General features: G+C 30.7%; 202 protein-coding genes, 6 tRNA genes, 2 pseudogenes and 1 riboswitch (1 of these 211 cut by a window edge). Of the genes and pseudogenes, 125 read left to right on the top strand and 85 right to left on the bottom strand.

Annotated elements, in window-relative coordinates:
- The 6 genes from AC1XJX_RS02625 to AC1XJX_RS02600 all read left to right on the top strand — a co-directional run.
- A protein-coding gene (locus tag AC1XJX_RS02625; RefSeq protein WP_482002403.1) for an alanine/glycine:cation symporter family protein crosses the window boundary here: on the top strand, window positions 1-698 show its 3' portion. The gene continues 1,000 nt to the left of window position 1, outside the view; 698 of the gene's 1,698 nt are visible here — the last part of the coding sequence; its start codon lies off the left edge, out of view; it ends in the stop codon at window positions 696-698.
- A gap of 23 nt (window positions 699-721) precedes the next feature.
- Window positions 722-1,606 (top strand): ComEA family DNA-binding protein, encoded by an 885-nt coding sequence (locus AC1XJX_RS02620; protein WP_482002402.1) that lies wholly within the window; start codon window positions 722-724, stop codon window positions 1,604-1,606.
- On the top strand, window positions 1,599-2,765 hold the full coding sequence (locus AC1XJX_RS02615; RefSeq protein WP_482002401.1) for an acyl-CoA dehydrogenase family protein: 1,167 nt from the start codon (window positions 1,599-1,601) through the stop codon (window positions 2,763-2,765). Before AC1XJX_RS02620 ends, AC1XJX_RS02615 begins: the two co-directional genes overlap by 8 nt.
- A gap of 184 nt (window positions 2,766-2,949) precedes the next feature.
- Window positions 2,950-4,581: a hypothetical protein gene (locus tag AC1XJX_RS02610; protein WP_482002400.1), complete on the top strand. Its 1,632-nt coding sequence runs from the start codon at window positions 2,950-2,952 to the stop codon at window positions 4,579-4,581.
- 85 nt (window positions 4,582-4,666) lie between these two features.
- Window positions 4,667-6,154: an APC family permease gene (locus tag AC1XJX_RS02605; RefSeq protein ID WP_482002399.1), complete on the top strand. Its 1,488-nt coding sequence runs from the start codon at window positions 4,667-4,669 to the stop codon at window positions 6,152-6,154.
- A 3-nt stretch (window positions 6,155-6,157) separates the two neighbouring features.
- Complete coding sequence (locus AC1XJX_RS02600) at window positions 6,158-7,606, top strand: aldo/keto reductase (protein ID WP_482002398.1); 1,449 nt, start codon at window positions 6,158-6,160, stop codon at window positions 7,604-7,606.
- A gap of 16 nt (window positions 7,607-7,622) precedes the next feature.
- Here AC1XJX_RS02600 and AC1XJX_RS02595 read toward each other — a convergent pair whose 3' ends face one another.
- A complete protein-coding gene (locus AC1XJX_RS02595) occupies window positions 7,623-10,745 on the bottom strand; it encodes a VPS10 domain-containing protein (RefSeq protein ID WP_482002397.1) in 3,123 nt (1,040 codons plus the stop codon).
- Between the two features lie 162 nt (window positions 10,746-10,907).
- Between AC1XJX_RS02595 and rpsU the strand changes: the two genes are divergently transcribed.
- From rpsU to AC1XJX_RS02505, 18 genes are all read left to right on the top strand, one after another.
- Window positions 10,908-11,102, top strand: a complete 195-nt coding sequence (rpsU, locus tag AC1XJX_RS02590; protein WP_482002396.1) for a 30S ribosomal protein S21 — start codon at window positions 10,908-10,910, stop codon at window positions 11,100-11,102.
- A 100-nt stretch (window positions 11,103-11,202) separates the two neighbouring features.
- Complete coding sequence (locus tag AC1XJX_RS02585) at window positions 11,203-12,093, top strand: tyrosine-type recombinase/integrase (RefSeq protein ID WP_482002395.1); 891 nt, start codon at window positions 11,203-11,205, stop codon at window positions 12,091-12,093.
- Between the two features lie 35 nt (window positions 12,094-12,128).
- Complete coding sequence (locus AC1XJX_RS02580) at window positions 12,129-12,434, top strand: HPF/RaiA family ribosome-associated protein (RefSeq protein WP_482002394.1); 306 nt, start codon at window positions 12,129-12,131, stop codon at window positions 12,432-12,434.
- A 98-nt stretch (window positions 12,435-12,532) separates the two neighbouring features.
- Window positions 12,533-12,606, top strand: a tRNA-Thr gene (locus tag AC1XJX_RS02575).
- Between the two features lie 69 nt (window positions 12,607-12,675).
- A tRNA-Tyr gene (locus tag AC1XJX_RS02570) sits at window positions 12,676-12,757 on the top strand.
- Between the two features lie 46 nt (window positions 12,758-12,803).
- Window positions 12,804-12,876 (top strand) — tRNA-Gly (locus tag AC1XJX_RS02565).
- An 11-nt stretch (window positions 12,877-12,887) separates the two neighbouring features.
- A tRNA-Thr gene (locus tag AC1XJX_RS02560) sits at window positions 12,888-12,959 on the top strand.
- Window positions 12,960-13,025: 66 nt separating this feature from the next.
- On the top strand, window positions 13,026-14,213 hold the full coding sequence (tuf, locus tag AC1XJX_RS02555) for an elongation factor Tu (protein WP_482002393.1): 1,188 nt from the start codon (window positions 13,026-13,028) through the stop codon (window positions 14,211-14,213).
- Window positions 14,214-14,275: 62 nt separating this feature from the next.
- Window positions 14,276-14,348: transfer RNA gene (locus AC1XJX_RS02550), tRNA-Trp, on the top strand.
- A 70-nt stretch (window positions 14,349-14,418) separates the two neighbouring features.
- Window positions 14,419-14,616 carry a preprotein translocase subunit SecE gene (secE, locus tag AC1XJX_RS02545; protein ID WP_482002392.1) on the top strand — a complete coding sequence of 66 codons (198 nt, stop codon included), beginning with the start codon at window positions 14,419-14,421 and terminating at the stop codon, window positions 14,614-14,616.
- Between the two features lie 11 nt (window positions 14,617-14,627).
- On the top strand, window positions 14,628-15,182 hold the full coding sequence (nusG, locus tag AC1XJX_RS02540; protein ID WP_482002391.1) for a transcription termination/antitermination protein NusG: 555 nt from the start codon (window positions 14,628-14,630) through the stop codon (window positions 15,180-15,182).
- A 76-nt stretch (window positions 15,183-15,258) separates the two neighbouring features.
- Window positions 15,259-15,696: a 50S ribosomal protein L11 gene (rplK, locus tag AC1XJX_RS02535; protein ID WP_482002390.1), complete on the top strand. Its 438-nt coding sequence runs from the start codon at window positions 15,259-15,261 to the stop codon at window positions 15,694-15,696.
- Between the two features lie 20 nt (window positions 15,697-15,716).
- Window positions 15,717-16,406 (top strand): 50S ribosomal protein L1, encoded by a 690-nt coding sequence (gene rplA / locus AC1XJX_RS02530; protein ID WP_482002389.1) that lies wholly within the window; start codon window positions 15,717-15,719, stop codon window positions 16,404-16,406.
- 19 nt (window positions 16,407-16,425) lie between these two features.
- Window positions 16,426-16,947 carry a 50S ribosomal protein L10 gene (gene rplJ, locus AC1XJX_RS02525; RefSeq protein WP_482002388.1) on the top strand — a complete coding sequence of 174 codons (522 nt, stop codon included), beginning with the start codon at window positions 16,426-16,428 and terminating at the stop codon, window positions 16,945-16,947.
- A 65-nt stretch (window positions 16,948-17,012) separates the two neighbouring features.
- Window positions 17,013-17,390 (top strand): 50S ribosomal protein L7/L12, encoded by a 378-nt coding sequence (gene rplL / locus AC1XJX_RS02520; RefSeq protein WP_482002387.1) that lies wholly within the window; start codon window positions 17,013-17,015, stop codon window positions 17,388-17,390.
- A gap of 124 nt (window positions 17,391-17,514) precedes the next feature.
- Window positions 17,515-21,327 (top strand): DNA-directed RNA polymerase subunit beta, encoded by a 3,813-nt coding sequence (rpoB, locus tag AC1XJX_RS02515; RefSeq protein WP_482002432.1) that lies wholly within the window; start codon window positions 17,515-17,517, stop codon window positions 21,325-21,327.
- Window positions 21,328-21,358: 31 nt separating this feature from the next.
- On the top strand, window positions 21,359-25,660 hold the full coding sequence (gene rpoC / locus AC1XJX_RS02510; RefSeq protein ID WP_482002386.1) for a DNA-directed RNA polymerase subunit beta': 4,302 nt from the start codon (window positions 21,359-21,361) through the stop codon (window positions 25,658-25,660).
- A gap of 53 nt (window positions 25,661-25,713) precedes the next feature.
- Window positions 25,714-26,034 carry a DUF3467 domain-containing protein gene (locus AC1XJX_RS02505; protein WP_482002385.1) on the top strand — a complete coding sequence of 107 codons (321 nt, stop codon included), beginning with the start codon at window positions 25,714-25,716 and terminating at the stop codon, window positions 26,032-26,034.
- A gap of 393 nt (window positions 26,035-26,427) precedes the next feature.
- Here AC1XJX_RS02505 and AC1XJX_RS02500 read toward each other — a convergent pair whose 3' ends face one another.
- On the bottom strand, window positions 26,428-28,017 hold the full coding sequence (locus AC1XJX_RS02500) for a peptide chain release factor 3 (protein WP_482002384.1): 1,590 nt from the start codon (window positions 28,015-28,017) through the stop codon (window positions 26,428-26,430).
- Window positions 28,018-28,145: 128 nt separating this feature from the next.
- On the opposite strand from AC1XJX_RS02500, the gene idi reads away from it, so the two are divergent.
- The 5 genes from idi to AC1XJX_RS02475 all read left to right on the top strand — a co-directional run bounded on the left by idi (window position 28,146) and on the right by AC1XJX_RS02475 (window position 30,476).
- Window positions 28,146-28,670, top strand: coding sequence for an isopentenyl-diphosphate Delta-isomerase (idi, locus tag AC1XJX_RS02495; protein WP_482002431.1), 525 nt, complete (start codon window positions 28,146-28,148; stop codon window positions 28,668-28,670).
- Window positions 28,667-29,077, top strand: coding sequence for a 6-pyruvoyl trahydropterin synthase family protein (locus AC1XJX_RS02490; protein ID WP_482002383.1), 411 nt, complete (start codon window positions 28,667-28,669; stop codon window positions 29,075-29,077). The genes idi and AC1XJX_RS02490 overlap by 4 nt, the downstream gene beginning before the upstream one ends.
- A gap of 1 nt (window position 29,078) precedes the next feature.
- Entirely contained in the window at window positions 29,079-30,044 is a 966-nt protein-coding gene (locus AC1XJX_RS02485) for a type I phosphomannose isomerase catalytic subunit (RefSeq protein ID WP_482002382.1), read from the top strand.
- 27 nt (window positions 30,045-30,071) lie between these two features.
- Complete coding sequence (locus AC1XJX_RS02480) at window positions 30,072-30,341, top strand: hypothetical protein (RefSeq protein WP_482002381.1); 270 nt, start codon at window positions 30,072-30,074, stop codon at window positions 30,339-30,341.
- Between the two features lie 61 nt (window positions 30,342-30,402).
- Window positions 30,403-30,476 (top strand) — tRNA-Thr (locus AC1XJX_RS02475).
- A gap of 54 nt (window positions 30,477-30,530) precedes the next feature.
- Here AC1XJX_RS02475 and AC1XJX_RS02470 read toward each other — a convergent pair.
- Window positions 30,531-31,229 (bottom strand): DUF4369 domain-containing protein, encoded by a 699-nt coding sequence (locus AC1XJX_RS02470; RefSeq protein WP_482002380.1) that lies wholly within the window; start codon window positions 31,227-31,229, stop codon window positions 30,531-30,533.
- A gap of 568 nt (window positions 31,230-31,797) precedes the next feature.
- On the bottom strand, window positions 31,798-32,391 hold the full coding sequence (locus AC1XJX_RS02465; protein ID WP_482002379.1) for an alpha-ketoglutarate-dependent dioxygenase AlkB family protein: 594 nt from the start codon (window positions 32,389-32,391) through the stop codon (window positions 31,798-31,800).
- A 32-nt stretch (window positions 32,392-32,423) separates the two neighbouring features.
- On the opposite strand from AC1XJX_RS02465, the gene AC1XJX_RS02460 reads away from it, so the two are divergent.
- The 5 genes from AC1XJX_RS02460 to AC1XJX_RS02440 all read left to right on the top strand — a co-directional run bounded on the left by AC1XJX_RS02460 (window position 32,424) and on the right by AC1XJX_RS02440 (window position 36,082).
- Window positions 32,424-33,089 carry a M15 family metallopeptidase gene (locus AC1XJX_RS02460; protein WP_482002430.1) on the top strand — a complete coding sequence of 222 codons (666 nt, stop codon included), beginning with the start codon at window positions 32,424-32,426 and terminating at the stop codon, window positions 33,087-33,089.
- Window positions 33,090-33,242: 153 nt separating this feature from the next.
- Window positions 33,243-33,770: an RNA polymerase sigma factor gene (locus tag AC1XJX_RS02455; RefSeq protein ID WP_482002378.1), complete on the top strand. Its 528-nt coding sequence runs from the start codon at window positions 33,243-33,245 to the stop codon at window positions 33,768-33,770.
- Between the two features lies 1 nt (window position 33,771).
- On the top strand, window positions 33,772-34,314 hold the full coding sequence (locus AC1XJX_RS02450) for a hypothetical protein (RefSeq protein ID WP_482002377.1): 543 nt from the start codon (window positions 33,772-33,774) through the stop codon (window positions 34,312-34,314).
- A complete protein-coding gene (locus AC1XJX_RS02445) occupies window positions 34,295-35,461 on the top strand; it encodes a hypothetical protein (protein ID WP_482002376.1) in 1,167 nt (388 codons plus the stop codon). Before AC1XJX_RS02450 ends, AC1XJX_RS02445 begins: the two co-directional genes overlap by 20 nt.
- 3 nt (window positions 35,462-35,464) lie before the next feature.
- Complete coding sequence (locus tag AC1XJX_RS02440) at window positions 35,465-36,082, top strand: hypothetical protein (protein ID WP_482002375.1); 618 nt, start codon at window positions 35,465-35,467, stop codon at window positions 36,080-36,082.
- A gap of 50 nt (window positions 36,083-36,132) precedes the next feature.
- Here the strand turns inward: AC1XJX_RS02440 and AC1XJX_RS02435 are convergent, their stop codons facing one another.
- The 4 genes from AC1XJX_RS02435 to AC1XJX_RS02420 are packed head-to-tail and all read right to left on the bottom strand — an operon-like array spanning window position 36,133 to window position 39,405.
- Window positions 36,133-37,374 carry a DEAD/DEAH box helicase gene (locus AC1XJX_RS02435; RefSeq protein WP_482002374.1) on the bottom strand — a complete coding sequence of 414 codons (1,242 nt, stop codon included), beginning with the start codon at window positions 37,372-37,374 and terminating at the stop codon, window positions 36,133-36,135.
- Window positions 37,375-37,410: 36 nt separating this feature from the next.
- Window positions 37,411-38,052 carry an MOSC domain-containing protein gene (locus AC1XJX_RS02430; RefSeq protein WP_482002373.1) on the bottom strand — a complete coding sequence of 214 codons (642 nt, stop codon included), beginning with the start codon at window positions 38,050-38,052 and terminating at the stop codon, window positions 37,411-37,413.
- Between the two features lie 19 nt (window positions 38,053-38,071).
- Window positions 38,072-38,851, bottom strand: a complete 780-nt coding sequence (locus AC1XJX_RS02425; RefSeq protein WP_482002372.1) for an anti-sigma factor domain-containing protein — start codon at window positions 38,849-38,851, stop codon at window positions 38,072-38,074.
- Window positions 38,848-39,405 (bottom strand): RNA polymerase sigma factor, encoded by a 558-nt coding sequence (locus AC1XJX_RS02420; protein ID WP_482002371.1) that lies wholly within the window; start codon window positions 39,403-39,405, stop codon window positions 38,848-38,850. The genes AC1XJX_RS02425 and AC1XJX_RS02420 overlap by 4 nt, the downstream gene beginning before the upstream one ends.
- A gap of 124 nt (window positions 39,406-39,529) precedes the next feature.
- On the opposite strand from AC1XJX_RS02420, the gene AC1XJX_RS02415 reads away from it, so the two are divergent.
- Window positions 39,530-40,042, top strand: coding sequence for a fasciclin domain-containing protein (locus tag AC1XJX_RS02415; protein WP_482002370.1), 513 nt, complete (start codon window positions 39,530-39,532; stop codon window positions 40,040-40,042).
- A 179-nt stretch (window positions 40,043-40,221) separates the two neighbouring features.
- Here the strand turns inward: AC1XJX_RS02415 and pulA are convergent, their stop codons facing one another.
- Complete coding sequence (gene pulA / locus AC1XJX_RS02410) at window positions 40,222-42,204, bottom strand: type I pullulanase (RefSeq protein ID WP_482002369.1); 1,983 nt, start codon at window positions 42,202-42,204, stop codon at window positions 40,222-40,224.
- A 138-nt stretch (window positions 42,205-42,342) separates the two neighbouring features.
- Here pulA and AC1XJX_RS02405 point away from each other — a divergent pair, with 138 nt between their 5' ends.
- Window positions 42,343-43,206: an alpha/beta hydrolase fold domain-containing protein gene (locus tag AC1XJX_RS02405; RefSeq protein WP_482002368.1), complete on the top strand. Its 864-nt coding sequence runs from the start codon at window positions 42,343-42,345 to the stop codon at window positions 43,204-43,206.
- A gap of 1 nt (window position 43,207) precedes the next feature.
- Here AC1XJX_RS02405 and AC1XJX_RS02400 read toward each other — a convergent pair whose 3' ends face one another.
- The 10 genes and pseudogenes from AC1XJX_RS02400 to AC1XJX_RS02355 form a co-directional block, all read right to left on the bottom strand.
- Window positions 43,208-43,663, bottom strand: a complete 456-nt coding sequence (locus AC1XJX_RS02400; protein WP_482002367.1) for a tRNA (cytidine(34)-2'-O)-methyltransferase — start codon at window positions 43,661-43,663, stop codon at window positions 43,208-43,210.
- The gene (locus tag AC1XJX_RS02395; protein WP_482002366.1) at window positions 43,653-43,874 is read right to left on the bottom strand and encodes a hypothetical protein; all 222 of its coding nucleotides are present in this window, start codon (window positions 43,872-43,874) and stop codon (window positions 43,653-43,655) included. The genes AC1XJX_RS02400 and AC1XJX_RS02395 overlap by 11 nt, the downstream gene beginning before the upstream one ends.
- A 5-nt stretch (window positions 43,875-43,879) precedes the next feature.
- Window positions 43,880-44,611, bottom strand: coding sequence for an SIMPL domain-containing protein (locus tag AC1XJX_RS02390; protein WP_482002365.1), 732 nt, complete (start codon window positions 44,609-44,611; stop codon window positions 43,880-43,882).
- 29 nt (window positions 44,612-44,640) lie between these two features.
- A complete protein-coding gene (gene trpA, locus AC1XJX_RS02385) occupies window positions 44,641-45,402 on the bottom strand; it encodes a tryptophan synthase subunit alpha (protein ID WP_482002364.1) in 762 nt (253 codons plus the stop codon).
- A 119-nt stretch (window positions 45,403-45,521) separates the two neighbouring features.
- Window positions 45,522-46,703, bottom strand: a complete 1,182-nt coding sequence (trpB, locus tag AC1XJX_RS02380; RefSeq protein ID WP_482002429.1) for a tryptophan synthase subunit beta — start codon at window positions 46,701-46,703, stop codon at window positions 45,522-45,524.
- A gap of 63 nt (window positions 46,704-46,766) precedes the next feature.
- A pseudogene (locus AC1XJX_RS02375) lies at window positions 46,767-47,336 on the bottom strand (phosphoribosylanthranilate isomerase); the annotation flags it as partial.
- 17 nt (window positions 47,337-47,353) lie between these two features.
- Window positions 47,354-48,139 carry an indole-3-glycerol phosphate synthase TrpC gene (gene trpC / locus AC1XJX_RS02370; protein WP_482002363.1) on the bottom strand — a complete coding sequence of 262 codons (786 nt, stop codon included), beginning with the start codon at window positions 48,137-48,139 and terminating at the stop codon, window positions 47,354-47,356.
- A complete protein-coding gene (gene trpD / locus AC1XJX_RS02365; protein ID WP_482002362.1) occupies window positions 48,136-49,131 on the bottom strand; it encodes an anthranilate phosphoribosyltransferase in 996 nt (331 codons plus the stop codon). The genes trpC and trpD overlap by 4 nt, the downstream gene beginning before the upstream one ends.
- Before the next feature lie 30 nt (window positions 49,132-49,161).
- Window positions 49,162-49,728 (bottom strand): anthranilate synthase component II, encoded by a 567-nt coding sequence (locus AC1XJX_RS02360; protein WP_482002361.1) that lies wholly within the window; start codon window positions 49,726-49,728, stop codon window positions 49,162-49,164.
- A 1-nt stretch (window position 49,729) separates the two neighbouring features.
- Complete coding sequence (locus AC1XJX_RS02355; protein ID WP_482002360.1) at window positions 49,730-51,136, bottom strand: anthranilate synthase component I family protein; 1,407 nt, start codon at window positions 51,134-51,136, stop codon at window positions 49,730-49,732.
- Between the two features lie 292 nt (window positions 51,137-51,428).
- On the opposite strand from AC1XJX_RS02355, the gene AC1XJX_RS02350 reads away from it, so the two are divergent.
- The 6 genes from AC1XJX_RS02350 to AC1XJX_RS02325 all read left to right on the top strand — a co-directional run bounded on the left by AC1XJX_RS02350 (window position 51,429) and on the right by AC1XJX_RS02325 (window position 56,833).
- The gene (locus tag AC1XJX_RS02350; RefSeq protein ID WP_482002359.1) at window positions 51,429-51,971 is read left to right on the top strand and encodes a TlpA disulfide reductase family protein; all 543 of its coding nucleotides are present in this window, start codon (window positions 51,429-51,431) and stop codon (window positions 51,969-51,971) included.
- Window positions 51,972-51,977: 6 nt separating this feature from the next.
- The gene (locus tag AC1XJX_RS02345; RefSeq protein WP_482002358.1) at window positions 51,978-52,586 is read left to right on the top strand and encodes a thioredoxin family protein; all 609 of its coding nucleotides are present in this window, start codon (window positions 51,978-51,980) and stop codon (window positions 52,584-52,586) included.
- Window positions 52,587-52,695: 109 nt separating this feature from the next.
- Window positions 52,696-53,013 carry a rhodanese-like domain-containing protein gene (locus AC1XJX_RS02340; RefSeq protein ID WP_482002357.1) on the top strand — a complete coding sequence of 106 codons (318 nt, stop codon included), beginning with the start codon at window positions 52,696-52,698 and terminating at the stop codon, window positions 53,011-53,013.
- Window positions 53,014-53,269: 256 nt separating this feature from the next.
- Entirely contained in the window at window positions 53,270-53,539 is a 270-nt protein-coding gene (locus AC1XJX_RS02335; protein ID WP_482002356.1) for a hypothetical protein, read from the top strand.
- A 362-nt stretch (window positions 53,540-53,901) separates the two neighbouring features.
- Window positions 53,902-55,227, top strand: a complete 1,326-nt coding sequence (locus tag AC1XJX_RS02330) for a sugar porter family MFS transporter (RefSeq protein WP_482002355.1) — start codon at window positions 53,902-53,904, stop codon at window positions 55,225-55,227.
- Complete coding sequence (locus tag AC1XJX_RS02325; protein ID WP_482002354.1) at window positions 55,217-56,833, top strand: glycoside hydrolase family 32 protein; 1,617 nt, start codon at window positions 55,217-55,219, stop codon at window positions 56,831-56,833. The genes AC1XJX_RS02330 and AC1XJX_RS02325 overlap by 11 nt, the downstream gene beginning before the upstream one ends.
- Window positions 56,834-56,862: 29 nt before the next feature.
- Here AC1XJX_RS02325 and AC1XJX_RS02320 read toward each other — a convergent pair whose 3' ends face one another.
- Complete coding sequence (locus AC1XJX_RS02320) at window positions 56,863-57,885, bottom strand: LacI family DNA-binding transcriptional regulator (RefSeq protein WP_482002353.1); 1,023 nt, start codon at window positions 57,883-57,885, stop codon at window positions 56,863-56,865.
- A gap of 488 nt (window positions 57,886-58,373) precedes the next feature.
- Between AC1XJX_RS02320 and AC1XJX_RS02315 the strand changes: the two genes are divergently transcribed.
- The 15 genes from AC1XJX_RS02315 to AC1XJX_RS02245 all read left to right on the top strand — a co-directional run bounded on the left by AC1XJX_RS02315 (window position 58,374) and on the right by AC1XJX_RS02245 (window position 87,476).
- A complete protein-coding gene (locus tag AC1XJX_RS02315; protein WP_482002352.1) occupies window positions 58,374-61,355 on the top strand; it encodes a SusC/RagA family TonB-linked outer membrane protein in 2,982 nt (993 codons plus the stop codon).
- A 10-nt stretch (window positions 61,356-61,365) separates the two neighbouring features.
- Window positions 61,366-62,976 carry a RagB/SusD family nutrient uptake outer membrane protein gene (locus tag AC1XJX_RS02310; protein WP_482002351.1) on the top strand — a complete coding sequence of 537 codons (1,611 nt, stop codon included), beginning with the start codon at window positions 61,366-61,368 and terminating at the stop codon, window positions 62,974-62,976.
- Between the two features lie 155 nt (window positions 62,977-63,131).
- Window positions 63,132-66,398 carry a VCBS repeat-containing protein gene (locus AC1XJX_RS02305; protein WP_482002350.1) on the top strand — a complete coding sequence of 1,089 codons (3,267 nt, stop codon included), beginning with the start codon at window positions 63,132-63,134 and terminating at the stop codon, window positions 66,396-66,398.
- A complete protein-coding gene (locus AC1XJX_RS02300) occupies window positions 66,376-66,948 on the top strand; it encodes a hypothetical protein (RefSeq protein ID WP_482002349.1) in 573 nt (190 codons plus the stop codon). The genes AC1XJX_RS02305 and AC1XJX_RS02300 overlap by 23 nt, the downstream gene beginning before the upstream one ends.
- A gap of 3 nt (window positions 66,949-66,951) precedes the next feature.
- Window positions 66,952-70,239, top strand: a complete 3,288-nt coding sequence (locus AC1XJX_RS02295; RefSeq protein WP_482002348.1) for a VCBS repeat-containing protein — start codon at window positions 66,952-66,954, stop codon at window positions 70,237-70,239.
- Window position 70,240: 1 nt separating this feature from the next.
- A complete protein-coding gene (locus AC1XJX_RS02290; protein WP_482002347.1) occupies window positions 70,241-73,477 on the top strand; it encodes a VCBS repeat-containing protein in 3,237 nt (1,078 codons plus the stop codon).
- A 13-nt stretch (window positions 73,478-73,490) separates the two neighbouring features.
- A complete protein-coding gene (locus AC1XJX_RS02285; protein ID WP_482002346.1) occupies window positions 73,491-74,816 on the top strand; it encodes a vanadium-dependent haloperoxidase in 1,326 nt (441 codons plus the stop codon).
- 283 nt (window positions 74,817-75,099) lie between these two features.
- Window positions 75,100-76,833 (top strand): glycoside hydrolase family 13 protein, encoded by a 1,734-nt coding sequence (locus AC1XJX_RS02280; protein ID WP_482002345.1) that lies wholly within the window; start codon window positions 75,100-75,102, stop codon window positions 76,831-76,833.
- 17 nt (window positions 76,834-76,850) lie between these two features.
- Entirely contained in the window at window positions 76,851-78,986 is a 2,136-nt protein-coding gene (locus AC1XJX_RS02275) for a glycoside hydrolase family 97 protein (RefSeq protein WP_482002344.1), read from the top strand.
- A 42-nt stretch (window positions 78,987-79,028) separates the two neighbouring features.
- Complete coding sequence (locus tag AC1XJX_RS02270) at window positions 79,029-80,342, top strand: MFS transporter (protein ID WP_482002343.1); 1,314 nt, start codon at window positions 79,029-79,031, stop codon at window positions 80,340-80,342.
- An 18-nt stretch (window positions 80,343-80,360) separates the two neighbouring features.
- Complete coding sequence (locus AC1XJX_RS02265; protein ID WP_482002342.1) at window positions 80,361-81,593, top strand: MFS transporter; 1,233 nt, start codon at window positions 80,361-80,363, stop codon at window positions 81,591-81,593.
- A complete protein-coding gene (locus tag AC1XJX_RS02260) occupies window positions 81,590-83,455 on the top strand; it encodes a trehalase family glycosidase (protein ID WP_482002341.1) in 1,866 nt (621 codons plus the stop codon). Before AC1XJX_RS02265 ends, AC1XJX_RS02260 begins: the two co-directional genes overlap by 4 nt.
- An 8-nt stretch (window positions 83,456-83,463) precedes the next feature.
- The gene (locus tag AC1XJX_RS02255; protein WP_482002340.1) at window positions 83,464-84,621 is read left to right on the top strand and encodes an MFS transporter; all 1,158 of its coding nucleotides are present in this window, start codon (window positions 83,464-83,466) and stop codon (window positions 84,619-84,621) included.
- Window positions 84,622-84,792: 171 nt separating this feature from the next.
- The gene (locus AC1XJX_RS02250; protein ID WP_482002428.1) at window positions 84,793-85,722 is read left to right on the top strand and encodes a carbohydrate kinase family protein; all 930 of its coding nucleotides are present in this window, start codon (window positions 84,793-84,795) and stop codon (window positions 85,720-85,722) included.
- An 11-nt stretch (window positions 85,723-85,733) separates the two neighbouring features.
- On the top strand, window positions 85,734-87,476 hold the full coding sequence (locus AC1XJX_RS02245) for an alpha-amylase family protein (protein WP_482002339.1): 1,743 nt from the start codon (window positions 85,734-85,736) through the stop codon (window positions 87,474-87,476).
- A 234-nt stretch (window positions 87,477-87,710) separates the two neighbouring features.
- On the opposite strand, the gene htpG is transcribed toward AC1XJX_RS02245, so the two are convergent.
- A complete protein-coding gene (gene htpG, locus AC1XJX_RS02240; RefSeq protein WP_482002338.1) occupies window positions 87,711-89,621 on the bottom strand; it encodes a molecular chaperone HtpG in 1,911 nt (636 codons plus the stop codon).
- Window positions 89,622-89,780: 159 nt separating this feature from the next.
- Here htpG and AC1XJX_RS02235 point away from each other — a divergent pair, with 159 nt between their 5' ends.
- The gene (locus AC1XJX_RS02235; RefSeq protein WP_482002337.1) at window positions 89,781-90,788 is read left to right on the top strand and encodes a 3-oxoacyl-ACP synthase III family protein; all 1,008 of its coding nucleotides are present in this window, start codon (window positions 89,781-89,783) and stop codon (window positions 90,786-90,788) included.
- Window positions 90,789-91,255: 467 nt separating this feature from the next.
- Here the strand turns inward: AC1XJX_RS02235 and AC1XJX_RS02230 are convergent, their stop codons facing one another.
- Window positions 91,256-93,748 (bottom strand): TonB-dependent receptor domain-containing protein, encoded by a 2,493-nt coding sequence (locus AC1XJX_RS02230; protein WP_482002336.1) that lies wholly within the window; start codon window positions 93,746-93,748, stop codon window positions 91,256-91,258.
- A gap of 96 nt (window positions 93,749-93,844) precedes the next feature.
- Between AC1XJX_RS02230 and AC1XJX_RS02225 the strand changes: the two genes are divergently transcribed.
- Entirely contained in the window at window positions 93,845-94,207 is a 363-nt protein-coding gene (locus AC1XJX_RS02225; protein WP_482002335.1) for a CoA-binding protein, read from the top strand.
- On the opposite strand, the gene AC1XJX_RS02220 is transcribed toward AC1XJX_RS02225, so the two are convergent.
- Window positions 94,178-95,638, bottom strand: coding sequence for a sodium:solute symporter (locus AC1XJX_RS02220; RefSeq protein ID WP_482002334.1), 1,461 nt, complete (start codon window positions 95,636-95,638; stop codon window positions 94,178-94,180). The two genes, AC1XJX_RS02225 and AC1XJX_RS02220, sit on opposite strands and share 30 nt — an antisense overlap.
- 79 nt (window positions 95,639-95,717) lie before the next feature.
- On the opposite strand from AC1XJX_RS02220, the gene recR reads away from it, so the two are divergent.
- The 14 genes from recR (at window position 95,718) to AC1XJX_RS02150 (ending at window position 105,477) form a co-directional block, all read left to right on the top strand.
- Window positions 95,718-96,335, top strand: coding sequence for a recombination mediator RecR (recR, locus tag AC1XJX_RS02215; protein WP_482002333.1), 618 nt, complete (start codon window positions 95,718-95,720; stop codon window positions 96,333-96,335).
- 12 nt (window positions 96,336-96,347) lie between these two features.
- Window positions 96,348-97,445 carry a glycosyltransferase family 2 protein gene (locus AC1XJX_RS02210; protein ID WP_482002332.1) on the top strand — a complete coding sequence of 366 codons (1,098 nt, stop codon included), beginning with the start codon at window positions 96,348-96,350 and terminating at the stop codon, window positions 97,443-97,445.
- 88 nt (window positions 97,446-97,533) lie between these two features.
- On the top strand, window positions 97,534-98,871 hold the full coding sequence (locus AC1XJX_RS02205; RefSeq protein WP_482002331.1) for a dihydrolipoamide acetyltransferase family protein: 1,338 nt from the start codon (window positions 97,534-97,536) through the stop codon (window positions 98,869-98,871).
- A 75-nt stretch (window positions 98,872-98,946) separates the two neighbouring features.
- Complete coding sequence (locus tag AC1XJX_RS02200) at window positions 98,947-99,723, top strand: exonuclease domain-containing protein (protein ID WP_482002330.1); 777 nt, start codon at window positions 98,947-98,949, stop codon at window positions 99,721-99,723.
- Between the two features lie 18 nt (window positions 99,724-99,741).
- On the top strand, window positions 99,742-100,353 hold the full coding sequence (locus AC1XJX_RS02195; RefSeq protein WP_482002329.1) for a fumarylacetoacetate hydrolase family protein: 612 nt from the start codon (window positions 99,742-99,744) through the stop codon (window positions 100,351-100,353).
- Window positions 100,354-100,695, top strand: a complete 342-nt coding sequence (locus AC1XJX_RS02190; RefSeq protein WP_482002328.1) for an Hpt domain-containing protein — start codon at window positions 100,354-100,356, stop codon at window positions 100,693-100,695.
- The gene (locus AC1XJX_RS02185) at window positions 100,695-101,945 is read left to right on the top strand and encodes a competence/damage-inducible protein A (RefSeq protein ID WP_482002327.1); all 1,251 of its coding nucleotides are present in this window, start codon (window positions 100,695-100,697) and stop codon (window positions 101,943-101,945) included. The genes AC1XJX_RS02190 and AC1XJX_RS02185 overlap by 1 nt, the downstream gene beginning before the upstream one ends.
- Before the next feature lie 82 nt (window positions 101,946-102,027).
- Complete coding sequence (gene rpmB, locus AC1XJX_RS02180; RefSeq protein WP_482002326.1) at window positions 102,028-102,264, top strand: 50S ribosomal protein L28; 237 nt, start codon at window positions 102,028-102,030, stop codon at window positions 102,262-102,264.
- 25 nt (window positions 102,265-102,289) lie between these two features.
- Window positions 102,290-102,472, top strand: coding sequence for a 50S ribosomal protein L33 (gene rpmG / locus AC1XJX_RS02175; protein WP_007648529.1), 183 nt, complete (start codon window positions 102,290-102,292; stop codon window positions 102,470-102,472).
- 6 nt (window positions 102,473-102,478) lie between these two features.
- On the top strand, window positions 102,479-102,631 hold the full coding sequence (locus AC1XJX_RS02170; RefSeq protein ID WP_482002325.1) for a DUF4295 domain-containing protein: 153 nt from the start codon (window positions 102,479-102,481) through the stop codon (window positions 102,629-102,631).
- A gap of 160 nt (window positions 102,632-102,791) precedes the next feature.
- On the top strand, window positions 102,792-103,745 hold the full coding sequence (gene ftsY / locus AC1XJX_RS02165; RefSeq protein ID WP_482002324.1) for a signal recognition particle-docking protein FtsY: 954 nt from the start codon (window positions 102,792-102,794) through the stop codon (window positions 103,743-103,745).
- Window positions 103,746-103,825: 80 nt separating this feature from the next.
- Complete coding sequence (locus AC1XJX_RS02160; RefSeq protein ID WP_482002323.1) at window positions 103,826-104,284, top strand: DUF4442 domain-containing protein; 459 nt, start codon at window positions 103,826-103,828, stop codon at window positions 104,282-104,284.
- Between the two features lie 73 nt (window positions 104,285-104,357).
- Window positions 104,358-105,158, top strand: coding sequence for a TIGR00266 family protein (locus AC1XJX_RS02155; RefSeq protein WP_482002322.1), 801 nt, complete (start codon window positions 104,358-104,360; stop codon window positions 105,156-105,158).
- A gap of 121 nt (window positions 105,159-105,279) precedes the next feature.
- Entirely contained in the window at window positions 105,280-105,477 is a 198-nt protein-coding gene (locus AC1XJX_RS02150) for a hypothetical protein (RefSeq protein ID WP_482002321.1), read from the top strand.
- 35 nt (window positions 105,478-105,512) lie between these two features.
- On the opposite strand, the gene AC1XJX_RS02145 is transcribed toward AC1XJX_RS02150, so the two are convergent.
- Together AC1XJX_RS02145 and AC1XJX_RS02140 are read right to left on the bottom strand one after the other, a co-directional pair.
- A complete protein-coding gene (locus tag AC1XJX_RS02145) occupies window positions 105,513-106,448 on the bottom strand; it encodes a LysR substrate-binding domain-containing protein (RefSeq protein WP_482002320.1) in 936 nt (311 codons plus the stop codon).
- Window positions 106,449-106,594: 146 nt separating this feature from the next.
- Window positions 106,595-107,014: a DUF2141 domain-containing protein gene (locus tag AC1XJX_RS02140; RefSeq protein ID WP_482002319.1), complete on the bottom strand. Its 420-nt coding sequence runs from the start codon at window positions 107,012-107,014 to the stop codon at window positions 106,595-106,597.
- Window positions 107,015-107,185: 171 nt separating this feature from the next.
- On the opposite strand from AC1XJX_RS02140, the pseudogene AC1XJX_RS02135 reads away from it, so the two are divergent.
- Window positions 107,186-107,786: pseudogene (locus AC1XJX_RS02135) on the top strand (trimeric intracellular cation channel family protein).
- 77 nt (window positions 107,787-107,863) lie between these two features.
- Here the strand turns inward: AC1XJX_RS02135 and AC1XJX_RS02130 are convergent.
- Window positions 107,864-108,565 (bottom strand): peptidylprolyl isomerase, encoded by a 702-nt coding sequence (locus tag AC1XJX_RS02130; RefSeq protein ID WP_482002318.1) that lies wholly within the window; start codon window positions 108,563-108,565, stop codon window positions 107,864-107,866.
- A 3-nt stretch (window positions 108,566-108,568) separates the two neighbouring features.
- Here AC1XJX_RS02130 and AC1XJX_RS02125 point away from each other — a divergent pair, with 3 nt between their 5' ends.
- The 4 genes from AC1XJX_RS02125 (at window position 108,569) to AC1XJX_RS02110 (ending at window position 113,029) form a co-directional block, all read left to right on the top strand.
- A complete protein-coding gene (locus AC1XJX_RS02125; protein WP_482002317.1) occupies window positions 108,569-109,210 on the top strand; it encodes an NUDIX hydrolase in 642 nt (213 codons plus the stop codon).
- 50 nt (window positions 109,211-109,260) lie between these two features.
- Window positions 109,261-110,058 carry a lysophospholipid acyltransferase family protein gene (locus AC1XJX_RS02120; protein ID WP_482002316.1) on the top strand — a complete coding sequence of 266 codons (798 nt, stop codon included), beginning with the start codon at window positions 109,261-109,263 and terminating at the stop codon, window positions 110,056-110,058.
- A gap of 105 nt (window positions 110,059-110,163) precedes the next feature.
- Window positions 110,164-112,455, top strand: a complete 2,292-nt coding sequence (locus AC1XJX_RS02115) for a type IA DNA topoisomerase (protein WP_482002315.1) — start codon at window positions 110,164-110,166, stop codon at window positions 112,453-112,455.
- Window positions 112,448-113,029: a pseudouridine synthase gene (locus tag AC1XJX_RS02110; protein ID WP_482002314.1), complete on the top strand. Its 582-nt coding sequence runs from the start codon at window positions 112,448-112,450 to the stop codon at window positions 113,027-113,029. The genes AC1XJX_RS02115 and AC1XJX_RS02110 overlap by 8 nt, the downstream gene beginning before the upstream one ends.
- Before the next feature lie 9 nt (window positions 113,030-113,038).
- Here the strand turns inward: AC1XJX_RS02110 and AC1XJX_RS02105 are convergent, their stop codons facing one another.
- The 3 genes from AC1XJX_RS02105 to AC1XJX_RS02095 are packed head-to-tail and all read right to left on the bottom strand — an operon-like array spanning window position 113,039 to window position 114,563.
- The gene (locus AC1XJX_RS02105; RefSeq protein WP_482002313.1) at window positions 113,039-113,425 is read right to left on the bottom strand and encodes a DUF3784 domain-containing protein; all 387 of its coding nucleotides are present in this window, start codon (window positions 113,423-113,425) and stop codon (window positions 113,039-113,041) included.
- 3 nt (window positions 113,426-113,428) lie between these two features.
- Window positions 113,429-114,064, bottom strand: coding sequence for a hypothetical protein (locus AC1XJX_RS02100; protein ID WP_482002312.1), 636 nt, complete (start codon window positions 114,062-114,064; stop codon window positions 113,429-113,431).
- 4 nt (window positions 114,065-114,068) lie between these two features.
- Window positions 114,069-114,563: an RNA polymerase sigma factor gene (locus AC1XJX_RS02095; protein WP_482002311.1), complete on the bottom strand. Its 495-nt coding sequence runs from the start codon at window positions 114,561-114,563 to the stop codon at window positions 114,069-114,071.
- A 206-nt stretch (window positions 114,564-114,769) separates the two neighbouring features.
- On the opposite strand from AC1XJX_RS02095, the gene AC1XJX_RS02090 reads away from it, so the two are divergent.
- On the top strand, window positions 114,770-116,923 hold the full coding sequence (locus tag AC1XJX_RS02090) for a TonB-dependent receptor (RefSeq protein WP_482002310.1): 2,154 nt from the start codon (window positions 114,770-114,772) through the stop codon (window positions 116,921-116,923).
- A 26-nt stretch (window positions 116,924-116,949) separates the two neighbouring features.
- Here the strand turns inward: AC1XJX_RS02090 and crcB are convergent, their stop codons facing one another.
- On the bottom strand, window positions 116,950-117,315 hold the full coding sequence (gene crcB, locus AC1XJX_RS02085) for a fluoride efflux transporter CrcB (protein ID WP_482002309.1): 366 nt from the start codon (window positions 117,313-117,315) through the stop codon (window positions 116,950-116,952).
- A gap of 2 nt (window positions 117,316-117,317) precedes the next feature.
- Window positions 117,318-118,343 (bottom strand): SRPBCC family protein, encoded by a 1,026-nt coding sequence (locus AC1XJX_RS02080; RefSeq protein ID WP_482002308.1) that lies wholly within the window; start codon window positions 118,341-118,343, stop codon window positions 117,318-117,320.
- Between the two features lie 527 nt (window positions 118,344-118,870).
- On the opposite strand from AC1XJX_RS02080, the gene AC1XJX_RS02075 reads away from it, so the two are divergent.
- Window positions 118,871-119,254, top strand: coding sequence for a pyrophosphohydrolase domain-containing protein (locus AC1XJX_RS02075; protein WP_482002307.1), 384 nt, complete (start codon window positions 118,871-118,873; stop codon window positions 119,252-119,254).
- Window positions 119,255-119,290: 36 nt separating this feature from the next.
- Here AC1XJX_RS02075 and AC1XJX_RS02070 read toward each other — a convergent pair whose 3' ends face one another.
- A complete protein-coding gene (locus tag AC1XJX_RS02070; protein ID WP_482002306.1) occupies window positions 119,291-120,358 on the bottom strand; it encodes a branched-chain amino acid aminotransferase in 1,068 nt (355 codons plus the stop codon).
- Between the two features lie 94 nt (window positions 120,359-120,452).
- Here AC1XJX_RS02070 and AC1XJX_RS02065 point away from each other — a divergent pair, with 94 nt between their 5' ends.
- The 10 genes from AC1XJX_RS02065 to AC1XJX_RS02020 all read left to right on the top strand — a co-directional run bounded on the left by AC1XJX_RS02065 (window position 120,453) and on the right by AC1XJX_RS02020 (window position 127,666).
- Window positions 120,453-120,956, top strand: a complete 504-nt coding sequence (locus AC1XJX_RS02065; protein ID WP_482002305.1) for a DUF4920 domain-containing protein — start codon at window positions 120,453-120,455, stop codon at window positions 120,954-120,956.
- Window position 120,957: 1 nt separating this feature from the next.
- Window positions 120,958-121,644 (top strand): tRNA (5-methylaminomethyl-2-thiouridine)(34)-methyltransferase MnmC2, encoded by a 687-nt coding sequence (gene mnmC2 / locus AC1XJX_RS02060; RefSeq protein ID WP_482002304.1) that lies wholly within the window; start codon window positions 120,958-120,960, stop codon window positions 121,642-121,644.
- A gap of 118 nt (window positions 121,645-121,762) precedes the next feature.
- A complete protein-coding gene (locus tag AC1XJX_RS02055; RefSeq protein ID WP_482002303.1) occupies window positions 121,763-122,674 on the top strand; it encodes a TIGR01777 family oxidoreductase in 912 nt (303 codons plus the stop codon).
- A 134-nt stretch (window positions 122,675-122,808) separates the two neighbouring features.
- The gene (locus AC1XJX_RS02050) at window positions 122,809-123,537 is read left to right on the top strand and encodes an energy transducer TonB (RefSeq protein WP_482002302.1); all 729 of its coding nucleotides are present in this window, start codon (window positions 122,809-122,811) and stop codon (window positions 123,535-123,537) included.
- Between the two features lie 159 nt (window positions 123,538-123,696).
- Complete coding sequence (locus AC1XJX_RS02045; protein WP_482002301.1) at window positions 123,697-124,122, top strand: DUF2141 domain-containing protein; 426 nt, start codon at window positions 123,697-123,699, stop codon at window positions 124,120-124,122.
- Between the two features lie 13 nt (window positions 124,123-124,135).
- Window positions 124,136-124,759, top strand: coding sequence for a hypothetical protein (locus AC1XJX_RS02040; protein WP_482002300.1), 624 nt, complete (start codon window positions 124,136-124,138; stop codon window positions 124,757-124,759).
- Window positions 124,760-124,782: 23 nt separating this feature from the next.
- Window positions 124,783-126,126, top strand: a complete 1,344-nt coding sequence (locus AC1XJX_RS02035) for a 2TM domain-containing protein (RefSeq protein ID WP_482002299.1) — start codon at window positions 124,783-124,785, stop codon at window positions 126,124-126,126.
- Window positions 126,127-126,139: 13 nt separating this feature from the next.
- Window positions 126,140-126,475 (top strand): 2TM domain-containing protein, encoded by a 336-nt coding sequence (locus tag AC1XJX_RS02030; protein WP_482002298.1) that lies wholly within the window; start codon window positions 126,140-126,142, stop codon window positions 126,473-126,475.
- A gap of 2 nt (window positions 126,476-126,477) precedes the next feature.
- Window positions 126,478-126,801, top strand: coding sequence for a 2TM domain-containing protein (locus AC1XJX_RS02025; RefSeq protein WP_482002297.1), 324 nt, complete (start codon window positions 126,478-126,480; stop codon window positions 126,799-126,801).
- A 109-nt stretch (window positions 126,802-126,910) separates the two neighbouring features.
- Complete coding sequence (locus AC1XJX_RS02020) at window positions 126,911-127,666, top strand: LytR/AlgR family response regulator transcription factor (protein WP_482002296.1); 756 nt, start codon at window positions 126,911-126,913, stop codon at window positions 127,664-127,666.
- Between the two features lie 12 nt (window positions 127,667-127,678).
- Here the strand turns inward: AC1XJX_RS02020 and AC1XJX_RS02015 are convergent, their stop codons facing one another.
- The 4 genes from AC1XJX_RS02015 to AC1XJX_RS02000 form a co-directional block, all read right to left on the bottom strand.
- Window positions 127,679-129,112 (bottom strand): CotH kinase family protein, encoded by a 1,434-nt coding sequence (locus tag AC1XJX_RS02015; RefSeq protein ID WP_482002295.1) that lies wholly within the window; start codon window positions 129,110-129,112, stop codon window positions 127,679-127,681.
- Window positions 129,113-129,117: 5 nt separating this feature from the next.
- Entirely contained in the window at window positions 129,118-130,110 is a 993-nt protein-coding gene (gene lpxD, locus AC1XJX_RS02010) for a UDP-3-O-(3-hydroxymyristoyl)glucosamine N-acyltransferase (protein WP_482002294.1), read from the bottom strand.
- A 60-nt stretch (window positions 130,111-130,170) separates the two neighbouring features.
- Window positions 130,171-131,343, bottom strand: a complete 1,173-nt coding sequence (locus AC1XJX_RS02005) for an LETM1-related biofilm-associated protein (protein ID WP_482002293.1) — start codon at window positions 131,341-131,343, stop codon at window positions 130,171-130,173.
- 166 nt (window positions 131,344-131,509) lie between these two features.
- Window positions 131,510-132,085: a superoxide dismutase family protein gene (locus AC1XJX_RS02000; protein ID WP_482002292.1), complete on the bottom strand. Its 576-nt coding sequence runs from the start codon at window positions 132,083-132,085 to the stop codon at window positions 131,510-131,512.
- A 123-nt stretch (window positions 132,086-132,208) separates the two neighbouring features.
- Between AC1XJX_RS02000 and hemN the strand changes: the two genes are divergently transcribed.
- Window positions 132,209-133,573, top strand: a complete 1,365-nt coding sequence (hemN, locus tag AC1XJX_RS01995; RefSeq protein WP_482002291.1) for an oxygen-independent coproporphyrinogen III oxidase — start codon at window positions 132,209-132,211, stop codon at window positions 133,571-133,573.
- 15 nt (window positions 133,574-133,588) lie between these two features.
- Complete coding sequence (locus tag AC1XJX_RS01990; RefSeq protein WP_482002290.1) at window positions 133,589-134,422, top strand: universal stress protein; 834 nt, start codon at window positions 133,589-133,591, stop codon at window positions 134,420-134,422.
- Here AC1XJX_RS01990 and AC1XJX_RS01985 read toward each other — a convergent pair.
- The 12 genes from AC1XJX_RS01985 to AC1XJX_RS01930 all read right to left on the bottom strand — a co-directional run bounded on the left by AC1XJX_RS01985 (window position 134,412) and on the right by AC1XJX_RS01930 (window position 148,469).
- The gene (locus AC1XJX_RS01985; protein WP_482002289.1) at window positions 134,412-135,818 is read right to left on the bottom strand and encodes a TolC family protein; all 1,407 of its coding nucleotides are present in this window, start codon (window positions 135,816-135,818) and stop codon (window positions 134,412-134,414) included. The two genes, AC1XJX_RS01990 and AC1XJX_RS01985, sit on opposite strands and share 11 nt — an antisense overlap.
- On the bottom strand, window positions 135,815-137,176 hold the full coding sequence (locus AC1XJX_RS01980; protein WP_482002288.1) for an HlyD family secretion protein: 1,362 nt from the start codon (window positions 137,174-137,176) through the stop codon (window positions 135,815-135,817). Before AC1XJX_RS01980 ends, AC1XJX_RS01985 begins: the two co-directional genes overlap by 4 nt.
- Before the next feature lie 4 nt (window positions 137,177-137,180).
- A complete protein-coding gene (locus AC1XJX_RS01975; RefSeq protein WP_482002287.1) occupies window positions 137,181-138,842 on the bottom strand; it encodes a peptidase domain-containing ABC transporter in 1,662 nt (553 codons plus the stop codon).
- Between the two features lie 2 nt (window positions 138,843-138,844).
- Window positions 138,845-139,519 carry a TetR/AcrR family transcriptional regulator gene (locus AC1XJX_RS01970; protein ID WP_482002286.1) on the bottom strand — a complete coding sequence of 225 codons (675 nt, stop codon included), beginning with the start codon at window positions 139,517-139,519 and terminating at the stop codon, window positions 138,845-138,847.
- Window positions 139,520-139,644: 125 nt separating this feature from the next.
- Window positions 139,645-140,346: a sulfite exporter TauE/SafE family protein gene (locus AC1XJX_RS01965; protein ID WP_482002285.1), complete on the bottom strand. Its 702-nt coding sequence runs from the start codon at window positions 140,344-140,346 to the stop codon at window positions 139,645-139,647.
- 2 nt (window positions 140,347-140,348) lie between these two features.
- On the bottom strand, window positions 140,349-140,795 hold the full coding sequence (locus AC1XJX_RS01960) for a FixH family protein (protein WP_482002284.1): 447 nt from the start codon (window positions 140,793-140,795) through the stop codon (window positions 140,349-140,351).
- Between the two features lie 122 nt (window positions 140,796-140,917).
- Entirely contained in the window at window positions 140,918-142,342 is a 1,425-nt protein-coding gene (gene ccoG, locus AC1XJX_RS01955) for a cytochrome c oxidase accessory protein CcoG (RefSeq protein ID WP_482002283.1), read from the bottom strand.
- Between the two features lie 57 nt (window positions 142,343-142,399).
- Entirely contained in the window at window positions 142,400-143,329 is a 930-nt protein-coding gene (locus tag AC1XJX_RS01950) for a cbb3-type cytochrome c oxidase N-terminal domain-containing protein (RefSeq protein ID WP_482002282.1), read from the bottom strand.
- Window positions 143,326-143,511: a CcoQ/FixQ family Cbb3-type cytochrome c oxidase assembly chaperone gene (locus tag AC1XJX_RS01945; RefSeq protein WP_482002281.1), complete on the bottom strand. Its 186-nt coding sequence runs from the start codon at window positions 143,509-143,511 to the stop codon at window positions 143,326-143,328. Before AC1XJX_RS01945 ends, AC1XJX_RS01950 begins: the two co-directional genes overlap by 4 nt.
- Window positions 143,512-143,533: 22 nt before the next feature.
- Complete coding sequence (gene ccoN / locus AC1XJX_RS01940) at window positions 143,534-145,708, bottom strand: cytochrome-c oxidase, cbb3-type subunit I (RefSeq protein WP_482002280.1); 2,175 nt, start codon at window positions 145,706-145,708, stop codon at window positions 143,534-143,536.
- A 4-nt stretch (window positions 145,709-145,712) separates the two neighbouring features.
- Window positions 145,713-145,904, bottom strand: a complete 192-nt coding sequence (ccoS, locus tag AC1XJX_RS01935) for a cbb3-type cytochrome oxidase assembly protein CcoS (protein WP_482002279.1) — start codon at window positions 145,902-145,904, stop codon at window positions 145,713-145,715.
- A gap of 192 nt (window positions 145,905-146,096) precedes the next feature.
- Window positions 146,097-148,469: a heavy metal translocating P-type ATPase gene (locus AC1XJX_RS01930; RefSeq protein ID WP_482002278.1), complete on the bottom strand. Its 2,373-nt coding sequence runs from the start codon at window positions 148,467-148,469 to the stop codon at window positions 146,097-146,099.
- A 106-nt stretch (window positions 148,470-148,575) separates the two neighbouring features.
- Here AC1XJX_RS01930 and AC1XJX_RS01925 point away from each other — a divergent pair, with 106 nt between their 5' ends.
- Window positions 148,576-149,253: a Crp/Fnr family transcriptional regulator gene (locus AC1XJX_RS01925; protein ID WP_482002277.1), complete on the top strand. Its 678-nt coding sequence runs from the start codon at window positions 148,576-148,578 to the stop codon at window positions 149,251-149,253.
- Between the two features lie 49 nt (window positions 149,254-149,302).
- On the opposite strand, the gene AC1XJX_RS01920 is transcribed toward AC1XJX_RS01925, so the two are convergent.
- Complete coding sequence (locus tag AC1XJX_RS01920; RefSeq protein ID WP_482002276.1) at window positions 149,303-152,509, bottom strand: WD40/YVTN/BNR-like repeat-containing protein; 3,207 nt, start codon at window positions 152,507-152,509, stop codon at window positions 149,303-149,305.
- Between the two features lie 89 nt (window positions 152,510-152,598).
- On the opposite strand from AC1XJX_RS01920, the gene AC1XJX_RS01915 reads away from it, so the two are divergent.
- Together AC1XJX_RS01915 and AC1XJX_RS01910 are read left to right on the top strand one after the other, a co-directional pair.
- Window positions 152,599-153,747: a vWA domain-containing protein gene (locus tag AC1XJX_RS01915; protein WP_482002275.1), complete on the top strand. Its 1,149-nt coding sequence runs from the start codon at window positions 152,599-152,601 to the stop codon at window positions 153,745-153,747.
- Between the two features lie 90 nt (window positions 153,748-153,837).
- A complete protein-coding gene (locus AC1XJX_RS01910) occupies window positions 153,838-155,304 on the top strand; it encodes a MoxR family ATPase (protein WP_482002274.1) in 1,467 nt (488 codons plus the stop codon).
- A gap of 85 nt (window positions 155,305-155,389) precedes the next feature.
- Here AC1XJX_RS01910 and AC1XJX_RS01905 read toward each other — a convergent pair whose 3' ends face one another.
- From AC1XJX_RS01905 to AC1XJX_RS01850, 12 genes are all read right to left on the bottom strand, one after another.
- Window positions 155,390-157,879 (bottom strand): PAS domain S-box protein, encoded by a 2,490-nt coding sequence (locus AC1XJX_RS01905; RefSeq protein ID WP_482002273.1) that lies wholly within the window; start codon window positions 157,877-157,879, stop codon window positions 155,390-155,392.
- Window positions 157,880-157,969: 90 nt separating this feature from the next.
- Window positions 157,970-158,509: a heme NO-binding domain-containing protein gene (locus AC1XJX_RS01900; RefSeq protein WP_482002272.1), complete on the bottom strand. Its 540-nt coding sequence runs from the start codon at window positions 158,507-158,509 to the stop codon at window positions 157,970-157,972.
- Window positions 158,506-158,943, bottom strand: a complete 438-nt coding sequence (locus tag AC1XJX_RS01895) for a response regulator (RefSeq protein WP_482002271.1) — start codon at window positions 158,941-158,943, stop codon at window positions 158,506-158,508. Before AC1XJX_RS01895 ends, AC1XJX_RS01900 begins: the two co-directional genes overlap by 4 nt.
- A 120-nt stretch (window positions 158,944-159,063) precedes the next feature.
- On the bottom strand, window positions 159,064-160,683 hold the full coding sequence (locus AC1XJX_RS01890; RefSeq protein WP_482002427.1) for a M1 family metallopeptidase: 1,620 nt from the start codon (window positions 160,681-160,683) through the stop codon (window positions 159,064-159,066).
- Between the two features lie 25 nt (window positions 160,684-160,708).
- Window positions 160,709-161,521, bottom strand: a complete 813-nt coding sequence (locus AC1XJX_RS01885; protein ID WP_482002270.1) for a M23 family metallopeptidase — start codon at window positions 161,519-161,521, stop codon at window positions 160,709-160,711.
- A 1-nt stretch (window position 161,522) separates the two neighbouring features.
- Entirely contained in the window at window positions 161,523-162,854 is a 1,332-nt protein-coding gene (locus tag AC1XJX_RS01880) for a M28 family peptidase (RefSeq protein WP_482002269.1), read from the bottom strand.
- A 1-nt stretch (window position 162,855) separates the two neighbouring features.
- Complete coding sequence (locus AC1XJX_RS01875) at window positions 162,856-163,320, bottom strand: DUF6265 family protein (RefSeq protein ID WP_482002268.1); 465 nt, start codon at window positions 163,318-163,320, stop codon at window positions 162,856-162,858.
- Window positions 163,321-163,423: 103 nt separating this feature from the next.
- A complete protein-coding gene (locus tag AC1XJX_RS01870; RefSeq protein ID WP_482002267.1) occupies window positions 163,424-165,235 on the bottom strand; it encodes an acyl-CoA dehydrogenase family protein in 1,812 nt (603 codons plus the stop codon).
- A gap of 20 nt (window positions 165,236-165,255) precedes the next feature.
- A complete protein-coding gene (locus AC1XJX_RS01865; protein WP_482002266.1) occupies window positions 165,256-166,446 on the bottom strand; it encodes an acetyl-CoA C-acyltransferase in 1,191 nt (396 codons plus the stop codon).
- 4 nt (window positions 166,447-166,450) lie between these two features.
- The gene (locus tag AC1XJX_RS01860; RefSeq protein WP_482002265.1) at window positions 166,451-168,844 is read right to left on the bottom strand and encodes a 3-hydroxyacyl-CoA dehydrogenase NAD-binding domain-containing protein; all 2,394 of its coding nucleotides are present in this window, start codon (window positions 168,842-168,844) and stop codon (window positions 166,451-166,453) included.
- A gap of 1 nt (window position 168,845) precedes the next feature.
- Window positions 168,846-169,301 carry a MarR family winged helix-turn-helix transcriptional regulator gene (locus AC1XJX_RS01855; RefSeq protein WP_482002264.1) on the bottom strand — a complete coding sequence of 152 codons (456 nt, stop codon included), beginning with the start codon at window positions 169,299-169,301 and terminating at the stop codon, window positions 168,846-168,848.
- Window positions 169,302-169,424: 123 nt separating this feature from the next.
- Entirely contained in the window at window positions 169,425-171,197 is a 1,773-nt protein-coding gene (locus AC1XJX_RS01850; RefSeq protein ID WP_482002263.1) for an AMP-dependent synthetase/ligase, read from the bottom strand.
- 218 nt (window positions 171,198-171,415) lie between these two features.
- Between AC1XJX_RS01850 and ppdK the strand changes: the two genes are divergently transcribed.
- Window positions 171,416-174,145: a pyruvate, phosphate dikinase gene (gene ppdK, locus AC1XJX_RS01845; RefSeq protein WP_482002262.1), complete on the top strand. Its 2,730-nt coding sequence runs from the start codon at window positions 171,416-171,418 to the stop codon at window positions 174,143-174,145.
- Between the two features lie 223 nt (window positions 174,146-174,368).
- Entirely contained in the window at window positions 174,369-176,129 is a 1,761-nt protein-coding gene (locus AC1XJX_RS01840; protein WP_482002261.1) for a chondroitinase-B domain-containing protein, read from the top strand.
- 710 nt (window positions 176,130-176,839) lie between these two features.
- Here the strand turns inward: AC1XJX_RS01840 and purL are convergent.
- The 3 genes from purL to AC1XJX_RS01825 form a co-directional block, all read right to left on the bottom strand.
- A complete protein-coding gene (purL, locus tag AC1XJX_RS01835) occupies window positions 176,840-180,496 on the bottom strand; it encodes a phosphoribosylformylglycinamidine synthase (protein ID WP_482002260.1) in 3,657 nt (1,218 codons plus the stop codon).
- A 123-nt stretch (window positions 180,497-180,619) separates the two neighbouring features.
- A complete protein-coding gene (locus tag AC1XJX_RS01830; protein ID WP_482002259.1) occupies window positions 180,620-183,241 on the bottom strand; it encodes an MGH1-like glycoside hydrolase domain-containing protein in 2,622 nt (873 codons plus the stop codon).
- A 371-nt stretch (window positions 183,242-183,612) separates the two neighbouring features.
- Window positions 183,613-184,827 (bottom strand): RsmB/NOP family class I SAM-dependent RNA methyltransferase, encoded by a 1,215-nt coding sequence (locus AC1XJX_RS01825; protein WP_482002258.1) that lies wholly within the window; start codon window positions 184,825-184,827, stop codon window positions 183,613-183,615.
- A 170-nt stretch (window positions 184,828-184,997) separates the two neighbouring features.
- On the opposite strand from AC1XJX_RS01825, the gene AC1XJX_RS01820 reads away from it, so the two are divergent.
- The 13 genes from AC1XJX_RS01820 (at window position 184,998) to AC1XJX_RS01760 (ending at window position 195,426) form a co-directional block, all read left to right on the top strand.
- Window positions 184,998-185,573, top strand: a complete 576-nt coding sequence (locus AC1XJX_RS01820; protein WP_482002257.1) for an RNA polymerase sigma factor — start codon at window positions 184,998-185,000, stop codon at window positions 185,571-185,573.
- A 51-nt stretch (window positions 185,574-185,624) separates the two neighbouring features.
- The gene (locus AC1XJX_RS01815) at window positions 185,625-185,942 is read left to right on the top strand and encodes a hypothetical protein (protein ID WP_482002256.1); all 318 of its coding nucleotides are present in this window, start codon (window positions 185,625-185,627) and stop codon (window positions 185,940-185,942) included.
- Between the two features lie 54 nt (window positions 185,943-185,996).
- Entirely contained in the window at window positions 185,997-186,512 is a 516-nt protein-coding gene (locus AC1XJX_RS01810) for a Spy/CpxP family protein refolding chaperone (RefSeq protein ID WP_482002255.1), read from the top strand.
- A gap of 130 nt (window positions 186,513-186,642) precedes the next feature.
- Window positions 186,643-186,927: an EF-hand domain-containing protein gene (locus tag AC1XJX_RS01805; RefSeq protein ID WP_482002254.1), complete on the top strand. Its 285-nt coding sequence runs from the start codon at window positions 186,643-186,645 to the stop codon at window positions 186,925-186,927.
- Between the two features lie 41 nt (window positions 186,928-186,968).
- Entirely contained in the window at window positions 186,969-188,396 is a 1,428-nt protein-coding gene (locus AC1XJX_RS01800) for a CotH kinase family protein (protein WP_482002253.1), read from the top strand.
- A gap of 304 nt (window positions 188,397-188,700) precedes the next feature.
- On the top strand, window positions 188,701-189,492 hold the full coding sequence (locus AC1XJX_RS01795; protein ID WP_482002252.1) for a YHYH protein: 792 nt from the start codon (window positions 188,701-188,703) through the stop codon (window positions 189,490-189,492).
- A gap of 11 nt (window positions 189,493-189,503) precedes the next feature.
- On the top strand, window positions 189,504-190,124 hold the full coding sequence (locus AC1XJX_RS01790) for a toxin-antitoxin system YwqK family antitoxin (RefSeq protein WP_482002251.1): 621 nt from the start codon (window positions 189,504-189,506) through the stop codon (window positions 190,122-190,124).
- Complete coding sequence (locus AC1XJX_RS01785; RefSeq protein ID WP_482002250.1) at window positions 190,121-190,789, top strand: SCO family protein; 669 nt, start codon at window positions 190,121-190,123, stop codon at window positions 190,787-190,789. Before AC1XJX_RS01790 ends, AC1XJX_RS01785 begins: the two co-directional genes overlap by 4 nt.
- Window positions 190,790-191,012: 223 nt before the next feature.
- Complete coding sequence (locus tag AC1XJX_RS01780) at window positions 191,013-192,326, top strand: sulfatase-like hydrolase/transferase (RefSeq protein WP_482002249.1); 1,314 nt, start codon at window positions 191,013-191,015, stop codon at window positions 192,324-192,326.
- A gap of 17 nt (window positions 192,327-192,343) precedes the next feature.
- Window positions 192,344-193,108: a YHYH protein gene (locus tag AC1XJX_RS01775; protein ID WP_482002248.1), complete on the top strand. Its 765-nt coding sequence runs from the start codon at window positions 192,344-192,346 to the stop codon at window positions 193,106-193,108.
- Between the two features lie 45 nt (window positions 193,109-193,153).
- Entirely contained in the window at window positions 193,154-193,675 is a 522-nt protein-coding gene (locus AC1XJX_RS01770) for a toxin-antitoxin system YwqK family antitoxin (RefSeq protein WP_482002247.1), read from the top strand.
- Window positions 193,665-194,303, top strand: a complete 639-nt coding sequence (locus tag AC1XJX_RS01765) for an SCO family protein (protein ID WP_482002246.1) — start codon at window positions 193,665-193,667, stop codon at window positions 194,301-194,303. The genes AC1XJX_RS01770 and AC1XJX_RS01765 overlap by 11 nt, the downstream gene beginning before the upstream one ends.
- Window positions 194,304-194,382: 79 nt before the next feature.
- Complete coding sequence (locus AC1XJX_RS01760; protein WP_482002245.1) at window positions 194,383-195,426, top strand: WD40/YVTN/BNR-like repeat-containing protein; 1,044 nt, start codon at window positions 194,383-194,385, stop codon at window positions 195,424-195,426.
- 27 nt (window positions 195,427-195,453) lie between these two features.
- Here the strand turns inward: AC1XJX_RS01760 and AC1XJX_RS01755 are convergent, their stop codons facing one another.
- From AC1XJX_RS01755 to AC1XJX_RS01725, 7 genes are all read right to left on the bottom strand, one after another.
- Window positions 195,454-195,900 (bottom strand): sensor of ECF-type sigma factor, encoded by a 447-nt coding sequence (locus AC1XJX_RS01755; RefSeq protein ID WP_482002244.1) that lies wholly within the window; start codon window positions 195,898-195,900, stop codon window positions 195,454-195,456.
- Between the two features lie 11 nt (window positions 195,901-195,911).
- The gene (locus AC1XJX_RS01750) at window positions 195,912-196,409 is read right to left on the bottom strand and encodes a hypothetical protein (protein WP_482002243.1); all 498 of its coding nucleotides are present in this window, start codon (window positions 196,407-196,409) and stop codon (window positions 195,912-195,914) included.
- 33 nt (window positions 196,410-196,442) lie between these two features.
- On the bottom strand, window positions 196,443-196,985 hold the full coding sequence (locus tag AC1XJX_RS01745) for an RNA polymerase sigma factor (RefSeq protein ID WP_482002242.1): 543 nt from the start codon (window positions 196,983-196,985) through the stop codon (window positions 196,443-196,445).
- A gap of 291 nt (window positions 196,986-197,276) precedes the next feature.
- Entirely contained in the window at window positions 197,277-199,136 is a 1,860-nt protein-coding gene (locus AC1XJX_RS01740; RefSeq protein WP_482002241.1) for an ABC transporter ATP-binding protein, read from the bottom strand.
- Window positions 199,137-199,215: 79 nt separating this feature from the next.
- Window positions 199,216-200,946, bottom strand: a complete 1,731-nt coding sequence (locus AC1XJX_RS01735; RefSeq protein ID WP_482002240.1) for a phospho-sugar mutase — start codon at window positions 200,944-200,946, stop codon at window positions 199,216-199,218.
- Window positions 200,947-201,032: 86 nt separating this feature from the next.
- Window positions 201,033-201,983, bottom strand: coding sequence for a glycosyltransferase family 2 protein (locus AC1XJX_RS01730; protein WP_482002239.1), 951 nt, complete (start codon window positions 201,981-201,983; stop codon window positions 201,033-201,035).
- A 45-nt stretch (window positions 201,984-202,028) separates the two neighbouring features.
- Entirely contained in the window at window positions 202,029-202,559 is a 531-nt protein-coding gene (locus tag AC1XJX_RS01725; protein ID WP_482002238.1) for a DUF4199 domain-containing protein, read from the bottom strand.
- 158 nt (window positions 202,560-202,717) lie between these two features.
- Here AC1XJX_RS01725 and AC1XJX_RS01720 point away from each other — a divergent pair, with 158 nt between their 5' ends.
- From AC1XJX_RS01720 to AC1XJX_RS01705, 4 genes are all read left to right on the top strand, one after another.
- Entirely contained in the window at window positions 202,718-202,969 is a 252-nt protein-coding gene (locus tag AC1XJX_RS01720) for a type B 50S ribosomal protein L31 (RefSeq protein WP_482002237.1), read from the top strand.
- Between the two features lie 147 nt (window positions 202,970-203,116).
- On the top strand, window positions 203,117-204,292 hold the full coding sequence (locus AC1XJX_RS01715; RefSeq protein WP_482002236.1) for a GlmU family protein: 1,176 nt from the start codon (window positions 203,117-203,119) through the stop codon (window positions 204,290-204,292).
- A 102-nt stretch (window positions 204,293-204,394) separates the two neighbouring features.
- The gene (locus AC1XJX_RS01710; protein ID WP_482002235.1) at window positions 204,395-204,616 is read left to right on the top strand and encodes a hypothetical protein; all 222 of its coding nucleotides are present in this window, start codon (window positions 204,395-204,397) and stop codon (window positions 204,614-204,616) included.
- 36 nt (window positions 204,617-204,652) lie between these two features.
- Window positions 204,653-205,030: a LamG domain-containing protein gene (locus tag AC1XJX_RS01705; protein WP_482002234.1), complete on the top strand. Its 378-nt coding sequence runs from the start codon at window positions 204,653-204,655 to the stop codon at window positions 205,028-205,030.
- Window positions 205,031-205,165: 135 nt separating this feature from the next.
- Here AC1XJX_RS01705 and AC1XJX_RS01700 read toward each other — a convergent pair whose 3' ends face one another.
- Complete coding sequence (locus AC1XJX_RS01700) at window positions 205,166-206,785, bottom strand: ABC transporter substrate-binding protein (protein WP_482002233.1); 1,620 nt, start codon at window positions 206,783-206,785, stop codon at window positions 205,166-205,168.
- An 88-nt stretch (window positions 206,786-206,873) separates the two neighbouring features.
- Here AC1XJX_RS01700 and mtaB point away from each other — a divergent pair, with 88 nt between their 5' ends.
- Complete coding sequence (gene mtaB, locus AC1XJX_RS01695) at window positions 206,874-208,199, top strand: tRNA (N(6)-L-threonylcarbamoyladenosine(37)-C(2))-methylthiotransferase MtaB (protein ID WP_482002232.1); 1,326 nt, start codon at window positions 206,874-206,876, stop codon at window positions 208,197-208,199.
- A 55-nt stretch (window positions 208,200-208,254) separates the two neighbouring features.
- Here mtaB and AC1XJX_RS01690 read toward each other — a convergent pair whose 3' ends face one another.
- Complete coding sequence (locus AC1XJX_RS01690; RefSeq protein WP_482002231.1) at window positions 208,255-208,551, bottom strand: N-acetyltransferase; 297 nt, start codon at window positions 208,549-208,551, stop codon at window positions 208,255-208,257.
- A 176-nt stretch (window positions 208,552-208,727) separates the two neighbouring features.
- Here AC1XJX_RS01690 and AC1XJX_RS01685 point away from each other — a divergent pair, with 176 nt between their 5' ends.
- Window positions 208,728-209,393: an alpha/beta hydrolase gene (locus tag AC1XJX_RS01685; protein WP_482002230.1), complete on the top strand. Its 666-nt coding sequence runs from the start codon at window positions 208,728-208,730 to the stop codon at window positions 209,391-209,393.
- 35 nt (window positions 209,394-209,428) lie between these two features.
- Window positions 209,429-210,355 carry a lytic transglycosylase domain-containing protein gene (locus AC1XJX_RS01680; protein ID WP_482002229.1) on the top strand — a complete coding sequence of 309 codons (927 nt, stop codon included), beginning with the start codon at window positions 209,429-209,431 and terminating at the stop codon, window positions 210,353-210,355.
- Window positions 210,356-210,363: 8 nt separating this feature from the next.
- On the opposite strand, the gene AC1XJX_RS01675 is transcribed toward AC1XJX_RS01680, so the two are convergent.
- Entirely contained in the window at window positions 210,364-210,939 is a 576-nt protein-coding gene (locus AC1XJX_RS01675) for a tetratricopeptide repeat protein (RefSeq protein WP_482002228.1), read from the bottom strand.
- Window positions 210,940-211,235: 296 nt separating this feature from the next.
- Between AC1XJX_RS01675 and rpmH the strand changes: the two genes are divergently transcribed.
- Together rpmH and carB are read left to right on the top strand one after the other, a co-directional pair.
- Complete coding sequence (rpmH, locus tag AC1XJX_RS01670; RefSeq protein WP_038527912.1) at window positions 211,236-211,397, top strand: 50S ribosomal protein L34; 162 nt, start codon at window positions 211,236-211,238, stop codon at window positions 211,395-211,397.
- A gap of 113 nt (window positions 211,398-211,510) precedes the next feature.
- Window positions 211,511-214,366, top strand: a complete 2,856-nt coding sequence (gene carB / locus AC1XJX_RS01665) for a carbamoyl-phosphate synthase large subunit (protein WP_482002227.1) — start codon at window positions 211,511-211,513, stop codon at window positions 214,364-214,366.
- A 28-nt stretch (window positions 214,367-214,394) separates the two neighbouring features.
- Here carB and AC1XJX_RS01660 read toward each other — a convergent pair whose 3' ends face one another.
- From AC1XJX_RS01660 to AC1XJX_RS01630, 7 genes are all read right to left on the bottom strand, one after another.
- A complete protein-coding gene (locus tag AC1XJX_RS01660; RefSeq protein ID WP_482002226.1) occupies window positions 214,395-214,934 on the bottom strand; it encodes a YceI family protein in 540 nt (179 codons plus the stop codon).
- Between the two features lie 11 nt (window positions 214,935-214,945).
- Complete coding sequence (locus AC1XJX_RS01655) at window positions 214,946-215,311, bottom strand: hypothetical protein (RefSeq protein ID WP_482002225.1); 366 nt, start codon at window positions 215,309-215,311, stop codon at window positions 214,946-214,948.
- A 44-nt stretch (window positions 215,312-215,355) separates the two neighbouring features.
- Window positions 215,356-216,204 carry a DUF5777 family beta-barrel protein gene (locus AC1XJX_RS01650; RefSeq protein WP_482002224.1) on the bottom strand — a complete coding sequence of 283 codons (849 nt, stop codon included), beginning with the start codon at window positions 216,202-216,204 and terminating at the stop codon, window positions 215,356-215,358.
- Window positions 216,201-216,776 (bottom strand): T9SS type A sorting domain-containing protein, encoded by a 576-nt coding sequence (locus AC1XJX_RS01645; RefSeq protein WP_482002223.1) that lies wholly within the window; start codon window positions 216,774-216,776, stop codon window positions 216,201-216,203. Before AC1XJX_RS01645 ends, AC1XJX_RS01650 begins: the two co-directional genes overlap by 4 nt.
- Window positions 216,777-216,781: 5 nt before the next feature.
- The gene (locus AC1XJX_RS01640; RefSeq protein WP_482002222.1) at window positions 216,782-217,159 is read right to left on the bottom strand and encodes an OB-fold protein; all 378 of its coding nucleotides are present in this window, start codon (window positions 217,157-217,159) and stop codon (window positions 216,782-216,784) included.
- Window positions 217,160-217,304: 145 nt separating this feature from the next.
- Entirely contained in the window at window positions 217,305-217,781 is a 477-nt protein-coding gene (locus tag AC1XJX_RS01635) for a hypothetical protein (protein ID WP_482002221.1), read from the bottom strand.
- A 30-nt stretch (window positions 217,782-217,811) separates the two neighbouring features.
- Window positions 217,812-218,882 carry a hypothetical protein gene (locus AC1XJX_RS01630; RefSeq protein WP_482002220.1) on the bottom strand — a complete coding sequence of 357 codons (1,071 nt, stop codon included), beginning with the start codon at window positions 218,880-218,882 and terminating at the stop codon, window positions 217,812-217,814.
- Between the two features lie 274 nt (window positions 218,883-219,156).
- Here AC1XJX_RS01630 and AC1XJX_RS01625 point away from each other — a divergent pair, with 274 nt between their 5' ends.
- The 3 genes from AC1XJX_RS01625 to AC1XJX_RS01615 are packed head-to-tail and all read left to right on the top strand — an operon-like array spanning window position 219,157 to window position 223,140.
- The gene (locus tag AC1XJX_RS01625; protein ID WP_482002219.1) at window positions 219,157-219,681 is read left to right on the top strand and encodes an RNA polymerase sigma factor; all 525 of its coding nucleotides are present in this window, start codon (window positions 219,157-219,159) and stop codon (window positions 219,679-219,681) included.
- Between the two features lie 47 nt (window positions 219,682-219,728).
- The gene (locus tag AC1XJX_RS01620) at window positions 219,729-220,634 is read left to right on the top strand and encodes a FecR family protein (RefSeq protein WP_482002218.1); all 906 of its coding nucleotides are present in this window, start codon (window positions 219,729-219,731) and stop codon (window positions 220,632-220,634) included.
- Window positions 220,624-223,140 (top strand): TonB-dependent receptor, encoded by a 2,517-nt coding sequence (locus AC1XJX_RS01615; protein ID WP_482002217.1) that lies wholly within the window; start codon window positions 220,624-220,626, stop codon window positions 223,138-223,140. Before AC1XJX_RS01620 ends, AC1XJX_RS01615 begins: the two co-directional genes overlap by 11 nt.
- A gap of 9 nt (window positions 223,141-223,149) precedes the next feature.
- Here the strand turns inward: AC1XJX_RS01615 and AC1XJX_RS01610 are convergent, their stop codons facing one another.
- The 3 genes from AC1XJX_RS01610 to AC1XJX_RS01600 form a co-directional block, all read right to left on the bottom strand.
- On the bottom strand, window positions 223,150-223,686 hold the full coding sequence (locus AC1XJX_RS01610; protein WP_482002216.1) for an acyl-CoA thioesterase: 537 nt from the start codon (window positions 223,684-223,686) through the stop codon (window positions 223,150-223,152).
- A gap of 11 nt (window positions 223,687-223,697) precedes the next feature.
- Window positions 223,698-225,017, bottom strand: coding sequence for a DNA recombination protein RmuC (locus AC1XJX_RS01605; protein ID WP_482002215.1), 1,320 nt, complete (start codon window positions 225,015-225,017; stop codon window positions 223,698-223,700).
- A gap of 99 nt (window positions 225,018-225,116) precedes the next feature.
- Window positions 225,117-225,611 (bottom strand): DUF6580 family putative transport protein, encoded by a 495-nt coding sequence (locus tag AC1XJX_RS01600; protein WP_482002214.1) that lies wholly within the window; start codon window positions 225,609-225,611, stop codon window positions 225,117-225,119.
- A 64-nt stretch (window positions 225,612-225,675) separates the two neighbouring features.
- Window positions 225,676-225,887: riboswitch (cobalamin riboswitch) on the top strand.
- Window positions 225,888-225,953: 66 nt separating this feature from the next.
- Between AC1XJX_RS01600 and AC1XJX_RS01595 the strand changes: the two genes are divergently transcribed.
- Window positions 225,954-227,825 (top strand): TonB-dependent receptor plug domain-containing protein, encoded by a 1,872-nt coding sequence (locus AC1XJX_RS01595; RefSeq protein WP_482002213.1) that lies wholly within the window; start codon window positions 225,954-225,956, stop codon window positions 227,823-227,825.
- A gap of 68 nt (window positions 227,826-227,893) precedes the next feature.
- Here the strand turns inward: AC1XJX_RS01595 and AC1XJX_RS01590 are convergent, their stop codons facing one another.
- Window positions 227,894-229,327: a S41 family peptidase gene (locus AC1XJX_RS01590; protein ID WP_482002212.1), complete on the bottom strand. Its 1,434-nt coding sequence runs from the start codon at window positions 229,325-229,327 to the stop codon at window positions 227,894-227,896.
- Between the two features lie 349 nt (window positions 229,328-229,676).
- On the opposite strand from AC1XJX_RS01590, the gene AC1XJX_RS01585 reads away from it, so the two are divergent.
- Window positions 229,677-230,186, top strand: a complete 510-nt coding sequence (locus tag AC1XJX_RS01585; protein WP_482002211.1) for an RNA polymerase sigma factor — start codon at window positions 229,677-229,679, stop codon at window positions 230,184-230,186.
- Entirely contained in the window at window positions 230,173-230,658 is a 486-nt protein-coding gene (locus AC1XJX_RS01580; RefSeq protein WP_482002210.1) for a hypothetical protein, read from the top strand. The genes AC1XJX_RS01585 and AC1XJX_RS01580 overlap by 14 nt, the downstream gene beginning before the upstream one ends.
- Window positions 230,659-230,686 lie beyond the last annotated feature (28 nt).

Here is a 230,686-nt window from a genome sequence, read left to right as displayed (position 1 = left end):
TTGATGACGCTATAGCTTTAATTATTGAAGAAGCATTTAATCCAACGGCCTTTGGCGTAGGTTCATTAATAGGTGTTTTATTGGTAGGTTTTAAACGTGCTGCATTTTCTAACGAAGCAGGTGCTGGATCAGCATCCATTGCACATTCTGCAGTAAGAACAAAATACTCCGCTTCTGAAGGTTTAGTTGCCTTGTTAGAGCCATTTATTGATACAGTTATCATCTGTACAATGACCGCTTTAGTTATTGTAATATTTAATTTCGGTGGGTTTTTTGAGTATGGAGGAGATGGTTCAGGAGTAGTTTTTATTGATGGTTTACCATTTGAAGGTGCTGGAATTACATCTAAAGCGTTTGCCGAATATATACCTTATTCAAACGTATTCTTAACTGTAGCAGTTGTGTTATTTGCAGTATCAACCATGATTTCTTGGTCTTATTATGGTTTACAATCCTGGAAATTTTTATTCGGAAGAGGAAAGACTGCAGATATGGTTTACAAGATATTATTTTTAACTTTTGTTGTAATTGGAGCTGCAGCAAGTATGGGTTCAATTTGGAAATTCTCTGATGCAATGATTTTTGCAATGATCTTCCCGAACATGGTTGGATTATTCTTGTTATTCCCAGTTGTTAAAAAACAATTAAGACGTTATTTAGATGCTATCAATCTTAAAAAGGAAGCAATACAAGACTAGTTGATTAAAATATTTTAATTTATATGAAATCCTATTTCACGTTTACTAAACAGCAACGAAATGGGATTTTATTATTGGTTTGCATCATTATTATTTTACAAACTCTTTATTTTTTTGTTGATTTCAGTTCAGATAATATTCAGCTAAATAGCGAGCAATTATCAAAATTTCAAAAAGAAATTGATTCACTAAAACAAGTTGAATTAAATGAAAGTAAGCCTAAAATATTCCCTTTCAATCCAAATTATATAACTGATTATAGAGGTTCTGTTTTAGGGATGTCAAATGAAGAAATAGACAGATTGTTATCTTATCGAAAGCAAAATAAATGGATTAACTCAACAAAACAATTTCAAGAAGTCACAAAAGTATCCGATTCTTTATTAAATGCTATGTCGCCTTATTTTAAATTTCCAGAATGGGTTAATGAGAATCAAACTTCAAAAACAATATATAGCTTTAATAATAAGCCAAAAGCTTATGCTCAAAAGCAAGATTTAAATACTGCTACAGCATTAGATCTTCAGACAGTAAATGGTGTAGGAGCGTATTATTCAAAACAAATTATAGCATACCGTAATAAGTTTAAAGGCGGCTTTATATCTGATATTCAACTGCTAGATATTAATGGTTTAACACCAGAAGTCATCGAAAGTATTACTGAACTATTTACAGTAAAATCACCTAGAAAAATAAATACAATAGATTTAAATAAAGCTAACGTAAATGATTTGGTCACAATTCAACACATAGATTATAATCTTGCGAATGAAATAATTGAGCAACGCGTATTGAGAGAAGGCTATAAAGCTCTTGATGAATTAATAAAAGTAAAAGGCTTTCCTGTAAATAAAATAGAGATAATTAAATTATATTTGCATCTTGAAAAAGAAAAAATAAATGAATAGCATGTACTTCACAGAAGAGCATAATCTTTTTAGAAAAAGCCTTCAAGATTTCTTACAAAAGGAAGTGGTTCCACATATCGAAACGTGGGAAAAAACGGGAAAAATAGATAGATTTATTTGGAAAAAATTTGGAGATATGGGATTCTTCGGAATCAACTATCCTGAGGTTTATGGAGGTATGAATTTGGATTTGTTTTACACTGTAATTTTACTTGAAGAGCTTCAAAAAGTAAATTCAGGAGGTTTTGCAGCAGCTATTTGGGCACACGTTTATCTTGCAATGACACATTTAAATGCAGAAGGTGATGAAGCTATCAAACAAGAATATTTATTACCTAGTATTTTAGGAGATAAAATAGGCTGTCTTTGTATTACTGAGCCTTTTGGAGGAAGTGATGTTGCTGGTATGAGAACTACCGCTGTTAAAGAGGGTGAGCATTACATTATAAATGGTTCAAAAACTTTTATAACAAATGGTGTTTATAGTGATTATTTAATAATAGCCGCTAAAACAAACCCAGAGCTAGGTAACAAAGGAATAAGCATATTCGTTTTAGATAGGGGGATTAAAGGAATTACTGCTACCAAATTAGATAAACTAGGTTGGAAGGCTTCAGATACAGGTGAAATTGCTTTTGATAATGTTAAAGTCCCTATTGAAAATTTATTGGGAGAAGAAGGTCAAGGTTTCCCATATATCATGCAGCATTTTGCTTCAGAGCGATTAATAATGGGCATTAATGCACATGCTCGTGCTGAATTTGCTTTAGAATATGCCCTTAAATATATGAGTGAGCGTCAAGCTTTTGGAAAAACTATTGATACGTTTCAAGCGTTAAGGCATACTATTGCAGATTTATATACCGATATGGAAATTTGTAAAGAGTTTAATTATTCAGTAGCTTACAGATTAAATAAAGGGGAATATGTTGTAAAAGAAGCCACTATGTCTAAATTGAAATCAACTAAAATGGCAGATGAGGTTATTTATCAATGTTTGCAATTTTTAGGTGGTTATGGTTACATGGAAGAATACCCAATGGCAAGATTACTTCGCGATAGTAGATTAGGTCCAATTGGTGGTGGAACGTCAGAAATATTAAGAGAAATATTGGCTAAAATAATTATAGACAAAAAAGAGTACAAGCCAGCAACCTAGGTCTATATTTAAATAGGTTTAATCATTATTTTCATTCTATTCATTTTTAGATTTTTCTGAAACATTAAATTCATTTTATAAATTGAAGTTTTAGGGCTACTTCATGTGGTTTTAATTTAGAAAAATCATTATCTTTTATCCGTAATTTTAGAGATATTCTCTACTCGCAAGATTTTAAGTAAATATGATGAAGCATTATACGTTTTCTTTTTTAAACTTTCTTTTAGCAGTTTTTTTTATAGCCCAAAATTCTAATTGTTATGCTCAAAATAACAACACATATCCCGGATTAGTTACTTTTTTTAAGGAATGGAGAGCTTTTGAAAAGCCACCGTTAAGAGATGGAGCTCCTGATTATACCAAGGAAACATTTGAAACAAGATGGAATGCTTTTAAGTTGTTACAACAAAAACTTAAAGCTATTGATACATCTGGATGGACAATAACTAATCAAGTAGATTGGCATATTGTTAATGCAGAAATGAATGGTTATGATTTTAATCATCGTATTCTTAAACCTTGGAAAAGAGATCCAGCTTTTTATAAATCTTTATGGACAGATAGAAGTGATGTGCCTGCTCATGAAGGTCCAACGCATCATATGGTAACCGAATTATGGACTTATAATTTTCCATTAATTGAAAGTGAAAGAAACCGATTATTAACAGATTTAAAAGTAATAAAACCTTTAAATGAACAAGCGCAATTAAATTTAACGGGTAACGCAAAAGATTTATGGATTGCAGGCATTCGAGATATAGAAACTCAAATGCACGACCTTAAAAATATTGAGAGTTTCTCTGGAGTTTCAACAGATAAAGAATTGCTTAAAGTATTAAATACAGCCATAAAATCTACAGAAAACTTAGTAAAATGGCTAAGGGAACAAGCTGTTTTTAAAACTGGATTATCAGGTATAGGTAAAGAAAATTATACATGGTATCTTCAAAATGTACATTTAGTGCCTTTAACATGGGATGATGAAGTGATGCTATTAAAAAGGGAATTAACAAGAGCTTGGTCTGCTTTAAAATTAGAAGAACACAGAAATAGAAATTTACCAGAACTTACAGATGCTAGTAGTCCTGAGGAATATAATGAACTTGCTGACGCTTCGGCTAGAAGTCTTATAGAATTTCTCGATAAAAATGATATACTTTCAGTTAAAGACTACTTTGAACCTGCTCTTCGAGAACATTTAGGTAGATTTGTACCAAAAGAAAAACGCAACTTTTTTTGGATTACTGCACATTATGACCAAAGACCACTTTATTCACATTTTTATCATTGGTTTGAATTAGCTAGAATGGATAAAGAACCTAACAAAAGTGACATCAGAAAAGGCGCTTTGTTATACAATATTTTTGATTCAAGAAATGAAGGTTTGGCTACTGCAGTAGAAGAAATGTTTATGGATGCTGGCCTTTATGATGATCAACCACGTTCTAGAGAGATTGTTTATATCATGATAGCACAACGTGCTGCAAGAGGTTTAGGATCTTTATATGCGCATGCTAATGAAATGACAATGGAACAGGCAGGAGGGATTCACGCCACGTATACTCCTCGTGGTTGGATGAAAACAGAAAAAGAATTACTTCTTTTTGAACAACATTTATATCTTAGGCAACCTGGTTACGGTACAAGTTATATAACAGGCAAATATTTAATTGAAAATACTTTGGCAGAATTTGCAAGAATTAAAGAGGTTAACAATGAGTCTTTTAGTTTAAAAGAGTTTTTTGATTCTTTAAATTCTATAGGAAATATACCCATTTCTTTAGGTCGTTGGGAGTTAACAGGCAAGAAGTTTTAATGAAATCTGTTTATAAATTCATTTTATTTTTTGAATACAATCTTTACAATATGATTTTTCAAGCTATAAATAAACCATATTTTTAATGGGTATCTCTAAAAAGAAAAAGTTAACTCGACAAATGGGATTACTTGCTTTAACGGCAACTGGAGTTTGTTCTATGCTTGGAGCCTCTATAAATGTGGTTCCATTTATGATACATAGAAATGTTCCTGGAATTGGCCCCTATGTTTTGCTTGCTTTTGCTTTTGCAGCAATTCCAACTATTTTAGCTGCTTTAGCTTATAGTATTTTGGCCTCTGCAATGCCCAGAGCAGGTGGTAGTTATATATATGCAAGTCGAGGATTAAATCCATATCTAGGTTTTGTTGCTAGCTTTTCTCAGTGGTTTGGCCTAAGTATAGTCATAGGTGTCATAGCTTATATAACTGTTCCTTTTATAAGAGATGTTACTATAAATTTAGGTTTTGACACACTCTCACAATTACTTGAAATTGGTTGGATTCAAGTAATACTTGCATTAACACTGATTTGGTTTTTTGTTTGGATAAATATTAAAGGGGTAAAATCATATGAAAATATTTTATTACCGATGATGTTTTTGATGTTCGGTTTAGGAGCCATTGTGATTATAGCTGGTTTCAGTTACGACACCAACGATTTTTTATTAGCACTAAAGCTAAAGGAAGATAGAAGTTTTGAAATTATTTCTAAAATTGACTTTGATTGGCGAGTTTTTCTTTCAGCTTCAGCTTTGCTTTTTTCAAGCTTTATTGGATTTGATTCCATTGCACAAGCTGGTGGAGAAGCTAAAAATCCAACAAAATTAATACCTAAGGCTATATTACTAGCTATTCTTGGGGTTGGATGTTTTTATTTTTTATTTGCAGCTGCTGTTTATAATGCGGTACCTTGGAGTTTTGTTGCATCTGAGTCTATTCAAAATGATATAACGGCTCCTGGTTTGTTAAGTTATTTACTGCCATCGGGTTTGGGAGTAGCTATTTTGATTGGAGCAGCAATTGCTTTAATTAACGATCTTCCAGTCATGTTATTATCTGTATCCAGACTCATGTTTGCTTGGGCAAAAGACGGTATTTTTCCTTCATCAATATCTAAAATTCACCCAAAAAATAATACACCTTATATGGCGCTTTTAATAGCAGGTATTATTGCGAGTATTGGTGTTTTAGGATCTCATTTTGCTGGAGATTTCTTTTTAGGAATAGATATTATGGTTACCTCTATGATGGTTAATTTCTTATTAATGTGTGTGACTCTTATTTTTATCAATAAAGTAAATCCTCAATTAGCAAAGTACATAGTGGTAATAAAAAATAGAAATTTACAACTAGTTATTGGTTGGTTAGGGATTATAACCTTAACAGCATTCTTATCAATTCATTTATATAAGGATTTAACAGCAGAGACTGATGCTTGGTATTTTCATTCAACTTCAATATGGATGATTGTTATGGTATTGGCTAGTTTGGTTTTCCTTTATAAATGGAGAAAATTATCAAAAAGTAATAGTAACCTTTCTGAAAAATTTTTAAAACTACCTGAAGAATAAAATATGCAAGAAAAATCTACTTTAGCTGAAGGGCTTGAAATTTCAAAAATTATTACTGGACTTTGGCAAATTGCTGATATGGAAAGAGATGGGAAAACTCTAAATTCTATAGAGACATCAAAATTCATGCTACCTTATCTGAATAATGGTTTCTCAACTTTTGATATGGCAGATCATTATGGTTCTAGTGAAGTTATTTCTGGAATTTTTAGGAAAGATATTAAAGATAAAAACAGTGTTCAGCTTTTTACAAAATGGGTTCCTAAGCCCGGTAAAATTAATAAGAAAGATGTTCGGGATGCTGTAAATAAAACATTACAAAGAATGCAGGTAGATACCATAGATCTTTTACAATTTCATGCATGGTATTATCCAGATCCTAGTTGGTTAGATGGACTTTTTTATTTAAAAGAATTGAAAGAGGAAGGTTTAATTAAGCATATAGGTGTAACAAATTTTGATGCTGCCCATTTGCGTATTGCACTAGCTAGTGGTATCCCTATAGTTAGTAATCAAATTTGTCATTCTCTTATTGATATGCGTGCCAGCCAAAATATGGCGAAAGTATGTAAGCAGTATAATGTTAAATTACTTGCATTTGGCACTTTAGCTGGAGGATTTTTAACTGATAGATGGCTCAATAAACCAGAGCCAAGTTTTGAAGATTTAGTAACGTGGTCTCAAATGAAGTACAAAAGATTTATTGATGCTTCAGGCGGATGGGAGTTATACCAAAATTTATTGAATACTGTAAAAACTATAGCTGATAAGAACAACGTATCTATTGCTAATGTTGCTAGTAGATATATTTTGGAAAACCCAGTGGTAGCTGGAGTAATTATTGGCGCAAGACTTGGAGAGAGCGAACATATTCTTGATAATAAACGAACATTAGATGTGTTGTTAGATTCAGAAGATATTTCTGCTATTAAAAAAGCACAACAATTGCTCAAGCCGATACCTGGTGAGTGTGGTGATGAGTATAGAAAACCACCTTTTTTAACAGCATCTGGAGATCTTAGCCATCATCTAGAAACTATTCCAAAGGCATTCAATTCTATTAAAACAGGAAAAAATAGAGAACAAATTTTTAGCGGAACTGAATGGGAAGCATTTGCCGGATATTGTAGAGCAATTAAAGAAGGAAATAGAATTCATGTCTCTGGTACAACTGCTACCCATGGCAGTTTAATGATAGGTGGAAACGATCCTTCTGCTCAAACCCATTTTATTATTGATAAAATTGAAGGTGCTATAACATCTTTAGGAGGTACTTTAAAAGATGTAGTCCGTACAAGGATTTTTGTAAATAATATAGCTCAATGGGAACCAGTTGCTCGAGCACATGGTGAGCGTTTTAGTGGAATAAATCCAGCAAACACTCTAGTAGAGGCTAAACTAGTTGGTGATGGTTATTTAGTTGAAATAGAAGCAGAAGCTGTAATAATTTAATCAATTCTAAAAAAAATTAATCTTGGGTTAAATTTATACCATATATTTTTATTGATGCTTCAAATGGTTGCCAAATCTTATTATTGAAAGTGTTGACTTCCTTTGAGAATAAATCAATAGATTTGGTAGCTTCCTCAAGCACCTGTTTATGTTGTTCCGATATCATACTGGTTTGTGCCATAGCAATACGCAGAACATCGAGTAATTTTGAATGAGGTGATTTTTCAAAAGATTGCCATGCTCCAAGTTGTCTTTCTGGTTTTGGAACTTCACCTTTAGTTCTAATTTGATTTAATGCAGTTAGCATTTCTTTTGTTGAATTTAATAAGGTGTCAGTTTCTGGAATATCTTTTTCCATTCTCAATTTTATAATCTTTTCTACCCAATCTTTTTTGTTATCAATATCTTGAAGAATATTTGTTAGATTTCGAACCTGCTTATCAATTTGTTTTCTAAAAAGATATAATTCCTTATCAATTTCAGGATTCATATCAAATCTAGGATCTGAGATTACTTTTACCGTAGTTGTGTCTTTAATACCATTAAAATTCAATTCAATCTTATATTCCCCAGGAAGAACAGAAATACCTTTGTCATAATCATTAAGGCTTCTTTTAGATAAAGAAGTTGCTTCCTCATCTAACTTCCAGTTAATATAATTTAATCCTTTATCAAAATTTTTTGCTTGCAATGTCTTGATTAATTTTTCCTGATTATCATAGATATTTACCTTTATTAAATCACTTGAGTCTGGTACTTTAGTTAAATAAAAAGGTATTTTTGTTTCTTGAAACACTTTGTTTTCTCCTTCGAAAGTTGTGTAAAAACCTGTCCAAATATTTCCAGGAGGATTAATAAATAAACCCTTTACTTGTACGGCATCACTCATGGGTAAAGCAGTTATAAAAGGTTTCAATTTATTACCAGCCATTACGCGAAGACTCAACAAATCATCAACTACCCAAATTGCTCTACCAAAAGTTCCTACTATTAAGGCAGATTCTGTTTCTTGAATTGTCATATCCATTGTTGACACAGAAGGAAACCCATTTTTAAACTGAACCCAATTTAAGCCTTCGTTCATACTCATCCACAAACCGTTTTCAGTTCCAAGAAAAACTAGATTTGGTTCAATTGGATCTTGTATGAAGCTTAGTGCATACCCTTTAGCGTCATTTTCATTAACCAGTCTTTTCCATGTTTTTCCTAAGTCATCGGTTTTAAATAAATATGGAGCGTAGTCTCCCTTCCTATAATTGTTTACAACCATCCAAGCTATTTTTTTATCATATCTTGAAGCTACGATTTGCGCAATCCACCCCTCTTTTGGTAGTTCTTTTACTTGTTCAGTTATATTGATCCAAGTTTTACCACCATTTTTAGTTAATTGAATTTGTCCATCATCAGTACCTGCCCAAACAAGATTCTTATCAATCGGGCTAGGAGCTATAGTTAAAATACTATTATAAATTTCAGCACCAGATACGTCTAAAGTCAGACCACCATAATCTGCTTTTTGATGTTCTGGATTATTAGTAGTTAGATCCAGTGAGATTACTTCCCAGCTAGCTCCTTTATCATGAGTTATATGTACAAATTGAGAACCATAATAGGCTTTATCAATGTTGAAAGGGTCTCTTGCTAAGGCAGCGTTCCAATTAAAACGTAAACGTGTTTTTTGATTAGGTGAAGGTGGTTGAATACTAACGTAATAGCCAGTTAATTTGTCATATCTGTATAGGTCTCCATTTTGTGATGAACCATATCCAAATCTTGAATTATTCAAATCTGGGGAAATATCAAATCCATCACCACCAACTAAATATTGCCAATATAAGGTTCTTATTCCTCCCCTTTTCCAAGTATATCCGGGACCTGACCAGTTTCCATTATCTTGCATTCCACCGTAAACATTGTAAGGTCTATCGTTATCCACACCTATATGATAAAACTGTGCAACAGGAATATTTTCAGGGAAATACCAGCTCTTACCATGGTCAAAAGTAATACCAAGTCCTCCATCACCACCAATTATAAAATGTTTAGGGTCATTTGGATTTACCCAAAAAGCATGAAAATCTGCATGGATACCTTTAGTTTCATCAGCAGGAATCATCGGTGTTGTGTCAAAGGATTTTCCACCATCATAGCTAACTGATAATGGTTGGTAAATATTATATAAACGATCTGGATCTTTAGAATCAACTGCCAAATCTTGAAAATAAAATGGGCGGTTGTTAGTAAATTTGGGATTATCATTTATTAAATACCAATTCAATCCACCATCATCACTTCTATGTAAGGCGTTTTTTTTGGCTTCTATTTTAGCGTATATTCGATTTGTATTAGATGGTGCAATACTAATACCTATTCTTCCTAAATCACCAGAAGGTAATCCATCAGACTCTGATATTTTTTTCCAATTTTCACCTTTGTCTAAAGACACAAAAAGACCAGAACCAGATCCTCCAGATGTAAAATAATATGGACTTCTTCTGTGTTCATATAAAGCAGCAAAAAGTTTATTATTGTTTTCAGGATCCATAACTAAATCTGCAATACCAGATTGATCATTAGAATATAAAACCTTTTTCCAAGTTTGTCCGCCATTAGTAGTTTTGTATAAGCCTCTATGCTCGTTAGGGTTAAAAGGATCTCCCATAGCACCAACGTACACAGTGTTTTCATTTTCAGGGTCTATTATAATTCTGTGTATAGTCTTAGTTTTCTCTAGTCCCATGTTTTTCCATGTTTTTCCTCCGTCTATACTTTTGAAAACACCCATCCCTAGATTCATAGAGTTTCTTGGATTTCCTTCTCCAGTTCCAACCCATATAACGTCCGCATTATTTTGTTGGATAGCAATGGAGCCTATATTTTGAGTAGGCTGATCATCAAAAACAGGTATCCAGGCTGAGCCACCATTTTCTGATTTCCAAACACCACCAGATGCGGCACCAACATACATTATTTTAGGATTACTATTTAGGACATCAATAGCCGTAATTCGACCACTCATGTTGGCAGGTCCTACATTTCGGATATTTAAATTTTTTAAGTTTGAAAAATCAATAGTTTGACTCTGGATGAATATTGAAGTATTTAAAATAATTAACAAGGAAATGGTAAGAGACTTCATATGATTTGATTATTTTATTTCTATACCAAATATAGAATTTTAAACAGTAAATTTTAGCTTCATTTTTAAACTGTAAAAATTATTATTTTAAGTATTGCAAATTATAATTTAGTTTTTATATTTGCATCCTGAAAATTCAAAAAGAGAGGAGGTTAAGATACTATGTTAATAATACCAATTAAAGAAGGAGAAAATATAGATAGAGCGCTAAAGCGTTTCAAACGTAAGTTTGATAAAACTGGAACTAAACGTCAATTACAAGCACGCAAGCAGTTTACAAAACCATCTGTAGAACGTAGAGCACAAATACAAAAAGCGCAATACATTCAAGGTTTAAGAGATGCTGAAGAAGTATAATTGACCCTTAATAATATAAAATCCCACTTTTAAGTGGGATTTTTTTTTCACAAAAACGAAATAATAGCTGTATTTTTATCATACTACTATACATTAAAACATGTCTTTTAAATCATTTACAGATTACTTACTTCTAGAAAAAAATTATTCAAAACTTACTGTAAAGGCTTATCAAAATGATTTAGAAGCGTTTTCAGAATTTATAAAAATTGAATATGGAATAAATTCAATTATAAATATCAACTATGCACAAATAAGAAGTTGGATTGTGTTATTAGTTGAAAAAGGCATATCAAATAGAAGTATCAACAGGAAAGTGTCAGCACTCAATACCTACTTTAAGTTTCTTTTAAAAGTAGGGGGTGTTAATATCAACCCATTATCAAAACATAAAGCACTTAAAACAAGTAAAAAAATACAAGTACCATTTTCAGAAGCCGAAATAGAATTGGCGTTAGATGATTTTAATTTTGGAAAAGATTTTGAAAGTGTTCGAGATAAACTCATTATAGAGCTATTTTATTCAACTGGAATGAGGCGTATTGAGTTGATAGATTTAAAATTGACTAGTATAGATTTACATAATAAAACAATAAAAGTTTTAGGAAAGAGAAATAAGGAACGCATTATTCCGTTATTAAATTCAGTTGTAGAAACTTTAATAAATTATTTAAATTTAAGGAGCGAACTTGAAAATATTATTAACGATGAAAGTCTGTTTTTAACAAGAAAAGGAATTAAAATTTACGAAACACTTGTTTACAGAATAATAATTGATTATTTTAGTAAGGCATCTTCAAAAGTAAAAAAGAGTCCACATATACTAAGGCACTCTTTTGCAACTCATTTGTTAAATCAAGGTGCAGATTTAAATGCTGTAAAAGAACTTCTCGGACATTCAAGTTTAGCTGCTACACAAGTTTACACACATAATAGTATAGCAGAATTAAAAAAAGTGCACATAAATGCACATCCAAGAAGTAAAAAATAGTATTTGAATTATTGTCTAACCAAAACAAGAGTAGTATGAAAGTAAACACGCAATCAGTAAATTTCCATGCAGACAGAAAATTAATAAGTTTTATCCAAAAGCGCATGGATAAGTTAGACTTGTTCTATGACAAAGTCATTAAATCTGACGTTTTTCTTAAAGTTGAAAATACAAGTGACAAGGAAAATAAAATTTTTGAAGCTAAAGTAAGTGTTCCCGGTGATAGTTTTGTAGTAAAAAAACAGTGTAAAACCTTTGAAGAGGGTACTGATATGGCAATCGCATCCCTTGAAAGACAGCTAAAAAAGCGAAAAGAAAAGCTTAGATCAAATTTACATTAAAATTTCCTCAAAAATGTTTTGAATAAAAAAATAAATCTATACATTTGCAGTCCGTTAGAAATAGCGGACTTTTTTATGCTTTAAAAAGTGTGAAAAACGCCGATGTAGCTCAGCTGGCTAGAGCAGCTGATTTGTAATCAGCAGGTCGTGGGTTCGAGTCCCTCCATCGGCTCAAAGTAAAGCTTTTTAATTATTAATTAAAAAGTTGAGTTCTTTAAAAAGAGTGAATTAATTTAAAATTGGGGAGATACTCAAGCGGCCAACGAGGGCAGACTGTAAATCTGCTGACTAAGTCTTCGCAGGTTCGAATCCTGCTCTCCCCACATTTTTATAAAAATGAGATTTTAAATTAAAGGATTTTAAATAATTGCGGGAGTAGCTCAGTTGGTAGAGCGTCAGCCTTCCAAGCTGAATGTCGCCGGTTCGAACCCGGTCTCCCGCTCTAATATTTAAGCCGGTGTAGCTCAGGGGTAGAGCGTTTCCTTGGTAAGGAAGAGGTCACGGGTTCAATTCCCGTCATTGGCTCTATATTATTGAATATAAAATAGAATACACTAATATTATTATATAACTAAGATTAAAAATTAAAACATGGCAAAGGCAACTTTCGATCGTTCAAAACCACACTTAAACATTGGTACAATTGGACACGTAGATCACGGTAAAACAACTTTAACTGCTGCTATTACTAAAGTATTAGCTGATGCAGGTTTATCAGAAGCGAGATCATTTGATCAAATTGATAACGCTCCAGAAGAGAAAGAAAGAGGTATTACAATTAATACATCTCACGTAGAATACGCAACAGCAAATCGTCATTACGCTCACGTTGACTGTCCAGGTCACGCGGATTATGTGAAAAACATGGTTACTGGTGCTGCGCAAATGGATGGTGCTATATTAGTAGTTGCTGCTACTGACGGTCCTATGCCACAAACACGTGAGCACATCCTTTTAGGGCGTCAAGTAGGTATTCCTCGTATGGTTGTATTCATGAACAAAGTGGATATGGTTGATGATGAGGAGTTACTAGAATTAGTAGATATGGAGATCAGAGACTTATTATCTTTCTATGAATATGATGGAGATAATGGTCCTGTTATTGCTGGTTCAGCTTTAGGAGCGCTTAATGGTGAAGCTAAATGGGTTGATACGGTTATGCAATTAATGGAAGCTTGTGATACTTGGATTGAAGAACCTCTTCGTGAAGTTGATAAGCCTTTCTTAATGCCTATCGAAGATGTATTCTCTATTACAGGACGTGGTACAGTTGCAACTGGTCGTATTGAGACTGGTATCGCTAACACTGGTGATCCTGTTGAAATAATTGGTATGGGAGCTGAGAAATTAACTTCTACAATTACTGGTATCGAGATGTTCCGTCAAATTCTTAACAGAGGTGAGGCTGGAGATAATGCTGGTATCTTATTAAGAGGTATTGAGAAAACTCAAATCTCAAGAGGTATGGTTATTGTTAAGCCAGGTTCTGTAAAACCACACAAAAAATTTAAAGCAGAGGTTTATATACTTAAAAAAGAAGAAGGTGGTCGTCATACTCCATTCCATAATAACTATCGTCCACAGTTTTACGTTCGTACAACTGATGTGACTGGAAACATTGCGCTTCCTGATGGAGTTGAAATGGTTATGCCTGGAGATAACTTAACTATTACAGTTGAATTAATTCAATCAATAGCTATGACTGTAGGTTTGCGTTTTGCAATCCGTGAAGGAGGTAGAACAGTAGGTGCTGGTCAAGTAACTGAGATATTAGACTAATTTAGTTTAAATAAATTATAAGCTAAGGTATTCCGTTTTCCGGAATACCTTGACTTATGTTTACGGGTTTAGCTCAGTTGGTAGAGCACTGGTCTCCAAAACCAGGTGTCGTGAGTTCGAGTCTCCCAACCCGTGCAAATAAAAAGTATTACCTATTATATTGAATTGAATTTTTTTCAATTCGTGTCAATAAAGAAATAATAAAATGGCTGGATTTGTAAATTATATAAAAGAATCATTTGGAGAACTAAAAAACAATGTTACTTGGCCAACATGGGCTGAGTCACAAAGTTTAACTGTTTTAGTTGCTGTTTTTTCAATTATATTTTCACTTGCTATATGGGGTGTTGACACAGTATTCAGCAAAGTCATTGCATTTTACTTTCAATGGATTAACGGTTAAAAAAAAAGTTTATGTCTGAGGTTAGTGAAAAAAAATGGTATGTTGTTAGAGCTGTAAGTGGTCAAGAAAATAAAATTAAAACTTACATAGAGAATGAAATTGCTCGGTTAGGACTACAAGATTATGTTGATCAAGTATTAGTTCCAACTGAACGTGTTATTCAAATTCGTAATGGAAAAAAAATTCATAAAGAAAAAGTTTTTTTTCCAGGATATATAATGGTACAAGCTAATTTAACTGGTGAAGTTCCTCATATAATAAGATCTGTAACTAATGTTATTGGTTTTTTGGGTGAAACAAAAGGAGGAGATCCAGTGCCATTAAGACAATCTGAAGTTAACAGAATGTTAGGTAAAGTTGATGAACTATCAGTTGATGAAAGTTCTAATGTTTCAATTCCCTTTACTAAAGGTGAAACTGTTAAGGTTATTGATGGTCCTTTTAATGGCTTTGATGGTACGATAGAAAAAATAAATGAAGAAAAGCGTAAACTTGAAGTAATGGTAAAGATTTTTGGTAGAAAAACACCATTAGAGCTAAGTTATATGCAGGTAGAAAAAGTATAATAATTGTTACACTATATAAAAGATACGTTCTTTTGCTTCCAATTTTAAAGAAGCGTATCGAACTAAATTATTAAAAATGGCAAAAGAAATAGGTAAAGTAGTTAAGTTACAAGTTCGGGGAGGTGCAGCGAATCCGTCGCCACCGGTTGGACCCGCTTTAGGTGCTGCTGGGGTTAATATTATGGAGTTCTGTAAGCAATTTAATGCTAGAACCCAAGATAAACCAGGTAAAGTATTGCCTGTAGTTATCACTGTTTATAAGGACAAGTCTTTTGATTTTGTTATAAAAACACCTCCAGCTGCAGTACAATTATTAGAAGCGGCCAAGTTAAAAAAAGGTTCTGGAGAACCGAACAGAAAAAAAGTAGCTAAAGTGTCATGGGATCAAATCAAGACTATAGCAGAAGATAAAATGGTAGATTTAAATGCATTTACTATTGAAGCTGCTATGAGAATGGTTGCTGGTACCGCAAGGTCAATGGGTATAACCGTTACCGGAAACGCACCAAATTAATCTATTAAAGACATTAAAAAATGGCAAGATTAACAAAAAAGCAAAAAGAAGCTTTAGCGAAAATTGAAAAAGGTAGAGTTTATTCTCTAGTTGAAGCATCATCATTAGTTAAGGAAATTACTAATACTAAATTTGATGCATCAGTAGATATAGCTGTGCGTTTAGGAGTAGATCCTCGTAAAGCAAACCAGATGGTGAGAGGTGTAGTATCACTTCCTCACGGAACTGGAAAAGACATGAAAGTATTAGCATTAGTAACACCAGATAAAGAAGCTGAAGCAAAAGAAGCAGGAGCTGATTATGTTGGTTTAGATGAATATCTAGATAAGATTAAAAACGGTTGGACCGATGTTGATGTTATTATTACAATGCCTAGTGTAATGGGTAAATTAGGTCCTCTAGGACGTGTGTTAGGTCCTCGTGGTTTAATGCCTAACCCAAAAACTGGTACTGTAACAATGGATGTAGCTAAAGCTGTAACAGAAGTGAAAGCTGGTAAAATTGACTTTAAAGTTGATAAAACTGGTATTGTACACGCTGCTATTGGTAAAGCATCATTTAGTGCTGATAAAATTGCAGGTAATGCAAATGAATTATTACAAACATTAATTAAACTAAAACCAACAACTGCAAAAGGTACATATGTGAAAAGTATTTTTATATCTTCTACTATGAGCCCAAGTATTTCTGTTGATCCTAAAATTAGTTAATTAAGTTAAAACTTTTATTATGACAAGACAAGAAAAATCACAAGTAATTGAGGAGTTAACTGCAGAATTAGCTAGTAATGCAAATATCTATTTAGCTGATATTTCAGGATTAAATGCTGTTACTACCTCGGATTTACGTCGCGCTTGTTTTAAAGCAAACGTAAAGTTAGCAGTTGTTAAAAATACATTACTTGAAAAAGCAATGGAAGCATCCGAAAGAGATTTTGGAGATCTTCCTTCAGTTTTAAAAGGGAATACATCAGTTATGTATTCTGAAACAGGTAATGTGCCAGCTAAATTAATTAAAACGTTCCGTAAAAAATCAGACAAACCTTTATTAAAAGGAGCGTTTATTGAGGAATCAGTTTACATTGGAGACAACCTTTTAGATATGTTAGTTGATATCAAATCTAAAGAAGAATTATTAGGAGAAATCATTGGATTATTACAATCTCCTGCTAAAAATGTTGTTTCCGCACTTAAGTCAAGTGGTGGAAAATTAGCTGGAATTATTAAAACACTATCTGAAAAAGAAGGATAGTATTAAATATTACGCACTTTATTACAAATATATTATTATTAAAATTTATTAAAAACGATAGAAAAATGGCAGATTTAAAAGATTTCGCAGAACAATTAGTTAACTTAACAGTAAAAGAAGTAAATGAGTTAGCTGCTATATTAAAAGATGAGTATGGTATCGAGCCTGCTGCTGCAGCTGTGGCTGTAGCTGCTGGACCTGTTGCAGGTGGTGAAGATGCTGCTGAAGCTCAAACTGAATTTGATGTAATACTAAAAGCTGCAGGTGCTTCTAAATTGGCAGTTGTGAAATTAGTAAAAGAATTAACTGGTCTTGGCTTAAAAGAAGCTAAAGAATTAGTTGATGGTGCGCCTAGCCCAATCAAAGAAGGTGTTTCTAAAGATGAAGCTGAAGCTTTAAAAGCATCTTTAGAAGAAGCAGGAGCTGAGGTTGAGCTTAAATAAGCTTTAAAACTCAACAACATTAAGGTTTAGGTCTGGAGAATGCTCTTTAAGACCTAAACCATTTTGCGTATATAATCATTATATACGATTTAACAATTTTTTTTAATCAAAATTCCGTCTATTGATGTTATCCACACAAGCTGAAAGATTAAATTTCTCCTCTATTGTAAATAGAACAGAATATCCTGATTTCTTAGATATTCAGATTAAATCCTTCCAGGATTTTTTCCAACTAGAAACTAAGTCTGAAGAAAGAGGTGATGAAGGTTTATATAATACCTTCATGGAAAATTTTCCAATCACAGATTCTCGTAATCAATTCGTTTTAGAATTTTTAGATTACTTCGTAGATCCACCAAGATATACTATTGAAGAGTGTATTGAAAGAGGATTAACTTACAGCGTTCCGCTAAAAGCTAGATTAAAGTTATACTGTACAGATCCTGAACATGAGGATTTTGAGACCATTGTTCAAGATGTGTACTTAGGTACAATACCTTATATGACTCCTAGTGGTACATTTGTTATTAATGGTGCTGAGCGTGTTGTTGTATCACAATTACACCGTTCACCTGGTGTATTTTTTGGTCAATCTTTCCATGCTAATGGAACTAAATTATATTCAGCTAGAGTAATTCCTTTTAAAGGTTCTTGGATTGAATTTGCTACAGATATCAATCAGGTAATGTATGCATACATTGATAGAAAGAAAAAATTACCAGTAACAACGCTTTTCCGTGCAATTGGTTTTGAACGTGATAAAGATATACTTGAAATTTTTGATTTAGCTGAAGAAATTAAAGTTTCTAAAACCGGATTAAAAAAATATACAGGTAGAAAATTAGCAGCTCGTGTATTAAATACATGGCATGAGGATTTTGTTGATGAAGATACTGGAGAAGTAGTATCTATCGAGCGTAATGAAATTGTGCTTGACCGTGATACCATATTAGATAAAGATAATATAGAAGAAATTATTGAAGCTGATGTTAAGACTATTCTTTTACATAAAGAAAGTACTGAGCAAGGAGATTATGCCATCATTCATAATACACTTCAAAAAGACCCAACAAATTCTGAAAAAGAGGCTGTTGAACATATATACAGACAATTACGTAATGCAGAACCACCAGATGAGGAAACAGCACGTGGAATAATTGATAAATTGTTCTTCTCAGACCAACGTTACTCTTTAGGTGAAGTTGGACGTTACAGAATGAATAAAAAATTAGGTTTAGATATTGGAATGGATAAGCAAGTGCTTACCAAAGAAGATATCATTACTATTATAAAATATTTAATCGAGCTTATCAACTCAAAAGCAGAGATTGATGATATTGATCACTTATCTAACCGTCGTGTTCGTACAGTTGGCGAGCAATTATCTCAACAATTTGGAGTTGGTTTAGCACGAATGGCTCGTACAATTCGTGAACGTATGAATGTTCGTGACAACGAGGTGTTTACACCAATTGATTTGATTAATGCTAAAACTTTATCGTCGGTAATTAATTCTTTCTTTGGAACTAATCAGTTATCTCAATTCATGGATCAAACAAATCCATTAGCAGAGATTACTCATAAGCGTCGTTTATCAGCTCTTGGACCTGGAGGTCTTTCAAGAGAAAGAGCAGGTTTTGAGGTTCGTGACGTTCATTATACTCATTATGGTCGTTTATGTCCTATTGAAACCCCAGAGGGACCAAATATTGGTTTAATTTCATCACTTTCAGTATTTGCTAAAGTGAATGGTATGGGATTCATTGAAACACCTTATCGTCCAGTTGCAAATGGTATTGTAGATATTAAAGGGGTACCAGTATACTTAAGTGCAGAAGAGGAAGAAGAAAAATTAATTGCTCAAGCAACTGTTAAAGTTGATGAAAAAGGTAAGATTTTGCATGATAAGGTTATTGCTAGAATGGAAGGAGACTTCCCTGTAATTGATCCAACGGCACTTCATTATACAGATGTTGCACCAAATCAAATTTCATCTATTTCGGCTTCTTTAATACCGTTCTTAGAACATGATGATGCTAATCGTGCATTGATGGGGTCTAACATGATGCGTCAAGCAGTTCCTTTATTATTACCACAAGCACCTATAGTTGGTACAGGTTTAGAGCGCCAAGTAGCTTCAGATTCTCGAGTTTTAATTAATGCGGAAGGAAATGGAGAAGTTTTATATGTTGATGCTAAAGAAATTCAAATTAAATACGAGCGTTCTGAAGATGAGGCAAAAGTGAGTTTTGATAGTGATATTAGAACCTATGAACTAGTAAAATTCAGAAAAACCAATCAAGGAACTTCAATCAACTTAAAACCGATTGTGGTTAAAGGTGATAAAGTAACTAAAGGTCAAGTTTTATGTGAAGGTTATGCCACTCAAAAAGGTGAATTAGCTTTAGGTAGAAACATGAAAGTAGCCTTTATGCCTTGGAAAGGTTATAATTTTGAGGATGCGATTGTGATTTCTGAAAAGGTGGTTCGTGAAGACATCTTTACATCTATTCATATTGATGAATATTCATTAGAAGTACGAGATACTAAATTAGGTAATGAAGAGTTAACAAACGATATTCCAAATGTTTCAGAAGAAGCTACTAAAGATTTAGATGAAAATGGAATGATTCGTATTGGTGCTGAAGTTAAACCTGGAGATATTTTAATTGGTAAGATTACTCCTAAAGGTGAAAGCGATCCAACACCAGAAGAAAAACTACTACGTGCTATTTTTGGCGATAAAGCAGGTGATGTTAAAGATGCATCACTCAAAGCATCTCCTTCTTTAAATGGTGTAGTTATTGAGAAAAAATTATTCTCAAGAGCTGTAAAAGATAAGCGTAAGAGAGCTCAAGATAAGGATGATATCTTACAATTAGAAGGTATTTATGATGCTAAGTTTGACGATTTGAAAAACGTCTTAATCGACAAGTTATTCAACATTGTAAATGGTAAAACAGCACAAGGTATTCATAATGATCTAGGCGAAGAAGTATTGCCAAAAGGTAAAAAATTCACTTTAAAAATGTTAAATGCTGTTGATGATTATGCACATTTAGTTTCTGGAAAATGGACAACAGATGATCATACAAATCAATTAGTCGCTGATTTAATTCATAATTACAAAATTAAAGAAAACGATTTACAAGGTTCTTTAAGACGTGAGAAGTTTACTATTTCTGTAGGTGATGAACTACCAGCAGGTATCATTAAACTTGCTAAAGTATACATTGCTAAAAAGCGTAAACTTAAAGTTGGTGATAAAATGGCAGGACGACATGGTAATAAAGGTATTGTAGCACGTATTGTGCGTGCTGAGGATATGCCTTTCTTAGAAGATGGAACACCTGTAGATATTGTTTTAAATCCATTAGGTGTACCTTCTCGTATGAATATTGGCCAGATTTATGAAACTGTTCTTGGTTGGGCAGGTCAAAAATTAGGCCGTACTTATGCAACACCTATTTTTGATGGTGCTACTATTGATCAGATTAACGAATTAACTGATGAAGCAGGAATACCAAGATACGGACATACTTACTTATATGATGGTGGTACAGGTGAGCGTTTTGATCAGCCGGCAACAGTTGGTGTTATTTACATGTTGAAATTAGGACATATGGTAGATGATAAAATGCATGCACGTTCTATAGGACCTTACTCATTAATAACACAACAACCTCTTGGTGGTAAAGCACAATTTGGTGGACAGCGTTTTGGTGAGATGGAAGTATGGGCACTTGAAGCTTATGGAGCATCAAGTACTTTACGTGAGATTTTAACTGTAAAATCTGATGATGTAATTGGTAGAGCTAAAACATACGAAGCTATTGTAAAAGGTGAGCCAATGCCAGATCCAGGTTTACCAGAATCATTCAATGTACTTATGCACGAATTGAAAGGTTTAGGTTTAGACATCAGATTAGAGGAGTAGTTAATTAATAAATTCATTTCAACCATATATTATGGCAAGAAAACAAGATAAGAATACAGTAAGAAGATTTAATAAAATCTCAATTGGTTTAGCATCGCCAGAATCTATATTAGCAGAATCTAGAGGTGAAGTTTTAAAACCAGAAACTATCAATTATCGAACTCACAAACCTGAAAGAGATGGTTTGTTCTGTGAGCGTATTTTTGGTCCTGTAAAGGATTATGAGTGTGCTTGTGGTAAATATAAACGAATCCGTTACAAAGGGATTGTTTGCGACCGTTGTGGGGTAGAAGTAACTGAAAAGAAAGTACGTCGTGATAGAGTAGGACATATCAACCTTGTTGTTCCTATTGCACATATCTGGTATTTCCGTTCATTACCAAATAAAATTGGTTATTTACTTGGGTTACCATCTAAGAAATTAGATATGATAATTTATTACGAACGTTATGTAGTAATACAGCCAGGTAATGCTAAAAATGAAGAAGGTGAACCTTTACAGAAATTAGATTTCCTTACAGAAGAAGAGTATTTAAATATTTTAGATACACTTCCTCAAGATAATCAGTATTTAGATGATATAGATCCAAATAAGTTTTTAGCTAAAATGGGTGCTGAATGTTTAATTGATTTATTAGCGAGAATTGATTTAGAGGCATTGTCTTACGAATTACGTCATAAAGCTAATACTGAAACATCTAAACAACGTAAAACTGAAGCCTTGAAACGTTTACAAGTTGTTGAGTCTTTACGTGAATCTAATAACAACAGAGAAAATCGTCCTGAATGGATGATTATGAAAGTTATTCCAATCATCCCACCAGAATTACGTCCTTTAGTGCCGTTAGATGGTGGTCGTTTTGCAACTTCAGATTTAAATGATTTATATCGTCGTGTAATTATTCGTAATAATCGTCTTAAAAGACTTGTTGAGATTAAAGCACCTGAAGTAATTTTACGGAATGAAAAACGTATGTTACAAGAGTCAGTTGATTCATTATTTGATAATACACGTAAATCATCCGCTGTAAAAACCGATTCTAATAGACCTTTAAAATCGTTATCAGATTCTTTAAAAGGTAAGCAAGGTCGTTTCCGCCAAAACTTACTTGGTAAACGTGTTGATTATTCTGCACGTTCGGTAATTGTTGTTGGGCCAGAATTAAAATTACACGAATGTGGATTACCAAAAAATATGGCAGCTGAATTATACAAGCCTTTCGTTATCAGAAAATTAATTGAAAGAGGTATTGTGAAAACAGTTAAATCCGCTAAGAAAATTATAGACAAAAGAGAGCCAGTGGTTTGGGATATCTTGGAAAATGTTCTTAAAGGACATCCAGTATTACTTAATCGTGCCCCTACTTTACACAGATTGGGTATACAAGCTTTTCAACCAAAACTTATTGAAGGGAAAGCTATTCAGTTACACCCATTAGTTTGTACAGCTTTTAATGCGGATTTTGATGGGGATCAAATGGCAGTTCATTTACCACTTGGACCAGAAGCAATTTTAGAATGTCAATTATTAATGTTGGCATCTCATAATATATTAAATCCAGCAAACGGATCACCAGTTACTGTACCTTCTCAAGATATGGTACTTGGTTTATATTATATGACCAAATTACGTAAATCTACTCCTGAAGTAAAAGTAAAAGGTGAAGGTTTAACATTCTATTCTCCAGAAGAAGTAGAAATCGCTTTTAACGAGAAGAAAGTTGACTTAAATGCAGGAATTAAAGTTCGTACTATCGATATTAATGAAGATGGTAAGTTAGATAAAATGATTGTTGAAACCACTGTAGGTCGTGTATTATTTAATCAACACGTTCCTCAAGCAGCCGGATATATCAATCAAGTTTTAACTAAAAAATCTTTAAGAGATATTATTGGTAATATTCTTAAAGCAACTTCTGTTCCTGAAACTGCAGATTTCTTAGATGCTATTAGAACCCTTGGATTCAAATTTGCATTCCAAGGCGGTTTATCATTTAGTTTAGGTGATATAATCATTCCACCAGAAAAACAAGGAATGATTGATAAGGCTAACTCACTTGTTGATGGTATTATGGGTAACTATAATATGGGTCTCATTACAAATAACGAACGTTACAACCAAGTTATCGATATTTGGACTTCTACGAATGCTGAATTGACAGAATTGTCTATGAAACGTATCCGTGAAGATCAACAAGGATTTAACTCGGTATTTATGATGCTTGATTCTGGAGCTCGTGGATCTAAAGAACAGATTCGTCAGCTTACAGGTATGCGTGGATTAATGGCAAAACCTAAAAAATCTAATGCAGGAGGTGGAGAAATTATTGAGAATCCAATTCTTTCTAACTTTAAGGAAGGTCTTTCAATTTTAGAATACTTTATCTCAACTCACGGAGCTCGTAAAGGTCTTGCCGATACAGCACTTAAGACTGCGGATGCTGGATATTTAACTCGTCGTTTAGTTGATGTTTCTCAAGATGTTATTATCAATACAGAGGATTGTGGTACATTAAGAGGTGTCGAAGTAGAGCCACTAAAGAAAAATGATGAAGTTGTAGAAACTTTAGAAGAAAGAATAGTTGGACGTGTATCATTAAATGATGTTTATAATCCATTAACTGAAGAGTTGTTAGTAGCTTCTGGTCAATTAATAGAAGACCCAATAGCTAAAGCTATAGAAGAATCACCTATAGAAAGTATAGAAGTGCGTTCTGCCTTAACTTGTGAAGCTTTACAAGGAATTTGTGCTAAATGTTACGGGCGTAACCTTGCTACTGGTAAAATGGTTCAACGTGGTGAAGCTGTTGGTGTAGTGGCTGCACAGTCTATTGGTGAACCTGGTACTCAGTTAACACTTCGTACATTCCACGTAGGTGGTATTGCTGGTAACATTTCTGAAGAAAATAAATTAGCTGTTAAATTTAATGGTATAGCAGAGATTGAAGATTTAAAAACAGTTAAGGGTAAAGATAGTGAGGGTAATGATATTGATATTGTTATTTCTAGAACATCTGAGCTTAAATTAACAGATAAGAAAACTGGTATTCTATTGAGTACTAACAATATACCATACGGATCTACTATTTATGTTAAGAGTGGAGATCAATTAAGTAAAGGAGATATTGTTTGTACTTGGGATCCATACAACGGTGTTATTATTTCAGAATTTGCTGGTAAAGTAAAATATGAAAACATCGAACAAGGTATGACATACCAAGTTGAAATAGATGAACAAACTGGTTTCCAAGAAAAAGTAATTTCTGAATCTAGAAATAAAAAACTTATTCCAACACTTCATATTGAAGATAGTAAAGGAGAAACAATTCGTTCTTATAACCTACCAGTAGGTGCTCACTTAATGATTGATGATGGAGAAAAAATTATTGTTGGTAAAATATTAGTTAAGATTCCTCGTAAATCTGCAAAAGCGGGTGATATTACAGGAGGTTTACCACGTGTTACGGAGTTGTTTGAAGCACGTAACCCTTCTAATCCTGCAGTTGTAAGTGAAATTGACGGTGTTATTTCTTTTGGAAAAATTAAAAGAGGAAATCGTGAGATCGTAGTTGAATCTAAGTTAGGTGAAGTTAAAAAATACTTAGTAAAATTATCTAATCAAATTCTTGTTCAAGAAAATGATTATGTAAAAGCAGGTATGCCTTTATCTGATGGATCTGTTACTCCAGATGATATTTTAAATATCAAAGGACCTTCAGCAGTTCAACAATATTTAGTAAACGAAGTTCAAGAAGTTTACCGTTTACAAGGAGTGAAAATTAATGACAAGCATTTTGAAGTTGTTGTTAGACAAATGATGCGTAAAGTTCAAATTATTGATTCTGGTGATACATTATTCCTTGAAGACCAATTAGTTCATAAAGCAGATTTTATCAAAGAAAACGATGATATATTTGGATTGAAAGTTATTGAAGATGCCGGAGATTCATCAACGCTTAAAGCCGGTCAAATAATCACACCTCGTGAATTAAGAGATGAAAATTCTATTTTACGTCGTGAAGATAAAAAACTTGTGGTAGCTAGAGATGCAAAACCAGCAACAGCTACACCAATACTTCAAGGAATTACAAGAGCTTCACTTCAAACGAAATCATTTATATCAGCGGCCTCATTCCAAGAAACTACAAAAGTTCTTAATGAAGCAGCTGTAGCAGGTAAAGTAGACGATTTAGAAGGCTTAAAAGAAAATGTAATTGTAGGTCATAGAATACCAGCAGGAACTGGAATGAGACGTTATAATGACATTATCGTAGGGTCTAAAGAAGAGTTTGACCAAATGATGCAAGTGAAAAAAGAATTAAATTATAATTAATTAAATGTCATTCCCGCTTTAGCGGGAATGCTTTTTTTTAGAGACTATTTATTATGGTAAACGATAATGAAAACCAAAAAAAGCAAGGGCAAATAAATATAGAATTAGATGAAAAAATAGCTGAAGGCATATATTCTAATTTAGCTATTATTAACCACTCTGTTTCAGAGTTTGTTGTAGATTTTGTTAGTATTATGCCTGGTATACCAAAAAGCAAAGTAAAATCTAGAATTATTTTAACACCACAGCACGCTAAGCGTTTGCTAAAAGCTTTGAATGATAATGTTGCTAGATTTGAAAATGCTCACGGTGAAATTAAAGATTATGAACAGCCACCAATTCCCCTTAATTTTGGGCCAACTGGTCAAGCTTAAAAAAAAGCCTTTTGAATCTTCAAAAGGCTTTTTTTTATTTTTAACTAGCTTGTTTTTGAGGCGCATTATATAAGTATTTTATGCTCCTCACGGTCATTTTTTATTTGCTAAATTACTTTGTTTGTTTTTTGAATAATCTAGATTAATCCAAGGAAACACTCACTCGTTAATAACTTCTTAAAGTTCTTTGTCAAATTTTTTAATAAGTATCAAGTACTTGGGAAGAAGGTTAACGTAATTACTTAATTACTAAATTTCAAATTATAAGTTTCAATAAATTTTAATTTTAGTTGGTGTGAAAATTTATAAACTTATTTATGATTAAATGTATTTATAAACCGATAAATTATAAAAAAACAAATTACAGATTTATCGATAAAATACATTTTCAATTTATTCGAATTCTGAAGTAAAATGAAGCTTAATGTTTGGGTATTTTTGTTGTGTCATCTGTAATGAAAATGGAGAATCTGCTAAAAAGACTAGTTGATTTTGTTTGTCTTTTGCTAAAAAACGTTGCTTAACTCTTACAAATTCTTTGTATTCCTCAGATTTTGAATTTTTTGGGTCAACCCAACATGCTTTAAAAACATTTAAGTTTTCATACGTACATTTTGCGCCATATTCATGCTCTAATCTGTATTGTATTACCTCATATTGCAAAGCTCCAACAGTTCCAATCACTTTTCTTCCATTAAGTTCTAATGTAAATAATTGAGCAACACCTTCATCCATTAACTGGTCTATACCTTTAAATAATTGTTTAGATTTTAAAGGATCAGCATTATTTATGTATCTAAAATGTTCAGGAGAGAAACTTGGTATGCCTTTGTAATTTATAATTTCACCTTCGCTTAATGTATCACCTATTTTAAAATTTCCAGTATCATGTAATCCTACAATATCTCCAGGATAGGATATATCTACAATTTCTTTTTTCTCAGCAAAAAAAGCATTAGGGCTAGAGAACTTCATTTTTTTGTTGTGTCTAACATGCAAATAAGGTTTGTTTCTTTCAAATTTCCCTGAAACAATTTTTATAAAAGCTAAACGATCTCTGTGATTTGGGTCCATGTTTGCATGGATTTTAAATACAAATCCTGTAAACTTATCTTCTTTAGGCTCTACTAACCGTTCTTCACTGTGTTTTGGTCTTGGTTTAGGCGCTATTTCAATAAAACAATCTAATAGCTCTCTAACACCGAAGTTATTTAAAGCAGACCCAAAAAAAACAGGTTGTTGTTGTCCACTTAAGTATTCCTCTTTGTTAAATTCTGGATAAATACCTTCAACAAGTTCTATTTCTTCTCTTAGTGTATTAGCAGCTTTTGGCCCTACAAGTTTATCCAATTCGGATGAACCTAAATCTGAAATCTCTATGGTTTCTTCAATATCTTTTCTGCTATCTCCACTAAAAAGATTGATGTTTTTCTCCCATATATTATAAATACCTTTAAAATCATAACCCATACCAATTGGGAAACTTAAAGGCACTACTTTTAAGCCTAGTTTTTGTTCAATTTCATCTAATAAATCAAAGGCGTCTTTTCCTTCTCTATCCATTTTATTAATGAAAACTATCATCGGGATATTACGCATCCTACAAACTTCAACAAGTTTTTCAGTTTGTTCTTCAACACCCTTAGCAACATCAATAACAACAATTACGCTATCTACAGCAGTTAAAGTTCTAAAGGTGTCTTCAGCAAAATCTTTGTGTCCAGGTGTATCTAGAATATTAATTTTTATACCATTATATTCAAATGCAAGTACAGAAGTAGCAACCGAAATTCCACGTTGACGCTCAATCTCCATAAAATCACTGGTAGCACCTTTTTTTATTTTATTACTTTTTACAGCACCAGCTTCTTGTATAGCGCCACCAAATAATAATAATTTTTCTGTTAAAGTTGTTTTACCAGCATCAGGGTGAGAAATGATGCCAAATGTTCTTCTGCGTTGTATTTCTTTTAAAAAACTCATAAATGCTTATCCAAATGGGTTGCAAAGATAATATTTCTAACGTCATTAAGAATACTACTTTATATCACTTTTTAAATTTCTAATTAGAATTATGAATTTTAAATAATTACTTGGTATTTTTGCTACGTATGAAAGAAGAAAAAGTAATCCTTGTTAATGAAGAGGATCAGCAAATTGGATTAATGCCTAAGATGGAAGCTCATGAGAAAGCTCTACTACACAGAGCATTTTCAGTTTTTATTTTTAATGATAACAATGATTTGATGCTTCAGCAACGTGCATTAAATAAATATCATTCTCCAGGTTTATGGACCAATACGTGTTGCAGTCATCAACGTGATGGAGAAACTAATATTGAAGCAGGTAAAAGGCGATTACAAGAGGAAATGGGTTTCGTTGTCGATTTACAAGAAACTATATCATTTATCTACAAAGCTCCCTTTGATAATGGTTTAACTGAACACGAATTTGATCATGTTCTTTTAGGTAAGTTTAATGCGGAACCAGTGATTAACTTAGATGAAGTAGCAGCATGGAAATGGATGCCATTAGAAGCTGTTAAAAATGATATTTCTTTATACCCTGAATTGTATACAGAATGGTTTAAAGTGATTTTTGATAAATTCTACGAACATATAAATATTTCAAAATGAGAGTAACAGTTAGTAGAAAAGCGCATTTTAATGCAGCGCATAGACTTTACAGAAAAGATTGGGATTTTGAGAAAAACCAAGAAATCTTCGGGAAATGTAATAATCCTAATTTTCATGGGCACAATTATGAACTCATAGTAAATGTAACTGGAGAAATTGATAAAGAAACTGGTTATGTAATTGATATGAAAGTTTTAAAAGATATTATTAAAAGCGAAGTTGAAGATGCTTTTGATCATAAAAATTTGAATATTGAAGTACCAGAATTTAAAGAACTTAATCCAACTGCAGAAAATATTGCAGTTGTGATTTACGATAAAATGAAATCAAAATTAAATTCTAATTTTGAGCTTGAGGTTGTTCTATATGAAACTCCAAGGAATTTTGTAACCTACAAAGGGAATTAACATGAATTTATATCCATTAAAATTCAACCCTATTTTGAAAGATAAAATTTGGGGTGGCCAAAAATTGAAAAATCTGTTAAATAAACTAAACAACTTACCTAATGTTGGAGAAAGTTGGGAGATTAGTGATGTTGAAGGCGATACATCTATAGTTTCTAATGGTGTCTTAAAAGGACAATCTTTAAAACAAATTTTAGAAACGTACAAAGCTGATTTAATAGGACTTCAAAATTATAGAATATTCAAAAATAAGTTCCCTTTACTAATCAAGTTTATTGATGCTAAAGAAGATTTATCAATTCAATTACATCCAAATGACGAATTAGCAGCAAAACGGCATAACTCTTTTGGTAAAACCGAAATGTGGTATGTAATGCAAGCCGATGATGATGCTAATTTGATAGTTGGCTTTAACCAAGAAATCACACCTGAAAAATATTTAAGCCATCTTGAAAATAAAACGCTTACAGAAATTTTAAATTTTGATAAAGTTAAAACTGGCGACACTTATTTTATTGAAGTTGGAAGAGTGCACGCTATAGGAGCGGGGGTTATGTTGGCAGAGATTCAACAGACAAGTGATATTACCTATCGTGTTTATGACTGGGATCGTGTTGATGATAATGGTAATGAAAGAGAATTGCATAATGATTTGGCTATTGATGCATTTGATTTTAATATGCCAGATAATTTTAGAGTAAATTATTCTAAAACAAAAAATGAGTCTAACCAAATGGTTAGTTGTCCTTATTTTACAACGAGTTACTTAGAAGTTTCAGAAACCTTAAAAAAGGAAAATAATCAAGATTCTTTTTTAATTTACATTTGTGTAGATGGTGATGCTGAAATAGATGTAGATGGGAATATTGAGCACATTAAGAAAGGTGAAACCATATTATTACCAGCAGCTATTAAAGAATATCAAATTACTTCTAAAAAAGCAACACTATTAGAAGTATATGTTTAATTTTGTATAAATTTTAAAACACAAAAAATGGCAAATGTTAAAAACCTAAAGAAAGATATTAATTACGTTTTAGGTGATATTATAGAAGCAGTATATGTTTGGGAATACGCAAACATAGACAAAGACACTAAAGCTAGTGAAGCTATCATTGATGAAGCAATAAACACTTTTGATGAATTAATAACTAAGGTAAATGCTAAAAATGTTGATAATGCAAAATCACATTTTAAAGCTATAAATCAAGAGTTAGAGACTAAAGGAAGAGATTTAATTGAAAAAATTAATAAACTAGTATAAAATTTTTACCGGACTACTTGCATATAATAATTTTGCGATTATATTTGCAACCGGAAAAAATGCCGATGTAGCTCAGCTGGCTAGAGCAGCTGATTTGTAATCAGCAGGTCGTGGGTTCGAGTCCCTCCATCGGCTCAAAAAAAAAGCCTCTTCGAATGAAGAGGCTTTTTGCAATATTAGTTTTAAATTCTATTTTTCGTTTTCTTTTATTTTTTTTACGAATGCTTCTAATTCTTTTCCATACTTAGAAGATTTAACATGAGGTGATAGAGAATTATTAATGGTGTCTAAATATTTGATTTGTGCATTATATAATTCACTAAGTGCTAAGTAAGGTGCTACTTCACTGTTTCTATTATTAAGTGCAAAATTAACAGTGTATAAATATTTTCTTTTTATGTTATTGTCTGACTCTTTATTAATAGCTTCTAGTTTAGCAGTATCACCATCCTTTTGAGCGTCAAATGATTCCTTAATTAAGTCAAGGTATCTATTATTTATTTTAGAAATCATAGATTTATAATCGTTTAATATTTTTTGTTGTTTTGAGCCTTTAATTTCGGCATCAAAAACAAAGTTTTTAAGTGTTGTGTTAATTTCTGTAACCCCTTTATCAGCAAAAAAGGTTAATCTGTCTTTTTCGGCACTATGCTTATCTAAATCTAAAAAGAAAATTTGTGGAGAATCTATATCGCTGTATAATTCAAAACTTGAATTTCCATTAATAACTAATGAGTCTACAGTTATTATTGTAGTATCTTCTATCTTTTTAAGGTAAATAGTTCCTTTTTTTAATCCTTTAATATTTGCTTTTACAATTAAGTCTTTCTCTTTATTGCCACATGCAATTATTAAAAGGGCAACAGCTAAAAACGATATTTTTCTCATGAATTTTATAATTTAAGAAGGGCAAATATCACATATTTAAATTTTAAATACTAATTGGTTATTAATAATTTTAAGTTGAAAATGTCAGCTATTGTTAAATAAATCATAAATAAAAATATGTAAATCAGTTTGGCATACCTATTGCTTTATTTAGATTAATTACATTCACTATAAATGAGTTTATTGAGTGGTTACTTTAAACTTTGAATTGTAATTTATTTTTGGTTAGTTAGTTAGAAAAAGCACCTAAATTTTAGGTGCTTTTTTCGTTATAACAGCTTACTGCAGTTTTGTTTTTAATCTTTTAAATATGTTTTTAATCGATTTTTTACACTTTATCGGGTTAAAATGTTAAAATTAAGTGTATTTTATCGATTTATTATGTATTTTATCGTTTAGTAATATTTAATAATTATATATTTGAAGTGTACTAAATAACATACTTTTTAGTTCAATGGATTAATTAATTAATATTTGCATTATGTTGTTGGTCTGGAGACCCCAAATCTAACTCATAATATAAAAAAGCAAATTGAAAGAAAACCGAGTTTGAGGGAACTCGGTTTTTTTATACAATAATTCTAAATGTTAAATTTAAGCGTTCTCCTATAACTTTCTTTGTTTTTGGTATTTGATGCAGCCAGTTATGTTGTGTAGCGCCTTTCATTAATAATAAGCTGCCATGTTGTAATGTTAGTTTTAATTTTTCGGCTTTATCATATTTATGTTTTAAATGGAATGATCTTTCAGCTCCAAACGAAACGGATGCTATAATAGGGTTTATTCCTAATTCTTTTTCGTCATCAGCATGCCATCCATTACTATCTAAACCATATCTGTATAAATTTGCTAAACAACAGGTGAAATTAATTTGTAAGTTATGCTCTAAAATCTTTTTAATTTGTTCTAAACTGCCACTAAATTGGTTAGGTTGCATTTTAATGTTACTGTATGAGTATGTTTTATTATTGTCTGCGTAAAAAGCTGTTAACCTTGGTTGTAAATGTGTTTTTCCAAAAACGGTAATAGTGTCTTGTTTCCAGCTAATAGTTTCTAATAAATCATTAAAATAAGTGTCAGCAGTATTTTTATCGAAAAAATTTGGATAATAAACAACATCCGCATCTTTCATTTTTAAATTTATAGGACTTCTAAAGAGCATATTCTTTTATTTTCTAAATTAGCATAATTATGATGAATAAGAAATATTTAATTATTGTTTTATTTGGTTTTATAAACACTTTTGCACAATTGCCAGAGGGTTTTGTTTATGTTAAAGATATTATTCCGGATATAGATGTTGAGTTGCGTTACTATACTTCCAACAATTTTATAGGAATACCCATTGAAGGCTATAAAACAAATAATCTTATTTTAACCCTAGAAACTGCAATAGCTTTAAATTTAGTCCATAAAGCTTTAGAACAACAAAATTTGTGTTTAAGGGTTTATGATGGATTTAGACCACAAAGAGCTGTAAATCATTTTGTTAAATGGTCTATAAATTTGAATGATACCTTAAATAAACACATTTTTTATCCTAATGTAAAAAAAAGGTTTTTATTTAGCGAAGGTTATATAGCTTCAAAATCTGGTCATAGTAGAGGTAGTACAGTCGATTTAACTATTATTGATGGTAATTCAGGTATTCCTTTAGATATGGGAAGTCCTTATGATTTATTTGGAGAAGAATCATGGATAGCTTATGAAGAAATTTCTAAAAAACAAAAAGCTAATAGGCAATTGTTACAAGAAATTATGTTGAAATATGGTTTTAGAAATTACCCAAAGGAATGGTGGCATTTCACGTTAAGAGGAGAGCCATTTCCTGATACTTATTTTGATTTTTTAATAAAATGATTTTTTATTTAGAATATATTTTAATTATAACTGATATTGTTAATGCTCCATCCTAGTAAAACTATTTAACCATCAAAATTGATGGTTTTTTTTATATTTTGAAACCCTACCTGTTTTTTTTCGTTTTTAATATTGAATACTAACCACAACCATATGTCACAAGTACATTATGTTTTAATAAATCGTTGCAAGAATGGTGATGAAAAAGCCATGATGCAGATTTATGATTTGTATTGTGATGCGATGTACCAAATTGCATGTAGATATTTGAATTTTGAAGATGCCAAAGATGCCATGCAAGAAAGTTTTATTAAAGCATTTACAAAACTAGATAGTTTTAATCCTGCTTATACTTTCGGGTCTTGGTTAAAGCGAATTTTGATTAATCAATGTATAGATGAATTAAAAAAGAAACAAGTTGAATTTGTTGAGAAAGACCTTATTAATTTAGAAATAGAGGATGAAAATGATTGGAGTTTTGAATCAGAAATCACTAAAGAGGAAATAGTTAAAGCAATTTCAAAACTATCACATAAATACCAAATCGTTGTTCAACTTTATTTGATTGAAGGATTTGATCATATGGAAATTTCAGAGATTTTAGAAATTCCGATCAAAACATCTAGAACACATTTAAGACGTGGTAAATTAAAACTTCAAGAACTTTTAAAAACTTATTAAAATGAAAAAAGGTATAAGAGATTTATTTAATGAAGATGAAGTAATTAAAAACAACTTACCCAAAAATCACAGACAAGAGTTTTACAATAAACTTAAAGCCTCAAGAAAACAAAATACAGCTAGGTTTGAGGTTAATTATCTGATTAAAGTAGCCGCAATTGCCATTCTGTTTTTAGGTTTAACTTTTTTGATATTAAAACCCAAAGAAAAGGCATCAAATCAGATTGCTGATGAATCTAAAATAGTGAATCAAATAGATGCCATTGAAAAGCAATATTTAGCAAACATTAATAAAGAATGGCAAAATTTTATAGCTATTGCAATGGATGAAAATTTAGTTAAACGCTACAAACAAAAGTTAGATGAATTGAGTTCTGATTATCAAAATATTTCAATTCAGTTTAAAAAAGACAGTAATAATATAACCGTAATTGAGGCATTGGTTGAAAACCTGCAGACCCGCCTTCAATTACTCAAAGATATTCAAGAGCACATCAAATTAATAAATCAAAAAAACGAACAATATGAAACCATTACACTTTAAAATTTGGATGCTGATGCTCATCACATCAGTATCCGTTTTAGCACAGAAAAAAGTCATTTTTTCTGAGAGCTTTACAGCAAACAATCTAATTACAGTTATTCTAAATCTAGAAAACACTACGGTAGCTATAGAAAATTCAAAAGATGGAGAAGTGTATTTTGATTATGTCATTGAGTTTAGTAATTATTCAAAAAACGATATGCAAGCTTTTATTGATTCCATTAAAGTAGAGGCTGTAAAATTTGAAAATACCATAAAACTGGAAACTTCAAGTATATCTAATATATCCAAAATAGCTTATCAACTCAATTCACCCTTTGGATTAACTTTAGATGATGGTGTTTTTAAATTCGGAAAAAGTAATGACTCTATTCATAGAAAATCTAAGGATAGTTTAATTTCGGAAATAAGAGACGACGACATTAAAAATACATTTTTAAAAAATCTTAAATTATTAAATGATAAAGGCGAAAAAGAAGATATTGATTTTAGTAAAATTAAAATGTATAAGAGTAAGTTTTTAATAAAACTACCAGATTTTGTGAAAATTAAAATTACAGGAAGGCAAGCTCAAATTACATTTTTAGATAACATGACAGGTGAAATATCTTTAAACTTAAAAAAGGGATCTGTAAAAAGTCAACTTTTAAGCAATCGTTTCAGTAAATTTCAATTAGATCAAGCCGGTTTTGAATGTGAAGCTATTTCTGGTGGAGATTTTACTTTTATGAATGTAACTGATGGAAAGATTGGAGCGATAAAAAACACTGAAATTACTTCAGAATTTTCGAAAATAGAAATAGGTGAAATACAGGATAGAGTAAGTATTACTGATTTTAATGGGGAATATTATTTTTATAACTGGTCTAAAGACTTTGGTAGGTTTGATTTCTTTTCAGAGTACTCCAAGTTATATTTGTTTTATCCGGAAAAACATGATTATAGCTTTAAAGTTATTGGTAATAATACGGTTAATCACTTTGATAATTTATCAGTCACCATGTCTCCAACAAAAACAAAAAATAAATCAAATATGATGGAGCGTAAAGCAAAAGGTGTTGGTCATTTTTCTGGAGCAATTAATATGGATATGGTTAGAGGAATTCTTTATACATCAAACGATATTTTTATAAAATCAAAAAAATAAATTATGAGAAACATGCTTATAATCGTTTTAGTTTTTATGAACTTGAGCAAGCTAAATGCGCAGCAAAGTAGGATTAAATTAGAAACTAGTTTTGGGTCTGAAAATAAAGAAATACAAGATATTTTAAGATTTCAGGATATTGAAACTATCAAGCTCAAATTTTATGGAGCAGGTTTAAAAAATAAAAATTATAGATTATTGGTTAAAGAATATACTAATGGTAACCTAGCCAAAGTTGATACGATAATGGATACTTCAAAATCTGAGTATTTTTCTTCAATAAATGACACCATTTTTGGTTTTAGATATTTTGTAAAAACTCAAATAGAAAATACGATAAAAATGAAATTTTTATTTAATCATTTTTCAACTGAAAGAAATTATAATATTAGAAAAATAGAGGATAAATATGCACTTCATGATTTTTTAGATGCCAATGAAAATATGTCTATTAATGAGGCTAAATCAAATGTCATATTGGGTTATTTTTTGCTATATACAGATATTGAAACGGGTTGGAAAAAGTATTGTGAAGTTTCAGCAAGCGAACACAAACCTGAGGATTGGGGTAGCATTTTCAATATCCCAAACTATTATTTAATTGATATTATTTTTGAATAAATATTTAAATTAAAATAAAATGTCTTTTGTTCAATATACTTTGGGCTTTTTTAATACCAGCGTTTTTTATTTTTTTTAGAGCCTTCACCTTTACGGCCTTTTTTATGTTTGCTTCCCGTTTTTTGAGACTTATGTACCATAGGTTTTTCTTTAGGATCTAAAGGGTATGGATGCTCATCAATCACATCAATTTGCAATTGAATAAGTTGCTGAATGGTTTGTATGTAGCTTTTTTCATCAGCTGAACATAAAGAATATGACGTTCCTGTTTTTCCAGCTCTGGCAGTTCTTCCAATGCGGTGTACATAGGTTTCTGGAACGTTTGGTAAATCAAAATTTATTACGGCATCAAGTTCGTTTATATCAATACCTCGTGCTGCAACATCGGTAGCTATTAAAATATTTACATCACCGTTTTTAAATTTATTTAATGCGTCTTGTCTTAAATTTTGAGATTTATCACCATGTATACTTTCAACTTTATAGCCGTTTTTTATCAAGGTTTGCTCTAATTTATCAACCCCAAATTTTGTGCGTCTAAAAATCAAAATACTACCTTTAATAGTATTTCTAAGAAGATGTAAACACAATTCAATTTTGTGGCGTTTAGGCACATAATATAGTACTTGATTGATATTTTTTGAAGTAGAAGAATTAACTGCAACTTCAATACGTTCAGGATTATTTAATATCGTGTCTGCAAGTTGTTCAACTTTATAAGGAATGGTCGCCGAGAAAAGTAAAACTTGTTTTTCTTTGGTGCATAATCTTTCGATTTTTTTTACATCGTCAATAAAACCCATATCTAGCATTAGATCGGCTTCATCTAAAACCAATGTTTCTACATAATCAAGATTTATAACATCTTGTTTATGCAAATCGAGTAAACGCCCTGGAGTTGCAATTAAAATATCAACACCTTTTTTTAAAACATCAATTTGAGGTTCTATAGAAGTACCGCCATAAACAACGGTAGCACGTAAATTTGTATACGCACTGTAAGTTTTAAAGTTTTCTCCTATTTGATCTGCTAATTCCCTAGTCGGACTTATTATTAGAGCTTTAATTTTTTTTCCTTTTTTTGGTGCATCTTGGTTATCAAATAATAACTGCAAAATAGGTAATGCAAAAGCAGCCGTTTTTCCTGTACCTGTTTGTGCAGATACTATGATATCTTTTCTTTCTAAAACAAAAGGAATGGTTTTTTCTTGTACTAAAGTAGGGTTGTCATAACCTGCCTCAGCAATGGCTCTTAATATGGGTTTGTTTAATTGTAAGTCTTTAAATGACATATGAAATAATTTGCCACAAAGATAATGTAAACTAAATCAATTGTTAGTTATATAACTTTTAAGTAATATTCGTTTTTTTTCAGGTAAGGCTTTGCTGTTTGCTGCAATTTTTAGATGATTTTGATTCTTCTTTTTAGAAAAAACTAAATTGAATAAGTCAGCAACAGATAAGGTATTTTCGGGTCTTTCTATCAGAGTAAATGTGTCATTTAAATTAACATAGCCTTCTTCTAAAACACTTAAATAGGTGCCACCAAAACCATGAGCAACAAATTGTTTAATTACTTGTGGGTTGCCAAATTTATTGGCTAATTTATAGCAAGGTTCTCTGTATTGAGATACTTGTACTAGTGCTTCTCCAACTTTATATATGTCTCCTAAAAACACATTGGTTTCATTAAAACTAGAAACTGTAAGGTTTTCTCCAAACATACCCCAATTCCAATCTAAATCTGGATATAAACCTTTCCAATATGGGTATTGCTCTGCAGAAAACATATAGCACGCTTTATAAAAACCACCATGATGTAAACGGTCTGAAACTTCATCATTGAGGATATCATTTTTAGTTAAAAAAATAGGCTCGTTAGTTGGTAGTTTATAAATACCAGTGGTTTCCTCTTTGCCATTCCAAATAAAAGTGGTTGGTTTTGCGATATTGGTAGCTATTATTTTCATAAGTAGTTTGGCTTATATCTTAATTTAAGTAAACATTGGTTAACAATCTTGAAACCGTTGGATGGTCGTTGCCACCAGCAGGCTCTATAGTAATATTTAAAGATTCAGCTGCATCAACATATTGCATAGCGAGTAATTGATTTTCTTTGTCAATTACACCCATATTAATCATTTCACCATTTACATCTGCCCACATTTGATAGTCATGGTCTTTATCAAGTTTTGGTAATTGCTTTGTATTAATAATAACTGATTTATTTTTATGGTTTACATAACTAACTATTTTAGCAGTTGGTGCTAAAGTATTACCAGTTAAAATGTATTGTTTGGTTTCAGGTGAATTTATAATTTCAAAATATCGGCTAGTGTATTCCAGATTTGTTTTTAAACCTTCAATATCTCGTTTTAGTAATTCTTTTTGATCTTCTGCAACTTGCAGCTGCTTTTTTGAGTTGTTTAATTGATTAAACATAAAAATAGATCCAATTAATAGGCAAGCCGCAATACTCGATACAGCAAAAAGATATGTTTTGTAAAAATTATTTTTTTGAATTGGAATTATTTTAGGTTGGTTTGATTTTATTTTTTGGATTAATTCCACTTTAGCTTTTTTTGGAGGAATGATTGCATTTTCTAAAGCCATTTTTTCAAAATTAGCTTCTAAAGTCTCTAACTCAATTTTTAAATCAGAGTCCATATTTAACACTAGCTCAACTTGTAATTCTTCATTTGGAGATAACTCTCCTAACAAATACTGTTCTAGCAAACCGTTTTTTAATATGTAAACTTTGTCTATCATCTTATCAAATCAATAAAAATCAATAACCAAACAACTGCTTTTTCATAGCTAAGTTGTAATTTTTTTAACGCTTGTTTTATGTAAGATTTAAAAGTTCCTAGTGGCACTTCCATTTCTAAATGCGCTTCTTTGTGAGTTAAACCCTGAAAGTAAACTAGTTCTATAGCTTTTTGATGGTGCAAGTCTAATTGTTTTAAACAGCCATTTAGTTTTAAAAACTCAGGTTCTACAATTAAGTGTTCTTGTTTATTGGTATATACACTTAAATCTTCAGTTTGGATGAGGTTTTGTGATTGTCTTAAAAAGTTTAAGGTTTTATTTTTTGCAATGCGATAAGCCCAAGTATAAAATTTCCCTTTTTCTGGATTGTATTGGTATGCTTTTTCCCAAATGGTTAAAAAAGTGTCTTGCAATAAATTTTGGGCATGTTGTTCATCTTTACACATTCTTAAAATAACACCATAAATAGCACCCGAATAATTGTCATAAAGAGCTGATAAAGCGGCTTCATCTTTATTTTGTAATTGTAGTAAAAGTACTTTATCGTTTTGCATATATGTTAAAAATTTCCCAAAAAGCTAGAAAGCTCATCCAAAAGAAACAAACCTGTGTAAATATAAATGAAAGCACTTCAAAAGAAAAATAAAGTGTAAAATTAGTTTAACCAAAAAAAAAATTATGAAAAAGTTAGTATTTATTTTTACAGTTGTCGTGTCGTTAACATTTAGTCAATTTGCGTCTGCACAAAAAACAATTGTTGATGTAGCTGTTGCAAATGAGGATTTCTCAACTCTTGTTGCTGCCTTAAAAGCTGCAGATTTAGTTGGTGCTTTACAAGGAGAGGGACCATTTACAGTTTTCGCCCCAAACAATGCTGCCTTTGGGAAAATTGATTCAAAAACGTTAAACTCATTGTTAGAGCCTAAAAACAAAGAAGCTTTAAGCAATATTTTAACTTACCATGTTGTATCTGGAAAATTAGAAACTAGTGATGTATTAACAGCCTTAAAAAAAGGTATGGGTAAAGTAGAGTTAACTGCTTTAAACGGACAAATTTTAACAGTTTTACAAAAAGATGGTAAAATATGGTTGAAAGACCAAAACGGTAATTACAGTGAAATAATTGCTACCGATATTATTGGAAGTAATGGTGTAATTCATGTAATTAACTCTGTAGTTATGCCTAAATAATTTGGGAATTAACTGCTATGAAAAAGGAAAAGCCTCGTGTAAACGAGGCTTTTTTATTTGAGATCTTATCGTTCGTTTAACCACTTAATATAAAATCGGTTTAATGTTTAATTTTAGATGTTAATCGAGGTTATATTTTTTTAATTACAAAGTAAAGCTTCTTAATAACCATAAAAAATTTATTTTCTGTAAGCAACAAGCATTGAAATTGCAGGTACATTTACTGATTTGCTTATTTTTTTACCTGCTTCTAAAGTATATTTGTCTCCTATAACTGCAAGCTGCCACTCACTTTTAAGTTTATATTTATAAGCTGTTGTTTTGGCGTTATATACTATTAAAATATCTTTCCATGAATCTCCATTGGCATGGTTACTTATTTCATAGCTTAGCATGCCATCTTCAACAGTTTTAAATGTTAAATTTTTTCTTACTTCTTCTGCAGATGGCATTCTAAACGCTGGATGTGCTTTTCTAAGGGTGATTAAATTTTTGTAATATTCAAATACATTGTCATGTCTTACTTTCCAATTCCAATCCATTTGGTTGATACTATCTGGTAAGTTGTAAGAGTTGTGCTCGCCATTTTTAGTTCGTAACAATTCCGCTCCAGCGTGTATAAAGGGAACACCTTGTGAGGTCATTACAACCGCGTTAGCTAGTTTATCCATGGCTATAATAGTAGCTTCATCAGCTTCTTTTCTAGATACTTTTAATTTATCGTAAATGGTGTGATTATCATGGCACGACACATAAGAAATAGATTGCCAAGGCTCATTTGTCCAAGGTGCTTTTGAGTAATTAATAGCATCGTAATCTATTTGCGGATGTTGTATTGCACCAACTACTCCAAATTTCACAGATGTTTCTGTGTTTTTTGCACCACTTACAAAGCCTGTACTTTTATCATCAAAAACAGAACCTTTTAATCCGTCTCTAATATCATCACTAAATGCTGTGATTTGAGGCATTTTGGTTATGTTTTGCTTCAAAGCTCTATCTCTTATAAGTAATGGAGAATCTCCGGCAGTCCATCCTTCACCATAAATAAAAATATTAGGATTTATTTTTTTTACTGCTTCAGCAACTTCATTCATAGTAGCAATATCATGGATACCCATTAAATCAAACCTAAAACCATCTAAGTGATATTCTTCTGCCCAGAATGATACAGATTCTATAATAAATTTTCGCATCATTTCTTTTTCAGAAGCAGTTTCATTTCCGCAAGCAGACGCATCAGATTGTTTACCATCTTCCCAAAATCGGTAGTAATAATCTGGAGCTTCTAAATTAAAATTAGAGTTTTTAGTGATACCGGTATGATTATAAACAACATCTAAAATAACACCAATACCATGGTCGTGAAATTTTTTTACCATAGTTTTAAACTCTTCTATTCTAACTTCTGCATTATAAGGATTTGTAGAAAAAGAACCTTCGGGTACGTTGTAATTTTGTGGATCGTAACCCCAATTAAATTGCGGTGTTTCTAAATTAGTTTCGTCAATAGAATAATGATCGTATGTTGGTAATAAATGCACATGAGTTATACCTAATTCCATTATATGGTCTAAGCCAGTTGCAACATTATTTGGACCTTTTGTTCCTGTTTCAACCAAACCTAGATATTTACCTGGAAAACTGGATCCCGATTGTGGTTGAATGGTCATATCTCTAATATGTAATTCGTAAATAATAGCATCATTTGGTTTGTTTATAGATGGACCTTTATCTCTTTCCCAATTTTCTGGATTAGTGCTTTCTAAATCTAAAACCATCGCTCTTTTTCCATTAACACCAACAGCTTGAGCATAAATACCAGGTGTCTCATCTAACCATTTATTGTCAATCATTATTTGATAAGTATAATAAACGCCATTTAAATCTCCATCTAACTTTAACTCCCATACATTATTTATGGATGTACTTAAATTATAAATTTCGTAGGCATTGTTATCAAATCCATTTTTGTAGAGATTTAATTTTACATTTTCTGCGGTAGGAGACCAAAGTTTAAATATAGATGCTTCTTTGGTATAGTTTAACCACAAACTGGTTTGGATTGCTGTTTTAGAACTTTCAGAAATAGAAGTTTTAGTTTGGTTTAAACAAGAAGTTGTTATCATAATAAGTAATAGTAAGCTTAGTTTAAGTTTCATTGTAATTAGCGTATTAGTGAAGAAATTAATAAGTTATATGTTTTTTTAAACCCTTATATGTTTACTAAAATAAGTATTATATAGATTAATTCATAAAAGTTATTATTTATTCATAATTTGTGATGTTATTTATACTTTATGAAGCTATTAGCTTTTTGCTCTCTTTTTCTTTTTTCAATAGTTATTTGCAACTCTCAAAATAGTTATAAAACCTTTTTGGATCTTGAATATGCTCAAATAGATGCTACTAAATTATTGCTGGATATTTATTTACCTAAAGATGTGAAAAACCCCAACTTAGTTGTGTGGATTCATGGAGGCTCATGGATTAGTGGTGATAAAAAACAAAGGCCTATGGCGTTTGTTAGGCATGGTTATGCCTTAGCTAGTATTAATTATAGATTTTCAAGTAAAGCTAAATTTCCGGCACAAGCTTACGATGTGAAGGCTGCTATTAGGTTTTTGCGTTCCAAAGCAAAGCAATATCAGTATGATGCTGAAAATATAGTGGTTGCTGGTTCATCATCTGGCGGACACTTGGCGGCTTTAGTTGGGGTTACAAATAATCTTACCGAATTAGAGGGTACTGTTGGTAATTATTTAAATGAATCGTCTGCTGTTCAAGGTATTATTGATTTTTATGGACCCACAAATTTTACAAGTATTATAAGTCAATCAACAACCCAAAGCAGAAAAGGCAGATTATCCATCTTGAGTAAGTTATTTGGCGGATTACCAAAAAACAAACCAGAATTAGCAAAATTAGCGAGTCCTGTTTTTCATGTAGATACCACTGATCCACCTTTACTTATTATGCATGGAAATAAAGACCAAAAAGTGCCTATTAATCAGTCACTTGAGTTAGAAAGTCAATATAAAAAAAATAATTTAGATGTATTTTTTAAAGTAATTTATGATGGTGGACACGGTGGAAAAGTATTTGAAACCAAAGAAAATTATCAATTAACTTTCAAGTTTTTAGATAAAATTTTTAAAAAATAAACTATAAATTTAATTTTCTTAAACCCTCATAGACTATAATGCTTACGGCATTGGAAAGATTCAAACTCCTAATATGGTTACTGTAAATAGGTATTTTAAATAAGCTATCCGAATTTGCTTCAAGAATTGATTTTGATAAGCCTATTGATTCTTTACCAAAAATTAAAAACAGGTCGTCTTCAAATGGAAGTTCCCAATGATTTTTTGTGCCATGACTAGAAAGAAAAGCCATTTTTTTGTTTTTATTAATTTCAAAAAAGTCATCAGCACTTTCATAATATATTACTGATAAGTGTTGCCAATAATCCAATCCTGCACGTTTTAAACGACTGTCATCTATTTCAAAACCAAAAGGTTTTACAAGATGTAAATTAGAACCTGAAGCTAAAGCTAATCGGCCAATATTTCCTGTATTATTGGGTATTTCGGGTTCTATTAAAACAATATTAAGCGCCATGTTGTTTAATTTTTGAAATGAGAATCCAAATAAGTAAAACAAAAGGGAAGCCATGTAAAAAAACATCAATCCAATCCATTATTTGCATGCTTTTAGCACCACCAAAAATCCATTTTAGTTTCCCCCAAATATGAGGTTCGGGAGTAAAAGGTACAAGCCCAATTGTTAAGCATAGTAAAACAATGAATTTCCAATTATTGAATAGTTTCATAGTTTTTATTTAACAGCGTAAGTAAGCTTCATAGTAATAGAAGCTGTTTTTTCTTTTGATGTTGTATTATAAGCACCACCCCAAGAGTAATCTTCGTTTGAGTTCTGACCAGTAATTTGAAAAATTCCCATATTTGCTGTTATAAGTTCTCTTAATGAAGCTCCAGAATTTTCCGAAATACTTTCAGCTCTAACTCGTGCATTATCGGTAGCTCTAGATATCATTTCTATTTTTAAATCTTCTAATTTAGTATAATAATATCTTGGAGATAAGGAATATAACTGAATGCCTTTATTCAATAATTCAGTAACTTCTCTTGATATTTTTTCAACATTCTCAACGTCTTTAGAATTTATTTGAACCGTTTGGTTTAGCGTGAAACCTGTAAATTCTTGCCCTAAATATTTACCGTCTGTAGAATAGTTTTGTTTCATGTTTTTGGTAGTAGAAACTGCTGTGAATACAATAACATCATCAGTTAAACCTTTAGATTTTAAGTATTCAAAAATAGTTTCCTTATCCTTTTTTAGATCTGCATAAGCTTCTTTTAAATCGCTATTAACTTGAGAAAAACTAGCTTCCCAAACGATAAGATCTGATGTGAAATTTGTTTCTCCTAAACCTGTTACCGATACCGTTCCAACCTTTTTGTTTCGATTAATTACGGCATTTCCTAAAATTATGGAGGCGGCTACAATAGCAATTCCAAATACAATGGCACTTAAGTTCTTTTTCATTAAAAATAGATTTCGATATTTATAAAATGTTAACGAATGGATGTAACAAATTTTGGAATATCATCTATAGAATTATTGCTAATAAATTTTATAAAAGCACTACCAATAATAGCACCTTTAGCAAAATTAGTGGCTTGGGTAAATGTTTTGTTATCCGATATTCCAAACCCTATTATTTGTGGGTTTTTTAAATCCATACTGGATATACGTTCAAAATAAGTTTCTTGGTCGTTACCAAAGCCTAAATTACTTCCAGTAACACTCGCACTACTTACCATATAAATAAATCCGTTTGAAACAGAGTCAATAAAATTTATACGCTCAATACTAGTTTGTGGTGTTATTAAAAACACATTTATAAGGCCATATTTATCAAAAATATCTTGGTATGCTTCATGATAAACATCTACAGGTAAATCAGGAATAATCAAACCATCAATACCAATCTCACTGCATTTTTTACAAAAAGCCTCAACACCATATTGAAGCATTGGGTTAAAATACCCCATGATAATAAGTGGAATAGAAACCGATTTTCTAATATCTTTTAACTGATTGAATAAAACTTCGGTGGTCATGCCATTTTTTAAAGCCTTAGTAGAGCTATCTTGAATAGTTGGTCCGTCTGCTAAAGGATCACTAAAAGGCAAGCCTATTTCAATCATATCAACCCCATTCTTTTCTAACTCTTCAATAATAGATACGGTATCATTTATTTCAGGGTAACCAGCAGTAAAATAAATTGAAAGTAACTTCTTGTTTTCTTGTAATTTAGTTTGAATACGATTCATTTTTTATTTTTTTATTTTGTACGTTACCACTAGGGTCGGGCTTTCACTACTCGCTCCCTTCTGCGTCGGGGAGCTCAAACATACCGTTCAATCCCTAACGCATTAGTAACGCATTCAATTTATATTTTAAAGTAATCAATATAGTTTTGTAAATCTTTATCACCACGACCAGATAAACTCATAACCACAATATCATCAGGTTTAAAAGTTCTGTGTTTAAAAATAGCCAAAGCATGCGAGGTTTCTATAGCAGGTATAATACCTTCTAATTTTGAAAGTTCTAAACCAGCTTCCATGGCATCACTATCCGTAATAGACATAAATTCTGCACGTCCAGTTTTAGATAAATGCGCATGCATAGGGCCAACACCGGGGTAATCCAAACCTGCCGAAATTGAATATGGCTCGGTAATTTGGCCATCAGTTGTTTGCATTAAAAGGGTTTTACAACCATGAATAATACCTTCTTTTCCTAAAACAGAAGTAGCTGCACTTTCACCAGAATCAATACCTAAACCAGCAGCTTCTACAGCAATTATCCCTACTTCTGGCTCGTGTAGATAATGGTAATAAGTGCCTGCAGCATTACTACCGCCACCAATACATGCAACCACATAATCAGGATTTTCTTTACCTTCTTGCTCTTTTAACTGCCATTTTATTTCTTCGGAAATAACCGATTGAAAACGTGTTACCATATCTGGATATGGATGTGGTCCAATGGCAGATCCAATAATATAATGGGTATCTACTGGGTTGTTAATCCAATCACGAATGGCTTCGTTGGTAGCATCTTTTAAGGTACGACTACCCGATAAAGCTGGCACTACGGTAGCACCTAACATTTTCATTCTGGCAACATTTGGTGCCTGTCGTGCAATATCAATTTCTCCCATGTAAACAATACACTCTAAGCCCATTAATGCACAAACAGTGGCCGTTGCAACGCCATGTTGTCCTGCACCGGTTTCAGCAATAATTCTGGTTTTCCCTAAACGTTGTGCCATTAATATTTGACCAATAGTATTGTTAATTTTATGAGCGCCAGTATGGTTTAAGTCTTCGCGCTTCAGGTAAATTTTTGTATTGTATTTTTCTGAAAGTCGTTTCGCAAAATAGAGTGGGGAAGGGCGCCCAACATAATCTTTTAAAAGCTTATCGAACTCCTTTTTAAAATCGGGTTCAGCCATAATTTTTAAATAATTTTGGCGTAACTCTTCAATATTTGGATAGAGCATCTCTGGTATAAATGCGCCGCCAAAATCTCCGTAGTATCCTTTTTCGTTTACGTTATAATTCATAACACGTTCTTTTTTATTTTTTGTTGTTTCTGCAAGGGTAGTAATATTTTTAAATTTTTTTAAATTTTCAATATTTTTTAATCCTGGTTCTATTTCAAATTTGCTATTTACATCTAGAGCATAACAGTAATTTGAAGCGTTACTTTTTTTAAATTCTTTTATGTTTTCTAATTCGTTTAAACCAATACCACCACTTAAAAAAAATGGTTTTTTTAAAGGGTAATTACTTAATATATTCCAATCAAAAGTGTAGCCATTTCCACCAGGGTATTTTCCTTTAGTATCAAATAGGAAGAAATCGCAAACATTATCGTAAGGTTTGAGCTTTTCAAAGTTAAATTCGTCTACTATAGAAAACACTTTGATAACCTCAATATTTTGAGATTTAAGTGTAATACAATATTCTGGCGATTCTTTTCCGTGTAATTGAATAGTTTGTAAATTGTATTTGTTTATTTTTTCAATCACAAAATCAATAGATTCATCAACAAAAACACCTGTTTTTTTTATTGATTTATCTAATTCAGGAATTTTTTCAGAATCAAAATTTCTTGCAGATTTTTCATAAAATATAAACCCAAGATAATCTGGTTGCAATGCAGCAACTTGTATGATGTTATCTTGATATTTCATGCCGCAAACCTTGAGTTTCATTGTTCTAAAGTTTTGATGAATTCTGTTGCACTAGCTCCTGGATTATCAGTTTTCATAAAGTTTTCACCTATTAAAAAACCTTGATAGCCATAAGGTTGCAATTCTTTAATTGCCTCAATATTACTAATCCCACTTTCCGAAACTTTTATAAAATCATCAGGAATTAAACTGCTTAAGCTTTTGCTTGTATCTAAACTAACTTCAAAAGTTTTTAAATTTCTATTGTTAACACCTAACATATTAATACTTGGCATGATAGATTTTTGTAATTCTTCTTTATTATGAACTTCTAAAAGCACATCTAAATGTAAGCTTTTTGCTAACTCTGAAAATTGTTTGATTTCATTTCTAGTCAGTATGGCTGCGATTAGTAAAATTACATCTGCACCATATGCTTTTGCTTCTAATAACTGATATTCGTCTATAATAAATTCTTTACGTAATAATGGTAAGTTACAGCTAGCTCTGGCAGTAAGTAAATCATCTAAAGATCCTCCAAAATATTTTCCATCAGTTAAAACAGACATGCCACATACTCCTGCATCTTCATAGCCCTTTGCCACGTCTTGAACATTTAAACTATTGTTTATAATTGATTTAGATGGAGAACGTCTTTTATGTTCTGCAATGATTCCAGATTTACTGTTTCGTAAATTATTTGTAAGAGATATTGTTTGTTTTTCAAATAAAACAGATAGTTCTAATTGATTAACAGGAATAAGACTTTTTCGAAGAGCTACTTCGTTACGCTTATTTAATGTTATTTTATCTAGTATATTCATTTTTTACTTAATTCTACTAACTTGTTTAAACTTGCTTTTGCTTTTCCAGAAAACAATGATTCTTTAGCCATTTCAAATCCTTCTTTATGATGTATTTGTTTTACAGTAGCAATAGCTAATCCGGCGTTAGCACAAACTACATTGTTTTGAGCTTCAGTACCTTTACCATTAATAATATTTGTAAATATTTTTGCAGCGTCTTCAATCGTATTACCCCCAAAAATGGCTTCTTGTTTCACTTTTGAAAGCCCCAAATTTTCAGGAGAAAATAACGTTTCAGAGTGGTTGGAAATAATTTTGGCTTTCCCAGTTAACGAGATTTCATCGTAGCCATCTAAGGCATAAACAATGTTATAATTGGTATCAGTATTCTGATACAAAAAGCTATACAAACGCAGCAATTCTAAATTGAAAACACCTAAAAATTGATTTTTTGGAAACGAAGGATTTACCATAGGGCCCAACATATTAAAGAAGGTTTTAACACCTAGTTCTTTACGGATAGGAGCAACGTTTTTCATGGCTGGATGAAAAAGTGGTGCATGTAAAATACAAATGCCAGCTTTATCCATACAACTTTTTAAAAAGTCTTCATTGTTTGAAAATTTTACACCTAAATATTCTAAAACATTAGAGGATCCAGATGTTGAAGAAACCCCATAATTACCATGTTTTGATACGTGAATACCAGCGCCAGAAGTTATAAAAGAGGAAAGTGTTGAGATATTAAATGTGTTTTTACCGTCACCACCTGTGCCTACTAAATCTATGGCATTATAGTCTGTTAAGTTTATAGGTACACAAAGCTCTAAAAGCGCATCTCTAAACCCTTTTAATTCTTTAATCGTGATACTTCGCATCATAAAAACAGACAGAAAACATGTAATTTGACTTGGATTATACATGTTATTTGAAATATTAACAATAACCTGTTTAGCCTCCTCTGTAGATAAGGTTTCATGATTTATTAGACTGTTAAGTATATCTTTCATTATAATTAATTACTCTTTTTTTTTGGATATTTAATTATTTACCCAGTTTTCTAATATTTTTTTTCCGTTGGGTGTTAAAACAGATTCTGGATGGTATTGTACACCTTTTACATCATAAATTTTATGTCTTACAGACATAACTTGTCCGTTTTCATCAAAAGAAGTTGCTTCTAAGCTTTCTGGCAAATTTGGATTAACAACCCATGAATGGTAACGACCAACTTCAATATTTTTTTCTAAACCTTTAAAAAGTGATTCATCATCAACACATATAGTTACATTCGTAGCTACGCCATGATAAACATCATCTAAATTAATTAATGAACCACCAAAAACTTCGCCAATAGCTTGTTGTCCAAGGCAAACACCTAGAATGCTTTTTGTAGGCGCGTATTTTTCAATAATTTGTTTTAATAAACCAGCTTCGTCTGGAATACCAGGGCCTGGTGATAGTAAAATTTTATCAAAAGTTTCAATATCTTCTAATGCTAATTTATCATTTCTTAATACAGTAACGTCGCAGTTTAAATCTTCTAAGTAATGTACTAGATTGTAGGTGAAACTGTCGTAATTATCTATGACTAATACCTTTTTCATTTTAAATGTCTTCTGCTAGTTTAATAGCTTTAGTTAATGCGCCTAATTTGTTATATACTTCTTGTAATTCGTTTTCTTGATTTGATTTCGAAACCAATCCTGCACCTGCTTGCCAATTAAGCTTGTAATCTTTACTCAAAAAAGTACGAATCATGATGGCGTGATTAAAATTACCTTCAAAATCCATAAAACCAATAGCACCACCATAGTAACCACGGCTAGTTTTTTCGTATTGCTCAATCAATTGCATGGCTCTGTGTTTTGGAGCACCGCTTAATGTTCCAGCAGGAAACGTATCTGCCACAACTTGCATGGTTGAGGTTGTTTTGTGTTTGTGGCCTGTAACTTTACTAACTAAATGAATAACGTGAGAGAAAAACTGAACTTCTCTGTAAGTTACTACTTTTACTTGGCTACCGTGACGGCTTAAATCGTTTCGTGCTAAATCAACCAGCATCACATGTTCAGCATTTTCTTTGTCGTCTTTTTTAAGTTTTTCGGCTAATTCCTCATCTTTTTGTTCGTCGCCACTGCGTTTAAATGTGCCTGCAATGGGATGAATTTCAGCTAATCCATCACTTACAATAAGTTGAGCTTCTGGTGAGCTGCCAAATATTTTAAAATCCCCATAATCGAAATAAAATAAATAGGGTGAGGGGTTTATGCTCCTTAAAGCGCGATACACGTTAAAATCGTCTCCAGTAAATGCTTGCGAGAAACGCCTTGAAAGTACTAATTGAAAAACATCACCTCGGTTGCAATGTTTTCTGGCTAATTCAACATGTTCTTTAAACTCATTATCCGTTAAATTTGAATGGATGTCTCCTTTTGAATTAAAGTGAAAAGAAGCAAAATTTTGCACATTTATAAGCTTATCAATAGTATCAATATTATTCTCGGTATCTTCATAACAATGCGCGAAAATATAAGCTTCATTTTTAAAATGATTTATAGCGATAATATTTTTGTAAACCGCGTAATAAACTTCTGGAATAATAACTGAGTTATCTTTTTTAGTAATTTGAATATCTTCAAAATATCTTACAGCATCATAAGCTGTATATCCAAAAATACCATTGTTAATAAACTTAAAATTGGCATCAGAATTTACATCAAAGCGTTTTGTGAATTGATGAATTTCATCAGCAACATTTATATCTTTAGTAATATTTAAATTAGTTACACTACCATCAGGAAATGTTTGCTTAATCATTTCATTCTGAATTTTTATCGAAGCAATTGGATTAAAACATATATATGAAAAGTTTTTATGACTCCTGTGGTAATCACCACTTTCCAAAAGAATACTATTTGGGTATTTATCTCGAATTTTATAGTAAACAGAAACAGGTGTAATCGTATCGGTTAATATTCTTTTGTGATGCGTATAAAGGTTGTATGTCTTCATTTATAATTTATATTTTTAATTCTGAAACTACTATCAGAACAAAGAAAAAGGCTTGTCGTGAATGACAAGCCTTTTGGATATTTTTAGATTTAAATATACTAGGATTTTACTTCACGAACGTTAGTTTCGAAAGCACCACCACCAAGTTTTATTTAAAATTGAATTCATATTTAATTTTGTTTGCCCAAATATAGAAATGAAAAAATGATTACCCAAAACTTTAATCTACTTTTTACATAAAAGTTTGTTAAACTATTATAAATACAATTTAGTATTAATTAATTTTAGCCTTATGAAATTAAAAGTCATTTTTATTGCATTAATAGCAATAGTAAGTTGTAAAGAAGAAAAAGAATCTGAAAAAGTAGTTAATAATGAAACTGAAATAGCTATTAAAGTTATTGATTCAAATTCTATAGATTTAGAGGTTTATGACTTTAATGGTTTTGAAAAGTTTTTGAATAAAAATAACAATAAAACTTATGTGATAAATTTCTGGGCTACTTGGTGTGGACCATGTGTAAAAGAATTACCTTATTTTGAGAAGTTAAATGAAGCATACAAAAATGATGATGTAGAAGTTATTTTAGTGAGTTTGGATTTTCCATATTTATATGAATCTAAATTAAAACCTTTCATAAAAGAGAAAAAGTTAGCTTCTAAAGTTATTGCTTTAAATGATGTGGATATGAATACTTGGATACCTAAGGTAGATGTTAATTGGTCTGGTTCTATACCAGCAACCATTATATATAAAAATGATACGCGCAAGTTTTACGAGCAATCTTTTACTTATGAAGAATTAACAAAAGAATTAAATCAATTTTTAAATTAGAAAATCATGAAAAAATCTATCAAATTAATCTCGTTTGTATATGTTTTAGTTTTAGTAAGCGCATTTACAGTTAGAGATGGAGGTTATAAAATTGGTGACGTTGTTGAAGACTTTTCGTTAAAAAACATTGATGGTAAAACAGTTTCATTATCAGATTATAAAAACTCAAAAGGGGTTATTGTTGTGTTTACTTGTAATACGTGTCCTTACGCAGTTATGTATGAAGATAGAATTATGGATTTGAATACAAAGTATGCTACAAAAGGGTTTCCTGTCGTAGCTATTATGCCAAATAATCCTGAAGCAAAACAAGGCGATAGTTATGAAGCTATGAAAGAACGTGCTAAAGAAAAAGGGTTTAAATTTCCATATTTAATGGATGAGGGGCAAAAAATATATCCAAAATTTGGAGCTACCAAAACTCCTCACGTGTTTATTTTACAAAAAAAAGATGGTTTACATGTAGTTGAATATATTGGAGCAATTGATAATAATTATCAAGATGCATCGGCTGTTACTATAAAATACGTAGAGGAAGCTGTAGATGCTATGTTAACTGGTAAAGAGGTGTTTGAGAAAGAAACAAAAGCCATTGGATGCTCTATTAAAGTTTAAATGGATTAATAGGAATTAATAAAATAACAGAAGCATTAAAACCATCATATTCTTTTATGTAAGGTATTTAAACATTAGTTTTGTATTATTAAATTATCAAAAAAATATCATGGAAGATTTATCACAAGAAGATTGGAAAGAGCAATTAGCTAAAGACAATAATGCACTAATTATAGATGTTAGAACAACTGCAGAAGTAGCTGAGGGTATTATAGAGAACGCATTGCATTTAGATTTTTTCAAGGGTCAAGAATTTGTTAATGAAATTGAAAAACTTGATAAAAGTAAAAGTTACTATGTGTATTGTAGATCTGGAAACAGAAGCGGACAAGCATGCAAAATAATGGAACAATTAGGTTTTAAAAACGCTTACAACCTAGAAGGTGGTATGTTGCAATGGACAGGTGATGTTGTAGATATTGATTAATCATAAAATTCATTTCTTTTTCAAGTTAGTCATATTTTCTAATTATTTTTCTGTTGAAATACCAATTTATCCGAGATTATATTGACATAATTATCATTCATCTTTTTTTTAAGTAATTCATCTTTTTTATTATAGTTGAAGGAATCATTTGTATACTTTTGATAAAAATATTATTAATATTAATTTTTATAATGTTTCTAATTAAAAATTACTCTCAAAAATGATTAATTTATTAACCTTAGATTTTTAAAATAGCATGGATAACGGTTACGTAATATTAGGTATTATTGCATTATTGTTCTTGAGTATGTATGGTTTTTCATATTTATCTGTAGTTAGAGAAAAAATAGCTCAGAAAAATGAAGAGAAGAAACAATTAGAAAAAGAAGAATTAAGACGTCAAAGACGTATAAAAAATCAAGAAATCATTGATTTAAGAGTATCAGCATTCAATAAAAGAAAAGAAGAAATCCAACGAGAATTAATGCTTTTGGAAAGAATGAAAGAAAAACAAAAGGTTAGTTAAAACTTTAAAAAAAAATCACAAAAAAGTCCATATAGATTTAAATTTATATGGACTTTTTAGTTTAAAAAAAACCTCATATTTAATTTTTATTAGACTAATTTTTTATTAATTATAATTTTCAGTTTAATTTATCAAATCATATAATTATTGTAATTAATTTAAAAACTTTAACTTTTTTAAATCATTTTATTATTCATGAGTTTTGAGTAATTTAATTACTAATAATTTTAGGAAGATTTTAAAATTAATACTCAACGAAAACGATTTCGAAGTTTAAATTATAAATTAAAGACTAATGTATAATATTTAATTTTGAAGATTGATTATTTTACTTCACCAATTTAAACCAAGTAAATTAATATATGAATAATAAAATTTTAATCTGGTCTATTACTGCCGCATTAGCAGGCTTTCTTTTCGGATTTGATACCGTAGTTATTTCTGGGGCAGATAAGAAATTGCAGGCTCTCTGGGGTTCTTCTAATGCTTTTCATGGCTCTGTAGTTATGGCAATGGCATTATGGGGTACTGTTTTTGGTGCTTTGTTTGGAGGTATGCCAACCAATAGATTGGGAAGAAAGAAAACATTAATATGGATTGGATTATTTTATTTTATTTCTGCAGTTGGTTCTGCATTAGTTAATGATCCATATACATTTGCCTTTTTTAGATTTTTAGGTGGTATTGGTGTTGGTGCTTCAACTATAGCAGCACCTGCATATGTTTCTGAAATTTCTCCAGCTAAGGATAGGGGTCGATTAGTAGCGCTTTACCAGTTTAATATCGTTTTCGGAATTTTAATTGCTTTTTTATCTAATTATTTATTAAGGAATGTTGGTGAAAATGCATGGCGCTGGATGATAGGTGTGGAAGCTTTTCCTGCTTTAATTTACACCGTACTTATTTTTACAGTTCCAAAAAGTCCCCGTTGGTTAATTTCAAAACATAGAAATGAAGAGGCAAAGGAAGTTCTTAAGCTTATTAATCCTAATGGCGATGCAGAAAAATTAATGCAAGAAATAAAAGCGGAAAGTGAAAGTCATTTATCTGGGGAAAATATTTTTATGAAAAAATACCGATTCCCGCTTATGTTAGCTTTTTTAGTAGCCATGTTTAATCAATTCTCAGGAATTAATGCTTTTTTGTATTATGCGCCAAGAATTTTTGAAGAAGCTGGTTTAGGAGAAAGTACGGCCTTATTAAGTAGTATAGGTATTGGTGTAACAAATTTATTATTTACTTTATTAGGTGTTTTCTTAATAGACAGACTAGGAAGAAAAATATTAATGTATTTGGGTTCAATTGGTTATATCATTTCGTTAAGTTTGGTTTCAATGGCATTTTTTTTAAATTGGGAAGGGTTAGCTGTACCTATTTTTTTATTTATGTTTATTGCCTCTCATGCTATTGGGCAAGGTGCTATAATTTGGGTTTATATTTCAGAAATTTTCCCAAATCATTTAAGGGCAAGTGGTCAGTCTTTTGGAACTTCTACTCATTGGGTTTTAGCAGCCATTATACCCTCACTAGTTCCTGTGCTTTTTTCTAGTATTGGTGCAGGAGTTGTGTTTATGGTATTTGCAATTATGATGCTTTTTCAATTATTATTTGTCATTTTTATAATGCCAGAAACTAAAGGTATTTCACTTGAAGAATTAAGTAAAAAATTAGTTAGAGATGAAAAATAGGAAATTTCGTTTTTTCAATATTATTTTTTTTAACCTAATTTTCATTCTCGTTTTTAGTTGTAAAAAAAATTCCAAAGTATCTGAACACGAAATAACAGCTTTAATTGAAAATTCTGTAGAAGAAACTTTATATAGACCAAATTTCCATTTTACACCAAAAGCAAATTGGATGAACGACCCTAATGGGATGTTTTATCTAAATGGTAAATATCATTTATACTTTCAATATTATCCAGACGGAAATGTATGGGGACCTATGCATTGGGGTCATGCTATAAGTGAAAACTTGATTACTTGGGAGGAACAACCAATTGCACTTTATCCAGATGATTTGGGTCTCATATTTTCTGGCAGTGCTGTTGTAGACAAAGATAATATCTCTGGTTTTGGAAAAGATGGTGTCTCTCCAATTGTAGCTATTTATACATACCACAATATGGAAGGTGAAAAAGCAGGTGAAATTGATTTTCAAACCCAAGGAATTGCTTTTTCTTTAGATGAAGGCATGACATGGATTAAATATGATAAAAATCCAATAATTTCAAACCCAGGTATTAAAGATTTTAGAGATCCAAAAGTGATATGGGATAACTCAAATGATAAATGGATAATGTCTTTAGCTGCTGGAAATAAATTAATGTTTTATAGTTCATTAAATTTAAAAGATTGGAAATTTGAATCCGAATTTGGAGAGAATATAGGTGCTCATGGTGGTATTTGGGAATGTCCTGATTTATTTCCAATTAAAATTGAAGGTTCAGATAAAACTAATTGGGTTCTGCTAGTAAGTATTAATCCAGGTGCTCCAAATGGTGGGAGTGCTACACAATATTTTATAGGTGATTTTGATGGTAGTACGTTTACGCTTGATAAAGATTTTTCAAATCAATTAAGTAATCAAAATGCACTATGGCTAGATTATGGTCGTGATAATTATGCAGGGGTAACTTGGTCTAACATTGCAGAAACTGATGGTAGAAAATTATTTATTGGCTGGATGTCTAATTGGGATTATGCAAGAGATGTTCCAACATTTAAATGGCGAAGTTCTATGACAGTTCCAAGAGAACTTAGTCTCAAAAAACATAACAATACATACCATTTAAAAAGTTTGCCAGTTGAGGAGCTTTATCATTTTGTTGAAAAAAGTTTAGTTAAAGATTCATTGAGTAACAATCAAATAAATTTTGAACTAAATAATTCTATCATTGGTATGACTAAAACAAATATAGAATTTGAACTTTCTGATTTGAAACATAATATTTATAATTTTTTAATTTATAACAAACTTGGAGATTCATTAAGTATCGGTTTAGACAATTTGAAAAATGAATTTTTTATTAACAGAAAAAAATCTGGTAAAGTAAATTTTTCCGAAAAGTTTGTATCAAATATTTCTAAAGCAAGAGCTCTTAAAACCTTAAATCAATTAAAAGTTAAAATTCTTTTAGACAAAACATCTGTTGAAGTTTTTTATAATGATGGAGAGGTTGTTATGAGTGAATTGTTTTTTCCAAATGGGCCAATGGAAAAATTTAATATCATTTCAGATGACAAAACCTTTAAAATTGAAAACTTAAAAATTCAGGAATTTGATTTCAAATAAGTAAATAAAAACACGAATCTTAAATGATCTTAACAAGAATTTCTGATTATTAATTCAGTATCAAGTATTATTTTTTGATACTCATAAGCAATGCCTTTGTGTTTATAATCTATTTCTTTAATTAAAATTTCAGTTGATTTCTCACCCATTTTCAAAGCATTTTGATCAATTGAAGATAAGCTTGGGTTAGTAATTTTTGTCATAAACCAATTACTAAACCCAAATATTGCTATCTGTTCTGGTACTTTAATATTGTTTTTATTGAAATAGTCAAGAGCACCAATAGCAATAAGATCATTTACAGTAAAAAGCCCATCAACATTTTTACCATGGTCATTAATAAGTTTTTCAGCACTATTAAAACCATCTGAAAAATCTGAATTATTATCACATATATAAACTAGGGTTGGATCAAATTCAATATTGTGATCTAACAATGCTTTTTTATATCCTAAAAAACGATCAATAGAATTTTGCGGATTTAAATCGCCTCTAAAATGTGCGATTCTTTTGTATCCTTTATTTATGAGGTGGGTAACAGCATCATAGGCTGCTTTTCTGTCGTCAATTAATACTTTAGAGCAATTTATTGTTTTTGCAATTTTATCAAACAGAATTAAAGGGACATTACTATCAATTACTTTTTGTAAGTGACTAAAATCTCTGGTTTTATTTGATAAAGACATGATAACACCATCGACACCTTTGCTTAGTAATAAATCAATTTGTTTTTTTTCAAGTTCAAAATCTTCGTTGGATTGCATTAAAAAAATCATGTAATTGTTTCTTTCTGCCTCTTTTAAAATACCTTCGATTACATTTGAGAAAAAATGATGAACCATAGTGGGAATTATAACCCCAATAGTTTTAGATTCTTTCATTCTCAAGCTTACAGCAAATGAGTTTGGTGTATAATTAAGTTTTTTAGCTAATTCTTGAACTTTAGTTTTAGTTTCCTCATTAATATCTGAATAATTTTTTAATGCTTTAGATACAGTAGAAGTTGAAATACCTAATGTTTTAGCTATAACTTTTAAAGTAACTTTAGACATATTTAATTTGTTGGTTATTTAGTTAGTTAATTATTAAATGTAAGTAAAATTAGGGTAAAAGTTTAGTGCTAAAAAAATAAAATTTATAAAAATCTAATTTTATCATATTCTTAATTTTTAGTTTATTTTTTTTGTGATAATGTAAAAATTATTGTATTATTATACTATAAATTTAATTAATTTTATAGAAAATTCATGTTTTAAGCTCTATTTTAATCATTTATATTTTGGATATAATAAATTATTACCATAATTTTGCTTTATATTGAAATTTGAGCTTATTTTTTTATTTAAAATGAATTTCAAACCTATATTTTTATCAAACTCATAATTACCGAAAACGTTTTCGGTTTAAAAATGCAATATTTTTCATTTTTTTCTTTTAAATACCCTTATAAAATGCAAAATTCGCTTTTTAATTAACAGCATTTTAACACTACCTTTTAAGTGTTGTTTTATTAACTATTTAATTATTAACTAAACTCAATATGAAAAACAAATTACTAAAAAAACTTTTGCTTCCGCTAGCGTTGCTACTTGGAAGCTTTATTTATGCGCAAACAGTTTCAGGAGTTGTTTCTGATGCTTCAGGCCCATTACCAGGAGTTAACGTAATAGTAAAAGGTACAACTACCGGAACTGTTACTAATTTCGACGGAGAGTTTAAAATTAACGCTGACAATGGAGCTACACTTGTGTTCTCTTTTATTGGTTATTTAACTCAAGAGGCTGTTGTCTCAGGTTCTACCCTTAATGTTACGTTACAAGAAGATGCTGCTCAACTTGATGAAGTTGTAGTAGTAGGTTACGGTAGTACCACAAAAAAAGAGATTACTTCTGCAGTTACTAAAGTAGGTGAAGAAGAGTTTAACAGAGGTACAATTAATAACCCTTCCGAATTATTACAAGGTAAAGTTGCAGGTTTGAGTATCTACAACAAAGGTGGTAATCCAAATGAGGATGCTGTTATTCGTTTAAGAGGTATTTCTACAGTAGGTGCAAATTCACAACCGTTAATTGTAATCGATGGTATTATTGGAGCTTCTTTAAATAACATTGATCCTGCAGATATTGAAAGTATGACAGTGCTTAAAGATGGTTCTGCTGCTGCAATTTATGGTTCTCGTGGATCTAGTGGTGTTATCATCGTTACTACAAAAAGTGGTAAAGCTGGTACAACATCTGTTTCTTACAATGGGTCAGTTGCTTCTGCTTCTATTGCTAGACAAGTTGATAATATGACTGGTGATGAGTTTGCTGCTGCAGGTGGTACTGATTTAGGTAGTAGAACAGATTGGATAGATTTAGTAACAAGAAACGCAGTAACTAGCATTCATAACGTTGCTATTACTGGTGGTTATGATGATACTAATTTCAGGGTTTCAACTAACTTTAGAGATGCTCAAGGTATCCTAGATAAATCAGGATTTAATCAATTTAACACAAGGCTTCAAGCATCTACAAAGATTTTGAACGACAAATTGAAAATTGATTTCAATGCTTCTTATACAAAAAGAGAATCTCAATTTGGTTTCAATGAGGCATTACGTTACGCAGTTCTATATAATCCAACTGCACCTGTTTTAGGTGTTGATTCTCCTTATCCATATAATGGTGATCCGTATAATGGTTATTTTGAAACTTTAGGTTTATTTGATAGTTTCAACCCAGTATCAATCATAAATCAAAATACCAATAATGGTAGTCGTAACGAATTTACTTATGGTGCAAACTTAAAGTATTCTGTTAGTGATAATCTTAGTGTATCTGCTTTATATTCTGAGCAATCAAGAAAATTAACTAACAGTGAGTACTACAGAACTACTTCTTTATTTAGAGGTAATGCTACAAGTCCATTGCGTAAAGGTTTAGCAAGACTTTATACTAGAGCTGACGAATTTCAATTATTTGAAATGTTTGCAGATTTTAATGTAGATGCTTCAGAAAAATTAAATTTAAAATTCACTGGTGGTTATTCTTGGCAAGAAGAAACTTTTAATGATTATTTCTTATCTGCTGGAGATTTTCCAAATGATGATTTAGCTTACATAGATGCTTTAGAGTGGTCTCAAGATCGCATTAATGCTGGACAAATTGAGCTAAGTAGTAACAGATCTCCTGAACAAAGAATTATTGCATTCTTTGCTAGAGCTAATGCTACTATTGATGATGCTATTTATATTAACGCTTCTATCCGTAGAGAAGGTTCTACTAAATTAGGAGAAAATAACAAATGGGGTACGTTTCCTGCATTTGGTTTAGGTGTAGACTTAAATAAATATTTAGGTCTTGATAACGTGGATTTATTTAAAGTACGTTTAGGTTACGGTGTTACAGGTTCTTTACCTGGGCAATATGGTTTAGCAAATGCTAGATTTGAACCAACAGGTGATTTATTAAGTACGAATCAAGTAACCGATGCTAACCCAGATTTAAAATGGGAAGAAAAAGCTGAAACCAACTTTGGTATTGAATTTAACTCAGGACGCTTATCTGCTACTTTAGATTTATATACTCGTAAAGTATCTGATTTTATTATAGATAGAGCTGTTGATGCAGCTGTTTTTCCTACAGGTAGACGTGTTGAAAATGGTGGAGATTTATCTACAAATGGTATTGAGTTAGCTTTAAATTATGATATTATTAAAACTGAAGATTTAACTTACAACAGTGGTATCGTTTTCTCTAGCTATAAAACTACTTTAGATTCTTTCGCTACTACTACTTTAAATGGTAATTTAGGTGCTCCTGGTCAAAATGATACGAATGTAATCTTAGTTGCTCCTGGTCAAGAAATTGGTTTAATTTATGCACCTGTTTGGGATGGAACAATTACTGATGGAAGTCAAAATTTTGTGGATGTCAATGGCGATGGTACTATCCAATCTGGACAAGTAGTAGGTAATGCTATTGATGCAGACGGTGATGGTGTAATAGATGGAGATTTAACTGAAGTAGGTAAAGGTATTCCTGATTTTGAGTTAGGATGGTCTCATACTTTAACTTACAAAAACTGGGATGTTAATGCATTTTTTAGAGGTGCATTTGGACACAGTTTAGTAAATAACTTTAGAGTATTTTATGAGCCAAGAGTAGGTTCTCAAGGATCTTATAATTTCATCAACACAGAGTTAGCAAATGCTGATATTACAAATGCTAAATTTAGCTCATTATATGTTGAAAAAGCCGACTTTATTAAGCTAGACAACATATCAGTAGGTTATAATTTTGATATTGCTGATGATAATAAATATATTAAGAGTTTAAGAGTATCATTAAGTGCTCAAAACTTATTTACAATAACAAACTATACAGGAGCAGATCCAGAACCAGCTCTAGCTGATAGAGGTTCAGTTGATAATGGTGGTTTCTTAGGTACTAATGCTAATCCATTAATACCAGGTATAGATAGAAGATATAACTATTTTCAATCTCGAACTATAACGTTTGGTGTAAATGTTAATTTTTAAAAAAAAAACTATGAAAAACATTTTTAAATTATTTTTTACGTGCAGTGCAGTAGTGTTAGCTGGTGCCTGTACAGACTTAGATGAAGTTCTAGTAGGTGAAGTTAGTTCTCCTTTTAATGGGGAAGAACCTGCATTTGCTAATTTTGATGGAGGTGGTGCTGGACCAGCTGATGCTGTAGCTTCTGCTTACAACCAATTAAGAGAGGCTGGTTCTGCTAATCATGGTGGATACTTTTCTGTTCAAACAGTTTCATCTGATGAAGCCGCTGTAACACAAAAAGGCGGTGACTGGTTTGATGGTGGTATCTGGATTGATATGCACAGACATACTTACGGTCCTACTAATGGTCCTGTAAATGGAACTTGGGTTCAACAATATTCAGCGATTGGTGCTTGTAATACAGCATTAGCTGGTGGAACTTTAGATGCTAACCAAACAGCTCAAGTAAGAGCTTTACGTGCTTTCTTTTACTACCGTTTATTAGATTTATATGGTAGAGTAAAAATTGTTACAACTCCAGGAGTAGATGCACCACAATCAACAAGAGAACAAGTTTTTAATTTTGTTGAAAGCGAATTATTAGCTGCTTTAGGTGTAGCTTCAATAAGCCCTACAATGAATTTAGATGCAAGTCCACTTGCAACAGCAAAAACTCAGTACAGAATCAATCAATTTGCAGCATTGGGTTTAATTGCTAAATTATATTTAAATGCTCAAGTTTATACTGGAATACCAAGATGGGCTGAAGCCTCTGCTGCTGCTGACTATGTTATAAACAATGGTGGTTATACATTATGTGCTGATGGATGTACTGTGCCTAATGAAGGAAGAAGACCTAGTGTTGCTACTGATCCTGATGAATTAGAAGGTTACGCTGCAGTATTTGCGCCTAATAATCAAAATAACCCTGAAATTATTTGGTCTATAGCTTACGATAATGTTACTGGTGGAAATATGAATTTTGCTCAAATGACGTTACATTATTCTAGTCAATTCACTTGGAATATTCAAAACCAACCTTGGAACGGTTACTCAGCTTTAGAAGAATTTTATAATTCTTACGAAGCTGGTGATAAACGTAAAACTGCTAATTTTATAGTTGGTGCTCAAGCTGATTATGAAGGTTCTGTAATTTTAGATTATGCTGCTCCAATTGATGAGATAGAATTAAATTATTCTGTAGATATAAACGAGTTAGAGCCTAATGCATCTAGAAAAGGTGGTGCTCGTATGGGTAAATTTAGTTTCCGTCAAGGTCAAAGAGATAATATGGATAATGATTACCCTATCATTAGATTAGGTGATTTACATTTAATCCGTGCTGAAGCTGACGCAAGAAATGCAGGAGATTGGTCCTTAGCTTTAACTGATGTTAATACGATTAGAGCAAGAGCAGGTGTTTCTGCTTTAGCATCTTTAACTGCTGATTCGTTTTTAGCTGAAAGAGGTAGAGAAATGTTTATGGAAGTAACACGTCGTCAAGATTTAATCCGTTTTGGTAGATTTAATGACGCTTGGTGGGAAAAACCTGCTTCTGCTGCTACTAAAAATGTGTTTCCAATACCACAAGAACAACTTGATGCAAGTGCAGGAACTTTAACACAAAATCCTGGTTACTAGTATTAATTTTTAAGTATTATTTGAAAAAAAAGGGGTACTTTTATAAAGTATCCCTTTTTTTAAACTTAGTTTTCTATTTTTAAAATAGTAATAATAGTCTGAGATTTTTATTTATTTTACTACTCTTACTTCACTTAAACTAATTATAACCACTGATGAAAAACTTGTTAATCATTTTTATTTCAAGTTGTTTGTTTATATCCTGTATTTCTGAAAAAAAGAATTCAAACTTATTTATATTAAAAAATAGTTCTACTAGAATCACTTTTGAGAATACTTTAAATTATACTGAAGTTTTAAATCCCTATACCTATAGAAATTTTTATAATGGTGGTGGCGTTGCTTTGGGTGACATTAATAATGATGGGTTATTAGACATTTACTTTTCAGGTAATTTGGTTGACAATGAATTATATTTAAATAAAGGCAATTGGAAATTTGAAAATATTACTAAAAATGCAGGTGTTGGATGTGAAAATGTTTGGTCATCTGGTGTTACTTTTATTGATATAAATTATGATGGGTTTTTAGATATTTATGTTTGTAAAGCAGGACCACCTAGTGATAATGCGAACAGACACAATGAATTATTTATAAATAACGGTGATTTAACTTTTACAGAACAATCCAAAGAATATGGATTAGATTTGGTAGGACTTGCGGTTCAAGCTAATTTTTTTGATTATGATAAGGATGGTGATTTAGACTGTTACTTGTTAAGTAACTCTATTAAAGCTGTTGGTAATTATGATTTTATAAAAGATCAAAGAAATAAACCAACTAATAATGGCAACAAGTTATTAAGAAATGATAATAATTATTTTGTAGATGTAACTGATGAAGCCAATATATATTCTAGTGCTATTGGTTTTGGTTTAGGTATTTCAGTTAGCGATTATAATAATGATACTTGGCCTGATATTTTTATTTCAAATGATTTCTTTGAAAGAGATTATTTATATATTAATAACCAAGACGGCACTTTTAAGGAAGATTTAGTAAACCAATTTGGTTCTATTTCTATGGGTTCTATGGGAGCTGATGCTGCCGATTTGGATAACGATTCCAGAACAGATATTATGGTAACTGAAATGTTACCAAAAACAATTGAGAGACAACGTACAAAAACATTGTTTGAATCATGGAATAAACATGAAATGGCCAATAAAAATGGCTATCACCATCAATTTTCTAGAAATACACTTCATAGAAATATGGGAAACAATTCGTTTCTAGAAGTTAGTCGATATTCAAACGTAGCAGCCTCAGAATGGAGTTGGGCATCATTAATGTTTGATGCCGATAATGACGGTTTAAAAGATATTTTTATAAGTAATGGCATATATAAAGATTTGTTAGACAGAGATTATTTAACATACATGGCTAATGAGGATAAGATTAGAGACATGATAAAGACTGATAAAGAAGTCATGAATAAACTTATAGACTTGATGCCTTCGCAAGCATTGCCAAATGCAGTATTTAAAAATGAAGGTCATTTTGATTTTACAGACCAAACATCAGCTTGGGGTTTAGATAAACCAAGTTTTAGTAATGGAAGTGCATATGGGGATATTGATAATGATGGTGATTTAGATTTAGTAGTTAATAATGTAAATATGCCTTCATTTATTTATGAAAACACTTCAGATTCTACCAATTATAAAAGTATAACCGTAAAGTTGATTAGTGGAGGTAAAAACACTTATGCCATTGGTGCAAAGGCAGAAATATTTTATAATGGAAAACAATATGGGGTTTTAGAAAATTTTCCGTCAAGAGGTTTTCAAAGTTCTATATCACCTAATTTATTATTTGGTACCAACAGTAGTCATGTAATAGATAGCTTAATTATTACTTGGCCAAATGGACAAAAAAATAAACATGAAAGCTTAAAAACTAATCAAACTTATACCTTTAAACAACCAGATATAGGTGATTTAGCTCCAAATAATAATATCTATAATTTTGAAAATCCACTAATTGGAACTGATGATTTTTTTCAATTTATTCACAAAGAAAATAATTCAGTAGATTTTAATATGGAACAATTATTACCCGAAATGTTTAATAACGAAGGGCCTAATATTACAAGTGCTGATATAAATAATGACGGGATTAATGATTTTTATATTGGAGGTGCAAAAGGGCAAACAGGAGCTTTGTTTATTTCTAAAAAAGATGGTTATTTTGAAGAAATAACAGAACCTTTTAAATTTAATGCTAAATCTGAGGATACCGATGCTGCTTTTTTTGATAGCGATAATGATGGTGATTTAGATTTATATGTTTGTAGTGGCGGAAAATCATTTTCAAAATTCGATTTTTCATTAAATGATAGATTATATATTAACGATGGCAATCAAAACTTCACTTTAAGTTTAAAATCTTTGAAATTTGAAGTACCAATTAGTACATCCACTATTTCAGTATATGATTTTGATAAAGACGGGGATAATGATATTTTTATTGGAGAACGCTTTAAAGTTGAAACTTATGGTATACCAACTTCTGGTTATATATTAATTAACAATGGTAATAATAATTTTGAAACTACTAATCCCAATTCATTAAAAAATATTGGATTAATTACGGATTCAGAATGGGTAGATTTAAATAATGATGGCTTAAAAGATTTAGTAGTTGTTGGTGAGTGGATGCCTATTTCTGTTTTTATAAATAACAAAGGTGTTTTATCAAATAAAACAGCAGATTTTGGATTAAGTGAAACATCTGGTTTTTGGAAAACAATTAAAGTAAGTGATATAAATAATGATGGTTTACCAGATATTATAGCTGGTAATAAAGGAGGGAATTCATTCTTTAAAAATGATACTAGAATGTACGTCTCAGATTTTGATAATAATGGTACTGTTGAGCAAATTATCTGTCATAAAAAGGGGGGGGATTATTATCCTATTTTGGATAGAGATGAGTTAATTTCTCAAATAGCTAGTTTAAAACAAAAGTTACTTTTTTATAAGGATTATGCCAATGCCAGTATGAAAACTATTTTCAATAATGAGCAGCTTGATAAAGCAACAATTTTAGATGTTAAAATGATTAATTCAACCTTATTTATTAATAAAAATAATAACTTTATAGCTAATAATTTACCAAATGAAATACAATATTCAAACGTCGAAGCTATTGAAGTTTTAGATATTAATAATGATGGTTACTTGGATATGTTTTTTGGAGGTAATCAGTATTTAATTAAGCCTCAATTTGGAATACAGGACGCTTCAGAAGGTTGGTTGCTATATGGAGATAAAGGGAAAATATTTGGTAAAGTTTTACCATTACATATAAAAGGTCAAATAAGAGATTTTAACTTAAATAAGTTAAACGGTAAAAATTATTTGTTAACTACAATTAATAACGATAGATTAAAATTTTATGAAATTAAATTATCTAAATAAGATATTACTTTTTTCTTCAATTATATTAGTTTACTCATGTCAATCAGACTATACAAAACTTGTTAAAAAGGAGTTGGCTAGTGGTGTAAAGAATGACTCAGTATTTTATAATTTAAAATTCGGACAAACAAAAAGTCATTTTTTTGAAACTTGTTGGGAGTTAAACAAAAAAAGAATTTTAACTCATGGACCTAATAATAGCTATGTTCAAAGTTTTTTGTATCCTAAAGATTCTACAAATACAACTGAAACAATGCGCATGTTGTTTTATGCTAAATTCAACTCAAAAGACATCATAAAAGCTATAGATGTTAAATTTTCTTATGTAGCTTGGGCGCCATGGAATAAAGAATTACAATCAGATAAATTATTGCCAAAAATACAAGATACCTTAATGAAATGGTATCCTGGAAACGATTTTATGAAAGTTAAAGATGTTTTAGTAAAGGTAGATGGTAATAGACAAATTCAATTATCTATTGAGTCAGAAGTTGAAGTTTCTGTGCTTATTGAAGATCTATCATATAAGTATAATAATTTGAATAAGTAAAAAATGATAAAACATACTTATATATTTTGTGTTTTAATAATACTCTTTTCTTGCAGTAAAAAAGAAGACACGGTTATTGAAGTAAAACCTCAATTTGAGTTACTATCCTCAGAAATAACAGGAATTGATTTTAAAAATGATTTAACCTCCACCGATGATTTTAACGTTTATAAATACCGAAATTTTTATAATGGCGGTGGTGTTGCCATAGGCGATATCAATAATGATGGACTACAAGATGTATATTTAACTTCAAATTTAAATCAGAATAAACTTTACTTAAATAAAGGAAATTTTAAGTTTGAAGATATTACTGAAAAAGCACTAGTTGGTGGTACAAAAGCTTGGTCTACAGGTGTTTCAATGGTTGATATAAATGCAGATGGCTATTTAGATATTTATGTTTGTAATTCTGGTGATGTAAAAGGTGATAACAAGCAAAATGAATTTTTTATTAATAATGGCGATTTAACCTTTACAGATAAAGCTTCTGAATTAGGATTAGATGATAAGGGCTTTTCAACCCATGCCTCTTTTTTTGATTATGACAATGATGGCGATTTAGATGTATATCTTCTAAATAATTCGTATCAAGCTATTGGTAGTTTTAATTTAACAAAAAATGAGCGCCCAAAAAGAGACGTTTTAGGAGGTGATAAATTATTTGAAAACAGAGATGGTAAATTTATTGATGTTAGCGAAAAAGCAGGTATCTACGGAAGTATTATTGGTTTTGGTTTAGGTGTTACCGTGGGCGATATGAATAATGATGGTTGGCAAGATATTTATGTTTCTAATGATTTTTTTGAAAGAGATTATCTATATATAAATAATCAAAATGGTACGTTTAAAGAGTGCTTAACATCGTCATTAAATTCTATTAGTGGCGCATCTATGGGTGCCGATGCTGCAGATATTAATAATGATGGATACAACGATATTTTTGTAACAGAAATGTTACCTAGCGAATATGATAGACTAAAAACAGTAACCACTTTTGAAGATTGGAATAAATATCAATATAACTTAAAAAACGATTACTATCATCAGTTTACTCGAAACATGTTACAACTAAACAATAGTAATTTAACCTTCAGCGAAGTAGGGCGTTTTAGTGGTGTTGAAGCATCCGATTGGAGTTGGGGAGCCTTGTTTTTTGATATGAATAATGATGGGTTTAAAGATCTTTTTATTGCTAACGGTATTTACAAAGATTTAACCAATCAAGATTATTTAAAATACATATCAAATGAAGAAGTCTTACAGGCTTTAGTGTCAAATAATAAAGTAGATTATAAAAAATTAATTGATATCATTCCTTCAAATAAGGTTAAAAACCATGCTTATATTAATAAAGGTAGTTTAGAATTTAAGCGTGAAGAAAATGGTTTAAATACGGAAGGCTTTTCAAATGGTTCTGCTTATGGGGATTTAGATAATGATGGCGATTTAGATTTGATTGTTAATAATGTAAATATGCCATTATTTGTTTATCAAAATAATTTAAAAGATAAAAATTCTCATTATTTAAAAGTAATACTAAAAGGTGAGGGATTAAATGCAGATGGAATCGGCGCTAAACTTAAATTGACTAACAAATCAAATACCTATTTTTTAGAGCAACAACCTGTTAGAGGTTTTCAGTCATCTATGGATAATAGAGCTAACTTTGGATTTAAAGATACAGATAGTTTAACATTATCAGTTACATGGCCTTCTGGCAAAGTATCAAAGTTATCAAGTTTAGAAGCTAATAAAACCATAACCTTATTTGAGAAAGATGCCACTATAGAAACGCAACAACGGCTAGTTAATAATGAAATTGATTCTGATATTTTTACTAAAAACGAGGATTTTTTAGATTTTGTGCATAAAGAGAATAATTATAGCGATTTTAATATTGAACGGTTATTACCTTTTATGCGCAGTAGCGAAGGTCCAAAAATGGCTCTAGGTGATGTAAATGGTGATGGTGAAACAGATGTTTTTATTGGAGGATCAAAAGGTGTTTCAGCCAAATTATTTTTGCAAAAAAATAATCGATTTACAGAAAGTAATACTTCAGTTTTTGATAAAAACAAGGCTTCTGAAGATGCAGAAAATGTGTTTTTTGATGCAGATAATGACGGTGATTTAGATTTGTATGTTTGTAGTGGAGGTGTTGAGTTTTCAAAGTTTAGCCCAAATTATTTAGATAAGTTATATTTTAATGATGGTAATGGTAATTTTACAGTATCACCTCAGATTTTGCCAACAAAATCTGGTTATCATAGCAGTAGTACTGTAGCGATTACAGACATCGATAATGATAACGATTTAGATATTTTTATTGGTGAAAGAATGATTCCAAATGCTTATGGAACATCAGGCTCTGGTTATCTTTTGATAAATGATGGTAAGGGAAATTTTAATGAAAATTCCAATCAAATCGCTCCAAAATTTAAAGAATTAGGAATGATTACTGATGCTATTTTTACAGATATTAATAATGATAATTTTAAAGATTTAGTAGTTGTTGGAGAATTTATGGGTGTTAAAGTCTTTGTAAATAATAACGGTGTTTTTACTGAATCTAAAAATAATCAGTTAGCTAATTTGAAAGGATGGTGGAATACCATACAGCAAAGCGATTTAGATAATGATGGTGATATGGATTTAATTTTGGGTAATCATGGCTTAAATAGTAGGTTTAAAGCAAGCGTTGAAAAACCAATAAAACTATTTACAAATGATTTTGACGGAAATAGTTTTTCAGACCCAATACTAACTTTCACTTCAGAAAATGGAAAACATTACCCTTATGCATTAAGACATAATTTAGTAGATCAATTAAAATATTTAAGTAAGAAATATCCAGATTATGAATCGTTTAAAGATGCTTCAATCACAGATATTTTTACTAAAGAGCAATTAGATAGTAGTATCGTTTTAGAGGCTAATACCTTAAATTCAATAATTCTTATTAATAAAGGCGATTTTAATTTTGACGTAAAAAGCTTGCCTTTTGAAACCCAATTTTCTCCAATTTATGCTATTTCAACCCACGATTTTGATAATGATGGCGATCAAGATATTCTTCTAGGAGGTAATTTAAATGGTGTTATGCCTGAGTTTGGAAGATATGATGCGTCTTATGGAAACTACCTTGAAAATCTTGGAGGGAATAATTTTAAATATCATAAAACAGGTAAAGGCTTGAAGATAAACGGACAAATAAGAGATATTAAAATAATAAATAATAAAATTTTAATAACTAAAAATAACGACTCGTTAGAGGTTTATAATTACTAATATGACAAAGAAAATAGTCTTTATTTTTATATTAATTTTAGGTTGTACCAAAAAAGAGGATAACACTTCAGTTGAAGATGTTACTACCGATATTGCTGCTTTTAATACAATTGATTCAAAAGTTTCGGCAATTGATTTTTCAAATGATTTAGTAGATACAGGCGATTTAAATATTATTGAATATCTCTATTATTACAATGGTGGTGGCGTTGCTATGGGAGATATAAATAATGATGGTTTGGATGATATTTATCTGACTGCAAACCAAAAACCAGATAAATTATATCTTAATTTGGGAGATTTAAAATTTAAAGATATCTCTTTAACATCAGGTATTAGTCAAGAGTCAACATGGTCTACAGGTGTAACCATGTCCGATGTTAATAATGACGGTTTTATAGATATTTATGTATGTAAAGTAGGTAATTATAAAAGCTTAAAGGCTCATAATGAATTATATATTAACAATGGCGATAATACATTTAAAGAGCAATCTGAGGCCTACGGTTTGAATTTTTCTGGATTATCAACTCAGGCTTCTTTTTTTGATTATGATAATGATGGAGATGTAGATATGTATTTATTAAACCATTCTGTTCATACACCATATTCATACGGAAACACTAATTTAAGGTTAAAACCAGATTCTCTTGCAGGAGATGTTTTTTATGAAAATATCACAGAAAATGGTACAACAAAATTTATTGATGTTACAGAAGCATCCAAAATTTACAATAGTGCCTTAGGTTATGGGCTTGCTATAGCAACATCTGATATTAATAATGATGGGTTTATTGATATTTATGTAGGTAACGATTTCCATGAGAATGATTACTTATACATCAATAACGGCGATAAAACATTTACGGAGTTAAGTGATGCTTATTTTAATCATACTTCAAGGTTTACTATGGGTGTTGATGTTGCAGATATTAATAATGATGAAAAATTGGATATAATCACCCTAGATATGATGCCTAATAAAGCAGAAATTTTTCTTAAATCTGGAGGTGAGGATACTGATAAAGTAGATAAAATAAAAAAGTCATTTGGATTTCAACAACAATATGCACGCAATCATTTACAAATAAATAAAGGAAACTACTTTATGGATGTTGCTTTAATGTCTGAAACTCACGCAACAGATTGGAGTTGGTCGCCATTAATTATGGATTATGATAATGATGGTTTAAATGATATTTACATTACAAATGGAATTTATAAAAGACCTAACGATTTAGATTATATAAACTATTTGAGTAATTTGGATTTTGCTAAATATGCAGAAACCGAGCAAGATACCTTAGAGCAAAAGCTAATTAATACCATGCCAATGCTTAATTTGCCAAATGTTTTATTTAAAAATGAAGGTAATTTAACTTTTCAAAAGAAACTGCTGGAAAAAGATAATTTAAGTACTTACTCAAACGGAGCAGCCTACTCAGATTTAGATAATGATGGCGATTTAGATATTGTAGTAAATAATATAAATCAGAAAGCTACACTTTTAGAAAATACTGCATCTAATAATTATCTTACTATAAATTTATCTCAAAATAACAGTTTAACTAATACTAATGGAGCTAAAGTATATCTCTTTTCTGGCGATAAATCTTATTATAAGGAGCAAACTACAGTCAAAGGATTTTTATCAAGTTCAACACGAAAAGTACATTTTGGATTAAATAATATAGATAAAGTAGATTCTTTAAAAGTTATTTGGAATAATGGTACTGAAACAGTAAAACAAGATATCAAGATAAATTCTGAGGTAGAGATTAATAACGAAAATGCCAAAAAATATTCATACGATAACAAATTACAAAATATAGAAGTCGTTGAGTTTAATTACCAACATCAAGAAAACAACTTTTTAGATTATGAGCGTGAATCTTTAATTCCTGAGAATCTCTCTACAGAAGGACCATCAGTGGTTTTTGAAGATTTTAATTCAGATGGGTTAAAAGACTTATTTATTGGGGGTGCCAGAAATCAAGAACCGGTATTTTATTTACAAAATGTTGATGGTAACTTTAAAACTAAAAATATAATTGCCTTTAAAAAAGATGTAATGTTTGAAGATGTAGATGCTGTAGCATTTGATATTGATAATGATGGCGATTTAGATATTTATGCATTAAGCGGGGGTAACGACTACCAAGAGGGCAACCCTATGCTAGAAGACAGAGTTTATATTAATGATGGAAAAGCAAATTTTACAAAATTAAATTCCAATTTATTAAAAACTAATGGGGGGTCAGTCTCTACTTTTGATTTTGATAAAGATGGTTTTGATGATTTGTTTATTGGCAACAGGTCTATTCCTGGAGCTTATGGATTAACACCTATTAGTTATATTTTACGAAACCGTGGTGAAAATAATTTCGAAGTTGTTGAGCAAAAAAGATACGGAATGATTACAGATAGTAAGTGGGCAGATATAGATGGCGATGGTCTGATTGAATTAATTTTAGCTGGAGATTGGATGCCAATAACTGTTTTGTCATATAATTCTAATGGGAAATTTGATAATAAAACGCAAAAATTTGGCTTAGATAAAAGCAATGGTATGTGGAATGATATTGAAATTACCGATATAAATAATGATGGTTACTTAGATATTATTGCTGGAAATACCGGCTTAAATTTTAAATGGAAAGCCTCAATTGAAAAACCTGTTAAAATTCACTTAGATGATTTTGATAAAAATGAACAATTAGATCAACTCATTTTTTACAATTACTTTGGAAAATATGCTCCTTTTGCATCAAAAGATAAGCTTGTACAACAATTACCATCATTAAAAAAAAGGTTTTTAAATTATAATGTGTTTTCAAAAGTTGAGAACGTTTTTGATTTAATCCAAAAAGAAGAATCTGAAATTTTAGAAACTAAATATATTTATGAGCTACAATCGATGATATATTTAAATACTGGCATCACATTTACACCTCAGCCTCTCCCAAAACAAGCACAACTTAGTACTATTGAAGATATTATAATTGATGGGAATAAAATTGTTTTCACAGGGAATTATAATGGGTTTGTTGTAGAATTAGGACAAAGTTCATCAAACTCAGGAGGTGTATTAACATCTAATAAAGATGGTGTATTTGACTATCAATCTTTAAACCTACCAAAACAAATAAGTGGTAGAAAAATAATTAAGCTAAAAGAAAATAGCTATTTAGTTATTACAAACAACAACAAGTCATATAGAATAAATTTAAAAAACTAGAATAAAAACTGTAATGAAACATTTAAAAAATAGCATTTATTTATTTATAATTTGCTTAGTAGTAAGTTGTGGTAAACCTGAGGTACATATAGAAATATCTCCAGAAGTATTTCATTCATCTGTAGATAAGGTTATGGAAATTCAAATACATGATATTTTTTCCCCACCAGTAGCAAGTCGAATTTTTGCATATCCAAATATTGCAGCTTATGAAATTTTAGCTCAGAAAAGTTCAAAATTTAAGTCACTTGTAGGTACTGTAAAACATCTTAAATCCATTCCAAAAATGGATATTGAAAAAAATATCAATCTTGAATTAGCAGCAATTATTGCACATATGGAAGTTAGTAAGTCTTTGATTTTTTCAGAAGAGAAATTAGAAACTTTGCAAGATAGTTTATATCAAGAATGGCAATTGGTAAATGAAAATGAATTTAATGATACTAAAGCATATGCTCTAAATGTTGTAAGTTATATTATTGATTGGATGAAAAAAGATAACTATAACCAAACCAGAACAATGCCTAAATTTACAGTAGATACAGACGATCCTTCTCGATGGCAACCAACACCACCATCTTACATGGAAGGTATTGAACCACATTGGAGTAAAATCAGGCCTTTTTTATTAGATTCAGCTTCACAATTTAAACCAGTAAGACATCCAGAATTCTCGTTAGATAAAAACTCTAAATTTTATGAGGAATTAATGGAAGTTTACAATGTGAGTAAAGAGATTACAGAAAAAGGGGATAAATCTGAAGAAATTCAAATTGCTCAATTTTGGGATTGTAATCCGTTTGTTTCTGTAACAAGAGGACACTTTATGTTTGCAACGAAAAAAATATCTCCAGGTGCACATTGGATAGGTATTACTAAAATAGCTTCAAGAAAAACAAATGCAAATGTTGAAGAAACGGTTAATGCTTATACAAAAACATCCATGGCTATTGCTGATGCTTTTATTAGTTGTTGGGATGAAAAATATAGAAGTAATTTAATTAGACCAGAAACGGTTATCAATCAAAATCTAGATCCAGATTGGTTGCCTATTTTACAAACACCACCTTTCCCGGAATATACAAGTGGACACTCGGTAGTATCTGGTGCTGCATCTGTAGTATTAACAGAAATTTTTGGCGATAATTTTTATTTTGAAGATGACACAGAAATTCCTTTTGGAATACCTGTTAGAAACTTCAAATCTTTTTATGATGCTTCAACTGAAGCTGCTTTGAGTAGACTTTATGGTGGTATTCATTACAGAGCTGCCATTGATAATGGTTTAGATCAGGGTAAAAAATTAGGTCATTTCGTTGTTGAAAAATTGAATCTTTAGGCTTGCATTATTATCAAATTTTAGCTTTTAGATTCAATATTTAATAAAATATACTTCAATTATTTGTCAATTCGAAAACGATTTCGATTAAAAATTTAGTTTTTATAGTTCATAAATTCTAAATTATACTAATAATTGATGAAATTGGTAATATTCTTTATTTCTTTAAAACTATTTTAAGATTAACAATATAGGATGAAAATTATTTAATAGTTGGTAGTTAAGAATCAGTTTGTTGGCAATTCAAATGAGATTCATAAAAACCGATTAAATAAAAAAACAGATGAAAAAAATAATTTTATTATTATTAATCTTACTATCTATGAATAGTTGCAAAGAAAAAACTACAACACAAACAGAACCTACTACTGATAATTCAACATGGTGGAAAGAAGGTGTTCTCTATCAAATTTACCCTCAAAGTTTTAAAGATACAAATGGTGATGGATTTGGAGATTTTGGGGGTGTTATTGAGCAGTTAGATTATATAGAGAGTCTAGGTGTTACCATGGTTTGGATGAATCCTTTTTTTGAATCACCATTGGTTGATAATGGCTATGATGTAAGTGATTACAGAGCCATTCATCCTCGTTACGGCACCATGGAAGATTTTCAAGAAATGCTTGATGGTTTAAAATCTCGTGGTATAAAGTTTGTACTCGATGTGGTTGTAAATCATAGTAGTAATCAACACGAGTGGTTTAAACAAGCGTGTAGTTCTAGAGACAATAAATATTATAATTATTATCACTGGTGGCCAGCGGAAAAAGGTAAACCCCCATATAGGCACAGTCTTTTTGATCCTGAAGGAGCATGGGATTATAATCAAGCTACAAACTCTTATTATCTACATACCTTTGCAGAAGCGCAACCAGATTTGAATTGGGAAAACCCAAAATTGCGTCAAGAAGTTTATGATATCATGAAATTTTGGGCTGATAAAGGGGTAGATGGCTTTAGAATGGATGCTTTTCAATTTGCCAGTAAAGATATCACATTTCCAGAATGGCCAGAGGGTCATGAAAAAGATTTTATAAAGTGGTATGGTATGAGACCACAATTACATGATTATTTAAAGGAAATGTATAAAGAAGTTATAGAACCTTATAATGTATTTGCCGTAGCAGAAGGTTCTGGAAGTACATTGAAAGATGCTCACGATTTAGTTGATGAAGACCGTAAAGAACTTCAAACGGCCTACCATTTTGAATATGTTGATATGTCTAGAACTCCAGTTGGTTATAAACTAGCTGATTTTAAAGAAGTATTTACAAGATGGGATAAATCTTTTGCTGAAAAAGGTTGGATTGCTATTTTCTTATCCAATCATGACAATGCAAGGTTAGTAAATCGCTTTGGAAATGCTAGTCCAGAATTTAGAGCAGTTTCAACTCAGATGCTAAATACTTTTCTATTGAGTATGCGTGGAACACCCTATACATATTATGGAGACGAATTAGGTATGACAAATATTGATATGCCTACTATTGAAGAATATGTTGATATAGAAGCTATAGGAAGATTTAAAAAGGCGCAAGCAGCAAATGCAGATATGGATGAGTTTATGGAGGTTCTCAATTATAGCTCAAGAGAAAACGCACGTACACCGATGCAATGGAATGATTCTGTTAATTCGGGATTTACAATAGGTAAGCCTTGGAAAAAAGTTAATGAGAATTACAAAGAAATAAATGTTGAGCAACAAGACAAAGACCCTAAAAGTGTACTCAATCATTTTAGAAGCATGGTTAAATTTAGAAATAATAATAAGGTACTTGTTTATGGGGATTATCAATTATTACAAGCTGAACATCCAGAGATTTATGCATTCACAAGAATTTTAGATGATAAGAAAATGCTAGTGCTTTTAAATTTTACAAATCATAATTCTAGTATCACATTATCACAACTAAATAATATTAATGAAACCCTTATTAATAATTACGAAACTTTAAATATTGATAACGATGAAATCACATTGAAACCATACCAAGCAGTTATTGTTTCAATTAAATAAAGATTAAATTACCAATTATGGGAAAACGAAAACTTCAAGTCACCACATTTTTTTTAGGATTATTATTTTTTTCGGCATGCAAAAAAGCAGAAACAAATTTCACAGTTAATTCACCTAATACTAATATTTCAGTAGCATTTTCTCTTTCAGAAAAAGGTCAACCAATGTATATGGTTAAACATAAAAATGAGACTGTTATTGATACTTCATATATGAGTTTTGATTTTAAAGATTTACCAGCTTTAAAAGATAATTTTAGAATTGTAAATGCTACAACTGCCGTTTTTGATGAAAGTTGGGATATGCCTTGGGGAGAACAACTTACCGTTAGAAATAATTATAATGAACTAGTTTTAAATTTAGAAGAAGAAACGGAGGCTAAAAGAAAGCTCAATATTCATTTTAAAATATATAACGATGGTGTTGGTTTTAGATATGAATTTCCCGAACAAGAAAATTTAAAAGAAGTTTTAATTACAGATGAAAATACCGAATTCAATTTAACAGGCGACCATAAAGTTTGGTGGATTCCAGGGGATTGGGATATATATGAACATTTATACAACGAAACAAAATTCTCTGAAATTGATGCACTTTCAAAGCGAAATCATGAAAATTTAGCGGCAACCTATATTCCAGAAAATGCTGTAAATACTCCAGTTACAATGAAAACTGATGCTGGTTTATATTTGAGTTTTCATGAAGCCGATTTAACTAATTTCGCAGGCATGACTTTAAAGATTGATCCTGCCAATTTAAATATGGTAAGTGAGTTAGTAGGTTCTAACAGATTAGGTGGAAAAGCAAAATTAACTTTACCGTTTAATACACCTTGGAGAACTATACAAATAGCTGAAAAAGCAGGCGATTTAATAGAATCTAAATTATCATTAAATTTAAATGAACCTAATGAAATAGGTGAAGTAGATTATTTTACTCCCATGAAATATGTGGGTATTTGGTGGGAAATGCATATTGGTAAATCTACATGGGATATGGAAGGAAGTCAAGATATGAATACTTGGACAGAAGGAAAATCTGCTACATCTAGACATGGAGCTACTACCGATAATGCTAAAAAATATATCGATTTTGCATCACAAAACGGGATTAAAGGTTTACTAGTTGAAGGTTGGAATACTGGTTGGGATAAATGGCTAGCCGAGGCTAATGCTCGAGAAGGTATTTTCGATTTTATGACACCTTACGCAGATTATAATTTTAATGAAGTCATGGCTTATGCTAAAAATAAAGGGGTTGAGGTTATTATGCATCACGAAACATCTGCAGCACCGCTTACTTATGAAAAGCAAATGGATGAAGCTTATAATTTTATGAAGGTCAATGGTATAAACTCGGTTAAAACAGGCTATGTGGGCGAAATAATTCCAAAAGGCGAATACCACCATGGACAGTGGATGGTAAATCACTATCATAAAGTTTTGGTTGATGCCGCTAAAAAGAAAATAGCTGTTAATGCTCATGAACCTATTAAAGCAACTGGAAAACGCAGAACCTATCCTAACGCCATAGCGCGCGAGGGTTTAAGAGGTCAAGAATTTAATGCTTGGGCAACAGATGGTGGTAATCCACCAAACCATTTACCAACAGTAGCTTTTACAAGAATGTTATCTGGACCAATAGATTTTACACCAGGAGTTTTTAATATTAAATTCGATGATTATAAAAAAGGAAATCAAGTAAATACTACATTGGCGCATCAATTAGCGCTATATGTTGTGATTTATAGCCCCATACAAATGGCTTGCGATTTACCTGAACATTATATGTTAGATGGTAAAGTACATCCAGCATTTCAATTTATTACAGATGTAGGTGTAGATTGGCAACAAACAAAAGTTTTAGATGGCGAAGTTGCAGATTTTGTAACTATAGCAAGACAAGAACGAGAAACAGACAACTGGTTTGTTGGTGGAATTACCGATGAAAATGCTAGAAATCAAAACATTACTTTTGATTTTCTTGAAGCTGGAAAAACGTATAAAGCAACTGTTTATAAAGATGCTGAAGATGCCCATTGGAATGATAATCCTCAAGCTTATCAAATTGAAAAAATTGAGGTTACAAATTCGTCAACCTATAATGTTAATCTGTCACCAGGTGGCGGTTTTGCAATCAGTATAATGCAATAATTTAGCAGAATAACCAATTAAACTAACTAATAACTTTAAGGTATGAAACTAACTAAACCAAGATTATCGTTTTGGCAAATATTTAATATGAATGTTGGATTTTTAGGCATTCAATATAGTTTTGGACTACAACAAACAGCCATCAACCCTATTTTTCTTTATTTAGGAGCCCCTGAAGATATGTTGCCTATTTTGAATATAGCAGGACCTGTAACGGGTTTGATTATCCAACCTATTATTGGTGCTATGTCAGATAAAACATGGTCGGCAAGATGGGGAAGAAGAAAGCCTTATTTTTTAATAGGAGCCTTATTAGGTAGTATTTGTTTATTTGCATTTCCTCATAGTCCAGTTCTTTGGTTTGCAGTTGGGTTGCTTTGGATTCTAGATGTTGGAAATAATATGGCTATGGAGCCATACCGAGCTTTTGTTGGTGACAAATTACCAGAAAAACAATTAAGCTTAGGTTACCAAATGCAAAGCTTATTTGTAGGTGCTGGAATTTTATTAGCTAATGGATCTATTGTTTTATTTCAATATTTATTTGGTGGAGAATCTGTAGAAGAAACAGGAACGATTCCTCAATGGTTATATTATTCTTTTTTTATTGGTGCATTCTTATCTTTAACAACAATTCTTTGGTCTGTTTTTAAAACACCAGAAATACCTCCTACAGACGAAGAATTACTTGAAATTAATGAAATAAAAGGACTTTCATTAGGCAAAAGAATTTCCAAGCCCTTTATTGAAATTGTTGATGCCATTAAGCAAATGCCAAATTTTATGTGGAAAATTGGCGCTGTATATCTATTTCAGTGGTATGCTCTTTTTATTTATTGGCAGTTTACAACACCTTTATTTAAGTTAACTCTAGGCTTTTCTACTTCTGAGGCTGCATCCCAAGCCGCTAAAATGAGTTTAACTTACAATATAGTTACAATGGTTGTAGCACTTGCCTTAGTACCGTTAACGTTGCGTTTTGGAGGAAAAAAAATATATGCTTTAAGTTTGATTGGTACAGCATTAGCTTTATTTATAATACCTTATATTTCCGATCCAACAACGGTTTTAATTCCTATGGTTTTATTTGGTATTGGGTGGGCTGCTATGATGGGAATTCCATATACGATGGTTTCTAAAATAGTACCACAAGAACGACGTGGTGTCTACATGGGAATTTTGAATATGATGATAGTTATCCCAATGTTTATTCAAACATTAACTTTCGGACCTATTTACAAGTATCTATTAGGCAATAATGCTATTAATGCTATATTGTTTGCAGGTGTGTTTTTTGCTATAGCTGCTTTATTAGCGTTCCGTTTAAATGAAACAAAATCAGTAATTGAGGAATAGTTTTAATATGATGAAATTATGAAAAATTTAGGTATTAAAATATCCATATACCTTAATTACTTTGTTTTTGCTATTTTGTTAAATAGCGTCGGGATTGTAATTGAGAAATCTATAGATGTTTACAAAGTAACTGAATCTCAAGCATCTGTTTTGGAAGGCTTTAAAGATTTGCCAATTGCAATCATTGCATTCATAATGGCTTCGTTTTTACCTCGTTTTGGTTATAAAAGAGCCATGTTAGTTGCTTTAGGTATTGTGTTTTTTGGATGTCTATATATGGTTTTTGGAAATACATTTTTTCACACTAAAGTTTTATTTTTATCTATAGGGGTAAGTTTTGCATTAATTAAATTATCCGTCTATTCACTTATCGGGATATTAACAGAAACTAAAAAAGAGCACGCTTCCATGATGAGCTCTATTGAAGGATTTTTTATGGTAGGAATTGCTTTAGCCTATTTTTTATTTCCAGCATTTTATTCTGAAGATGAAAATTCTTGGTTAAATGTTTATTACTTATTATGTGTGATTATTTTAATTTCTTTCATTTTTCTACTTTTTTCTAAAATTAAATATGAAGTTGAAGCCATTGGGTCAACTTTAAAAGAAGATTTAAAAGAATCTGTAAAATTAATGGTTGTTCCTTTAGTTTTAGTTTTCATTATTTCAGCGTTTTTATTTGTGATGATTGAACAAGGAATCATGACATGGTTGCCTACCTTCAACAAAAAAATATTCAATTTTAATTCAGTTTTAAGCGTACAAATGGCGAGTATTTTAGCGCTAACTTTAGCTCTAGGAAGATTTGTTGCAGGGTTTTTAACTAAATATATTAATTGGGTTGTTTTGATAATTGTTTGTGTAGTCATATCTGGAACTATACTTATTTATATTTTACCACAATTACATGCTGATATACAGTTTATTAGAGAAATTACAAATTTGTCTCAGGTGCCAACTTTAGGTTTTATTTTACCATTAATTGGTTTGTTTATAGCACCAATTTATCCATTATTAAACTCTACAGTTTTAAGTTCATTACCAAAAAGTTTACACTCACCAATGTCGGGTTTAATTATCATCTTTTCTGCATTAGGAGGTACTATCGGGTCAAGAATTGTTGGTGAACTATTTGAAAGTGTTGGTGGCGCAAATGCTTTTTACTTTTTGCTTATTCCAATGGCTTTACTAATCATTTTTGTTTTACTTATTGATAGAATGTCTAAAAAACAAGTTATTTCAGAATCATGATTTTTCATCTTAAAATAGAAGAAACATTAGCAGTTTTATTACAACAAGAAGATACTGATGGAGATAAAAAAATCACCATTGATGACAAAGGACCTAAGCTTTTCAAAATAATTTCAAAAGACAATAATCCATATTCAGTAGCAGGAACTTATCATTTATCAAACTTGTTACAAGAATTAATCATTGCGAAGTATGAAGGTAAAACCATTGCAGAAATTCCAATTTCGAAAATTGAAGAACTACCTGTAACCAGAATCTCAAGAATGATTCGGGATTATTACTGGAAAGGTTTAACCCGGAGTATGGATAAAGTTGGTGTTGAAAAACTAATTTCTGATACTAAAAATGAAACACTCACAGCAAAAAAACTTCCAATTTATGTGCCCTTTCATGATGAATTAGCTTTCAATTATTACAAAAAATTAGAATCTAGACTACCAATACTAGCTAGTAAATTACCCAAAGTTATTTCGCCTGAATACGTTAAAAATTTAAATCATAAACCTGGTATTTTATCTTTAAAACTTGAAAAAGTAAATAACGAAATAAAGGGAGTGCCTTTTGTTGTTCCTGGTGGAAGATTTAATGAAATGTATGGTTGGGATAGCTATTTTGAATCTATAGGCTTATTATTAGATGGAAAAGTAGATTTAGCAAAAGCCATGGCTGATAATTTTCAGTACGAGATTATGCACTATGGGAAAATTTTAAATGCCAACAGATCGTATTATTTAACTAGAACACAACCGCCTTTTTACAGTAGTTTGATTCGGGAGGTTTTTGAAATAACAAAAGATAAAACTTGGTTAAAATCTCATCTAGAAACTGCTATTATTGAATATGAAACGGTTTGGATGGTTCCTAATAAACGGCTCACTGTAAATGGGCTAAATAGGTATTTTGCTGAAGGCATTGGTATGCCACCTGAATCAGAAGAGGGCCACTTTAATGCTATTATAAAACCTTTTGCTGATAAAGCAAATATTTCAATAGAATATTATATTTTGAAATATCAAAATAACGAAATTGAAAATAACTTTTTAGATTCTTATTTTACACATGATAGAACAGTTAGAGAGTCAGGCCACGATACCTCATACAGAATTGAAGGAAACTGCGCCGATTTAAATTTAGTAGAACTCAATGTATTGTTACATAAATACGAATTAGATTTTGCAGAACTCATTAAAAATGTATTTGAAAACAGCTTAGTGTTTAATTCAAAAAATCACACAAGTTCGTCTTGGTTTGAAAAAGCTAATGCAAGAAAAGTTCTTATTAATTCTTTTTGTTGGGACACTAAAAAAGGTTTGTATGTTGATTATAATTTTGTAACAAAATCGCAATCTTCATTTATTTCAGCTACCACTTTTATTCCTTTATGGAGTGGTGTTGCTTCTCAAGAACAAGCAATAACATTAGTTAAAAACGCCCTTCCTTTGTTAAAAGAAAAGGGTGGAATTGCAGGTAGTACTATAGATTGTAGAGGTGAAATTACAGAGGAAAGACCACACAGGCAATGGGATTATCCTAATGGTTGGGCACCACATCAAATGATGATTTGGAGAGGTTTAATTAATTACGGTTTTAATAATGAAGCCCAAGAGTTAATTTACCGTTGGCTATTTATGATAACTAGGAATGCTGTTGATTATAATGGTACAATTCCTGAAAAATATGATGTAGTGGAAGCTACCCACAAAGTATTTTCTGAATACGGAAATGTTGGTACAGATTTCGAGTATATGTCTCAAGAAGGTTTTGGTTGGATGAATGCTTCTTATCAATATGGGTTATCTTTATTGGAAGATACTTATAAGGATAAGATTAATAATCTTATAGAACCAGAATTTGTTTTTTAATTATTCTTATGCATTCACTAAAGCTAATTTTATCAAATCTCAAATATTTTGCTCCAGTTTGGGTATTTAGCTCTTTAAATTTTATTATTGGTACTTGGGTTTTGTACATACCTTACTTAAAAGAAAAGTTACAATTAAATGATTCAGAGATTGGCTTTGCATTATTTTGTTTAGCTTCTGGAGTTTTTTTATTTATTCCTACAGTACCATATCTAAGTAAAAAAATAGGCATAGGTAAATATACCTTAATAGGTATTTTGTTATTTTCTTGTGTATTTATATTTCCTTTATTAGCATCTAATTATATATTTCTTTGTGTATCATTATTTTTAGCTGGTATTTTTTCTGGGACTACAGATGTGGCAATGAATACCTTAGTATCTGAAATCGAAAAACGCGATTCTTCAAACTTTATGTCTTCCGCTCATGGTTTTTTTAGTTTAGGTGGTGCCTTAGGAGCTATTTTAGGCACAATTTTGATGCCGTTTTTTTCAAAACCTTATCATCATATGATGGTAATAGCATTTTTCTTAATCATAATAAATTTATTTCTTTCAAAATATTATTATTTAATTAAGGAAACATTTGTTTCAAAAGAAAAAAATAAGTTCGAAATTAAAATTTTAAAACCTTTATTTCTAGTTGCTTTTATTGCATTTGTAGTTATGAGTAGTGAGGGAGCTATAGAACATTGGAGTACATTATACTTTATAGAAGTTGTCCAAATTACTCAAAAAAATCTTGTAGGTATTGGATTTATAGTTTTTTCTTCAGCAATGACTTTGGGTAGATTTTTTGGTGATACAATAAGTGCAAAAATTGGATCAATAAAAATAATTCTATTGGGTTGCTCTTTAGCTAGCCTCGGTTATATAGGTGTTCTATTTAGTAATTTTATAATTACCATTTTAGGATTTGGAATTTTAGGATTAGGTCTTTCAGTAATTATTCCAGAATTATTTAGAATAGCAGGAAAAACTAAAGGTATAAAAGCATCTATAGGTATTTCATTTGTATCAGGTGTTGGGTTTATAGGATTTCTTCTAGGGCCAGTATTCTTGGGGTGTATATCAAATATTTTTAGTTTAAAAATAAGTTTTTCTGTTCTTTTGGTTTTAACAGCACTAGCTTTAATAATTTCATTATTTAAATTAAAAATCAGATAGAATATTAACTTAATAACTACTAATTTTATATAAATTTAATTTTTAAAAATAAATTAAAAACATCTTCGAAAACGTTTTCGTTTGAATCAAAAACGCTTTTTCGTCTAGAATTTTATTTAATAACAATTGTAAGCTTAATTTGTTATAATAAACTAAATAAACCAAAAATTAATTTTGAGAAATATTGACATTCTTTGTATTGGAGAATTGTTAATTGATTTTATAGGACACCAAATTGGTGAAAAAATCAATAATACAAGAGATTATCATAGGTATTTAGGTGGCTCTCCCACTAATGTAGCTATGAATTGCGCAAGACTTGGCTTAAATCCAATTCTAATAGCTACAGTTGGCGACGATGGTTTTGGTGAATACATATTTGAAAGACTTGATGAGGTTGGTATCAATCATAGTTTCGTTAAAAAAATAAGTGATAAGCCAACTAGTGTGATATTTGTTTCAAGAACAGATGGAACCCCAGATTTTCTTCCTTTTAGAGAAGCTGATTATTGTATTACGGAAGATCAAATTTCAGAAGAAACACTTTCTAAAACAACTATATTTCATACCACATGCTTTGCTTTAAGTAAAAATCCGGCACAAGCAACTATTTTGAAAAAGGCTGAAGAAGCTTTTAATTTGGGTTGTAAGTTAAGCATCGATATTAATTATGCTAAAAAGTTGTGGAGTTCTCAAGATGAGGCTTTAAGGGTTATAAAAACATATTGTAAATTCAACCCACTAGTAAAAATTAGTGAAGATGACATGACAAGGCTTTTTGAAGAAACTTTACCACACGAAGAAATATTTCAGTTTTTTCATTCCCAAGGAGTCGATACTGTTTGTTTAACTCTAGGAAGTAAAGGCGTTAAATTATCCAGAAAAGGAAAAAAACTAATTGAGTTACCAGCAATAAAAATTGAAAAAGTAATGGATGCAACTGGTGCTGGTGATGCTTTTTGGTCAGGTTTTTTATTTGCTTATATCAAAGAAAAATCAATTGAAGAATGTTTAGCGGTAGCACTAAAATTAGCAGCTTTAAAACTGCAAAATGTTGGTAGACTACCTGATAATATTAATATTTTATCTAAACTTTTATAAACACTCGGTCAATGCAAAGTAAATCTAGTACAGATAATAATTATAAAGGTGTAATGCTTAACGCGTATCCGGATAGTATAGGTGAAAAACTAAGCGATACAATTAGCATGCTTAAAATGCCCGAGTTTAAAGATGTTTTTTCTCTATTTTATGTATTACCTACTTTTTTTAATAGCGATTTAGATAGAGGATTTTCTGTTATTGATTATAATTTAAATAAAGATTTAGTTTCTTCTGAAGATTTAAATGATTTAGAGCACCTCAATATTTTATTAAAGTTTGATATTGTATTAAATCATTTATCTGTTGCATCTCCACAGTTTAAAGACTTATTAAAAAATGGAAATCAATCTAAATACAAAGATTTTTTTATTAATTGGAATGCGTTTTGGGAGGGTTTTGGAACTGTTAATGAAGATGCTATAATTATTCCAAAGGAAGAGTTTCTCAATAAACTATTTATGAGAAAATCAGGTCTTCCAATTTTGAAAGTCCTATTTCCAGATGGTACAGAACAGCCTTATTGGAATACTTTTTATCAGCAAATTACATTAAATAAAATTACTTCTGAAGATTTAGAAAAAGTTATTGGGTTACCTCTTGATAAAGCTCAATTAGTATGTGAAATAGTTAATAATGCTATTGAAATTGGAGATGATATAAGTGCTATTGATTTTGGTGAGGAATATATTTTTAAAGATCAAATTTTAAGAATTGTTAATCAAAATCGTTCTTACTTAGGGCAAATGGATGTGAATGCAAAATCTGAATTAGTTTGGAATTTTTATGATGAAACTCTGAGTAAATTAAAAGATTTTGGTTGTAAAATTTTACGATTAGATGCCTTCGCGTATTTACACAAAGAAGTTGGACAAACAAACTTTTTTAATAAACCTGGAACTTGGGATTATTTAGAGCGAATACAACAAATAGCCAATAAAAACGATTTAATGTTATTACCAGAAATTCATGCTGAATACGGTTTAGGATTGCATGATGAAGTTGCTAAAAAAGGGTATTATATTTACGATTTTTTTCTTCCAGCATTGATGATTCATACTCTTGAAAAAGGATCAAGTAAGGCTATTTTAACTTGGGCCAAAGAAATAGTTAACAAAGGCTATAACACCGTAAATATGTTAGGTTGCCATGATGGAATTCCTGTTTTAGATTTAAAAGGGAAAGAAGTAAATGGTTCCTATAACAAGGGTTTGCTTGAAGATAAGGATATAGAATTCATTATGACTACCATTATGAATCGTGGGGGTAGAGTTAAAAATCTATACGATGCAGAAGGTAAAAAGATTTCTTATTATCAAGTAAATGCGACATTTTTTAGTGCTTTAGGAGAAAGTGATCAAAAAATGTTACTGGCAAGAGCCATTCAGATGTTTATGCCTGGTATCCCTCAAGTATGGTATTTGGATGTTTTCGCAGGTAAAAATGATTATGAAGCTGCCGATAAGGGAGGAAGTGCCGGTCACAAAGAAATTAATAGAACTACCCTTTCTAAACAAGATATCGAAGTTGGACTTCAAAAAGAGGTTGTTTTAAATCAACTAAAAATCATGCGTTTAAGGAATACGCTAAAAGCGTTTTCTGGCGATATTCTAATAAATGATTCAAAAGACGACATTATCGATATTTTATGGAATTTTGATGGTAATGTAGCTCAACTTAAAGCAAATCTTAAAACCTATAATTTTTCAATAGAGTATTCAGATTCTAGTGTAACTGAGGTTTTGAATTTTTAGATTTTTACTTTAAAATTACAAATAAAAATTAATAGTAAAATTAAGTGCTATTTGGAGTAATTTATTTATAATAAGTTATCGAAATCAGTAAGTAAAAAGCTTGTAATAATTCAATTACAAGCTTTATTAATTAATATAGTTTTTTTCAAATTAAAATTTTGAATAAAAAAACCACCTTGTTTTCACAAAGTGGTTTACATGTATATAAGTTGCTGAAAATTTCAGCGCATCAACTTATTTAATCATCTCGTAACTACGCTTAATAAAGTTGGTGAGTTCTTCACCTTTTAATAAGCCTTGAGATAATCTAGCTAAATCTAAACTTTGGTTTATTAAACGCTCTTGCTTCTTTTTAGTTTTGGTATTTAAAATTTCACCAACTAATTCAGAGTTTGTATTTACAACCAAATTATACATTTCTGGCATATTACCCATACCAAACATACCCCCTCCGCCAGTAGCTTGCATCTCTTTCATTCTGCGCATAAACTCTGGTTGTGTAATAATAAAAGGCGATGCATTACTATCCATTGCTTCAAGCTGTACCATGAATTTTTTAGAAGGTATAATTTCTTTTAAAACAGCATCTAATTCTTTCTTCTGATCGTCATCTAATTTAGAAATAGTGGTTTCATCTTTCTTAATTAAATTATCAATATGATCACCATCAACACGTGCAAAAGATATATTTTCTTTTGTGCTTTCAAGCTTTTGAATTAAATGTGAAACAATTGGCGAATCTAATAATAACACCTCATAACCTTTAGCTTTTGCAGATTCAATATAACTATGCTGTGCATCTTTATCTGAAGCGTAAAGGATCACCATTTTATCATCTTTATCCGTTTGATTTGCTTTAATTTTATTGGATAATTCCTCAAAAGTATAATATGCTCCATCAACACTTGGATATAAAGTAAATGCATCTGCTTTTTCAAAGAATTTTTCTTCTGAAAGCATGCCGTATTCAATAACGATTTTTATATCGTTCCATTTTGCTTCAAAATCTTCACGATTACTATTGAATAACGACTTTAATTTATCTGCAACTTTTCTTGTAATGTATGATGAAATCTTTTTTACAGCGCCATCAGCCTGTAAGTATGAACGAGATACGTTTAATGGAATATCTGGAGAATCGATAACACCACGAAGCATTGTTAAAAATTCTGGCACAATGCCTTCAACATTATCAGTAACATATACTTGATTTTGGTACAATTGAATTTTATCTTTTTGGATATTCATATCTTGTCCCATTTTAGGGAAGTATAAAATTCCAGTTAAGTTGAATGGATAATCTACATTCAAATGAATGTTGAATAAAGGCTCTTCAAATTGCATTGGATACAACTCACGATAAAAATCTTTGTAATCTTCATCTTTTAAATCGGCTGGTTGCTTTGTCCATGCAGGGTTTGGGTTATTGATAATATTATCAATTGTTATTTTTTTGTGTGGCTCAGTTGTTTCTTTGCCATCTTTATCTTTAGTTGTTTTAGGCGTGAAATCAGGGTCGTTTATTTCTTTAGTTCCAAATTTAATTGGAATAGGCATAAACTTATTATATTTCATAAGAAGTTCTCTAATACGAGATTCTTCTAGAAACTCTGTTGAATCATCAGCAATATGAAGAATAATTTCAGTACCCCTATCAGTTTTATCAGAAGGTTCTAAAGAAAACTCTGGTGATCCATCACATACCCAATGAGCAGCAGGTTCGTCTTTATGAGATTTTGTAATAATTTCTACTTTACTAGCTACCATAAATGCAGAATAGAAACCTAATCCAAAGTGACCAATAATTCCTGAATCTTTTGCAGAGTCTTTATACTTATCTAAAAATTCTTCCGCTCCAGAAAACGCAATTTGGTTAATGTATTTTTCAACTTCGTCCGCTGTCATACCTAAACCTTGGTCTATAATGTGAAGCTTCTTGCCTTCTTTATCAATTTTAACTTCAATTTGTGGGTTTCCGTATTCAACAGTAGCCTCACCAATACTAGTTAAATGTTTTAATTTTAAAGTAGCATCAGTCCCATTACTAATTAATTCGCGTAAAAAGATTTCGTGATCGCTGTACAAGAATTTTTTAATGAGAGGGAAGATATTCTCTACCGATACATTAATGTTTCCTTTTGTCATGATATATAAGTTTTATAATTTAATATTAATATTATAATCTAGACAAAAAAAGTACCAATAGTTAAAAAGTGACAAACTGACACAATATGTTTTGGATGTTTTAATATAATTTTTAAAAATTTAATTTCGTAATTTGCTAAATCTAAACTGAAAATAATAATGTATAATTCTAAAATAATAGGCTTAGGAAAGTATTTGCCTGATAATGTTGTAACTAACGACGATTTGTCAAAAATTATAGATACTAACGATGCATGGATTCAAGAGCGAACAGGTATTAAAGAACGAAGATGGATTAAAGAAGGTAGTAATGATACATCGGCTGTTATGGGTGCTAAGGCTGCAAAAATAGCAATTGATAGAGCTGGTTTAACTAAGGATGATATCGATTTTATTGTATTTGCAACTTTGAGCCCTGATTATTATTTCCCTGGTTGTGGTGTTCAAATTCAAGACATGTTAGATATGCCAACTATAGGCGCATTAGATGTAAGAAATCAATGCTCTGGTTTTGTTTATGCTATGTCGGTTGCAGACCAATTTATTAAAACGGGTATGTATAAAAACATTTTAGTAATTGGTGCAGAATACCACAGTAATGGTTTAGATAAAACTACGCGTGGAAGAGGTGTAACGGTAATTTTTGGCGATGGTGCTGGTGCATGTGTTTTAACAAGAGAAGAAGATAATACTAAAGGTGTATTATCTACGCATTTGCATAGTGAAGGTAAATATGCGGATAAATTAATAGTAGAATCTCCAAGCATTGCGCATTGGGTTCCAGAAATTTTGGAGGCAGGAGATGATGATGTTTCTTATTTCCCATACATGGACGGACAGTTTGTGTTTAAAAATGCCGTGGTGCGTTTTAGTGAAGTTATTATGGAAGGACTTATTAAAAATGGGCTGAAAAAAGAAGATATAGATATGTTGATTCCGCATCAAGCTAACTTACGTATAGCACAATTTATTCAAAAGAAATTTGATTTAAGTGATGATCAGGTTTTTAATAATATTATGAAGTATGGAAACACAACTGCTGCATCTGTTATAATTGCTCTTACTGAAGCATGGGAACAAGGTAAAATAAAATCAGGTGATAATGTAGTATTAGCAGCTTTTGGTAGTGGTTTTACTTGGGCGAGTGCTATTATTAAATGGTGTTAAAAATAAATAATTCGATAATCAAAAAACCCGAAACGATTAAGTTTCGGGTTTTTTTAGCTATTAATTAACTTCAACTAACACTTATCTGAAGAATAATTATTCTATTAGACGTAAAAATTTAAATAATATTGTATCAGTTTTTATTATTTAACTTTTTTTAACAGAATAAGAACAAAAAACCCGAAGTATCAATTTCGAGTTTTTTAGTAATACTAATCTTTAAATACGAATTTTTGTGTAGACGACTAACTCTAAATAATTAATTTTCGTTTTTGGTTCGATTGTATAATCGTTCAACGCTATGTTACAGTAATTATTATCTTTAATTTAAAAATTTAACATATTTTTTAACATATAAGTTATTTTTTTAAATCAAAACCCCAAAACATTTAAGTTTTGGGGTTTCTTATCTAATATCCTAGCATTAACACTAACCATCAATTATTATGTAGGTTATTAAATTTTATTTAGATAAAGCCACCATTACTAGATTTTGTATTGTCATCTCTTTGTTTTCGAGATTTAGCTCTATATTTTTCGCCACCAAATCTGTAGTTTATGCTTATGTTCCATGTATTGCTTTCCCAATTAAACTCTCCATTTTGTACAAATGGTCTTATGCCATCAAAACCAAATCGCATGGTATTAAATATATCATTATAATTAAAGGCAAAAGTAGCTCTGTTAGCTTCAAGGAAGTTGTATCTCATTCCTAAATTAACAAAATACATAGGTCTCATGTCAAATTGTAGTGTTCTGTTTATGCCTCTGTAGAATCCAAAAGCTGTAAATGCTAGTTTTTCGTTAACGCTAAAGTTATTAAACATTCTAAAATTCCAAGCGGTATTAGCTACTTGATTTACATTAGTTTCAATATCTGCTATTGTTGCATTTTCTATAAGTATACCATCTCTAATATTTTCAGCAATACCTTTTTGAATTTGTGAATAAAAATCGAAACTACCATTAATACTCCACCATTTTGTTGGTCTGTAATTAGTAGATAACTCAACGCCATAAGCTGATGTGTTATCAAAATTATCATTTGTTAAAATAATTCTTCCTGATGTTACGTCGCTTCTATCAATAAATAAAGCTCTATTTATTTCATTAGAGATGGCTCGATAAAAAACGCCACCTGTAAGACTACCTTTACTGTTATTTAAGTTTCTGGTGTAATTAACTTCTAATGAGTTGGTGAATTGAGGTTCTAAATCCTGTTTGCCAAAAGAAGATATTAACGGAGAACTCCATTCTTTAATTGGGTTTACTTGTCCAATTCCTGGTCTGTCAACACGTCGGCTATAACTTAATTGGTATGCGTTTTTTTCTGATGGGCTATATGTTATAAACACAGAAGGATATGCTTGAACATAATCATTAATAAATGGAATTTCTGAAACATCATTGGTTATTACATCGGTTTGTAAAGCAATGGCATCAACATTTACACTCTCAAGTCTAACTCCAACTTGATACGTCCATTTGTCAAACTTCTTATTGTAGTTGGCATAAGCTGAATAAATATTTCTAGAATAATCAAAATCTGTACTTGGTGTTGGTATTAAATTTCCAATTTCGTTAAAAGAATCACCATTAGAAGCGTATAAAATATTAGTGCTGAATAGAATAGTTTGTAAACCCAATTCTAATTTTGAATTTTCAGATAACGGATTTACATAATCAAGATTTATAGTTGTTAGTGTGTTTTCGGTTTCATTAAAATCAGTATAATCTCTCAGAGGACCTTCAATTTGATCAAAAAATACTGGGTTTTCACCTCTGTAAATATTATGATCAATTTCTAATTCAATATTTTCGCCTTCTTTTGTGAAATCTAATTTGTAATCAAAGTTATATTCTGATGCCGTATTATCACCAAGATTAGAAAAAATTTGATCTTGATTAAAAGCTAAATCATCATAAAAAACAGCAGTAGTTCTTCCTACAGTACTATTTTCTGATACGTTTTGATTTGTAAATACAGATATGGTATTTTTATCGTTTAAATAAAAATCAACGCCAAGTTTATATTGATTATTATTTCTTTTGTCTAAGAAACGAAAAAACTGTTCTGAGTTATTTTCAGGTCTAGATATAAGTCCAATGTTTCTGTTTTTTGATATATTATTACTGTAGTTTCCAAAAAAGTTGGTTTTACCATTTCTATAATTCATGTTTATGGCACTATTAAACTTCGGTTCCACCTCATAACTAAGCCCTACATTGGCACTACCATTAAAGCCAACCATAGTGTTTTTATGTAGTACAATATTGATAATACCACTCATCCCCTCCGGATTGTATTTTGCTGATGGATTGGTTATTAATTCAATAGATTTAATAGCTGTGGAAGGTATTTGTTTTAATAACTGAGCCGTTGGAATGTTAGATAATTTTCCATCTACCATAACGCGTACATTAGAATTTCCGCGTAAGCTTATATCGCCTGTTTGAGTATCAACATTTACTGATGGAATACCTATCATTAACTCTGATGCTGTGCCACTTGCAGCAAGATCTTTACCAATCGTAATGACTTTTCTATCTACTTTTTGTTGAATGGTAGATACTTCTGCCACCACAGTAACTTCATCTAAACCTTCAGCTTCTTCTTCTAAAAGTATATTTCCAAGATTTATTTTGTAATTGCCATTACCAATAGTTATGTTTTTTGAGTAAGTTTTGTAACCTATATATTGAATGTTTAGTAACATGTTGCCTTCTAGTATCTTTTCAATTTCGAAAGAACCATCATTTTGCGTAATACCACCAGTTATAATATCTCCTGAAGTGTTTTTAATAATTATATTTACATAAGGTAAGGGTTGCTTTAAATCTGCGTCTAATACAATTCCAGAAATGGAACCAGTTTTTTCAGTATTTTTTCTTGGGATTGATGCATTTGCAAAAGAATGTAAGAATAGTGCTGTTAAGCACCATAAAAGTGATTTTTTCATTTGATTAGTTTGATTTTGATTGATGTTGTTATTATTCAGACGCCCTCAATTAATATTTGTTACTTGATACATAAACTCTTAACATTATTTTAACATATGAGTAAAAAGACCTTAGTTTTTAGCGCCTCGCTAAAAGCAAATAGATATTCAAATTATGCCATACAACGTTTAATTGCTAATGAATTTGAAACTGTTGCTTATGGTTTGGTTCGTGGAGATATTTTGGGAGTTACTATTGATGATGCCCTAATTGCGTATAAAAACATTCATACCATAGCCCTATACATCAATCCAGAAAGGCAAAAAGATTATTATGAATATTTAGTTTCTTTAAACCCAGAACGTGTTATTTTTAATCCTGGAACAGAGAATCCTGAGTTTTATAAAATTTTAAAAGCACATCATATTTCTTTTGAAGTTGCTTGTACTTTAGTTTTGCTTTCTACGAATCAGTATTAATCCAATAAAAGTAATCAACCCATTTAAAGGTAGTATTTCCCAATGGAATTTATAGATACCAATAACACTTTCCGGTAAAGATGTTATTGCAAAAGTTATGAGTATGGAGAGTATTCCAACTATCCATACATAATTATCTTTAATTTGATATTTTGTTAAAATTCCAAATGAAAATAAGCCTAATAATGGGCCATAAGTAAAGGTTGCAAACTTAAATAGGTTTCCAACTACGTTTCCTTCAAGATTATTAAAAACAATTACAACTATTATAAGCAAAATAGAAACCCCAACATGTACTTTTTTTCTTAATGGTTTTTGATTTTCTTTTGGAAGTTTTTCAATATTTAAAAAATCTACAGAAAATGATGTAGTTAATGATGTTAAAGCACTATCAGCACTAGAATAAGCTGCAGCTATTAACCCTATAAGGAAAGTTATTGCTAGCCCTTTTCCTAATCCTTGATTCATAGCTATTTCTGGAAAAAGTAAATCGGTTCTTGTTTTTCCATCTACAATAGGAATTTGCAAACCAAATTTTTCTGCATAAATAAATAATAATGCGCCTAGAGATAAAAAGAAAAAGTTTACAAAAACAAGTAGGGTAGCCATGGTAAACATGTTTTTTTTTGATTCTTCGGGTGTTTTACAAGTCAGGTTTTTTTGCATCATGTCTTGGTCTAAACCAGTCATGGCAATAGCAATAAAAATACCACCAATAAAATATTTCCAGAAATAGGTAGTTGCATTTGGATCTTCAAAAAAGAAAATTTTTCCTTTTGCTTCAAATGCTTCTGAATTTAAAAATTCAACATAAGACCAATCTAGCTTTTCATTAATTAAAAAAATAGCAACAGCCACAGATACTAACATGGCTAAAGTTTGTAAAGTATCCGTCCAAACAATGGTTTTAATACCGCCTCTATTTGTGTAAATCCAAATCAATAAAATGGAGATAACTACGGTAATCCAAAAAGGAACACTAATACTTTCAAAAACAATATATTGCATTGCTAATGCAACTAAAAACAGTCTAAAAGAAGCTCCAGTAACTCTTGAAAGTAAAAAGAAAAATGCACCAGTTTTGTAACTTACTTTTCCAAAACGTTGCTCTAAATATTGGTAAATTGATGTAACATTTAGTTTGTAATAAATGGGAAGTAAAATAAATAGAATAAATAAATACCCAACAAAAAAACCAAAAACACCTTGCAAGTAAGCAAATTGCTCACCACCAATCATTCCAGGGACAGATATAAATGTAACTCCAGATAAAGAAGCGCCTATCATTCCAAAAGCCACTAAATACCACGGAGCTGATTTGTTAGCTTTAAAAAAAGCATCATTGGTATCTTCTTTACCTGTAAAATAGGATATCAAAATCAATACCCCAAAATAAGCTCCAATTAAAAGTAGAATTTGTGTTGCTGTCATAAAAATATAATTCAAAGCCAAAATACAAATTACAATTGATAACTATAAAACTTAAATCTAAAATTGTAATTTTGCGATTATGGAATTTTCTTCAAAATTATTAGAACGAGCTGTTAATGAAATGTCGCAACTACCTGGAATAGGAAAACGTACAGCATTACGTTTGGTATTGCATATGTTAAGACAGCCTAAAGAGCAAACCAATGCGCTAACTGAGGCTTTAAAAACCATGCGTGATGATATAAAATTCTGTAAATCTTGTAATAATATTAGTGATGTTGAACTATGTGAAATTTGTTCAAGCCCTAGTAGAAATAGTGAAATAGTTTGTGTGGTTGAGGATATTAGAGATGTTATGGCTATTGAAAACACCAGTTCTTTTAAAGGTTTATATCACGTTTTAGGTGGTAAAATTTCTCCAATGGATGGTATTGGACCGCATGATTTAAATATCGAAACTTTAGTAAATAAAGTAAAGGAAGGTAAAGTTAAGGAGTTGATTTTTGCTTTAAGCTCAACTATAGAAGGAGATACTACAAATTTTTATATTTATAAACAGATTCAAGATTATAACATTTTTACATCTACTATAGCCAGAGGTATTTCTGTAGGGGATGAATTAGAGTATGCAGATGAAATTACTTTAGGCAGAAGTATTATAAATAGGATTCCTTTTGAAGCATCTTTAAAACTATAAACTTGTAGGTATTTGAAACTCTCAGTTGTCATATTAAATTATAATGTACGTTATTTTTTAGAGCTTTGCTTAAAAAGTGTACAATCAGCTATTTCAACTTTTGAAGCTGAAATTATTGTGGTTGATAATAATTCAACTGATGATAGTTGTAAAATGGTGAAGGATTTATTTCCAAATATCGTGCTTATTGAAAACAAAGAAAACTCTGGTTTTTCAAAAGGAAATAATATAGGAGTCACAAAAGCAAAAGGCGAATACTTATGTATTTTAAATCCTGATACAGTAGTGGCAGAAGATACTTTTTTGAAGATTTTTGAATTTATTCAAAATAAAAAAAAGCTAGGTATTGTAGGCTGTAAATTAATTAATGGTATTGGTGTTTTTTTACCAGAAAGCAAACGCAATATACCTTACTTAAAAACTTCATTAAAAAAGATATTTGGTAATTCAGAAGGCTATTATGCAAATCATATAAATGAAAATGAATCGGGAGAAGTTCCAATTTTAGTTGGTGCTTTTATGTTTTTAAAACGAGAACTTTATACTGAAATTGAAGGTTTTGATGAAGATTATTTTATGTATGGAGAAGATATTGATATCTCTTATAAAGTTCTAAAAAAAGGGTATTTAAATTATTATTTTGGAGAGACTACAATTATTCACTACAAAGGAGAAAGTACCTTGAAAGATAAGTTGTACGCTCGAAGATTTTATGGTGCCATGCAAATTTTTTATAAGAAGCATTTTAAAAAAAATATCATTTTTGATGTTTTGGTTTGGTTAGGTATTAGAATAGCGTTTTTATTTAATAAAGTTCCTGAAACAAAAAATAAAGAAGTTAAAAGATATATACTTGTTTCTGATAAAATGAATGATTATTTAAAAACTAAACTAAAAAAAGAGCTAATTTTAAGCTTAGATTTAGGAAATATCCTAAATAATTCAGAAGTTATCTTAGATTCTAACTCGCTTAGTTTTAAAAAAATCATTGATTATATTGAGAATAATAACCTTAACAAATCTATTACTTTCAAAATATATCCTAAAAATGCTAAATTTGTGGTTGGAAGTAATGATTCAGTTTCTAGAGGTGAAATTATTAATTTCTGATTACTTAATTATAAATAATTTATTTAAAACAATGTTTTTTTGTTAATTTTGCAACCGAAAAATAAAAAACAATAATTACATTATTGATATGGCAAAGTTTGAACTTAAATTACCAAAGATGGGAGAAAGTGTTGCAGAAGCAACAATAACCTCTTGGTTAAAAGAAGTTGGAGACACTATCGAATTAGATGAACCTGTATTAGAGATTGCTACAGATAAGGTTGATAGTGAAGTGCCAAGTGAAGTTGAGGGGGTTTTAATTGAAAAGTTTTTTAATGTTGATGACGTTGTTCAAGTAGGTCAGGTTTTGGCAATTATTGAAATAAGTGGCAGTAATGATAATGCTGAAAATAATAATGAAATTGAAGTAGAAACTAAACAATATGAAGTAGTAAAGCAAATTACCCAAACCATAGCTATCGCTAAGGAGACAGCAGCACCTGTAACTTCAACTGAAAATAGATTCTATTCACCTTTAGTTAAAAATATTGCTAAACAAGAAGGTGTTTCTCAATCAGAATTAGATAGCATAGTAGGAACGGGAAATGAAGGTAGAGTTACTAAAAACGACATTTTAAATTATATAGAAAATAAAGGTGATAGTAAACCAATAGCTCAATATTCAAGTCATGAGATTGTTGAAAAAGTTATTCAAGATCCAGCTTTAAAACCTATTATAACTGCTAAAGTTGAAAATACAACAGTTATCTCAAATGGTGAAGATGAGATTATTGAGATGACAAGAATGGGTAAATTGATAGCCCACCATATGGTCGAATCAGTTAAAACTTCAGCGCATGTTCAAAGTTTTATTGAAGCAGATGTTACCAAAATATGGAATTGGAGAAATAAAGTTAAAGATAATTTCATGAAACATGAAGGTGAAAGTTTAACCTTCACACCAATTTTTATGGAAGCTGTTGCTAAAGCACTTCGTGATTTCCCAATGATGAATATATCGTTACAAGGAAATACAATCATAAAAAAGAAAAATGTTAATTTAGGTATGGCAGCAGCTTTACCAGATGGTAATTTAATTGTACCCGTTATTAAAAACGCAGATCAATTAAATTTAGTTGGTATGATCAAGCAGGTGAATGATTTAGCTAGTCGTTCCAGAATGGGAAAACTAAAACCAGATGATACTCAGGGTGGTACATACACTGTAACCAATGTAGGAACTTTTGGAAGTATTATGGGAACACCTATAATTAATCAGCCTCAAGTAGGTATTTTAGCTTTAGGTGCTATTAGAAAAGTACCAGCTGTAATAGAAACTTCCGAGGGTGATTTTATTGGTATTCGTTATAAAATGTTTTTGTCGCATTCTTACGATCATCGTGTTATAAACGGTGCTTTAGGAGGTCAATTCGTGAAAGCTGTTAAAGATTATTTAGAGGCTTGGGATATTAACAGGGAGATTTAATCAGCAAAATAAGTATTTTGAATCCAACCCTTTTAAATGGTTGGATTTTTATTTTTGCAAAACATAAAAAAGCTAATGCAATTAAACCTAACAAAACCCATTTGTTTTTTCGACCTAGAAACTACAGGCGTTAATATAACTACAGATAGAATTGTAGAGATTTCAATTTTAAAAGTATTTCCTAATGGAAAAGAAGAACGTAAAACATGGTTGGTGAATCCAGAAATGCCGATACCAAAAGAGGTTGTTGAAATTCATGGAATTACTGATGAGAAAGTTGCTAATGAGCCAACTTTTAAGGTCTTAGCTAAAGAAATTCATAACATTATCAAAGATTCTGATTTAGGAGGGTTTAATTCCAATAGATTTGATATTCCTCTTCTAGCAGAAGAAATGCTTCGTGCAGATGTTGATTTTGATATGAAAAACCGTTTGGCAATTGATGTGCAAACTATTTTTCATAAAATGGAACAGCGCACATTAACTGCTGCCTATAAATTTTATTGTGATAAAAATTTAGATGGTGCTCATAGTGCGGAAGCAGATACCAATGCAACTTACGAGGTATTAAAAGCCCAAATAGCTAAATATGACGACATAGAAAACGATACAAAATTTTTAGCTGAGTTCAGTTCTCGTAAAAAGTTTGCAGATTTTGCGGGATTTTTAGTTTACAATAAAAAAGGTGAAGAATGTTTTTCTTTTGGTAAACATAAAGGGAAAACAGTAGATAATGTTTTACAAAGTGAACCTGGATATTTTGGTTGGTTGTTGAATGCTGATTTTCCGCTGTACACAAAAAAGGTTTTAACAGCCATTAAATTAAGAAGTTTTAATAATAAGTTAGACTAATTATCAAAAAACTAAACAATGAAACTAATTTGTATTGGAAGAAATTATACAGAGCATATAAAAGAGTTGGAAAATGAAAAACCAACCGAGCCAGTAATTTTTATTAAGCCAGATACAGCAGTTCTTTTAAAAAAACAGCCGTTTTTTATTCCAGATTTCTCTGATGATGTACATCATGAAGTAGAAATATTAGTTAAAATAAATAAGGTTGGTAAGTATATCGATAAAAAATTTGCACATAAATATTATGAAGAAATTGGTCTTGGTATAGATTTTACAGCAAGAGATCTTCAAAGTAAATTAAAAGAAAAAGGACTTCCTTGGGAAAAAGCAAAATCTTTTGATGGTGCCGCTGTAATTGGTAATTGGTTGCCTGTAAATGAGATAGATGATATTAATAATATTGAATTTTCTTTAAAAAAGAACGATAATATTGTGCAAAAAGGAAATACAAGCCACATGCTTTGGAAAATTGATGAAATTATAGAATATGTATCAAAATATTTTACTTTAAAGATAGGAGATATTATATTTACGGGAACGCCATCAGGAGTTGGCAAAGTAATTGCTAACGATAAATTAAATGGATTTATAGGAACTAAAGAAATGTTTTCAATAACTGTAAAATAAATGGAGCAACATTACAAATTATATAGAGTTCGTGAGTTAGCTGATAATGATGAAGATTTTATCTCAACTCTTGCAGAAGCCTTTTTAGAAGAAGTCTCTGTTGACGCCGATCGATTAAAAAAAGCTGTATCAGAAAAGGATTATTATAATACTTACCAAGCAGCACATAAAATGAAGCCTACTATTGATTTATTCGAATTAGGTGTGCTTGATACTTTAATAGAAGTACAAGATTGGGGTAAGTTTGAGAAAAAGGATTTAGATATTACACCCCAACTTGAAGTTGTATTAATTGCGGTAGATAATGCTTTAGAAGAAATACGCTCAGATTTTAATTTATAATGTTAGCAGAAATAATAACAATTGGAGAAGAGCTTCTTATTGGTCAAGTTATTGATACCAATTCTGCATTTATAGCACAACAACTTAATAAAATTGGGGTATCTGTTTATCAAATAACCTCTGTTCAAGATGATAAAACACATATATTAAAAGCTTTAAAAGATGCTGAAAGTAATGTTGATGTTATTATTTTAACAGGCGGATTAGGTCCGACTAAAGACGATATTACTAAAAAAACTATAGCTGAATATTTTAACGATACTTTAATTCTAGATGATTCAGTCTTAAAAAATATTGAGTCTATATGGGAGCAATATGTTAGGCAAACACTACTTCAAGTAAATAAAGATCAAGCGTTAGTGCCATCAAAAGCAACTGTTTTAATGAATAAGGTTGGAACAGCACCAGGTATGTGGCTTGAAAAAGATAATAAAACTTTCATTTCATTACCAGGTGTGCCTTTCGAAATGAAGGCCTTAGTTTCAAATGAAGTTATTCCTAGATTAAAGGATAAGTACCATTGTCCTTATATTTTACATAAAACCTTACTGATTTATGGTTTGGGTGAGAGTACACTTGCCGATAGAATTGAAGCTTGGGAAGATGCCTTACCTAAGCATATAAAATTAGCTTATTTGCCAAGTTTAGGTAAAATGAGATTACGCCTATCTACAAAAGGGTTTGATAAGCAAAAAGTTGAAGAAGAAATTCACCAACAAATAGAAAAAGTATTGCCATTAATTGAAAATGAATTTTTTGGTTATGAAGATGAAGATGGTAATGAGGAAGTTGTAATTGGAAATCAATTAACTAAAATTGAAAAAACGTTAGCAGTAGCGGAAAGTTGTACAGGTGGTAAATTGGCAGAGTTGTTTACCGCAAATTCTGGTGCTTCAAAATACTTAAAAGGTGGTATTATAGCTTATTCAACACAATCAAAAATTGACGTTTTAAATGTTTCAGAACATTTAATTGACACATATTCTGTAGTTAGTAGTCAAGTTGCAGAGGCAATGGCCCAAAATGTATTGAAATTATACAAATCAGATTTTGCTATTTCAACTACAGGAAACGCAGGTCCGTTAAAGGGCGATTCAAATGCAGAGGTTGGCATCGTTTTTATTGCTATAGCTACAAAAAATAGTGTTTTTTCTAAAGAATTTAACTTTGGAAATCATCGTGCAAGAGTCATTAATAAAGCTGTAAATAAGGCTCTCGAAATGCTTCAAAAAGAAATTTTTAAAAATTGATAAAAATTACGTTGTCATAAATTAAAGATTTTATATATTTGCACCTCGTTTTTAAACAACAAAAAAATTAAAGTTATATACAATGTCAAGAGTTTGTGAACTAACAGGAAAAAAGGCAATGGTTGGGAACAATGTTTCTCATGCTATGAATAAAACTAAACGTAAATTTAATGCGAATTTAGTTAAGAAACGTTTTTACATACCAGAAGACGAAAGTTGGGTAACTTTAAAGGTTTCTACATCTGCTTTAAAAACTATTAATAAAATAGGAATATCTGCAGCAATTAAAGATGCAAAATCTAAAGGATTTTTAAAATAATAGCTGTATTTAATAAGTAAAAGACATGGCAAAAAAAGGCAATAGAATACAAGTGATTTTAGAATGTACAGAGCATAAAGAGTCTGGTCAACCAGGAACTTCTCGTTACATTACTACAAAAAATAAGAAGAATACACCGGATAGAATGGAGATTAAAAAATTTAATCCTATTTTAAAACGTATGACAGTTCATAAAGAAATAAAATAATAAGTCATGGCAAAGAAAACAGTAGCATCGTTACAAACATCTTCTAAAAGATTAACAAAAGCGATTAAAATGGTAAAATCACCAAAAACAGGTGCTTATATGTTTGTTGAGTCTATAATGGCACCAGAATTCGCTGAAGAATTTTTCAACAAAAAATAAAACATCTTGTTTTAAGATATTATAAGCTGCTTTCTTTATTTGAAAGCAGCTTTTTTATTTTATATTTAACTGCCATAATAACATATTTTTCAAATTGGCAAAAAAATTGACAATATCAATAAAAATAGTTTTATCATTAACAATAATCAAAATAATATAGATGAGTTTTTTTAAAAAAATATTTTCTTCTGATAAAAAGGAAACTTTAGATAAAGGCTTAGAAAAAACCAAAACTAGTTTTTTTGGTAAATTAAGTAAAGCTGTAGCAGGAAAATCTAAAGTTGATGATGAGGTTTTGGATAATCTGGAAGAGGTTTTAGTCTCAAGTGATGTTGGTGTAAATACTACATTAAAAATAATTGAACGTATTGAGGAGCGGGTTTCAAAAGATAAATATTTAGGAACCGATGATTTAAATCAAATACTTAGAGAAGAAATTGCAGGTTTGTTAAGTGAGACAAATTCTGGAGAGGAAACTGAGTTTTCAATTCCTAAACATAAAAAACCTCATGTAATTATGGTAGTTGGTGTCAACGGTGTTGGAAAAACAACAACCATTGGTAAACTGGCATTTCAATTTAAGAAGCAAGGATTTAAAGTAGTTTTAGGTGCTGCTGATACGTTTAGAGCGGCAGCTATTGATCAGCTTCAAGTTTGGGCTGATAGAGTAGATGTTCCTTTGGTAAGACAAAATATGGGTAGTGATCCAGCTTCGGTAGCTTTTGATACGTTGCAAAGTGCCGTAACCCAAGATGCAGATGTTGTTATTATAGATACTGCAGGTCGTTTACATAATAAAGTAAACTTAATGAATGAGCTTACAAAAGTAAAGCGTGTGATGCAAAAAGTAGTTGCTGATACGCCTAATGATGTCTTATTAGTTTTAGATGGATCTACTGGTCAGAATGCTTTTGAACAAGCTAAACAGTTTACTGCAGCTACTGAGGTAACATCGTTAGCAGTAACTAAATTAGATGGAACAGCAAAAGGTGGTGTTGTTATTGGTATTAGCGATCAATTTAAAATTCCAGTAAAGTATATTGGAGTAGGTGAAGGTATTGGAGATTTACAGGTTTTTAATAAGTTTGAGTTTGTTGATTCTTTTTTCAAATAACTTTTATTACGTTAAGAGATTACATAAATCATTCCATTTAAATCTTTAAAAAAAAATCAACAAAATATTATTTGTAAATTATGAATATCACTCCAAAAAAACTAAATACTTATACTATTTTTAAATTACCTGCCGCATTTTTTTGTGGTGTTAGAACAAAATATATTGATGATATTAAATGTGTAGTAACGGTTAAACATAAATGGATCAATCAAAATCCTTTTAGATCGATGTTTTGGGCAGTACAAGGTATGGCAGCAGAGTTTTCAACTGGCGCTTTAATGATTGCTAAAATTCAAGATTCTGGTAGAAAAATTTCAATGTTGGTTACTAGTAACAATGCTACTTTTACTAAAAAGGCTACTGGTATAATTACTTTTACATGTACTAACGGTAATTTAATAGATGATGCCATAAAAAATACTATTGAAACTGGACAGGGGCAAACAATTTGGATGAAATCTGAGGGTGTTAATGAAGAAGGTGTTGTGGTTTCAACCTTTAATTTTGAATGGAGTATTAAGGTGAAGAGACCATAGTATTTTATTTAAAAATATTGTAACAAATGCTCAAGTTTATCAACTCATATACAGAATTAAAAAAGTTTGAAAGATGACAGCACACGAAATTGATTATAGAATCTACGGAGAAGAAATGCAATACGTAGAAATCGAACTAGATCCTCATGAAGGCGTAATAGCTGAAGCGGGTAGTTTTATGATGATGGATGATGGTATTAAAATGGAAACTATTTTTGGTGATGGTTCGCAAAATGATTCAAGCTTTTTAGGGGAAATTTTAGGTGCAGGTAAACGTATACTTACGGGTGAAAGTTTATTTATGACTGCTTTTTATAATAACCTGATTGGTAAACGGAATGTGTCATTTGCATCACCTTATCCAGGAAAAATTATACCTATTGATTTAACGGTGTTTGGTGGTAAATTTATTTGTCAGAAAGATGCTTTTCTTTGCGCAGCTAAAGGAGTAAGTGTTGGTATAGAATTTTCTAAAAAATTAGGTAGAGGTCTTTTTGGAGGAGAAGGATTTATCATGCAAAAATTAGAAGGTGATGGTATGGCTTTTGTTCATGCTGGTGGTACTATGGCAAAAAAAGAACTTTTAGCAGGAGAAGTTTTAAGAGTAGATACCGGCTGTATTGTTGGTTTTGATCAAACTATTGATTATGATATCGAATTTATTGGAGGTATAAAAAATACCATTTTTGGAGGTGAAGGTTTGTTTTTTGCAAAATTACAAGGTCCGGGAACTGTTTTTATTCAATCTTTACCATTCAGTAGATTAGCTGGCAGAGTTTTAGCTTCAGCTCCACAAAGTGGTGGTAAAAATCGAGGAGAAGGCAGTATCCTGGGTGGCTTAGGTAATTTAATAGATGGTGATAATAGATTTTAGTGTTAAATTTTTTTTAATAAAAAAAATCATGTTTGTTTTTTTAGTAAATTAGAATGATAATTTTAAATTTACAATTATAAAACAAATCTACTATTTCAATAAAAACTTAAATTTAATTAAAATGGCTAGAGCTATGCTAGAGTACACAAAAACTATACTAAACAAAGTCAGTTTTGATGCAGCTTTATTTTGTAAAGAAGTGCAAAAAGCATTACAGCGATTATTACCTTACGAGATTGAAGAACTTAAAATATTTATTCATACTCTTATTCAACAAAAACCTGAATTAAATCAATGTTTAATTTATTTAAAACCATAATAAAAAAGCGACTTTTAAGTCGCTTTTTTAATTTCTTATTTTTTAGGTAATGGGCTAATAATTTTCACATCTTGAAAAGCAATAGCACCTCTTATAATACCCGATATAACATCTTGTAAAGCTTCAATGATTTGAATTTTCAACTCACTTTTATGGTAAATAATACTAACTTCTCTTGCAGGTGTAGGTTCGTTAAAATAATGTAAATTATCTTTTTCTTTAATGTCTAAACTATGCAAATACGGAAGTAAAGTCATTCCTAAACCTTCATTTGATAATTTAACAAGTGTTTCAATACTGCCACTTTCAATTTGAAATTGATCATCAGAATGGTCTTTAAAAACTTTACATAAGTTGATGACGCCATCTCTAAAACAATGTCCATCTTCAAGTAATAACATATCATTAATATCCAAATCAGAAACATCTATCTTCTTGTTTTCATGAAGTCTGTGGCCTTTTGGGATATAACACACAAATGGTTCAAAGTAAAGTACACGTTCTTTAATGCTATCGTCTTCTAAAGGAGTAGCAGCAATTGCAGCATCTAAATGGCCATCTTTAATTCTGGTAATTATTTCCTCAGTTGTTAATTCTTCAATTTTTAATTTAACTTTTGGGTGTTTTTTGACAAAAGCTTTTAAAAACATAGGTAATAAAGTAGGCATCACAGTTGGTATAATACCAATTTTAAATTCGCCTCCTATAAAGCCTTTTTGTTGGTCTACTATATCTTGTATTCTATAAGATTCATTTACTATATTTCTAGCTTGCGTTACAATTTTTCTACCAACATCAGTAAGTTCTATAGGTTTTTTGCTTCTATCAAAAATTAAAACATCAAGCTCATCTTCAAGTTTTTGTATTTGCATGCTTAGCGTTGGTTGCGTCACAAAACATTTTTCTGCGGCTTTTGTGAAATTTTGATTTTCAGCAACAGCCAAAACATAATACAATTGGGTAATAGTCATTATAATCAATTTAGATTATAAAAATATAAAAACTATCAATAAAATTTATCACAACAGCTGTTAATAATAAATTAAAATACAGAATACTTAAAATTGAAATATAAAAAAAGCAACCACTAGGTTGCTTTTTTTAAGGTCTATATAGTTTAAAATATAATTTTTAAGTCTAAATCTTCTTTTAAATCAAATTTTGCAGTAGTGAATTGAGGTGGGCCAAAACCAGCTGGATTGTTAGACATTCCGTAAGATTCTTTAGGCATGCCACTTTCAGAAAAATCCATTGTTTTATTATCATTTTCATCATGTAAAGCCATTATAGCATAGGAGCCAACTTTAACATTTTCAAAAGTAACTGTAATTTTTCCATCTATAATTTTACTTTCTTGAGTTTGTATGCCATTACCTTTCATAAAAGTATTTTCAGTATGGAGGGCTAGCAAAACATGTCCATTATTATTAGTTATATTTTCAATAGTAACGGTAATTGTTTTTGAGTTTCCTGTTTCTTGAGCGTTGGTAAATAAGATTGATAATCCTAATACGATAAGTGTAGATAGTGTTTTCATGATGTCTGTTTTTATTTGTTTTACACTTCAAATATCATATACATTTGTAAAGTTTAATAATTGTAGTGACTCAATTGTAGATTTTTAAAGATGAATTGTATAATTTTTTCCTACATATTCAAACCTCAAGTTTATATTTGAAAAATTAACAAATTATACCAAAAACAAAGTATGTTTTATATCGTAGATATTTTGGAACCATCGCTTTTGCTATTTCAGGTGTACTGGTATCCATCAATAAAAAAATGGATCTATTTGGTATTTAATAATAGGCTTTGTAACCGCCGTTGGTGGTGACACATTACGCGATTTACTTATAGGTAATACACCAGTTAGTTGGATGCAAGATATTACCTTTACATATGTCATTTTATTATCTGCATTATTCGCCACCATTTTCAGAAGCAAAATTAATTACCTTCGTACCTCATTATTTCTTTTCTATACCATCGGCATTGCACTAAACACACTTTTAGGCATAGAAAAAGGTATTAATGCCAATTTACATGCAGTAATATGTATCGCATTAGGTACCATGACAGCTAGTTTTGGAGGCGTTATAAGAGATATTTTGTGTAACGAAATTCCTGTTATTTTTAGAAAAGAAATTTACGCAACCGCATGTATTTTAAGAGGTTTTACTTATTTTTTGTTAAGCGAGTTACTAATTCCAAACAATATTATTTTTGTAATTGCAGGCATTGTAGTTATAGTAACTATGTTGTTAGCCGTAAAATATAAAATAGCATTGCCAACAGTTTATAAAGATTAATTTTTTTTGTTTTACTCTATCTGGTCGGGCTTTTCGCGCTATACGGTAGCATCCTTCTATCCCCAACGCGATCAGTATTAATCAATAATTTCAACCTTTTTAATAAAAATATTTTTCATAGGCCAATCTCCATCATCTGTTTCAACAGCTGCAATTTTATCAACCACATCCATACCTTTAATAACTTCACCAAAAATCGTGTAATCGCCATCTAAAAAGTGAGCACCACCTATTTGGTTTACAATAAAAAACTCAAAAGGCGATGCTAATTTATGTGGGTTATTAATCTCACTACTAGGCATAGATATTACACCTCTATCATGCTTATAACCGCGTTTTGTGTCTGGAGGTAATAAATATTTGCCAATTTTAGCGCGTTTTTTAGCAGTTATTACATCATCACTATTTCCAGCTTGCACTATAAAATTATCAATAACTCTATAAAACTGAGTGCCGTTAAAATATTTTTGTTTAGTTAAAAAAATAAAATTCGAACGATGAAATTTTGTATTCTCATATAGTAAAATATCAATTGTGCCAAAATCAGTTGTAATACGTGCTCTATTTTCTTTATGTTTTTTATTATACTCTAAAAAAAAGTCCATGGCATTTTTAGAGTTTAATTTAGGGTATTTTATTTCGAGAGCTTCTATATCATTTTCCTCAGAAACTTCGTTTTTAGATTTCGTTACTTCTTCTTTTGTAAATTTCTTTTTAGTTTGTTTATCTTCACAACTCATAAATAAAAAGAAAAAACTTAAAAGTATAATTAGGCGCATACCATGAAATTTGATGATTTTTTAATATCGTTATCAAAAATAAAAAATATTAAGCTACCAGCCGAAACTTCTCATTTTAAAATGGTACCTCCGTTCCGTCAAGAGTTATTAAGTTTAAATAAGGAAGCTATCAAAAACGCAAAAAACGCTGGGGTTTTGGCGCTTTTTTACCCAGATGTATACAATATAACCACGTTCGTTTTAATTTTAAGAAAATCTTACAAAGGGGTACATTCTGCTCAAATAGCATTTCCTGGAGGTAAATTAGAAACAATGGATTCGTCTATACAAGATACAGCCTTAAGAGAAACTTTTGAAGAGGTAGGAGTGCCTATTAATACCATAAATGTGGTTAAAAAGTTGTCTCAAGTTTACATACCTCCTAGCAATTTTTATGTGCATCCATTCATGGCTTATGTTAATACTACTCCAAATTTTATTAAACAAGTCGATGAAGTTGAAGCTATTTTAGAAATTTCTTTAGAACACTTTTTAGACGATAAAACATTGATTACTAAAAAAGTAGAAACATCTTATAGGGTGGAGGTTGATGTGCCAGCATTTCAATTAAATAATCATATAGTATGGGGTGCAACCGCTATGATGTTAAGTGAAATTAAAGACTTATTAAAACAACTCATCTAGTTTATAGATTTATTACATTTGTAATAACTAACTAATTTGAAGCATGATTTATGGGATTGTTTAAAAGAAATCCATTCGGGCATATACTAATTGTAAAAAAATGGCTCATTCGTATTTTGGGGGCTATGACGCACAGGCGTTTTAGAGGTTTTAACGAATTACAAATAGAAGGCTCTGAAATTATTAAAGACTTACCAGATACTAACGTATTATTTATTTCTAACCATCAAACCTATTTTGCCGATGTGGTATCTATGTTTCATGTGTTTAATGCTAGCTTAAGTGGTAGAGTAGATTCTATAAAAAATGTAGGATATTTATGGAATCCTAAATTAAATATTTACTACGTAGCAGCTAAAGAAACTATGAAAGATGGTTTGTTACCTAAAATTTTGGCTTATGTTGGTTCTATTAGTATTGAGCGTACATGGAGAGCAGAAGGGCAAGATGTAAATAGGCAAGTGCGAATGAGTGATATATCAAACATTGGTAAAGCTTTGGATGATGGTTGGGTGATTACCTTTCCGCAAGGAACCACAACACCTTTCAAGCCTATTCGAAAAGGAACAGCACACATTATTAAACGCTATAAGCCAATAGTTGTGCCTATAGTTATTGATGGATTTAGACGTTCTTTTGATAAAAAGGGATTGCGTATAAAGAAGAAAAATATTCTTCAATCTATGGAAATTAAGGCGCCGTTAGAGATTGATTATGATAACGAATCAACTGAAGATATAGTTAAAAAAATAGAATTTGCTATAGAGCAGCATCCATCGTTTTTAAAAGTTATTCCACAAAGTGAGTTAGAAGCGCTTGAAGAGTTAAATAAACTTCGTAAGTGGTGATATTGAGTTTTTTATTGTGTTATTTAGTTAATAACTCCTAATAATTCTCTTTAAAAAACCTAATCAAAATACCTATTTTGCACTTTACAATTCAAATAAAAATAAGTGAAAGTCTGTATTGCAGAAAAGCCAAGTGTAGCCAGAGAAATAGCCTCAGTTTTAGGTGCTAATACTAAACATGATGGATATTTTGAGGGGAATGGCTATGCAGTAACCTATACTTTTGGGCATTTATGTACTTTAAAAGAGCCTAATGATTATAAACCATACTGGAAAAGTTGGGATTTAAATAATTTACCCATGTTACCAGAAAAGTTTGAAACTAAAGTAGTTTCAAATTCTGGAATTCAGAAGCAATTCAAAATTGTAAAAAGTTTATTTGATAAAGCGGATCTTGTTATAAATTGTGGTGATGCTGGTCAAGAAGGAGAACTCATTCAACGTTGGGTAATGAGTCAAGCCAATTATAAAGGCGAAGTGAAACGTTTATGGATTTCCTCACTAACTACTGAAGCTATTAAAGAAGGATTTCAAAATTTAAAACCAGCTTCAGACTACGATAATTTATATTATGCAGGATTTTCTAGAGCCATTGGCGACTGGCTTTTAGGGATGAATGCTACAAGATTATACACCGTAAAGCATGGTGGTTACAAGCAAGTTTTATCCATAGGTAGGGTGCAAACCCCAACTTTAGCTATGGTTGTTAGCAGGTTTAAGGAGATTGAAAATTTTAAACCACAAACATATTGGGAATTACAGACACTGTATCGAGAGACTTTATTTAGTTATGAAGAGGGACGTTTTTTAAAAAAGGAAGACGGTGAGTTATTAGCTAATAAAGTTAAAGAAAGTAATTTTGAAATTATTTCTGTTGAAAAGAAAAAGGGGAATGATTTTGCTCCAAAATTATTTGATTTAACAGGTTTGCAGGTGTATTGCAATAATAAATTTGGTTTTTCGGCTGATGAAACTTTAAAAATAGTACAGAAGTTATACGAGCAAAAAGTGGTTACCTATCCAAGAGTAGATACCACATTTTTACCAAGTGATATTTATCCTAAAGTATCTGGTGTTCTTCAAAAGTTAACCAATTATTCAAGTTTAACACAGCCACTTTTAGGCAAAAAAATAAAAAAGTCGCCTAAAGTTTTCAACGATAAAAAGGTAACAGACCATCATGCTATTATTCCAACTGGGATTCAAATTAATTTACAATACAACCAACAGCAAGTTTATGATAGTATAGTAAGACGCTTTATTGCTGTTTTTTATGACGATTGTTTAGTTTCTAACACCACGGTTATAGGAAAAGCAGATACTGTTATTTTTAAAACTACTGGAAAAGAAATTTTAAAAAAAGGATGGCGTGTTGTTTTTGAAACCGAAAACACAAAAACTAAAGAGTCTAATATCTTGCCAACTTTTGTTGAAGGAGAAAAAGGATCACACGAACCCTCTTTTTTAGAGAAGGAAACCAAACCTCCTAATCAATTTACAGAAGCCTCATTGCTTAGAGCCATGGAAACTGCTGGTAAACAAGTTGATGACGAGGAATTAAGAGATTTAATGAAAGACAATGGAATTGGTAGACCATCAACACGAGCCAATATTATTGAAACGCTTTTTAAAAGGCAATATATAAAACGTAATAAAAAGCAAATTTTACCTACAGTAACAGGTATTCAGCTTATTGATATCATTCAAAATGATTTATTAAAATCTGCTGAGTTAACTGGTAACTGGGAAAAGCAATTGAAAGATATAGAAAAAGGCGAATTTAGTGCAGCTAATTTTATAAAGAACATGAAGGTCATGGTTGATGCCTTGGTTTATGAGGTACGTAGTGAAAATATAAGAGCTAATATATCTCAAGTAACTGTAATAAAAAATAGATCTACAAAAATTAGTAAAAAGAAAGAAGCAGCAATTATTAATGAAAGTTGCCCAAAATGTAAAAATGGGCAATTATTAAAAGGAAAAAATGCTTTTGGTTGTAGTGATTTTAAATCTGGTTGCGATTTTTTGTTGCCATTTATTATCCACGAGAAAAAAATAACTGAGAAACAGTTTATTAGGTTGCTACAGAAAGGCTCAACTGTTAATCTAAAAGATTTTAAAACTAATGCTGGAACTATTGAAGGTCTACTACGTTTTGATGAAAATTTCAAATTAAAATTAGAACCTAAGCATAAATCAGTGAAACCAAAAACAGATAAACTTATTTGTCCGAAATGTAAAAAAGGAACAGTGATAAAAGGTAAAACGGCTTATGGATGCAGCGCTTTTAAATCGGGTTGTAATTTTAAAGTGAGTTTTGATGTGGTTCGAACTAAAATAAATGGGCATCAACCAACAAAAGAGCTCGTTCATAAAATCATCACAGAAAGTGCTTGAAAAGAAACATCGACATTTTATAATTTATAAACCGTACGGGTTTTTAAGTCAGTTTTTCAGCAATTCTTCACAACAAAAAAATAAAAATTTTTTAGGAGAACTTCATGATTTTCCAGAGGGGATTATGCCTATTGGCAGATTGGATGAAAACTCTGAAGGATTATTGCTATTAACTACTAATGGAAAAATAAGCGACCTTATTAACAGTAAAAAATTTGATAAAGAATATTATGCACAATTAGATGGAGATATTCTTGAAGAAGCTATTAATAAACTAAAAAATTGTGTTGAAATTGGTTTTGAAGGCAGAAAATACATGACCAAACCTTGTGAAGTTTTTAAACTAGAAACCGAACCAAACTTACCAAAACGGTCTAAAAAAATTCGTGATGAAAGACACGGACCAACCAGTTGGATCTCCATAACTTTAAATGAAGGGAAATTTAGGCAAGTTAGAAAAATGACTTCAGCAGTTGGTTTTCCAACATTAAGGCTCGTTCGTGTTAAAGTAGGTAATATAAGCTTAAATAATATGCAAATAGGAGATGTTGTAGAGGTTGAAAACTTAATTTAAAAAGCACGTTTAGAATAATTTAATAATTATAAAAACCAAAATAATAGATAATAAAACAATCCCTATTTGGTTGATTTTAGAAGGTTTTTTTATGTAGTAATAATTACTTTTACAAATAAAATATATATACATTAAAATAGGGTATATTATTAGTAAAACCTTTAAAGCTGTATGATATTTTAAAATATCAAATAGCAACCCAAATACAATTATTGTTAATCCAAGAAAAATGTGAAATAACTTAAAAAAAGGAATGAAAGTCTTGATGTCAAAATTCTTTCGTTCTTCTTTACTCATAGTATTATAACCAGAAAGTAAATATTTAGCATTATTTTCTGTTAGAATAAAACCAATGCCAATAAAAATAATTCCTATTATTAAAATAGTCAGAATCATAAATTAAACTTCTAACTTCTCTAATTCGTTGTAATTTTTGTTAAGTCTTTTTAATAAAAATCCATAAATAATCTTGTAAAAAAGATAAACTATTAAAATGAAAATAACTGTACAAATTATCATAATAGCATAGGCAATAGCTAATTCTTTGGAGCTAAAGTTTTCAATTTGTGAAGCAATATTTGGGTCGTTATTTAAAGCATGATAAAAGCCAAAAATTAAAGATACACCAGCTATAACTAAATTATAAATCACATAACATTTAATGATGTTTCTAGTTTTAATAATACTTTTCATTAAGTTTTTAGCATTATCAGTAACAGATATAGATTTGTAAGAGTTATAAAGTAAATAAATAAATAGTAGAATAATACCGTAGGTTAGAAAGGTAATTCCTGTTAAAACATATTCATTACTATAAATTATTTGTAGCTTTTGCCTATATTCATCTGAATAGAAATAAGGAATTGAATTAATAAGAATCCAAAACATAAGTTCAGCAATACTTATGTAAAAAAGTGTCTTAACAATAGAAGACGATTTTTTTTGTAACAGGGGGTAAATATCTTTTACCGATAATTTTTTGTAATCGGTATTAGCTTTATTCCAATCTTTCTTTAATATATCTAATTCATCCATAATTTTACGGATTAAGTATGGTTTTAAGTTTCGTTTTTACACGATTCATTTTAACACGTGCATTAACTTCACTAATACCTAAGGTTTCACTAATTTCTCTATAGTCTTTGTCTTCTAAATACAAGAAAACAAGTGCTTTTTCAATATCATTTAATTCATGTACAGCTTTGTACAAAATTTTTAATTGTTGCTCTTCGGTATCATCATAATCCTCAGATTTTATTTTAAATTCAACACCTTCAAAATCTTGAGTGTTAATTGTTCGTTTAGATTTTCTGTAAAGCGTAATAGCCGTATTTAAACCAACACGATACATCCAAGTACTAAATTTTGAATCGCCACGAAATTTAGGATATGCTTTCCAGAGTTGGATGGTTATTTCCTGAAACAAATCGTTATGAGCATCATAGTTATTGGTGTACAAACGGCAAACTTTGTGCACAATATTTTGATGCTTTTCTAGCAATTCTACAAAACTATGTTCTAGTTCTTTATTCAAATTGATGGTTTAGTTATTATGTAAGTAGCCCAAACTATGGAAACGTTACAAATTTGTAAAAATTAAATTTTAAAATAGATTTTTAAACAAAAAATTCAATTCATCGCACATATTTTACAGTTCGGTAATTTTCAATTTTTACTTCCACACTTCTCCTTCAAATTTGCTTAATCAAACAAAAAACGAACTGTTTAAAAATCAATCAAATGAAAAATTTAATAACCATCGTCATTACTATAATCAGCATTCAATTATATGCCCAAACAACCATTAATGGAAATATTTTCAATAGTAAAAATGAACCCATTGTAGGAGCTAATATTTATTTGGAGGGCACTTATGATGGCACTACTTCCAATGAAGATGGAATTTTTACTTTTGATACTTCAGAAACAGGAAGTGTTGTATTAATTGTTTCCTATTTATCGTATGAAACGTTTACCATGGCAGGAGATTTGTCTTATATGAAGAATCTCACCATTAAGCTTCGTGATGATGTTAACACTTTAGATGCTGTGGTACTTTCGGCAGGAACATTTTCGGCAGGAGACAATAGCAAAGTGAATGCTTTAAAACCTTTGGATGTGGTAACTACGGCAAGTGCTTTGGGTGATTTTGTTGGTGCTTTACAAACCTTGCCTGGAACCACAACAGTTGCTGAAGATGGACGTTTGTTTGTACGTGGGGGGGAAGCAGAAGAAACTCAAATTTTTATAGATGGAATTCGTGTATTTACACCTTACGCTCCAACAACAAATAATGTACCAACGCGCGGCAGGTATTCACCTTTTTTATTTGATGGAATCACTTTTTCTACAGGTGGGTATTCAGCAGAGTTTGGTCAGGCCTTATCTAGTGTGTTGCTTTTAAATACTATTGATGAGCCCGATCAAGAAAAGACAGATATTGGTATTATGACCCTAGGAGCTAATATAGGAAATACTCAAAAATTGAAAAAAAGTTCGATAAGCGTAAATGCCTCCTACATAAATTTAGCACCTTATAACACTATTTTTAATAATAGAAATAATTGGATAAAACCTTTTGAAACGGCTTTTGGTGAAACTGTTTTTAGAATAAAAACCAATACAGGAATAATAAAGCTTTATGGCGCTTTTGATGCGACTAATTTTGAATTAACTCAAGAAGATATTAATATTGAAGAGGGGGTTTATTTCAAATTAAACAATAAAAACTTATATTTTAATGGTTCTTATCAGAGTGTTTTAAATGACAATTGGTCGTTACATGGTGGCTTTAGTTACACCTACAGTAATAATAAATTTAATATTCTTGAAAGTGCTATTAATGGTGTTGAAAATTCGATTCACACAAAAATTAAATTTAAAAACCGTATTAGTAATCGCTTTAAATTATACTTAGGAGCAGAGTATTTTACTACTGATTTTAAAGAAAACTACAGTGACCAAACTATTAAAAATGTTGCATATGGTTTTGAGAATAATATTATTGCAGCTTTTGCAGAAGCCGATATTTTTATATCAAAAAATTTGGCTTTTAAAACAGGTATTCGTTCGGAGTATAGTCAATTATTCAAAGATTTTAATTTAGCTCCCAGAGTCTCGTTTGCTTATAAAACAAATAGTAAAAGTCAAGTATCTTTAGCTTATGGTAATTTTTTTCAAAACCACAATAGCGATATTTTAAAATTTAATCAAGAATTAAAAGCACAAAGCACATCGCATTATATTTTTAATTATCAGTTTAATGCAGACAGAAAAATATTTAGAGCAGAAGCTTATATTAAGAATTATAATGATTTGGTTAAATACGATACAGAATTTGTAAATTTTGATACCAATTTTAATAGTGATGGTAATGGTTTTGCGAAAGGAATTGATTTCTTTTGGAGAGATAGTAAAAGCATCAAAAACTTTGATTATTGGTTAAGTTATTCTTTTTTAGATACCAAGCGAGATTATAAAAATTACCTTTCAAAAGCACAGCCAAATTTTGCAAATACGCACAATTTTTCATTAGTTGGAAAATATTGGATAGATGATTTAAAAAGTCAAGTTGGTTTAGCTTACTCCTATGCATCTGGAAGAACTTTTACCAATCCCAATAAATCTGGGTTTTTAAATGACAAAACGAAGTCTTTTAATAGCTTAAGCGTTAATTGGGCGTATTTAATAAGTCCTCAAAAAATATTTTATGCTTCTGTAAATAATGTTTTAGGATTTAAAAATATAAATGGTTACCAGTACGCAAATACGCCAGATATTAATGGAAATTTTAATAGAAGGGCTTTACGATCAGCAACAGATCAATTCTTTTTTATTGGTTTTTTCTGGACGATAAGTGATGACAAAAAGAGTAATCAGTTAGACAATTTATAACAAGCTATTTTTGATTACATTAAGGTTTATTTTACTAAAAACATACCTAAAAAAACAGCTAAAAAGCCTACTATAAAACTGGCTATAGTATAAATAGCAAAACTTGTAAAATCTCCAGTTTTTAAAAACACATGGTTTTCATAAGCAAAAGTTGAGAAGGTTGTAAAACCACCACAAAACCCAGTTGCTAAAAGTAAAGTTTGATTTTGTGAAAGCGAGTCATTTTTAAGAGCTAAACCAAGTATAATTCCAATAAGTAAACTACCAATTATATTGGCAGCAAATGTGCCATATGGAATTCCAGTTTCAGCATTGTTTAAAAATTTACTTAAAATATATCGTAAAACACTACCTAAACCACCACCTAAAAAAACTAATATAAGCTGTTTCATATCTATTTTATAGCAATATAAATTTCAGTAATCCAATCAGCTGGATTTGGTGTGTTAAAAATATCTTTTTTGTAAACTTCTAACATAGGACCATCAACTGCTGCTTCAACATTATTTGCAGGTATATAATTCATAGCTTTTTCCCAAGCTTCTTTTAAATTTTTAGTATTTCCTTTAAGGCTTGTTTTAACGGCTTTAAAAGGGTTTAATTGTCCTGTTAAAATACTACTATTAGCCTCAGTAATTACCTTATCCGTAGTTGGCACACAACTTGAAAATATTGCGGCATTGTTTTCTTCGTCCCATTTAATATATTGTGTAAATGGCGATCCTGCCATTGGTATATTATTATTCGTAGCATAGGATGTAACTTTAGGCATCATTTCTTGTATTTTATTTTCCAATTCTGATATTTTACAAGATGTAGTATTATATAAATAATAGCCTCCACCATGTTGCGCGTTAGCTTCTATCGTAATGCTATATTTTTCAATATTAACAGTTGTAATACTATCTAATTTAAATAAACCTCTATCAAAATCTGTTGCCGTATTTTCTTCTATCGATCCAGCGAAGGTAGTGTACAATTTTGTCATAAAACCTTGCTTGCCTTCCATTCCCCAGGTTACTAAGGTGCCTTCAAGGGTGTTTTCAAAAGTCCAATTTATATTAGACTCAGATTCAAAAGGTTTTATAAAAGTAATTTGTTGTGAAATTGATTTGTCTTTTTCAATAGTAGTGGTATTCATCATACCTTCACCTAAAATCTCTCCATTCCAAGCATAATTTCCATCTACACCACTAGTTTTATTACCATAAGTTAATGTTGCATTTGGTTCTTGTTCAATCCAAGGAGAAAAACTAGGCCAATTCTTATAATCATTTACGTAGTTAAATAAAATGGATTTTGGAGCTTTTATAAGTTTACTCCTCGTAAAACTAAATTGGTTTGGTTGTACAGCGATATAAATGGCTAAACCAATAATGGCAATAAGAAAAAGAAAGAGAATGTATTTGAGAGCTTTCATTGTTTTTGGTTTGAAGCGTTATACAAACCAAATATAATCATTTTAAGATTTTGATTTAATGATGATTATAAATAAACAGTAATTATAATAAAGATGTAAGCAGTAAAGAAAAAAATTAAGGTTCTGTTTTTTTATTAACACTTAATATCAACAATATTATATTAACAAAAATTAATACACTGATTATTAATAGAATTTTCATGATTGGTTCTTTAGTTACTTAATAGATACTTAAATTTTAAAATGGTTGCGTTAAAAAAAAGTATTTATTTATATAACAACTAAGATTGTTTTATTCCTAGCTTTTTAAAGAAGAAATTTGATTGCAGCGATAAATGAAATAAAGGCAATAAAGGCTGCTAGCACCCATAAACTGCCTTTGTAAAATTTTTTATGGATTTTTAAATCTTTTTTGTAAGTAAACCCAATAATTATAGAAAATACAATAAAAAATAAAACACCAAAAATGATTTGACCTTTACTAAACATATAGTTATTTTTATACAAATTTAAACAAAAGAGATTAGATGGAAAATAAAATAGAGGCTGTAAAAGCATTTCACAAAGCATTTAAAATAGGATATAGAGAAACGCCTAAAGCAGATTTAGGAATTGAAAAAAATATGCTTCGATATAAATTAATGAGAGAAGAAAATGAAGAATATTTGGAAGCTGCAAATAACAATGATTTAGTTGAAGTAGCAGACGCCCTAGGCGATATGCTTTATATTTTATGCGGAACCATAATTGAGCACGGTATGCAACATAAAATTGATGAAGTTTTTGATGAAATACAACGAAGTAATATGAGTAAATTGGGAGAAGATGGCGAGCCAATCTATCGTGATGATGGTAAAGTGCTTAAAGGCCCAAATTACTTCAATCCAGATATTCAATCTATTTTAAAATAAAAAAAGGAAGCTATTTAGCTTCCTTTTTTTAAATAATTAATCAGCTTTATATCTCCAGCCAAATGGATCTTCAGCTTTATTAGTTTGTATATCAGTAATACGTTTCTTTAAATAGTTAGCAAAAGTGTCTTCTAGTTTTGGTAATTCGAAATCTTCATTTTTATACCCAAAACCTGAAATTGGTGATATAACGGCTGCGGTTCCAGCACCAAACATTTCTTTTAAACTACCATTTTTTGAAGCTTCAACGACTTCAGCTACCGAAATTTTTCTCACTTCAACAGCAATATTTTCAGATTTAGCCACTTCAATGATACTTTTACGAGTTATACCATCTAAAATACGATCGCTAGTTGGTCCCGTAATAAGCGTATCATTAATACGAACAAAAATATTCATAGCACCAGCTTCTTCAATATATTCGTGGGTATTATCATCTGTCCAAACTACTTGTTGGTAACCTTTTTCAATTGCTAATTGTGTTGGATAAAATTGTCCAGCATAATTACCGCCAGCTTTCGCAAAACCAACCCCACCATTTGCTGAACGCGAATAGGTTTCTTCAATTAAAACTCTAATTTCACCTGCGAAATAAGAACCAGAAGGTGCTGTTGCAATTATAAATTTGTATGCATCAGCAGGAGAGGCATGAAAGCCTTTTCCTGATGCAAATATAAAAGGTCTGATATATAAAGAGCTGCCATCTTTTTTTGGAATCCAATTTTTATCTACTGTTATCAGTGCTTTTAAGCCATCCATGAAATAGTTTTCCGGAAGTTCAGGAATTGCTAGTCTTTTTGCAGAAATATTTAATCGCTTAAAATTATCCAAAGGACGAAATAACCAAACATTTTCATCAGTATCCTTGTAGGCTTTCATACCTTCAAAAATAGATTGTCCATAATGAAAAATTTTCGCAGAGGGATCAAGCGTTATAGGCGCATAAGGAACCACTTTAGGTACTTGCCATTTTCCGTCTTTAAAATCACACTCTAGCATATGATCTGAAAAAACACTTCCAAATTTTAAATTATCAAAATCTACATCATTAATTTTTGTATTTTTTGTTTTTATAATCTCTATATCATTGCTTATGGCATTCATAAATCTAATTATTTAATGATACAAATTTAACTAAAAAACGTTTTTAAAAAGTAGTATATTTACATAAATCGTTTAAAATTGAAATATTTATATCATGAAATCAATAAGCTTATTAATTATTAGTGTTTTAGTGTTAAATTCTTGCAAAAAGAAAAATGAAGAATCTCGAAAAGAGGAGAATAAAGTAGAAGAAATAGCGTATGTGTCTTTTGGAAATGAAATTATAGCAGATGACGCCATAGCTTCAAGCTCTATGGCGGCTCACTATAAAGCTATGAATGTTGGTGATAGTATAGATTCTAAAATTACGGCTAAAGTAATTGAAGTATGTCAATCTAAAGGTTGTTGGATGACTTTAAATCTTGAAGATGGAAATGAAGTAATGGTTAAATTTAAAGATTATGGGTTTTTTGTTCCTAAAGATATTGCGGGAAAAGAAGTGATTGTAAATGGTAAAGCATTTGTAAATGAGGTTTCTGTTGATGAGCAACAACATTATGCCGAAGATGCAGGAAAATCTAAGGAAGAAATAGCTCAAATAACAGAACCTAAAAAAACATATTCGTTTGAAGCAAATGGTGTTTTAGTAAAGCAATAATTTGAAGCGCGAAATTGTTATAACTGGCGATGGATCTTCAACAATACATCTACCAGAATGGGATGAGCATTATCATTCTAAACACGGTGCCATACAAGAAGCTTATCATGTTTTTATAAAGCATGGGTTACATCATTTTTGTGATTCTAAAACTTTTAAGAATCATTATAATATTTCAATTCTAGAAATTGGTTTTGGTACGGGTTTAAATGCATTTATAACCTTTTTGGAAGCTGAAAAGTTACAACTGCATATTGATTATTTTGGAGTGGAAGGCTATCCTGTTCTAATGGAAGAAATCAGTCAGCTTAACTATTCCAAAGAATTAAAGTCCCAAATATATCAAACTACTTTTAATAAAATTCACGAATTTTCTTGGGATAAAATGCATGAGCTAACCCCTAATTTTCAACTCACTAAACAACACAAAATGTTTCATGAAATAAATGATTCAGATACTCATGATATCATTTATTTTGATGCTTTTGGAGCTAGAGTTCAGCCAGAATTGTGGACAGAAGCTATATTTAAAATCATGTACAAGGCTCTTAAAATTAATGGGGTTTTAGTAACTTATGCAGCAAAAGGTAGTGTTAGACGTGCGATGCAAAGCGTTGGTTTTATGGTTGAAAAATTACCCGGACCACCAGGTAAACGAGAAATGCTTAGAGGAACTAAACAATCATAAAATAGTTTTTTAATTGTTTTGAGAATTTTAATATTTTTAATAGTCATAGGTATTGTTAAACCTTCCATAAAATTACATTAGAAAGATTTACCTTTTTGTATTTTTACAAAAAAATAGAATGCGAGTTTTAATTACTGGAGCTACAGGATTAATTGGAGGAGAAATAGTTAAACTTTGTCATAAAAAAGACATAAAAGTAAACTATCTAACCACCAGTAAATCTAAACTTCAAAAAGAAGCAAATTACCAAGGTTTTTATTGGAATCCTCAAACTCAAGAAATTGATAAAGATTGCTTTAAAGATGTTGATGCTATTATACATTTGGCTGGTGCAACAGTATCTAAAAGATGGACGTCTAATTACAAAAAAGAGATTTTGAATAGTAGATTAGAAACTACTCAATTACTTGTAAATAGCTTAAAAGGCGAAACCCATACCATCAAGCAAGTTGTTTCGGCTAGTGCTATTGGTGTTTATCCAGACTCATTAATTAATTATTATGATGAAGATTTTAAGATTAATAAAGAGTCGGCATCATTCTTAACTCAAGTTGTAAATAAGTGGGAAAATGCCGTTGATGCTTTTTCAATATTAAATATTACAGTATCAAAAGTTAGAATAGGCTTAGTATTATCAAACAAAGGAGGCGCCTTACAAGAAATGGTAAAACCTGTAAAATTAGGCATAGGTGCTGCCTTTGGAGACGGTAAACAATGGCAATCTTGGATTCATTTAAATGATTTAGCCAATATATTCCTTTTCGTATTAAAAAACAATTTAAGTGGGTCATTTAATGGTGTTGCACCAAACCCCGTTACTAACCAAGAATTTACTAAGAATTTAGCTAGTGTTTTAAACAAACCTTTGTTTTTGCCAAATATCCCTAAGTTTTTTATGAAACTTGTTCTAGGAGAGATGCATAAACTGTTGTTTGAAAGTCAACGGGTTTGTTCTAAAAAAATAGAAACTAAAGGTTTTAATTTTAAATTCAACAACTTAGAACCAGCCTTAATTAATTTATTGAAGTAATTTTAAACAAATTTTCATCTTTATATTTCTTAAAGTGATACAAATTAGGCAATAAGTCTTTTTTGTAACATGACATTTATCATACTTATTTATTGATGTTTACAATAATTTTATGGTATTAAATATTATTTGTCATGAAAACTAAAAAGAATCCACAATTAGAAATTGGCCGAAATAGCAATATTTATTTTGCTATTGGTTTGAACTTAATGTTGTTGTTATCTTGGAGAGCATTAGAATACAAAACTTACGAAAAAAGTGATTTTGTAATGGAAATGGTTAATATGGACGAACAACTAGAAGAAGATATTCCACTCATAAACATAAATACACCTCCTCCTCCACCACCTCCAGCTGTAGTAAGTGAAGCTATTCAAATAGTCGAGGATGTTGAAGAAATTGAAGAAACTATTATTGAAAGTACCGAGATAGGACAAGATGATGCAATTGAAGAACGTATAGTAGAAGTAGGAGATGTAAGTGTTGAAGAAGTAGAGGAAGATGTTGAGGTTGCATTTGCTGTTATTGAAGATGTGCCAGTTTTTCCAGGATGTGAAGGATTAACTAAAAGCCAAACTAAAGATTGTTTTCAAGCAAAAATTCAAGAACATGTAAAAAATAATTTCAGATATCCTGAAACTGCTTTACAACTAGGAATTCAAGGTCGTGTATCAGTAATTTTTGTAGTAAACACAAAAGGTTTTACAAGTAACATAAGATCTAGAGGTCCGGATAAAGTTTTAGAAAAAGAAGCCGAGAGAATTATTGGCGTGCTTCCTAAAATGTTGCCAGGGAAACAACGTGGTAAACCTGTTAGTGTTGCTTATGCTGTTCCCATATTTTTTAAATACGCAGAAAATTAATTTTTTTGACAAATATTATTTTAATTAAAAGGCTAGGGGTTTAAAACCTTAGTCTTTTTTTTTACAATTCAGCTTTAAAAAACAACAGTTCGGTTATTACCTTTTTTAAAACGTCATTTTGCCTTAGATATTTGTACCACCATTTAAAAACAAATTATCATGCAAAACCTAATTAAAATTTTCTGTATTACCATTCTAAGTATTTGTTCTTCTTTCGCACAGGAAGAAATTATAAATGATATTGAGGTAGTTATTACTAATCTAAGTAGTAATAGAGGGAAAGTATTTGTATCACTTTATAATTCAGAAAGCTCTTTTTTAAGCAAAGGGATTAAAGCTACTTACACTAAAATTGAAAACAATAATTGTAAAGTAACTTTTAAAGATGTACCATTTGGAGTTTATGCAATTTCTTTGTTTCATGATGAAAATGGTAACAATATAATGGATTCTAATTTTTTAGGAATTCCGAAAGAAGCTTATGGATGTTCTAATAATGCTAGAGGTTTTATGGGGCCACCAAAATGGGAAGATGCAAAATTTCAAGTAACCAATTCAACTGTAAAACAAATTATTAAACTTTAAAAAATAAAAAATTATGAAACATGTACTCACTTTAACATTAATTCTAGTTTCAGGATTAATATCTGCACAAACTAACTACGAAAAAGGTATGCAAAATGCCTTTGAACTTTGGGCAGACAATAACCCAATAGAAGCCTCAAATTTATTTGAACGCATAGCAGCAGCAGAACCAGATAATTGGTTGCCAAACTATTATGCGGCACATGTTAATATTATGAATAGTTTTGGAGAAAGAGATGAAGAGAAGTTAAGCGCTAAACTTAATAAAGCACAAGATTTAATAAATGATGCTTCAACCATATCAAAAGACAACCCAGAAATATTGGTATTACAAGCTTTGTTGCATACAGCTTGGGTAGCTTATGATGGTGCAACTTATGGGATGACATTATCTGGAAAAGTGGTGGAATTATATAGTAAAGCTGAAAAAATTGCTCCAGAAAACCCAAGAGTAGTTGCTTGTAAAGCAGAGTGGGATATGGGTGGTGCGCGTTATTTTGGTCAAGATGCTAAGCCATTTTGTAAAGATATAGAACGTGCCATTGAACTTTTTGCTAACTTTAAACCAGAAACACCTTTTCATCCTAATTGGGGAAAAGAGCATGCAGTTAAAATTTTACAAACTTGCAACAAATAATATTATTTTTTTAGAGTATTATCATGACAAAATCAATTAAAAATATCTTCATCACTTTTGTAATAGGATGTATCGTCTTTATTATTGGACACTTATTAGTAGATGGTTTTGAATTTGAGAATTTGAATGAAGCTCTAACTGATTTTATATTTTATCAATTATATGCATTTGTTCTTGGTTATTCAAATATGTATTTTTTTGATCGTATTAATCGATTTAATTGGAAAAAAGAAAGCACAGTTAAACGTATTATTTTTGGTGTTGTTGGATCAACAATAATAACTTTAATGGGGTTATTTTTTCTAAGAGCCTTTACATCTTTTGTTTATACCGATAAAACTTTTTATGAGTTTATAGCGAATGAAAAGTTTAAGTATTACCAATTCGGACTTTGGATTACCTTAACCATAGTAAGCATTTTTCATATTATCTATTTCTATAATAGATACCAACAAAATCGAATTAAAGAACAAAAGGTAATAGCTGGCACCGCAAATGCTAAATTTGATGCATTAAAAAACCAATTAGATCCTCATTTTCTGTTTAATAGTTTAAATGTGTTAACCAGTTTAATTGAAGAAAATCCATTAAACGCCCAAAAGTTTACAACATCACTATCTAAAGTATATCGCTATGTTTTAGAGCAAAAAGATAAAGAATTAGTAACAGTTGATGAAGAATTGGAGTTTGCAAAAACTTACATGGCTTTATTAAAAATGCGTTTTGAAGATAGTATCATTTTTGAATTGCCAGAGAGAGCAGCTAACCCAGAAAGTAAAGTTGTACCACTATCGTTACAATTACTACTCGAAAATGCTGTTAAGCATAATATGGTAACTACCAGTAAGCCATTACACATTAAAATTTATGAAGATGAAAACTATTTAATCATCGAGAACAATTTACAACCAAAACAAATAGTAAAAAAGAGTAGTGGCGTAGGTTTAAATAATATCATGCAGCGCTACGAATTGTTAACCAATAAAAAAATTAATATCAACAAAGAAGCAAACCGTTTTGCAATAGCTATACCAATGCTTACTAAACAAATATCAGTTATGAGAACCCAAAACAGAAATCAAATAGACGATGGTTATTTACGAGCACGTAGTCATGTAGAAGAACTTAAAGGCTTTTATTACAGCCTGATATCATACATTTTAGTAATTCCTTTTTTAATATTCGTTAACTATAAAACATCATGGGGTTTTCAATGGTTTTGGTTTCCTATGTTTGGTTGGGGTTTAGGTTTAGCTATTCATGCTTTTAGAGTTTTTGTTAATAATGGTGCGTTTGGCAGAAATTGGGAAAAACGTAAAATAGAAGAATTTATGCAACAGGAAGAACAAAACAACCGTTGGAATTAATAAAACAAACATTATGGAACTCATAGAAAACAGACTCACAATAAATAATTTTAAAAGAGAAGAAGCCTATATAAGAGCAGAAAAAAGATTAAAAGAATTAAAAGGCTTTTATTGGCATGCCTTCTGGTACGTTGCTGTAAACATATTTATTATTGTATTAATTGCATCAAACACCAATGGGGATATTTGGAATTTTGGTACCTTTTCAACACCAATTTTTTGGGGTTTAGGTCTGGCTTTTCATGCCTTAGCAGTATTTGGTAAAAATTTATTTTTTAGCAAATCATGGGAAGAACGTAAAATTAAAGAGTACCTAGACAAAGAAGACGATAACTTCAAATTTCAATAACAATGAAATCAGAACAAGATAAAAAAGAGCTTTACATAAAAGCTAAAAATAAAGTTAAGAACATAAAAATATTTTACTATCATTTAGTAGGCTATTTTATAGTAGTAGCACTTCTTTCATATAATTTATACATCATAGACGAAAACAATCCGTATGCAGATTTTTTCAAATGGTTTAACACCATTATCATGATAGCATGGACCATCTTTATAATCATTCATGGTTGGCAAGTTTTTAAAGGTAGAATTTGGTTTAAGAAAAGCTGGGAAGAAAAAAAATTAAACGAATATATGGAACACAACAATAATAAAATCACTTGGGAGTAACCACATTTAGGCGTTACCCATAAAGGGTCGCGCTTTCCATTATATCTTTTTTTCGTACCTCAAAAAAGGATACCATTTCAATCGCTAACGCAAAACACAGCAAAAAACAATGAATGTAATTATTATAGAAGACGAAAAGCCATCGGCACGCCGTTTGCAACGCATGTTAAGTGCATTACAAATAGAAGCAGAAACCATGTTGCATTCTGTAGAAGAATCAATAGATTGGTTTCAAAATAACGAACACCCCGATTTAATTTTTCTAGACATTCAATTAAGTGATGGCTTATCTTTCGAAATTTTCGAAGCTATTCATATTAAAAGCGCAGTTATTTTCACAACAGCTTACGATGAATATGCGTTGCAAGCCTTCAAACTAAATAGTATCGATTATTTATTAAAACCTATAGATGAAGACGATTTAGCTAAAGCCGTAAAAAAATACCAAGAACGTGAGCCACAAAAACAAGCTGTTACTCTAGATTTTAACGATATTAAAAAACTACTAATAAACCCGATAGATAGAGAATATAAAAAACGTTTTTCGGTAAAAGTTGGTCAACATTTAAAACTAATTAATATCGATGACATTGAGTGTTTTTACAGCGAAAACAAAGGCACTTATTTACATACCACAGAAGGCAGAAATTATCTTTTAGATACCACACTAGAGCTTTTAGAAAATGAACTTGAGCCACAAACCTTTTTCAGGATAAACAGAAAGTTTTTTGTTAATATTAATGCAATTAAAGATATGGTTAGTTACACCAACTCCCGTTTGCAAATAAAACTTAACTCTTACAAAGACGATGAGATTATTGTTGCTCGGGAACGCGTAAAAGATTTTAAAGCATGGTTGGATTAATTTTTTATTAAATTATAAATTTTCAATATTATCATCCATCCATTGTAACCTAAACTCAAGATAATCAATTAATGCATCTATCTCTTCACTGTAGGAAATATTGATACCAGTCCATCTATTATAATTTCTTTCAATTGCACCAGTTTCAATTAAATAGTTTGATGTGTTTTGAACTAAACTTACAACCTCCCTATTTGAAAAAACATTGGTTCTTAAAGTATTCCATCGTTGTTTAATTTCATTTTTAAATTGCGGATCTTCCATGAGTCTTTTCCACCAAAAGGGCACTAACCAAGCATCGTTTGGCGCATAACTATTGTAGTTTATAATCCAATCTTCTACAGGCATTCTATCCGTATCATTATATCCTATATTTAAATCCCAAACGGGTCCCATTTTTAATTTACCATTAAGGTCTTTAGACATAAATGTACTTATTCTATAGGCATCAATATTTCTAACTAATTCATTAAGTAAAAAATAATCTACAAAGCTATTTACATCTATATATTCAGGATATGTTCTAATTCCAGAAGAAAAATCATCATTTAATAAAGCGGTTTCAAAATCATAAATGTAATTTTTAATGTACTCCTTTTGTTCTGAAGAAATATCTTCAGCCTTGGGATATTCATATAAAAAATAAGTTTCTAAATTTTGATTTGAATGATATGGGGGTCCAAAAGGCATGATATTTAAAATTTCTCTATTTACGCTATAAGAAGATCTAAAACTGATGTTTTCATTATATCTAGCATCATCTTCCCAATTAGTCTCGTAATATGCCAGGGGTTGATTAGGTGCTACATCTCCACCAGAAGTTTTATCTATTTTAAGTATATAACCTCCACTTATATTATCTGGGTCATTTTCATCAGGAGTTAATTTTTTAATATCAATTCTATTATCGTCTCTTTTTAATTTCTCCATAAAAATATAAGTGCCAGAAAAATCACCATTAACGGTGAGTTCAACAAACTTACATCGGCTAGCATAATTTCCCATAGATCGATACAGTTCATATCCTATGTAATGCCTCATTAGAGTAGGGTCGAATAATGTGTTTGTACTTGATCTAAATACTTGTCCTGTTAAAATCCAATCTTCTTCTTCTGGAAAGCCTAATATAGCTGTATCTATACCATCATTAAATTCATCCCAAGTTTCAAAACCAAACGATTTTTTATCACTTAACCGAAATGATGTAGAGCCTCGGTATTCAATTCCAATTTGGTTTTCAAAAACTAATTCACCATTTTCTAAAATTTTTAAATATCCTGGTATTTTAGGTTCGTTTTCTATACTCGTATTTGTTTCAATTATGAAAGAAGGTAAACCAGAAACTGGAGTATTAGTTGATGGTTTAGCTATTCCAATTTTTTCTATTTCACAACTTGTTACAATTAATATCGATGTTATTAAAAAATATCTAAATAATTTATTCATAAACATTACTGTTTTGCCAATTTTCTCATAACTACCCACTGTTTAAGCATATCTCTAGCATCTTGTGCAGGATATCCTAAAACGGTTTTTCCAGCTTCAACATCGCCAACTACTCCAGAACCAGCTCCAACCGTAGCTCCAGAGTGTATGGTTGTGTGGTCTTTAATAGAGGCACTTCCACCAATTATTACTCCATCTCCAAGAGTTACTGATCCTGCGAGTCCGCTATGTCCTGCCATAATACAAAAACGCCCCATAATACTATTATGCGCTATTTGTACTAGGTTATCAATTTTACACCCATCACCTACAATTGTTGCACTAAACTTAGCTCTATCAACACAAGAGTTTGCGCCAATTTCAACATAATGGCCAATAATTACATTTCCTATTTGTGGTATTTTTGTTAAGCCTCTACCATCATCACTTGGGCGATAACCAAATCCATCAGCACCAATACTTACATTGGTATGAAAAATACAGTGGCTGCCTACTATACAACGCTCCCTAATTACAGTTCCAGACCAAACGGTTGTATAATTGCCAATGGTAGTTTCATCAAACACACAAACATTAGGGTATAATATAACGCCTTCGCCTAACTCAACATCTTTACCTATATAACAATTAGCACCTATTTTACAACCTTTGCTTATAGTTGCTGTTTCATGTATTACCGCAGTTGGATGAATATCTATATCAAAAACAGGAGGTGGCGGATTGAATAATTCTAAAATTTTAGCCATCGCTAAATCTGCATTTTTCACTTTTATTAAGGCTCGATTTTCACCAGTTTCAATATTTAAGTTGTCATTTATAATAGCTGCGCAAGCTTTAGATTCTGCCCAATATTTTAAATATTTTGCGCTGCCAATAAAAGTAATTTGATTGTCTTTAGCAGTTTGTAATTGCTCCGGACCTTCAATTTTAAGAGACGTGTTTCCTATTAATTCGCCTTGTAAAACATCATTAATTTCTTGTATAGTGTAAGATGCCATTTATTTAGTTTTGGTTAGTGTTTTGTAAATCTACTGAAAAATTATAAAAAGATTATTTTTTTAATCTTCAATCCTATTTTCATCAAAAGCAGATGGTAATAATTTTGGAATAAACTTAACTACCAACGGTAGTAACAAAGCGCCGCCTGGAAGTAAAAAGATGGCTAAACTTGGTATGGATTTAAAGATGTCTAAAAGTTGTTCTTGAACTTTTTTTTGTTCTTCTTTATTTAAATCTCTTATTGTAGATTGAGTAAGTAGCACCATGAGTTCTTTGCTATCTTTTAGTTCTCTGTAAAGGCGTTTACTATTTCTAGTAATAAGTTTTATAACCACCCTACTAGAATTGTTATAAAAACTTTGAACAATATTTTTTGAACTTAAAAGGACAATATTATCTTTATTAGTAGTGTAAAATTGATTAACCGTTTCAATTGATGTTTTGATGATAGAAACGTTGAGATTTAAATCCTGTCCTAATTTTTTTAAAAACTTCTGTTCTTCAATATCAATAATAGCATCTGTCCAGGTAGCCATACATGCTAAGTCTAAAATGTAGAATTTTTCAAAGTCTGTTTTGATAAAATTTAAGGCTGTTTTATAATCCAAATTTGAATTATCATAATAGCGCAAAGATGATTCAAATAATTTAATTAAACTTTCGTCATACTGATTTTTTATGGCTTTAGAATTTAAAACATCTAACGAAATTGATGCGATAGCAGCTTCCATATTTTTAAGATAATCTATTGAAATTGCATCGTCACTTAAATATTTTTTAAATGCTAAAACATCTACAAATAATAAAGCATTTATAATAAAGTAATTAAAATTTTTGGTAATTAAATTCCCATTTATTTGTATGCGCCTATGAATTATTTTTTCTAACTGTTCGCTAGATTTTTTTCCAGATAAGAGATCGTTAAAAAAAGTTTTTCTAGTCTCGTTTATACTTTTGTAAAAATTTATTACACTATCAGAGAATACTTCATTGGTCTCTGATTGGATGTGAATATAATAAAATGAAATTGCTAAATTTAACTTACAAAGTTCTTCTTCAGTTAAATCATCTTTTTTTAGAACTTGACCAATTATTTCTTGATTACTCCCATAAATAAAGCCACAACTTCTTAATTCTTCATAGAAATCATCTTCACTGTATTTTAATAAAAGATGGTTTTTTTCTACTTGCTTAAGCAATTTTAGTATCCAACCTGTAGCAGATGGGTTCATAATACTTCACTATATAAATGAGTGATAAAAGTAAGGTTTTTTGAAATTTAAAATAGATTTTTTATTCAATAAACTAATTTCTTTCTCATTTCAATTTTAAAATTGAAAAAATAAAAAAGCTACTTGTAAAGTAGCTTTTAATAAATTAAAATTTAATAATAATAAGTTATTCTATAATACCTGCACAACTTACTCTAGCTCCTGCAGCTCCAGATGGCTGTGATATTAGATCATCTTCACCGGCATGTATAATAACACTTTTACTAACAATGTTTTTTGTGTCGTCATCACAATTAATACACCACTCGTCTGTGCTAAATTCAATGGTAGCATTTCCGCTTTCATCAGCAGTAAAATTACCAATATCGCCTTTATGATATCCAGCTTCTGCACCCCAAGCGCCATGTGGTTGATTGGTTGGATTCCAGTGTCCACCAGCCGATGTGCCATCAGCTGTAGAACAATCAGAAGTTGCATGGATGTGTATAGCATGTACGCCTGATTTTAAACCACTTACTGTTGCTAGCATTTTAACTGTACCATTATCTTCAGTAAAAACAACATTACCACTAACATTACTTTCGCTTTTAGCATTTAAAGCTATAGTTAACGTTTTAGTATTAACTTCTTCTATAACCATTTCAGTAGATTCGTTTTCAACTACTACTTCCTCTTTTTTTGTTTGTTTACAAGCTGTTGCGCTAATGGCAAAAGCTATCATTAAAACACTTATTTTTTTCATTTTAAATTGATTTTTTTATTTAACCGAAGTTAAGAGAATATAACTGCAATTACAAATATTACATGACATATATCATATTTTTAATTATCTGATTCCTATAATTTTGAATAATAAAAGTAAGTTATGATGAATTCGTTAGTCAATAAATACAATGTAGCGGGACCACGTTACACGAGTTATCCAACGGTTCCATATTGGAATTTAGAGTCATTTTCATTAAAAAAATGGCAATCATCTTTAATACAATCTTTTAATGAAAGTAATGTAAATGAGGGTATTAGCCTATATGTTCATTTACCATTTTGTGAAAGTTTATGTACGTTTTGTGGTTGTAATAAGCGCATAACTAAACAGCATACCGTAGAAGAAGCCTATATTAACGCCCTTTTGAAAGAATGGAGTTTATATCGTGATTTGTTTAATGGAAGACCCATTATTAAAGAATTGCACCTTGGTGGTGATACACCAACTTTTTTTAGCCCTGATAGTTTAAACCGATTAATTACAGGGATTTTAAGACGTGCAGAACTTGCTGAAAATTATGAATTTAGTTTTGAAGGCCATCCTACCAACACAACTAGAGAACATTTACAAGTATTATATGATTTAGGCTTTAGGCGTGTTAGTTATGGCGTACAAGATTATAACGAATCTGTTCAAAAAGCTATACATAGAATACAAACTTTTGAGAATGTGAAAGAAGCTACAGAGTTAGCTAGAGAAATTGGTTATACATCTGTGGGGCACGATATTATTTTTGGTTTACCTTTTCAAACAAAAAAACATATTAAAGAAACAATTTTAAAAACTAAAGAATTATTACCAGACCGCTTAGCCTTTTATAGCTATGCTCACGTGCCATGGCAAAAAGGAAATGGGCAACGAGGTTTTAATGAAGCCGATTTGCCCTCTACCAAACTTAAACGGAAACAATACGAAATAGGAAAAAAAGTATTAGAAGAAGTTGGTTATGTTGAGGTAGGTATGGATCATTTTGCATTGCCAACAGATACCTTATACCAGTCTATGGTAGAAGGTAATTTACATAGAAATTTTATGGGCTATACAGCTTCAAAAACTCAGGCTATGATTGGTTTAGGGGTTTCAGCAATTAGTGATAGTTGGTATGGTTTTTCTCAAAATGTTAAAGGTGTTGAGGCATATTATCATTTATTAAATCAGAATATTTTACCAATTTATAGAGGTCATATTTTAAATGAAGAAGATTTAATTATTCGTAAGCATATTCTTAATTTGATGTGTCGTTTTAAAACATCTAGATTAAAAAACAAACTTTATTTTAAAGAACTTCCAGAAGTGCTTGATAGACTTAATGAAATGCAAAAAGATGGTTTACTAAATATAAGTTCTAATACAATTGAAGTTACTAAAAAAGGGCAACCATTTATTCGAAATATATGTATGGCTTTTGATTTACTTTTACAAAGAAATCAGCCCAAGACACAACTGTTTTCGATGACTATTTAACTTTAAATAAGTATTATGAAAAAAATTATAGTCCCTGTAGATTTTTCCGATTATTCAGAATACGCTTTGAAAACAGCAGCTAAACTTGCAAAAAAATATGAGGCAGAAATTTTAGCATTACATATGTTAGAGATGTCAGATTTATTATTAACCACATCAGATGGTATACAAATTGAAAAAGCAAACTTTTTTTTAAAATTATCTGAGGATAAATTTGAAAAATTTTTAAAAAAAGATTACTTAAATGATATTAAACTTACACCAATAATTAAACATTTTAAGGTATTTACTGAGGTAGATGATGTTGCTAAAAAACATGATGCAGATCTCATAATAATGGGCTCTCACGGAGTTAGTGGAGTGAAAGAATTTTTTTTAGGATCTAACACAGAACGCGTGGTTAGAAGTAGTGAGATACCAGTTTTAGTGGTTAAAAATGAAAGCAACGATATTAATTTTGAAACCGTGGTTTTTGCTTGTGATTTTTCAGAAGAATCAATAAAACCATATATTAATGCAGTTAAAATGTTTGATTCACTAAATTCAAAAATTAATTTTGTACATGTTAATTTACCTAATGAGCGTTTTCTGAGTTCTATAGAAATTGAAAAAAAAGTTGTTAGTTTTTTTACAAAAACCGAACATAATTTGGATAAGATGAAAGACGTTCATTATGTTTCTGATTATACAATTGAAGATGGGGTTTTAAACTTTGCTCTAAAAATGGGAGCTGATATTATTGCGATTCCAACACATGGAAGAAAAGGTTTAGCTCATTTTTTTGAAGGTAGTGTTGGAGAAGATATAGTTAATCATGCTACGTTGCCTGTAATAACTTTTAAAATTTAATATCAATATCTGATATAGCAAGAACATTGAATAAACCAGCTTTGGTGTTGAAAAACTCATTTTCTAACGAAATGGCTTTTAATTTAGCATCAATAAGTTTTGACTCTCTTGAGTTAACCAAAAACAAAGAGCTTTCTCCTAAAAAGAATTTACGCTCTTCAGCTTCTAGCATGGTACCATAATCATCTACAATAATTCGTGTGAATTCATTTTGCGAAATAAAAGATGCTAATTCTTGATTAATAGCATCTATTTTATTTTTTAAAGTTACCTCAGTTGATTTGATTTCAAATTGTGTGTCTTGCATTTTTAGTTTTGCCAATCTTAAATCTGCACGTTCTTTTCTTAGAAAAAGAGGAAAACTAATATTTAATCCACTTTTGTAAGCTGCAGTACTAAACGATCTTGATATTTCTGGAGTTTCAGAAAGAAAATTATATTGTAAATCAATTTTGGGTAATAAGTTATTAAGTGTTAAACGGCGTTCAATGTTTAAACTCTGTAATTTGAAATCTAATGATTGTAATTTTGGATGATTATTTAAATCTAAATTTTCAATATCAAGCGCAGATGTGTTTAAAGTAACATCAACTGATTGTAATGTATTGATATCAGGAATCACATTGTCTTTTATTTCAATAGGAGTGTTTTCATTTAACCATAAATAGTTTGAAAGTTCTAAAGATGATTTTATGAATTTAATTCTTGATTTTTCTAAATTTAACTTTCTATCATTTAAAGCAATTCGTGCTTCTAGCGTATCAATAGCTGGCATTTCACCAACTTCGTAACTCTTTTTTATCCCTTCAAAACGCATTTCGGCATTCACCAAAAATTCTTCGTAAACCCTTTTATCATTAAAACTTTTTAACCAGTTAAAGTAAGTAATTGTGGCATCATATAAAATATTATTTACCATAAGTTGTCTATCAGCTTGTGCTTGTTTTACAAACATTTTTGATTGTTTTAGCATAGCCATTCGTTTATTTATAAGTAAATCTTGAGCAACAGAAACAGAAACACCAACACTATATAATCCATCATTAGGAAGGTTAGCTTCAGGATCTAAGAAAACGCCATCATTTTCTTCAAAATTTCCTTTTAACTCGACGCCATACCAAGTTGGTATTTTAAAAGCAGCATTTAATTTATCATAATATTCTGTGCCTTTAAACTTTTTTCTATCATAATCTACTTCAAGTTTTGGATCGAAAGCACCACGGGCTTTCAGTAATTTAGCTTCACTTTCGTTGATTATTAAATTGGCCTGCTTAACTATTGGATGAAATGTTTTTACATAGCCTAAGTATTCAGATAAACCTATCACAGTTAAGCTGTCTTGAGCATGACTTAAAGTAACTACTGAAAATAATATGCCTAATAGAATATTTTTCATTTTTTATCTTTTTTGGCGGCTGACATTTTACTTCCTTCTGGTTGATAATAATTAGGAGGGAAACTGTTAATTTGTCTCCATAATTCAAACCAAATAGGCACATCTTCTAATAATGCTATTGTTCTGGCTCCAGAACCAACACGGATGGCTTCTGGCCAAGTATGATCGGTTTCATCAGGTGCTAATAAAATTCTATACCTTCCGTTATCGCTTATAAAATTTTCGATGGCTACAACTTTAGCACCATAGGTACCATAAGATACATTAGGCCATCCGCTAAAAACTATGGCTGGCCAACCATCAAATTGGACACGTACTTTTTCATCAATATGTATTAATGGCAAATCTATTGGTCTCACAAAGGTTTCAACAGCCAAATCATATTGCGCAGGCATAATACCTACTAGTTCTTCACCTTCTTTAAAAGTAACACCAATACCACCTGTTAATGCTTTGTTTATATATCCGTTTTGAGGAGCGGTTACATAAAGTAAATTATTACGCATTTTGTAATTTGTATACTCGTTTTCTAACTTAGTTACTTGTGCTTTGGCATCAAAACCACTAGATTGAGCCGTAAACATGTCACTTTGTGCTTTAGATATTTTGTCTGCATATTGAGCGGTAATACTAGAGAGTTCGATTTGTGCATTTATAACCTCATTTTTGCTTGCTAAATATTTATTCTCTTGAGAAATTAATTTAGCTTGAGTTTCTTGTAGCTTCAAACGTTTCTCCTCAACATCTTTAACAGCTTTTAATCCTTCATTTTCTAAAGTTTGAATTCGATTAAATTGAGTCTCTGCTATTGTGATATTTGTTTTAGCAGCTTCCAAATCAATACTATCGCTTTTAACTTTCAAATGAGCTTGTAAAAGTTTATTTTGAGTTTGTTCCATCTTTAATTTTTCTTCTTTCATTAAAGCTGTAACTTGTCTATTTAAAGCATCTACTTTACCACCATAAGCAACAACAGAAGATGATTTTGCTTCTATCTGCTCACTAGTTCGCTCAACTAATCTTTCATCAAAATATTCACTTTTAACTTCAGAAATTCTTAAAATAGTATCACCTTTTTCTACATAATCACCTTCTTGTACAAACCATTCTTCTATTCTTCCTGGAATTTGAGATTGTATAGTTTGAGGTCTTTGATTAGGTTTTAATGTAGTTACTAAACCTTGACCTGTAATATTTTGTGTCCATGGTAAAAAGAGAATAATTATCATGATGATAGCTGCTGCTAACAAAAACTTATTAAATTGTTTGTAGTAGTTTTTTCTAAATATGTCTTTTCCAGATTTGAAATCTGTAATTGGAACTTTTTTATTTAATTGATTATGAGATATATTAAGCATAGTCTTATTGTTTTTTAATTTCGCCTTTATCTAATTCGATGGTTTGCGAACATTTTGTTTTCCAAGTGTCATTACCGCTAACTACTACAATGCCCCAAGGCCTGTCTTTATCAGTTAAATAATTTATAATACCATTAGTTTCTGATGGGTTGAAACGATCTAAGGCATCTTCTAAAATTAAAATTTTAGGTTTTTTAAGAATAGCTCTTGCTAAAATTAGTTTTTTAGATACTGTGTGAGACATTTGTTTACCATCTGGATATAATATGGTTTGTAAGCCATTTGGTTGTTCTTTTATAAAGTCCATTAAGGCAATATTTGATAAGGTTTCAAATATTTCATCATCTGTAATATTAGGATTACCAAAAGTTAAATTTTCTTTAATGGTTCCTTCAAAAGGGGTTTCTTCCGTTAAAGATAATCCTAAATGTGCTCTAAAATGGTTTAGATTTAAGCTGTTAATCGATAAATTATTTATATTAATATTACCTGAAGTTGCTTGGTTTACTCCAGCTATCAAACGTAGTAGCGTTGATTTTCCAGAACCACTTTCTCCAGAAATTAAAATTCTACTTTTATTATTTATGTTAAGAGAAATGTTATGTAATAAAGGTTTTTCTCTATCAGGAACATCATAAGATACTTGATCCAGTTCAATATTAAGATCGTTTTTAAAGACTGGTTTTTCGCCGTCTTGATCTTCTAGATCTTTATCAACAATTTGCCCAATTTTTTCAATTGATGTTAGTACGTCGTAGAATGATTCTAAACCCAGAATTAATTTCTCAACAGATGCTATAACTAATAAAATAATAATTTCGGCAGCAACAAATTGTCCTATATTCATTTCTTGATTAAGCACTAATGCACCGCCAATAAGTAATAAACTTGCTGTAACAACTACTTTAAAGCTTATCATTTGTATGAATTGAATTACTAAAATTTTAAAATGACTTTCTCTAGATTTTAAATAGTCATTTACTAAATAATCGTTTTTAGATAACCCTAAATTAGTGTTTCCAGATAGTTTAAAGCTTATAATTGTTCTTGCAATTTCTTGAATCCAATGCGCTACTTTATATTTATTTTTAGATTCTTTTAAACTAGTTTCTAAACCTTTTTTTGCTGTGAATTTAAAAACAACATAAATAAGTACTAATAAAAGTAGACCAAAGATTATAAAAAATGGATGATAAAATGATAATAATATTAACGCAAATAGTATTTGTAAAATAGCTGTAGGAACATCTATTAATATTTTTGACAATCCTTTTTGAATGGTTAACGTATCAAAAAAACGATTTGCTAATTCTGGGGGATAGTAATTACGTAATTGTGCCGTTTTTATTTTTGGGAATCTATAACTTAACTCAAAAGAAGATCTTATAAATATACGTTGTTGGATAGTCTCAATAATTCTTAATTGCATCAATTGTAGAGCTCCAGAAAAGGCAACACCTAAAGTTACCAATACAACTAAAACTACCCACGATGTAGATATCTGCGCTCCTTGTATCAAATTAATAATGGCTTGAATGCCAAGTGGGAGTGATAAGGCTACAACACCCGCAAAAATAGCGTAGTAAAATATTTGGAATATATCTTTTTTCTCAAGTTGTAAAAGACCAATTAAACGTTGCCAAGGGGTCATATTCTGTTCAGCCATAATTATAATTTTAAGGTATTTAAAGTTAAGTTAACTAAGAAATTTGTTGGTGTAACATCTTCTTTACAATCTGTGATTGATGCGAAATGATCTTTTAAAAAATGCTGGTGTAGACTACCGTCAATGATAGTACTAGCTAAAGACGATGGATAATTATAATCAGGTTTAATTTCCTCAATGATATCTCTTAAACGTTGGACTACCCGTTTGTATATATTAAAATAGCCGTCTTTATTTTCTTTATCAACTTCCTTTGTTAAAAATGATTTTGAGTTTTCGTTAATTATGATGTTGTTTAAAACCACTTCATTAATATGTGTGTAGTTTGAATCTTCTTTGGTGGTTCTTGTAACTATTTGTATCGCCTTTTCAAGTTTTTCTTTTTTATCATAAATATTATGAGTTTCAAATACTAATTGATACTCTAACCAAGCCCAGTACCATGATGACAAGTATAATAAAAGTTTGTGTTTACTCTCAAAGTATCGGTAAATAGAACTCTCATTAGATCCTATTATGGCTCCCAGTTTTTTAAATGTAAAACTATCAAAGCCTATGTCGTTTATTAATAAAATGCTATGCTTGATAATGCGTTTTCCTAATTCAGACGATTCAGGATCTTTAACATAAATTTTTTCAGGAACAGCAATTTTTAAATTTGATAGTAAATTTGTCACTTTTAATTTATTTATACGCAAATATAATAGTATTACTATTAATAATGAAAATAAAACTATGAATTTTTATAAAAAATTTAACACTTATAAAAACTTAATAGTATAAATTGCTGTAAATAAGTATGTTAATGGCAGTTAATGCGGTTCGAAACCACATCGTAAACAGGTTCTGGAGATAGGTAAGGGATACCTAAACCTAGTCCGCGGATGATAAAAAGTACGCCAATTAAGATAACAAGTGCAGGAATTGCTTTTTGAATTTTTTGCCGAATACCATTTTTTAATAAATAACTAAAGTAAATAACTGAGGTCATTAAAGGGATGGTGCCTGTTCCAAAAATAACCATATATAAACTTCCATTTAAAGAGTTTCCAGATGCAATAGAGGCAAAAACTGCCATATAAACTAGTCCGCAAGGTAAAAAACCATTTAAAAAACCAATGGTTAAAAAAGTATCAGCAGTTTTTCTCTTTAAAGCTTTTCCGAGTGAAGATTTAACCTTAGAAATAAGTCTATAAATTGGTCTTGATACGTTGTATTTATTAAATAAGTTTTGAGGTATGATAACAACTAAAATCATAAGAATACCCATAGCAATCGATAATTGTTGTTGAAATCCAAAAAGGTAAAAACCTTCTCCAACAAGTCCAAAAACAAGTCCAATAATGCTATAAGATAAAAGTCTACCAAAATGATAAACCGTTATTTGAGATAGTTTTTTGTATGCATTATTCTGGTCAACAGGAAGCATAAAAGCAATGGGACCGCACATGCCTACACAATGAAAGCTTCCTAATAAACCCAATATAAATGCAGAGATTAACATATTTAATAATTTATCGATTTTTTAAATAAATAAGATTTCCCATTATATTTCCAATCTATTTTAATGTTCCAACGACCATCTACCAAACGATTGTCAGGTATGAGCAAATAAGATTCAGACAAAGAAATTTTAGTTTCAAAGTCTAACTGTTTGTTAGATGGTCTGTATAGGAACACATGTCCAGTAACTTTTTTAAAATCAAAATCGGTTGGAAAATTTATTATAAGTCCTTCTTCAGATTTTTTATAATCAATGTTTTTCACTAAAGTTTTAGAGTTCTCAAGTTTATTTATATCATCTTGATATGCTAACTCATCGGCATAATAATCCTCCGATACTAAATCATAATCATACTTATCATTAATATTCATGCTAATTATAAAGTACATTATAAAGCTAATAAAGCCTATAAATGCTAATACAATTCCAGTACCCCAATTTATTTTCATAATCTTTATTTTTATGGCATTCCCCTCGTTCCTCAGGTCGGGCTTTCGGCAGTCGCTCTTTTCAAGTAGCTCTAACAATGCCTCAATCCCTAATGCACTAGTTTTTCAAATCAATTTTTTTGTTACTTAAAACTCCTCGGTCCTAAAAAATTTGCCGTAGTAGTTTCAATAAGTTTATCACCCTGATAAACCCCAATTTTAATTTTATTTCTATCTCCTGTTAAAGTAGAATTATTAATTTCAATAAATAAAGTCCCTTTAGAAAGACCCTCACTTGGTACTATAAAATTATCACTAGTTGCTACCAGTTTTAACTCACCTTTATGAGACATTAATTTAAAACGTACATTTTTAATATCATTGGTGGTTTTATTCAATAATTTATAAGTAAAAACATTACTTATTATGTTATTATCTTTGTGTTCGTATAATTGTCCAGGTAATCTTAAAATAGTAGCTTCTATATCATTTCTCAAGAATAGCATGCCTGTTAATAATCCAATTAATATTACTAAAACTGCTAGATAACCTTTTATTCTATTTGTTAATTTGAAAGGTGTTTTGTTTTCAATATTTTCCTCACTAGCATAGCGTATTAAACCTTTAGGAAGGTTTATGCTTTCCATAATATAGTCACATTCGTCAATACAAGCAGTACAGTTAACACATTCTAATTGCGTGCCATTTCTTATATCAATTCCAGTTGGGCAAACATGCACGCACTGAAAACAATCAATACAATCGCCATGTCCTAATGCCTCTCTGTCTTCATTTTTTCTAAATTTTTTTCGTCCATTTTCAGCTTCACCTCTTTTATGATCATAGGCTACCACAATAGATTTGGTGTCTAGTAAAACACCTTGAAGTCTGCCATACGGACACGCAATAATACATACTTGTTCTCTAAACCACGCAAAAACAAAATAAAAAACAGCCGTAAAAATAGCTAATGGAATTAAAGTGCTAACATGGTTTAAAGGACCATCTGTAATGTATTGTATAAGTCTATCACTACTTATTAAATAAGCTAGAAATACATTAGCAATCAAAAACGAAATAATTAAAAAGACAATTAATTTTAACCCTTTTTTTCTTATTTTTTCGGCATTCCAAGGTTGTTTAGATAAACGTATTTGTTTACCTCTATCACCTTCAATCCAATATTCTATACGTCTAAAAACCATTTCCATAAAAATGGTTTGAGGGCAAATCCATCCACAAAAAATACGTCCAAAAGCTACTGTAAAAAGCGTTATAAAAACAACTCCAATAATCATGGATATAACAAATAAATGAAAGTCTTGAGGCCAAAAAGGAAAACTGAATATATTAAAGCGTCGCTCTAGAATATTAAACATTAAAAATTGATTTCCATTTATTTTTATAAAAGGCGATACTAATAAAAATGCTAATAACGCGTAGCTAACCCAAGTTCTATATTTATAGAATTTACCACTAGGTTTTTTAGGAAATATCCAAGCACGTTTACCTTCTTCAGTAATCGTACTCATGGAGTCTCTAAATGTTTCGTTATCTTGGGTTTCCAAAGTATTTAATTTTAAACCTGCTAGATTGTTTTACCTCAACAGTTTTGGGGATTTAGTTTAATTTGAACTATTTTCTAACGAGTCTATTACTGTTTCAATAGGTGATTCTTCATTACTATTTAAAACAATATCACCTTCTGGCGCTTTAGGATTAGCTGGTGTTGTGCCTTGAAAATTTAACACATAACTAGCTACCTGAGCCATTTCAATGGGTTTTAATTGTTGTTTCCAAGCAATCATTCCTTTTCCAGATCGACCTCCTTCGCTAACAGTTTTAAAAATACTTTTAATATCACCACCTAATATCCAGTGGTTATCTGTTAAGTTAGGTCCTATACCACCCCCACCATCTGCCATATGACATGCTACGCAGTTAGTTTCAAAAATGGTTTTACCAGACGCTAAATCAGCAGCTTCAGTTAGTTGGGAAACCGTATTAATATCAACAAGATTTTTTGCAGTTTTCTTATAAGTGTCAATTGCAATTCTGGCATCTGCTAACTCAGTTTCTAATTCATCAAACTGGTTTTCACCATTAAAAACATGATATCTTAAAAGGTATACGGCTGCAAATATTATCGAGATATAAAAACCATATAGCCACCAAGGGGGTAAATTATTATCTAATTCTTTAATACCGTCGTAATTGTGGTCTAATATAATTTCACCTTTTTCTTCAAGGGGTTTACTGCCTAAAAGTTTCTTATAAACATTTTTTAACCAATCAAGTTTTATAGATTTTTGTTTTTCTTCTAGAAAGCGTGCTCTTGCTTCTTCATCTAATTTTAAAAGCATCACATTTTCTAGTGCTGCAATGATAGCCTCTATAGCAATTAGAATTAGAAGTACTAAAAGAAGGAATAGCGACACTATAGGATATTCTATAAATGCTGGTTTTTCGCCTGAGTTTATAATGAATTCTGTAAATCCGAAAAGGATAAAGAATGCAACAATAACTCGTATCCAGGATGGAATTATATTTCTCATAATATATCGATGTTATGGTTATCTAAAGGAATGTTGCTAACGTTTTTGATGTACTCTTTTTTACCAGTAAAAACCCACCAAAATAGCACAACAAAAAAGATGAAAAAGATGAGCAAAGAAATTATCGGGTATATCTCTATTCCCGTAATGCTCTCCATATGATTTTTTACAAATTTTAACATGATTTTATTTTTATTGGTTTTTTTATTCTTCTACTTTAATATCAGTACCGAGTCTTTGTAAATAAGCTATAATTGCTACAATTTCTCTGTTTTTCATATCAATAAAAGGTTCGCCGTTTTCTTTAGCATATTTTTTATCTGCTTCATAGGTAATTACAAAATCGGGATCGCTGTATAGGTTATTTTCAATCTGTTCACCCTGTAAAAGCATATTGGCTCTTGCATTTACAATATCTGCTTCCGTATATGGCACGCCTAAAGTTACCATGGCTTGCATCTTATCTTCTATTTGAGATTTATCTAACTCATTTTTAATCAACCAAGGGTAACGTGGCATGATAGAACCAGACGAGGTACTTTGCGGATCGTACATATGGTTAAAGTGCCAATTGTCAGAATATTTACCACCAATTCTATGTAAATCAGGCCCAGTACGTTTACTTCCCCAAAGGAAAGGATGATCATAGACATATTCTCCAGCTTTAGAATACTCACCGTAACGTTCAACCTCACTTCTAAAAGGACGAATCATTTGGGAGTGGCAACCCACACAACCCTCACGGATGTAAATATCTCTTCCTTCTAATTCTAAAGGCGAATATGGTTTTACACTCGCTATAGTTGGTATGTTAGATTTTACCAAAATAGTTGGTATAATTTGTACAACGCCTCCAATTAAAATAGCTACTGTTGCTAATAAAGTTAATTGAACTGGTCGTCTTTCTAGCCAAGTGTGCCATCCCTCGCTTGAAGTACGTTTTTTAGTAACGCGCTCTAAAGCGGAAGCTTCAGCTAACTCATCTTCAACTTTGCTACCTTGTTTTATGGTTACAATGATATTATAAACCATAATTAACATACCAGTTAGGAATAAAGTACCACCAATAGCACGCATCCAATACATTGGGATTATTTCTGTAACGGTTTCTAAAAAGTTACCATAAGTTAAAGTGCCATCAGGATTAAATTGTTTCCACATACTAGCCTGTGTAAAACCAGCTACATACATAGGTAGGGCGTACATAATTATACCTAATGTGCCAATCCAGAAATGAAGATTTGCTAATCCTAATGAGTATAGTTTAGTTTTAAATAGCCTTGGTATTAAGAAATAAATCATCCCAAAGGTTAAAAAGCCATTCCAAGCTAAAGCACCTACGTGTACATGGGCAATAATCCAATCTGTAAAGTGTGCAATCGCATTTACGTTTTTTAATGATAAGGTTGGTCCTTCAAAAGTTGCCATACCATAACCAGTAATGGCTACAACCATAAATTTTAAAACAGGATCAACTCTTACTTTATCCCAAGCACCACGCAAAGTTAAAAGACCGTTTATCATTCCTCCCCAAGATGGCATTAATAACATTACAGAAAATGCAACACCTAAATTTTGAGCCCATTCTGGAAGTGCAGTATATAATAAATGATGAGGTCCTGCCCAGATATATATAAAAATTAACGACCAAAAGTGAACAATAGAAAGTCGGTAGGAGTAAACAGGTCTATTAGCAGCTTTAGGTACAAAGTAGTACATCAACCCTAAAAACGGTGTGGTTAAAAAGAAAGCTACTGCATTATGCCCATACCACCATTGCACTAAAGCATCTTGAACACCTGCGTAAACCGAGTAACTTTTTAAAGCACTTATAGGAAGCTCTAAACTATTAAATATATGTAATACAGCTACCGTAACAAATGTTGCAATGTAAAACCAAATCGCTACATATAAATGGCGTTGTCTTCTTTTTAAAATAGTACCAATTAAATTCCAGCCAAAAACTACCCAAACTAAAGCAATAGCAATATCAAAAGGCCATTCTAATTCTGCATATTCTTTTGATGTTGTGTAACCTAAAGGTAAAGTAATGGCAGCACCAACAATAATAAGTTGCCAACCCCAAAAGTTTATTTTGCTTAAAGTATCATTAAACATTCTAGCTTTTAATAAACGTTGCGTAGAATAATAGATTCCGGCAAATATAGCATTACCAACAAAGGCGAATATTACCGCATTTGTATGTAAAGGTCTCAGCCTTCCAAAACTTAGCCACGAAATGCCATCTGTTAAATTTGGGAATAAAAACATAAATGCAAGTAGTAAACCTACCAACATGCCAACAACGCCCCAAAGCATGGTGGCGTAAAGAAAGTTTTTAACGATTTTATTATCGTAATGAAATTGTTGAATTTCCATAGTATTAATTTTTATTCTTTTTGGTTTGTATCGTTTTATCTGTTTTGTCTTTTACCAGTTCATCTTCAAAAAGCATTCTTACCGATGGGGTATAACTATCATCATACTGTCCGTTTTTTACAGCCATTATAAAAGCAATAAAAAAACCAACAGCAACCACAATACTTATAGCCAATAAAATATATATAACACTCATACCTATTTGAAGTTATGGTTCAAAAATACCCTCATACTTATTTTAAAAAAATGACTTTTGTCATGTTTCATTTTTAATCTTCTTTTTTTTGCGTTACCCAATCGGGTCGGGCTTTTCATTGCAATCTTTCGCAAAAAAGCAAAAGGATTTCCACTACAATCCCTAACGCACCTAATTGTTAAAACCAATATACTATCCCAGTTTTCTGCCTAATAAATTAGTGGTTATGGTTGTGAAAGCTACAATGCTTATAGAGCTCAATGGCATTAAAATAGCAGCAACCACAGGCTCTAATTGTCCTGTAACTGCAAAATAAAGCCCGATGATGTTGTATATAAACGACAACAAAAAACTCCATTTAATAATCTTAATGGCATTTTTTGAAATCTTTATATAATCATACAACTGATTAAATTTTGAAGCATCAAGTATCGCATCACAAGCAGGAGAAAACACATTTACGTTTTCTGAAATAGCAATACCCACATTGCTTTGCGCCAAAGCACCAGCATCATTTAAGCCATCACCAATCATTAAAACATGGGCACCTTCACTTTGATGAAACTTTATATATTCTAATTTATCCTCCGGTTTTTGATTAAATAATAACTTGGTTTTAGTAGGTAATATTCTTTTTAAGTTAGCTTCCTCGCCAGCATTATCACCAGATAAAATCACCAAATCATAATCTCTTTTTAATCTGTTAAATAGTTTAGATAAACCTTTTCTGTATTTGTTGTAAAAAGTAAACTTCCCTTTGTATTGGTTGTTTGTGCTCACATGCACGGATGTGTTTAAAGTGGCTGTATCGGTGGCGTAACCAACAAAAGTAGCAGAACCAATTTTAAGAGATTGGTTTTGGTAATTGGCCTCAATACCTTGACCCAAATGTTCTACAAAATAATCTAAACAAACAATATTGTGCTCATCCAATAAGTTATATAATGATCTACTTAATGGATGGTTAGAACCACGTAATGTACTTTTTAATAATGATTCCTCATTTAATGAAAGTTTTGAGCCTTCGTAGTTTATTGTAGTTTTTTTATTGGCAGTAATTGTGCCTGTTTTATCAAATATAATCGTATTTATTTTTGCAAGTTTTTCAATAACTGAGGCGTTTTTTAAGTATAATTTTTTCTTACCCAAAATTCTTATAATATTTCCAAATGTAAAAGGTGCAGAGAGCGCAATGGCACATGGGCAAGCGATAATCAAGACTGATGTAAAAACATTTAGTGCTTTACTAGAGTCTGTTATTAACCAAAACGTAGTTGCTACAAAAGCAATTAATAAGATAGCTAGAGTGAAACGTTTACTAACCCTATTGGTAATATTGGTAAAAGCTAATTCTTTATCTTTTTTAAATACATCGTTACTCCAAAGTTGAGTTAAATAACTTTGTTCAACGGTTTTTAAAACATCTACCTCAATGCTGCCTTCCAGTTGTTTGCCGCCAGCAAAAAGCTTATCTCCCGATTGTTTAGAAACTGTTTTAGATTCGCCTGTTACAAAACTGTAATCTATTCTTGCTTTTCCATTTATTAAAATACAATCAACAGGAATTAATTCTTCATTTCTAATAAGTAATCGATCGCCTTTAGCAATATCATAAACTTGTATAGAAGTTTCTTTGCCTTCATTAATTTTTGTAATTCCAATAGGGAAGTACGATTTATAATCACGCTCAAAAGATAAAAAAGAGTATGTTTTTTGCTGAAAGAATTTACCTAGTAAAAGGAAGAAAATAAGTCCGGTTAAACTATCAAAGAAACCAGAACCGATATCAAAAATAATTTCTGTTGTACTCCTAACAAATAATACAGAAGTTCCTAAAGCTATAGGTACATCAATATTTAAAATTTTAGACCGAAGTCCTTTATACGCTGAAATAAAATAATCTTGTGCTGAATAAAAAACAACAGGCAATGAGAAGATAAACATGAGCCATCTAAACAGGGGTTTAAATTGTTCCAACCAAAATTCTCCCACTTCAAAATATTCAGGAAACGATAAAAACATCACATTTCCAAAAGCGAAACCAGCAACTCCTAATTTATAGATTAATGATCTGTCTATGTTTTTTTTACCAACACTGTAATCATCTAAACTAATAAATGGTTCGTAACCTATACTGCTTAAAAGTGCAACTAGGTTTTTTAATGAAAGTGTAAGAGAATTATAAGAAACTCTCACATTCTTTTTCCCAAAATTGACTGTTGAAGAACTAATTGCTGGATTTAGTTTATTTAAATTCTCTAAAATCCATATGCAAGAACTACAATGAATATGAGGAATATAAAGTGTTATTATTTGTGTATCCCCATCATTAAATTCAAGCAATTGGTCAACAATTTTAATATTTTCTAAAAAATTGTATTTGCCTTCTATGTCTTTAGGAGTGGTTCCTGGTGTATTTTGTAAATCATAATAGCAGGTTAAATTGTTTACGCTAAATATTTCGTAAACAGTTTTACAACCATTACAACAAAATGATTTCTCATCAAAAATAATTACAAATTGGTTTGCATCTAAACCACAATGGAAACACGTTTTAGTGTTCATATTATTTGCTCATATATACCTTGAACAAAATTCTCAAAACTCATGGCTTTAAAATATGATATTTGTCATGTTTTGTTTAATTTTACTAAACTTGAAAATTTTTTATATGGGAAATTGTGAACAATGTATCATTAAACAGTTTAACTCTTTAAAGTCATTGACCAGAGATGAATTAGTGCGTATTTCAGGTTGTAAAACTACAAGAACTATCAAGAAAGGTGAGGTAATTTTTGATGAAGGTGAATCAATTAATGGTGTTTATTGTATAAAAGATGGTGTTTGTAAACTCTCTAAATTGAGTAAAAATGGTAAAGACCAAATAGTTAAGATAGTTGTAAAAGGCGATTTATTAGGCCAACGATCATTAGTAACAGATGAGAGTTCTAACCTTCAGGCAACGGCTCTTAATGATATGGAAGTTTGTTTTATACCTAAAAGTGAAATTATTGATGATTTACAAAAAAATTCAAAATTCTCATTTGATGTTTTAAAAAGCATGGCTAATGATTTAAAAGAAGCTGATGAAGTTATTGTTAATATGGCTCAAAAATCGGTTCGTCAACGTTTAGCCGAAACGCTAATTTATATTAATGATAGTTTTGGAGTGAATCCAGATGGCACTTTAAGTGTTTTATTATCTCGTGAAGATTATGCAAATATAGTTGGAACAGCAACAGAATCAGCAATTCGTGTACTATCTCAATTTAAAAAAGAAGGTCTTATTTCCACCATTGGGAAATTTATTAAAATTGAAAATATCTCTGGTCTAAATAGAGTTGAATAAAAAAATGCTCTCAAATTCGAGAGCATTTTTACTTAAGCAATAAAATTATTTATTCTATTTTGAAAGAGTTAATTTGTTTGAAAGGATTAACTTTTAATGCATCCATTTTAGATTGATAAGTTGACCAATCTTCATTAAAAAACATATTAGTTTTGTTAAAAGCATCCAAAATAGCATTTTTCGCAAACTCGATAAGTTGCGTTTCAGTAGCCGTCAATCCATTCTGACTAGATTCTATATAATTACTAGCCAAACTTAAACGTCGGCTAACAGTCATATCAGAGTTACGAGTTAAACCTTGTCTCTTATCCTCTTTGCCAAGGTAAATAGCTATTAAATCATCTATTTTTTTAATAATATCTTTAGAATCTTTGATTTGATCTTTGTACAATTCTTTATCTGCTTTCTTTAAATCAGATTGAAATTTTTCGGCAATAGTTTTACTCTCAACTATTTGTTTTACAGCATCAGATACGCTTTGTTGCATACTTTCAAGTTGTTTGCCAGCGTTATATATTTCATCAATATTTTTTAAAGAAACATCTAATCTAGGATCTGATTTAACTGTGATTATTTGTTCAGATTTTTGATCTCCAAAACTCATAACTACTTTATAATTTCCTGGTTTTACATTAACGCCACCAGGTTCGCGAGTTTGCTCTCTTGTGCTTCGCGAAGGCCTTGATACTCCTGCTTCATCCATATACCAAGTCCATTTATGAATTCCAGATTCTTTTGGTGTTTTTTGCTTTAAAGTTCTAATTAAACGATCTCCATCAAAAAATTGCATCGTTATAGAATCCAATTTAACAGACTGTAAATCTTTTGTAGTTGAATCTTCAGAGTCTTTATCATCATCAACTTCATCTTTTTCTTTTTTATTTTTATCAACTTCAATAAAGTATGATAGAGTAGCACCAGAACCTCTGTTTTCACCCTGGAATAAAGCATCAGCTCCAAATCTGGTTCCAGTTGGTTGTTGATAAGCCGCTTGATAAGCTACTGGTGGTTCAAATAATTTTAATTTTGAGTTCACTATTGATTGATCTTTCGCCATAGCTCTTAATGGTCTGATATCATCCAATACCCAAGCAGCACGACCAAAGGTGCCAATTATCAAATCATGTTCTCTTGGATGGATAACTAAATCTTTTACTGAAACAGTAGGGAAACCTTCTTTCCATTTTGTCCATTTGTTTCCAGCATCAAGAGATAAGTATAAACCGTCATCAGTTCCTAAAAACATAAGATTTGGTTCTTCTATATCTTCAACTATTGATAATGTGTAGCTTTTAACATCATTTTCATCAACTATTCTAGTCCAAGTTTTACCATAATCTTTAGTTCTGTAAGCATAGGGTGTATAGTTAAAACGTCTGTAATCATTAGCAATGAGAAGCGCTTCACCTTTGTTTTTATTACTTGCTTTTATTTGTGGAATCCAACTTCCAGAAGGTAATCCTTTGATGTTTTTAGAAATATCTGTCCAACTTGTACCACCATTCTGTGTTACGTGTACACGACCATCATCGGTTCCAATCCAAATATTACCTTTTTCTAAAGGAGAAGGCTCAATCACTAAAATAGTACAATGATTTTCTGCGCCTGTAGCATCTATTGTTAATCCACCACTTTCAGATTGCTTTAATTTTTCTGGATCATTGGTTGTTAAATCATTAGAAATAATTGACCAAGTTTCACCTTTGTCAGTTGATTTATGTACAAACTGACTTCCAAAATAAACCGTATTGTTATCAAAAGGATCAATATTAATAGCAGCATTCCAGTTGAAACGAAGGTTTGTTTTAGGATCGGGAGCTGTTGGTTGTACACCATAATTATTTCCAGTTATCCAATCATATCTAGACACACTACCTTGTTGACTCATAGTCCAACCATATCTCGAATCATCTTTATCTGGAACGACATCAAAACCATCACCAAAACTAATTTCTTGCCAATATGAATTTCTAATGCCTTGAGCACGCCAAACATAAGCAGGTCCGCGCCAAGAACCGTTGTCTTGTAGGCCACCATATACATTATAAGGGAATTCATGATCCACATTTATATGATAAAACTGTGCTACAGGTAAATTGCCTATAAAACGCCAAGTTTTTCCACTATCATGCGTAATATTCATACCGCCATCGTTGCCATCAATCATAAAACTCCCATCATTAGGATGCATCCACCAGGCATGGTGATCTGGATGAACGCCATTATATGCACCATAAGCAGGCATTAATTCACTAAAATTCTTGCCACCATCTTCACTAACATTTACATAAGTAAAAACAGAATATACTCTATTTTCATTTTGAGGATCAACATAAATTTCAGAATAATAAAATGGTCTGTTTCCTATATCTTCTTTATCATTAATTTTCTTCCATTTAAAACCACCATCTTCACTTTTGTATAGGGCATTTTTTTTAGCTTCAACTAAGGCATAAACAATATTTGGTTTGTTTGCAGCAATAGCTATCCCAATTCTACCCAGATTGCCCTCAGGAAAACCATCTTCAGAACTTACTTTTTTCCAATTTAAACCACCATCATAAGTAATGTGCAATCCAGATCCTTCTCCTCCAGAATTAAAAAACCATGGGTCGCGTTTATGTTCCCACATGGCAGCCATTAATTTGTTTGGGTTTTTTGGATCCATAATTAAATCAGCAGCACCTGTTTTATTATTTGCAAATAATATTTTTTGCCACGTTTTTCCACCATCAGTTGTTTTAAAAACACCACGTTCAGGATGCTCACCCCAAGGTGAACCGATGGCTGCGGCATAAACAATATTTGGATTTGTTGGGTCTATAATCACTCGATGTATATGGCGTGTTTGTTCTAAACCCATCAACTGCCAATTTTTCCCACCATCCAAAGATTTGTAAATTCCGTAACCCCCATTTAAACTGTTTCTTGGGTTTCCTTCTCCAGTACCAACCCAAATAATACTTGGATTTGATTGTTGAATAGCTACTGAACCTATAGAGCCAGTTACTTCGTTATCAAAAATAGGATCCCATTTAATACCGCCTGAAGTAGATTTCCATAAACCACCAGATGCGGTTCCAACATACATAATATCAGGATTGCTATGAACCACATCGATTGCAGTAACACGGCCAGACATTCCGCCAGGACCAATGTTTCGAGGTTTCATATTTTTTATTAAATCCAATGAGAAATCTTGTGCTGTAAGCAGGCAAGATGCTATTAAAAATAGCAGAAATAAAGGTTTTTTCATTTTATATTTTTATAAGTTGCCTAAAGATAATTAAAACTTATAATTAGATTCTTAAAATATATGTTAATGCTCATAATTTAAATCTTAAAATGTATTATTTTTATTGTGCTATGAGAGAAACCAATAATAATAGAAAAGGTTTTGTATTTAAAAAATATGAAGCGCCTTACAAGACTCCTTTTGATACGCTTTTTGAAGTTTTTAAAGAATTAATAACCCACACATCTGGTGATTTTGATGAGGCCATTGATTGGTTAAAAGAACTTGATAAAGAGTATAACTTAACTACTCCTGAATATTCTTTGGAGGATTTTATTGAAGATTTAAAAAACAAAGGATACATCAGAGAAGAAATTGATGATGACGGTCAAGGAGGAATGACTATCACTGCAAAAACGGAACGTGCTATCAGGCAGCAAGCTTTAGATCAGATTTTTGGAAAAATTAAACGCAGTGGTCAAGGGAATCATAAAAGTAAAAGTCAAGGAATCGGCGATGAGCATACAGGTGATTTTAGAAATTATCAATTTGGTGATGCTTTAGATAAAGTCTCAATGACTGAAAGTTTGAAAAATGCTCAAATAAACCATGGCATCTCAGATTTCACATTGTCTGAAGATGATTTGGTTGTAGAAGAAACACTTCATAAATCTCAAATGAGTACGGTTTTAATGATAGATATAAGCCATAGTATGATTTTATATGGTGAAGATAGAATTACACCTGCTAAAAAAGTGGCGATGGCATTAGCCGAATTGATTACAACGAGATACCCAAAAGACACTCTTGATATTTTGGTTTTTGGTAATGATGCTTGGCAAATTGAAATTAAAGATTTACCATATTTAAAAGTTGGGCCCTATCACACAAATACAGTTGCAGGTTTAGAATTGGCCATGGATTTGCTACGAAGAAAACGAAATACCAATAAACAAATTTTCATGATAACGGATGGTAAACCTAGTTGCTTGAGATTGCCAGATGGTCAGTATTATAAAAATAGTAATGGTTTAGATAAACACATCATTAATAAATGTTATATGATGGCGCAACAAGCTCGCCGTTTACACATTCCTATCACAACGTTTATGATAGCTAAAGATAGCTACCTAATGCAATTTGTAAGAGAGTTTACCTATGCTAACCAAGGAAAAGCATTTTATACTGGGCTAAAAGGCTTGGGAGAAATGATTTTTGAAGATTACGAAACAAACAGAAAAAAAAGAATAAGAGGATAAATAAAATGAAGAATAAAGCGGTTAGAAAAGAGAATTATTTATAATTATTAAAAATCTTTTTTCCATAAGCTTTATTCTAAAAAGTAAAATATGAAAACAGAAAACATAAAAACATTAGGAGCATTAAAACAAGTAGGTTACAAAAGTAAATCGATAAAAGACGAACTTAGAGATAACCTAATTCAAAAAATAAAAAACAAAGAGACTACTTTTGAAGGGGTTCATGGTTATGAAAATACCGTAATTCCTGAATTAGAACGAGCTATTTTGTCAAGACATAATATCAATCTTTTAGGGTTGAGAGGACAAGCCAAAACACGTTTAGCACGTTTAATGTTGAATTTGTTAGATGAATATATTCCTGTTATTGAAGGTTCTGAAATTAATGATGATCCTTTAAAACCAATTTCAAGATTCGCTACAGAATTGATTAAGGATAAGGGAGATGATACGCCAATTTACTGGTTGCATAGGAGTGAGCGTTTTGCTGAAAAATTAGCAACTCCAGATGTTACCGTAGCAGATATTATTGGAGATGTAGATCCAATTAAAGCTGCTAATTTAAAATTAAGTTATGCTGATGACAGAGTGATTCATTACGGTATGATTCCACGTGCAAACCGATGCATTTTTGTAATTAACGAGTTGCCAGATTTACAAGCAAGAATTCAAGTGGCTTTATTTAATATTTTACAGGAAGGAGATATTCAAATTAGAGGTTTTAAATTGAGGTTACCTTTAGATATTCAATTTTTATTTACTGCAAACCCTGAAGATTATACCAATAGGGGTAGTATTGTTACACCTTTAAAAGACCGAATAGGGTCTCAAATTTTAACCCATTATCCAGCTGATATAGAAACTGCTAGAAAAATAACAGAGCAGGAGGCAAGAGTTGTTGAAGCACAAAAAACTTCAGTAATAGTTCCAGACTTAGCCAGAGATTTATTAGAACAAATTGTTTTTGAAGCTCGCGAAAGTGAATTTATTGATGCCAAAAGTGGGGTTAGTGCGCGTTTAAGTATTACTGCTTTAGAGAACTTACTAAGTACAGCGGAAAGACGAGCTTTAATAGCTGGTGATGGTCAAACTATTTTAAGGCTATCAGATTTTATTGGAATTATTCCGGCTATAACTGGTAAAGTAGAGTTGGTATATGAAGGAGAACAGGAAGGGGCTGCCGTTGTTGCTTATAATTTAATTGGGGAGGCTGTTAAAAGTTTATTTGTTGAGTTTTTTCCAAAAATAGAAAAGCTTCAAAAACAAGATGAAGAATCACCATATGATGATATTGTTTCTTGGTTTTTCAATGAAAAAGAAGGGTTTGAATTATTAGACGATTTGAAGGACAAAGAATATAAAAATATTTTAAATGCGATTTCTCCACTTGATGATTTACTTGGTAAATATCAACCTAATTTATCAAAACAAGATAGCTATTTTGTAAAAGAGTTTGTATTGTGGGCTTTGTCAGAATTTAAGTTGTTGAGTAAATTACGATTTTCAGAAGGTATACAGTTTAAAGATCCGTATGGAAGTTACATAAGTGGAATTTAAAATTTTTATATAAAACTCAATAATAATTTTTTAAATCAGTCTATTATTTTGCAATTAAAAATTAATAGGCTGATTTTTAAGTCTATTATTTGGGTAATGTAAAATAAAAAGTAGTCCCAACATGTAATTTTGAATCAAACCAAATTTCACCTCCATGAGATTCTACTATTTTTTTTACAATTGACAAACCAATACCACTTGAGTCTGTTCTATTATTAAGTTTTTTAAATATTTCAAAAACAAGATAAAAATGTTCTTTATCTATTCCAATACCATTATCTTCGATAGAAAATTTAATAAATTCAGCTTGATTTTCCCAATTAATATTTACAAAACTATCTTTTGTTGAATCTTTATATTTGTAAGCATTATCAAGTATATTTTGAAATATTTGTTTAGCTTTTGTTTCATTTAATTTAACTTCAGGTAGTGTTTTTACTATATTTATTTCTAAAGTTCCCATACTATCTCTATTTAAATTAGTTATAATAGAGCTAACTATTGGTTGTAATTCAGATTTATTACCAGTAATTGATGAAGATGCTCTAAGTTCAGAAAATTGTAGGGTATTAGAAATTAACTTATCCATATCATTAACAGACTCTAAAATAATAGAAATATATTCTAAACTTTCTTCATTTAATTTACCAGCATTATCTTCTTTTAACCAGTTAATACAAGACGATATAGTTCTTAATGGTGTTTTTAGATCATGTGATACTACATGGGCATAATTATAAAGTTCTTTATTACTCTCAGTTAAATCTGTAATTAACTTTTCATTTTCAATATTTAATTTTTTTAATTGTGTAATATCTAAATGAATCCCTACTGAACCAATTACATCACCTTTAATATTGTAATTAGGTGCGCCACTAATGAGCCAGTACTTGGTATCTCCATTTTTAGTATTAATTTCAATTTCATAGATATCATCAATGCCTTTTTCACGAATTTTATTTTTTTGATTCATGATTTCTACCTCCTGTTTTTTTAATAAAACCTCTTTTGCTTTTTTTCCAATAAGTTCACTGGAATTATAACCACTCATATTGCAAAAGGCATTGTTTACAGTTAAGATAGTATCATTATTATCAACTTCCATTAATCCCAGATTAATATTGTCTATAATATTTTCGTATTTTTTATTTTGATATTCTATACTTTTATCATAATTAATTTGAAGTGTAACATCTCTATATGTCCACATATGGCCATCTAAATTTTCGTTATGGTATATTGGGGTGTAATCTCTAGATACAAATCTACCATCTTTTAATTCTAGTATTTCATTAGTTACTACTTCTTCATTTTCAATGATTTCTTCAACTCTTCTTAAAAATTCATCTTCATTTACAAAATTGCCTTTAGAATTTTCTCTTGCAATTTCACATGATAGTCCTATTAATTGATGTTGGTACTCAATTGGAATATTAAATAAATTTAAAAAAGCATGACTAACAAATTCTATATATCTGTCTTTAGATTCAATAATCTTAGCATCAGAATAACTTTCAAAAATAATTTCTAATCTATTTTTTGTTAATTCAAGTTCCTTTTGTTTCAGTGATTTTTCTAATTCTGTAGCACAGTTTTTTAAATGTAGAGCAATTAAAACTGAAATTTTAGATAAACTAGTTAATTGATCTTTAGTGAAATGATTTTTTTCAGGATGTTCAGAGTCAATAATACCAATTACTTTATCATCCAATAAAATTGGAATAGTAATTTCGGACAATCTAGTTGCATCATCAACAACGTAATCTAAATCTTTAGATGTATCATTGATTATTTCACCTTTTTTATTTCTTGTGACTCTTCCAACTACACCTTTATTTAGTGGTATTGATACTTTATTTTTTGATAAATTATTAGAATTTAATTTTTTATCAGTTCTAGCTAATTGGACTAACTCGTTATTAACTATACCATAAAACACACAATCATTAGTATTTAAAAATTTTGAAACATAATTAACCAAACTATACGCATTACTAAAAATATCATTTGATTTTAATAAATCTTTCAAAATTTGACTTTCAAAATTTTCAAACTTCTCTAGTTTTTGTATTTGCAAATCAATTAAATACTGTTCGGTTACATCTCTTACTATTGCTTGATATGCATATGGTTTTTTATCAGAATCAATTAAAATTTTTGCTTTAATATCAACGTATTTTTTTTCTTTATTTCTATTTAAAAATTCATAATGAAAAGTTGTGTTTTTACATTTAAAATTATCTTTTTTAAATAGTTCGTAGATTTTATTTTTATTCTTAGTAGAAAATTGAGAGATATTACTTAGTTTAAAATCTTTTTCAAGACCAATAAGTTTAGAGGCTTCTTTATTGATTTTTAAAATGTTACCTTTAAAATCTACTACAAATAATGCATCAACAAGATTATCTAATAGATCGGTTTGAAATTCTTCTTGGGTTAATACTTTATTTGAAAGTTGTATATTATTTTCATAAAGCTCTCTTAAGCGATTTTCTACAAAACTTTCAGCAAGTTCTCTAGATTTACGCTCCCTTTCTAGGGCTCTTTTTAAAATTAATATTTCGTCTGTAATCAAAATAAATAGGTTTTTAAGTTAAAATTGAATTTAAAAAATTATTTAATTTGTAAGATTAGTTACAGTTTTAGTGAATTCCATCTCAATAATCTAATCTAGTTCAATATCAAATTTCACTCCTTTATTATGATCAAAAGACGTATCAATTTTAACAGTTCCATTTACTTTGAAATGATTAAGTGTTTCTTTTATTAAACCAATAGCAAAGTAAGTTAAACCTTTCCCAGAATTATAAATTATAGTTAATTTACAATCCGTTTTTTCAACAATTCTAAAAGTTGGAAGATCGGCATCATTGTATAGTTTTTTTACTTCAATATGTATATGATTTTCAATACCAGCTATTAAATCTAATGGATTACTATAGTGTTCTGTAATATATGAATGCTTGCCTACGAGATATGGAAAAACAAAAATCCCAAATTTCTCTAGTAAAATATCTGTGTGTGTATTTGTTTTTTTAGATACAAAGGTTAAAAGTGTAACTAGCTCATCAAAATCATAGTTGTTATATGAGCTATAAATACCTTCAGATTGCAAATTCGAATTCGTAATCATTTCATCAACCACCTGTAATCCTAGGTTTGATTCAATAAATTCTATAAAATTGGTAAAAATGAATCCTTTCATGAAGTTTTTTTGAATTTGTTATCTAAATTTTTTAAAACTTTATGTCCTTTTGATTGTTTCCAATACTCTATTATTAGTTTAATATTAGATTTGTATTTTGTAAAATCGACTACTTTTACAAAATATCCCGCACAACCTAATAATTGGCATTTTTCAATATCAGAAATGTTATTTGAGGTTGAATGAATTATGACTGGAATTGATTTTAAATCATCATTTTTTTTGATGGTAGATAAGAACTCTATACCATCCATAATGGGCATATTTAAATCTAGTAAAATAAAATCTGGTAAGTTGCTTTTATGTTTTAATAAAAAATTTAAAGCTGTTAGTCCATTTTCAGCTATATCTAATTCTATTTCTGGATATTCGGAAAAGATTTTTTTTAACCCTAGAATAACTATTTTATTATCTTCTGCTATTAATACTTTCATTTATTTTCAATTAATTGAATTAATCTATAATGGTGAGAGTATTATAAAACGAGAGCAGATTACTGATATAACCTTTACAAATATAAATAAATATATTATAATGTAATTTATAAATTGTATTTATTCAAGCGTTTTTGCAATAACATAAAAATTCTTATCAACTCTTAAAGTAGAATTTTTGTTTTCCAAGTTTAATGTTTGCCATTCAACTTTTGGGAATAACCATTGTTCTTTTTCATTAATAGTTACTTGAACGGGCATATCAAAATTATCAACTATGTTAATCCATCTATATTTAAGTTCTTTATTTTCAATTTTATATTCTAGAGTAGGTATACGTGTATCTCTTAAATATTGATTAAAAAACTCAGTTAAATCAATACCAGTTTCAGTACTTAAAAAATCTTCAATTTGTTTTGTGGTAACGGTTTGATGATAAAACGTAACGTTCATTTTACGTAAAGTTTGTCGCCACTTTTCATCATCTTTTATAAGTTTACGCAGCGTATGTAACATATTAGCACCTTTATAATACATATCACTAGAACCTTCATTGTTCACATTATAGTTTCCAATTATAGGTTTGTCGTTTTGTATGTTTTTTCTTGTGCCTATAACATATTCAGCAGATGCTTCCTTTCCGTAGTAAAAATCTAAAAATAGATTTTCTGAGTAAGCCGTAAAACTCTCATGAATCCACATGTCTGCGATATCCTTATTAGTAATATTATTTGCAAACCACTCGTGTCCAGATTCATGAATAATTATGAAATCAAATTTTAAACCCCAACCAGTGCCAGATAAATCATTACCTAAGTAACCCATTTTGTATTGATTCCCGTAAGTTACAGAACTTTGATGTTCCATACCTAAATATGGAACTTCCACAAGTTTGAAGCCATCTTTATAAAAGGGGTATTGCCCAAACCAATGCTCGAAAGCTTTCATCATTTTAGGAGCATCTTTAAAATGTTCTTTTGCTTTTACTAGATTATATTTTAAAACATAATAATCCATATCTAAATTACCTCCTTGTCCATCATATACCTCTGAAAAGTGAGCGTAATCTCCAATATTAATATTTACGCCATAGTTGTTTATAGGGTTGTTTACAAACCAAGTATAAGTTTTAGTATCTCCAATTTGTTCTATTTTCCTGAGTCTTCCATTAGATACATTCATAAGTTTTGATGGCACATTAACACTAATTTGCATACTATCAACTTCATCATACATGTGGTCTTTATTAGGCCACCAAACACTAGCTCCCAAACCTTGGCAAGATGATGCTATGAAATGATTACCATTAGTATCTTTTTTCCATGAAATGCCTCCATCCCATGGGGCTCTTACAGCTTCTTTTGGATTTCCTTCATAATAAACATCTAAACTATTTACATCATTACTATTTTGAGAATCTTTAAGTTTTATAAAATGCGCAAACCCATCATTAATAACTTCTAATTCTTTTCCATTTTGAATTACTTTAGTAATTTTTAAGGGTGTTTGTAAGTCTATTTGCATTACAGAGTTTGGTTCCAAAACTTTGTATTGAATGGTGTTTTTCCCTGAAATGAATTTTTCTTCTGGATTTACTTTGATGTCTAAATAATAATATGTTAAATCCCACCAAGCGCGTTCTGGTGTGATGCTACCTCGCAAAGTGTCTTGTTTAGTAAAATTTGATTTTTCTTTTAAAAGTGCTTGTGAAAATGATTGTAATGACATCAAAACAATCATAAAATTAATAACCAGTTTAAATCTATTAATCATTTTTAAATATTTTATTTTTTTTATAAGTTTTCCCTTCCAAAGAATTTAAGTAAATGGGGATTGAGTTTAACCCTTTTTTTGTGGGTTTAAATATGCCAAAATGGAGATGTGGTGTGGTGGTCCAACCCGTAAATCCAGAAAGTCCAATAGGTTGATTAATTGTAACAGAATCTCCAACTTTTATTAAATTAGAATGCTGTTTTAAATGGACATACTGAGCTATTGTATTATCTGAATGGTAAATTACTATGTAATTAGCAAAGGGTCTGAATTTTTTTGTGGTTCCTTGTTTATTATGATGACTTACTACTTTTATAACAACACCATCACGAGTAGCAACAACTGTATCACCAATATTCATTTTAAAATCTATAGTATGTCTAGAAACTTCATTATTATGAGTAAAACTTCCATTGTAACCCTGTATTACTTTATATTGCTTTCCTTTTAAATAGGGTAAACCATAATTATAGGTAGTATCATAAGATTGTTTTTTTTCGTCATGATAACCATAATAATGTTCGAATTGATATTTTTTTAATATAGAAATTGAATCTTCATCTATTTTTCCAAATTTTAGTAACCGACTAGTTTCTCTAGCTTCAGATTGAATGTAACGGACGGTATTATTTTCTAGATTTTCAATTTTAGAAAAAACTGGGCAATAAAGTGTGTTTTTGTAAATAACCAATAATGAATCTTTTGAATATTCAAACGAAACGCTTACTGAGTTTTGTGATTTTCCAGCACAACTAGTTAGTATAAAAAACAAAAACAAATACCATACGTTATAGACTCTAATCACTTTATCTCATAATTTTATTTGGAAATACTACAGTACTTTCAAAACCATTTTCTCCAACTGTAGCTACTCCAAAAAAGGAATTATCAATAACGATGCCTTTTAGTGTAAAATCGGTTACATCCCCTACATATCTACTATGATCCCAAGTGGGTGAGGTGGTATCTCGCCAATATATTTTATAACCTTTAGTACCTTCTACCTTATCCCATTTCAATTTTGCATCTGCTTCAACAATACCACCAATAGCAATATTTTTAGGCAATGGTGGTGCCCAAGCTAAACTAGCCAAATTTATAGCATTTACAGCGGTTAGTTTTTTTGCATAATCAAAATTAACATGTTCTAAAACATCGCCATATTTAATACCGTTTTCCTCACGGATATCTTGATGTTGTTGGGTATAGTTTTCATGGGCTTCCATAATTCTTATGCCTGCAAAACCTAAATCGTTAAATGGACGATGATGGCCACCACGACCAAATCTATCTAATCTGTAAATCATCATCGGGTTCATTTCTGGCATATATGTTTTTACAGTTTTATGAACATAACGAGCTAATTGACGCGAAATACCATCTACTTCACCACCATAAAAACGTCTAGAATTTCTCTCACGATCAGTTTCATTTGCAGGAACGGGCTCAGAAAAAATTCTAAAAGTTCGATTGTCAATCACACCATCTACACCGTTAATATTTCCAATCATATCATTATTAAGTACTCCAATTACTTCCCAGTTATTTTCTTTCGCATATTTAGCTAATCCAGCACCACCAAACAAACCTTGTTCTTCACCAGATAAACCAACATAGATGATACTATTTTCAAATTGGTATTTAGATAATACTCTAGCAGCCTCAATAGTTCCAGCCATTCCAGAAGCATTATCATTGGCGCCTGGGGCATCTGTTGTAAAATCCATGGTATCACTTGCACGTGAATCGATATCACCACTCATAATAATGTATCGGTTTGGGTATTTGGTACCTTTTTGTACTGCAACTACGTTAACTACCCATGCATCATGAGGGACTCTTCCATTACCTTCTTTTGTTACAAAATCTTTTTGATAAAACACATTTAAGCAATTATTACAACCTTTAGAAATGGTTTCAAATTCAGATTTTATCCAACGTCTAGCTGCACCAATACCTCTGGTATTTGATAAGGTGTCGCTAAAGGTGTTTCTAGTGCCAAAGTTTACTAAAGTAATAATATCTTTTTCAATTCTTTCAGCTGAAACCTCATCAATAATATCATATATTTTTTGATTTGTTTGTGCAAAAATGATTGTAGTAAATATGAGAGTAAGTGCTATGAATATGTTTTTCATATTATTTTGTGTAATTAAATTTAACTGTTTCAATTGATCCATTTTCTTGACGAATGTCTACATAAACATTCATTTCATTACTACTTATTTTTTCGAAAGTCATACCTTCGAAAATAGCTTTTGTTAGTGTTATTTTTATTAATGGGAAATCTACAGTTTCATCTTTCGTTTCCCAACCTTTTAAATCTGAACCAAAATGTTTTAATTGAAGAATAAGAGTGTTTTCAACTTCGCGGATTATTTCTATTTCATAAAAAACTACATTACCTTTATCAATCAATTTAAAAGAAGCCATCATGGAACCTCCTGAAGGTTCACTCCAAATTTCTTCAGTGATTCCTCCAAATGCTTCACCTTTCCAATTTCCAGCAATCCAACTTATATTAGATAGTTTAGCTTCAAGTTCTTGATCTTGTGAAAAACAAAAAGTTGATATAAAGAATAAAAAGACAATTAGCTTTTTCATAGTTAAATTTTATCTAAAAATACTGAAAATAAAAAACGCTCCGAAATAAATTCGAAGCGTTTTTAAAAATTGAGTTAGTCACATTAAAAAATACTGCTTAAAACTAAAAGCAGTACTTATTTTCTTTAATTACTTTTTCAGCAATAATATTTCTTAACTCTATGATATTAGGCATGTTCACGTATTTAATATAACGTTTTAATCCCATGAGCATCATACGTTGTTCATCGCCTGTTGAAAAAGATATGATAGAATGTTTTCCAGCAGTTTCTATCACATCAATAGCATGAAATAAATTTAATTTTGCCATAGCTATTTGTTCTTTAACCTTTTCTTCCCCATCTTTTTTAACCATTTTTTCTGCACGTAAAATTGCAGACTCTGCTAAATATATTTGAATTAGAATATCGGAAGCAGCCAACATAAGTTGTTGATGTTTTTCTATTTGCTCACCATATTTTTGTAAAGCAGCTCCAGAAACCATTAAGAATAATTTTTTAAGGTTAATAATGATACTTTTTTCTTCCGAAAATAATTCAGAATAATCTGGCGTTTCAAATGAAGGAATGCCAGTTAATTCGTTAGCAACTGCTGTTGCAGGACCTAATAAATCGACATGACCTTTCATGGCTTTTTTAATAAGCATGCCAATACTTAACATACGGTTTATTTCATTTGTACCTTCATATATTCTGGCTATACGGGCATCTCTCCAAGCAGATTCTATAGGAGTTTCTTCTGAGAATCCCATGCCACCAAAAATTTGAATACCTTCATCAGTACAATTTTGAGTATGTTCAGATACCGCTACTTTTAAAATAGAGCATTCAATAGCATATTCTTCAACACCTTTTAATTCAGCTTCTTGGTGCGTATCTTTACCATTATTTTGACGAAGTATAATTCGATCTTCAATGTTTTTTGCAGCTCTGTAACTCGCAGATTCGCCAACCCAACAGTTGGTAGCCATTTCAGCTATTTTTTGGCGTATAGCACCAAAACTAGATATAGGTGTGTTAAATTGAATACGCTCATTAGCATATTTTACAGATTCTGTAATAACCCTACGTTGTGCATCTAAACAAGCTGCAGCTAATTTTATTCTACCAACATTTAAAGCGTTCATAGCAATTTTAAAACCGTTTCCTCTAGTGGATAACATGTTTTCAATTGGTACAACCGTATCGTTAAAAAATACCTGACGAGTAGAAGAGGCACGAATTCCCAATTTGTGTTCTTCTTCTCCCATAGTAATACCGTTAGGATTAGCAGGGTTGTATTCTACAATAAATCCAGTGATATTTTTATCATCTTCAATGCGTGCAAAAACAATCATCAAACTACAGAATCCTGCATTGGAAATCCACATTTTTTGCCCCGTAATTTTATATGACTTACCATCTTCAGATAAAACTGCTTTAGTTTTACCAGAATTGGCATCACTACCAGCACTAGGTTCAGTTAAACAATACGAACCAAACCATTCGCCTGAAGCTAATTTTGGCACATATTTTAGTTTTTGTTCTTCAGTTCCATATAGGGTTATTGGCATGGTTCCAATACCTGTATGAGCTCCAAAAGCAGTACTGAATGATCCGGTAGCTCCAGATATATAGTCGCAAACTAACATGGTATCTACAAATCCCATACCCATGCCACCATATGCTTCAGGTACAGAAATACCTAAGAAACCTAGTTCTCCAGCTTTACGCATCACATCTTCCGTTAAAGCGTAATCTTTCTTTTCAAATTGGGCTTTTTTAGGCCAAATTTCTCTGTCAACAAATTCTTTAACAGCTTCTTTCATCATAAGCTGTTCTTCATTAAAGTCTTCAGGAGTGAAAATATCTTCACATTTGGTTTCTTTTACAAGGAATTGACCACCACGTAAAATATCTTTTTCAGTTGCTTCCATCACTTATTGTTATTTATATCTTAATTTAAAAATTCAAAAATACCACATGCTCCTTGGCCAGTACCAACACACATAGTAACAGCACCGTATTTTCCTGTCATATTCCGCTTTCGCATCTCATCAAATAATTGAACAGAAAGTTTAGCGCCAGTACAACCTAGAGGGTGTCCAAGTGCAATAGCACCACCATTAACATTAATGATATCTGGATTTAAATTTAATTCTCTTATTACAGCTAATGATTGAGAGGCAAAAGCTTCATTAAGTTCAATTAATTCTAAATCTGATTGTTTTAAACCGGCTTGCTTTAAGGCTTTTGGAATGGCTTTTACAGGCCCAATTCCCATAATACGAGGCTCAACACCTGCAGCTGCATAATTGACTAATCTTGCAATTGGCTCTAGATTTAATTCTTTAACCATATCTTCACTCATTATCATTACAAATGCAGCACCATCACTCATTTGAGAAGAGTTACCAGCAGTAACACTTCCGCCTTGAGCAAAAACTGGTCGTAGGTTTGCAAGTGCTTCCACACTTGTTCCAAATCTAGGCCCTTCATCTTTAGTGACTATATATGATTTAGTTGCTTTTTTTCCATTTTCATCAATATATACTTGTTCTACATTGATAGGAACAATCTGATCTTGAAAACGGTTTTCAGATTGTGCTTTTAGGGCTTTCATATGTGATTGAAAAGCAAATTCATCCTGATCTTCACGAGAGACTTTAAACTGGTTAGCAACCGCCTCAGCGGTATTTCCCATGCCCCAATAATACTCTTCATGGCCAGCCTTAACTGTATCATAGTTTAATTCTGGTTTAAATCCTGTCATGGGTACAGAACTCATACTTTCTGAACCTCCAGCAATTATGCAATCTGCCATTCCAGCTTGAATTTTTGCAGTAGCTATTCCGATGGTTTCGATTCCTGATGAACAAAAACGATTCACAGTAACACCAGGAACATCAACACTGTTTAATCCAATTAATGAAATAAATCTTGCCATATTTAAACCTTGAGAGCCTTCAGGCATAGCATTACCAACGATAACATCATCAATTCTTGAGACATCTAGGTTAGGTAATTCTTTCATCATGTGCTGAATGGTTTCAGCACCCAATTCATCAGCTCTCTTAAATCGAAAAACACCCTTTGGGGCTTTACCAACTGCTGTTCTGTATGCTTTTACTATATATGCTTGTTTCATTGTTTTAATTTCTTAAAGGTTTACCAGTTTTTAGCATGTGTTGGATGCGTTCTAAAGTTTTACGTTCTGTACATAAGCTCAAGAAAGCTTCACGTTCTAAATCCAATAAATATTGTTCACTTACAAGAGTAGGCTCTGACAAATCACCACCAGCCATTACGTAAGCTAATTTATTTGCAATTTTATGATCGTGTTCACTTATAAAATTAGAAGCTTCCATGGAATCTGTTCCAACTAAAAACATTCCTAAAGCTTGTTTACCTAATACCTTTACATCTTTACGTTTAACTGGTTGAGTATACCCAGCTTCAGCCATTAATTTAGCGTGTGCTTTGGCCGTTGCTATTTGTCTATCTTTATTAACAACTACAATATCTTTTCCTTTTTGAAGAACACCCATATCAAAGGCTTCGTAAGCTGATGTTGCTACTTTAGCCATACCAATAGTTAAGAAATATTCTTGCAAGGTATTTAATTCAATATCACCTTTTTTGAAAGTATCTGATGCTCTTAACGCCATTTCTTTAGAACCTCCACCACCTGGGATGACACCAACGCCAAATTCAACTAACCCGATGTAAGTTTCGGCTGCAGCAACTACTTTATCGGCATGCATTGAAAGTTCACAACCACCACCTAGCGTCATACCATGTGGCGCTGAAATTGTTGGAATTGAAGAATAACGCATACGCATCATCGTGTCTTGGAAATATTTGATTGCAGCATTTAATTCATCATATTCTTGCTCAACAGCCATCATGAAAATCATTCCAATATTGGCACCAACTGAGAAATTAGCTCCTTGATTTCCAATTACTAATCCTTGGAAATCTTTTTCTGCTAAATCAACAGCTTTATTTAATCCAGCTAAAACGTCTCCACCAATTGTGTTCATTTTAGATTGGAATTCACAATTTAAAATGCCATCGCCTAAATCTTCAATAACAACTCCAGAGTTTTTAAATACTTCTTTAGACTTTCTAATATTATCTAAAATGATAAAGCTATCCTGTCCAGGAACTTTAACTTGAGATTTTTTAGGAATATCATAAGCATAAGTAGCACCTTCTTTAATTGTATAAAAAGACGTGCTTCCCGAAGCTAACATGTCTGTAACCCATTTGTTTGGTTCTAAACCTTCAGCTTTCATGATTTCTAAACCTTTTTCCAAACCTATGGCATCCCAGATTTGAAAAGGACCGTGTTCCCAACCAAAACCTGCTTTCATAGCATCATCAATTTTATAAAGGTCGTCAGTTATTTCTGGGATTCTGTTAGAAACATAGGCAAATAATGCAGCAAAACTTTTTCTGTAAAATTCACCAGCTTTATCTTTTCCAGAAACTAATACTTTAAAACGCTCAACTACTTTATCAATAGTTTTTGTTAATTCTAAAGTAGCAAAACTAGCACGTTTGTTAGCTCTATATTCTAGGTTGTTTAGGTCTAGCGTTTTAATTTCTTTACCTTCTTTTTTATAGAAGCCTTGTCCTGTTTTACTACCTAACCATTTGTTTTCGATCATGGTGTTGATGAAATCTGGAAGTTTAAAAAGCTCTAAACGTTCATCATCTTTACAATTTTCTGCAATACCATTTGAAACATGCACAAGGGTGTCTAAACCAACAACATCAACCGTACGAAAGGTAGCTGATTTTGGACGGCCAATTACAGGTCCAGAAAGTTTATCAACTTCTTCAATAGTTAAATTCATTTCTTTAACTGTATGAAATAAACTCATAATGCTAAAAATTCCTATTCTGTTTCCGATGAATGCTGGTGTGTCCTTTGCAACTACTGAAGTTTTTCCAAGAAATTGTTCTCCATAACCATTTAAAAATTCTAATATTGAAGCCTCAGTTTTTGGACCTGGAATAATTTCGAATAACTTTAAATACCTTGCAGGATTAAAAAAATGAGTACCACAAAAGTGCTTTTGAAAGTCTTCACTTCTGCCTTCACTCATAAATTTTATAGGAATACCCGATGTATTTGATGTTATCAAAGTGCCAGGGGTTCTATATTTTTCTAATTTTTCAAAAACTTGCTTTTTGATATCTAAACGTTCAACTACAACTTCCATAATCCAATCAACATTTGCAACTTTGGCAATATCGTCATCTAAGTTTCCAGTAGTAATTCTATCTGCAAATACTTGATGATAAATAGGTGAGGGTTTAGATTTAAGAGAAACTGTTAAGGCATCATTAACAATTCTGTTTCTAACAACTTTATCATCTAAAGTTAAACCTTTTGCTTTTTCTTTATCGTTTAATTCTCTCGGAACAATGTCTAATAATAAAACATCAACGCCAATATTAGCAAAATGACATGCGATGCCACTTCCCATAATTCCAGAACCAATAATGGCTACTTTTTTAATTCTACGTTTGCTCATTTTATTTTGAAATACTTTCTGTTTGATTGTAAATTTTTTTATTTGAAACCATGTCGTTTATGATTTCGGAAACTTCATAAAAGTGTTTTAGTTTTTCTTCTGAAATATTACTTTTTATAGCTTCATTAAATGTGAGTACTTTTTCTTTTGAATAAGCTCTTTTTTCTCTTCCAAATTCAGTCAATGAAATTATAACGCCTCTGCCGTCTTCTGGGTTAGGATTTCTTTCTATTAAACCCTTATTTTCCATTGTTTTTAGTATTCTTGATAAACTCGTTGCTTCCATTCCTAATTTAGGACCTAATGCAGTTGATGGTGTCCCTTTTTCCGGATCGATACTTAATAAAGTAAACCCAGTAGCCATCGTACTTTCAAATTTAGCGGCTTCTTCATTATACATTTTTTGTACAGTAAGCCATGTAGTTCGAAGCACATAATCGATGGTTTTTTCTTTCATATTTTTTGATTGGTGATATCAAATATATAAAAAATTTATTATGCATGCATAATAAATTCAAGAAAAAATGGAATGTTTATCTATTACTTCAATTTTAATTATCGCTATTTAAGTAGTTGAGCGTTAAGGGCGATAAATTTTTTCGACAAGTTCTTGATATTTTTTCTTTATAACATCTCTTTTCATCTTCATGGTAGGTGTAAGATGTCCGGCATCAATAGACCAAATTTCTGGAGTCAATTCAAAGCGTTTTATTTGTTCCCATTTACCAAACTTTAAATTGCATTTATCAACCTCTTTCTGTATTCTAGTTTGAATAATTTGTGAATTAGCTATATCATCTAATGATGCTCCTACAGTTAAATTTTTTCTTTTAATCCAATCGCTTACAAATTCAAAATTTAATTGAATTAAAGCGGCAGGCATTTTTTCGCCTTCACCAATTACCATAACTTGTTCTATAAAGCGAGATTGTTTTAAATCATTTTCAAGAAGTGTAGGAATCACATATTTACCACCCGAGGTTTTAAACATTTCTTTTTTACGACCAGTAATTTTTAAAAAACCATCGGCATCAATTTCTCCTTTATCTCCAGTATGAAAATAATCACCTGTCATAACTTCTGCTGTTTTTTCATCATCTTTGTAATAGCCTAACATGACATTAGGGCCTTTTATTAAAATTTCACCATCTTCAGCTATTTTAACTTCCACATTATTAATAGGTTTTCCAACGGTACCTACTTTAAACATATGGTCGCCATATTTCCCAACTGATACAACAGGAGAGGTTTCTGTTAAACCATAACCTTCCATAATATGCATACCTGCAGCTGAAAAAACTCTTGCTAAACGTGGTTGTAGTGGTGCACTTCCAGATACCATAGTATATAATTCGCCACCCAATGCTGCACGCCATTTACTAAATATAAGTTTGCTAGCAATGCTTAATTTAAATTCGTACAAAGCACCATTTTGTTTATAAGGTTCCCATTTTTCACCTAAAGCAACAGCCCAATAAAATAATGCTTTTTTTATTCCTGTTAGTTCTTCGGCTTTAGCCATTATTTTATCATAAACTTTTTCAAGAAGCCTAGGAACCACACTCATTAAATTAGGCTTAATTTCTTTGGCATTGTCACCAATTTTATCAATGCCTTCAGCAAAATATATTGAAGTTCCAGCATATTGATAGATGTATATAAGGACACGTTCAAAAATATGACAAATAGGTAAAAAACTTAAAACTTTAGTATTACTTCCTCTTAAAGGAACTCTAGAAAAACTATCAAGTACATTACTAGTTATATTCCAATGTGAAAGCATTACCCCTTTTGGTTTTCCGGTTGTTCCAGAAGTATAAATAATAGTTGCTAAATCTTCTGGTTTAACTTCGTCTTTTCTAGTTTCAACTTCATTTTGATTACTCTCATCTTTACCAAGTTCAAATAATTCAGAATAGTGTTTACAACCTTTAATATGATCAAAAGAGTAAACCTCTTTTAATTTGGTATTAGCTTTAACTTTATTTACTTTTTCAAGAACTTCTTCATCTGAAACAAAACAATAAATAGACTCACTATGGTTAAGCACATATTCATAATCCTCAGCACAAATAGTTGGATAAATTGGTATATTTTGAGCACCAATTTGAAGCACACCAATATCCATAATATTCCATTCTGTTCTATTTGTTGAAGAAATTACAGCAATTTTATCATTTTTTTTAATACCTAATTTTAGCAAAGCTCTACTTATAGTGTTTGCTTTTTTTAAATATTCTTGAGTTGATGTTTTAACCCATTCCCCATTATATTTTGTAACTAAAGCCGCATCATTTGGCTTATTTTCTAATTGGTAATACGCAAAGTCGAAAAGTCTCTTTATTTCTGTCATTTTTTCTATATAGAATCTTGTATTGCAAAGTATGAAATAAAATAGAATTTTCAAATATCATAACCTAAAAGGGATGTTTTAATATTTAAATGAATTTTTTTTTGAGAATATGTTAATAATTTTAGATTAAAATAATATAAAATTATATGATATAAGTCATTGAAATTAAACTTTATAATTGGTAATTTCATTGTTTCAAATTAAATAAATTTAATATCATGGAAATCTTAGAAGATACAAAAATAAGGGTTTATAGATTTGGTAATAAAGTTGCCGATGGAAATAGTAAAATGAAAAACCTTTTAGGAGGTAAAGGAGCCAATTTGGCAGAAATGAGTGTTATTGGAATTCCAGTACCACCAGGTTTTACTATTACAACTGAAGTTTGTACAGAGTATAATTTATTAGGCGAAGAAGCTGCTATAGCTATGATTAAAAATGAAGTTGAGCAATCTATTATTAACATCGAATCTTTAATGAGGTCTAAATTTGGAGATACTGAAAACCCTTTATTGGTTTCAGTCCGGTCTGGTGCTAGAGTTTCTATGCCGGGAATGATGGATACTGTTTTAAATTTAGGAATTAATGATGAAGTAGTTGTCGGTTTAGCTAAAAAAACCAATAACGAACAGTTTGCGTGGGATTCTTATCGACGTTTTATTCAAATGTATGGCGGTGTTGTTTTAGGAATGAAACCCGCATCAAAAGAAGATATCGATCCTTTTGAAGAGATCATGGAACACCTCAAAGACAAAAGAGGTATTAAATTAGATACCGAATTTTCAATTCAAGATTTAAAAGATTTAGTTTACGACTTTAAAGATGCTGTAAAAAAACAAACCGGCCATGATTTTCCAACCAATCCTTGGGAACAACTTTGGGGAGCAATTATTGCAGTTTTTAATAGTTGGAATGGTGACCGAGCAGTTTATTACAGAAACATGCACGGATATCCAGCTGATTGGGGTACAGCAGTAAATGTACAAGCCATGGTTTATGGTAATATGGGTGATAATTCTGGTACAGGTGTTTGTTTTACTCGCGATGCAGGTACAGGTGAAAACGTTTTTAATGGCGAATATTTAATTAATGCTCAAGGGGAAGATGTGGTAGCAGGCGTTAGAACACCGCAACAGATCACAAAGTTAGGTTCTTTACGTTGGGCAGAATTGGCTCAAATTGTAGAAAAAGATAGAAAAGAAAATTATCCTTCTTTAGAAGAATTAATGCCAACTATTTTTAAAGAACTTGATTCTTACCAAAGAATTCTTGAAACGCACTACAAAGATATGCAAGATATGGAATTCACTATTCAAGATGGAAAATTATGGATTTTACAAACCAGAAACGGTAAGCGTACAGGAGCTGCAATGGTAAAAATTGCCATAGACTTATTAAATGAAGGGATGATTGATGATAAAGACGCTTTATTAAGAATTGAAGCCAACAAATTGGATGAGTTATTACATCCAGTTTTTGATGCTAGAGCACTTAAAAATGCACATGTTATTGCTCAAGGTTTGCCAGCATCACCTGGTGCTGCAACGGGTAAAATAGTCTTTTTTGCAGATGAAGCAGCTAAATTTAAAAATAGTATTCTTGTTAGAATCGAAACTTCACCTGAAGATTTAGAAGGGATGAATATTGCTAAAGGTATTTTAACAGCCCGTGGTGGAATGACTTCACATGCTGCTGTAGTTGCACGTGGTATGGGTAAATGTTGTATATCTGGAGCAGGTGCTTTAAAAATAAATTATAAGAACAGAACCCTTACTGTCGGAGATCATGAATATCATGAAGGTGATTGGATTTCATTAAACGGATCAACAGGAAATATTATTGAAGGTAAAGTGGAAACCGAAGAGCCAGAGTTGAGTGGAGAATTTGCAGAGATTATGAAGCTTTCAGATAAATATGCAGTAATGAAAGTTCGTACGAATGCCGATACACCAAAAGATGCTAAAATTGCTCGTAATTTTGGTGCGCAAGGTATCGGTTTAACCAGAACTGAGCATATGTTTTTTGAAGTTGATAGAATTAAAGCGATGCGCGAAATGATTTTGGCTGATACAGTAAAAGGAAGAAAACTAGCTTTGCAAGAACTTTTACCAATGCAACGTACTGATTTTGAAGGTATTTTTGAAGCTATGCAAGGGTTATCCGTTACTATTCGTCTTTTAGATCCACCATTACATGAGTTTGTACCCCATCAATTAGCAACACAAAAAGAACTGGCCGATGAGATGCATATTTCACTACAAGCTGTTAAAAATAAAGTAGCAGAATTGGAAGAGTTTAATCCTATGTTAGGGCATAGAGGTTGTAGATTAGGAAACACTTATCCTGAAATTACAGAAATGCAAACTCGGGCTATTATAGAGGCAGCTCTTAATTTAAAACAAAAAGGTATAATTTGTAATCCAGAAATCATGGTACCATTAGTTGGTTCGGTAAAAGAATTTGAAGCTCAAGAGCACATAATTAGATCAACTGCTAAAAAAGTTTTTGAAGAACGAAAAAACACTATTGAATTTTTGATAGGTACCATGATTGAAGTGCCAAGAGCTGCATTAGTAGCAGATTTAATAGCTGAAAAAGCAGATTTTTTCTCATTCGGGACTAATGATTTAACACAAATGACTTTTGGATATTCACGTGACGATGCTGGTAAATTTTTGCCAATATATATAGAAAAAGGTATTTTAAAAGTTGATCCTTTTGAAGTGTTAGATCAAGAAGGCGTTGGACAATTAATCATTATGGGTACAAAACGAGGTAGAAGTATAAAGCCTAATTTAAAAGTTGGTATTTGTGGAGAACATGGAGGAGAACCTAGTTCGGTAGAGTTTTGTTATCATGTAGGTATGGATTACGTGAGTTGCTCACCTTACAGAGTACCAATTGCTAGGTTGGTTTCTGCACAAGCAGCTATAAAAGCGGCTGTTTAATTTTTTTCATTTTGAGTTTAAAACCCCAAAGTAAAATTTTACTTTGGGGTTTTTATTATTGATTTTTTTAACTTTTAATCTTTTTTTATCTGAATGTTTTAACACAGTAAACAAAGAGTCATAAAGTTTTTTTAAGTTAACATTATTGTTTACTATATATTTTATATATTTGGTTAACCAAATTGGTAAACCAATTTAATTATTTCCAAGTTATAAAAAAAGAATGAAGAATACAGTATTAAGTTATGTCCGTTTTATTATTTTTTCTTCTGTTTTACCAATTTTTGCACAATTAGTAACGAATCAATCTCAATTAAATAGTGCTATCTCATCAGCATCACCAGGTACTACCATTACATTAGCAAATGGTGTTTGGACAAATGCTCAAATTAGTATTGAAAAAACAGGAACATCAACTAATCCTATAACAATTGAAGCACAAACACCGGGAAGCGTTTTTTTTGAAGGAAATTGTAATATTAAAATAGGAGGGTCTTATATCATTTTGAAAGGAATTATTTTTCAAAATCCACCACCCGCACCAACTTCTATCAATACAAATAATCCGTTAATTGATTTTAGAGTTTCGAGTGATTGTAATAATTGCATAGTCACTAATATAAAAATTGATGGTTATAATGCCTTAGGAAAAGAGACAGATGTTTATAAATGGATTTTATTAAGAGGTGCAAACAATGAAATAAGTTATTGCTCATTCATTGGTAAAAATGGTGTTGGAAGCATCATTAATGATAACAGAAGTTCTACGAACCCAAATTATCATAAAATTCACCATAATTATTTTGCAGATAGAACACCTGTAGGAGAAGTGAATGATTTAAACGATCAAGATGCCATTAGAATTGGAAGTAGTTCAACATCATTATCAAATTCATTTACAGAAGTTTATGATAATTATTTTTACAATTTTGTTGGTGAAGTTGAAGTTATTTCTAACAAAAGTGGAAGTAATAAGTACTATAAAAACACATTTGAAGATTATTCTGGCTCACTAACTTTGAGACATGGAGATAACTGCGAAGTTTATAATAATTTTTTTTTAGCAAATGGTCAATCTTTCAGCGGAGGCATTAGGTTGATGGGTGAGAACCATAAAATTTACAATAATTATATTGAAGGTACTGTAGCAAGATACCCAAACAATTCATCTACTAACGCTCTTGCTGGAATTAATATTCACAATGGAATATTAAATAGCCCTTTAAATGGCTATTATCAAGTAAAGAATGCCACCATTGTTAATAATACCTTTGTAAATTGTGATTTAGGTATTAGAGTTGGAGCTACATTTAGTGCTAGTACTCAAAATCAGCCACCACAAGATGTAGTAATTGGCAATAATATCATGTATGAAAATACTAATAGAGCCATACAGGTTACCACTCAACTTATAGGAACATCTTCCAAATATGAAAATAATATAAAACAAAACGGCTCATTCGATTCGTTTGGGTCTGTAACCGTTTCGGGTAACATTAACGTAACTTCAGGACTATTAACTTCTGGCACAGATTTTTATAGAATTCTTATCGGAAGTGCCGCAATAGATTATGGAACTGGGACTTACACTTTTTTAGCAGAAGATATTATAGGTGGATCAAGACCTGTAAATTTTGATGCCGGGGCAGAAGAATTGGGTAGTGGTGGCTCTAAACTACCTTACAAGCAATCAGATGTAGGTGTAAGAATTGGTTTTGGAGGTAGCACTTTGTTAAGTGTAAATAATACTAATTTAATTGAAGATAAACTTAGTTTGTATCCGTTGCCGGTTAATAATGGTATTTTGAATATTTCATTGGAAAAACGAAACTTAGAGACTGTTATTCTTCTTGATATGTTGGGAAGAACAGTTTATAAAAATGATATTAAATCATTTGAAGGACAAATAAACACCTCTAATTTTTCTATTGGGTCTTATATTTTGAAAGTTCGTGGAATTTCTAAAGTGATAATTATTAAGTAGTGAGAAATTTAAACTCTAAGTTAAACTTTATTACTCTTTTTTACTGAACTATTACAGTTAGTTGTTTCCTATTTTATTGATTTAAATATTAAATACAAACAAAAATGAAATTTAAGTTAATTTTTAAAATAGTCTAGCACTAGCAACAAATTATATCAGGTTTTGTCCATCTTGTAGATAGTATTTTTAATACATAATTCTGCTAAATTTCATTTGAATTGTGTCATTTTTAATTTCAAATTTGACTTTTCTGTCAAACGAGCTACCGTTTGTATAATATCTTCCAACAGTTTGTTCACTTTTCAATTATCACGATCAAATATCAATCTATAAGCACCATCTACTTTTTGATTATTTTTCATATCGAGAAATTTCTCAACAGTTTGGTTTAATTTCATCAAATTTCAGTTTTTGTATTTACGAGCGTTAAGAAAGCAATATTCCAAATAGTTTTGTAAGAAGAATTTTTGATTTTAGCTGTAATTCCATTTTTTTCTTAATTACAGGAAACTAAGGCGAAAAGTAATATTTTAAATATCAGTTTTTTTAATTTTAGGCAACTTCTTATACAATTATTTATATTACTATTATCTTGCGAATTAGTTTGAATAATAATAATTTCAATATTATTGTCTTGTGAATACTAATAATTCTCTTACAAAAAAACCTGAAAACTAGATCAGATTTTTTTTGAGTTTAAAATCTTATGATTATTCATTTTCTATCCACAATCTAGCATTCACAAACGCCTCTAACCAAGGAGAAACTTCATCTTTTCTGCCTTCAGGATAATTTGCCCAATTCCACTGGAAGGTTGAACGCTCAATGTGTGGCATGGTTACTAAATGGCGCCCTGTTTTATCACACATCATAGCGGTATTAAAATCAGAACCATTAGGATTGTGAGGATATTCTGCATAGCCATATTTTGCCACGATGTTGTATTGGTCTTCTGTATAAGGTAATTTAAATTTTCCTTCACCATGACTTATCCATACGCCTAAAGTAGTACCTGCTAGTCTGGATAACATCACAGAATTATTTTCTTGAACTTTAACTGATGTGAATGAACTTTCATGTTTATGAGAATTATTATAAGTCATTTTTCCATGAATTTCGTGTTCTGGATTGATAAGATCTAACTCCATCCATAACTGGCAACCATTACAAATTCCCAAAGATAAAGTGTCTGATCTTTTAAAGAAATCTTGAATCACTTTATTGGCTTTTTCGTTGTATTTAATAGCGCCTGCCCAACCTTTTGCAGATCCTAAAACATCAGAGTTACTAAAACCTCCAACAGCACCTAAAAACTGAATATCTTCAAGTGTTTCTCTTCCCGAAATTAAATCAGTCATATGTACATCCTTTACATCAAAACCAGCTAAATACATGGCATTTGCCATTTCACGTTCAGAATTACTTCCTTTTTCACGTAGAATAGCAGCTTTTGGTCTTGAGTTTCCAATTGCAGGTAATTTTCCTGTAAAATGTTTTGGGAATATATATTGTAAAGGTTGATTTTTATAATTGTCAAACCTGTCTTGTGCTAAATTATTAGCGGTTTGTTTATTGTCTAATAAAAAAGAAGTTTTATACCAAACATCTCGTAAACGGGATATTGTTAAAGTGAAAACATCAGTTGAATTGATGATACTCAAAACATCACTTTCAGAAACTTTGCCAATGTTGAAAAATTCAATACCTGCACTATTTAAAACATTTTCTGTTGAAGCATCTTTTGATTGAAAAACAATACCTGCATTTTCAGCAAACAATAATTTTAACGAATCTTTTTCAGCTAAAGTAGAAAGGTCTAACGCTGCTCCAAGGTTGTTATCAGCAAAACACATTTCTAGTAAGGTAGTAATCAATCCACCTGAAGCTACATCGTGACCTGCAACAATTTGTTCGTCTTTTATTAATTTTTGAATGGTATTAAAAACTGTCTTAACATAAGAAGCACTTTTAACCGTCGGTGCATCATTACCTATTTTGTTCAATACTTGTGCGAACGAACTACCACCTAATTTAAAGTCATCTTGTGAGATGTTAATGTAGTAAATGTTACCTGCATTTTTTTGCAATACAGGCTCCACTACATTGCTTATATTATTGCAGTTTCCAGCTGCTGAAATAATAACCGTTCCAGGAGACAATACGTCGCCATCAGAATATTTTTGTTTCATGGAAAGGGAATCTTTTCCTGTTGGAACATTAATTCCTAAATCGATTACAAATTCTGAAACAGCTTCAACTGCTTCATATAAACGCGCATCTTCACCTTCGTTTTTACAAGGCCACATCCAGTTTGCAGATAATGAGACCGATTTTAATTCATCCTTTAAAGGCGCCCAGATAATATTAGTTAAGGCTTCAGTTATTGCATTTTTACTTCCAGCAGCAGGATTAATTAATCCTGAAATAGGCGAGTGTCCAATAGATGTTGCAATACCTTCTTTACCTTTGTAATCAAGCGCCATGACGCCTACATTGTTTAAAGGAATTTGTAACGGACCAACACATTGCTGTTTTGCTACTTTTCCACCAACACAACGGTCTACTTTATTTGTTAACCAATCTTTACAAGCCACAGCTTCTAATTGTAAAACCTGATCTAAATGGTCATGAAAATTATCCGAAATATAATTTAGTTCACTATAATTTTTTTCAATCGTAATATCTGTCATAATGGTTTTTGGAGAACTTCCAAACATATCTTCCATGGCTAAATCTATTGGTTTTTGTCCAGTCAATTTAGACTCAAAAGTAAAACGATCATCACCAGTTACATTACCAACCGTGTACATAGGTGAACGTTCACGTTCTGCAATGCGTTGTAACGTATCAATATGTTTTTCTGCAATAACCAATCCCATACGTTCTTGAGATTCGTTACCAATAATTTCTTTATCTGAAAGTGTTGGGTCTCCAACAGGAAGCGCATCTAAATCTATATTTCCACCTGTATCTTCAACCAATTCTGATAAACAATTTAAATGGCCACCGGCACCATGATCGTGAATGGAAACAATGAAATTTTCGTCACTTTCAACCATACCTCGTACAGCGTTTGCCGCACGTTTTTGCATTTCTGGGTTAGAGCGTTGTACTGCATTAAGTTCAATTCCCGAAGCAAAAGCACCAGTATCAGCTGATGACACTGCAGCACCACCCATACCAATGCGGTAGTTTTCGCCACCAAGAATTACTATTTTATCGCCAGTTTGTGGTTTGTCTTTTAAAGCTTGGTCTTTTATACCATAACCAATACCACCTGCTTGCATAATCACTTTATCGAAACCAAGTTTTATGGCATCTTCCTCATGCTCGAATGTTAATACCGAACCACAGATGAGCGGTTGTCCAAATTTGTTTCCAAAATCTGAAGCACCATTACTAGCTTTTATCAAAATATCCATTGGGGTTTGGTACAACCATTTACGTTCTGGAAATGCTCTTTCCCATGGACGATTTTCCTCTAAACGTGAATACGAAGTCATGTAAACTGCTGTTCCTGCAAGTGGTAAAGAGCCTTTTCCACCTGCTAATCTATCCCGAATTTCACCACCAGAACCCGTAGCAGCACCGTTAAAAGGCTCAACTGTTGTTGGAAAATTGTGTGTTTCCGCTTTTAATGAGATTACCGATTCAAAATCTTTTATTTGATAATAGTCAGGTTTGTCAGCCGTTTTTGGCGCAAATTGTTCCACTTTGGGACCTTCAATAAACGCGACATTATCCTTGTATGCTGAAACTATGGTATTTGGATGTTGTTTTGAAGTTTCTTTTATTAATTTAAAAAGAGATGTTGGTTTTTCAACGCCATCAATAACAAAGGTTCCATTGAAAATTTTATGGCGACAATGTTCTGAATTTACTTGAGAAAACCCAAAGACTTCAGAATCAGTTAATGGCCTACCAATTTTTTTTGAAATACCTTCTAAATAAGTTACTTCTTCATCGCTTAATGATAAGCCTTCTTGTAAGTTATAAGCCGAAATATCTTCAATATTTAATATCGGTTCTGGTTGAATATCGATAGTAAATGACGCCTGATGTAAACCATTAAATTTTTCTGAAATCATCGGGTCGAAATCTCTAAAATCTTTAGAAATAGCTTGAAATTCCTCAATCCGAATAATATCAGAAATCCCCATGTTTTGAGTGATTTCTACAGCATTGGTGCTCCAAGGCGTTATCATTGCTGCTCGTGGTCCAACAAAAAAAGCACCTAATGATGCTTGTTCTATTTTTGGCTGGTTGCCAAATAACCACGTTAATTTAGCGATGGTTTCGGTTGATAATTCTTTTGTTGTTTGAACAGCAAAAACCTTGCTGGTTTCGTTTCCAAAGAAATGAATCATTATGTCTTGATTTGTGTGTGTTTAAGAAAACGCAAATTTACACTTTTTTAACGATTCAAGATGGCTTTTTTTATCAAAGCACACCCTGTTATTAACACTATTTTCAACAATCAAAAATTATCACTAGTCTGCATCCATTTCCATGATTAAATTAGCAATTAGGGCAGTCCATCCTGTTTGATGAGAAGCCCCTAAACCTTTACCATTATCGCCATCAAAAAACTCATAAAATAGGTGTAAGTTTTTGAAGTGTTCGTCTTTAGTAAAATGCTTACCTTCATTATCTGCATGGTACTGGAATTTACCATCGTTATTAACTTCAAAAAGTTTTATTAAGCGTTTAGTAAGTTCGTTTGCGATTTCTCTCAAATTGAGTTTTCTACCAGAACCAGTTGGGAATTCGTATTGATATGTGTCACCATAAAAAGTATAATATTTTCTTAACGATTGAATTATCATATAATTTAGAGGCAACCAAATTGGTCCGCGCCAATTGGAATTACCACCAAACATACCAGAGCGACTTTCACCAGGTTCGTACTGTATTTGATGATGACCGTGATGTTCAAATACAAAAGGATGTTTTTCATGGTATTTTGAAAGCGATCTGATACCATAATCTGAAAGAAATTCATCCTCATCCAGCAATCTTTTTAGTAAATGCTCAAGCCTAAAACCTCGCATGATGGCGAAAAGATAATTGCCATCTTTATTTGTTTCATCTAAATTAGTTATTAGTGAAGCTAAATCGGGTCTAGTTCGAATAATCTCATTTGCTCGGATTCTGAAATCTTTTAATTCTTCAAATAGATCTTTGTGCATAATCTCTACAGCAAACATCGGGATAACACCTACTAAAGAGCGCACTTTTAAACGATTGGTTGCACCGTTAGACATTTCAACAACATCGTAATAAAAATTATCTTCATCATCCCAAAGTGAAATATCTTTTTTGCCAATGTGATGCATGGCCCAAGCAATATTTAAGAAATGCCTAAAAAACTTAGCAGCAGCTTCCTCGTATATTTTATTGGTTTTTGATAGTTCCAGAGACATTCGCAACATATTAAGTGTAAACATAGCCATCCAACTGGTGGCATCGGCTTGTTGCATTCTGGTTATGCCTGGTGGCATATGATTCCGATCAAAAACGCCAATATTATCTAAACCTAGAAAGCCTCCCTCAAAAAGGTCGGTACCACTTTTGTCTTTTTGATTTACCCACCATGTAAAATTGATAAGGAGTTTTTGGAATGCTTTTTCTAAAAAACCAGTATCTCCTTTACCAGTGTAGTTTTTATCCTTTTCGTATACATTCCAAACAGCATAAGAATGAACAGGTGGGTTTACGTCGCTAAAATTCCACTCGTAAGCAGGAATTTGCCCGTTGGGATGCATGTAGTTTTCTTTTAAAACTAACAACAACTGTTCTTTTGCAAAAAATGGGTCGATTTCTACGAAAGATGCCATATGAAATGCTAAATCCCAAGCGGCATACCACGGGTATTCCCATTTATCAGGCATAGAGATAATATGCCTGTTGGTGAGGTGTTGCCAGTTGTAATTTCGCATATTAGACCTATTAGGTTTTCCTTCTCCAGGACCACCAAAAAGCCATTTAAACACATCGTTATAGTAAAATTGTTTGGTCCATAATAAGCCAGAAAAAGCATTTTTTGCAATGGCTTGGTGGGTTTCAGGAATTTCAGATTTAATCGTTTCGTTATAAAAATCTTCACATTCGGTTATTCTATCATGAAAAACAGCATCAAAATCTTCCCAAGGATTCTCTAATTTACTTTTACTTAAACGGACTTTTACCGTTTTCTCCTCACCAGCTTTTAACTTAAATTGATGCCAGATCGCTAATTTCGAGCCGTTTTTTTCTGGATTCACTGTAGGTTTTCCATTTATAACATGGTCGTTAATGCCATCTTTAACATAGTCTAAATCATTATCAAAATTATAAATGCGTTTATTGTTTGTTTCATTTTCACAAAATAATTGATCACCACCTTCATTATAAAAATAATATCGACCATTTCTTGCACTTCTTGATTGCACCTTAGAATCTGAAATTGATTTCATATTTGGTCGTGAATGTCGTTTATTATGTTTCCAAAAATTACGAAACCAAAGATGGGGAAGCACATGGATATCAGCAGATTTTGATCCTCTGTTGATTACTGTTACTTTCATCAATATATCATCATAATCAGCTTTGGCATATTCAATAAAACAGTCAAAATAGGCATTATTTTTAAAAGCATCAGTATCTAGAATTTCATATTCAAATTCATCACGACTTTTTTGATTACCACGAACTAATTCCCCATAAGGAAATTCATTTTGTGGATATTTATAAAGATATTTAGAGTAAGAATGGGTAGGTGATGATACTTGATGAAAATATAACTCTTTAACATCTTCACCATGATTACCTTGATTATTGGTAAGTCCAAATAAACGCTCTTTTAAAATAGCATCTTTACCGTTCCAAAAAGCAGGCGCTAAACATAATATTTCTCTCGCATCACAAAATCCACCTATACCTTCTTCTCCCCAGCGATAGGCATTGCTTCGTGCTTTTTCATGATCTATAAATTCCCATGATTCGCCGTGTTCGCTATAATCTTCTCTTACGGTTCCCCATTGTCTTTCAGCTAAATAAGGTCCCCATTTTTTCCAGTATTTATAATTATCTGAAACTAATAATCTTTCTGCTTCTTTCCCTTTTTGAATCATATTTTTTCGACAAGAAAATTTGATGTTAAAAAATAAAAATAAGACTATTTTTTGAAAATATAACGAGCTATTTCAAGTATTGCTTAATTGCTCTTTTTTGGAGGGAGCTCTGTGATTACTCGAAAAAAAAGCCTCAAGAAATTAAAGAAGTGTTGGTTGTGGTTTGGTATTTCATTATGAGACACACTTATTAATTAATTAATTAAAGGATTTAAATCTAAGTGTATTTTTGATTTGTGTTAAAATTATTTTAGCAGCTTAATTAGAATGTAAAATATTTACATAAACAAACAAATCTAAAAAACATAAAATATAGAACATATAATTGTAATAATTAATGATGGTATAAATAAAATTCACATTATTATATGTTATTGTTTTCGTTCTAAAAGTGCCATATAAAAACCATCAAAACCAGATTTATGAGAAAGTATTTTTTTTTCTTTTATCAAACTAAAATGCTCACCAGCTTCTGATTTTAAAAAAGTTGATACTTGGGTTTGATTTTCAGAGGGTAAAACAGAGCAAGTGGCATATACCATTTGCCCACCAACTTTTACCATTCTAGAATATTGTTGTAAAATTTCTTGTTGGGTTATTTTTATTTTATCAATAAAATCTGGCTGCAATTTCCATTTAGCATCTGGGTTTCTTCTTAAAACTCCTAATCCAGAACATGGTGCATCTATTAAAACACGATCAGCTTTATCATAAAGTTTTTTAAAAACTTTAGTAGAGTCAATGGCTCTTGGTTCTATATTATGTGCACCGTTGCGTTTTGCACGACGTTTTAATTCGTTTAGCTTATTGGCGTAAATATCCATAGCTATAATTTGCCCTTTGTTTTCCATTAAAGAAGCAATGTGCAATGTTTTTCCACCAGCTCCCGCACAAGCATCTACAACACGCATACCTGGTTTTACATCTAAAAACTCAGCAACTAATTGTGATGAGGCATCTTGCACTTCAAAAAAGCCATTTTTAAATGCTTCGGTTGAAAAAACATTGGCACGCTCTTTTAACTTTAAAGCATTTGGATATTCTTTAAGAAAATCAGTTTCAATATCTAAATCAAAAAGCTCAGTTTGTAATCCTTCTTTTGTGGTTTTAAGTGTGTTTACTCTTAAAATAACATCGGCTTGTTCGTTAAGTGCAGCAATTTCTCTAGTCCAAATATCTTTACCAAGCTCTTTAACACCAAGCTCATCCATCCAATCTGGAATAGATTCTTTAAATTTTCTAATTTTTGAAAGTTCATCAAACCGTCCTTTTATTTTTCTCAAAGGCGTTCCTTCAAAATACTTCCAATCGGGTAGTTTTATACCTTTTAATGTTGCCCAAACTGCAAACATGCGCCACAAATTATCTCTATCAAAAGGTTCTTTAACTTCAGCAATTTCAGCATATAAACGTTTCCAACGTACTATATCATAAGTAGTTTCAGCAACAAAAGCTCTATCTCGTGCTCCCCAACGTTTATCACGCTTTAAAAGTTGCTGAATAACTTTGTCAGCATAATTTCCTTCATTAAAAATCAAGGTTAAGCCATCAATAACCGCAAAGCATAAGTTTCTGTGTAATCGCATTGTTTGTAAATAAGCTGCAAAGTTACGTTTTTAAATGTGTTTTTTTTCAAAGGTTGATAAGTAAATTAAATGTGTTACATAATTTTATATAAATTTGAAATATTTCATTTAATAAGCGCAAGTTTTTAATTTTAATTTCATCTAAACTTGAATAAGTTTAATTTTTTTTTTTGACAGAAGACGAATTTATAGTAGGGTTGAAAAATCATAACGATTATGCATATGGTAAGTTGCTAGATAATTTTCAGCAGAAAGTATTTTCTACTTGTATATCTTTTGTGCCAAATAAACAAGATGCTGAAGATATTGCACAAGATGTTTTCATTGAGGTTTTTAATTCCATTTCAAAATTTAAAGGAGATTCAAAATTATCTACTTGGATTTATAAAATTACTACTAATAAATGTTTGGAATTTATCAGGAAGAAAAACACGAAAAAGCGTTTTGGTTTTTTAAAATCAATCATGGGAAACGATCTACCAGCAGATAAAACTAACTATTTCACTGAAATAAATCATCCAGGAATTATTTTGGAAAATAAGGAACTTAATGAAACTTTATTTTTTGCAATTAATCAGTTGCCTAATGATCAAAAATTGGTCTTCACATTACATAAAATAGATGGAAAGAGTTATCAGGAAATTTGTGATATAATTGATAAAAGTTTATCATCGGTAGAGTCCTTAATGTTTAGAGCAAAAAAGAATTTACAGAAGCTTTTAGAAAATTATTATAAAAATGACTAACAGCGCAAGTTTTTATAGAATATTGCATCTAAATTATTAAACAGCTTACAAATGGAAACAAATAAAAACATACAGAATAAAATTGATAGCACTTTTGATGTAATTGATTCTATTGAATGTGTGAGTGTTTCTCCTTTTTTTAAGGATAAAACTATGAACGTTTTATTTGCCCAAAAGAAAGAGAAACAGTCAGCTTGGAATTGGTTTACGCCAAAATTGCAATTGACAACTTTAGTTTGTGTGGTTGTTTTAAATGTGATTGCTTTTACGAAGCTGGAAAACACATCCTCTTATGAGGAAAATATAATTGAGTTTGCGGAATCTTATGGATTATCAGCGAGTGATGATGATACATCTATTTTAAATTAATTAGTTATGAAGAAAAATTTACCCTTATATATATTACTAGCCTTCTTAATTATTGTGAACGGTTTTTTCCTTTATAATTATTTAGGAAAGGGAGAAAAGGAAGAGGCTAATAAACCAGAGCGCCTAGGAATTTTTTTGGCAAAGGAACTTGGGTTTGATGACATACAGCAAGAACAGTTTAGAGTGCTTTGGAAGCCCCATCATCAAAGAATGCAAAGTTTGTCAGAAGATATTAAAGGTTTGAAAGATGAATTGTTTAAAAGTTTATCTGATGAATCTTTGAAAAATGTAAATATAGATTCTATTGCAATACTAATTGGAGAAAAAGAAGCAGCAAAAGATTTAGAAATATTGGATCACTTTAAACAAGTTCAAGAATTGTGTAATAAAGAACAAAAGGAAAAATTTAGTAAAATTATAGAGGATGCAATGCGAAGAGCCGGTGAAAATCGAGGTCTGCCACCCGGAAGACAACCAGATGGAAACCGACCACCATATCCTGATGGAGATAGACCACCGCACCCTGATGGTCCACCTGACAGTAAAAGACCGCCACCACCAGGGCACTAATAATTAGATATAGCATTTTAAGACCTTCAAAATATTGAGGGTCTTTTTTTTGTGATTTTTTTAACAAAAGTCTCCACAAGTTTTTGATAAAGGAGGCATCTAAATGTAAATAACAATAAAATTTAAAATGATGAATAATGTATTTAGAATAGCAGTATTAGTTTTTGGATTGACACTTTTTATGTCGACCAGTTCTTTTGGACAATCTGAAAACAGAGATGAAAGAAAAGAACCACCAACTTTTAAAGAGTTACTAGAAAAGATGGATACCAATGAAGATGGCAAATTATCAAAAGAAGAAGTTAAAGGGCCTTTGAAAGACGATTTTGCTAAAGTTGATGCAGATGAAGATGGTTTTATTACAGAAGAAGAATTAAAGAAAGCACCAAAACCAAAAGGAAGAAAAAGAGATTAAAAAAGGAATAGTAGAGGGAATTAACTTTAAAGACTAAAGATATGAAGACGATAAAATCAATTCTACCATTAGTAAAAGCTTCAATTTTTGTATTTCTTGGATTATGCTTTATTGGATGTAGTAATGATAACGCTTCGGAACAGGAAATGATGGAAGAAGGTGAAGAAATTATTGTTTTAGATGACACAGATTTTGAAGCTACAGACTGGACAACTGAAACACACACTAAGGATGTAGATCCAAATTTTGATGAGGTGTTTCAAGATAATACTGTTAAAAGACTAGATTTTGTAATTACAGAAGCAAGGTGGCAAAGTATGTTGGATGATATGACTGCTACTTACGGTGCTTTTGGTTCAGGTAGCTCAGCTGGTTTACTAGAAACAGATGAAGACCCCATTTTTGTGCCAGCGGAAGTATTTTATAATGACAAACAATGGTATCGAGTAGGTGTGAGATTTAAAGGAAACTCTAGTTTACAATCAAGTTGGGGAAATGGTAATTTAAAACTATCGTTCAAATTAGATTTTGATGAGTTTGAAGATGATTATCCGCAAATTGACAACCAACGTTTTTATGGATTTAAGAAGTTTAGCCTTAAAAATAATTTTGATGACAGATCGATGCTTCGCGAAAAAGTAGCAACTGATGTGTTTAGAAATGCAGGTTTAGTAGCATCACATACCGCGTTTTATACACTTTATGTTGATCATGGTGATGGCCCTCAATATTTTGGTCTTTATACTTTGGTGGAAGAAGTTGATGGTAGCGTTTTAGATACACAATTTTCTGATGATGATGGGAATTTGTACAAACCCGACGGAGATGCAGCAAGTTTTGCAGCGGGGACGTATGATGAAGATGAATATGTAAAGAAAACAAATGAAGATGAAGCTGATTTCTCAGATGTTCAAAGCCTTTTAACGGCAATTAATAATGATATTAGAACAACTGATGCAGCTACTTGGAGAGCGAACCTTGAGACTGTTTTTGATACTGAGGTATTTTTAAAATACTTAGCTGTTAATACGGTTGTTCAAAACTGGGATACTTATGGGCGCATGACACACAATTATTATTTATACAATAATCCAGATACTAGTAAATTAACTTGGATTCCTTGGGATAATAATGAGGCACTGCAGGATGGTAAAAGGGAAGGTTCATTAGCATTAGATTTTTCTGATTTAAGTACTACGGAGTGGCCAATAATTGGTTATATGTATCAAGATGATGTATATAAAGCTAAATATGATACCTATCTACAAGAGGTAATAGATGGCCCTTTTAATACAGCCACAATACAAACTTTATATAGCACTTACTCAAATTTGGTAGAGCCTTATGCAACTACTGAAGTAGATGGTTATTCATTTTTGAATAATAGTAGTGATTTTTATTCTGCTATTTCAACGCTTAAAACACATGTGGCAAATCGAACAGCAGCAGTTAACAATTATTTAGATTAACATAGCATTATAATTAGTATTTGGTTGGTTGATTATTAGTTAAAGGCTTCATGATATGATGAGTCATGGAGTCTTTATTTCAAAACACCGCAAGTTTTTTTTTGTTTAAGCATCTAAAAAGATAACTTAACTAAAAACCTTGAAGATTAGTAGAAATAAATTAATGATTGTTCTTTTTGTTACAGTTATAGCATTACTTATTTTAAACTTATATATGGTTTATAATTTGAGTTGAGAGAAGTAAACTAGTAGTAAAAAAATAGGGGTTATTATAAAAAAGCAAATAAATTTAAAAATAAAAAAAATGAAAACATTATTTAAAAAACCACAAGCTATACTTAGCATATTAGTTTTAGCAATTTTCGCAATTATCTCTTGCAGTAATAGCGATGATAGCTCAAATGAAGAAATGGAGGAAGAAGGAGAAGAAGGAATAACAGAATTAAGTAGTGCTTTTGCCCAGTTTTCAGATGCAGTTACCGTTATGTTATCTGATGATGGAACCGAAATCTATATTGAAACAACAGGATTTCCAAATCATACTTCAATTTATTGGAATCCTACTAATGCACTCTATATAGACGAACCAACAGTTAGAAAAACAACCGAAAATACTTATATTGGAGGAGGTCGGGGTGAAGCTAGTTCGTTTACAGTTGATGCAACTCCAAACTTAACAGGAGCTACTGTTGCTACACAATTAGGAACTATGGGTATCGCTGTAAGTGGATCAGCTATTTTTAATGACCAAGAAGGTAACGGAGATTTAGACGGAGCTGCAGGAGGGTTAGATTGGGCGGGAGCCCATAAAGGGCCTGGTGTCTATCACTATCATTTAGAACCTAGGCCTATTACTAATGATGATGAGAAATTAGTAGGGATATTACTAGATGGTGTTTTTATTTATGGAAGAAAGTGCCATTCCACTGGAACATATCCAACAGATTTAGACGCATCAGGAGGGCATACATCTACTACACAATATGAAACTGAAGCTATTTACCATTATCATATCATTAATGAAGTCTATCCTGCATCTACATATGGGTATGACGACCCTATTGTTCTATTTGCAGGACCATTCCAAGGTTATTGAAATATAGATATATGAAACCAATTCTTTTTTTTATGCTTATCGCGTTTTCGATAATAGGTTGTAAAGAAACTGAAGCTAACAAAATAGCAAATATTGTTTCAGATGATAATGCTATACTTATTGATAGCATAGAAGTGCTAAAAGAAGAATTGGTTCTTAAAGGAAATAAGGGTAAATGGTATTATAAAGAACAACCTTTTAATGGATATTCTTTAAAGTATTACCAAAATGGAAATCTAGAAGAAAAATGGGGTTTTGTTAATGGAAAAAGAGAAGGTGTTGCTAAACGCTGGACTAAAAACGGAACCCTTCAAGTAGAATCTTTTTATAAAAACAACCGTTTAACAGGTCTGTATAAGACCTGGTGGGAAAATGACACTTTAGCAAGTCAATCTTATTATGAAAATGGTACTAAGCAAGGTGTAGATAAAAATTGGTATTCAACAGGTCAAATAGCCAAATTGCGAAATCTTGTTGATGGAAAAGAAAACGGTTTACAACAAGCTTGGTTAGCAAACGGAAAATTGTATGTTAATTATGAAGCAAAAAATGGACGTGTTTTTGGAATGAGAAGAGCAAATTCATGTGTTAGATTAGAGGATGAAGTTGTAATCAGAAAAGTAAAGAAATGAAGTATATAACTGTATTGTGTCTCTTGGTTTTTTTTAGTTGTAAAAAGGAAATCAAAAAAGAAAACATTAAGGTTGTTGAAACTAGTAGGGTGGATTATTTGCCCTATTACAATGATGAATCTTTTACGCCCCATTGGTTAACTCCTGGAAGCGATCAAGAAAAGGCATTCCATAAAATTCCAGATTTTAATTTATTAAATCAATTAGGCGAAGTAGTTACTCAAAAAACGTTTAATGATAAAATATACATAACAGATTTCTTTTTTACTACTTGCCCAGGTATTTGTCCTAAAATGACCGGTAATATGGCTAAAGTACAGGAAGCCTTTATAAATGATTCTGATGTATTATTATTGTCACATTCAGTTATGCCAACCACAGATTCTGTTCCAGTTTTAAAAACTTATGCAAAAAACAATAATGTCATTGATAATAAATGGCACTTAGTAACTGGTGACAAAAATGATATTTATAGTTTGGGGAGAGATCATTATTTTGTTGAAAATGATTTAGGAGAAGTAAAAAGTATTGACGATTTTTTACATACAGAAAACTTTTTACTTATTGATAAAAATAAACATATAAGAGGTATTTATAATGGCTTGAATAGAGCCTCAATAGCACAATTAATTATTGATGTAAAAGCACTCAAAGAAGAAATTTGATTACTTAATAGATGTTTTTTGATGAGAAGCTTCGTGATTTATTTACGAAGCTTTTTTATTTATAGCAGTTAAATTCTGATATGAATTAAACTTTACGAGTTTTTAATAGTCTTAATAAAAAAACGAACTAAATAATTAAAGGAGCATGATTAGAATTTTATCACCCAACGGAATGATAAATGGCAAGTCGCACATGACTTTTCGTAACAATAAGTAATATCACATGAAGCTAACTTTTTATATTTTTCTATTCAGTATTATTTTTTTTTCATGTAGTAAAAGTGAAGAAGCTCAAGAAATTATAGAACAAGAAGAAACTAACATAGATATCACAAAACCCAATATTTTACTCGTTATTGCCGACGATATGGGATTGGATGCTACGCCAGGTTATGATTTAGTTAACAGTATAAAACCACAAATGCCAAATTTAGAAGCCATGATTAGTAATGGTATTAAATTCACAAATACATGGTCTTATTCAGTATGTTCTCCAACGCGGGCTAGTATTTTAACTGGAAAATATGGTTTTAGAACAAATGTACTTCGAGCTGGAGATGTGTTATCTACTAGTGAGTTTTCACTTCAAAAATATTTAGATAATCAAAATTCTGGATATAGTCATAAACTTATTGGTAAATGGCATCTCTCTAGCGATATAAATCATCCAAATAGTATGGGTATAGATGATTTTGCTGGCTTTAGAAATGGTGGAGTTACATCGTATTCAAATTGGGATTTTATAGAGAACCTTCAAACAAGTAATTCAACAGAATATACAACTACTAAATTTACCAATTTAGCTATAGATTGGGTTGCAAATCAAACACAACCTTGGTTTTTGTGGTTAGCTTATAATGCACCTCACACACCTTTTCATTTACCACCAAATAATTTGCATAGCCAAGGAAGTTTACCATCAGAATCTTCTGCTATAGAAACCAATCCTTTACCATATTATTTGGCAATGATAGAAGCTATGGATACTGAAATGGGTAGGTTGATAAGTACCTTTAGTCAAGAAGTTAAAGATAACACGATTATCATTTTTATAGGCGATAACGGTAGCCCAAGGCAAGTAGCACAAGTTTATCCTAACGGTAGAGCAAAAGAGAGTTTATATCAAGGCGGTATAAATGTGCCCATGGTAGTTTCTGGTAAAAATATAGAACGTATTGGTGCCATTGAAGACGCTTTAATAAACACAACAGATTTGTATGCTACAATAGCAGAAATTGCCGGATTAAATATTGCTGAGATAAATGACAGTAAGAGTTTTAAATCTTTATTCAAAACCTCAAACACAAGTATAAGAGATTACGCTTTTAGCGAATTAGAAGATACCTCTGGAAATATAGATTACACCATAAGAAATAATACATTCAAGTATATGAGTTTTTCAAGTGGCCAAGAGGCTTTATATAATCTTATAAACGATCCTTTAGAATCTACAAATCTTTTGAATAATACGTTAACAGATACAGAAAACAATAATAAACTGGCCTTAATTGCTGAGGTTACAAGGCTAAAACAATAACTTAAAAACTACTTCAAATGAGAAAACTTAAATATCCAATTCAATTTTCGTTGCTTTTATTATTTATTTCCATAGCATGTTCAAGTGATGGTAATAATGAAGTTGTTAAAGAAATAGAACCTGAAGCAAATTATGATATTAGTTCAATTTTAACGAAATTTGAAGGCACAGGTTTATCTTATTCCACAAGCGGAAATACAGTTACATTTACAACTCAAAATTTACCAAACCACACCAGTCCGTATTGGCCAACAAATAATCCACTTTACGAAGTTTATAATGGTGCAAATTCAAGTTGGAGACAAAATCCTAATGAAATTGCAGAACAGAATATTGTACTAACCATAAATCTAAACCCTAAAGAAGCACTCAATAAAGAAGCTACGCCATTGGGTCCTATCGGAATCTCGAGAAACGGTGTTGTGTTTTTTAATCAATATGCTGGCCCAGATTTACCACTTACTAACGAAATAAATTCGTTCGATCAATGGTTAGGGCATCCCACAGGAGGAAGTATTTATCATTACCATATCGAGCCAACTTATTTAACAACTACGTTTGGAGAGGATGCTTTTTTAGGGCTTTTAGCCGATGGGTTTCCTGTTTATGGGCCAGTTGAAAATGGTGAAACCATTAGCAATACTGATTTAGATGCTTATCACGGGCATACTAGTGCTACAACCGATTTTCCAGATGGAATTTATCATTATCATATAACAAGTGAAGATCCATATCTTAATGGAAATGGATATTTCGGAACCCCAGGAAATATTTCTAGATAATTGAAATTTAAAGTATTATATATTGTTTTTTTGACTTTCATTTTTATGTCTTGTAAAAATGAAAGCCAACATTTGATATTAGATGCATCAAATCTAGGTTTGAAATTAGAAAATGGCGTTTTACAATTAAATAGCATACCTTTTTTTGGAAAATTAAATACGTATCATATTAAGGGTAATTTGAAATCTGAAATATATTACGTTGAAGGTTTAAAGCATGGTGATGAAAAACATTGGTATGAAAACGGATATTTAGCGATACAGCGTAATTATACAAAAGGTTTTAAAACAGGAATTCATAAAGCTTGGTGGGAAAATGGAAATCTTAGATTTGAATATTATTTTAATGATAAAGGTGAGTTTCATGGTAGTGTTAAAGAATGGTATAATGAAGGAAATCTGCAAATGAGTTTTAATTATATAAATGGAAAAGAAGCGGGAAATCAGCTTGTACTGAAAAGTAATGGGAATATTAAAGCTAATTACGAAGTTATTAATGGTGAACGATTTGGATTGATTGGTTTAAAAAAATGTTATACCGTAACCGAAATTAGTGATGCATTTTAATATAAAAAATATCAGTTTATTAATATTAATTGTTTTTTACTCTTGTAAAGAAAAGCAAACAGAAACTGTTTCTGTTTTAAAACTTCCGTATTTTAATAGTGCTGAGTTTACTCCAGAATGGAACACACCTACTCATAAAATTCCAGAGTTTTCATTTGTAAATCAAGATGGAGAAAAAGTGACTAACAAAACATTTGAAAACAAAATATATATTGCTGATTTCTTTTTTACGAGTTGCCCAGGTATTTGTCCTAAATTAACTAAAAACATGAACAACTTGCAAACTACTTATTTAAATGATGATGACATAAAATTACTTTCACATACCGTTATGCCGTGGAAAGATTCTATTCCTGTTTTAAAACAATATGCTGAAAGAAACCAAGTAAATATTACTAAATGGCATTTAGTTACAGGTAATAAAGATGATATATATGAGATAGCTAGAAACGGTTATTTTGCTGATGAAGATTTTACAAAAACCCAAGATGAAAGTAATTTTATTCATACCGAAAATTTTATTTTGGTAGATAAAAAAGGGTTTATTCGTGGTGTTTATAATGGTACTTTAGAAATTGATGTTGAACGCTTAAAACGTCATATTGAAATATTACAGAAAGAAATTTAGTTTGACTAATTTTATTTAGTTGAAAGCGCTTCGTGTTAATTCATGAAGCTTTTTCTATTTTTATAGAAATTTGAAATTAATGAAACAGTTTAGCGTAATAATTTTGTCATTTGTGTTTTTGTTTTCTTGTGGAAAAAAGAAAGTGTTTAAACCAAGACTTATTACTAAAGTTGAAATTGAAACGCTTTTGGAAGATTCTTTACTGAGTATTAGAGCCATTGAAATTCTTAATGATAAAAGTCTAGCATTTGCTGCTAACGATGGTGCATTTGGATTGTCTAATTCTAGAACGGGGTTATGGCAAAAATCATTTCAAAAATATGATAGCTTAAATATACATTTTAGAGCAGTGGCTCATACAAGTAAAGATTTTTTTATGCTAAGTGTTGATACTCCAGCTTTACTATATAAAACAGGTAGTGATGGAAAAATGGAAGTCGTTTATAAAGAAGATGGGATTGGTGTTTTTTACGATTCCATGAATTTTTGGAATGATGAAGAAGGCATTGCTATAGGTGACTCAAATAATGGTTGTTTAAGTGTAATTATTACTCGAGATGGCGGAGAAAGTTGGACTAAACTTTCTTGTGATGCTTTACCAAAAGGAATTGAAAACGAAGGTGCTTTTGCTGCCAGCAACACTAATATTGCTATAGTTGGAGATAAAACTTGGATAGCAACAAATACAGGACGAGTTTATTATTCGCATAATAAAGGAAACAGTTGGGAAGTTTTTGATACCCCAATTGTTAAAGAAAAGGAAACTGAAGGCATATATTCTATTGATTTTTACGATGCACTTAATGGGTTTGCTATTGGTGGCGATTATACAAAACCTGATGATAATAGTGCCAATAAAATAAAATCTACAGATGGCGGAAAAACATGGCAATTAGTTTCTCAAAACAAAAATCTAGGTTATAGAAGTTGTGTGCAATACATTCCAAATAGAGAAGGGAAGGAGTTGGTTGCTATTGGTTTTAAAGGTATTGATTACAGTAATGATGCTGGAGAAACTTGGAAGCACTTAAGTGATGAAGGTTTTTATACGATTCGGTTTTTAAATGATAGTATTGCTTATGCCGCAGGTCTAAAACGTATATCAAAACTTATTTTCAGATAAAAAAAGGGAGCTTTTTAGCTCCTTTTTTTAATTATCTTTTCTACCTTGCTCGCGCCATTTTTTAAATTGTTCAAAAAGTTTTTTGTTAAAATCTTCTTCAGCCTGTTTTAATAAAATGATTTTTTTTGGAGATATAACTTTTTTCAATTTAGCTATCAAGTCTATATCTAAATTATGTAGTTTATTTTCAGCATCCATAAGCTTATTTAAAAGCTCATTAGCTTTTTCATCAGATAAAGTAACAGTATTACTTTTAAATTCTTTATTTATACTTCTGATCTCTGAGTGTTTAATTTTTAAATAATTATCATCAAAATCATTATAAATAGGCCAGAATTTTTGGGCTTCTTGTTGAGTTAAATTAAGTCTTTCGGTAATAAACGAAACTTTAAGAGCCTTAATTTTATCTCTTCGAGATTGAGAAAATAGACTTAAACAGGTAAAAAGTAATAATATTATAGTAATTTTTTTCATAATTATTTTTTTTAGTCAACCATTAGGCTTTCAATATCAATATGATTAACAATGTATGATTCAATATTTTCTTCATTAAAATTATAATCTATAAAATTCTCTTCTGTAAGCTCTTCTAATGTTAGTAAGTTGGCAATTTCATAAGAGTCAACACCTTCATTGATAATATAATTCTCAGCTGTTTCAATATCTAAACTATCAAAAGTAATATTTCTTTCAAAAATAGATAGGTTGAATAATAGTAAAATAGCTGCAGCAATACTAGAAGCATAAACAAAATTCTTTCGATTAAAAAGTGAAATAACTTTAATATTTTCTTTTTCTGAAACTTTATCTAAAATTTTGTATTCAAGTGTTTCTAAATAGTTTTTGGGAATTTTAAAGCCTGATCTATCTGATAGTTCTTTAATTTTTATAGAACTTAATAAAACATCATCAAAATTTTCAAAGTAATCTTTAGGAACTTTAAATCCAGCTTCTTTAATGTTATTTAATTTATTTTGTTTCATCTTAGTATTAAGACTTATATTTTTGTTAAAGGTTTAATTTTTAGTTAAATAAGCTTCAATTTTTTTTATGGCGATATGGTAAGATGCTTTTAAAGCACCTTCACTGGTTTCTAAAATATCTGACATATCCTTGTATTTTAGTTCTTGAAAATATTTCATATTGAAAACTAATTGCTGTTTTTCTGGCAAAGTAGCTATTGCTTTTTGTAATTTAAGTTGAATAACATCACCTTCAAAATAAACATCTGTAGCTAAATTATTAATAGCGAATAGTTTCATTTCTTCATTAGAAGTTTGCAATCTTTTAGCATTTTTATTAATGAATGTTAGAGATTCATTAGTGGCAATTCGATACATCCAAGAGTATAATTTACTATCTCCCTTAAAATTATGAATATTTCTGAAAACTTTTATGAAAGTGTTTTGTAAGACATCGTCTGTATCATCATGAGATTTTACAATATTACGTATGTGCCAGTACAAAGGTTCTTTATATTGCGTTATTAACGCTTTAAATCCCTTGTCTTTTTGATTCTCAGATTTTAATTGTTCTAATAATTTAGCTTCTTCAATCACAAAAACACTTTGCTAATTAGACTATTAAATTTACTAAAAGTTTAAAGTCTATTTTTTTTAAATAACTTAAAAATATAACTTATTTAAAATCAGTTATTTAAATAATTTTATATCGACAAAATACATTTAAAATCGACAAAATACATTTTTTTCTTGTATAAACTTAAAATTTAATTTAAATTTGTATCAGAAACCTACTTATGTGGTTAGTCTTCCCCAAGTCTAACTGTGAATAAAAAAAAGGATAGAAGCCCAAATCTCTATCCTTTTTTATATTTGTAATAGTTTGTTTTACTCAAAACTTTGCATATCAACAAGTTTTTTATAAACACCGTTTTTAGCAATTAAATCTATGTGTTTACCTTGTTCTACAATTTCTCCTTTATTTAAAACTACAATTTCGTCTGCGTTTTGAATAGTAGATAATCTATGTGCAATTACAATAGAAGTTCTATTTTTCATCATGTTTTCAAGTGCTACTTGTACTAAGCGTTCACTTTCTGTATCTAATGCAGAAGTTGCTTCATCTAAAACCATTATAGGAGGGTTTTTTAAAACGGCTCTGGCAATACTTAAACGTTGTTTTTGACCACCAGATAGTTTGTTTCCGGAATCACCAATATTGGTTTCTATACCATTTGGTAAATCTTTAACAAATTCCCATGCATTTGCAATCTTTAAAGCTTCAATAATAGCTTCATCAGTTGCATTACAATCACCCAGTTTTAAGTTGTTTTTTATACTATCGTTAAATAAAATGGCATCTTGAGTTACGATACCTAATTGATTTCTTAAAGATGAAACAGTTAATTCTCTAATGTCAATGTCATCAATTAGAATGGAACCTTCATTCACATCATAAAAACGAGTAATAAGATTAGCAATAGTAGATTTCCCACTACCAGATTGCCCTACTAAGGCTACTTTTTTTCCTTTCGGAATTGTTAGTGAAAAATCTTTTAAAATAAAATCATCTTGATATTTAAATGATATGTTATTAAATTTTATTTCTGAATCAAAGTTCGATTTAATAATTGCGTTTTCTTTGTCTTTAAGTGGATTAGGAGTATCAATAATTTCTTGAACTCTTTCAGCGGCTGCATTACCTTGTTTAATATTATAGAGTCCACGAGATATTGCTTTTGCAGGAGTTAAAATATAATAAGCCAAACCCATATAGACTAAAAAAGAACTTGCATCCAAACCACCAGAACTTCCTTCTTTTAATACTAGTTGACCACCATACCATAATAAAATAGCAATTACAAAAATACCAAGAACCTCACTAGCAGGTGACGCCAAGTTTTGACGATTCATTAATTTATTTGAAAAATTATAAAAACGAGTAGATGATTCTTGAAACTTAGTATCAAATTTTTCTTCTGCATTAAAGCCTTTTATGATTCTTAATCCAGTTAGTGTTTCTTCTAAAGTTGATAGAATAACACCCTGTTCTTGTTGTACACGATCAGATTTTCTTTTTAAACTTTTACCTATTCTAGAAATGATTAAGCCAGTAATTGGTATAAAAACGAAAACAAAAAGTGTTAGACTTGGGCTTAAATAAACCATGGCTATTATTGTGAAAATAATAGTTAAAGGTTCTCTGATAATAAGCTCCAAAACAGGAAGCATGGAGTATTGTAGCGTTGAAACATCGTTTGTAACCCTAGCCATAATATCGCCTTTCTTTTGCTCAGAAAAGTACGACAGGGGTAACTCAACCGTTTTTCTATAAACCGCATTTCTGAGATCTCTAACAACACCATTTCTTAAAAAAACCATAAAATAGTTAGCTAGGTAACCAAATAAATTTTTAAGTAAAAAAGCAACAACTATAAGTCCAACAACAAATACCAAAGCTTTAGACTTATCTCCTCCTGTAAATTCGTACATTTGGTAAGCGAGCATATCTTTTAAAAAATCAGCTAATTTTAAAAAACCTTGATATTCAGGTTTTAAAGGAGTATTGTTTAATACTTCGTTTCCAAGTTTGTCAACATTTTTGACAAAAATAACATCTAACATAGGTTTTAATGCTATCATGGATAAGGTACTAAATAAGGCAAACAATACATTAGATATAATATGCCCAATAGCATAACTTTTATAAGGTCTTGCGTATTTTAAAATATTTACAAACTGATTCATTAAATAAGAATTGTCTATTTATAAAACATGCTTTTATGGAATCCATAAAAGCATGCAAATTTACTAAAAGTTAATAGTATTAAATAAGTTTCATATCTTTTAATATGGCATCTGCTTTGGCATCTAGTTGTATTTCAGTGTTTTTGAAATTTTCAACAGCATCTAAAGTGCTATTCACACTCACATAAAACTTTATTTTTGGCTCTGTACCACTTGGTCTTAAAGCTACTTGACTACCATCTTCTAAATAATATATAATAACATTAGATTTTGGAATGTTTATATTAGTTTTTTTGCCAGTAATTAAATTGTTTGATACAGATAGATCATAATCTTCTATTTTAACAACCTTAGCCCCGTTTACTATTTTAAGTGGATTTTCTCGCGCATTCGTCATCATTTGTTTTATTTCTTGTGCGCCTTCAATACCTTTTTTTGTTAAAGAAACTAATTTTTCTTTAAAGCATCCATGTTCTACATATAGTTTAAGTAATTCCTTGTAAAAAGAACTTCCATTAGATTTTGCTATAGCTGCAATTTCGCACGCTAATAATGTTGATGTTACAGCATCTTTATCTCTTACAAAATCGCCAACCATAAAACCAAAACTTTCTTCACCACCACCTATAAAATCAAGTTCTGGAAAATCTTTAATAAGTTTTGCAATCCATTTAAAACCTGTTAAAACTATTTTGTTATCTACTTTATATGAATCTGCCAATTTGTTAAGCATTGGAGTAGAAACTATAGTAGTAGCAATAAATTCTTTACCTTTAATTTTACCTTTAGCTTTCCATTGTTTTAATAAGAAATCAGTCATCATTAACATGGTTTGATTTCCATTAAGTAATTGGAGCTCGTTTTGGTTATTACGAACAGCAACTCCTAATCTATCACAATCAGGATCCGTTCCAATTACGATATCCGCATTTACTTTTTCAGCAAGTTCTAGTGCCATTTTTAATGCAGCAGGTTCTTCAGGGTTTGGAGAAGCTACCGTTGGAAAATCACCATTTGGCTCTTCTTGTTCTTTAACAATATGTACATTTTTAAAACCAGCACGTTTTAAAGTTTCAGGAACAGCTGTAATTGAGGTTCCGTGTAATGATGTAAAAACAATTTTTAAATCATCTTTTGCTGCTTGACTAGCACCAACGCTTCCATTTTTTACTGCGGCTTCAATAAAAACATCATCAACATCTTTCCCAATGTAATGAATTAAGCTATTATTTGCTTCAAATCTAATATCTGAATAATTTAAAACATTAATCATATTAATTATTTCTCCATCTTGAGGTGGTACTAATTGTCCACCATCTTGCCAGTATACTTTATATCCATTGTATTCTGGTGGGTTATGAGAAGCTGTTAAAACAATACCACAATGACAGTTTAAATGTTTAACTGCGAATGATAATTCTGGAGTTGGTCTTAAATCTTCAAATAAATATACTTCAATACCATTAGCAGAAAATACATCAGCAACTACTTTTGCAAGCGATTTACTGTTGTGTCTGCAATCGTATGCAATTACAGCTCTTGGTGTTTGATTTGGGAATTGTTTATGTAAATATTGGCTTAAGCCTTGGGTGCTTTTACCTAGCGTATATTTATTAATACGATTAGTACCTACTCCCATAACACCACGCATGCCTCCAGTTCCAAACTCTAAGTCTTTATAAAAGCTTTCTTGAATATCAGTTGGATTATTAGCAATGCTATTTTTAATTTTTTCTTGAGTATCGTTGTCAAAAACAGGCGTCAACCATGTGTTAATCCTATCTAAAATTTTTGGTTCGATGTGTATCATAGTGCTTTAAAATATTAACCAAAAGTAAACAATTGCATTAAAACAGCTTTTAAAATTGCCATCATTTTGGATGAAATGGCGTTATTTCAGTTTAAATTGATTTCATCCTTAACTAAATAGCGTTTTTTATCTGTTCGGTTTCTTAAAATTATTTCCCCAAGGAATCCAGCAACAAAAAATTGCGTACCAATAATCATTGTTGATAGTGCTATAAAGAATTGTGGACGCTGGGTTATTAACCTACCTGTTGGGTTTAAAAATAATTTATCAATACCTAAATATAAAGAAAAACCAAATCCAATAGCAAACATAATAACGCCTAAAGCACCAAATAAATGCATAGGGCGTTTACCAAAACGTGATAAAAACCAAATTGTGATTAAATCTAGAAAACCATGAACAAAACGGTTCATGCCAAATTTAGTTTCACCGTATTTTCTTGCTTGATGCAATACAACCTTTTCACCAATTTTAGTAAAACCGGCATTTTTAGAGAGAAGTGGGATGTATCGATGCATTTCCCCATTGACATCAATATTTTTTACAACATCAATATGGTATGCTTTAAGCCCACAGTTAAAATCATGTAATTTTACACCAGATGTTTTTCTTGCAGCCCAATTAAAAAGTTTAGAAGGTAGATTTTTTGAAATAATAGAATCATAACGTTTCTTTTTCCAACCAGACACCAAATCGAATCCATCATTTACAATCATATTATAAAGTTCTGGAATCTCATCAGGATTATCTTGTAAATCTGCATCCATTGTTATTATAACATTGCCTTTGGCTTTTTCAAAACCTGCATGAAGAGCTTGCGATTTACCATAATTTTTTAAAAAACGAATGCCTTTAACTTGGTCATTTTTTTTAGAAAGTTGTTTGATGGTTTGCCAAGAATTGTCGGTACTACCATCGTCAATAAAGATAATTTCATATGAAAAGTGATTGGATTGCATAACTTTTGCAATCCAATCATGTAATTCCGTTAAAGAATCTTGTTCGTTAAGTAGTGGTATGACTACTGATATATTCATTTAAATATTTTCAAAATATAATATTTCAAAAATACTAAATTTATGCTATGCTTCGTCTGGGTTATTTTTTTTAATAACCAATGCTGCAATAAGACCTACAATGATATAACCAATAAGTTGAAAAGCTAATGATTTTAGTACCTGTCCAATAGCAAACATGTTTTCTTGCGCTTCAAATTCTTCTAATGCTTTAGCTATAGCCTCTTCGGGTGCACCAAAATTTTGCATCATTTCAGCTTGACTATCTATAATTTTCTCCTTTAGGGTAACAGCAGCTTCTGGATCCACAAAGTTGTAAATTACGATAGTTACAAAAGTGCTTACAACTAAACCTAAAGCTACAGTAATAAAAAATGAAGTAAAAGCTAGTTTAAAGCTTATGAATCCACCTTGTAAAGCTTTAGATTTCATTGCTGACACAATTCCAAAAACAATAATTAGTATTAACATACTAATACCAAACCACCATTTTGTTAATAAATCTAGATTAACATATCCGATAACACCTAGTAATGCTAAAATAACACCTAAATACAAGCCCCAATTTGTAGCTAACGATTTCATTGATTTTTCCATAATATTCTATATAATTTGATTAGTTTTATTGTTAGTAAATAAAGATAGTAAAACGTTACAAATATTTACAAAAATAAAAATTAATAAAACTATTGTGAGTTTCTAAAAAATAAGTAAATTTGCACTTCTAAAATTGAAAAGAATTAAAGCATTTAGCGATGAGAAAAGGTATACATCCAGAAAATTATAGAATAGTAGCTTTTAAAGATATGTCTAATGAAGATGTGTTTTTAACAAAATCTACTGCAGTTACTAACGAAACTCTTGAAGTAGATGGTGTTGAGTATCCATTAATTAAAATGGAGATTTCAAGAACATCTCATCCATACTACACAGGTAAATCTAAATTAGTAGATACTGCTGGTCGTATTGATAAATTCAAAAATAAATATTCTAAATTTAAAAAATAATTTAGATATATATCATACTAAAAAGCCTTTCAATTTTGAAAGGCTTTTTTTATTATACTCAATTCATCTATTTTTGTTTAAATAATAAGCTTTAAGAAAATGTAAATTAATACTTTTAATTTTTTGGCTTTTAACCTTTAATCACACATGAATTATATACTTTTTGATGGACCATCTCGCAACAATTTATTGCCGTTTACATTTACAAGACCGGTTGCAGAAATTCGTGTAGGCATTTTAACCATAAGAGAAAAATGGGAAGTTTTTTTAGGTACTACAACAACTACGGTAACAGAAGATTATTTGTCAGAAAAATATCCGATGGTTGAAATAGATGATAATGTTATGATAAACGCATCTTTTTTACCAAATTTGGAGTTGGTTGAAATGGTTAAAGATTTAAAAGAAAATCAAGCCATTTTTAGAGAAGAAGATGTGATAGCTTTTTATACCAAAGAAACTCAAGAAGATATCGATTTCAAAAGTTTTGAAGCTATAGAGTTTGCAGACGAGATTATTAAAATTGAGAATACATGGGATATTTTTTCCAAGAATGGAGAAGCCATTCAAGAAGATTTTAATTTAATAACAGCAAATAGAAAATCCCAGCCTATTCCATCAAGTAATAATATAATTGCTGCAGAAAATATTTTTATTGAAGAAGGCGCAAAGCTTGAATTTACTACGCTTAATGCTAGTAAGGGGCCCATTTACATAGGAAAAAATGCAGAAATAATGGAAGGTTCTATTATTCGTGGTCCTTTTGCTTTATGCGAGCATGCTACCGTGAAATTAGGAGCTAAAATTTATGGGCCAACCACTGTTGGACCTTACAGTAAAGTAGGAGGAGAGGTTAATAACTCTGTTATTTTTGCATATTCTAATAAAGGGCATGATGGCTTTTTAGGTAATTCTGTTTTAGGAGAATGGTGTAATTTAGGTGCAGATACTAATAATTCTAATCTAAAAAATAATTATGCCGAAGTTCGTTTATGGGATTATAATACCGAAGGTTTTGCTAAAACGGGTTTACAGTTTTGCGGACTTATGATGGGTGATCATAGTAAATGTGGTATCAATACCATGTTTAACACAGGCACAGTAGTTGGAGTTAGTGCTAATATCTTTGGTAGTGGCTTCCCAAGAAATTTTGTACCTAGTTTTAGTTGGGGTGGGCATGCTGGTTTTACTACTTTTTTAACAAATAAAGCTTTTGAAGTTGCTGAGGTTGTAATGAGTAGAAGAGGTATTGGATTAACGCAACAAGACAAGGATATTCTTGAACATATTTTTGATGAGACCAAAAAGTTTAGAAGAGATTAAATCTCCAAATTAGTTTCAATAAAATTTATAAACTCATCTTTCCTACGGCTAGAAATTACGGATGGAGAATTAACAACATCAATCAATGTAGAAATAACGCTTTTGGATGTTCCTGGACCAGAAAATGGCTTGTTGGCTTATTACCCCTTTAATTCAAATATGTTTGATGGCTCTGGAAACAATCACAACGTTATGAATGTCTCTAGTACTGGTCTAAATGTCGTTGCTAACAGGTTTGGAAAGTTAAATGCCGCTTTTCAATTTGACAATGGGTATATGTCCATACCTTCATTTGGAACCAATATTGATAATTTTACTATTTGAGCTAGGGTATATCACGATTCTAATTTATCAAATTTAATGGGCGACCAAACTATTGTTGCTAAGGCAGGAACGGGTAGAGAGTATGTTATGAAATTATTGAACAGAAAAGCCAGTGCGCATTTTTACAATCCAACATATTACCACGTAACCTCAGATAACGATTTACCCTCAAATACATGGTTTCATTACGCTTTAAAAGTCGAGAATACGGTTTGGAGCATTTATATTAATGGTGTTTTGGTAAAGTCTGTCTCGCAACCAGCCAATATAAATTGGGGTGCTAATAATATAGTTATTGGTGCGTTAACGGCATCAGGAACCGAAAGATTCTTTGGTAAATTAGATGATTTACTTTTTTATGGAAGGGCTTTAACTAATAACGAGATTCTTGCTATTGCCAATAATTTATATTGATAATGGAAAAGTTTATAGATAAAAATAAGTTAGAACTGTTTTTGTTCTTTTTTTATTCCTTGCTACTAGCAGCTTTTTATATGCTGATTAATTTATAGCACGGTTTCTTAGGTTGATTAAAAATTGGAGAAGTTTTTATAGCTTCTTCACTTTTTTTAAATCCAACATATTTATTGGATTGATGCCTAAACCTTTTACGTTTTTTTGAGTAAAACGTACCACTTCATCGTAGTATAATGGAACCATAATAGCATGATCCATAGCTAAAGAATCTATGGTTGTATATAAATGTTTTCTTTTTTCAATATCAGTAATAGAGAAGGCTTTGTTGTACAAGCTATCTACAATTTTGTTTTTAAAGTGGAAATAATTCGAGCCATTTGGGGCAAAATTTTTACTGTAAAAAATCGATAAATAATTTTCGGCATCTAAATAATCTGCAATCCAAGAGCTTCTAAACATATCTACTTTTCCATTTGAACGAGCTGATCTTAATGTTGCTTCAGGCATGACATCAATATTAATTGTTAAACCAGTTTTTTCAAGTTCTCTCTGAATAAATTCGCAAAAACTCAAATAATTGCTGGTGGTAGTTAACGTGATTTCCGGATTAGAAATACCGCTTTCTTTTTTAAATTGTTCAACAAGTTCTTTTGCTTTATTTGGTTGATAGGTAAAACCAATAGCTTCGTTATATCCAGCCAAACCTTCAGGGATAAAGCCGCCATTTGCAGGATTTCCAATACCATTTCTTAAATAAATCATCATTTTTTTTCTATCAAAACCATAATTAATAGCTTTTCTGATAAGTTCTGACTGTATTTCTTGTGTTTTTGAATCCAGATAAAACCCTAAATATTCTGTGTTTAAGTAAGGTCCTCTAATCATATTTATCGATTTTGAGTAGGATTCTCTAAGCGATCCTTTTGCAGTTAATAATTCATCTTTATAAGAGGAATCTAAACTGTTTAAAAAATCTAAATTTCCTTGAATAAATTGCAGAAACTCACTTTGCTTATCTGGCAAAAAAGTAATAGCAACTGCTTCTAAATAAGGTATTTGACTTCCGTTTTCATCAGTTTCAAAATAATTTTCATTTCTTCTAAAAACCATTTTTATGTTTTCTTCCCAACGTTTAAATTTAAAAGGTCCAGTTCCAATAGGGTGTGCTCTAAAATCTGTCCCATAATATTCAACAACTTCTTTAGGAACTACAGAGCAATATTTCATGGTAAGAAGCCCAATAAAAGCCGGAAAAGGTTGACTTAGTTCTATTTGGAAAGTGCTGTCGTTTACAGCCGAAAAGGCTTTAACTTTATTTAAAACCCAACTACCTGGCGCGGCTAATTTTTTGTCTCTTAAACGGTTTAAACTAAACTCAAAATCTTTAGCAGTAACGTTTCTTGTAGAATCTTTACCAAATAAAGGGTGTTTATGAAAATAAACATCTTTTCTTAATGAAAATTCATAAAAAATTCCATCTTCAGATATGCTCCAATCTTTAGCTATACATGGTAAAATATTTAAATCGCTATCTAGTTGTACCAATCCATTAAACAATTGATTACAAACAGAATTATCTTGAAGGGTTCTGGAAAAAGCTGGATCTAAAGTGTTGATATTCGCATATTCATTGTAACGAAAAACTAAAAGGTCTTTGTTTTTATTGATGTTATAATTACATGATAAGAATAAAAATAGAACACAACTAATTGATAAATAGCTAATTAATTGTTTTGAAATAGGTTTTATCATCTAACTTATTAGTTGTAAATTTGCAATATTTTAATGGGTAAAGATAAATTTTATTAAATCTTGAAGCAAATTCAAGATTGCAATTATAATGAAAAAGAAAGTCGCATTTTATACTTTAGGTTGTAAACTTAATTTTTCGGAAACTTCAACTATTGCAAGAGGTTTTACCGATGAAGGGTTTGATCGTGCAGATTTTGCTGAAAAAGCAGATATCTATGTAATTAATACGTGCTCAGTTACAGAAAATGCAGATAAGCGTTTTAAATCTATTGTAAAGCAAGCGCAACAAGCTAATCCTGATGCTTTTGTAGCGGCTGTAGGTTGCTATGCCCAGTTAAAACCTCAAGAATTAGCAGATGTTAATGGAGTGGATTTAGTGCTTGGTGCTACTGAAAAGTTTAAAATAACAGATTATATAAACGACCTTTCTAAAAATGATTTTGGAGAAGTTCATTCCTGTGAAATTGAAGAGGCAGATTTTTATGTTGGTAGTTATTCTATTGGTGATAGAACACGTGCTTTTTTAAAAGTTCAAGATGGATGTGATTATAAATGTACTTACTGTACCATTCCTTTAGCTAGAGGTATTTCACGTAGCGATACCATGTTTAATGTTATCAATAATGCCAAGGAAATTTCAGCTCAAAATATCAAAGAAATTGTATTAACAGGCGTTAATATTGGCGATTATGGTAAAGGCGAGTTTGGTAATAAAAAACACGAACATACTTTTTTAGATTTGGTAACCGAATTAGATAAGATTGATGGGATTGAACGTTTACGAATTTCATCCATAGAACCTAATTTATTGAAAAATGAAACCATTGATTTGGTTTCAAAATCTAGAGCTTTTGTACCACATTTTCATATACCTCTTCAATCTGGAAGCAACGAGATTCTTAAAAAAATGAAACGCCGTTATATGCGTGAGTTGTATGTTGATCGTGTTTCAAAAATTAAGCAAGTTATGCCACATGCTTGTATTGGTATTGATGTTATTGTAGGTTTTCCAGGAGAGACAGATGAGCATTTTTTAGAGACCTATAATTTTATAACCGATTTGGATATTTCATATTTGCACGTTTTTACTTACTCTGAGCGTGATAATACTGAAGCTGCTAATATGGAAGGTGTTGTGCCAAAAAATGTTAGAAGCAAACGTAGTAAAATGCTTCGTGGTTTATCGGTTAAAAAGCGTCGAGCATTTTATGAAAACCAATTAGAAACCAAAAGAACGGTTTTATTTGAGGGTGAGAATAAGGAAGGCTACATACATGGTTTTACTGAAAATTATGTAAAAGTTAAATCTGCTTGGAATCCAGAATTAGTAAATACGCTTCACGAAGTTATATTAACTAAAATTGATGATGATGGTTTGGTACGATTTGATTTTGTGAAAGAATTAGTATCATAAAAAAAATCCGAAAACTTTTAGATTTTCGGACCCTCTATTTTTAATATTTTCTATTCTATATTCTAACACCTACAGGAAGCATACGCTTATATTTTCTATTCCCTCTTACAAATTTAGCTATTTCAGGACTCGTTGGTACAATACTAAGGTTACGTTCATTAATCTGATCAAAAACTGCCGCTAAAAATTCTTTTTTAAAATTTTCGTCCTTAATTTCTTCTGGGATAATTAATTTGGTTAAAAAAATCTTTCTTTCTTGTAAAGAGTATTCAATTTTTGCTAAATGGTCATCAATTTTTAATTCAAATTGGCGTAAAAAATCGTTGTCAATAAGTTCAGCTACATCAACCATAGTTTATTTTTTAAATTATTTGGAATCATAAAAATAGTGAAGACTATTTTCTATAAGTTTGTGATGCAAAAGTACAAAAAAAAACAATACCATTAGTTAGTTTTTAAGTTAATCTCTTCTAAAATAAACTATTAGAAATTAGTTTTTAATTAAATTACAAATAGTATTTATAAAAAATGAACAAAGAAATTATCCATGTATACTTTATGCCAGGTATGGCAGCGAGTTCAAAAATATTTGAGTATATAAAATTACCAAAAAATCAATTTAAAATTCATTTATTAGAATGGTTAATACCCATTAGCAATGAAAATTTAAGTGATTATGCACTTAGGATTTCTAAAAATATAAAACACAAAAATAGTGTATTGCTTGGTGTTTCTTTTGGAGGTGTTTTAGTACAGGAAATAAGTAAGCATATTAATGTTGAAAAACTCATTATAGTTTCTAGTGTTAAATCTATAAAAGAGCTTCCAAAAAAAATGTTACTAGCTAGGACTACAAAAGCTTATAAATTGATACCAACGCAATTATTAAGCAATATTGATTTTTTTGCAAAATATGCTTTTGGTGCAAATGTAACTAAGCGTTTAGAACTATATAAAAAATATTTATCTATAAATGATAGTAAATATTTAGATTGGGCCATTGAAAATATGGTTTGTTGGAGTCAGAAAGATTATAACCCTAAAATCATACATATTCATGGCGATAATGATGTTGTATTTCCTATAAAAAATATTTCAAATTGTATTACTATAACAGGCGGAACACATATTATGATTATTAATAAATACAAATGGTTTAATGAGAATTTGCCAAAGATTATTTTAAACAACTAACTGATTTTTTCATATATTTATAAAAACTTTTTAGAATGAAGACATTACAAAAAGCCCTGGCGTTTGTGGGATTATTAAGTTTATGCACCCTATTTATTTATGCCCTACAAGAAGCTCCAACAGATGAAAATTTTGAAAAAAAATTAATTAACGATTATAATGTTTATGCTATACAAGTTCCTGCTGATTTAAATTTTGCAGATGAAGCTATGCCTCTCAAAAATTTAGATATTTTAGAGCGTATGGATAGAGAACTATTAGTTAACACCTATTGGCAATCTAATGGATTATTAATGTTTAAAAGAGCTAAAAAGTATTTCCCAATAATTGAACCCATATTAAAAAAACATAATATACCCGACGATTTTAAGTACTTAGCTGTTATTGAAAGTGGTTTAACAAATGCGGTTTCTCCTGCAGGAGCAAGAGGTGTTTGGCAAATCATGCCTGCAACAGGTAGAGAAAATGGTTTAGAAGTTAACGATAATGTAGATGAGCGTTATCATTTGGAGAAATCTACAGAAGTAGCATGTAAATATTTGCTAAAATCTAAGGAAGAATTAGGGTCTTGGACGTTAGCTGCTGCAGCTTATAATGCTGGAACTGCGGGAATTTCAAGAAAATTAAAAGAACAAAACGTAACAGATTATTATGATTTGTTATTAGGAGAAGAAACAGGGCGTTATCTTTTTAGAATTGTTGCCTTAAAAGAGATTTTGAATAACCCAACTAAGTATGGTTTTAATTTTAGAGAAAAAGATTTGTATAGTAACGTACCTACTTTTAAAGTTGAAGTTGATACCGCTGTTTCAGATTTTTCTGAGTTTGCTCAAAACTATAACATTAACTATAAGATATTAAAACTACATAACCCTTGGTTACGCGAGCCTCACTTAAATAACAAGTCTAAGAAATTATATCAAATTGAAATACCAGAAAAGGGGTACTACGATGTACAATAAAGCATTACTTAACCTCTTCTTTTTTGAGCTCTTAATGATCCGCCACTACCGTAATGCTGATTAGGAATTTGAGAACGCTTCATGTTTTCCTTCATCATTTTAATTTGATCTGTTAACATACCTTGCTTATCAAGCTTTTGTGCTTCTTGAAGTAATTTTTCAGCTTCTATTTTTCTGCGTTTAGAAAAAGCAATTCCTGATAAGTTTAACTTAGCCATTGCTAAATCATGATCCATTGATAAACCTAAAGAAATAGCTTTTTTGAAATATTTTTCGGCTTCATTCATATTGCTTTGAGAAACCATAATACCATGTAAATAATTAAAATACCCCTGTTGTTTAATTACTAATGCAGATTCTGGATTTTTAATTTTGTTTAGCCATTTTTTAGCACCTTCAAAATCTTGCTTTCTAAGTCTTAAAAATGCCAATAAAATAAATTCATTTTTGAAATAAAGGAATATGAACATTAATGATAATAATATAAACATGATACCATTCCCTATATTGCCTTCAGTAAATTGAAATACAGCAAGGGCAATAATTCCTGCAGCGATTATTAGTTTTATAATTTTATTGTACATATTTATTTTGTTTGAAGTAAAAAAAGATTGTTTTGTAATAAATTGAATCGTTATTTGATGTTTTTAGCTGCAAAGAAACTAAATTTTTATGAAAAACAACCTATTGAGAATTGATAAAAAAAACGGCTTAGTCCAAATAAATAAAGGTATGACAAGGCTTTTAGGGTAAATTAAAAAATTAAAAAATATTTTTTTAAAAATGGTTTGCAAAGTAATAAAGGCTTTGTATATTTGCCCTCGGTTTTAAGAAAGCCTTCTAGATAATATTTACAATTCAGAATTAAAGATAAAAGATAATGAGTAAAAGAACATTTCAGCCTTCTAAAAGAAAGAGAAGAAACAAACATGGTTTCAGAGAAAGAATGGCATCTGCCAATGGTAGAAAGGTATTAGCTCGTAGAAGAGCTAAAGGAAGAAAAAAATTATCTGTGTCATCTGAATCTAGACATAAAAAATAATGATTAACAATTGTTCATAATTAAAAGGTGTTACTTAAGTGTAACGCCTTTTTTTATATCTACTGATTACTATTTTTGTAAAATATTTAAACCCAACATATAACTGCAAAAAAATGCCAAAAAACGAAAAACTAAAATCCATCTTAATTATTGGCTCTGGACCTATTGTAATTGGACAAGCATGTGAATTTGATTATGCAGGATCTCAATCTTTACGTTCATTAAGAGAAGACGGAATTGAAACAATTTTAATCAATTCTAATCCTGCCACTATTATGACAGACCCATCAATGGCGGATCACGTTTACTTATTACCACTTACAACAAAATCTATAATTAAAATTTTAAAAGAGCATCCGCAAATTGATGCGGTGTTACCTACGATGGGTGGACAAACGGCTTTAAATTTATGTATAGAAGCTGATGACAAAGGTATTTGGAAAGATTTTGGAGTTGAATTAATAGGTGTAGATATTAATGCCATTAATATTACCGAAGATAGAGAACAGTTTAGAGAATTAATGGGTAGAATAGGTGTTGAAATGGCACCACAAGCTACAGCTACCTCTTTTTTAAAGGGTAAAGAAATTGCTCAAGAGTTTGGATTTCCATTATGTATTAGAGCTTCTTATACACTAGGTGGTGCAGGTGCAGCTATCGTTCATGATGAAAAGGATTATGATAGTTTGTTAAGAAGAGGTCTTGAAATCTCGCCAATACACGAGGTGATGATTGATAAAGCTATGATGGGTTGGAAAGAGTATGAGCTAGAGTTACTTCGAGATAAAAATGATAATGTTGTAATTATCTGTTCTATTGAAAATATGGATCCAATGGGTATTCATACTGGTGATTCAATTACGGTAGCTCCAGCTATGACATTGAGCGATAGAACTTATCAGAAAATGCGTGATATGGCTATCAAAATGATGCGTAGTATTGGCGATTTTGAAGGTGGTTGTAATGTGCAGTTTGCAGTTAGCCCTGATGAAAAAGAAGATATTATTGCCATAGAAATTAACCCACGTGTATCACGTTCTTCGGCACTAGCAAGCAAAGCTACAGGTTATCCTATTGCTAAAATAGCTACAAAACTTGCTATTGGTTATACATTAGATGAATTAGATAATCAAATTACAAAATCTACTTCTGCTTTATTTGAGCCAACTTTAGATTATGTTATTGTGAAAATACCACGTTGGAATTTCGATAAATTTGAAGGTGCCGACAGGACTTTAGGTTTACAAATGAAAGCGGTTGGTGAAGTAATGGGAATTGGTCGTTCTTTCCAAGAAGCATTACACAAAGCTACGCAATCATTAGAAATTAAAAGAAATGGTTTAGGAGCAGATGGTAAGGGTTACAAGGATTATAATCAAATAATAGAAAAATTAACCAATGCAAGTTGGGATCGTGTTTTCGCTATTTATGATGCTATTGAAATAGGAATTCCTTTAAGCCAAATTTACGATATCACTAAGATTGATATGTGGTATTTAAAACAATATGAAGAGTTATTTCAACTTCAAAAAGAGATATCAAAATTCAATATCGATACTATTGAAAGAGACTTATTATTAGAGGCTAAACAAAAAGGTTATGGAGATAGACAAATAGCACACATGCTAAATTGTTTAGAGAGCCAAGTTTACAATAAAAGAGAGGAATTTAACATACAAAGAGTATTTAAATTAGTTGATACTTGTGCTGCTGAGTTTGAAGCAAAAACACCTTATTACTATTCTACTTTTGAAAGTGATATGGAAACAGCCGATGGTAAACGTTTTTCACACAACGAAAGTATTGTAAGCGATAAGAAAAAAATAGTAGTTTTAGGTTCTGGACCAAACAGAATCGGACAAGGTATTGAGTTTGATTACTGTTGTGTTCATGGTGTTTTAGCTGCCGCAGAATGTGGTTATGAAACAATCATGATAAATTGTAATCCTGAAACAGTTTCTACCGATTTTGATACTGCTGATAAACTATATTTTGAGCCTGTTTTCTGGGAACACATTTATGATATTATACGTCATGAAAAACCAGAAGGTGTTATTGTTCAATTAGGAGGACAAACCGCATTAAAACTAGCAGAAAAATTAACGAAATACGGTATTAAAATTATTGGAACTAGTTTTGAATCTTTAGATTTAGCTGAAGACAGAGGGAGTTTTTCTACCCTATTAAAAGAAAATAACATACCATATCCTGAATTTGGAATTGCTGAAAATGCAGATGAAGCTTTAGCTTTAGCTGACGAATTAGATTTTCCAATTCTAGTAAGACCATCTTATGTTTTAGGAGGTCAAGGAATGAAAATTGTTATTAATAAAGAAGATTTAATAGAGCATGTTGTTGATTTGTTAAGAATCATGCCAAATAATAAACTACTACTAGACCACTATTTAGATGGTGCTATAGAAGCAGAAGCTGATGCTATTTGTGATGCTGATGGTAATGTTTACATTATTGGTATTATGGAGCATATAGAGCCTTGTGGTGTTCACTCAGGAGATTCTAATGCTACGTTACCTGCATTTAATTTAGGAGATTTAGTAATGCAACAAATAATTGATCATACGCATACCATAGCAAGAGCATTACATACAGTAGGCCTCATTAATATTCAGTTTGCTATAAAAGATGATATCGTGTATATTATAGAAGCAAATCCAAGAGCTTCAAGAACTGTCCCTTTTATAGCGAAAGCTTACAAAGAACCTTATGTTAATTATGCTACCAAAGTAATGCTAGGGGCTAAAAAAGTAACTGATTTTAAATTTAATCCTCAGTTAGAAGGTTATGCTATTAAACAGCCTGTATTTTCTTTTAATAAATTCCCTAATGTTGACAAACGTTTAGGACCAGAAATGAAAAGTACTGGAGAAAGTATTTTATTCATAGATAGTTTAAAAGATGATGCCTTTTATGAGTTGTATTCCAGACGTAAAATGTATTTAAGTAAATAAAAAAAAAGCCGCTTTAAAGCGGCTTTTTTCATTTGGAATTGAGGTTAAAAACAAAGGAAATATCAACATTTTCCGAAACTTTGTTTTTTACTAATTTTGGGACACTTATATTATAATCTGAAACTTTTACTTTCAAGTTTCCAGTGAGAGAGATTTTTTGTTCTGCTTTATTTAATTTTAAATTTATACTAACGTTTTTGGTTACACCATGAAAATTTAATTCACCATCCATTTTATATTCAGATGATATTTCTAGTTTTTCTAACGAAAAGTTCTTTATTTTTCCTTTAAAAGTTGCTTTTGGGTATTTGTCAGATTCAGCATAGTTTTCATTAAAATGTTCTTCCATTAAAGCATTCCTAAAACGAAACGCTTTTACAAAAATAAGTACTGCAAATTCACCATTGCTTGTGTTTATTATAGCTGTAACTGATTTATTTGTAGCTTTTACTTCTTCAAAAGCTGGCATAGACGCTTCAAAGTTAACGGTGCCAGTTTTTGTTAAGTATTTGTCTTGAGAAAAACAGTTTAAACTTACAATAACAAATATGAAGATTAATTTTTGCATTTAATTTTTAATTAATTTTCTAAAAGACCATCGTCTTTCCATTGTTGTATTAATTGTCTGGTTGCTAAAGGCATCAATCCGTTTTGAGGCATTGGATTCGATGCATTATTTATCCTACTAATAATCTTATCTACATCATTTCTTACTTGATTGTAAGTAGTATAAGATGTTGGTGCTCCATTACTTGTTGGGCTTCCATGACAAGAAGTACAATTGCCACTCATAATGCTTCTTATATTACCAGTATAAGTTATTTTCCCAGATGGATTTGGATTTGGGTTTGGAGTTGATTCAGGTTCAGTTGAGTCGTCTCCACTCGAACAATTAAATACTAGTATTGAAATCGCTAGTGCAGTAATCAAATTTTTGAAATTCATAGGATTTGTTTTTTGTTAATATTTTTTTTCTAATTAATTGTTTATTAAAAAGTTCTACTCAGATTAAATCCAAAATAGATATCCCCAGCTGTCCAATCTCCAGTTGCTTGTCCCATAAATCCATTTACATTCATTGCTTGCGAATTGGTAAAATGCATTTGAAACACGTGGCCACCAGTTTCTAAATCAAAACCTATGGATAAAGGGTTTTTAAATGGCGAGTTGCTAGCTCTATTTAGATGCCACCCATAATCAGCATTTATTGACCAGCGTTTGCCTAATTTGTATCGACCTCCTAAGCCTAAAGCATATTGTGTTTTGTCTTGTTCTGCTATTTCCATAAAGTTATCATGAAAAAAAGTTGGAGCTAGTTCTAAAGATAAATTTGTGTTTATTTTTCTGGAAATCAGTAATTGAAAAGCGTAACCTAAACGATCACTAAATTCTAAACCAGGAATATTATCTTTATCTAATGATGAATTAATTTGTAAAGAATTAAAACCTACAACAGTAAATGGAAACCCGTTTTCTTTTTGATTAATCAATCTATATTTTGTAGATACATCATAAATTTGTAAGAACGAACTGCGAGAAACACCAATATTAAAACTTTCAGATATTCCGTAAATAAAGTTTAATTGTGTAACAGCATTATCTAATCCAAAAAAAGTATCGAATCCATCTTTTATACTACTAAATCTGTGTGATACTATAAAATTAAACTCTTTTTTACCTGCTAGTTTTGTAGATTCAAAATTTACAATTTTTAATCCTTTAAAACTTGCACTAGCATATTCATTAGCAGTTGAATCTGCGTTAATTTCATTTAATAAATCTTCTTGCGAATTAAGAGTTAAAGACGTTACTAATAGAAGTAAGACTATGATTTTCATTTTTTTAATATTTTTTTAGTTCTTGTAATTCCTTCAGATGTTACTTTTAAAATATACACACCTTTAGCCCAATTAGTGACATCTATATTTTTTTTAAACTGATTACTTTTATAAATCTGTTTTCCTAGAGCATCAAATATTTTTATCTCATCTATTTTAATATTGTTTGGTAATTCTAAATTGATAAAACTATCTGAAGGATTTGGGGATATTGATAGACCTTTTTGTTTAAAATCTTCTATTCCTAGCGAAGTTTGGACGGTAATATTACCTGCCATACTCAATGGGTGAAAATTACATTGATACGGATTTGTACCTACAGTATTAAAAGTTTTTGAGTATGAAGAACCATTACCAGTTAAAGTCCCACTATTAAATGTTTCAGCACTTCCTGCTTTACTAGTTATTGTATGAGGAAATGCATCAGACCAGGTCCATATAACAGTATCACCCGGTAATATTGTTAAATTTAAATTAGTTCCAATTCCTATTCTCCAATCTAAATTGTGAGTTGTTTGAGCTTGGGTAATTGCAGTTCCTAAGAATAATAATACAAGTAATGTTTTTTTCATAGTTTTTAATTTTTGATTATAATACATTGGTCTAATTTGATTTGATTTAATAAATCATCATATCCTATAAACCTTCCTTTAATTATTAATTGGGATGATTTTGTTAATGTTTCTATGTTTTCATGAAATTGACAAAAAACTATTTTATCAATAGTTATATTTTTGAGGTCTATATCTGTAACATTACCTGTTACTTCAATGGTTTTATTTAGGTATTTAGTTTCAGAATCAGTTGGATTTATAAAAAACTCGTTAATTAAGTTAATTGCATTCGTCTCATAACTACTTGTTTCATTTGCAATATTTCGATGATTTTGAAATATATACAGGTATAAACAAGCTGAAATTATTATTACTACAATTAATAATATTAACTTTTTCACAACTTTTTATTTTTTTTAAAAACTGCCTCAGTAAATTAATAATGAAGCTGTTCGCTAGCTAACCAAACTTTTCCTATTTATTTCACAGGATTAAATCGTTTGATGATTTGAAATTTTTCTTTTTCATTTAAGTATTTCTACTAGCTTAGTTTCTTTCGAAGGTTAATGTATCAGTTCCACCATTTCCTCCACTAATATCTATTAATTCAATTTTTGTTGCACTGTAGCTTACTATATCCCAATCGTCAGTTAAGTCATCATTGAAATTAACTGGTGATGAAAAGAATATATTAAAATCAATATCATTAGAATCATTACTGTCATCGTCACTATTACTGTCATCAGTTATAGACCAGGTTCCGTTTATAATTTCATTTCCGTTTACTACTGCTAAAGTTCCATTTGCGTTGAAATTGAAATTGTAACCAGCATAATCATTAGTTTCATCAACTCCAGAGTCAATAAAACTTGTAATTTGCCAGTTTTCAGAAGTAACTGTGTTTTTAATATTATTAATTTCTTCAGTATTATCAATAATAATCATGTCATCATCTGAGCAGGTTGTAGACATTAATGAAAAATAAAGCATTAATAGCATTGCATAAATAAATTTTGTTTTCATAGTTTTAAATTTTAGGGGTTTATTTTAATTTTAGTTACAATCGTTTTCGTATCTTAATCTATCATCATTACCAACTCTTAAATCAATTTTGGTTTCATTATATTCAGATATTTCGTGTAAAATCCAATCATTATTACAATATGGTAAATCTGGGATATTGATATTAATAGTAATGTTGTTAGCAGTTCCGGTTGCTGTCCAAGTACCATTATCAATTCCACCGGAGTAGTATACTGTTAAAGTGCCATCATTAGAAAAATTAAAGGTGTATCCAGTATAAACATCATCAAAATCGATGCCATTTCGTTCAAGTTTATCAACAGTCCAATTTGGGCAAGAGGTTAAAATACTTATTAATTGATTTTGAGAACAGTCATCACAATCATCATCATTGTAATCATAATCGTCATCTTCATCACAATAATCTTTATAAGCATTAATAATGTTTTCTAATTCTATTAAATCATTAATAATAAATTCTGTACCATCTAAAAGCACCGTTTTTATTGGGAAATTGATGGATACTAAGTCAGACGAATCTAAATTTCTTATGAAATTATAAAATTCACTATCCGTATTGATTTGATTAGAATCTATGATTTCGTCATTGGAATTATACAGAAAGGTTGTTATGGGGTAATCAAAATTTAAACATTCAATATCGTCATCATATTCATTTTCACCATTGCAATTATTAGCATAACTTATTAATTGTGAATTACTATTTATGGTTATTACACTAAAATCGTCAAGAATAATTTGTATTGGAAAAGTAATAATTATGGTGTCTGAGTCATCGTCAGAATCGTCAAAAATATATTCAATTTTTTTATAATCTTCTATAGTATTTACTGCAATTTCTTCACTATTTACTAATACTGTTACCGGTAGTTTTATATTAAAACAATTTGCATAATCAATAATATTATCAAACGAACCATCATTAGTTGAAGTTTTTTGTATCAAGCTAGCTAAAGTAGAATTAGCTATTAAAACATCTTCAGGAAGGGTTTCTATTAATTCAGAGTCTTCCGTTCTACATGAAGCAAAAGCTATAGTAACTAAGAAAATGAATTGTATTTTTTTTGATGCCTTTTTCATGATGATAAAACTTTTGTATATGCCATTTATTAATAAAACAACTAATAATAAAAAACTCCTGAAACTTTTTAAATTTTTTTTATATTATTTGTAATATTCAATTTAATATGAGTGTTTTTTCAGGATATTTTAAACTATTTTTTTAATTTCTGATAAAGCAATAGAATGAATTAACGTTTTATGTTCATTATTTTTCTAAAGGATGTATTTTATTACAACTTAAAATTTTAATTTTTTTTTTATATAACTTTGGCTCATTAAAAAAATAAAAATTTTGCCAAAAGAACTTAACGATAATATTTGTGATGATAATGTGTTTGAACTTGTTTATAATAAGTATGCACAAGATTTACAAAACTTTCTTTATTATAAATTTGGAGAACAATATAATCCGGCAGATAAAGTTCAAGATGCTTTTGTTAAATTATGGAATAATTGTAAAAATGTAACTTTAAGTAAAGCTAAATCGTTTTTATTTACAGTTGCAAATAACATGATGCTAAATGAAATAAAGCACCAAAAAGTAGTTTTGAAATATAATCAGGTTAAACCAAAAGATTATACAAATGAATCTCCAGAATTTATTTTAGAAAAAGAGCAATTTTTACAGCAATATCAAAATGTTTTAGAAAATTTAACCGATGAACAGCGTGTTGCTTTTTTACTGAGTAAAGTTGAAGGAAAAAAACACATTGAAATTGCAGAGATGTTAGGAGTTACTCAAAAAGTTGTTGAATATAGAATTTATAGTGCTTTTAATATTTTAAAGAAAGAGTTAGAAGGATTCAAAATAAAATAGTCAGGATATTTATAGCTTAAATTGTTTTATAATAAAGTTAAGGTTACATGGATAAAGAATACTTAATAAAGAAATGGTTGAATGAAGAGCTTATTGATTCTGAAAAACAAGCATTTAATAAGCTGGATGATGCTTTTTTGAGTCAATATATAGTTGATAATGCAAAGTATTTTAAAGCATCTCATTCTCAAAAAATTGAAGATTTTGATACCTTTAAATCTCGATATGAAGCTTCTAAAAAGTTGGTAAAAAAATTAAATTGGTTCAGTCCATTACTTAAAATCGCAAGTGTTATAGTTGTTTCTTTAGGTTTATATTTTACATTTTTTTTCAACAACATTACTGTTATTGAAACATTAGCTAGTGAAAAAACTAGCGTTGAACTTCCTGATCATTCATTGGTTGAATTGAATGCGCTTTCGGCCATTGAGTTTAGTTCGAAAAATTGGGACGACAATAGAGCATTAACTTTAAAAGGTGAGGCCTATTTTAAAGTGGCTAAAGGAAAAACTTTTGATGTAAAAACGACTAGTGGCATAGTAACCGTTGTAGGTACACAATTTAATGTAAAACAACGTAATAATTATTTTGAAGTTAAATGTTTTGAAGGGATTGTTAAAGTTGTTTCAGATACCATTGTTATGCAATTATTAGCTGGAGATAGTTACCAAATTCTTGATGGTAAATTTACTTATGGAAAAATAGTATATTCATCACCACAGTGGATAACTAATATGAGTGAGTTTAATGCCATACCCATAAAAAATGTTTTATCGGAATTAGAACGACAATATGATGTTGAAGTTACATTCAATAATGTAGATACAAATAGATTATTTACGGGAGCTTTTCCCCATGATAATCTTGAAAATGCCCTTTTTGCAATTACGCAACCTATGAACTTGACCTACAAATTGAATGCTTCAAATTTGGTAGTAATTCATGGAAAATAGAATAAAAAAGATATACATTTTTTTTACTTTATTATTTTTTGTTTTTTTTAGTTTTTATGCCCAAAATACTAATAAACAAGAATCACTTTATAATATTATAAACTTATTACAACATCGCTTTAACATTCAGTTTAATTATGCTGAGGACACCATTGAGGATTTTTTTTTAATACCTCCCTCTAACAACTTGTTATTTAAAGAAACTTTAGAATATCTTGAAACTAAAACAGGGCTGTCATTTTTAGTTATGAATGAGCGTATCGTTTTAATAAAACCTAAAAAAGATATTGTTTTTTGTGGTTATATTAAAGATAAAATTAATTCTGAACCACTGGTAGCGGCAACTATTCAAGTATCAAATAATTCCACAATAACCGACGAAAACGGATTTTTTAAAATTCAAATTGAAAATATTTCAGATCTTATTACTATTCGCTTTTTAGGTTATAAAAACATTCTAAAAACAATTAAAGAATTTTCAAGTTTTGATTGTCTAGATATTTTTTTATCACCAAATATTCAATCGTTATCAGAAGTTATAATTTCAAATTATATAACAAGCGGAATTAGTAAGTTAAGCGATGGTTCTTTTGAGATTAATTTTTCAAATTTTGATATTTTACCGGGTTTAATTGATGATGATGTTTTGCAGTCATTACAGGCTTTTCCAGGTATACAAAGTATAAACGAGACAGTGTCTAATATTAATATTAGGGGCGGTACCCATGATCAAAATTTAATTCTGTGGGATGGTATAAAAATGTATCAATCTGGACATTTTTTCGGTCTTATTTCTATGTATAATCCTCACATAACTCAAACAGTTTTTTTAAGAAAAAATGGTAGCGATGTTAGTTACACAGATGGTGTTTCAGGAACCATAGCTATGCAAACTGAAAAAGATATAAATGATAGTTTTAAAGGAATAGCAGAAGTCAACTTAACCAATCTTAATGGCTTTGTTGATGTGCCGATTAATGATAAATCATCCATTCAAATTGCAGCAAGAAAGTCAATTAGTGATTTTGTTGAAACACCAACTTATACAGCTTTTTTCGATAGAATATCTCAAAATACAGAAGTGTCAAACAATGCAATGACAATAACTAATAGTAATGAAATTTTTGATTTTCACGATACATCTTTAAGATGGATTTATGAAATTAGCGATAATGATGAGGTTAGACTTAATTTTATTAACGTTAATAATATACTTCAGTTTAATGAAAATGCTACAATTAATAATCAACTTGAATCTCGAGAGAGTCGATTAACTCAAAATAGTATTGCTGGTGCTTTGCATTATATCAGAAGATGGAACAGCAGATTAAATACGGAGTTAGAAGTTTATGAAACCGATTATAAACTAAAAGCAGTAAACGAAAACCTATTGGAGTCTCAGCGCTTTTTACAAGAAAATATTGTTTCAGAAACAAGTATAAAACTTAAAACAAATTATCAACTAAATGATTCTTTTCGTTTTTTAGGTGGGTATCATTTTGTAGAGACTGAAATAACTAATTTAGATGATGTTGATTTACCACGTTTTAGAAATTTGGTATCCGAAGTATTGAGAACTCATGGGTTGTTTTCTCAGATTGATTATAAATCATTGAATAAAAAAACAAATCTAAATTTTGGTTTAAGATATAATTATATTGAAAAATTTAGAAAGTCTATTTGGGAACCAAGACTCGATTTTAGTCATCAATTTCTAAATTATTTCTCATTAGAAATTTTAGGAGAATTTAAGCATCAAAATACATCTCAAGTTATTAATTTCCAAAATGATTTTTTAGGAATTGAAAAACGTAGGTGGCAGTTATCAAACAATCGAGACATTCCTGTTATTACTAGTAAGCAAATATCAACAGGAATAAACTTTAATAAAAAGGGATGGCTAATTGATATGGATGTTTATTATAAATCTGTAAATGGAATTACTACTCAAAGCCAAGGGTTTCAAAATCAGTATGAATTTGTAAAAAGTAAAGGGGAGTACGATGTTGGAGGTTTAGATTTTTTAGTAAGTAAACAGTTTAATAAGCTTAAAACTTGGTTAAGTTATTCTTATATGGATAATCGCTATTATTTTTCTGAATTAGAATCAGATTATTTTCCAAGTAATTTTAATATAACCCAAACTTTTACTTTGGGATCTGCTCTTAAACTTAATAATTTTAAATTTTCAGCAGGATTAAACTGGCATACTGGTAAGCCTACTACGCTTCCAGTTATGGGTAACGAGATTATAAATAATGAAGTTAATTTTGCTAAAACTAATGCTTTAAATCTTCATGATTACATGCGCTTAGATGTTTCTGCGATATATAATTTTAAATTTGGAAGTCATACTAAAGCGAATCTGGGTGTTTCGGTCTGGAATCTTTTAGATAGAGAAAACCAAATAAATAATTTTTATCGTGTTAATAATGGCGATGTTACTGAAACTATTCAAAGTTCACTTGGCATTACACCAAATGCGGTTTTTAGAGTTTATTTTTAATAAAAAAAACTAAAGTTCAATTTTAGCATTTTGTGTTTTAATTAGTTCTATATGTTCTTCAATTTTAAATTCTGAAGGTTTAAAACGATTCGATCTATGTTTAGATTGTTCTTGTCTGGTTATACTTCGTGCAAACCTTCTAACACTTTGTACAGAGTCTAAAATTATACCTGGTACAAGAACATTTTTACCGTTTTCATCCTTTGCAACCATAGTGAAATAAGACGAATTGCAGTGCTTCTTTTCACCTGTTTGTATATTTTCAGATTCTACACGTACACCAACTACCATAGAGGTTCTTCCGGTATAATTAATTGATGCTTTCAGGGTTACTAATTCTCCTACATCAATTGGATTTAAAAAATCTACCTTATTTACAGAAGCAGTAACACAATAATTTCTGGAATGTTTTGAGGCACATGCAAAAGCAATTTGATCCATTAAATTTAAAATATAACCACCATGAATTTTACCACTAAAGTTTGAATGAGATGGCAGCATAAGTTCTGAAATAGTGATTTGTGAATCTTTAATTTGCTTAAACATATATTTAAATTTTATTCGTCTTCGTTTGCACGTTTAATGATGGCTTCTGGTAATGATTTTTTAGCTTTTGCACCCATCTTTTTAAGTTTTTCAACACTTGTAATTAGGTTTCCTTTACCCTCAACCAATTTATTCATAGCTGCAGAATAGTCGCTTTTTGCAGCATCAATCTTTTTACCAACACCAGTTAAATCTTGAACTAAGCCTTCAAACTTATCGTATAATGCTCCAGCTTGTCTTGCAATTTCAATCGCGTTTTGTTGCTGTTTTTCGTTGTTCCACATACTATCAATAGTACGTAATGTAGCTAGAAGGGTAGAGGGTGTTACTATTACAATATTCTTTTCAAAGGCTTTGTTGTAAATACTATTATCTTCATTAACTACTATTGCAAAAGCTGGCTCGATTGGGATAAACATGAGCACAAAATCTGGTGATTCGATATCATATAAATCTTGGTAATTTTTTTCTGAAAGTTGATCGACATGTTTCCTAATAGAATTTACATGAGCTTTTAAAAATTGCGGTTTATCATCATCTTCAGCATTTACCAAACGCTCATAATCTGTTAAAGAAACTTTACTATCAATGATCATTTTCTTACCATCGGGTAAATGCAAAACTACATCAGGTAAAACTCTAGAGCCATTTTCTAAAGTAAAACTTTGTTGTACAAAAAATTCTCTATCTTTTTCTAAACCAGATTTTTCAAGTACACGTTCTAAAACCAACTCACCCCAGTTACCTTGCATTTTACTATCACCTTTTAATGCGCGAGTTAGGTTTGTGGCCTCTTTTGTCATTTGCTGATTTAAGTCTTTTAAACCCAGTAATTGCTCTTTCAGAGCCGAATGCATACTAATACTTTCCTTTTGAGTTAAATCTACTTTTTCCTCGAAGATTTTAATTTTTTCTTGAAGTGGATTTAAAATATTTTTGATGTTTTCTTTATTCTGAAGTGTGAATTTTTCCGATTTTTCATCCAGTATTTTAGTTGCTAGTAATTCAAAATCTTTTCGCAATTGTTCTTGACGTATTTCAAGTTCAGCATCGCGTTTTAAATTTAATTGTTGCAAGTTTTCGTATTCGGCATTTTTTCTTGCTAATTCAGAATTCAAAAAATCTTTTTCTCTTCTAATTTCCTCGCGTTCACTTTCAATTTTATTCAAATTTTGTTTTAACTCTTCAATAGTTAAACCCATTTGATTTTGACGTTCTTCAAGTGTGCTTCTTTCGCTTTTGCTTTTGAGTTTTGAGAAATAAGTGCCTAAAAAGAAACCTGTTAATGCAAAAATAATAATGGCGATTATAAGAATTATGGTGTCGTTCATTTAAATGGAACTAAAAAATTTTTAGCTATAAAATTACATTTTATAAAATAAAAAAAACGCCAAAAAAGCGTTTTTTTAAGAATTATTATTTTTTAAATTCTAGGCTGTTTGTAAATATTTTTTTGCAACAAACTCGAAGCTAAAATACATAACTGCTGTAAAAAATAAATCTCCAATTACCGAATTTCTAAAAAACGGAATAGCTAATGTGTAACATTCTACTAAACCACCAATAGTTTTAGGATATCCAATTAACCAAACACCAAAATTTGTAATTACAAAAAAGCTTAAACTTGATATCAAAACACTTGAAATGCCTATTTTTTTTGATTTTATTCCAATAAAACTTATTAAAATAAATGCTAGATAAACAAAAATTGAAATAGCAGAAAAGCCTAAAAACAAATCGGATATAAACATAGCTATTAATGGCACCAGAAAGGCATATTTTTTATTTGTAAAATAAACACCAGAAAAAAGAGCCATGGCTGTAATTGGTGTAACGTTTGGTAAATGTGGAAACAAACGTATAATAGCAGCTATTAAAACGAATGAAATTATAACGAGTTGTTTTTTACTTAGTAAAGAAGTCATGATAATTTTTTTATACTTCAAAAATAATACTAATAGTTGATACAATAAAATAAAAATGATGTTTACATTAGCTAAGAATTTTGGTTTCATTTGATTTTAAATTAAATGGATTAAAAGGGAATCTGGTGAGATTAAATTGTTTTCAAGTCCAGAACTGTTCCCGCAACTGTAAGCTATAAAGCTTCATGTTAAACTTCAAAGTCACTGAAGATTTTTCTTTGGGAAGACCAACATGAAGACGCAAGTCAGGAGACCTGCCATTTTCAAAAGGAATAAGTTAAACTTTCGGGATAAAAGTTTGCGTATGATAATCCATGCGATTCTCGAGTAATGAATCTTTAAATGAAAAAAAAAACACATGTTTTTGGTTTACTGTGTATTGGTATATCAATGGTTGGGTTTGCACAAAAGCAAATCGATTCTACAAAAGTGCAACAACTTGATGAAGTTGTTATTACAGATTCGCGTTTTGAATTAAAACGTGAAAATTCAGGTAAAACGGTTATTAAAATTTCTAGAAATGAAATTGAAAATAATCAAGGGAGAACTATTTCAGAGTTGATTAATTCCAAAAGTGGTATTGAGATTAATGGAAGCCGTAGTGCTGAAGGTAATAATTTAGGCTATTACGTTAGAGGAGGAAATAACAGACAAGTTTTAATACTAATTGATGGAATTCAAGTGAATGACCCCTCTTTAGTTTCTAATGATTTTGATTTAAGATTATTTGATTTAAATACTGTTGAATCTATCGAAATAATTAAGGGTGCAGCTAGTACATTATATGGTAATGGGGCAGCTACAGCTGTTATAAATATTACCACTAAAAAAGCATCTAGCAATTCAATAGCTGGAAGTTTTTCTTCAGTTATAGGTACCAATCAACCAAAAAATGATTTAAATTATAACGTTGCTAGTTTTACTAACAATGTATCCGTAAATGGTTCCGTAGATAAATTTAATTATGTTGTTAGTTTTGGAAATAAATTTGTTGATGGTTTATCAGCAGCAAAATCAGAAACTCCCGAAAAAGACTCATTTTCGAGGTATAATACCAATGTTAGTCTAGGATATAAGGCTTCAGATAAACTTGAAATTACTGGTTTTGCTAGTTACGATAAGTTTAAAACAGCTATTGATGGTTTTCCGCCCCCAATTTTTGCTTTTGCTGATACAGATGATGCATATATTTCGGAACAAACTCGCTTTGGAATCGCCCCAAAGTTTAATTATAACAATGGGAGTTTTCAAGTAAATGCTGCGTTTTCTAAAATAAATAGAGAAACTATATCCTCATTTTCAACTACTAACGAAGCTCAAAGTTTTGTTTTAGATGCCTTTAATAAGTATATAATTAATGATAAATTTTATACAATAATTGGTATTAATTATGGTGAATATGAAAGTTTATTTAATACCGATGAGTCCTTTACAAATACCGATCCGTACTTAAATGTGGTTTATGTATCAGATTTTGGTTTTAATTTGAATGCAGGTGGCCGTTTAAATAATCATAGTACCTATGGCTCGCATTTGGTTTATAGCTTAAATCCATCGTACAATATTAAATTAAAAGAGGGGTATACTAAATTGTTTGGCTCTTATGCTACCTCATTTATTGCGCCTAATTTGTCACAATTATTTGGGTTTTTTGGCCCAAACCCTGATTTACAACCCGAAGAAAACACGACTACGGAAGCTGGTTTAGAATTTAATACCAAAAATGGATTGAGAGTTAATGGGGTTTATTTTAATAGAAAAGAAGAAAATACCATTATTTACACAACCAATTATGAAAATGCTACTACAGAAGCAACCGTTCATGGTTTTGAGTTTGAAGCAGAATTAAAGATTATTAAAAACTTAAATATAAGTACAAACTATACGTTTACAGAATTAAAAGGTGGGTTGCGTTTACGCCTACCAAAACATAAGGTAAATACAAGTTTGGGATATCAATGGAATGAAAAAAACTATGCTTCATTAAATTATCAATTTGTAGGAAGTAGGACAGATTTAGATTTTTCAACATTTGAAAATATTGAATTAAAAGCCTTTTCTTTAGTTGATTTTTATTTTAGTCAAAAATTAATAAATACTAAGCTGAAGCTTTTTATTAGCATCGCTAATATTTTTAATGAAGATTATTTTGAAATTTTGGGGTACACAACAAAAGGAAGAAATATTAATTTAGGATTAAATATAAATTTGTAACACAAATTTTACAACTAAAAAAGCCTCATACTAAATTGAATATGAGGCTTTTTTTATTCATAAAAAAATTAATCGATAATCATGCCGCCTTCACGAGGATTAAAATCGTTACTGTCTTTTATTAATTTTAAAGACGATTTAGCCTGAGATTTTATTAAAGATAATTTCCCAATTGAGTTTTCAATATCTGATAGTGCTAGTGCAAGCATAGGCTCGTTTATATCGCCCAAAATACCATAATTAATTGGCCTTTCTTCATAATCAAAACCTAGAGATGGTACTAAACCTGAACCAGGTACAGCTTCATTATTTTTATTTACCCCATTAGCTATAAGTGGTTGCATAGCATAAGTGTGATTGGGATTTACATCCTCTCTGTTAAAATTTGGTGAATCATAAAGCGTTCTTGATGCTTGTGTTTTTCCAGTTGTATTAGAGCCTATTTGAATAACTTGAATGTAAGAAGATAATCCATTAATTAAACCCTCACTGGCAGAAGCACTTCTGCTTGTGGTTAGTACGTATAGTTTATTAAGATTTAGACTATTAATTGGATTGCCATTTTCTAATTGTGTTTGAAAATTATAATCAGTATTCTGTGATTCAAAATTTTCATTATAGATCAGTTTTGTAAAAACTTCACCTGGAAATTGCCCTGTAATCATGCTAGCTAAGTAGGTTTCAATACTCACACGTCCACCGGGATTGTAGCGTAAATCTAAAACCAAATGTTGTACATTATTATTGTTAAAATTTGCAAAAACATTATTTAATTCAATTTCTGAGCCTGCTGTAAAGCCGTTGTACATTATATAGCCAACATTTTGACCACCAACATTATAAATATCTGATAAGTAAACAGGGTTTTCTGTATATACTGCTTTAGTAAGGGTTATGTTTTCTGTGGTGGGTTCGATAAAATCATCTTCTGTTTCTGGTGTACCATTATCGTTAAAAACACCTAAATTCAGCGTGTAAGAATCTTGACTCAAAAGCTGAGAAAAATTAGTTTCATTTAAAGCAGTACCATTTATACCATAAAAAACATCACCACGCTCAATTCCATTTGATGATGCGCTAGTGTTTGGAAGTACTAATCTCACTACACCAATAACATCTGTAGTGCTGTTTGGAGCAAAAAACAAACTAAACTCCATCCCGTTTACTGTTGCCGTTCCTTGGAATTGTTGCTCTAAAGCAATATAATCATCCACTATCCAACTAAATCTATCAACGGTTTCTCTTTGGAAAATTAAGCTTTCAAATAAATCTTCTGGCTCAGTAAAAGAGTTTAAATAATCTGCATATTCTTGATTTGTGGTAAATCTATCATTGGCTAGATTTGATATATCTGATTTATATAAGTAGAAGATATTCATTCCTTTCCATACAAAATCATTTATTTCGCTGGCAAATATTTGAGTATCATCATCATCTTCGAAACAGCTTATGGATATGAAAGAAAAAATAAGCAGAAGTAAAAGTACTTTTAAATTTTTCATGGCAATTCTTTTTATTCTAAGTAGTCTATAAAACCCTAAATTTACTTACATTATTGTGTAATAAAAAATAATTAATTGAAATTGTTTATTCTAGAAATGAGTCAATAAACTTTGGGTTATTAAAAAGGCTTCTATTTTATAAATTGCATGATGTTGATAGCTTGCGTAAGGGATTGAACGGTTTGTTTGAGCTCGCCGACCTAGGAGGAAGCGAGTAGTGAAAGCCCAACCCGATAGGGTTATGCTCTAAAAATTATTTTTTTTTATTGGTGATGTAACAAAATAAATAGGTTGTCGTCGTAATAACAAATAGCCTTAATAAAGCTATTTTAACTAAACCAAACCAAAAATGACTCAAGCGGAGTTTTTAAATATTGTAATGCCTTTTAAAGATAAAGTGTTTCGTTTAGCGAAACGATTACTGGTATCTACGGAAGAAGCTGAAGATGCTACGCAGGAGGTGCTTATGAAATTGTGGCATAATAAAAAGAAGATACAAGAGTATAAAAATGTAGAGGCTTTTTCGATGACTATGACAAAGAATTTTTGTTTTGATAAATTAAAATCTAAACAAGCACAAAATTTAAAAATTGTACATAGTAATTATGAAGATGGAAATACACCTTTGCAAAAACAAATTGAGTTAAACGATAGTGTAAATTGGGTTGCAAAAATAATTGAAGCATTACCTGAACAACAAAAAATGATAATTCAGCTTAGAGATATTGAAGCATACGATTTAGATGAGATAGCCCAGATGTTAGATATGAATAATACAGCAGTACGTGTAAACTTATCGAGAGCTAGAAAAACAATAAGAGAAAAATTAACTAATACACATAATTATGGTATTAAATAATATAGAAAAATTACTAGAAAAGTACGAGAACGGTGAAACATCCCTTAAAGAGGAGCAAGTATTGAAAAACTATTTTACCAGCGATACTGTTGCTCCATATTTAGAAATGTATAAACCTATGTTTGATTATTTTTTGGTAAATCAACAAGAGCAATTTACTAAACACGTTCCATTAAAAACTAAGCGAACTTTTAATTACAAATGGATTTCTGTTGCAGCCGTAGCTGTTCTTATGTTAGGATTTTATTTTAAAGAGCCTGTGGTATCTTCTTATAACGAATATACTTATGGAACTTACGATAATCCTGAAGAAGCCCTTAACGAACTTGAAAATTCGTTAACCATGATTTCAAATCATTTTAATAAAGGAACCTCTACTGTAAATTATTTAAATGAGGTAAACAAAGGTACCTCTACACTAGGGTATTTAAATGAAATTGAAAACACAACCAGTATAATTTTTAAAAAATAGAAAAAACAAAACAATAATAAATTAAAAT

Source organism: Flaviramulus sp. (assembly GCF_982512915.1).
The sequence above is the reverse complement of the archived record's forward strand: the minus strand, read 5'-3'. Positions and strand labels throughout refer to the sequence as shown.

Bases quoted from the DNA above. Each gene is read 5' to 3' on its own strand.
- AC1XJX_RS02620 (WP_482002402.1), top strand. From the start codon at position 722: ATGAAATCCTATTTCACGTTTACTAAACAGCAACGAAATGGGATTTTA.
- AC1XJX_RS02615 (WP_482002401.1), top strand. From the start codon at position 1,599: ATGAATAGCATGTACTTCACAGAAGAGCATAATCTTTTTAGAAAAAGC.
- AC1XJX_RS02610 (WP_482002400.1), top strand. From the start codon at position 2,950: ATGATGAAGCATTATACGTTTTCTTTTTTAAACTTTCTTTTAGCAGTT.
- AC1XJX_RS02605 (WP_482002399.1), top strand. From the start codon at position 4,667: ATGGGTATCTCTAAAAAGAAAAAGTTAACTCGACAAATGGGATTACTT.
- AC1XJX_RS02600 (WP_482002398.1), top strand. From the start codon at position 6,158: ATGCAAGAAAAATCTACTTTAGCTGAAGGGCTTGAAATTTCAAAAATT.
- AC1XJX_RS02595 (WP_482002397.1), bottom strand. From the start codon at position 10,745: ATGAAGTCTCTTACCATTTCCTTGTTAATTATTTTAAATACTTCAATA.
- rpsU (WP_482002396.1), top strand. From the start codon at position 10,908: ATGTTAATAATACCAATTAAAGAAGGAGAAAATATAGATAGAGCGCTA.
- AC1XJX_RS02585 (WP_482002395.1), top strand. From the start codon at position 11,203: ATGTCTTTTAAATCATTTACAGATTACTTACTTCTAGAAAAAAATTAT.
- AC1XJX_RS02580 (WP_482002394.1), top strand. From the start codon at position 12,129: ATGAAAGTAAACACGCAATCAGTAAATTTCCATGCAGACAGAAAATTA.
- tuf (WP_482002393.1), top strand. From the start codon at position 13,026: ATGGCAAAGGCAACTTTCGATCGTTCAAAACCACACTTAAACATTGGT.
- secE (WP_482002392.1), top strand. From the start codon at position 14,419: ATGGCTGGATTTGTAAATTATATAAAAGAATCATTTGGAGAACTAAAA.
- nusG (WP_482002391.1), top strand. From the start codon at position 14,628: ATGTCTGAGGTTAGTGAAAAAAAATGGTATGTTGTTAGAGCTGTAAGT.
- rplK (WP_482002390.1), top strand. From the start codon at position 15,259: ATGGCAAAAGAAATAGGTAAAGTAGTTAAGTTACAAGTTCGGGGAGGT.
- rplA (WP_482002389.1), top strand. From the start codon at position 15,717: ATGGCAAGATTAACAAAAAAGCAAAAAGAAGCTTTAGCGAAAATTGAA.
- rplJ (WP_482002388.1), top strand. From the start codon at position 16,426: ATGACAAGACAAGAAAAATCACAAGTAATTGAGGAGTTAACTGCAGAA.
- rplL (WP_482002387.1), top strand. From the start codon at position 17,013: ATGGCAGATTTAAAAGATTTCGCAGAACAATTAGTTAACTTAACAGTA.
- rpoB (WP_482002432.1), top strand. From the start codon at position 17,515: ATGTTATCCACACAAGCTGAAAGATTAAATTTCTCCTCTATTGTAAAT.
- rpoC (WP_482002386.1), top strand. From the start codon at position 21,359: ATGGCAAGAAAACAAGATAAGAATACAGTAAGAAGATTTAATAAAATC.
- AC1XJX_RS02505 (WP_482002385.1), top strand. From the start codon at position 25,714: ATGGTAAACGATAATGAAAACCAAAAAAAGCAAGGGCAAATAAATATA.
- AC1XJX_RS02500 (WP_482002384.1), bottom strand. From the start codon at position 28,017: ATGAGTTTTTTAAAAGAAATACAACGCAGAAGAACATTTGGCATCATT.
- idi (WP_482002431.1), top strand. From the start codon at position 28,146: ATGAAAGAAGAAAAAGTAATCCTTGTTAATGAAGAGGATCAGCAAATT.
- AC1XJX_RS02490 (WP_482002383.1), top strand. From the start codon at position 28,667: ATGAGAGTAACAGTTAGTAGAAAAGCGCATTTTAATGCAGCGCATAGA.
- AC1XJX_RS02485 (WP_482002382.1), top strand. From the start codon at position 29,079: ATGAATTTATATCCATTAAAATTCAACCCTATTTTGAAAGATAAAATT.
- AC1XJX_RS02480 (WP_482002381.1), top strand. From the start codon at position 30,072: ATGGCAAATGTTAAAAACCTAAAGAAAGATATTAATTACGTTTTAGGT.
- AC1XJX_RS02470 (WP_482002380.1), bottom strand. From the start codon at position 31,229: ATGAGAAAAATATCGTTTTTAGCTGTTGCCCTTTTAATAATTGCATGT.
- AC1XJX_RS02465 (WP_482002379.1), bottom strand. From the start codon at position 32,391: ATGCTCTTTAGAAGTCCTATAAATTTAAAAATGAAAGATGCGGATGTT.
- AC1XJX_RS02460 (WP_482002430.1), top strand. From the start codon at position 32,424: ATGAATAAGAAATATTTAATTATTGTTTTATTTGGTTTTATAAACACT.
- AC1XJX_RS02455 (WP_482002378.1), top strand. From the start codon at position 33,243: ATGTCACAAGTACATTATGTTTTAATAAATCGTTGCAAGAATGGTGAT.
- AC1XJX_RS02450 (WP_482002377.1), top strand. From the start codon at position 33,772: ATGAAAAAAGGTATAAGAGATTTATTTAATGAAGATGAAGTAATTAAA.
- AC1XJX_RS02445 (WP_482002376.1), top strand. From the start codon at position 34,295: ATGAAACCATTACACTTTAAAATTTGGATGCTGATGCTCATCACATCA.
- AC1XJX_RS02440 (WP_482002375.1), top strand. From the start codon at position 35,465: ATGAGAAACATGCTTATAATCGTTTTAGTTTTTATGAACTTGAGCAAG.
- AC1XJX_RS02435 (WP_482002374.1), bottom strand. From the start codon at position 37,374: ATGTCATTTAAAGACTTACAATTAAACAAACCCATATTAAGAGCCATT.
- AC1XJX_RS02430 (WP_482002373.1), bottom strand. From the start codon at position 38,052: ATGAAAATAATAGCTACCAATATCGCAAAACCAACCACTTTTATTTGG.
- AC1XJX_RS02425 (WP_482002372.1), bottom strand. From the start codon at position 38,851: ATGATAGACAAAGTTTACATATTAAAAAACGGTTTGCTAGAACAGTAT.
- AC1XJX_RS02420 (WP_482002371.1), bottom strand. From the start codon at position 39,405: ATGCAAAACGATAAAGTACTTTTACTACAATTACAAAATAAAGATGAA.
- AC1XJX_RS02415 (WP_482002370.1), top strand. From the start codon at position 39,530: ATGAAAAAGTTAGTATTTATTTTTACAGTTGTCGTGTCGTTAACATTT.
- pulA (WP_482002369.1), bottom strand. From the start codon at position 42,204: ATGAAACTTAAACTAAGCTTACTATTACTTATTATGATAACAACTTCT.
- AC1XJX_RS02405 (WP_482002368.1), top strand. From the start codon at position 42,343: ATGAAGCTATTAGCTTTTTGCTCTCTTTTTCTTTTTTCAATAGTTATT.
- AC1XJX_RS02400 (WP_482002367.1), bottom strand. From the start codon at position 43,663: ATGGCGCTTAATATTGTTTTAATAGAACCCGAAATACCCAATAATACA.
- AC1XJX_RS02395 (WP_482002366.1), bottom strand. From the start codon at position 43,874: ATGAAACTATTCAATAATTGGAAATTCATTGTTTTACTATGCTTAACA.
- AC1XJX_RS02390 (WP_482002365.1), bottom strand. From the start codon at position 44,611: ATGAAAAAGAACTTAAGTGCCATTGTATTTGGAATTGCTATTGTAGCC.
- trpA (WP_482002364.1), bottom strand. From the start codon at position 45,402: ATGAATCGTATTCAAACTAAATTACAAGAAAACAAGAAGTTACTTTCA.
- trpB (WP_482002429.1), bottom strand. From the start codon at position 46,703: ATGAATTATAACGTAAACGAAAAAGGATACTACGGAGATTTTGGCGGC.
- trpC (WP_482002363.1), bottom strand. From the start codon at position 48,139: ATGAATATACTAGATAAAATAACATTAAATAAGCGTAACGAAGTAGCT.
- trpD (WP_482002362.1), bottom strand. From the start codon at position 49,131: ATGAAAGATATACTTAACAGTCTAATAAATCATGAAACCTTATCTACA.
- AC1XJX_RS02360 (WP_482002361.1), bottom strand. From the start codon at position 49,728: ATGAAAAAGGTATTAGTCATAGATAATTACGACAGTTTCACCTACAAT.
- AC1XJX_RS02355 (WP_482002360.1), bottom strand. From the start codon at position 51,136: ATGAAGACATACAACCTTTATACGCATCACAAAAGAATATTAACCGAT.
- AC1XJX_RS02350 (WP_482002359.1), top strand. From the start codon at position 51,429: ATGAAATTAAAAGTCATTTTTATTGCATTAATAGCAATAGTAAGTTGT.
- AC1XJX_RS02345 (WP_482002358.1), top strand. From the start codon at position 51,978: ATGAAAAAATCTATCAAATTAATCTCGTTTGTATATGTTTTAGTTTTA.
- AC1XJX_RS02340 (WP_482002357.1), top strand. From the start codon at position 52,696: ATGGAAGATTTATCACAAGAAGATTGGAAAGAGCAATTAGCTAAAGAC.
- AC1XJX_RS02335 (WP_482002356.1), top strand. From the start codon at position 53,270: ATGGATAACGGTTACGTAATATTAGGTATTATTGCATTATTGTTCTTG.
- AC1XJX_RS02330 (WP_482002355.1), top strand. From the start codon at position 53,902: ATGAATAATAAAATTTTAATCTGGTCTATTACTGCCGCATTAGCAGGC.
- AC1XJX_RS02325 (WP_482002354.1), top strand. From the start codon at position 55,217: ATGAAAAATAGGAAATTTCGTTTTTTCAATATTATTTTTTTTAACCTA.
- AC1XJX_RS02320 (WP_482002353.1), bottom strand. From the start codon at position 57,885: ATGTCTAAAGTTACTTTAAAAGTTATAGCTAAAACATTAGGTATTTCA.
- AC1XJX_RS02315 (WP_482002352.1), top strand. From the start codon at position 58,374: ATGAAAAACAAATTACTAAAAAAACTTTTGCTTCCGCTAGCGTTGCTA.
- AC1XJX_RS02310 (WP_482002351.1), top strand. From the start codon at position 61,366: ATGAAAAACATTTTTAAATTATTTTTTACGTGCAGTGCAGTAGTGTTA.
- AC1XJX_RS02305 (WP_482002350.1), top strand. From the start codon at position 63,132: ATGAAAAACTTGTTAATCATTTTTATTTCAAGTTGTTTGTTTATATCC.
- AC1XJX_RS02300 (WP_482002349.1), top strand. From the start codon at position 66,376: ATGAAATTAAATTATCTAAATAAGATATTACTTTTTTCTTCAATTATA.
- AC1XJX_RS02295 (WP_482002348.1), top strand. From the start codon at position 66,952: ATGATAAAACATACTTATATATTTTGTGTTTTAATAATACTCTTTTCT.
- AC1XJX_RS02290 (WP_482002347.1), top strand. From the start codon at position 70,241: ATGACAAAGAAAATAGTCTTTATTTTTATATTAATTTTAGGTTGTACC.
- AC1XJX_RS02285 (WP_482002346.1), top strand. From the start codon at position 73,491: ATGAAACATTTAAAAAATAGCATTTATTTATTTATAATTTGCTTAGTA.
- AC1XJX_RS02280 (WP_482002345.1), top strand. From the start codon at position 75,100: ATGAAAAAAATAATTTTATTATTATTAATCTTACTATCTATGAATAGT.
- AC1XJX_RS02275 (WP_482002344.1), top strand. From the start codon at position 76,851: ATGGGAAAACGAAAACTTCAAGTCACCACATTTTTTTTAGGATTATTA.
- AC1XJX_RS02270 (WP_482002343.1), top strand. From the start codon at position 79,029: ATGAAACTAACTAAACCAAGATTATCGTTTTGGCAAATATTTAATATG.
- AC1XJX_RS02265 (WP_482002342.1), top strand. From the start codon at position 80,361: ATGAAAAATTTAGGTATTAAAATATCCATATACCTTAATTACTTTGTT.
- AC1XJX_RS02260 (WP_482002341.1), top strand. From the start codon at position 81,590: ATGATTTTTCATCTTAAAATAGAAGAAACATTAGCAGTTTTATTACAA.
- AC1XJX_RS02255 (WP_482002340.1), top strand. From the start codon at position 83,464: ATGCATTCACTAAAGCTAATTTTATCAAATCTCAAATATTTTGCTCCA.
- AC1XJX_RS02245 (WP_482002339.1), top strand. From the start codon at position 85,734: ATGCAAAGTAAATCTAGTACAGATAATAATTATAAAGGTGTAATGCTT.
- htpG (WP_482002338.1), bottom strand. From the start codon at position 89,621: ATGACAAAAGGAAACATTAATGTATCGGTAGAGAATATCTTCCCTCTC.
- AC1XJX_RS02235 (WP_482002337.1), top strand. From the start codon at position 89,781: ATGTATAATTCTAAAATAATAGGCTTAGGAAAGTATTTGCCTGATAAT.
- AC1XJX_RS02230 (WP_482002336.1), bottom strand. From the start codon at position 93,748: ATGAAAAAATCACTTTTATGGTGCTTAACAGCACTATTCTTACATTCT.
- AC1XJX_RS02225 (WP_482002335.1), top strand. From the start codon at position 93,845: ATGAGTAAAAAGACCTTAGTTTTTAGCGCCTCGCTAAAAGCAAATAGA.
- AC1XJX_RS02220 (WP_482002334.1), bottom strand. From the start codon at position 95,638: ATGACAGCAACACAAATTCTACTTTTAATTGGAGCTTATTTTGGGGTA.
- recR (WP_482002333.1), top strand. From the start codon at position 95,718: ATGGAATTTTCTTCAAAATTATTAGAACGAGCTGTTAATGAAATGTCG.
- AC1XJX_RS02205 (WP_482002331.1), top strand. From the start codon at position 97,534: ATGGCAAAGTTTGAACTTAAATTACCAAAGATGGGAGAAAGTGTTGCA.
- AC1XJX_RS02200 (WP_482002330.1), top strand. From the start codon at position 98,947: ATGCAATTAAACCTAACAAAACCCATTTGTTTTTTCGACCTAGAAACT.
- AC1XJX_RS02195 (WP_482002329.1), top strand. From the start codon at position 99,742: ATGAAACTAATTTGTATTGGAAGAAATTATACAGAGCATATAAAAGAG.
- AC1XJX_RS02190 (WP_482002328.1), top strand. From the start codon at position 100,354: ATGGAGCAACATTACAAATTATATAGAGTTCGTGAGTTAGCTGATAAT.
- AC1XJX_RS02185 (WP_482002327.1), top strand. From the start codon at position 100,695: ATGTTAGCAGAAATAATAACAATTGGAGAAGAGCTTCTTATTGGTCAA.
- rpmB (WP_482002326.1), top strand. From the start codon at position 102,028: ATGTCAAGAGTTTGTGAACTAACAGGAAAAAAGGCAATGGTTGGGAAC.
- rpmG (WP_007648529.1), top strand. From the start codon at position 102,290: ATGGCAAAAAAAGGCAATAGAATACAAGTGATTTTAGAATGTACAGAG.
- AC1XJX_RS02170 (WP_482002325.1), top strand. From the start codon at position 102,479: ATGGCAAAGAAAACAGTAGCATCGTTACAAACATCTTCTAAAAGATTA.
- ftsY (WP_482002324.1), top strand. From the start codon at position 102,792: ATGAGTTTTTTTAAAAAAATATTTTCTTCTGATAAAAAGGAAACTTTA.
- AC1XJX_RS02160 (WP_482002323.1), top strand. From the start codon at position 103,826: ATGAATATCACTCCAAAAAAACTAAATACTTATACTATTTTTAAATTA.
- AC1XJX_RS02155 (WP_482002322.1), top strand. From the start codon at position 104,358: ATGACAGCACACGAAATTGATTATAGAATCTACGGAGAAGAAATGCAA.
- AC1XJX_RS02150 (WP_482002321.1), top strand. From the start codon at position 105,280: ATGGCTAGAGCTATGCTAGAGTACACAAAAACTATACTAAACAAAGTC.
- AC1XJX_RS02145 (WP_482002320.1), bottom strand. From the start codon at position 106,448: ATGACTATTACCCAATTGTATTATGTTTTGGCTGTTGCTGAAAATCAA.
- AC1XJX_RS02140 (WP_482002319.1), bottom strand. From the start codon at position 107,014: ATGAAAACACTATCTACACTTATCGTATTAGGATTATCAATCTTATTT.
- AC1XJX_RS02130 (WP_482002318.1), bottom strand. From the start codon at position 108,565: ATGCGCCTAATTATACTTTTAAGTTTTTTCTTTTTATTTATGAGTTGT.
- AC1XJX_RS02125 (WP_482002317.1), top strand. From the start codon at position 108,569: ATGAAATTTGATGATTTTTTAATATCGTTATCAAAAATAAAAAATATT.
- AC1XJX_RS02120 (WP_482002316.1), top strand. From the start codon at position 109,261: ATGGGATTGTTTAAAAGAAATCCATTCGGGCATATACTAATTGTAAAA.
- AC1XJX_RS02105 (WP_482002313.1), bottom strand. From the start codon at position 113,425: ATGATTCTGACTATTTTAATAATAGGAATTATTTTTATTGGCATTGGT.
- AC1XJX_RS02100 (WP_482002312.1), bottom strand. From the start codon at position 114,064: ATGGATGAATTAGATATATTAAAGAAAGATTGGAATAAAGCTAATACC.
- AC1XJX_RS02090 (WP_482002310.1), top strand. From the start codon at position 114,770: ATGAAAAATTTAATAACCATCGTCATTACTATAATCAGCATTCAATTA.
- crcB (WP_482002309.1), bottom strand. From the start codon at position 117,315: ATGAAACAGCTTATATTAGTTTTTTTAGGTGGTGGTTTAGGTAGTGTT.
- AC1XJX_RS02080 (WP_482002308.1), bottom strand. From the start codon at position 118,343: ATGAAAGCTCTCAAATACATTCTCTTTCTTTTTCTTATTGCCATTATT.
- AC1XJX_RS02075 (WP_482002307.1), top strand. From the start codon at position 118,871: ATGGAAAATAAAATAGAGGCTGTAAAAGCATTTCACAAAGCATTTAAA.
- AC1XJX_RS02070 (WP_482002306.1), bottom strand. From the start codon at position 120,358: ATGAATGCCATAAGCAATGATATAGAGATTATAAAAACAAAAAATACA.
- AC1XJX_RS02065 (WP_482002305.1), top strand. From the start codon at position 120,453: ATGAAATCAATAAGCTTATTAATTATTAGTGTTTTAGTGTTAAATTCT.
- AC1XJX_RS02055 (WP_482002303.1), top strand. From the start codon at position 121,763: ATGCGAGTTTTAATTACTGGAGCTACAGGATTAATTGGAGGAGAAATA.
- AC1XJX_RS02050 (WP_482002302.1), top strand. From the start codon at position 122,809: ATGAAAACTAAAAAGAATCCACAATTAGAAATTGGCCGAAATAGCAAT.
- AC1XJX_RS02045 (WP_482002301.1), top strand. From the start codon at position 123,697: ATGCAAAACCTAATTAAAATTTTCTGTATTACCATTCTAAGTATTTGT.
- AC1XJX_RS02040 (WP_482002300.1), top strand. From the start codon at position 124,136: ATGAAACATGTACTCACTTTAACATTAATTCTAGTTTCAGGATTAATA.
- AC1XJX_RS02035 (WP_482002299.1), top strand. From the start codon at position 124,783: ATGACAAAATCAATTAAAAATATCTTCATCACTTTTGTAATAGGATGT.
- AC1XJX_RS02030 (WP_482002298.1), top strand. From the start codon at position 126,140: ATGGAACTCATAGAAAACAGACTCACAATAAATAATTTTAAAAGAGAA.
- AC1XJX_RS02025 (WP_482002297.1), top strand. From the start codon at position 126,478: ATGAAATCAGAACAAGATAAAAAAGAGCTTTACATAAAAGCTAAAAAT.
- AC1XJX_RS02020 (WP_482002296.1), top strand. From the start codon at position 126,911: ATGAATGTAATTATTATAGAAGACGAAAAGCCATCGGCACGCCGTTTG.
- AC1XJX_RS02015 (WP_482002295.1), bottom strand. From the start codon at position 129,112: ATGAATAAATTATTTAGATATTTTTTAATAACATCGATATTAATTGTA.
- lpxD (WP_482002294.1), bottom strand. From the start codon at position 130,110: ATGGCATCTTACACTATACAAGAAATTAATGATGTTTTACAAGGCGAA.
- AC1XJX_RS02005 (WP_482002293.1), bottom strand. From the start codon at position 131,343: ATGAACCCATCTGCTACAGGTTGGATACTAAAATTGCTTAAGCAAGTA.
- AC1XJX_RS02000 (WP_482002292.1), bottom strand. From the start codon at position 132,085: ATGAAAAAAATAAGTGTTTTAATGATAGCTTTTGCCATTAGCGCAACA.
- hemN (WP_482002291.1), top strand. From the start codon at position 132,209: ATGATGAATTCGTTAGTCAATAAATACAATGTAGCGGGACCACGTTAC.
- AC1XJX_RS01990 (WP_482002290.1), top strand. From the start codon at position 133,589: ATGAAAAAAATTATAGTCCCTGTAGATTTTTCCGATTATTCAGAATAC.
- AC1XJX_RS01985 (WP_482002289.1), bottom strand. From the start codon at position 135,818: ATGAAAAATATTCTATTAGGCATATTATTTTCAGTAGTTACTTTAAGT.
- AC1XJX_RS01980 (WP_482002288.1), bottom strand. From the start codon at position 137,176: ATGCTTAATATATCTCATAATCAATTAAATAAAAAAGTTCCAATTACA.
- AC1XJX_RS01975 (WP_482002287.1), bottom strand. From the start codon at position 138,842: ATGGCTGAACAGAATATGACCCCTTGGCAACGTTTAATTGGTCTTTTA.
- AC1XJX_RS01965 (WP_482002285.1), bottom strand. From the start codon at position 140,346: ATGTTAATCTCTGCATTTATATTGGGTTTATTAGGAAGCTTTCATTGT.
- AC1XJX_RS01960 (WP_482002284.1), bottom strand. From the start codon at position 140,795: ATGAAAATAAATTGGGGTACTGGAATTGTATTAGCATTTATAGGCTTT.
- AC1XJX_RS01950 (WP_482002282.1), bottom strand. From the start codon at position 143,329: ATGAGAAATATAATTCCATCCTGGATACGAGTTATTGTTGCATTCTTT.
- AC1XJX_RS01945 (WP_482002281.1), bottom strand. From the start codon at position 143,511: ATGTTAAAATTTGTAAAAAATCATATGGAGAGCATTACGGGAATAGAG.
- ccoN (WP_482002280.1), bottom strand. From the start codon at position 145,708: ATGGAAATTCAACAATTTCATTACGATAATAAAATCGTTAAAAACTTT.
- ccoS (WP_482002279.1), bottom strand. From the start codon at position 145,904: ATGAGTGTTATATATATTTTATTGGCTATAAGTATTGTGGTTGCTGTT.
- AC1XJX_RS01930 (WP_482002278.1), bottom strand. From the start codon at position 148,469: ATGAACACTAAAACGTGTTTCCATTGTGGTTTAGATGCAAACCAATTT.
- AC1XJX_RS01925 (WP_482002277.1), top strand. From the start codon at position 148,576: ATGGGAAATTGTGAACAATGTATCATTAAACAGTTTAACTCTTTAAAG.
- AC1XJX_RS01920 (WP_482002276.1), bottom strand. From the start codon at position 152,509: ATGAAAAAACCTTTATTTCTGCTATTTTTAATAGCATCTTGCCTGCTT.
- AC1XJX_RS01915 (WP_482002275.1), top strand. From the start codon at position 152,599: ATGTATTATTTTTATTGTGCTATGAGAGAAACCAATAATAATAGAAAA.
- AC1XJX_RS01910 (WP_482002274.1), top strand. From the start codon at position 153,838: ATGAAAACAGAAAACATAAAAACATTAGGAGCATTAAAACAAGTAGGT.
- AC1XJX_RS01900 (WP_482002272.1), bottom strand. From the start codon at position 158,509: ATGAAAGGATTCATTTTTACCAATTTTATAGAATTTATTGAATCAAAC.
- AC1XJX_RS01895 (WP_482002271.1), bottom strand. From the start codon at position 158,943: ATGAAAGTATTAATAGCAGAAGATAATAAAATAGTTATTCTAGGGTTA.
- AC1XJX_RS01890 (WP_482002427.1), bottom strand. From the start codon at position 160,683: ATGATTGTTTTGATGTCATTACAATCATTTTCACAAGCACTTTTAAAA.
- AC1XJX_RS01880 (WP_482002269.1), bottom strand. From the start codon at position 162,854: ATGAAAAACATATTCATAGCACTTACTCTCATATTTACTACAATCATT.
- AC1XJX_RS01875 (WP_482002268.1), bottom strand. From the start codon at position 163,320: ATGAAAAAGCTAATTGTCTTTTTATTCTTTATATCAACTTTTTGTTTT.
- AC1XJX_RS01870 (WP_482002267.1), bottom strand. From the start codon at position 165,235: ATGGAAGCAACTGAAAAAGATATTTTACGTGGTGGTCAATTCCTTGTA.
- AC1XJX_RS01865 (WP_482002266.1), bottom strand. From the start codon at position 166,446: ATGAAACAAGCATATATAGTAAAAGCATACAGAACAGCAGTTGGTAAA.
- AC1XJX_RS01860 (WP_482002265.1), bottom strand. From the start codon at position 168,844: ATGAGCAAACGTAGAATTAAAAAAGTAGCCATTATTGGTTCTGGAATT.
- AC1XJX_RS01855 (WP_482002264.1), bottom strand. From the start codon at position 169,301: ATGAAAGAAAAAACCATCGATTATGTGCTTCGAACTACATGGCTTACT.
- AC1XJX_RS01850 (WP_482002263.1), bottom strand. From the start codon at position 171,197: ATGACAGAAATAAAGAGACTTTTCGACTTTGCGTATTACCAATTAGAA.
- ppdK (WP_482002262.1), top strand. From the start codon at position 171,416: ATGGAAATCTTAGAAGATACAAAAATAAGGGTTTATAGATTTGGTAAT.
- AC1XJX_RS01840 (WP_482002261.1), top strand. From the start codon at position 174,369: ATGAAGAATACAGTATTAAGTTATGTCCGTTTTATTATTTTTTCTTCT.
- purL (WP_482002260.1), bottom strand. From the start codon at position 180,496: ATGATTCATTTCTTTGGAAACGAAACCAGCAAGGTTTTTGCTGTTCAA.
- AC1XJX_RS01830 (WP_482002259.1), bottom strand. From the start codon at position 183,241: ATGATTCAAAAAGGGAAAGAAGCAGAAAGATTATTAGTTTCAGATAAT.
- AC1XJX_RS01825 (WP_482002258.1), bottom strand. From the start codon at position 184,827: ATGCGATTACACAGAAACTTATGCTTTGCGGTTATTGATGGCTTAACC.
- AC1XJX_RS01815 (WP_482002256.1), top strand. From the start codon at position 185,625: ATGGAAACAAATAAAAACATACAGAATAAAATTGATAGCACTTTTGAT.
- AC1XJX_RS01805 (WP_482002254.1), top strand. From the start codon at position 186,643: ATGAATAATGTATTTAGAATAGCAGTATTAGTTTTTGGATTGACACTT.
- AC1XJX_RS01800 (WP_482002253.1), top strand. From the start codon at position 186,969: ATGAAGACGATAAAATCAATTCTACCATTAGTAAAAGCTTCAATTTTT.
- AC1XJX_RS01795 (WP_482002252.1), top strand. From the start codon at position 188,701: ATGAAAACATTATTTAAAAAACCACAAGCTATACTTAGCATATTAGTT.
- AC1XJX_RS01790 (WP_482002251.1), top strand. From the start codon at position 189,504: ATGAAACCAATTCTTTTTTTTATGCTTATCGCGTTTTCGATAATAGGT.
- AC1XJX_RS01785 (WP_482002250.1), top strand. From the start codon at position 190,121: ATGAAGTATATAACTGTATTGTGTCTCTTGGTTTTTTTTAGTTGTAAA.
- AC1XJX_RS01780 (WP_482002249.1), top strand. From the start codon at position 191,013: ATGAAGCTAACTTTTTATATTTTTCTATTCAGTATTATTTTTTTTTCA.
- AC1XJX_RS01775 (WP_482002248.1), top strand. From the start codon at position 192,344: ATGAGAAAACTTAAATATCCAATTCAATTTTCGTTGCTTTTATTATTT.
- AC1XJX_RS01770 (WP_482002247.1), top strand. From the start codon at position 193,154: ATGTCTTGTAAAAATGAAAGCCAACATTTGATATTAGATGCATCAAAT.
- AC1XJX_RS01765 (WP_482002246.1), top strand. From the start codon at position 193,665: ATGCATTTTAATATAAAAAATATCAGTTTATTAATATTAATTGTTTTT.
- AC1XJX_RS01760 (WP_482002245.1), top strand. From the start codon at position 194,383: ATGAAACAGTTTAGCGTAATAATTTTGTCATTTGTGTTTTTGTTTTCT.
- AC1XJX_RS01755 (WP_482002244.1), bottom strand. From the start codon at position 195,900: ATGAAAAAAATTACTATAATATTATTACTTTTTACCTGTTTAAGTCTA.
- AC1XJX_RS01750 (WP_482002243.1), bottom strand. From the start codon at position 196,409: ATGAAACAAAATAAATTAAATAACATTAAAGAAGCTGGATTTAAAGTT.
- AC1XJX_RS01740 (WP_482002241.1), bottom strand. From the start codon at position 199,136: ATGAATCAGTTTGTAAATATTTTAAAATACGCAAGACCTTATAAAAGT.
- AC1XJX_RS01735 (WP_482002240.1), bottom strand. From the start codon at position 200,946: ATGATACACATCGAACCAAAAATTTTAGATAGGATTAACACATGGTTG.
- AC1XJX_RS01730 (WP_482002239.1), bottom strand. From the start codon at position 201,983: ATGAATATATCAGTAGTCATACCACTACTTAACGAACAAGATTCTTTA.
- AC1XJX_RS01725 (WP_482002238.1), bottom strand. From the start codon at position 202,559: ATGGAAAAATCAATGAAATCGTTAGCTACAAATTGGGGCTTGTATTTA.
- AC1XJX_RS01720 (WP_482002237.1), top strand. From the start codon at position 202,718: ATGAGAAAAGGTATACATCCAGAAAATTATAGAATAGTAGCTTTTAAA.
- AC1XJX_RS01715 (WP_482002236.1), top strand. From the start codon at position 203,117: ATGAATTATATACTTTTTGATGGACCATCTCGCAACAATTTATTGCCG.
- AC1XJX_RS01705 (WP_482002234.1), top strand. From the start codon at position 204,653: ATGGGCGACCAAACTATTGTTGCTAAGGCAGGAACGGGTAGAGAGTAT.
- AC1XJX_RS01700 (WP_482002233.1), bottom strand. From the start codon at position 206,785: ATGATAAAACCTATTTCAAAACAATTAATTAGCTATTTATCAATTAGT.
- mtaB (WP_482002232.1), top strand. From the start codon at position 206,874: ATGAAAAAGAAAGTCGCATTTTATACTTTAGGTTGTAAACTTAATTTT.
- AC1XJX_RS01690 (WP_482002231.1), bottom strand. From the start codon at position 208,551: ATGGTTGATGTAGCTGAACTTATTGACAACGATTTTTTACGCCAATTT.
- AC1XJX_RS01685 (WP_482002230.1), top strand. From the start codon at position 208,728: ATGAACAAAGAAATTATCCATGTATACTTTATGCCAGGTATGGCAGCG.
- AC1XJX_RS01680 (WP_482002229.1), top strand. From the start codon at position 209,429: ATGAAGACATTACAAAAAGCCCTGGCGTTTGTGGGATTATTAAGTTTA.
- AC1XJX_RS01675 (WP_482002228.1), bottom strand. From the start codon at position 210,939: ATGTACAATAAAATTATAAAACTAATAATCGCTGCAGGAATTATTGCC.
- rpmH (WP_038527912.1), top strand. From the start codon at position 211,236: ATGAGTAAAAGAACATTTCAGCCTTCTAAAAGAAAGAGAAGAAACAAA.
- carB (WP_482002227.1), top strand. From the start codon at position 211,511: ATGCCAAAAAACGAAAAACTAAAATCCATCTTAATTATTGGCTCTGGA.
- AC1XJX_RS01660 (WP_482002226.1), bottom strand. From the start codon at position 214,934: ATGCAAAAATTAATCTTCATATTTGTTATTGTAAGTTTAAACTGTTTT.
- AC1XJX_RS01655 (WP_482002225.1), bottom strand. From the start codon at position 215,311: ATGAATTTCAAAAATTTGATTACTGCACTAGCGATTTCAATACTAGTA.
- AC1XJX_RS01650 (WP_482002224.1), bottom strand. From the start codon at position 216,204: ATGAAAATCATAGTCTTACTTCTATTAGTAACGTCTTTAACTCTTAAT.
- AC1XJX_RS01645 (WP_482002223.1), bottom strand. From the start codon at position 216,776: ATGAAAAAAACATTACTTGTATTATTATTCTTAGGAACTGCAATTACC.
- AC1XJX_RS01635 (WP_482002221.1), bottom strand. From the start codon at position 217,781: ATGAAAACAAAATTTATTTATGCAATGCTATTAATGCTTTATTTTTCA.
- AC1XJX_RS01630 (WP_482002220.1), bottom strand. From the start codon at position 218,882: ATGAAAAAGGCATCAAAAAAAATACAATTCATTTTCTTAGTTACTATA.
- AC1XJX_RS01620 (WP_482002218.1), top strand. From the start codon at position 219,729: ATGGATAAAGAATACTTAATAAAGAAATGGTTGAATGAAGAGCTTATT.
- AC1XJX_RS01615 (WP_482002217.1), top strand. From the start codon at position 220,624: ATGGAAAATAGAATAAAAAAGATATACATTTTTTTTACTTTATTATTT.
- AC1XJX_RS01610 (WP_482002216.1), bottom strand. From the start codon at position 223,686: ATGTTTAAGCAAATTAAAGATTCACAAATCACTATTTCAGAACTTATG.
- AC1XJX_RS01605 (WP_482002215.1), bottom strand. From the start codon at position 225,017: ATGAACGACACCATAATTCTTATAATCGCCATTATTATTTTTGCATTA.
- AC1XJX_RS01600 (WP_482002214.1), bottom strand. From the start codon at position 225,611: ATGACTTCTTTACTAAGTAAAAAACAACTCGTTATAATTTCATTCGTT.
- AC1XJX_RS01595 (WP_482002213.1), top strand. From the start codon at position 225,954: ATGAAAAAAAAAACACATGTTTTTGGTTTACTGTGTATTGGTATATCA.
- AC1XJX_RS01590 (WP_482002212.1), bottom strand. From the start codon at position 229,327: ATGAAAAATTTAAAAGTACTTTTACTTCTGCTTATTTTTTCTTTCATA.
- AC1XJX_RS01585 (WP_482002211.1), top strand. From the start codon at position 229,677: ATGACTCAAGCGGAGTTTTTAAATATTGTAATGCCTTTTAAAGATAAA.
- AC1XJX_RS01580 (WP_482002210.1), top strand. From the start codon at position 230,173: ATGGTATTAAATAATATAGAAAAATTACTAGAAAAGTACGAGAACGGT.